We start from the raw sequence: 230,686 nt of genomic DNA on the forward strand, positions 1-230,686 counted from the left end.
CGACTTTGTTCGCAGGGAAGCTGCAGGATCGTTTCGGGCTTCGCCGTTTGACTGCTACTGCTGGGATTGTGCTCGGACTAGGATTGATTCTTAGCTCTCAAGCCAATTCACTCTTCATGTTCTATTTATTGGTTGGGGTGATCGTTGGTTTTGCGGATGGGACAGCTTATATCACTTCATTATCTAATTTAATTAAATGGTTTCCGAATAATAAAGGTTTAATCTCCGGCGTGTCCGTTGGTGCTTATGGAACGGGGAGTTTGATCTTTAAATATATTAACGGCGGGTTGATTGACTCAGTGGGTGTGTCTAATACATTTATGTATTGGGGTTTGATTGTTATGGGCATGATTGTAATCGGTTCCTTGCTCGTAAGAGAAGCTCCGGTTCAAGCGGCCCCAGCACCAGCGGGTTCAACGACAGCTACAGTAATGAGTTCACCGAAAGACTATACGGTCAAAGAAATGCTGCGGACAAAAGAAGCTTATCTGCTATTTATCATCTTTTTCACCGCCTGTATGTGTGGTCTGTATTTGATCGGTATTGTAAAAGATATCGGCGTGCAGCTGGCTGGACTTGATGTACAGACAGCAGCTAGTGCGGTGGCTATGATTGCGATCTTTAATACAGCGGGACGTTTAATTCTGGGTGCTTTATCTGACAAAATGAGTCGCTTGAAGCTGGTAGGCGCATCGCTTGCTGTAACTGCGGCGGCTATGCTGACCCTCAGCTACGCGACCCTGAATTTCGGACTTTTCTTCACTTGTGTAGCAGCCATTGCGTTCTGCTTTGGCGGGAATATCACGGTGTTCCCCGCCATTGTCAGCGACTTCTTCGGACTGAAAAATCACAGTAAGAACTACGGAATTGTTTACCAAGGTTTTGGTATTGGTGCCCTTTCCGGTTCGTTTATCGCCGTCTTCCTAGGCGGATTTAAACCAACCTTTGTTATCTTTGGCCTCTTGTGCCTGCTGGCCTGCATCATCGCGATTTCTCTGAAACCGCCAGTGGCGAAGTCGAAAGAGAAAAAAGCGCTGCGTCTCAAAGCAACGGAACGTACGGCTTAAGATGTAATTGAAGCTAGAACCAGGCAGTGATTCTCCCGTTAGTGGAGAATCGCTGCCTGGTTTTTTTGATTTGTGGTGGCTTGCTGAGCTGTGACTTGTTTGGGCGGATTATCTTCAATTGGGAGAAGGAGTTTTGATGGGATCTGAGAAGTAACTGCATTCTGTGCAACTATTCCGTATGAAATAGTGAATCTTCGGATTTTAGCTGTATTCTGTACAACTAAAAACTCGAGATGTAGCTTAAAGGCGAAAAAACCAAGGAAATAGTTGCACCAAATACAGCTATATCTAATGGTGGCGTGATGCGTGAAAAAATAGTTGTATGAAATACAGTTAAACGTGACTACCCCAGCACCAGCACCAGCACCAGCACCAGCACCAGCACCAGCACCAGCACCAGCACCAGCACCAGCACCAGCACCAGCCCCAGCCCCAGCCCCAGCCCCAGCCCCTACATCACTACGACCACCTACACCAGTACCTGCATCTATCCCAACATGTGTGTGCTTGCACCATCGCTTTTGCTATCCCTTTCCCTTCGGCTCTCTTTTGCGTCTAAACATTGCCTCTGTTACTGCTCAATATAGTTACTTAGAGGGTAGATAGATTTGTCGGACGCACAGCGGATTTTTTGTAACTAGGTAAGCAAGTACATCAATAGGAAAATGTGGTCGAAGCAGTGTTGGATATGACCTGATTCTTGCGGAACTCGGATGGGGACATCCCGCTAAGTTTATTGAATATGCGGTTGAACTGGGAGAAGCTGTTGAATCCGGATTGCCCGGCGATCTCGGAAATCTTCAGGCGGGTGTAGATCAGCAATTGCTGGGCATTACGGACCCGGGTCATCTGAATATATTCTGTCAGCGTGGAGCCGGTAATTAACTTAAATTGGTGTGATAAGTAATAGGAGCTGATAAAGAACTCTTTAGCGAGGAAATCAAGGGACAACTCGCTGTTGTAATGGCTATGGATGTATGCGGTGATCGAGTAGATTTTTTGCATAATGGCATTTCCAATCTCCTCTGGGACATAGCTGTTCTGGTCTCTACGCTGGTATAAAGCACAGAGGAACTGTTGGAAAAGGCTGTGAATCAGTACTGGATTTAACGGTGAAGTGCTGTGTGATAAGGTGAAGATAGCGTTAAGAGGATCAAATACGGCTTTGCGCAACTCTTTTGGCAAACGGTAGATCGGTATTTCTTCCCAAAATGAGAGAAACATACTTTTGTAAGCGTTCTCTAAACCGGGTATATCCTTGGGCATGGCGAAGTTTATGATCAGCCGCTTAAACGGCGGCCCTTCCGGATATTGTGTCTTATGCAACCGATAAGGACGCAGAAGCACGATGTCATACTGCTGGAGGGCGCAGACATTCCCATCGATAATATGAGTGGCTCGGGAATCCATTAAGATATGAATCTCGTAAAAATCATGAAAATGCTGAAACTCCATATTGATATCGTGAGAACGCTGGTCATAATCAAAATAATAAAAAAGGGGATCAACGGGCGTGTTGATACGTACGCTATACCCTTGTTCGTACAGTAAGTCGTTTTCAAGCAAATGCTCTCACCGCCTTATTCTGTAATATGCACTTATTATAGGTTCAGAAAAGCAAGATTTGCAATATATGAGGGTTATTACAGCAAATATAAAGTAGTTTTTGTATGGAATGGTTTGATATATTACGGGGGAATGGAACTACCCAACATGAGGGAAGACCCAAAATGGCAGGTGAAGGGGCGGAAAACAGATGAACAACAGCCGGATTAGTAAAGTTGAGATCATTGAAAAGCTGAACCGCGTGACGGATAAGCTGCTGAAGCTGGAGCGGCCGGAAAACGAAGCCGAACTGCAAAATTTAGGGGAGGATGCGGGACGACGGGGGTATTTTGCCCGTGATTTTGGCATGGAGGAATGGGATTGGCCGCAGGGAGTGGGGCTTTACGGACTTCAAAAGCTTGAGCAGCATTTCAAGGATGAGCGTTATCAAGAATATGCCAAGCTTTGGATGAGCAAGCAACTGGGCAAGGGACTGCCGAGCCGGAATATCAATACAACAGCACCGTTGCTGTCATTAATGGAACTGAAGGAAGCGGAGGAATTAAGCCTGGAATGGGTGCAGTGGTTGATGCATGGCCTGCCGCGGACGGAGGAGTCTGGTTATCAGCATGTCACAACAGGAGCGAGCAAGGATGAGGTTACGCTCAATGATAATGAAATCTGGATTGATACGTTATTTATGGCTATTTTGTTCACGGCAAAAATGGGTGTGAAATACGATAATTCCGCATGGCGGCAAGCGTCGCTTTACCAACTGCTGCTGCATATCAAATACCTTTATGATAAAAAGACGGGGCTTTTTTTTCATGGCTGGCATTTTGGCGGCCGGCATAATTTCAGTGAAGCCTTCTGGTGCCGGGGCAATAGCTGGTTTACACTCGGTCTGCCTGAATACCTGGAGTTGATGGGGCCGTATCTGGACAGTGGAGTGTTTGAATATCTTCAACAGATCCTGAACGCACAGGCAACAGCTTTATTAGCCTGCCAGAGCGGAGGCGGATTATGGCATACGCTGCTGGACGACTCTAGCAGTTATACTGAAACGTCAGGCTCAGCAGCTATCGCAGCGGGTATTTTGCATAGCGTACGCAGGGGGTTGTTGCCGGAATCGTATGCAGATCATGCCCTGAAAGCGATCCGGGCGGTGCTGGACAGAATTGACGATGAAGGCACGGTGCTTGGTGTATCCGGCGGCACTCCGATTGGTGCTGCAAAAGAAGATTATAAGGAAATCATTATTGCCCCTATGGCCTACGGGCAGGCCATAGTTTTAGTCGCACTAGGTGAAGCGTTACATTACTGTTGAGGAGGAGTAGATAGCTAAGGAGAGAGTTAAAAAAGCTGGAGAAATATTTGCTTGTAACTTCACTTGTGCTTGGAGTATACTATTTTCGGGATGGTTAAGCGCTTACCTTGAAGGAGGATAAGCAAACATGGTAAATCCGATCGTAGTTGGCATTATTGGGGCAGGCAGAATTGGCCGGCTTCATGCAGATAATCTGCGTGTGATGCCGTCGTTTAAGTTGAAATCCATTGCGGAGGCTGTGGTAAGTGAGGAATTGCTGGTCTGGGCAGAGAGCCGGAATCTTGGCTCTGCATTTGTGAATGGGCAAGACATTCTGAATGACCCTGAGATCGAGGCTGTGTTTATCTGCACATCTACGGATACCCACGCCTCTTGGATTGAGCTAGCGGCCCGGGCTGGAAAACATATTTTCTGTGAAAAGCCGATCAGCCTGTCGTCAGAGTTTACCCACCAGGCACTGAAGATAGTGGAGGATGAGGGTGTATTGCTACAGGTCGGATTCAACCGGCGAATGGACCCTAGCTTCCGCAAACTTAAGCAACTGGTTCAATCAGGAGAACTAGGCAGTCCACATATTGTGAAGATCACATCACGTGATCCGCAGCCTCCGGGTGAGGCTTATGTGCGGTCTTCCGGCGGGATGTTTATGGATATGACGATTCACGATTTTGATATGGCCCGTTATCTGATGGGTGAGGAAGTAACAGAAGTTTATACCCTAGGTGCCAATCTCGTTGATCCGATGTTTGGGCGCTGCGATGATGTGGATACAGCTGTCATCACGCTGACCTTTGCCAGTGGCGCAATCTGCGTCATTGATAACAGCCGTAAGGCTGTATATGGTTATGATCAACGCGTGGAGGTGTTCGGTTCCTGCGGCTCAGCCACCGCCGATAACTGCCGTCCAACAACTGTAGAAGTTTCAACCGCTGCTTCGGTCACACGCGATCAACCGCTTCATTTCTTTCTCGAGCGGTATAACCAGGCTTTCGTGGAAGAGGTTGCCGCATTTGCCCGGGCAATCCGCCTGCAGGAGCCTATCATTTGCAGCGGGCTTGACGGGCAACAGGCGGAACGGATTGCCGAAGCCGCTAAGGAATCCTATCTTACCGGGCTTCCGGTCAAGTTGTCTTCTTGTGCCGGAGAGGGAATATCGGCAACACAAGCTTTGTAAGCGGATGCAGATGCTGAAGGAAGATGGGGGAGGTCTGTGAAGATGTCCAATCTAATCATAAAAGCCGGAGCACCCGGCAAAGATGGACTTGTAGCGGCAGTTAGCAAGGAGAGCGCTGGATGGGAGTATGTAGGTTTTGAAGTGTACCAGCTGCAGGTTGGGGATACGCTGAGCCGCAGCGCGGAAGGGAATGAAATCTGTCTGGTGCTGCTGGCGGGCAAGGCGGATGTGAGAGCAGGCGCCCAGTTGTTCGCCGGGATCGGTGAACGTATGTCTGTATTTGAGGATTTGCCGCCGTATGCGGTGTATATTCCGGCGGGAGGGCATTATGAAGTTACGGCCTTGACGGAGCTGGAACTTGCGGTTTGCCTTGCACCAGGAACGGGCAAATATGCGCCGCGTTTGATCGCTCCGTGCGATACTGTGGCCGAAGCCCGCGGTTCTGGCAGTATGTCACGGCGAGTGGTCAACATTTTGCCTGAGCAGAGTGAAGCCGAGAGCCTGCTGGTCGTGGAAGTACGTACGGGTGGCGGCAATTGGTCCAGCTATCCTCCGCACAAGCATGACTGTGACAATCTACCTGCTGAGTCTTACCTGGAAGAGACATACTACCACCGGGTTAACCCGGCTCATGGTTTTGTAGTGCAGCGGGTGTATAATGACGATCGCAGCCTTGATGAGACGATGGCCGTGTCTGACCGCAGTATTGTATTGGTTCCGGAGGGCTATCATCCTGTATCGGCTCCGCCGGGTTATGATTCTTATTATCTCAATGTGATGGCAGGTCCGGTCCGCACATGGGTTTTTCATAATGATCCGGAACATGAATGGCTGTTCGAGATGCAGCAACACCAGAAGGATAAGAAGAAATAGTGTAGCAGCACGCACGAAAAGGGGGCTTCCGCAAGGCGGAGGCTCCTTCTTTGTGTCGATGTATTGACCAAATGATCGCCACAGTAACAGAGTCTCTTGCACCGCTGAATAGACACTGTCAGAAGAGTTCCTTATAATCTAGGTATAGGATTGTACGAACGTAAAGGCGGGCTCACTAACGATGAAACCTACGATATATGATGTGGCACGGGAAGCGGGAGTCTCCATCGCTACGGTGTCCAAGGTGTTGAACAAGAACGGGAGAATTAGCGATAAGACACGGGAGAAGGTTCATCGGATTATGGAGGAGCTGAATTACCAGCCGAGTCTGGTGGCCTCTGCGCTGACGAGTCGCCGAACGGGAACGATCGGGCTGATGATTCCCGATATTTCCAACCCTTTTTTTGCTGAGGCGGCCCGAGGTATTGAGGATTATGCCCAGGAGCAGGGAAGCGACTTGATTGTATGCAGTACAGACCGGGATGATGAGAAGGCGGCCCGGTATATCTCACTGCTCCTGCGCAAACGGGTGGACGGTATAATCATTGCTTCTCATACAGGGAATCCGGATATGGTCCGCCGCCTGCTGGCTGATCACGTACCGCTTGTGTTATTTTCGGCTGATATCCGGATGATGGAGAGCAACAGCGTCACGGTGGATGACTATAAGGGAGGCTATCAGGCGACAGAATATCTGTTGTCGTTGGGCCATCGCAGGCTCGGCATTATCTCTGACAATTTACCGGGGAGTAAGCTGCGCGTGGAAGGCTTTATGGATGCGCTCAAGGCAGCGGGTGTTGGCTTTGACAATCCGGCTAATCTCACGCATACTTCAGCCACGCTGGAGAACGGCCGCAAAGCGGCTGCCGCGATGCTGGCTCAGGCGCAGGAAGACCGGCCGACCGCCATATTCGCCTGCAACGATCTGCTCGCGATTGGGATATTGAAGGAGGCGCGCAGCGCAGGCTTGTCAATACCCCGTGATCTGTCCGTGGTGGGTTTTGACAATACAATGCTGGCTGAAATTTGCCATCCCACCTTGACCAGCATTGCTCAGCCTCTGCGTGAGATGACGGAACAGGCGATGATTCTGCTGAACGAATCTATCGACAATCCCGATAGTCCTAAGCGCAAGATCATGCTGATGCCGGAACTGATAGTCCGCCATTCCACCGGACCGGCACCGCATTAGGAAGACACAAACTCTACAAACGGAGTAAGAACGCCGACTCCTATCTGAAGACCTGTACCTCGCTTAGCGGCGAGGGACAGGTCTTTTCTTTGTTTTTTTCTGGTACATGGGTTCAGTTCCCAACTTCGTTTAAGTTCAGGATTGCCAAACTCCAATTTCTAAACTATACTAATGGAAATTAGGTTAAGCGCTTAACCCATCCCCCGATGATTGTTGTATCTCATTAATCCATTTTACTGAAGTTTTCTCAAGGAGGCGTCATAATGAACGGTTTACAGTTCGATCCTGCACGACCGCTGGATTTAATCGCTGTCGGTCGGCTCTGTATTGACTTGAACGCTAATGAAACCGGAAGACCAATGGAAGAGACACTGACGTTTACCAAATATGTCGGCGGTTCTCCCGCCAATATCGTAATTGGGGCAGCGCGGCTAGGGATGCGCACTGGCTTTATCGGTAAGATTTCCGATGATCAGATGGGCCGTTTTATCCGAACTTATCTGCAAAGGAATGGCATTGACGATAGCCAGGTGAGTGTTGACCAGACTGGTGCAGTGACTGGGCTTGCTTTTACTGAAATAAAGAGTCCTCAGGAGTGCAGCATTCTGATGTACCGGGATCATGTGGCTGATTTGCTGCTGAGTACGGAGGAGATCTCGGAAGAGTATATTCGGAAGTCCAAGGCACTGCTGATCTCAGGTACTGCACTGGCACAAAGTCCGTCCCGTGAGGCTGTGTTTGTCGCTTTGGAGTTCGCCCGCAAGCACAATGTCACTGTATTTTTTGATCTGGATTATCGCCCCTATACTTGGAAGTCAGCCGCAGAAACAGCGGTCTATTATAATCTGGCAGCTGAGAAATGCGATTGTATCATTGGTACCCGTGAGGAATTTAATATGATGGAGAGCCTGTACAATGTGACAGATGCAGATGACGAAGCAACAGTTAACCGCTGGTTCTCGCACCAAGCAAAGCTGGTCGTTATCAAGCGTGGCGGGAGTGGTTCAATCTCCTACACGGCGGATGGGCAGAAGCATCGGAGTGGTATTTTTCCCGCTAAAGTATTGAAGACATTTGGAGCCGGAGATTCTTACGCCTCAGCCTTCATTCACAGTCTAATGCGGGGAGAAAGCGTCGGTGAGGCCATGCGCCGCGGCAGCGCGTCGGCATCCATTGTCATCTCCCGCCACAGCTGTTCGGATGCCATGCCAACCTTGGATGAATTGGAAGCGTTTTTATTGTCTAACGAGGAAATCACTTCAGGTGCAGAGTAAGTAGGCAGAGGTTGGAGAGGACACAACTCAAACAACCCCAGATCGAATAGCTATGCAAGATTAGATTAGATTAGATTAGATTCGCGGGATCGCATTAATAGAGATGAAGGAGTGAGTAGAATGGCACAGCAAACCGTGCAAGTGCTGAACAACTATATTGACGGGCAGTGGGTTGAGGCGGCTGCGGAGAAGACAGAAACGGTATACAATCCAGCGTCTGGTGAGGAGATGGCAAGGGTTCCGCTGTCCAGCAGAGTCGATGTTGATCGGGCAGTGGCGGCGGCAAAGGCGGCTTTTGCAGGCTGGTCCAAGACACCGGTGCCGCGCAGAGCGCGGATCTTGTTCAAATATCAGCAGCTGCTGGTGGACCATTGGGATGAACTGGCGAAGACGATCACGCTGGAGAATGGAAAAAGCTTCAAAGAGGCCTACGGAGAGGTGCAGCGCGGCATTGAGTGTGTGGAATTTGCGGCAGGTGCGCCGACGCTGATGATGGGCCGGCAGTTGCCCGACATCGCGACAGGCATCGAGTCTGGGATGTATCGCTATCCCATCGGTGTAGTCGGCGGGATCACACCGTTTAATTTTCCAATGATGGTGCCTTGCTGGATGTTCCCGTTGGCCATCGCCTGTGGGAATACCTTTGTGCTGAAGCCCTCCGAACGCACACCGCTGCTGGCAGCACGTTTGGTCGAATTGTTAGAGGAAGCCGGGCTTCCGAAAGGTGTGCTCAATCTGGTTAACGGTGCGCATGAGGTGGTAAACGGCCTGCTGGAGCATCCTGATGTGAAGGCGATTTCCTTCGTTGGCTCACAGCCGGTGGCCGAATATGTCTACAAGAAGGGAACGGCGTGTTTGAAGCGGGTTCAGGCATTGGCAGGGGCGAAAAATCATTCTATTGTGTTGGCAGACGCGAACCTTGAGGCTTCAGCAACACAGATTGTCAACGCAGCCTTCGGCTCGGCGGGAGAGCGCTGTATGGCTTGCTCCGTGGTAACGGTGCAGGAAGAGGTTGCTGATGAGCTGATCTCCATCCTCCTGCGTGAATGTGAGCAGATGAACATCGGCGATGGTTTGGACGACGACACGTTTCTTGGGCCGGTTATCCGCCAAAGTCATAAAGACAAAACGGTCGCTTATATTGAACAAGGCATGGCCGAGGGCGCTAAGTTGCTAAGAGACGGCCGGGCGGATGCTGCGGTGCAGGGACAGGGTTATTTTATCGGCCCAACGTTGTTTGATGGAGTGACCCGGGAAATGAAAATATGGCAGGAGGAAATTTTCGCGCCTGTCCTGGCAGTGATCCGTGTCAAGGATGTAGAAGAGGCGATTGAAATTGCCAATACCTCTCGTTTTGCCAACGGGGCTTGTATTTTTACGAATGACGGCGGGAAAGTGCGCTATTTCCGGGAAAATATCGAGTCAGGCATGTTGGGTGTCAATGTCGGAGTGCCAGCCCCGATGGCCTTTTTCCCTTTCTCCGGCTGGAAGGATTCCTTCTATGGCGATCTGCATGCGAATGGAAGCGACGGGGTTGAATTTTATACACGCAAAAAAGTCGTCACTGCCCGCTGGCAGTAACAAAAACGGCGAAAGGGAGGTTTCACGTGGATACGATTAGATTAACGACGGCGCAGGCGCTGGTGAAATTTCTGAACCAGCAATATGTGAACTTTGGCAATAGACCGGAGCGTTTTGTACACGGTATATTCACCGTTTTCGGCCATGGCAATGTACTTGGACTGGGGCAGGCACTTCAGGAAGCGCCGGGTGAGATGACGGTCTATCAGGGGAGGAATGAGCAAGGAATGGTGCATGCGGCGACTGCCTTTGCCAAGCAGAGCCGCAGACGGCGAATCATGGCCTGCACCGCTTCGGTAGGACCGGGTTCAGCTAATATGCTGACAGCCGCTGCCACTGCGACGGCGAATCAGATTCCCGTGCTGCTGCTCCCCGGCGATACCTTTGCCACCCGTCAACCGGATCCGGTACTTCAGCAAATGGAGCATACCTACAATCTGTCGATAACGGTCAACGATGCCTTCAAAGCGGTGAGCAAATATTGGGACCGGATTTATCGGCCAGAGCAGCTGATGACAGCATTGCTGAACGCGATGCGTGTGCTGACTGATCAGGCAGATACCGGGGCAGTCACGATTGCGCTGCCGCAGGATGTGCAAGGGGAGGCCTGGGACTATCCACTTGAGTTCTTCCGCAAGCGCATCCATCGGATCGTTTCCCGTACTCCGCATCCGGATGAGCTTGCTGCAGCAGCTGATCTTATTGCCAGCAAACAGCGACCTCTGCTGGTCTGTGGGGGTGGAGTCCGGTATGCGGATGCAGGAATGGAATTACGTGCGTTTGCGGAGAAGTTCGCCATCCCATTCGGTGAGACACAAGCCGGAAAAAGTGCCGTGGCAAGCGACTGTGCCTACAATCTCGGTGGCATAGGAGTTACCGGGAATGGCTGTGCTAATACGTTGGCCGCAGAAGCGGATCTGGTGATCGGTGTGGGTACCCGGTTTACGGACTTCACGACAGGTTCGAAGAGTTTGTTCGCCCATCCCGAGGTGGAGTTCCTGACAATTAACGCTTCCCTTTACCATGCCTCCAAGCTGGATGCACTGGCTGTGGTCTGTGATGCTGCCGAAGGTCTTAGAGCGCTGTCTGCTACGTTGGAGGAGCGCGGTTACCGCACCGCTTATACAGATGAAATTGTAGTGGCAAAAAAGGCATGGGAAGTGGAAAGAAAGCGTCTATCTGACGTGGAGTATACGGTGAATCAGGAGGCAGATCGTCCAGATCTTTCTTCAGTTTCCTTCATGCCGGAAGTTGCCGGACATCTTGACGAGAAGCTATCTGAATATGCGGCGAAGTTGAACACTTCGCTGGCGCAAACACAGGTACTCGGGATCCTCAATGAATATCTTCCGAAAGACGCCATTGTGATAGGAGCCGCAGGCAGCTTACCGGGCGACATGCAGCGGATGTGGAATTCCACTGTGCCGGATACTTACCATATGGAATATGGCTTTTCGTGTATGGGGTATGAAATCTCCGGTGCACTCGGTGTGAAATTGGCGGAGCCGGACCGGGAGGTATATGCATTGGTGGGCGATGGCAGCTATCAAATGCTGCATTCGGAACTAGTGACGAGCCTTCAGGAGAACAAGAAGATCAACGTCATTCTGTTGGATAACATGGGGTTCGGCTGTATCAACAACCTGCAGATGGAGCAAGGACTGGATAGCATGGCGACTGAATTCCGCTACCGGGGCCCGGAAGGTCAGCTGAGCGGCGAACTGATAAGCATAGATTATGCAGCAAGTGCCGCGGGATATGGAGTGAAGACCTTCCGTGCGTCAACGGCTGAGCAGCTGCGTGACGCTTTGAGGGAGGCTCTGCTGCAGGATCGTTCCACCCTAATTGACATTAAGGTGCTGCCCAAGACAATGACACATGGTTACGGAGCCTGGTGGAATGTTGGTGTTCCAGAAGTGTCCGGCAGTGAAGCCGTTCGGGCTGCCTACGAGCAGAAGCTTGAACAGCTTGGAAAGGCCCGCAGTTATTAGTATTAGTAATACTGTGAAACGGAAGGGGTAGAATCGAGGATGTTCAAAGAACATGCGGTCAAGCTGGCGATTGCTCCTATCGCTTGGACTAATGATGATATGCCTGAACTGGGAAAAGACAATACCTTTGAACAGTGCATTAGCGAAATGGCGCTTGCCGGGTTTCAGGGAAGCGAGGTGGGCAACAAATATCCACGCTCTCCGGAACGGCTGCGCCGGGCACTTGAGCTTCGTGGACTTGAGATTGCCAGCGCTTGGTTCAGCGCGTATCTGACTATGCGGCCATATGAGGAGACAGTGGAGGCTTTTTGCGCGCATCGTGATTTTTTATATGAGATGGGTGCGAAGGTGATTGTCGTCTCAGAGCAAGGACGGAGTATTCAGGGACAAATGGATACGCCGCTGTTTGCTAATAAACCTGTATTCACAGAAGCGGAGTGGGCCGCACTTGCCGATGGACTGGGTGGGCTTGGCCGGCTGGCTGCTGAAAAAGGTATGGAGCTTGTATACCATCATCATATGGGGACAGGGGTGCAGACTGGGGCCGAAATTGCTAAGCTAATGGAGCTCACGGAACCGGAAGAGGTGTCTCTGCTGTTCGATACCGGTCATCTAGCTTTTGCCGGTGAGAATCCCTTAGAGGTGTTGCGCATCCACTTACCTCGGATTAAACATGTCCATTTAAAGGATATACGTCCGGAGGTTGTTCAGCGTGTGCTGCGTGATCAGCTCAGTTTTCTCCAGGCTGTAAAAGCGGGCGCATTCACCGTACCTGGCGATGGATGTATATCCTTTGCGGAGATTTTCAGCGAATTGGCAAGTTACTCTTATACGGGATGGTTTGTAGTGGAAGCGGAGCAGGATCCGGCACTTGCCGATCCGCTGGAATATGCGATCAAGGCGCGCCGTTATATCAGAGATCTGAGTGGTTTATAGGCCGAGGAGGGCTACAACTTGGTGCTTGGCGGCTGCTCGGACAGATTTATATGCGGGGGTTCACGGCTATGGCTGTGCGCACCTCGCCTTTTTAGTGAGCAGGTGTAAAATACGAATGGCTTCGTTGGTCGGGCTCATGTTGTATGTGTTATAATGGCAGCAAATTAGGCGGAAGAGTTTCCATTTCCATGATGGTGCAGCCAAATATCTATGAACTACTCGTGCATTAACGGCTGAACCGTGGCCGGGTATCCTAACGGTTGTACAGAGGGGGTTATCTATTGTTCCGTTCCTGGTATCGCCGATTGCTGCTGTCCTATTTTCCTATTTTTTTGCTTACTGTGACGATACTGATTTTTGCCTCTTTTGTATTTATTAATGATATTTCACGAATGGAAACCAAAAAAGCGGACCGTATCACCGCCAGCTATCTTATGGATAATGTGGACCGAACGATCAAGGAAGCTGAACTGTCAGTGCTGGAGGCTGCTGAACGCAGCGATGCTTATAAACGTTATTTTAACAATCAAGGCCAGATTGATATGGCGACTGTCTACGCTGTTGCCCAGAATCTACGCAACCTGACGCGTGAATCGCCCTATATTCAGTCCATCTATCTTTATGACAAGAGAAATGAAAGCGTTTTAACAGAAACTGGATTAAAGGATCTTTCAGGATTTGTAGACGAGGATTGGATTGGCCGCATCACCTCCGGCTCTTTATCGGAAGGCTGGCAGCCTGTTAGGGAATACAAAGATGAATTTCAGCGTACGTCTATACGTGTGCTTACCATAAATAAAGGTATGCCGCTGCCCTTCGGCTCGGAGGGAGTGCTCGTAATTAATCTCAAAATGAGCGGAATGGAACAGATCGTTGACGGTATGGTCAATGAACAGTTGTCCTTTCTGACCATATTTGGCGCAGATGGACAGGTGGTCTATCAGGCGCATTCGGACAGTGAAGGTGCCAAGAATGGGAAGCAGTTGAACACTTTATATATGGAAAGGCTTGGCTGGACGTTTACCAGCGGGATCAAAACGGGCAGTCTATTCAGCTGGGTGTCAGTGATTTCTTACCTTTGGGTAGCTATTGCCTTAGGTACGGTTGTGTGCGCGATTTTTTACCTGATCTATGTTACGCGGCGGAACTATAAGCCAATTCAGGTGATTATGAACCGGATTGAAGGTCATCAAATTCGCAAGCTGGACCAATCCAGCGACAGACCGGACGAAATGATGCTCATTGACGGAGTGCTGGAAGATCTAATCAACCATATGACGGATTATGATAAGAAAAGCAGAGAGAATTTGCTGTTACAGCGCAGCAAGCTTTTCAACGATCTCTTGCAAAGCGAGCGGTTGGACAATGTCGTTCAGCGGATGGAAGAGCTGTCGCCGCTCTCCGGAGCTCATTCCACAACCCGCTTTATGGTTGTGCTAAGCGAAATCAACCGCTACGACAAGGTTTTTCAAGATCGGTATACAAGGGGAGATCAGAACACGCTTAAATTTGCCCTGATGAATGTCTTTCAAGAATTGGCGCGGAGTGCGGAATTGCAAGCTTGGGCGGAGTGGATAGGGACTGACCGGGCGGCAATTCTCTTCCTGACCACAGGAAGTGATGAAGAGATGGCAGAGAAAATCCGTGTGTTCGCTGAGGACTGCCGCACCTGGGTGGAGCAGAACTTGCGCCTCTCCTTAAGCTTCGCTATCGGGCCAGTGGCGGCTGGGCCAGGGGAGATCCGGGATTCCTATGCGGCAGCGGAGAATGTGATGCAGCACAAGCTTTTAATGCACGAAGACATCGCTTTAACGGAATTTGGAGAAACGCGCCAGCCGCTTCTTGAGACATTCAAGTATCTACAAATGATTGCCGAGTTTGTTAAGCAGTTCCGGATGTCGAGCGGCCAATGGCGGGAACTGCTGGAAGGTGTTTTTGATGGTTTTAAACAGGATTATTTACAAGATGATGATATTCGCTCTCTAATTCAGGCCATGCTACAGATGTTGAGCCGGGAAGTGGCTGTCATGTCTGAGCAGCTGCAGGATGAGCTGTCAGCAGAAAATGCGGAGAAGCAGCTGAAGCGGCTGGAAGAGGCAGAATCCATAGATGAAATGAAGGGGATTTTGTTTGAGTATTTGACTGATTTATTCCGCACTTATGTTTCTGTCAGTGAAACTAAAAGCTACCGGGCGATGGTAACCGAGATGAAGAATTATATTGAAGAGAATTTTACAAATCCCGATCTTTCCCTAAAGCATTTGAGCGACCGGTTTCAGGTATCCGGCAAATATGCCAGCTATCTATTTAAAACAGAATTTAAAATGAAATTTGTTGATTTTCTTACAGAGCTACGCATGAAGGAAGCCGAAAAGCTTTTAGTGGAAACGGAATGTTCGCTGCAGGATATCGCACTTCAGGTGGGGTATGCGAATGCAATTACATTCGGCAGGGTATTCAAACGAGTATTAGGAATCACGCCGGGTGACTACCGTTCTTTAAAGCGCGGGCGCGGGAGCTCCAGATTATAGGCTGCCGACTTTATTAATCCAATAGCACGTGAACAATAGTTTTTATAACCGCATCTGTGCACGCCAACCTCTATGATGAGGGCGCGAACACCGATGCGGTCTTTATTTTCACACTTTTGAAAGCGGTTTATTCTACGAAAATGGTTGTATGGATAAACCGGAAGTCCGATTTTGCTGGGATATGAGCATCCGAAAGAGGTTTATTGTCAGACTGCCGAAATTCATGAAATACTGTGGGCATCCAGAACAACAAGCGACCCAGTAGCACGGCAGTAAAAAGCATCACGTGATATGGATTCCGCTGGGGATGGATAGAGTTAAGGCTAGGGGATCATAAATACACCATTAAAGCCTGCAAGGGCGAAGGGGATGGAAAAATGACAGTGAACGTACATCAAGGAGTTCTGAAGAAAGCAATCGGGATCGGATTAACCGCAATAATGGGCGTTTCTCTGCTAGCAGGCTGTTCCAATGATTCTAAAAACAACACAGCATCCGAGGGTGTCGCAGCCGGCGAAAGTGCCAAGCGCGTTACATTAAAGGTGGAAGTGTTTGACCGCGGCAACAGCCCAGCCCCTCATACCATTACCAATAACTACTTAACTAAACTAGTGCAGGAAAAGTTCGGAGATCCGAATAACATTGATGTAGAATTTGTACCTATCCAGCGTTCTGAGGAAGTTACCAAGCTGAATGTTTTGATGGCGAGCAATACGGATGTGCCCGATATCGTATTTACGTATGATTCCAGTGTGTTTTATCGGTATGCCCAGCAAGGTGGCTTGACTGATGTCGGAGAAATTCTCGATGAATATGGCCCGAATCTGAAAAAGTTTATTGGCGAGGATACGCTGGCGTTCGGCCAGCTTGAAGGCCAGCAGTATGCGATCCCTGGTAAACGGGCGATCACAGGCCGTTATAGCTCCTACATCCGTCAGGATTGGTTAGATAAATTAGGACTGCCTGTGCCAACGACGACCGATGAGCTGTACACTACTTTGAAAGCGTTTAAAGAAAAGGATCCGGGCAATCTCGGCAGCAAAAACATCCCGATGGGCATGGCACTGGCACCAGCCCAATTCGAGACGTTGATTTTCTCTTTCATGAAGCCGATCAGCGGCGATCTGACCTACAGCCAACGTTATGAGCTGCCGCTGCATGAGGGCTTTAAGGATGCCCTGCAATTTCTTAATAAGCTCTACAATGAAGGGATGATCAGTAAGGACTTCAGTCTGGACGAGGATAAAACACAGTTGGCCAAGGATATCCAGAACGGCAATGTAGGCTACTGGTCGGAGGATGTGGATGTCTTGTTCTATGCCGATGGTACCCTGGATAATCTCTACAAAAATGTAGAGGGAAGCAAGGTGCTGCCGGTAGACGTCTTAACCAACGCCAACGTTGATAACAAGCACATTAAATCCCGGTATGCCTCCAACGGCATGTACATCATGATTCCGAAGAGTAGTAAACGCGCCGTGGAAGCCGTTAAGTATCTCGATTGGATGGCTTCGGATAATAATCTGATTGATATCCAAAATGGCGTTGAAGGTGAAAACTACGACCTGGTAGACGGTATTCCAGTGGCCAAAACAGATGTTTCCCAGGAGTTCGCCGATCGTCTATTTAATGCTGGCGACATGGCCATTATCTCCAACGGCAAAAACATCGGTGATCAGGCCACTAATGAAAAAGCATGGGCGCTGGGCTTTCCGGAACGTAACCGGGAGATGCTGACTCAATCTATCGCTATCGCCAACGCTGACACGGTGGGGCCGCTCGTCTTCGGCAAGCCGATAGAAGCGGAATCGCAATATGGCACAACGCTCAAAGATAAGCTCAACGTAATTATTGTAAAGACGGCAATGGCCAAACCAGAGCAGTTCGAAGCGGTTTACGAGCAGGAAATGAAAGATTACATGACTTTGGGCGGAACCAAGCTGAAAGAGGAACTGGAGAAGTCGTTTAAGGAACTTTCGGCTCAATAAACAAATATATAGTGAAAACCGGGGGGAGATGGTGCTGCGCTCCACCCGGTTTTTCTCCTTAGGAGGAAAACGACTTGAGCAAAGCGACATACTTTAGACGGTATTGGCAATTGTACGCGCTGCTTTCGCTGCCTATTATTTATTTCCTGATCTTCCGCTATGGTCCGATGTATGGTGTGCAGATTGCTTTTAAGGATTTCAATTTGTTTCAGGGGATTGGAGGCAGCGAGTGGATTGGCTTTGATGCGTTCCGCGAGGTTTTTGGAATGAGAGAGTTCTACACCACCTTGCGCAATACCTTTATGCTGAATTTTCTGGATTTACTTGTCTCTTTTCCGGCTCCGATTATCCTGGCGATTATGCTGTTCGAAATTCGTTCGGTGTGGTTCAAGAAAATATCGCAGACGATTTTGTATATCCCCCACTTTATTTCCTGGGTGATCATCGGGGGGATCGTATATCAATTGTTCGGCAACCAGTCCGGTATGGTGAACGGTGTGCTGGAGAGCTTAGGCCTTACTCCCATCCCGTTTCTGACTGAAAAAAATCCGTGGCTGATCACTTATTTATTCACAGGCGTCTGGCAAAGTGCCGGTTGGGGGACTATCCTTTATCTGGCGGCGTTAACCGGTGTCAACCGAGAGCTGTTTGAAGCTGCTGAAGTGGATGGAGCGACAAGGCTGAAGAAAATCCGCTACATTACGCTTCCTAGCATAAAACCAACCATCGTGACGCTGCTTATCCTCAATCTGGGAAAGATGGTCAGCATCGGCTTTGACCGCCCTTACATTATCGGTAACACTGCTGTGCGTGAGTATTCTGATGTGCTCAGTACCTTTGTGTACCGGGTGGGTCTAGAATCCGGACAATATACGTTGGCTACTGTAGTCGGATTGTTCCAGGCCGTGGTGGGACTGGTGTTTATTTTTGGCTCCAACTATATTTCGAAAAAAGTGACCGGAGACGGTATTTTATGATAAAGAAAGAAGGAGGCGGAGTGCTATGAGTGAACGTACCTCAAACCGGATATTCGATATCGTCAATATAACGTTTGTTGCCTTGTTCGTTTTGTTCTGCTTGGCTCCGTTTTTGCATGTGATTGCCGTGTCGCTTAGTTCCAACCGGGCAATTACTTCTGGAGAAGTAACGATTTTCCCCATTGAATTGAACTGGAATGCATACATTAATGTTTTTTCCAATAATGCGATGATCCGCTCTCTTGTCTTTACGGTTATTCTGACGTTTGCCACAACGGTGCTGTGTATGCTTTTCACTGTCGCAGCAGCTTATCCGCTGACCAAAAGAAAATTGAAGGGCCGTAAATTTTTTATGTATCTGATCGTTATCACTATGTTTTTCAGCGGCGGTATTATTCCTGAATATTTGTTGATCCGTGATTTGCATTTGATTAATTCGGTCTGGTCGCTTATCCTGCCAGGTCTGGTCAGCCCCTTTAACCTGATTATCCTGATCTCCTTTTTCAATAACATCCCTGCCAGCCTGGAGGAATCGGCCGAAATCGATGGCAGTTCCCATCTTCGTACCCTGATGAGTATTATATTGCCGCTATCCATGCCGGTTATGGCCACATTGGCGCTTTTCTACGCAGTGGGAAGGTGGAACGGCTTTCAGGATTCTTTGATGTATATCAATAATCCGGATTTGTATCCGCTCCAGCTCAAGCTGTTCCAGATGGTGCAGAACAATATGGTATCCGAACTGACACAAATGGAAGGTGCCAACCGGACCCCACTGACACCAGAGAGCCTAAAAGCGGCCACCGTTATCTTTGCAACAGTACCGATCCTTGCCGTATATCCATGGCTGCAGAAATATTTTGTCAGCGGTGTAATGCTTGGTGCCGTAAAAGGTTGAACCGTAAGCTGTAACAAGGGAGGAGAACATAATTATGGAGGACAAAGGCATATTTTCGTTCTCAACTTGCTGGAACATTAAGCGCCACACTGCCGGTGACGCCATGTTGCGGGAAATCCGCGATCTCGGCTTTCAGCAGGTGGAGCTGAACTATAATGTGACTAAGGAAATGCTGGAAACGATCGAGCCGATGCTTGAGCGGGGGGAGATGGGGATCTCAAGTGTCCACAACACCTTCCCGCATGTGCAGGACTCCGATTATGGCACAGATTCCGTGCTGCTAGGTTTTGAGGATGAGGAGAAGCGGCAGCGGGCGATTGAGCTGCTGATTGGCTCGGCTAAGTACGCTCAGCGTTACGGAGGAGAAGCTGTTGTTGTGCATCCCGGTGAGGTACCCTTTCCAAATGATATCAGCAAAGAGCTGGAGCAGATTTATAACGGAGAGGGTAGAGATTCTAACGCTTATCGGAGCAAATGGGCGGAACTGATGGAGCGGCGGGAAGCCTATAGCGCCGGCTATGTGCAGAAAATTATTGAAAGCCTAGATGAAGTATGTAACCGGGCAGTTTCTGAGGGGCTAAACGTACGCTTTGGTATCGAAACACGTTCCAAACCGCAGCAGATTCCGACGCTTGCGGAAGCCAAAACGATTATTAAGGCGCTAAAAGGAGCGCCTGTGGGCATATGGTATGACACCGGGCATGCCATTATGATGGACCGTTTGGGTTTGTACGACAGTGTGGGGGAAATGGAAGGTCTGATGGATGATATTGTAGGTGTTCACATTCATGAGACCATCGGTCTGTCTGATCACTGGTGCCCTTATGTAAACAGCGGGAATATGGAATTCTATGATGCTTATCTGCCGATGATTGAACGGGCGCGGGTCAAGGTGTATGAGCTGAAGGCAGCTTGCCAGCCGGAAGAAATTGCTGAAAGTCATCGGCTGCTTATGGCCAAGTTGGCGCGTAGAGGGCAGGTCTGATGTTGAACGATGAAGACCGTAGGTTAGCTATGAAGTATGCTCCGCGCTTATTATTCGATCAGAACGAGCCATTTTTTCCGGTACGTCTCGGTATAACGGTGTTGCGGCAGGAGGAGGAGTCTCCTTCCTTCCGGCGCCGTCTAGCTGTGAACCATCCGGATGTGTTGACCGTTGTAGAATACGCGATTTATTACGATTATGATATTCAGCATTTATATGATCTGGAGCATGTGTGGGTTTATATCGGTAGAGACGGGGAAGTGGTGGATGCCGAAGCGAGCTTTCACGGGAAATTCCTTAAAGCGCTGCTGCGCGGGGGCAGCAATCTAAGCGGGACACGGGTAGATCTATATGTCCAACCCGGCAAGCATGCTCTTGCCCCGTTCCCTGAAGTCTTTGAGCTGTTACCGGGATTCGCATCCAGTACACAGGATGGAGCAGGTGCGGAGGGTCTGATTTATGGCGACTTTTTTCACGGCATTCTGGCGTCCGATGGAGAAACTGACTGTCTTGTCCACCGTTATCTGCAAACCTGCCGGTTCACGCCTTCCCTGTCCTATTCGTGCTGGGAATATGCGGACCGGGAGGAATTGTTCGTTTCTTGGAATCAACTGTTCACGGAAATTCCTGACCGTATCCGACAAGAGCTGGCGCGGCTTCAGCTCCTGTTACCACCCAGACATTGAGCAGATTGTTAACATGGAGGGAAGTATAATGTACAAGCAACTGGTAGCCAGTAATGATAGAGCGGCAGTGGAGGGATTATCCCGGCAGGTGCTTGATCCGACGAGCCGCTATTATGGAGGGACAATAGATCCGGGTACTGGCGTTGCCTGGGTTAATCATACGACCGGCACACCAACCGATATGTGTTATTGGGGAGCGGCTCTGGTTAACCCGGATTCCGCATTCTACCGTGATGAGCTGCTGCTGGCCCGCCTGCTGCTGGCGACGGAGTTCGTGCTGCGTGCACAACATGAGGATGGCTCGATCTCTCCGGGCTGGACGAACTATCATTCTCCCCCGGATACAGCCTTTGTCATCGTCGGCTATGCTCAGCTATACCAACTGTTGGCGTCGCAGGATTGGGCGCCACTGCAACAGGTGCTTGATAATATGCTCTTGTTTCTTAAGCGAACTATTCCCGTCATGCTTACAGGGGGCTGTCACACGCCGAATCACCGTTGGGTATTGTGTGCAGCACTGGGGTTTCTGCATGAACTGTTCGGACTGGAGGAGGCTGTCCAACGGGCGGATCAGTGGTTGGCGGAAGGGATGGATATTACACCTGATGGAGAATGGACGGAGCGCAGCAACGGTATTTATAGTGCGGTCAGCGACATCATGCTGATTCATGCCGCTCGTCTGCTGGATCGGCCGCAGTTGCTGGAGCCAGTTCGTCTGAATTTACACATGATGGTCTATTTGGTGCATCCTAAGGGCGAAGTTGTGACCGATTATTCTGGGCGCCAGGATCTGGGGAGCTTTCACGACCTGTCTCCATATTATTTACCGTACGCTATTCTGGCCCGTTCCGATAAGGAGCCATTGTTTGCGGGGATGGCCGAATGGGCAGGCAGAGCACTGGAAAATCCGGGGGTCTGCTCTGTCAACGTACTTGTACGTATGCTGCTGGAGCCGGAGCTTCAGCAACCTTTTGAAGATTCGGCAGCTCTGCCTGTAAAATATGAGAAAATACTGAACGGCGATTTTCCGCGACACGGCTATCTGCAGGATATGGAGAAGTCCGGCCATCAAGGGCGAATTTACCACAGCCGGCTGCATACTGATTTCGGAGCACCGGTTGCGCGTTACAGGGACGGGAACACTAGCGTGACCTTAATCACGGAGACGCCGTCTTTTTTTGCACTCCGTCACGGTGCCGTCAGGCTGCTTGCAGTGCAACTGGCTTCTTACTTTAATCCGGGATATGTCCCGATGCAGAAAATGATCAAACTACCTGACGGATACCACCTGTCAGGAGAACAAAAGAAGGGTTATTACGGTCCTGTAGAAGGTGAACTGCTTCCGCAAACATCTGGGGAGCCAGTAAGCCCTTGGTATCTGCTACCGCATCAGAGCCGCGCACTTACGCATGAACAGACATTCCGCGTGGAGATGGAGGTTCAACGCACGGACAGAGGGTGGACCCTCCGGTTGCATGCTGAGGAACCTACAGAGGTTATGACACAGCTGTCTTTTATTTTTGGACGGGAAGGATGTTTCACATCGGGTGAATTGCAGGCTGTCGGAGAGGACCATTATCTCTGGAACGGCGGTAACCTCCGCTATAGTTGTGAAGAGGACTGGATTGAACTGACAGGGGGCGAGCTTGGCCATCTGGCGGCTACGGTGCGTGAGGCGAAGCTACAGGATAACTGCAAGGCGGTGTTGGTCAATTTTATGACCCCGTTCGATAAGACGATTACGATCACTCTATCTCCTTCCATGATAAGAGAGTAACCTTTGCAACAATTTACAATTTAGCAGACGTTGACGTTACACCTCAGTCTTAGAGTAATAAGCCTTATTAAAAAACCTTCCATTAGAAGCAAACCTGGAGTTATCAGGTCTAATGGGAGGTTTTGTTATGCATCTGCTAAGCATAGACTCACCAGATTTTAACCGTGCATAATGGTATAAGTAAGAAATCCGGGGGCACCAGCCGTCAGAAATTCAAACATTCTCCGAAGCCGTGACTGTCAGCTTTTATAAAATTTCCTTTAGTTTGGTTTACATAGGCACTTTTTTCGGTGGTCAAGTGTTATAGAGATATAAAGGTTAAGGAGGTGCTTACATCGCCACAGGATTCGCTAGACTCGACAGAGTTGGAAGAGCTAATCGTTAGGATTCAAAAGGGAGATTCCGAGCAGTATGCTTTAATTGTCAGGTCATTCCAAAAGCCGATCTATCGATATTGCTATCGTTTGTTAGAAAACAAGCAGGATGCGGAGGACGCGGTTCAGGATATTTTGGTAAAGGGTTATCAATCTATCCGGCAATACAAATCGCAAATGCATTTCTCGGCATGGCTCTATCGTATCGCATATCATCATTGCTTAAATCTGCTGCGCAGGCGTCGTCTGCATAAGCAAGTCATGCGTATTTTTCGTCCGGAAGTACTGTCTGCAAGTCCTGAACAGGAGCTGGATGCTCGGTTGTACAGTCCTTCATTGTCTGCAGCTTTAGCGCGATTGTCGCTTGAGGAGAGAAACATACTTATTCTGCGGGTGTTTGAGGAACAAACTTATGCTGAGATAAGTGAGATTCTAGGGGTCAGTCCCAATGCGCTAACTAAAAGAATGAATCGGATCAAGCTAAAGGTTCAGGAAGCTATGAAGTCAGAGGAGGAGATCATATGGAAAGAAACAAAATCAGCAATGAATACCAAGATATAATTTATGCCTCGGCGGGCAATGAACTTTTGGATGAGGTAGATGTAGAAGATAAGGTCATGGGGCGTATTACTGGCATAACAGGTCGAAAGCGATCGTTCTCGCTGAGGGTGATGAATAAAACAACGGCAGTGGCCAGTATGTTAACGCTGTTTCTGCTGATTTCTGTGACTGCGTATGCTGCGTCTGAATATATCCAAATCCGCAATAGTGAAGGAGTAGTGAAGGTCCAACATGTTGCGCCGACTGAATCTGCAGAAAGGGCTTCTTATGATAAATATGCGCAGCAAGCAGAAGAGTTCGCTAAACCGGGTGAATTGATCGCCTATCTTGTGAAAAATAAAGCAGGTGCAGCAGGCTTGGCGACAGAATTGCAGTTTAAGTATAAAGAGCAGCGGATAGATGCGTATTCTGATTTTTTAAAAGAAATCAAAAGAACAGGGGCGCCAATGCTTCCCGAAACGGCAGCGGGGTACGCTTTTAAATATGGTGTAATCCATCCTAATTCTCCGACTACGGATACAGCTAAGGGAAGTTCTCTGTATAAGGAAACATTAAATGATCTTACTGCTCAGGCAAATAAGGATAAGGGGACCCGCAATTTGTTTATGAAGGCTATACCGTGGTCCGAGCCAGGGGGGCTAAGTGTAACTTATTCGAAGAACAATGCTTTTATAGGGATCTCAGCAACGCTCATGCATGGCGGTAAGGTTTTCGTGGAACAAACGCCTGAGAATCAAGCTAATAAGCTCACAGTCGCAGGCACAGAAGTTATCTATAACAAGGTAGTAAGGGAAGAAGTCAGCTATGATTATCTGAACTGGTATAACGAGAAGCAGGATGCGTATTATACACTCACCAGCTATGGAGATAAGATTTTGACCCAGGAGCAATTTTTACAGCTGGCTGAGGAGCTATTGAAGTAGAGTTTTGAAGTTTGAAGTTTGAAGTTAGTAGTTAGTAGTTAGTAGTGCGTAGTGCGTAGTGCGTAGTGCGTAGTGTGTAGTTTGAAGGTGCATGCGCTAAGTTAGTTGTATTATGTGCAATTAAAGTTCACCAATAGCTGTATATAGGCCCTTTAGTTGTATTTGATGCAGCTATTACTGGTTAGATTAGTGGAAATAGAAGTTTTTACGGATTTTAGTTGTAGAGAATGCAATTAGAGAAGAGGCTATGAGCGGATCAGAAATAAATAAGTGTATAAAATACAGTTAAATCGTATGCAAGGAAGGCAGCAATTGGATCCAGATATAAAAAAAGGTATCCCCAAAGCGAGAGCTGTAGGGATACCTTCTTTATATTCTTATGTCTTCGAAAATTCGAAGAGCGTTAGCCTTCTAGCAGTAGTGCTTCCGGATCTTCCAGCAATTCCTTCACTTTGACCAGGAAGCTTACCGCTTCAGAGCCGTCAACGATCCGGTGATCATAGGAAAGGGCGATGTACATCATTGGACGGTTTACGGTTCTTTCTTCGTCCAGCGCGATCGGACGCAGTTGGATCTTATGCATCCCTAGAATACCCACCTGTGGTGTATTCAGAATCGGTGTGGATAACAAGGAGCCGAATACGCCACCGTTGGTGATGGTGAATGTTCCGCCTTGCAGCTCGGAGAGGCTGAGCGTATTGGCACGTGCTTTGGAAGCGAGCTCGCCAATCTGGCGCTCGATTTCCGGGAAGCTGAGCCGATCCGCATCACGGACTACGGGAACTACAAGTCCTTCTTTCGCTGCAACAGCAATACCGATGTCGTAGAATTTCTTAACGACCAGATCTTCACCGTCGATTTCGGCGTTCAGCAGTGGATAGGTTTTAAGCGCACCGATCACGGCTTTGGTGAAGAAGGACATGAAGCCTAGTCCAACTTCATGTTTCTCTTTAAATGCATCCTTGCGGCGCTTGCGGATGTCGAGGATCGCTGTCATGTCCACCTCGTTGAAGGTGGTAAGCATGGCCGCGGTCTGCTGCGCTTCGACCAAGCGGCTGGCAATCGTGAGCCGTCTGCGTGACATGCGCTTGCGCTCCACGTTTTTGCCCTCGTCCGGCGTGGCTTTGCCCGCTGCCGGCTTCGCTGGCTCCGGCTTGCCTTGCGGCGCCGGAGCTACCGGTGCAGCGGCCTGCGGTGCTGCTGCACCATGACCGGACACATCGGCCTGACCAATCCGGCCGATAGGATCACGGGCGCTAACCTCGCCGAGGTCGATGCCGCGCTCCCGTGCCAGCTTGCGTGCGCCCGGCGATGCCAAGGCAGCGTGGCTGTCGCCACCTGCTGCAGGCACTTCGGGCGCAGCTACAGGCGCGGCGGCTGCTACTGCGTTGCCGCCTGCCGGAGCCGCTTTAGGCGCTTCGGCTTCGCTTGCAGCGGCCCGCGGCGTACTGCCGCTTGCGGCTCCAATGATGCCGATGGCTTCGCCAACGGCTACGTTCTCGCCCGCTTGACGCAGGATGGTGGAGATGACACCCTCCACCTCTGCACTAATTTCCAGATTGACTTTATCCGTTTCCAGCTCAGCGAGCACATCGCCTTGACCTACCGTGTCGCCTTCTTTAACCAGCCATTTGTAGATGGTTCCTTCGGATATGGATTCTCCCAGATCGGGTACTAAGATTTCTGACACAGGCCGTTTCCTCCCCAAACATAATGGTTTACGCTATTGTGATACCGTCCTCTTAAGAGGACGGTACAGCCGCTTGTACGTTCGAATTTGATTTTAGGGCTTCTGTTACAATTCTACGTTGTTCGAAGCTATGCACATCTGCATAACCACTGGCCGGGCTGGAACGTTCCGGACGGCCGATATATCTTACGCCGGCATTTTTCGGTGCGATGGCGCGTAACCGAGGCTCACTATAGCTCCAGCCGCCCATATTTTTCGGCTCTTCTTGCACCCAGACAATTTCCTGAAGGGAGCTGAAGGAGTTTAAATGTTCGCTTAGCTCCTGTTCCGGGAACGGATAAAGCTGCTCTAGGCGAAGAACATGCAGCCATGACCAATCCTTATCCGGTGCTGCTTCCAGTTCTGTTTGGATGTCGATAGCGACTTTACCGCTGCAGACTACGAGCCGTTTAACTTCACTTGGTTTCTGGCCAAGCAAAGATTCAGCTAATACAGGCTTGAATTGTCCTGAAGCCAGCTCGGTTCCGGCAGAAGTGCTGCGCGTATTCCGAATGAGACTTTTCGGCGTCATAATGACTAGCGGTCTAGCATCTTCCTGCCCGCATAACGCTGCTTGGCGCCGCAGCAGATGGAAATATTGCGAAGCGGTAGTCAGGTTAGCGACCGTCCAGTTCTCCTCAGCGGATAGCTGCAAGAACCGTTCCAGCCTACCGCTGGAGTGCTCAGGTCCCTGTCCTTCGTAGCCATGCGGCAGCATGATGACGAGATTGCTGCGCTGTGTCCATTTGGCGCGTCCAGCGGCAATGAACTGGTCAAAAATAACCTGACCCGCATTGGCGAAATCACCATACTGTGCTTCCCAGATTACGAAGGTTTCCGGTGCAAACACATTATAACCATATTCAAAGCCTAATACTGATGCCTCTGACAATGGACTGTTGTATACGCCAAAGGAGGCACGGGAATCGCTTAGCTGATGTAGCGGAGAGAATAAATCTCCTGTTTTACTGTCGTGCAGCACCAGATGGCGATGTGCGAAGGTTCCGCGCTGGGCATCTTGACCGCTCAGTCGGATGGGCGTTCCATTTTTCAGAATGGTAGCGAAGGCTAATGTTTCAGCTAGTGCCCAGTCGACCTTTTCACCCTCATTCAGTGCATCTTTACGACGTTGTAAAATGCGCTCCAGCTTCGGATAAACCTGGAATCCAGCAGGAACCGTCAACAGTTCACGATTGATCTCCTGCAGGCTGGAGATGGATACCGCTGTAGTGTTTGCCGCTGCGCGGTCCGTTTGTAGAGGAATGAAGGCTTTGGGTTCTTTTTTCTTATGATTGCCTTCCTTCATATTATCGTACGCACGCTGCAATACGCTTTCTGCTTCAGCATTCATCTTTTGTACGTCTTCGGCGGTAAGAACCTTTTCGTTTTTCAGTCTCTCTGCATAAACCTTGTAGACGGTTGGATGATTGCGAACCTTACCGTAGACAATAGGTTGTGTGGTTTCAGGATCATCCATTTCGTTATGACCATGACGGCGGTAGCCGATGAGATCAATTACGAAATCTTTTTTGAATTGATGGCGGTATGCGCTAGCTAAACGTACAGCTGCTACGCAGGCCTCTGGGTCATCAGCGTTGACATGGACTATTGGGATTTCATACCCTTTGGCGATGTCACTCGCATAATGCGTAGAACGGGAATCTTCACTTTCAGTCGTAAAACCAATTCGGTTATTAACAATGATATGGATCGTCCCACCATTTTGATAACCTTGAAGTTTGCCGATATTAAGCGTTTCTGCAACAATTCCTTCACCTGGAAAAGCAGCATCGCCATGCATCAGCACCGCCATAGCTTTACTGGTATCAATCTTCGGCAGTCCTGCAGTGCTCCGATCTTCTTGTGCGGCACGAGTGAAACCTTCCACGACAGGATTGACGAATTCCAAGTGACTTGGGTTATTCGCTAGTGTTATTCTTGTGCGTACGGTTTCTCCTTCACGGACAGCACGGTCTGCACCGAGATGGTATTTCACATCACCTGTCCAACCATAGTTAATGCCTGTGGAGCCTTCGGAAGGGAAAAGCTCCTTGTTCGGAGAATGATGAAACTCTGAAAATATGATATCATAAGGTTTGCCCAAAATATGTGCAAGAACGTTGAGGCGGCCGCGATGCGCCATGCCCATCAAAATATGCTCCGCACCGTCATGTGCAGCAGCACGTACGATTTCATCTAACATCGGCACAAGAGCATCATTGCCTTCAAGACTGAAACGCTTCTGACCTACAAAAGTCTTGTGGAGGAAGGTTTCAAATTGCTCTACCTGAATCAGACGGTTCAGGAGCTCTTTGCGTTCTGTATTATTTAGGGGTGCTGGTGAGCTGGTGGATTCTGCCTGTCTATTTAGCCATTGCAGTTCTTTTTCTTCATGCACATGCCCGAATTCATAGGCGATGGTCTTGGTGTATGCCTGACGCATACGTTGCACGGCATCCCATCCGGTATGCACATCATTCGGTGCATTTTCCCATATAAGCGTGGCAGGCAGTGCGATCAGGTCTTCGCGGGTCAGCCCATAGGTTTCAAGCTCAAGATATTTTGCCATGGGATTCTGATCGCGTACCAGCGGATCAATTTCAGCGGCCATATGACCATATATACGAATATTGGCGATTAGCTTGGAAGCTCTTACTGCTTTTCTAAGCCATTCGGTGTCTCCCGAGATGCGCGGCTGAGGAGCCGGTTCGCTATCCGGAGTTAGGGGAGGAGGTCCCGAATTTGTAAAAAGCTCGCGATAATTATTTTCTACGGTGGAGGGATCTTTCACAAACTGTTCATATCTTTCTTGAATGTAGCCTAAATTGGGTCCGTAATACTTACTCCAAATGGATTCGTTATAGGGCTCTTTGGCTGCCATGAATACATCCTCCTTAACGGATGAACTCCATACGTGACATTTTGTGTCAACGCTTACTGGAGCTGTGATGATTGCGGTTTCATTTCTCATCTTATTGTGCTACTTTCGGCCACTGTAATCAATTCATTCTTTCGTCCAATACGTTCGCAAAATGGTATGGGTTAGCTTGTTCTAATGAAAAGAAGGGTGTTTCTTCTCATTACCCATTCTAAAGGCCTATTAAAATGATTCTATTATCCTTATTTTTAACTATTAGGTCAGTAAATATTTATTTTGCTAGTACAATTTATTTTATGTAACGGACGAGTATCGTGATAATCGGACAAGATCTTTGAAAAAAAATCTTTTATTTTTCGTTTTTAAAATAGAAAGTAACCAGGAATCGACACACTTTTCCGCTTTCTTTTTGTATAATGTTATTGCAGATAGTAATTTTATAGTTTTTTAAGCAGATCCTTTCGTGAAAAGGGTCCAGTAAAAGGTAAACTTGCCGAAAGGCAGGGGCACAAAGTCGCGGGTCTAAGGTAGAGATACTATGACAGCCGGATTGCCTGGGGACGTAAAATCTTAGGGGGAGATTTTTTGGAAAAGTCCAACCAGGGTAGCAACAGAGAACAGCAGTTTATTGATCTGGATCAAGAGTGGGTACATTTATTATTAGCAGCTAAGAAGGCTGGCATTAAGGCAGATGAAATCCGCCAGTTCTTTCATGAGAAAACTGTGCAGATCGTGCAGTAATACATTAGAGGGGTTACATATCGAAAAAGGGCACAGCGGTTCTTCGCTGTGTCCTTTTTCGATATGATTTAGTAGAAGAGAGGATCGTACCAGATTAGTAGGAAGTATTAATCCTTTTGATCGAGCTTCCATTTCTGATAGTCCAGAAATTCTTTGAATTCGCGTTTGCTAATGCCTGAGTCCATAGCTTCCTGCACCAATCGGAACCATTCCGAATCTAAATGTGATTCCTCTGCATCATTGGGTTCTCCATAGAGTAGGGCATGAATGGATACCTGAAGCGCGTCAGCGATTTTTTCGATAAACTGGATGGATGGATTGGATTGGATGTTTCTCTCCACGTTGCTAAGATACGACTTAGCCACATCTGCTCTGTCCGCAAGCTCAGATAGGGAGAAACCCTTGTCTAGGCGGAGCTGCTGGATACGTTGGCCCATATTCTGTGGCACTATGCTGACGCCCCTCCGTAATTTTTGTTATTAGTATAGCAAATATCAATAAATCGGACAAAGTTTATTGTAAAGAGAAGAGCAGCAATCTGCTTATCCGTGACCGGATTCAGGATCTGCTGCTCTTCGAGTATTTTATTAAATTACTTTATTGATCTTAGTAGTCTTTTTTCGCACCTTGTTTAGCTACGAAATCCCAAGTCAGTGTTAAGCTATCGCCTTGGAAAATATTTTGATCTTGGTTATTTTCCACAAATTCGAATTGGACGGAGAAGCTGTCGTTGGTACCGGCTTTAATACCGGATGCTTCGGTAAAGAGTTGATCCCAACCTGTATTTTTTACGAGATCCGGATGCTGACTTTTTAAAGCAGCAAGTGTAGTCTCATAAACTACATTTTCAGGAGAGACGATAGGTACTCCTTTATCATTATTTCTAAGGAATTTAACTTTAATGAACTCGGCTAAATCCAGGTAGTTATCTCCTTTAGCATCCGTGATTTGAGTCGATGTATTCAGAATAATAGATCCGATATCGAGCGAACCATCGTTTTTCAATTTGAAGGATTTAGTTACAGTATCACCTGGTTTCAGGTTAGGAATATTAACGATGACAGAAGGGTCGGAGTTCAGATCGAGCGTGCCCGCTGCGAATGTAGCTGTGCTTTGCGCAGTGTCGCTAAAGTATGCGAAGGTTCCTCCGCCGATTAATGATAAACCCAGTGCTGCAGATGCTACGCCAAGACCCAATGTTTTCTTGATACCCATAATAAAATTCCTCCTCAAATTTGTGTTTGAATTTTTTATAAAATTTATATATTGTATCTTCCGGTTCGTAAGCGGAAGTGGACAATCAACTTAGGGCTGTGTTTCTGTTGGGGGCGGTGAGGCTGGCAGTAGGGCAGCATTTTTCTTTTCTAATGCAGCTACAGCCTTCCAAGAGGTATACAGAGCATAGAGCAGAAGCATCAAGCCAGGCACGATCATGAGGACAACACTTCCAGCTTTGGAAACCGCGAAATTCATAGCGTAACCGACATAGGGTACAGTGACCCCGGTATACTGAGCTACAACATTCACAGAACTGGTAGGGTTCATGTCGGGCGCATCGTTGTTATCGCCTTTAGTACGATAAACAGCTTCACCAGTAGCGTTATTGACGGTCGCTTCTACAATCCGGTGAGTAATGAGCAGATTATCTTCATTCCTAAAGGTGATGACATCGCCTGGTTTGAAACGATTCATATCCCCTCCGGGTTTTAATGCGACAATTGAGCCTGTCTGAATTCCTGGTTCCATCGATCCTGAGAGTACGGTTTTGATCTCATATCCGAAGAAAGCAGGTTCACCGCCGGAGGCCTTGGATAACACTACGGCTGCCACCAGCAGAATAAAGATCACAAGCATTAAGCTCGATAGGGTATTATTGATAATTTTTTTAATTCGCATCTTATTCTCCACCTTTCTCAGGTTGAGGGTCCGAAGGAGCTTGGGTTGCTACCGGCGGGGTAGTCGTACTGTCTTCCGCCTTTGGCGTCTCTTGTGGAGCCTCTTGCTGAGGGACATCTTTTGGAATTGTGAGCTCTTCGTCAATTTCCGGCTTAACCGGATCAGTGGCTGGGGCTTCAGGTTGTTCTTTATTTGGGGCTTCCGGAGCAGTTTCGCCTGATGTTGGAGGGGTTGCCTCAGCTTTCGCTTTATCCTCGGCTTCTTGTTGCTTTTTCTCCTCAGCCAAACGTTCTTCTTCTTTTTTCGCTTCTTCTTCTTTCTTTGCTTGCTCTTCTTCTAGCCGAGCTTTTTCAAGCTCTTCTAGTTTTTGCTCGCGAGTCTGACTGATCAATTGGAGTTTATCTTGAAGGGTAGTGATACCTGAGGTTGCCGATTCTTTATGGTTAGTCAATTCGGTATTTAGAGCTTCATAAGATGAGGTGAGGTCGCTAGAGATCACGCCGTCTGGTTGAGTGAAGGTAATCAGGAATGGCAGTGGCTGTGGGAACTCTCCTTCGCGTAATTCAAGTTGTCCATAAACATCACTGGTAACTACCGAAGCGAATGGAAGACCGACATCGTGTATGGAGGTTAAGTAACTAATAACTCCATTTAAGGAAGCATTCAAGGATTCCGAGATCACACCGCTTTGATTCAGGCTGCTTTGTAAATCTCTGAAAAATTGCTCGTCCTTGATTTCTAGACAGTTGGAATCTAGAGAAGTCATATATCCTCCTATCTGGAAGAGTAAGGCTGCTGCTGCACTTAGCTCATTGTGGATTTGATTCCAAATTTGGCTGTTAGCCGCCAGTTGCTCGTTAACGCTATCTATTTGGGATTGAAGCGCCGCTATTTGCGAAGAAATCTCTTCTGCAGCGACATCAAGCTCTTCCAGCGACATCCCTTCTATTCCCGAAACGTCCGAGTAGTTAGCTGATGAGGAAAAGGGCTGTAGTGATTCTTTTAAAGTGAGCGCTCGATTAACATGCTCTTTGAACTCTGTAAGCAGTGCCTTGATCGAATTCGGAAATACTTCGCAAAAGCTAATCGTGCTAGTGGTTTGCGTAGCGGCTCCAAAGCCTCCATAGGTACCACCAACTTGCTGCGAGGTATATAGAAATAAGACGGAGACAGCCATTCCTGATTGCAGTATACGTAATCCGATTTTCCTGTTTCTTCTAGGTCTTCTCCTTGCTGATCTGGGACTCAGAGGAATACCTCCCCTCAATGTCTGTTTCTTTGGTTCGTTATTATCGTTCTTTATTAAGAACAACTTCTGTAATGAATCATACATGGAATAAATCAAAAAGAAAACTGCCAATAACGCGCATTTGTACTCTATAAAGAACGAAAATGATAATTTATCTCTAAATAACTCCATATATCGCTCGATTACTAAATATATTCGCAATAAAGAACGATAAGTTAGAGTGATTCGCAAAAAAATACCCGGCTCGCAGTAGTAACGCGAGCCGGGTATAAGCGGAGTAATGAAGTTGAGAATATAAATGTATATGTTACGGAAGTTTTGAACCGCGTGAACTAACATACAGGTCATACCATTCTTTACGGCTAAGCTCCAGCTTGTCCGCATCGGCACAGGCAGTAATACGCTTCGGATTCACAGTTCCAATAACAGGCTGAATGGCAGCTGGATGTGTCATTAGCCAAGCCAGTACAATGGCTTCGGGTGTTGTTCCTTTTTCATCTGCGAGCTGTTGGACCATAGCTGCTGTTTGGACGATATTCTCCGGTTGATCCTCTAATGAACGCCCGCTAAATAGACCTTGGGCGAGTGGCCCCCAAGCTTGAAGCTGAATGTTCTCCATTCGACAATGTTCAAGGGTTCCCTCAGGGAAGATAATATCCTTCCAGGGTTCACGATTTACACTGATTCCAGCATCCACCCAGCTGATCTTAGCCAAGCTCATATGCAGCTGGTTTACGATAAAAGGTTCATCGCAATAAGTCTGCAGCAGCTTGATCTGAGCGGCGCTCATATTGGAAACCCCGAAATGACGAACCTTACCAGCGGCCTTCAGTTGATGTAATGCGGAGGCTACTTCCTCGGGATCCATTAAGGGATCAGGTCTATGCAGTAGAAGAATATCAATGTATTCGGTCCCAAGTCGTGACAATATTCCATCTACACTGTTCAGAATATGTTGGCCAGAGAAATCAAACGTATTAGTGCTGTCTCCAGGCTCCATTAGCTTAATTCCACATTTAGATTGAATTATGATTTCTTCACGTAGTCTTGGACGATCCTTAAAAATCTGACCGAATACCTTCTCCGCCTTCCCACGAGTATAGATATCTGCATGATCAAACATGTTGATGCCGATGGAAAGGGCGGCATCAACCGCTTCATGTCCCTGTTTAACATTCTCCGCAGTAATCGGCTCATGGTCCCAGTCACCGCCTAGCCCCATGCAGCCTAAAGCAATGCGGCTTGCGGGAATCCCGCGCTTGTTTAAAGGTAACGCTTTCAACAATGTGATTCCTCCTTGGAAATTATGATTGCGTACTTGTAGATATTGTACACTCTCAGAAGCCCGTATGGTATTTTTTGTCGCTGGAAGAGCGGTGTTTGGTCTCCTCTTTGTTCTTTTCCTCTTGCTTTTCCAGCGTTAAATCTTCCATCGGAATCGGGTCTACATTCTGCTCACTTTCATGAAGATCAAATAGACTTTCTTTTTCTGTTGGATATTGTTCCGGGTGATCACGTTTGTCACTATTCAGCTGATGTTTTTCTTGGGTCATTTTTACCGCCTCGCCTTCCTTTGAGATTTAATGGATATTGTGCTCGTTAATAAACGTATTTTGACTCCCTTAAACAGAAAAAGAGGCCATTAGGCCTCTAAATTCAACGGTGACCCTATGTCTTTTAGCTTGCGTGCTACAACATCATCGTATAGGCGCTGCAGCCATTTCAGCTCAGTCAGGGTGTGCTCATATGTACCGTACATTAGATGCAGGGCAGAACGAGGCACGATGGAGATATGCTCCTCGTATACCTGATAAGCCAGATTAACCTGATGTTCTGTTTCCCGGAGGCGTTCCTCGAGCAGCTTCTCAACCTTGCTCTGATCGATATGACGGGACATAGCCAGGGCCATATACATCGGATGATAGAAGGGTTCGTTTTTCTTAATTTGTTGCAGGATAAGCTGTTCGAATAAAGCTTTACCTTGCTCCGTTATGGCATAGATTGTTTTGTCCGGCCGATCACTGCTGCGGATGACCTCTAAAGCTTCTATATAACCATCTTGTGCAAGCTTATCCACAGCATAATAGAGTGATCCCATCTGCAGCTTCGTGATCCGGTCCATGGAACGTTCCTTCATCACTAATGTGATTTCATAGGGATGCATGTTCCGCTCCAGCAGTAAACCTAAAATGGCTAATTTCATGGACATAATGGTTACCTTTTGCCCTCAGACGCCTGAACAGCTTTAGCAGGAATGGTAAGACGGTCTTTTGGCATGAGCAGTACAAAGACTAGACCGAGCAGTGCAGGAATCAAAGCCCACATAAAGGTTTGGGCAATAGAGGTGGATAACGCACTTGATATTTTCTCTAATATTTCAGCAGGGATCTTCGCTCTTGCTTCAGGTGTTAACGCAGCGCGTGGATCTCCGAAAGCTGCTGACTGTTCACTACCGCCAAAAGCATCGCTTAGACTGTTAGTAAAGCTATTCCGCTGAATAATCCCGAAGATCGTAATTCCCAGCGTCATTCCAAGGGAGCGCATGAAGGTACTGGTTGATGTTGCCGACCCCCGTTGGCGCATATCGAAATTATGGATAGCTGCCATGCTCAGCACGGAGAAGGAAAAGCCTACGCCGAACCCAGTCAGAGCCATAAATACATTAAGCATGAGGCGGGAGGTATCTGGTGATAAAGTGCTTAGGCTGTAGACCCCTGCGACAAAGCAGACTGCGGATAGGATCATAATGTTGCGGAAGCTGGTTTTTGTTGTAAGCAGCCCCCCGGTCTGACTGCCAACGACCGTACCGATCATCATCGGCATAAGGATCAGCCCTGAGTTCGTAGCTGAGCCGCCAAATACACCCTGCACAAAGATAGGAATGTAAATAGTAGCTACGATAAAAGCAGAGCCATAAAATAGGCTGGTCACGCTGCTTGTTGCAAACAACCGTTTGCGGAACATAGCGAACGAGATCACAGGTTCAGCAGCTACTCTCTCAATAAGGATAAACGCCAGCAAGAGAACAGCAAAACCTACGAATAAGCCAAGGATGGCACTGGAATCCCAAGCATATTGATTACCACCAAGTTCCAGAGCGAACATTAGGCAGATAATCGCGCCAACTAGAGTGAAGGCTCCGCCCCAGTCAATGCGCTGTTTAGCGTGGGAGATCGACTCCTTATAAGAAGTTGCAATCAGGAACAGTGCAATAATTCCTAGAGGCAGGTTAATGTAGAATACCCACTGCCAACCAACATAGTCGGTAATATAGGCACCGAGTAAAGGTCCAAGTACACTGGAGATTCCGAAGACGGCTCCAAAGAGACCGGTCAATTTCCCTCTTTTTTCAGGCGGGTAAATGTCGAAAACGATGGTGAAGGCGATTGGCATTAGTGCACCGCCGCCGATCCCTTGAATGGCACGGTAAATACTGAGCTGTGTGATACTGGTGGCAGTACCGCACAGAGCCGAGCCAATCAGGAATACAATCAATCCGAAAATGAAAAAACGTTTACGTCCATACATATCAGAGAGCTTGCCGAAGATAGGGGTTCCGGCCATTACCATTACCATGTAAGCGGAGGTGACCCATACGATTTTATCCAGACCGCCAAGATCTGAGACTATCGTTCCCATAGCTGAAGCTACAATGGTATTGTCCATTGCGGACATAAGAATACCAAGCAGCAGGCCAACCACTACGAGTTTAAGATTACTTTCTTTAGTATGCATGCTTCGCAGCTCCTTTTTCTTAATAGTGATAGTGATAGTTCTGTTCGAAAAATGTTCATAATTAGAAGCAAAATTTATTATATTCAAATTTGAATAGGGAGGCAATAGTTTTTTTAAAAAAATAGAGATGTATAGCCAACCGTAGAAGAATACGGCGGTAATATAGGGACAAACTAACCGAGGAGATCATCTGTGGATGAATTAGGAATGCCTCTTGACATACCCTACTGGGGTATATTATATTATAACCAAGGAGGCTGATTCTTATGTCTACTGCCAAGAAAGAGCAAGCTGCAGAATCCTGCGACATAAATTGTCATTCTTCATCATCAGGAGAACGAAAAAGTCATCATTCGGCAGAATTCAAGAATAACTTGAATACGCGCCTCAACCGGATTGAAGGCCAGATCCGCGGGGTAAAGGGTATGATTGAGCGGGATACCTATTGTGATGATGTACTCAACCAGCTCGCGGCGGTACAGGCGGCGTTAAATGGTGTCGGTAAGATGCTGTTAGAAGGACATATGAAAAGTTGCATTGTTGAGCGAATCGAAGCTGGCGAACATGAGGTTATCGACGAGCTCCTAATTACGGTTAACAAATTAATGAAATAATAAGCTAATGCTTCTAGAGCATAGCTTCACAACATTTATTGGAGGTTATATTAATGTCAAACGCTACATTAAACGTTGAAGGAATGTCTTGTGGTCACTGTGTTAACTCTGTAGAGAAAGCCGTAGGCAATCTTGGAGCCACAGCTAAAGTTGATCTTGCTGCTAAGAAAGTTTCCGTCGAGTATGATGAGAACAAAGTAAGCCTTGGTGCGATTAAAGAAGCAATTGTAGATCAAGGGTATGACGTAGTTTAATTTGAAGCACAGTAATAAGGCTTGGAGTGATATGGGGAAGCTGCCCAAAGCTCCAATGCCTTTTCTTTTAGAAATTATCATACCCTATAGGGGTATGTGGAGGCGTGGAAATCATGGATAAAACCAAAACAACAGCTTCACCAAACGAACAGCAGGCAACTGTACAGATTACAGGTATGACCTGTTCCGCTTGTGCAACCCGAATTGAGAAGGGTTTGTCCCGGATGGACGGCGTATCTCGTGCGAATGTGAATCTAGCCTTGGAACAGGCTACTGTTGGATTTGATCCGACAGTATCAGGGTTGCCACAAATTGAAGATAAAATCCGTTCTCTTGGTTATGACACTATTAAAGAATCTGCGGATTTTGATATATCGGGGATGACCTGTGCTGCTTGTTCCTCACGGATTGAAAAAGTGTTGAGCCGTACACCGGGCATAGCAGCAGTTAATGTGAATTTGGCGCTGGAAACAGCACATGTAGAATATACACCCGGTAATATCAGTCCAAGGGAGATCATGGAGAAGGTAAGCAGTATCGGCTATAAAGCTTCTCTTAAAGAAGACCGCAAGGATCATGTGGATCGTCGTGGAAAAGAAATTCAGCATAAAAAGTGGAAATGGATCATTTCTGCAATTCTTTCGTTCCCATTGTTATGGGCGATGGCGGGTCATTTCTCCTTCACCGGCTGGATTCCAACACCGGATATATTTATGAATCCTTGGTTCCAGCTTGTGCTGGCTACCCCTGTGCAATTTATCATCGGTTGGCAGTTCTACGTCGGTGCTTATAAAGCCCTTCGTAACCGGAGTGCCAATATGGATGTGTTAGTCGTATTAGGGACGTCGGCAGCTTATTTCTACAGTCTTTATCTGACTATTGATTCCTTAAGCATGAAGGGAATGAATCATACTGTAGAAATGTATTATGAGACGAGTGCTGTACTCATTACACTTATCCTTGTCGGTAAATGGTTTGAGGCGCTGGCGAAAGGCCGTTCCTCTGACGCAATCAAAAGCTTAATGGGGCTTCAGGCAAAAACCGCCCTCGTAATTCGGGATGGGCAAGAAATGAATATCCCGACAGATGAAGTCATTCCTGGCGATATTGTACTGGTGAAACCCGGAACAAAGGTACCTGTGGATGGTGAGGTAGTCGAGGGATCTTCTTCTGTGGATGAGTCTATGTTGACCGGAGAGAGTATTCCTGTGGAGAAAAAAGCAGGGGATACCGTGATCGGTGCCACTATGAATAAGAATGGTATCTTGAGAATCAAAGCCAATAAAGTGGGTCGCGACACTGCGCTGGCTCAAATTATCCGAGTAGTGGAGGAAGCTCAAGGCTCCAAAGCTCCGATTCAGCGGATTGCCGATGTAATCTCAGGGATTTTTGTGCCGATTGTTGTGGGTATTGCCGTAATAACTTTTCTGATCTGGTATTTCTGGGCAGCCCCTGGCCAGTTCGCTGATGCCCTCGAAAAAGCCATTGCAGTGCTCGTAATCGCTTGTCCATGTGCGCTAGGTCTGGCAACGCCAACCTCCATTATGGCAGGATCGGGCCGGGCAGCAGAGCTTGGAATTCTCTTCAAGGGTGGGGAGCATTTAGAGGGAGCGCAAGGGATTCAGACCGTTGTACTAGATAAAACAGGTACAGTGACGAATGGTAAACCCGTGCTTACCGATGTTGTGACTACTACTGGAATTGCAGCTTATGGAAAAGAAAACGCGGAAAACCGATTGTTAGCTTTAACTGCAGCTGCTGAAAAGCTATCTGAGCATCCACTTGCGGAAGCTATTGTTGCTGGCGCTGCTGATAGAGGTTTGGCTTTGCCTACTGCTGAGCAGTTTGATAATGTGCCCGGACGTGGAATTATGGCCGTTGTCTCCGATCAGCAGGTTATGGTAGGCACGCGGCGGATGATGGAAGATCATCAGCTTGATATCACAGAATGGACTCCAATTATGAAGAAGCTGGAGGAGTCGGGGAAGACAGCTATGCTAGTAGCGGTAGAGAGTGAAATCGCTGGGATTGTGGCCGTTGCTGATACGATTAAACCGACCTCAAAAGCGGCTGTAGCCGCGCTCCATGATATGGGTATTGAAGTCGTAATGATCACTGGTGACAATAAAATTACAGCTGAGGCTATTGCGAAGCAGGCAGGGATCGAAAAAGTGTTAGCAGAGGTTCTGCCAGAGGGCAAAGCCGAAGAGGTTCGCAAGCTACAGCAAAATGGGACTAAGGTTGCCATGGTTGGGGATGGGATCAACGATGCTCCGGCACTGGCTACTGCCGATACGGGTATGGCGATTGGGACAGGAACGGATATAGCTATGGAAGCAGCAGATATTACGCTGATGCGCGGGGATTTGAAGAGTATTCCTGATGCGATTATGATGAGCCGCAAAACGATGAGAAATATTAAACAAAATTTGTTCTGGGCGCTTGCTTACAATACAATAGGAATACCGATTGCTGCACTTGGGTTTCTAGCCCCATGGCTGGCAGGAGCTGCGATGGCATTTAGCTCCGTGTCTGTTGTTTTGAATGCACTTCGGCTACAGCGGGTAAAGCTGTAATATCACTATCACTATTTAGGGAGTGGCCACAGTGCAAGTAAATAACGATACAATTTCTCTGTTAATGAAACATGCATCTGTCCGCAAGTTTCAGGATAAGCCAGTAAGTGAAGATCAGCTTAGCGCTATTATTGGAGCAGCTCAGATGGCTTCAACCTCAAGCAATGTTCAGGCTTATAGTGTTATTGCAGTTACTGACCCGGCACTAAAGACGGAGCTTGCGGGACTAGCGGGCAATCAGGCTTATATAGAACAATGCCCAGTATTTTTGGTCTGGTGCGCTGATCTGTATCGGCTGCGCGAGGTGACGAAACCTCATTTGCAGGGAGAGACTTCTTATGAAGATTCTGCTGAGAACCTGATTGTAGCTACCGTTGATGTTGCGCTTGCTGCACAGAATGCTGCAGTGGCTGCGGAATCACTAGGACTTGGAATTGTATATATCGGTGGAATCCGTAACCGGATCGCGGAGGTATCGGAATTGCTGGGACTGCCTGAATTGGTCTATCCGATATTCGGGATGTGTGTAGGTTATCCTGACGGAGCTTCGGGCCTGCGTCCGCGGCTTCCACTAGAGGCTGTTCTGCATCGTAATCGCTACAATGCGGAAACCACTGTGGAGCAGGTCAAAACTTACGATAAAGTCTCCTCAGACTATATGCGTGAGCGGACCCACGGCGCCAAAGACACCCCTTGGTCGGCCATTATGGCGGAGCGATTGGCACAGCCAACACGGCTGCATATGAAGGAGTTCCTGCTGGAAAAAGGATTCCTCCGGAGATAACTAAACTCTCTTCACCTAAAGAGGCTGCCTTATTAGTAGTTCATTCTACTGATGAACTGCACCCCGTCAAGTAGACAGCACAAAAAATAAAAGTAGTTTAAGCGGCCTTAGTCCTAAATTCAATGGGACTGAGGCCGTTTAGTTTTGCCTGTAACCGTTCGTTATTGTAAAAGTGAATGTAGGTATCAATATCTGTTTGGAGTTCTTCAAAGGTCTGGTAGGTATGTAAGTAGTACTTCTCACATTTCAATGTTCCCCAGAAGGATTCCATCGGCGAATTGTCAATGCAGCAGCCTACTCGGGACATGCTTTGCTTCAGTTCTGCATCGTCCAGCATCTTTTTAAAATGCAGAGAGGTATACTGAAAACCACGGTCGCTATGGAGTAAGGTTCGGCTCTCCGGTGCTGCCTTCAAAGCTAATTCCAGTGTGTTAAAAACTAGCGAATTATTATTGGAATGACCCAGAACGTAAGCAACAATCGACTTGTCATACAGATCTTTTATTGCACTTAAATACGCCTTCTTGCCGTTGCCGTATTTGAATTCCGTTACATCCGTTACCCATTTTTGGTTTGGAGCTTCAGCCTCAAAATTACGGTTCAGCACATTCTCTGCAACCTGCTGAGGCGTGGAGCCTACATACTTCTTTCTCTTTCTGCGGATGACTGATTGGATGCCTTGGCATCTCATCAGCCGGTACACTCGCTTTGCGTTAATAGATTTATCCATTTGTCTGCGCAAATGCAGGGTCAATTGGCGATACCCAAAGGTTCGTTCCACCTTCTCATACAAGAGGAGCATAGCCTCTGTCAGTTTCTCGTTGTCAGCCTCTCGAGAACTGGGTTTGCGATTCAACCATTTGTAATAACTTGACCGTGAAATCCCTGCGATGTCACACAAAAGCCGAATGGAGCAAGACTGTTCCTGCTGTACGGCCTGAATGGCCAGGTAGATGTTCACCTGGCGAATGGTCCTTAACGCCTCCTCCTTTCGAGTTCCTCTAACTTTTTTAGAAAAGCATTCTCCGCACGCAGGCGTGCATTCTCGTATTCCAGCTTTTGCATCGCGAGTTTGTGGCGATCTGCTTCCGTAAGTTCTTCAGGCGCTTTAGTGCGTCCTCTACCGTCTCGTAACGCCTCTTCACCACCAGCTTCGTACTTCTTTACCCAGCTATATACTTGTTGGTAAGACACGTGAAAATGGCTTGCCGTCTTCGCATAGTCTTCTCTGTTCGAAAGGCAGTACAGCACGATATTTATCCGTTCCTTCCAAGTGGTTACGCGTCCTTTGGTCATAGCTTTAGTTCCTCCTGAATGAGCTGTTAAGCTGTTGCTATGACCATTATACTTCCTAATCCAGTTGGCGAGTTGGGTTGAACTTGCAATCTTATACTTGCAGATGATTTGGTTTTGCGACAATCCTCCCTCGAGATAGTCCTTAACGGCATGGAGTTTAAGTTCTGCAGAATATGTACGATTGTAGCTTCGGACTTCCAGCCCTTCGTATCCATACAATTGATAACGTTGCCGCCACTTCACTAATGAGTTTTTGGATATTCCATACTTCCGGGTCGCAGTTTTCAAACCAATGTCGCCCCGTTCAATTTCTTGGAGAATCGTTAACTTTTCCAGTGCTGTAAACTTCTTTTGTTCCATAAAAATGCTCCCCATACAGCGACAGGTTTTTATTATTTCACCTGTCTACTATATGGGGAGCATATCACTGATAGGGCAGCCTCTTTTTTTTATTCGAAGCCAGGAAGGTGACAGTTGTCATCTTAAAGAAATGACAGTCCATACTAATGTCATGTCTTCTTTTTCCATATGATTGAAATAGATCAAACGCATTCGGAAGCGGAGGGATTACGTTATGGATAATATTATAGAAATGCACGGGGTCAGCAAAATATATAAGGATAAAAAGGCCGTAGATAATATCAGCTTTAACATTGCTAAAGGTTCGATTACAGCTATTCTGGGACCGAACGGAGCGGGTAAAACAACGGCATTAGGCATGCTGCTGGGGCTAATAGAGCCTACCGAGGGTACAGTGGAGTTGTTCGGTCATCATCCGAAGGATAAAGCAGTACGTGAAAAGACTGGAGCGATGCTGCAGGAGGTAAGTGTAATGGATCGGCTAAAGGTGCGGGAGATCATTGATCTGATCCGCAGCTATTATCCAAAGCCTATGGATATGGAGTTTCTAATTAAGGCTACTGGACTTGCGCCAGCCGATTTGAATAGATACGCCGAGAAGCTCTCGGGCGGTCAAAAGCGTAGTTTGGGCTTTGCGCTAGCCCTCGCGGGTAATCCGGAGCTGATCTTTTTCGATGAACCTACAGTCGGACTTGATATTACTTCCCGGCGGCGGTTCTGGGAAACGGTTCGTGGACTTGCGGAGCAAGGAAAAACGATTGTGTTCACGACCCATTATTTGCAGGAAGCAGAAGATATCGCGGATCGTATTCTATTATTCAGTAAAGGACACTTAGTTGCGGACGGAAGTCCAGATGAGATTAAATCGCGGATTGTGAAGCGTTCCGTGTCCTTCCTGCCTGTGGGTGATCGCTCGCAATTGCGCAGAAACCTGCTAGACCTAGCTGCTATAGAGGATTGTTATGAAAAAGATGGCCGCATTCACGTGACCACAGAGGATACAGATGAGGCGCTTAAAGCGATTTTTGTGGCTGGACTTCCTGTGAAAGATGTTCGAATTGATCAGGGACGTTTGGATGAGGCTTTTGAACAATTGACCATGAACCAAGAGGAGGTTGTCTAACCATGAGACTAATTACTGTACAGTGTAAAGCGGAAATGCTGCGGATCATCCGTAATCCCTATTATGTGTTCTGGTCTTTGCTCATGCCCATCATGTTCTATTTCATCTTCACCCGGGTGGTCAATACAGGTAGCGATGACCTAACGTGGCGTGCTCATTATTTAATGTCTATGGCGACCTTCAGTGTAATGGGCTCAGCCATTATGACGCTTGGCATCCGGTTGGTGCAAGAACGAACACAAGGCTGGACCACCTTTATTCGGATTACACCGCTGCCGGGATCGATCTATTTTTTCGGAAAAATGTTCGGACAGACGATGATGCATCTGTTTTCGGTCATTTGTATTTTTATCGCAGGCTATTTAATCAATGGCGTCTCTTTATCCGTAGGTCAATGGGTGCTTAGCGGGCTGTGGATCCTGATCGGTTCTCTACCATTTTTAGCGATTGGTACGCTTGTAGGTGCTATGAAACGGGTGGATACAGCCAGTGGAGTCAGCAACGTGATTTATATGGCTCTTGCTGTAGCAGGAGGCATGTGGATGCCGATTGAGATACTGCCACGATTAATGCAGCGGATTGGTCATTGGTTGCCTTCCTATAACTATGGGAATGGAGCCTGGGAAATCGTTCGTGGCTCAGCTCCGACATGGAGTAATGTCTTGATTTTACTCGGATATTTGGTAGTTTTTATGTTACTATCGGTCTATATTCGAAAAAAACAGGAAGCGGTGTGAATGAATGGCTGAGCGTGCGAAGTTCCGGTTATTTCCACAAAAACAGGGATTTTTCCCTTTTGTATGGGCTGTTTATCTGGTTATGCCCATCCTGAATTTGCGCGGGGAGACTGGAATGAAGCTCATTCTGGGCGGGATTATGATAGCGGTATTTGCCCTCAGCTATCGCCAGCTGTATTGGGTGCGGGGTGGAGTGTTTAATGTTTGGTTAATTATTCAAATGTTGATCATCGTGGTGCTTAGTGTGTTCTATACCCCCTATAATCTGTACATGGGCTTTTTCACCGCAAATTTTATCGCATATTATACGGAGAATAAAGGGTTCAAAATTGCATTTGCTTCTTTTGTGATCATGATCCTTTCGGTGCTGGTCTTAGTGGGTCGTGAGATGGAGTGGGGAAGCGTGATGTTTTTAGCTCCGTTTATTATTATTATGTTGATTAGTCCGTTCGGAGTGAGGTCCATGAATCGGAATCAGAAGCTGGAGAAAGAGCTGGATCAAGCCAATGAGGTGATTAAAGAGCTGGTGAAGCGTGAGGAACGAATGCGAATCGCCCGTGACCTGCATGATACCCTTGGCCATACCTTGTCCTTGATTACGTTAAAGAGCCAACTCGTAGAGAAGCTGGTGACGAAAAATACGGAGCGAGCTCAAGAGGAAGCACGAGAAATTCAGCGCACTTCACGGGCTGCGCTCCGTCAAGTGCGTGAGCTAGTGTCGGAAATGCGAGCGATCTCAGTAGCAGAGGAACTGGCTGAAGCTGGAGAGATGCTGCGAACGGCAGAGATCGCCTTAGAAGTGGAAGGGGATATCTCTCTGGAGGGGGTATCCGACCTGACGCAAAATATCCTTAGCCTCTGTATCAAAGAAGCAGTGACTAATATCGTAAAGCATAGTAGAGCGGACAAATGCTTCATAGGAGTGGCAAAGCTGGCTGGAGAAGTGCGAATTACCGTTAAGGATAACGGCATTGGTCTACAGCATGGGGAGAGAGGGAATGGTGGGCTTAGCGATGGAAATGGCATGAAGGGAATGGCAGAGCGTCTATCCCTGATTGATGGCTCCCTGTCGCTAAGCTCAGCTGAGGGTCAGGGAGCTACGCTGATCGTTACCATCCCGCTAATCGTAAAAGATGCACAAGGGGGTGAGACTGCATGATAAGCATTGTTATAGCGGAGGATCAACGCCTGCTTCGGGGAGCGATGGCTTCTTTGCTGGATCTTGAAGACGATATCGAAGTAGTCGGAGAAGCTTGTGATGGGGCGGAGGCGTTAGCTTTAATCGACAAGCTTCAGCCGGATGTCTGTCTCATGGACATTGAAATGCCGTTCAAGAGCGGGCTGGAGGTTGCAGAAATATTGCGGAGTAAGGGTTGTCCGACCCGAATTATTATTTTGACTACCTTTGCCCGTCCAGGGTATTTTGAGCGTGGAGTAAAGGCTGGTATTCAAGGGTATTTGTTGAAGGACGAGCCTGTAGATAAGCTAGCTGAATCTATTCGTCGTGTCATGGCTGGACATCGGGAGGTATCTCCTGAGTTAGTCTTCGGCAGTCTGCGGGAGGAGAATCCATTAACAGCACGGGAGCGCGAGATTTTAAAACTGGCTGGAGAAGGGCAAACCGCGAGCGAGATAGCCTTTTCGCTGCATCTATCTTATGGCACTGTCCGCAATTACATCTCTGAAATACTCAATAAGCTGGAAGTGAAAAGCCGGATTGAGGCGGTACGGCTGGCGGAAGAAAAAGGCTGGATTTGAGGGGAGGAGGGCATTGTTATGCAAATATTTCTGATTCGTCATGGTGATCCGGACTATTCTATAGATGATCTAACGGAATTCGGGCATCAGGAAGCAGCGGCATTGGGAAAACGCATGGGATCTATCGGACTGGATGAATTATATGCTTCACCATTGGGTAGAGCACAGACAACAGCAAGTTATGTGGCTAAAGAGACGGGACTTGTAATTCAGACAGAACCTTGGACTTGTGAATTGGATTGGACAGGGGTTATGTTGGATGGACAAATGGCGCCTATATGGGATAGTCCCGGAGAACATATTAGTGAACTATCGAGTGGAAAAAGAGAATGGTCTGATCAAACAGATCATTGGTTAAAACAAGAGGAATACAGATTGCGGTTTAGCGAACTACAAGCGGCTTCAGATCAATTCTTGCTTAGCCACCACTATAAAAGAGAAGATGGCCTATATCGTATCCTCGAGCCTTCTACCAAGAAGATTGGAGTTGTGTGTCACGGTGGCTTTGGCCTTGCATGGCTAGCCCATTTATTGCAGATTCCTTTAGCCTTGGCTTGGTCCGTATTTTGGCTTGCTCCAAGCTCGGTAACGACGATCTTGTTTGAAGAGCGCAGCGAGCACTATGCAGTTCCCAGATGTATTGGATTGGGAGATGTCTCCCACCTCTATGCTGGGGGTATGAACTATCGCCCAAGGGGATTAATGGGTAATCATGTTTAAGGTGACTGATTAAGAGCGAGCAAGGACATTGTCTATGAAGTGAAAGGCCATCCTGTAGAGGATGGCCTTTTTTAATAATACAAGAAAGTATAAGTTTGGCACGATACATTATCCTTCTATTTCTCGCATAAGCGCTTACCGTCCTTTAGGGGCACCGAAGGCGCTTTTGCTTGCATATAAGAATCATGCCCCTTGCCCAGTTCCTGATTTCCACTTGCTATTGTGCTAACGGACTTAGAGGCAGCTATTTGTACATTTTAAGCCTTTTGGAGGAAGTTGCGGACTCGAGAGATCTTATTTTCCATAAATGGAGGGAATATCGTGCTATTTTAGTGATATAAAGTCTCTGAAGTCCGTTAGCATCCCAGAACAGCGAAATAGTTACGAATAAGGGCTGTGGTGTCCGAACGCAATTCTGAATTCTGCTCGCAATAAAGCTACATTTGCAGATAGCAGCAGCATTTTCATGAAATGGTCCACTAATTTTGGTTTTGAGCCTAAATTATCTGAAATTCCACTCTTCACCGTGGATTTAATTTCACCTGTGAACCTTTGCCGCCTGTCTGTATGCCAGTTTCCTTCGTTCCAACTTCCTTCAAGTCAGTCACTAGTCGTTCCAATACGGCCTTGGAGGCAGCAGCTTCCTTCGCACCGGAAGCTTTGACAACTAATTGCACCGGCTTGCCGGAGCGTAGATGCTTCTCGGCCTGACGGAGCTTCGTATCGTAGTCATGCTCTTCAATATGAGCAGTGAAGCGGAGCTCTTTGACCTTCTCCTTGCTGCCGCCCTTTGCAGCTGAGCCCCCACTGGCCTTGCGTGCTGAGGCTGCTTCTTTCTGCGCGGCCGCTTTTGCTTTGCCCTTTGCAGTTAGGCTGCAGGGCGGTGGGCTGCTCATTAGCGAGGTGCATACCAGATCAGCTCCCGCTGATCTGGCCATGGCCAGCGCCTCTTCCCGGGAGACGATCCCCAGCTTTTCACCCCTAAGTCCTGTAAGGACTACTTCGGATGCTCTGATTTGTTCATTGATTAATACTGCCACTGCTATGAATCCTCCCCTGATAACGATGATAAAGCTATCATATATGGAACTAGCTTGAGGTTCAAATGTGGAGCGTAGGATTAGCGTTACTAATCCTCTCAATTTCTTTTTTTATGATTTGTAGGATTAGTTTTTTAGATGATGTTGCTAGATATTCTCGGTTGCGCTGCTGTAATATACCCACTTGAATGAACGGCTCGCTTAGTTCAACATCTATTTTTACGATATCTGTCATTAAAGCTGTCGAATCAAGCACTACCCCCACCCCAGGGTTCTTTCTTACAAAATGAGGAATAGCAGAAATTTGGCTTATGGTGGATAAAGTGGGCTTTGATTCGAATCTCGAAAATTGCTTAGCTAACCGAAGGTAATATAAGCAAGTGCGTCCTCCAGCTATAATTGGATATTCAAGAATTTCTCGAAATGAAATCTCGTCTCGTCCGTTTAAAGGATGATTTTCATCTACTATAAAAGCGATTTTCTCGTGATAAAGCGGTTCGAAATAAAAGAAAGACAGGTCGGACGGCTCACCGCAGATGGCGAAATCCAGTTCTCTTTGTAGAACAAGTTGTGAGAGGGAATCAGTGTTACCCTGAATGAAGTTACATGCCATCTTTGTTTTTTGCTCCTGAAACTTTCGCAAGGCGTTCGGTAGGACGGATTCCATCATGGATTCAATGCTTCCGATATGAAGTGTACCAATTTCGTCATGCTGTAAAGCTTTGGTGAGTTCTGTTACATAGTTCCAATGTTGAATAAGGTTATCGATTTCCCCTGCAAAAACTTGCCCAGCACTTGTCAGTTCTACTTCCCAGCCTCTGTGAAAGAGTTGTATGCCCAGTTCTTTTTCAAGTCGTTGAATTTGGTTGGTAATAGTAGACTGTGCATAATTCAACTTCTCTGCAGCGCGTGAGAAAGTGCCTTCTTGAAGAATGGTCTTAAAAGCCATCAGTTCTTTTAGATCCATCGATTGTCACCTCTATCGGTATAATTGATTAAGATTATTATCTTATTCAATTATATAAATCAAAATACTGAGAGTACAATAAAAGAATTCCAAAGAAGGAGTGAATTAAAATGCCATTCATTAGAGTCAGTTATCTGGAGCAACAATACGACATTCATCAGCTAGAAGGAATATGCAGAGCGATTATGAGCGCGTTAATTCAGCATTTCCATGTACCGGAGGATGATATGTTTCAGGTTTTTCATGCGCATAAAGCGGGGGAATTTTTTTATAGTAAAGATTATTTAAATATTGAACGAAGCGACGGACTGATATATATCCAAGTTACGCTAAAATCCGGAAGATCAACGGAACAGAAGAAAAGCTTTTACGCGAGGCTAGCCGAGGAATTATCGATGACGCTAAACATCAGAAAAGAAGATATATTCATTGTGCTCGTCGATACGGAATTCGAAGATTGGTCGTTTGGTAACGGTGTTGCTCAAATGCTACAACCTCCGGTTAGGGAGGTGTAATATGGCGCATCAGAAAATCGTCACAAATGTACGGGAATCGTTAGGGGAGTTCGCTCCGGCATTCGTCGACTACTCGGAAAATGTGTTATTTGGGGACTTATGGAGACGTGAGCAATTATCACTTCGGGATCGTAGCATGATTACGATTTCTGCCTTGGTGATGGGGGGCATGACGGAACAACTCCCCTATCATCTGCACTTGGCTTTAGAGAACGGCTTACAACTTGAAGAAATCGTGGAGGCCATCACCCACCTTTCTTTTTATGTAGGTTGGCCGCGAGCCTCTTCAGCTCTAGAGGTTGCAAAGGATGTAATAGGAAAAAATAAATAACGTCTGACTTTTCAATCCCATCCGTAACCTTTAGGAACTTCATTGGCACTTGTATATAATACGGAAGAAGGGAGCGGAGGACAGATGCTTCAGTATATCGAAGAGGCTAAACAAGGAGACCGACAAGCTTTTGAACAGATTGTTAAGCACTTTACACCGATGGCCAATGCAGTTGCGTTCGAAAAGCTGCGTGACTATCAATTAGCGGAAGATGCTGTGCAGGAAGCTTTCACAGAAGCCTTTTTGCATTTGAATAAATTACGAGCAGTAGAGGCATTCCCGGGCTGGTTTAAAGCTATTGTGGTGCGGCAATGTTATCGCATCTTGCGAAGAAAGCAGCATCCTGCATTACCCTACGATGAAGCTGCGCAAGCGACAGAATCTTCATTTTCTATAGCAGATATTATTGAGAAAAAGGAAACCCAACGGCTGGTTCACGAGTCTATAGCTGCATTAACGTCCAATATGCGGATTGCCGTTCAATTATATTATTTTCAAGGCTACTCACTACAAGAGATTGCTGACTTTCTGGGGACTTCGGTTTCGGTATTGAAGAAGCGACTTTTTGATGCCCGCCGCAAGCTGAAAGGTGCATTGCCTGTGGCAGATGTTCTTTCCGTATTCAACCATTTGTACGAAGGGGGAAAAGCTGTGCTTCACATTGTAAATGGAGATGTAGTGGGAGAGAAGCTGCGGCAAGGAATCGTGAAAGGTGATGTACTAGTGTGGAGAGAGGTATATTCGCATGGGCCGGTATTTTTGGATCCTGCCGATGGAGATAACCGCGCTGTTCGAGCGCAATATTTGGAACAAACGATGGGGATTCCGCAGAGGGAATTTATCGCCAATAGTGAGAGGCAAGAGAAGATTTTAGCTGATTTCCATAAATATGAAGAAGTGGTGTTATGGTTCGAGCATGACCTTTTCGATCAGACGATGCTCAGTTATTTACTCCATTGGTTCTCGAAGCAGAAAATGTTAACCACCAAGCTAAGCTTACTATGCATTGGAGAGTATCCGGGAATAAAGTTATTTCGAGGACTTGGACAACTTTCTATAGAGCAGATGGAAACATTATCAGGCACATGGAAGCTAATCGGAGCCAAAGAATTAGAAGCAGGTCAAGCACTCTGGGAAGCCTATGTATCACCGAATCCAGAATTGCTGCAACAACGATTAACTACAGATACATCGGCGTTACCCTTTGCACATGACGTCTTCCGGGCGCATTTATCGCGCTTTCCTTCTACTACAAACGGACTTGGCATCGTAGAACAAATCACGCTGGAGATGATCCGTGAGGGAATAAAATCACCCTATGAGCTGTTCAAAAATGTGGGTGATAAGCTTCATATCTTGGGAATGGGCGACTTGCAATATTGGCATATCCTAAGAAAGATGGTACAAGGCACGTACCCTTTGCTACAAACCCATGGATGCAATGAGTTCCCTGTTTATAACGATTCAGTAATGCAATTTAAAGACTGTGAGCTTGTATTAACAGAGCTAGGTAAGAGTGTAATAGCTGGAAACGAAGACTGGGTGCAGAAGAATGGCAGCGATGAGTGGTTTGGAGGTGTACATCTGCAAGGATTGACTCCGCGCTGGCGGTGGAATCCGTTGGTCGGTGCGCTTCAGGAGAGAAGTGCCGAGGCGTAATTTATTAATCTAAATGTTTGCTACACAAGGCATATTGAGCATAAAAAGACTTCCGCTAATTTGGAGATACTCAAACGCTCCAGAGGGGGAAGTCTTTTTTGTTGTATCCATATATTATATGAATAGTAAATATAGTATATATCATCTATTTAAAGGGTGATTGATCTTTGTTGGAGAATATTATCTATAGAATAAATAGTGAAAGTATTCACTTGATGATGCAAAGGGAGGAATATTCGTTATACGATAGGAGGATGATGTATCAATGTCCATACAGAATAAAACAGCAATGATAAGAATTGCAAAAGCAAATTTAAAAGCGGAAAAAACCAAAAATTACTTTGTAGGCAGTGTGATAGCTTTAGCTGCGTTTTTATTAACTGTTGTAATGACCTTTGGTTATAATTCTTTTACTAACCTACAACATGAGTCGAATTTCCAGGCTTTATTCTATAATCTCAATAACAATGAAATCTCACGATTGAAAGAAATAGAGGGAATTAATAAAATCGGACTCTATAAGGAAATAGGCAGAGAGAAAAAAGAGGAACGCCTATTGTCCATTCTCTACACGGATCAAGCCATGATGGATTTATCAAATGCCAATATCGTTCTGGGGAAGTTCCCTACAAAAGAAAATGAAATTGCAATAGAAAAAGACTTTCAGTTATCCGATGATCGAAGCCTGGGGCTTGGCGATTCTATTTCTTTGCAATTTAGAAACAATGCCAGCAAAGAATTTCAAACCAGCCAATTTGTGATTTCTGGAATTCTGCAAACAACCGCATCAGGTAACGAGAATCGAATCGGCTACAATGCTCTGGTATCAAGCGCGTTCGTTGAGGCAGATCCATTTATTTCCAAAGAGGATTTCTCCGCGGCAATTAGCATCAACAACAGCAGCAGTTATTCCAACGAGGAACTGAAGTCAAAAATCAAAGAAATAGGGCAGCGAATGGGTATCTCTGAGAGAAATATTCAGATCAATAATGTAAATGTGGACAGTAATAATCTGTCAGGAAGCACTGTGATATCCATCCTGTCTATCATGCTGATCATCGCACTGGCTTGTTGGCTAGTTATCTACAATATCTTTTATATTTCAATTACTAAGCGAATTAAACAATACGGACAACTTAGAGCAATCGGTGCAACAAAAAAGCAGATAAAACAGCTAGTTCTATATGAAGGGAAAAATCTTTCAAGAAAATATATCCCTATTGGAGTTATCTTAGGATGTTTAATGAGCTGGATTTTAAGTGGCTTTCACTGGAATGCAGTTCCAAGTTTTTCACTTGCCTTTTTAGCCGGTTTGCTCACCAAAGTAACAGTTAGAGCTTCATTAAACGCACCATCTAAATTCGCATCAAGAATCTCTCCTATAACGGCGATTAGACATGTAGATGCCGATGTTAATACAAAAAAGGAGAAAAGAAACTCGAAAAGACTCACACCATTTTCTTTAGCTGCATTGAACTTATCAAGAAGCAGGAAAAAGACGGTGTTAACTTTGCTGTCTCTTTTTTTAAGCGGAACGCTATTTGTTTCCTTGGGGACATTGTTAAACTCGGTCGATCCAATCTCAAAAGCAGAGAAATATTTTCCGAATCATGGTCGGTTTGATATTCAAATTAATAATGAGTTGTATTCTGAAACAACCTCATTAAGTGATCTTCAGACGGAAGGGCAACTATCTACTTCTTTAAAAAATAAAATCCTAGCTATAAATGAAGTTGAGGACGTAATAGAACATCAGTATATTGAAGCTGCTATCGAAGGAATAAAAACGGATGACGAGGCCGCGATAGTCAGTATTGAGAATATCCCTACGTTAAACAACGAAAGATGGAGTAGTCATTTGGCTGAGGGGAAGATCCCAGATGTTGATTCGTCGGATGCATCCTACATTCTCCTTAACAGCGCCAGTAGTGACTTAGATTATTACGGGGCTCATTACGCTGTCGGTGATCATATTTCATTCATAATTGCTAATGATCAGGAGAAGGCCAAACATGATTTTGAGATCATTGGAGATATTACGGATAAGAATTCAGGAACTTCATTTTATCTTCCACCCAAAGTAATGCAAACTGTAGCCCCTTTTAATAGCAATAAGAGCTACGAAGTTATTACTATGGATAAATCGAATGAAGAGTCAATAAAGAGTGAGTTAGAGGGTGTGATTCTCAATGAGGATACACTCAAATTATTGTCTTATTCCGAAGTTGTGGAATCCAATAGAATTGCTTTTAGAACTATTACTATTTCAGTGTATAGTTTTATGGTTTTTATAGCAGTATTCAGTATGATCAATCTCTTGAACACCATAATCACCACTATTTCTGCAAGAAAAGGGGAGCTAGGCCTTATGCAAGCCATAGGAATGAGCCGAAAACAATTAATGGCTATGTTAACCTATGAAACAGGATTTTTAGTGGTTGGAAGCTTTACGATGGCTCTTTTTACGGGCAATCTAATGGGATACATGATAAGTAAGAGTGCAGGGAATATGGGGGGGCTTTCCTACATTCAATACCAATTCCCTTGGAGTGCTATTTTCCTGTATTTCTTGGTTATTTTACTTGTCCAGACTGGTATGGTTCAGTTTGTTAGACGATCAATATCGAAGCAGAACATTATAGAGCAATTAAATTAACGATGCGGAAAGTTTAGCTATATTTAATAAATCCCTCGCCTTTATACGGGCCAAACGTGAAAATAAATAGTGAGTAGTAATTAACGTTGAAGGGTGATTTATATGCTGAAACTGCCGGTGTATCATTCCGTAATTTCTTCCCATGCCATAGTACCCGTAATTAATGATCTTTATGAAATCGGGGATGTTCTGGAGTGTAGTTTTTATGAGAACGGACTTAATGATACCTATTTACTAAAGACCTCTATTGATAAATACATTCTTAGGATCTATAAAGCTCATTGGCGAAATAAACATGAGATTGATTTTGAAGTGGAGTTATTGAATCACTTAAATAAGAAGAATATCCCTGTATCGGCTCCGATAATCAGCAAGGATGGTGGTTACCTAATTGAGCTGGAGGCTCCTGAAGGAACACGTTACGCAGTTCTGTTTACTTTTGCAAAAGGCAATTATTCCGATGAAAAAGCTAGCTGTGAATTATACGGTGAACAAGTGGCTAAGATGCATCTGGCTATGGATGATTTCGAATGTGGGCAGCAAAGATTTACGCTTAATCTGGATCATCTGCTTCAAGAACCGCTTCAATCGATTCGCAAGCCTTTATCCCACAGGCAAGAGGATATCGATTATCTAGAATCTTTGTCGGAAGTATTGGCAAATAGCATAGCTGAAATCTCATCAGAGCTGGATTGGGGGGCATGTCATGGTGATCTTCATGGAGCGAACGTACATTTCTACGAGGATACCCTGACTCATTTCGACTTTGATTGCGGAGGTTTTGGCTGGAGGGCCTATGATGTTTCCGTGTTTCTGTGGTCAAGGGTTAGAGGGAAAGAACGAGAGCATTTTGACAATGAACAATGGACTGTTTTCCTGAACTCATACCAAAAGCATAAAGTATTATCTGAGAACGATTTAAAGGCAATCCCTATATTTGTTGCTATCCGGGAGATATGGTTGATGGGTCTGCACACAGGGAACGCACAGGTTTGGAGTTGCGGGTGGCAAAACGATCATTACTTCAATACTAATCTGCAATTCCTACGTAATTGGTGTGAAGTTCATTCTATCCAATAGACAATACCCAAACAAGAAGCCACTCCATATTTAGGGGTGGCTTTACTTCAGTCATTATTCATAAACGTCTTATGATAAGCGTTACGATATTGGGTGGGTGTCATGTTTTCGTATTTTCGGAAGAGGCGCATGAAATATTTATCGTCGGTGAACCCCGTCTCTGTCGCGATGTCCCTCACGCTTAATGCGGTTCTGGTTAGTAGCTCCTTCGCTTTAGTCACACGTACTGAATGGATATATTCTAATGGCCCCATGGAGGTATGCTGTTTAAATAGCCGAGCTAGATAGTCCTTGTTGTAATTGAATTTATCCGCGATGATGGCCACGGTAAGCGGTTCGCTTGCATGTATCCTTGTCCACTCAGCTATTTTGACGAAGGTGACATCTTGCTGTGCGCGGATCAGCTTACTGGCGAACGGCTGAAGTGCATGCTCAGACAGCTCAATTAAAAGCGAGGTCAGCAAATAATTAACGCTGGAATAGGTTAAATACCCCGAGTTGGCCACATGAAGGATTTGATTCGCCAGAATATGAATCCGGTCACTATGTTCGATTTTTATGATTTGGGGCAGATATAGATCATGTACGGACCATAAGCGCTGTGTGCGCGAAAAGATTTCTTCTGCCTCAGGCTTCATTTCCTCCTCACTCAGTAATAACCCCTCGGTTGTCAGTTCGAAATGAAACCAATAAAACTTAACCCCGGGTCGTGACTCTCTATAGCCGACATGTGTGCGATTAGGCATGAGCAGAAAAGCTTCGTCAGGACCTACTTCAAATTGTTTGTTCTCCTCACTCAAATATACCGTTTCGTTCACGCCAATGATTAGTTCGTAGTTCCCCATAACACGCTCCACATGCTTCCATGGTGTTTCTGAGATAAATTCACCTGCCGCTGTAAAATGAACAGGTACATCTGCATTTATTTTTAAGTAGGTCATGCGGTCCTCCTAGCAATCAATAAGTCGGGTTTGTCCACTATTTGTACGACTGATCTACCGACAAATCAACGTTCCGGTGTTATCTTATGGATACAAATATACACTTGTCATCTAACCCTGACAAGATTGCGAGGGAGCGATTTCATTGAAGACGCAAGCTTTTGATCTACAGAACGTACGAATTGATTCAGGTCCACTTCTCCATGCGATGGAGTTAAATACTGATTATTTACTTAAGCTTGAGGCAGATCGGCTTCTGTCGCGTTTTCGCGAATATGCTGGCTTAGAGCCTAAGGCTGCTCACTACGAGGGCTGGGAATCTCAGGGTATTAGCGGCCATACGTTAGGCCATTTTATTTCTGGATGTGCGTTAATGTATGCCTCTACGGGAAATGAAGAGCTGCTACAACGCGTGAATTATGTAGTAGATGAATTAGAGCAATGTCAGGATGCGCATGGCAATGGCTTTATTTCCGGCATTCCTCGTGGCAAGGAGTTATTTGAGGAAGTGAAGGCAGGCGACATTCGCTCACAGGGCTTTGACCTCAACGGAGGTTGGGTGCCGCTTTACACGATGCATAAGCTGTTTGCAGGTCTTCGCGATGCTTATCGATTGGCCGGCAATCAGAAGGCGCTCGTTATTGAAACGAAGCTGGGGCTGTGGCTTGAGGATATTTTTGCAGGGCTGAGTAAAGATCAGATCCAAGAGGTGCTGCGTTGTGAGTTTGGCGGCATGAATGAAGCGCTGACGGATTTGGCAGAGGATTCCGGAGAAGATCGTTTCCTCGCGTTAGCGGAAAGCTTTTATCATGGGGAAGTGCTTAATGATCTGGCCGTAGAAAAAGATACCCTAGCTGGAAGACATGCTAATACACAGATTCCAAAAATCATCGGAGCTGCTAGACAATATGAGGTAACTGGGCAGGAGCATTATGCAGGTATTTCCCGCTTCTTCTGGGATCGGGTCGTGAATCATCATTCTTATGTGATCGGCGGCAACAGCTATAATGAGCATTTTGGTGAACCGGATAAGTTAAATGATCGATTGGGTGAAGGTTCCTGTGAGACATGCAACACGTACAACATGCTGAAGCTGACTAAGCATATGTTCCAATGGGATGCGTATGCAGCGTATGCGGATTACTACGAACGTGCGATGTATAATCACATCTTAGCCTCTCAGGAGCCGGTAGATGGCCGGGTATGTTACTTCGTATCTCTCGAGATGGGTGGACATAAATCGTTTAATTCGCAGTTCGAAAGCTTTACGTGTTGTGTAGGTTCGGGAATGGAAAGCCATTCTATGTATGGCTCGGCGATATACTTCCATAGTGCAGATGAGCTTTATGTCAATCAGTACGTACCTTCTACAGTGGCTTGGAAAGAGCAAGGCATTAGCTTGCAGCAAGAGACCAAGTTCCCGGCAGAGGGACAAGGTGTACTGCGGATCAGTGCAGCACAGTCAACGAAATTCACATTAAAGCTAAGATATCCTTACTGGGCTGAGCAAGGGATGAGTGTTAGCGTAAATGGTGAAGATGTTCAAGTAAATGTAGGCAAATCTAACTACTTTACTTTGGATAGAGAATGGCAGGATGGAGACGTTGTCGAATACGATATTCCGATGTCGGTGAGAATCGAGACGATGCCGGATAATCCGAACCGAGTTGCATTCCTTTACGGGCCACTTGTGCTGGCAGGTGATTTTGGGCCTATAAATGCAGAGGCCAATAGCGATCGCGCCCTTGCTTCCGTATTAATCGGAGATCGGGACACACTGACGGACAACCTCATCCAATCTAATGTGAGCAAAAATGTGTTCCGGATGAAAGGTTTAGGGTATACAGGGGATCATGAGCTTCGTCCGTTCTACCCTATGCATGATCATCGTTATTCCGTGTATTGGGATTTATTCACACCGGAAGAGTGGAAGCTGGCAGAGGCTGAATATCGCGAAGCCGTGGAGAATAACTTGCTGCTTGAGCAGTTAACTGTCGATTCGGTACAACCTGCTGAAATGCAGCCTGAACGCGATCATAATTTCACAGGTGAATTTGTAGGCTTAGGTAAAATCCACAATCGCAAGTATCGGGACAGCTGGATCAATGGCTGGTTCTCCTTCACGATGGAAGTTTTGCCGGATGAGCAAGTGGATCTGGTGGTCACGTATCTGAAGTCGAACGATACTTCGCTGGCATTTGATATTTTGGCGGATGGGGAGCAACTTGGTGTAGGCACTCTTGAGTCTGAGGAGATGAATAAGCTGGAGACGATTCGCTATGAACTCCCGCAGCCGATCACGAGCGGCAAATCAGCAGTTACGATCAAGTTTGCTTCTCATGAAGGACATAAGGTTGGCCAAGTGGCCGGACTACGTATCGTTAAACGTAATTCTTGAATAAAAAGGCTTACAGAATTATAATAGGGTCAATTCTTTTAATTGAGGTGAAATGGATGTCTTTCCGTACCGTTACAAGGAACTAGTTATCGGGCTGGGTGAAACGCGTACCAGCTATCAAGGGGGGAGTCTACCCTTTTGATTACAACTAACTAGAGCTTTGAACGGTGCCATAGGCAGCTATTTTTGTAGAGCCAGGCACTTAACCTATTTAACTTAGAGAACCGTTTATTTGTGGATGGTTTTTTACAGTGGGATAGAGGCGCCTGGCTTTTTTGCATTCAATTAAAAGAGGGGATAAATGATATGTTAAAAAAGAGTCTAGCTCATCTAAAGTGGTGGGTATGTGGTTATATTTTATTGGGTTTTGCCATTCAGCTGTTAAGTAGTTTAGGGGTTGTTGTCTTTCAAAAAATATTAGATAAGGCCACGGTAATCAACAGTTTTGGTGAAATATCCACATTAATTATGGTGTATGGGTTTCTGCTAGCTGGGGTGGCGATCCTGAATTATATAGACGAATACCCGAGTGTGTTTTTATCGAACAGCATCACGGAGCGGTTAAAGATTATTGCACTGTCCAAAATATCAAAAATGGATTATCAAGCGTATCAGGATATGGGAACAGGGCAGATGATTAAGGTGATCGAGAACGGGGCAGCGGCTGGAAACAGCATTATTTTTTCTTTTTTTCTCAAAACATTACATGAGTTGTTACCTACTCTTCTATTCAGTCTAGTCTTTATCAGCTTCTATGATCTAAGGATCATGTTAGTGATTGCAGCTGGCTACGTGGTTGTCTTTCTGATAACAAATCTGTTGTTGAAATTTCTGTATGCCATGAAGGCTACCATTCTCCAAGAGCAAGAAAAGATGTCCAGATTCTCTATCCGCGGGTTTATGGAATTGGTCGTCTTTAGAACCAACAAGAGATATGAGAAAGAGATCGATAAATTAAGCCAGACTGCACGCACTATCATTCATAAAAATGCTCAGCTAAAAATGATCCATGAAGCTTTTTTTGCTATATTCGAGTTATTTGTCACGATCATTAAAGTTGTTGTCCTGATTTATGGTGTGAAAAGCATTGTCGCAGGCGAGACCTCCCTTGGTATTGTGGTCGCATTGTTTATGTTCATCGATAAAATTTATACCCCAGTTGCCATCTTTAATGTTTTATTTGTAGATTACAGACTGAATAAAGTGACCTACAGAAGATTCGAGGAATTTATTGCTGCCCCAGAAGATAAGAACTTGGAATCCGGAGAAGCCATCACTGAGCTCCAAGGCAATATTGAGTTTAGGGAGGTGTCCTTTACTTATGGGAATGTGCAGATACTGAACAACCTGTCTTTTTCGCTTACGCGAGGAACTTCTGTTGCTATTGTCGGATTAAGTGGAGGCGGGAAATCTACGCTGATTAAATTGATTGTGGGGTTATTAAAAAAGGGCGAAGGTGAACTCTTACTGGACGGTAAGGATATCGATGAGATTCGTTTGAATAGCTACTATGATCATATTTCCTATCTATCCCAAGATACGCCGATTTTTGATGCTACGATAAGGGATAATATTGTATTTGATGAGGATACTCTGTCGGATGAAGAGCTATATGAGATTCTAGAAAAAGTTCATTTGCAGGAAAAAGTAAGCCATTTGCCGGATCGCTTAGATACTTTGGTGGGCGAAAAAGGTCTCAAATTATCAGGAGGCGAAAGACAGCGATTAGCCTTTGCCAGAATCATTGCCCAAAAAAGAAATATTCTAATTCTGGATGAGCCTGTGTCAGCGCTTGATAATATCACTGAGCAAAGTCTTATGGAGACGATTTTAAATGAATTTAAGGACAAAACTATCATCATTGTGGCCCACAGGCTTAATTTTATAAAAGACGTTGATAAGATACTGGTAGTGGATCAAGGGTCAATTGTTGGGGAAGGGAAGTTTGATGATTTAATAGAACAGTGTGAAGCTTTTAAAGCGTTATGGAATAGAAAAATATCGTTTACAGATTATCGATAAATTGCTAGACTCTTCTAAAAAAAGAGGTGCTATCTATGGCTTGGCCAACACATATTGTAGCGGTGGGTGGAATTGCAATAAATGAAGAGGGAGATATTCTTTTAGTAAAAACACATCATGGTGGCTGGGTATTTCCTGGAGGACAAGTGGAAGTTGGAGAAAACCTAATGGATGCACTAATTCGCGAGATTAAAGAGGAAAGTGGAATAGATGTCGTTGTTTCTCAATTGATTGGCGTGTATTCGAATACAGGTATGCATAAATGGTATGACGGTGAGACGGATGTTCCTACCAAGGTCATGTTAGACTTTATCTGCAAGCCCGTGGGTGGAGAATTAAGTACTTCGGAGGAAACATCTGAAGTGATGTGGGTAGCCAAGGAGAAGGTGCTGGATCTGATTTCTGCAGCGGCTATTCGTACCCGCTATCAAGCTTATTTGGATTTCGACGGAAATACTAGGTACATGGATTATGTAACTGGAGGTGCGTTTGAAGTTAAATTGGATCGGACGGTGTAAAAAAGAAGCTTTGAGGCTTTCCCGAAAGGGAAGGCCTCTTTTGTTGGGAATGAGCAATCATTCCGCTATATCGTATAAGGATTGTGTCGAATCATCTCAATTAAATTCACTGCGGCTGCTGATAAGGGCTCATTTTTACGTGTACAGATCGCAATGGTATTTTTCAGATGGACGCCTTCTACATATACTCGGCACAATTCTCCACGCTCTACATATTTGCGTACGACTAATGAAGAAACGTAGTTTGCACCATATCCGGCGATAACGGCTTTGATGGCTTCATGTAGTCCATTAAATTGCAAAGAGATGATAGGAGCGGGTGTGTTGTATGTGCGGCATAAAGATAATAATCGCTCCCGCGTTGAACTCCCTTCTTCACGCATAACGAAGGGTTCCTTCATCATTTCGGATAGAGAAACTTGCTGATTGGCATAACGATGATCGGGTGCGACTACAAACCATAACTCGTCCTGAAATAACTCCTCTGTCTGGATTGTATCTGGATAAGCCTCGGCGATTCCTCCATAAATAGCTATATCCACATCTACATTTAACAGCTGCTTGAGGGCATCACTTGAGTTGGTAGTGGTGATCATCATCTCCACTTGTTCATATTGCTGCTTAAACTTTGCAATCCAGGTAGGAATGAGAAAGTGAGCAGGCAAATACGTTGCGGCTAGACGGATACATCCGTTACTGCCGTTAACATAATCTTGAGCGAATTGCTCAATTTGTTGTTCTACGGCGAACAGTCGCTTGGCGAGTAGAGTAAGCTCTTCCCCTGCATCCGTTAAAGCAATTCCTCTGCCTTGAGGTTTAAATAGGGCAAAGGACAGTTCCTTTTCGAACTTCTTAATCTGCGCAGTGATGGCAGGCTGACTTATATTTAAAATTTCTGAAGCGCGTGTCACACTGCCTGCCGATGCGATTACATGGAATAAGCGTAAGGCATGTAGGTTCATGGTTAAACTCCCATTCTTCGATTCATATATTAAATATATAAATTAAATATAAAGATATATTATATTTATGATTATAACTGATTTACAATACAGATATAAAGATGAACTTGGAAAGATGAGATTAGGGAAAGGAATAATGGAGAGGAGGTTTGGAACTTTAGGAGCGTAGCGATCGCCTTTGTCTCCGGATTTCAACCATGAACAGTGTTTAAATTGAAGAAATCTGGAGACAACAGCGACCGGAAGTCCAAACACTCCTCGTAGTTACGAACGATCCCTAAATGTGGAAATTATAAGTTCATTTAAACCAAAATCAATACTAAAGGAGAAGTGATAAATATGTATCAAACGACTACTTGGGATAAAGTCGATCAGTATATTACAGAGCGCCTGATTCCACAGGACGTTGTGTTGGAAGAAGTGTTGGTCACCAATCAACAGGCAGGGTTGCCGCCCTTTGATGTTTCGCCTAGTCAGGGGAAATTCCTCAATCTACTGGTGCAAATGAAAGGTGCACGCCGGATTTTGGAGATTGGCACCTTGGGCGGGTACAGTACGATTTGGATGGCAAGAGCCCTGCCGTCTGACGGACAGATAGTTACCTTGGAGCTGGATCCCATTCATGCGCAGGTAGCTAAAGCTAATCTTTCGCTTGCCGAGGTGGATCATCTGGTAGAGCTTCGTGTAGGGGATGCATTAGAGCAACTGTCTCAGATGAAACAAGAGGGCGTTGAACCCTTCGACTTTATTTTTATAGATGCCGATAAACCGAATAATCCTAACTATTTAAAGTGGGCGCTGCAATTCTCCCAGCCCGGAACGGTGATCCTTGGAGATAATGTGATTCGTGAAGGCGAGGTCATTAATGAGAATAGCGAAGACGCTCGTGTAGTAGGCGTACGGGAATTTTATGATCTGTTGGCTGAAGAGTCTAGAATTTCGGCTACTGTCATTCAGACGGTGGGAAGCAAAGGTTATGATGGATTTGTATTGGGGATTGTGAATAGCTGAGGGATTCGACAGATCCTCTGAGCGTTACGGACCCCGTTGGCGTTATTTGCGAATTTTTAGCCTATAGAGCAGGGTTTCGGACTCCAGTGACGCTATTACTTAGAAAGAGGTTCATCTGTGTCCGATAGATGCCGGTGCCTCCTACCTGTAAATGATATCAAATCAAACAAAGGTGTCCCTAAGCCATGATGGCTTTTGGAACACCTTTGTTATTTTAAAGCGCCTCTTTAATTACCTTTTTGTAATAGAAGACGGACAATATTGCAAAGATCGAATACAAAGCAGTGTATAACAGCATCACCAGAATCATCGGTGTCCAAAGCTCTGTGCCGAATAAGAACCAGCCGGATTTAACGGCGAAGTAGCTGTGAAGCAGACCTATGACTAATGGAATACCGAAGTTGAACAATTGCTTCATCTGTATACCTCTGAGCAAATCACCTTGCGTGAACCCAAGCTTTCTCAGAATGGTGTAGTTAGGTTTTTCATTTTCACTTTCATCCATTTGTTTAAAGTATAGAATACATCCGGAGGTAATCAAGAAGGTTAACCCCAGAAAAGCAACGATAAACATAATGAGTCCCATATTTTGTTTTTGACCTTTTATCGACTCTAATTGAGAGTCTTGTTTGTTTTTCTCATCAAATTTCAAGGTCTTGAAAAGTTCATTTGCCTGTTCAACGCTGGCCCGGACTTTCATATCAATCCCGATATTAAGGGAGGATCCCCTTTGAAGGGCAGGATCTAAATCCTTCTTTAAGCGCTTAAAGATCGATTCGTCTACAACCGCAACCGGTAAGCCACCACCTGTGTAATACCCTGAAATGGGACTTTCGATATCTAATCTTTTATAATCCTGTGGAAAAACCTCATGTAACCCTTTGAGTTCAATCGCACCTTTATCTTTCATAGTAACAAAATTATCCAGTGCACTGCTTGATTTCGTAAAATAAGCTTTATCTGGAGTTAGATCAACGTCTTCAAGTGCATTTTCACTTATGACCGCCAGGGTCATAATATTTGAAAACATATTGTCTCCGTCCGGTTTTTTAACAAGAATCTCTTCAACATCTACATCGACCTGAAGGACTTGGGTCCTTCTTTCTGTAAATACTAAATCATTTGCCGTTAGGATCTTTGTAAATTGTTCAGCCTCTTGGGCATTCGTGAATACAAAATCCGTTGGGACATATTGCTTGGAAGTTTTCTCAGCAGAGTAAAAGGAAATGTAGCTAAGGGATAATAAACCCAGGGCTAGTGCCGATACCGTTGTGATGATGGTCAATAATACGGCATTGGATTTCATGCGAAACATAATGGAGGAAAGAGATAGAACCTCTCTAATGTTCAGATAGCCGTTTTTCCGCTTACGAATGATATGAAAAATAAAACTTACCGAGCCTTTATAAAATAGATAGGTCCCAATAATGACGGATCCCAAAATAGTAATCATGGATATAGCCAATTGATTCATTGAGGTTACGTCGTCGGTAAGTAATTTAGAGGAGAGCACATAGCCCAGTAGGATTAGGCCAATTCCGACAATCCCTATGATCATTTCAAAGAAGGATAACTTTTTCACTGTACCTTCTGTTGTTGAGGTCACCCGGAACAAGGATAAGATACTTTGTCTTTTAATAAATCCATAATTCATCAGCATGATCAAAAGATAAATCACACAGAATACGATCAATGTCTGAATCAAAGCTTCGATAGAGAAATGAAGGGAGGCTATAGCATCGACCCCCATTATTTTAAATAAGATCATGAGGATCAATTTTGAGATAGAAAAGCCTACTAATATCCCCAGGATCAAGGAACCGAAATATAGGATAAAGTTCTCTGCCGAAAGAATGCGGAAAATTTTATTTTTGGTCATTCCAATTAACTGAAATAAGCCAATTTCTTTGCCGCGTCGTTTGATAAAGATCGTATTAGCATACAACAGGAAAATAGAGACAATTACGACTAGTAAAACCGAGGCAGCCGTGATGGCTGCGCCCCCTTTGATAGAGCTTTCCAGCTCATCCATCGAGGGATCGTATTGCAAGGTGACAAAGGCGAAATATAAGGCCACACTAAAAACTAGCGCAAATACGTATAGGTAGTAATTTCGGATGTTTTTTCGCAGATTTCGAATCATTAATACATTAATGCTCATTCTGCACACCGCCTAATACACCCTGTGTTTTTATAATGTCGTTGAAGAAAACTTGTCTTGATTGTTCTCCTTTATTTAGTTGCGTATAGATTTTTCCATCTTTTATAAAAATAACTCTACTACAATAACTGGCAGCCACTGGATCATGTGTAACCATAACGATGGTTGCTCTTCGTTTTTGATTGAGTTCACTTAGCTTATTTAATAAATCAGAAGCGGATTTAGAATCCAGCGCCCCGGTAGGCTCATCAGCAAAAATAATACTTGGATCATGAATGAAGGCACGAGCTGCTGAGGTACGTTGTTTTTGACCGCCAGAGATTTCATTGGGGTACTTATTTTTTAATTCCAAAATCCCCAATTCCTTTGCGAGACTTTCGAATTTCTGATTGGCGGCTTTCTTGGGTGTATTGGTAATGGATAGTGGCAGCAGGATGTTCTCCTTTACCGTCAGCGTGTCCAAGAGATTATATTCTTGAAAAATAAAACCTAAATGATTCTTGCGAAATTCAGCGAGCTGCTTCTCTTTCATATTGGAGATTTCATTGCCCTCGATGGTAATAGATCCGTTACTGATTTTGTCGATCGACGAGAGTACGTTGAGTAGGGTGGTTTTACCTGAACCGGAAGGCCCCATGATGCCAACGAATTCGCCTTCTTCTATACGAATATCGAGTCCGCTTAACACGGATTGTTTGTTTAATTTATTGCCATAGCTTTTATGAATTTTAGTAGCTTCTAGAATTGCCATAATGATTCACTCCTTCGTTTCTTCTTGTATAGCTTTATTATAAAAAAGTTTATTGTTCTTATCCTGCGATTGCCCGAACAAAATATAAAAGCATGTGACATTGTTGTCACATGCTTGAGATTTTAACGAATTCATTTTTGAGTGGGAAGGTTAGCGTAAATGTTGATCCCGCTCCGAGCTTGGATTGAACCCCGATGATGATGAGTAAGGATTGAGCTGCTTTCTGAGCTAAATATAAGCCCATGCCTGTGGCGGCATTGTCGCGATGTACAGTAGTGGAAGTAAACCCTCTGTCGAAGATGCGCGGCAGGTCCTTCGGATCTATCCCGCGCCCGCAATCCTTCACCTCAAGAACGATATGTTCAGCTTGCTGGTAGCTATTCACTGTAATATCAGAAGCCTCACTATATTTTACGGCGTTGGTTAGGAGTTGTCTGAGGATAAAAGCCAGCCATTTAGCATCACTAAGCACTTCAGCAGCTTCTAAGTTCAACTCAAAGCCGATTCCCTTCTGAATACACCAAGATTGTAATGTCTTAATCTCACTAAAAATAAGCGTTTCTATATCGATTTGCTCCATGTACAGGTCGTTTTCAATAAATGGTATCCGTCTTTGATGGAGCTGCTGATCCAGCAGCAGGTGAATACGCAGCCACTCATAGGTCAAGTGCCCCTTCATAACATCATCTTCTATACGCTCAATCATTAGATGCATTGCGGTCAGTGGAGTCTTTACTTCATGAATCCAGGATAACAGCTCATCCTTCTCTTGCTCCAAATTCATTAAATTGTCTGAAGCAGTCCGCTTTAACAATTTCACTTGGTTGGTGATGCTCTCTTCGATGATTTTCTCAAAAGGACTTTCGGCAAGAGCGATGCTTGTCAGATCGAGATCATCGTCCCGCTCATTTAAGCTTTTATAAAATCTGGTTTCCTTAGGATAGCGAATGACTAGAAAAATTACGAAAAAAATCATCGATAAAGAGACCAGATAGAGCACTGAAGACAGGGGGATGGTCGGGTCCATAAAGGTGATAAAGAGCATAAATAGATGTACAAAGAGAAAAAGCAAAATCCAACCGAGTCTTTCGAGCAGGTACTTTTTAATCATAGAGAATCCTCTTCAATGGCTACGTACCCTTGTCCAACCTTCGTCTCAATAAACGCCCCTAATTCAAGCTCGTCGAGCTTTTTGCGCAGCCGATTTACGTTGACGGTAAGGGTGTTATCGCTAATAAAGCGCTTATCGTCCCATAAGCTATTAATTAATTCCTCGCGGGTGACAATTTTATTCTTTTTCTCAATGAGCAATTTCAATATGAAAATCTCATTTTTGGTAAGCTCAATCGTTCCCGTGTCGTTGGTCACTGAATTCCGCTCATAATCGACGGTAGCTCCGCACCACGTTTTGAGTTCAATGTTATCCGTATTGTAATTGTACACACGCCGGAGAATGGCTTGCACCTTGGCAATGAGTACATCGAAATGGAAGGGCTTTTGGATATAATCATCGGCTCCCAGCTGCATGGACATCACCATATCTGTCGGATGATCCCGAGAGGATAAGAAGATAATCGGCAGATTAGAGTGAGAGCGAATCATTCTGCACCAATGAAACCCATCGAATTTGGGTAATTGGATATCAATTATCACTAAATCAGGTTTGATTTCCGTGAATTCCTGCGTAACATTGTTGAAATCTTGAATGCCATATACATCATAAGACCACTGCGTAAGCCGTTCTTTGATCTCATTAAACAGCGTTGTATCATCTTCGATTAATAAAAGCTTGAACAAATCGGTCACCACACTTTTAGTTTCGTGCCTTGCGTTTAGAATACGCTTAAATGATTGAAGCCATACTTTGATTGTGCTTAGAGCATTGCAGATAACACTGTCTGATAATGCGCAAATTCCTTCGTTTCATTAAACTGAGGGCACATTTTCAAGGAGAGCAGGGCGCTTTCGATTAAGAACTCTCTTGGTTCCTTGTTGTTCATGATCTCTTCTTGGATAAAATATAACAGCTTCAGTGCATTGGACAGGCTAGGATCATCGGCGGCGAATGATTTATCAATAATTTTTTTTAAGCTTACGGTCGCAAACGATAAATCATTATTAAAAAAATCAGTGTATTCAGCAACAGGCAATAGTTTCCCTACATGATCGGGGGAGATAAGCTGCATTCCTTTTTCACTTAAGTCCTCAACAATCGTCTGGATAAGAGTAGTGCAATAATTAATGATTTGTTGAGAGGTAATGACTTCATTCATGGCACTGTTAATTTGCAGCATATGTTGCAAGATGCCTGTGAAAATGATGGCTCCATCCAGTAGATAGGGTTTTTTATCTTCAGAAAATATATGCAGGAAACGTTCATGCACCCAGGTTAATAAGGTGAATTTAGTTTTTTTGATGAACGTAATTAAGTCCGGATCATTGGAGACCAGGGCATCTTCAACCAGCTGCAACAATTTATTTTTCTTATTGATTTTCATAACCAGTTGAACCTGTTTAGCGAATATATCAATGTCAGAGGGGTCCTGGCCAATAAGCAGGCCATTTCTGCCTTCTTCCAGCTGGTCATGAATAGAGGTGAACACAGCTTTGAAGAGATCCCCTTTGGAAGGGAAATAATTATAAAAAGATCCTTTGGAGATCCGGCTGTGATTCAGAATGTCCTGTATGGATGTGGCGTGGTAGCCTTTTTCAATAAATAATTCATGTGCTTTTTGAATCACTTGCTCTTTCCGTTTATTTATCATCTTAGGTGCCCCTTTAAGCTGGACTCTTTTGTGCAAAAAAACTCTTCACGTAGAATAGACTAGCTTATATTTCCACTTAATACAATTTAGTTTTTAAATGAATTCTGACTTGCCAAGCAGTAAATATAAGAGTAATATATTCTACATTGTAACATAAGTTCAAAATTGAACCGACGGTATGATTATAGAATGGAGGATTCCAAAATGAAAACGAAAGAAAGTAAAGCGTCCTATGGGATTTTGGCAATCCTTATGATTGGTGCATTTGTTGCTTTACTGAGTAATACCTTGCTCAATATAGCTTTACCATCGATTATGAAGGATTTTGATGTCAGTGCCTCAACGGTACAGTGGTTATCGACGGGTTATATGCTAGTGAACGGGATCATGATTCCTTCAACGGCCTTTTTAATTCAAAAGTATACAGCCAGACGATTATTCCTAATCGCCATTGGATTATTTGCAATAGGGACCTTCATTGGAGGCTTTGCTCCAAGTTTCCCTGTATTATTGATTGCGAGAATGGTCCAAGCCTCAGGGGCCGCGATTATGATGCCATTATTAATGAATGTATTGTTCACCACATTTCCACCTGAAAAACGTGGCTCGGCCATGGGGATGTTTGGTTTGGTTATGATTTTTGCACCAGCCATTGGTCCTACACTCTCAGGATGGATTATTCAGCATTATGAATGGCCTGTGCTGTTCTTTATGATTGCACCGATCGCCGTATTGGTGTTCATTCTTGCCTTCTTCAAACTGCATGATCCTAAAAAAGATGTGGCTATTAAAATTGATATTCTATCTGTAGTTCTATCAGCGATTGGGTTCGGGGGTCTTCTATACGGCTTCAGTTCCGCTGGGAATAAAGGATGGGATGATCCAATGGTCTACTCCACCCTTATTATCGGGGTTATTGGTTTAGTGATATTCATTATGCGCCAGATGAAGATGAAGGAGCCTATGCTTAACTTCAGAGTGTACAAATATCCGATGTTCGCTTTATCCTCAGCGATTTCGATTACACTGAATATGGCGATGTTCTCAGCCATGATGTTAATGCCGATTTATCTGCAAAATATTAGAGGTATTTCACCTCTGGATTCGGGACTCCTAATGTTGCCTGGTGCTTTGATTATGGGGGTTATGTCTCCAATCACAGGTAAATTGTTCGATAAATTCGGCGGCAAAGTCTTAGCGTTAATCGGTCTGGCTATCGTAGTGATCAGTACGTATTTCTTTAGTGATCTAACTGAGACAACGAAATATTCGACACTTATGATTTTGTATTCTGTGAGAATGTTCGGGATTTCAATGGTTATGATGCCTGTGATGACCAATGGTCTGAACTCCATCCCGGCTAAATATACACCACATGGTACAGCCATGAACAGTACGATTCAGCAAGTCTCCGGGGCGATTGGCGGGGCGCTGCTTGTAACGATTATGTCTAACAGTACTACTTCACATGTCAAAGATATGGTAGCTGAGGCTGTGAGTAAATTAACGGCTAAGCCTTCTGCAGAGCAATTGCTTGGCATTCAAAACCAAGTCATCGCAAAAGCAACGATCGAAGGAATTAATGATGCGTTCTTAGTGTCAGTAGGCGTTGCCATTATTGCCTTTATCCTAGCTTTCTTCATAAAAAGAGGGATACAGCCTAAGGATACAGAAACAGTCGAGGAAAAAGTGGCTGTTAAACAAGTTTCATCCGCTAGATCGATGTAATTTGATATGTAGAAAGACGCTCACCTATGGTGGGCGTCTTTTTGTCTTAATTAAAAATAGAACTCTGAGTGAGTCTTGGTCCATCTTGAATGACCGTTATGGAGTCGTTTCCACCTACATAAATTCTATTTGTGAGCGGGTTTAGCACAGTGCTGCCTGATACGGAGGAGAATCTTGCGAGCCGTTTAAACGTGGTGGCGTTATAAACGGACATATGATTCTTATCAAAATTACCAACAAATAAATGATTTGTATTCGGGTTGATAATCGTGTTGGAGGAGGTAGGCAACACCTTTGTGGTTATAATTTTGTTGTTGCGCCCATCTATGACAAACAGCCTGCCCTTACCCTCCACTTGTGCACTTGAGACATAAATACGATTCTTCAGCGGATTTATAACGACCTCACTTTGCAAACGTCCCAGCTGTACATTACGCAACAATTTATTGGTTCGGCCATTGATCACAGAAAGAAACCGGCTCAAGTTATTAGCGACATAAATACGATTGGTAATTTTATTAAGTGCTGGCGCTATCACGGGGTTACTTCCGACTTTTATTGTCGCAATGATCGCCTGTGTAGTTCCGTTAATGACGGTGACGCTATCATTTACTGTATTGGTCACATAGACACGGTTGGTAAGCTCATTGATAACAATTCTGGAGGGGCGTCCACCGATTTCAATCTTTTTACGGACCTGATTTGTTTTCCCGTCTATGATGAATAGGGTTCCGAATGCGCTAGTTACATAAATCAGATTGGTTCGAATATTTACTCCGATATTGTCTGGGAATCGGCCTACTTTGACAGTTTTGATTACCTGGTTTGTCCGCCCGTTTATGACAGATACGTTTTCGTCACGGAAGTTAGGTACATAAATCCGGTTGGTTTGGGGGTTGATTCCGAGCTGAGACGGCAGTCTTCCTACAGGGATCCGAGCGATAATGCGATTAGTTCTGCCCTCCAATACCCCGATAGTTCCAGCCTCGGTGTCTGGGTTTACAAAGTATACTCGATTCGTGACGACATTTACTTTTATATCTCCGATCGGTCCGGCAGAGCGGACTGTAGCAATCACTTTTGGCTGCGCCATGCTTTTACCCCTTTCCAAGTAAATAGATACTTCATTATATTTAGGCTTAGGCAAAAGGGTACTTCATTTATCCTTGCAAGATATATATTAGGAGTGTAGAATGGTACTCCATTATCCAAATATTAGGTTAGGTGTAAGCGTTTTATTTTTTGAGAAATTGAGATTGATTGGAGGTTGGGGTTGAGATGGTGAAATCAGTGTTGTCGGATATTTTATTAACACCTGATAAGACGCAGGCTCATAGCGAATTATTAGAGGAAATTGGGCAGTATATCACACAAGAAATTCTAAATCATCCGTTAATGAAAGAGGAGAGTCAGCGGGTAAGTATTCTCCTTGATGGATCGACCGCACTTGGTGTGGTGGATGAGCAGTCGGATGTGGATGTAATCATTATTTGTCAGGACGAGTATTATAGCAGCATTAATCATCGGTTCGAGCAAGCGGGGCTGATCCCGGAGCAAAGTAGTTTTTTTATGGATTTACGACTTCCCAGCGGCAAGTCCGGACATTACACACTGCATAAAATATCAGAAATCAAAGCGGCGTTAATGAGCGGAAATATGGAATGGCTGTGGAATGCTTCTATTTCTTATATCTACTATGACCGATTGGATGTAAAGTCGCTTTTTGATGCCTATGTGCCCCTCCAACCTGAAGTCCTAATGAGATTTCGTAAGAATTCATACATACAGTTAAGAAGTTATGCCAAAAGCTTAGATAATCCGGTAGTGCGTGGCGACGCCTTTCCTATTTTATTTTTAGCGGTTTCTCTTTATAAAGAAGCATTACGCTGTGCCATTACTATTGAAGGTCACCCCTACCCCTATGACAAATGGCTGGTACCTGTAGCCAAACAAACGACTGTCGGCCGAAAGATTATGGAGTGTGCGGGCGATTTTTGGAGTTTTATTAGAGATGATGAATCCTTTGCCCCTATGTACCAGGAGGATAATAACTTTGTCAAAATGGAAAAACGATTCCGGAAGATACTTGTAGAGGAATTCCGCATGCGGGGGATCGATGAATCTTGGTTAGTAGAGTGGTGGAAGTTTATGGAGGAGTGAGTGGAGCTATAGGGTGTTTGGTGAGTAGAGTAGCTGTGGTGGCGGGGTTGCTGGGGATGGCTGTAGTGGCTGGGATGGTCGGAGTGGTGGAATGGTCGGATGGTTGAAGTGGCTATAAGTATTTGGGTGAGTGGCTAGCTGGCTGTAGTGATTAAGTAACTTAAATGACTCCCCTTCCTCCTCTTGATTATGGTAAGGTATATTGAAGTGGAATTTTAGTGAGAGGTGATTATATGGACGGGACAGTTTCAATATTAGGAGTTCCCTTTTCAAAACTAACACTACATGAGACAACACTTCATCTAACAAAGCATATTCAATCTGGGGAATCGAAACTTTTCCATTTGATCACGGCTAACCCGGAAATTACGATAACAAGTCAATCGGACGAGCTGCTACGAACCATACTTCAAGAAGCGGATCTAATCACTCCTGACGGGATTGGCATTGTGATGGCATCAAAAAGAAAAGGCGATCCTATTGCTGAGAGGGTAACTGGATATGAGCTGCTTCTTGAGCTTTTGGAGCAAGGAAATAGCTTGGGATGGAGTTTTTATTTCTTGGGAACAGATGAGCTTACCAGCTGTAAAGCGGTCGAAAAGATCACGGAGTTATATCCGAATGTGAAGATTGCAGGAAGACATAATGGTTTTCTTACCAAGGAAGAGGAGCCTGCCATTGTAGCAGAAATACAGCGCGCACAGCCAGATTTCCTGATCGTTGCGATGGGTGCGCCATACTCTGACAAATGGGTATATAAGCACAAACAGGAGCTTACGCAGGTAAAAGTTGTTTTTGGCGTGGGGGGCAGCTTAGATGTAATAGCGGGAAAAGTTACTCCTGCACCAGCGCTATGGAAAAAACTCAATCTAGAGTGGTTGCATCGACTTTTGTTCGCTCCCGTTGCGAAGGGACAAAAGTCGCGATGGCGCAGACAGGCAGTGCTGCCCAAATTCGTGTTCCGAGCTATGATTAGGAAATGAAGAAAAGGCCTCGTTTATGGGGGCCTTTTTTTGGTTCGGTTGGTGGGAGAGGAGGAGGGGGCAGATGTGAGAGTAGGAAGTAAGGAGTAGGGGGAAGAGTAAGAGAGATTAGTGGGAGTAAGGTGAGGAGTATGAGCAAGAGTGAGTAGTGAGTAGTGAGTAGTGAGATTGAGGTAAGGAGTAGAGTAGAGTAAGTAGTGGGAGTATGTGTAAGAGTAGTGAGTAGAATGTAAGTGCGACTATAGCTGTGACCTTTAAACAAATTAATAATAATAAACAACACCGATTCTGGTTGATGCCATAGTCTCGTATTTAATTCAAACTAAAAGCTAAAGAGGAACAATAAGGGCAAAAATGCCCCTGAGTCACTGGAATTCCGCCGAAGTGGGAAATAGAAAGCAAAAATGCCCTAGATCGGGTGCAATACAGCCCGACGAAGCAAATCAACGGTATAAATCCCGTAGAATGAGCCAAATCCGGCCCGACGAAGTGAATCAACGGTATAAATCCCGTAGACTGAGCCGAATCCGGCCCGACGAAGCAAATCAACGGTATAAATCCCGCAGAATGAGCCGAATCCGGCCTGAAGCAGCAAATCAACGGTATAAATCCCGCAGAATGAGCCGAGTCCGGCCCGAAGCAGCAAATCAACGGTATAAATCCCGTAGACTGAGCCGAATCCGGCCCAAAGCAGCAAATCACCGGTATAAATCCCGTAGACTGAGCCGAATCCGGCCCAAAGCAGCAAATCACCGGTATAAATCCCGTAGAATGTCCCCAACCCGCCCGGTTACTATCCATTACCAACAGGGAGTCGGTTTTCGCCACACATTTAATGTGATCCCTACTATGATGAGTGAAATTTGTTTAATTGAGCAGATACATCCGCGTCAATTATAAATAGGGCAGGAGTTTATCGCTGCAAAATAAAAAACTGACACCGCTATACCAGCGATATCAGTTTACAGTTTTTAGCGATTAAGCTAGCGGCTGCCTATTTTTAGCTTGTTCCTCTCGCATCCACTGTGACAACTGGCGTTTGAGCTTAAGGAATTCGGGAGAGTCCGTAATCTCATCACGGCGTGGCCGCGGAAACGGCACATCGACTGTATGCAGAATGGAGCCGGGGCGGCCGGAAAATACATAGATACGATTAGAGAGCAACAACGCTTCTTCGATGTTGTGAGTAATGAACAGCACAGAGCGGCGATTCTCTTCCCACAGCTCAAGCAGCCAGCGCTGCATTTCACTGCGAGTTAGTGCATCGAGTGCGCTGAAAGGTTCATCCAGCAACATTAGCTCCTGGGGAGCGAGCAATGCTCTGAGAAAAGCTGCACGCTGCTGCATCCCGCCAGACAGCATATGCGGATAAGCATGTTCGAACCCGCTTAACCCAACCTTGGTAAGCCACTGGCGCGCTTCCTCGCGGGCTCCATCCCGCAGTGCACCTTTGATCTCCCCAGCAAGCAGCACATTATCCTCAATTGTACGCCAAGGAAAAAGCGCAGGCTGCTGCGGCATATAACTAATTTCACCGCGTTGACCTGTAACGACCTTACCGTTCATGCGGATCGTGCCTGCATCGGGTTTCACAAGGCCGCCAATCATATGGAATAAGGTGCTTTTTCCGCAGCCGGAAGGACCAACGATCGAAACGAACTCTTGTTGCTCTACCTTGAGAGAGACATTATTCAGAACTTTCGTCTCACGGCGACGATGGGAAAAAGATTTGGAGATGCCGCTCACTTCAAGGGCGGGTGCCACGGTATGAGCTTCAGGAGAGCTTATGACTTCTGTTGTTCTGTGTTGCATTTGCGTCGCTTGAGACATACAGGCATCTTCCTTTCTATGAGTTACGGCGCGGCTTCCAGCGAACCAGCCATTTTTCCAGCAATGCAATAATAGCAAAGAGTACAAGACTTAAAAGTACAATAATAACAATAGCAACAAACATCCGATCCGTACGATATGCGGATTTCTGCAGAAGCATATAATAGCCAATACCTTTATCCGCGCCAATCCATTCAGCGACCACGGCGCCCATAACCGCATAAGTAGCAGATATTTTTACGCCGGAAAATAGTGCCGGGATAGAAGAGGGCAGCTCCAGCTTGGTGAAGATTTGCCACTTGCTTGCGCCAGCCATTTTCATATAATTCATCATGACCTGATCACTTTGGGCCAGACCGCCCATCGCAGCGACAGCTACCGGGAAGAAACATACTAGTGTAATCAGCACGATTTTGGGCAAAAGACCAAAGCCGAACCAGATAATGAGCAGGGGTCCGAGCGCGATGGAGGGAACATTTTGACTCAGAATAATAAGTGGATAAAAAGCCCGTCTAGCCCAAGGCAAAAGATGCAAAAGCAAAGCAACGATCAGGCCTACCCCCGTACCAATGGGAAAACCAATTAAAGTGAGCCGCAGCGTAGCCATCGTATGTGCCCAAAGACCAGAAGCGTTACTGGTGGATTCACGAGCAATATCAGCAGGACTCGGCAGAATCCAGGATTCAATATGAAATACAGATACAGATAGCTGCCATACGGTTAAAAAGAAGACGACCGCCACAAGGGGCGGCCATATTAGCTTCCAGGTCGATCTCACAGCCGATATTTCTCCGTCAATTTATCCATGCTGATTCCGTTAGGATTATGAGCGATTTTGATCTGCGAAATTACGCTTGGACTGCCTGCTTCGATCAACGCCTCCTGCATCTGACGCACAACCTCCAGCAGCTCGCTAAGCTCACCTTCCATTGTGGTTTCCAGTGGATTCACTTGATGTTTAACACCGGATTTCTGAATGACCTCAATCGCTTTATCTACGTATGGGATGGAATCCTCATTGTTCGGAGTTTTTGGAATTACTTGAATGCTTAGTAGGGTGTTAGCCACAATAATCAATCCTCTCATTTTATAAGGTAAGTTCAAAAAGCCAACTTTGATAACGAAGTAATTCATTACAATTGTTGTTTACTCCGCCGGTAAAAAATCATTACTGAATGCACTAGCAGCATCCAGCGGTTTATCCAGCAACTTCAGATCATACATCCAATCGCCGTAATTTTGCCAGACCTCGGTTTTTTGCTCGCCCCAGCGGGCAGCATCGTCCTTGTATTTTGGGCTAAGCCATTTTTGGCTAGCTAGGACAAGGTCGGCGTCCAGGTCAGGAACGGCCTTCGATAACATACCGGCAGCCTCTTCCGGATGATCTATGGCATATTGATAACCTTTTGATGTGGCTTTCATGAAGGCCTTCACCAGATCAGGATGATCTGCAATTTGCTTCTCACTCGTCGTCAGCACAGGCGTGTAATAATCGAGCTGCGGCGCATAATCCTTTAAGTACAGCATATCCAATGGCTCGCCACGCAACTCAGCCTCAACACCAGTCCAAGCGTAGAAAATCCAGGCGAAATCAATGTCACGTTTGACGGCGGTAAAATAATCAGCTTCACCGATACTGATCAGCTTCACCTTTTTCACATCGCCACCTTCAGGATCCATGATAGCTTTCATGGCTGCTTCTTCGGCCGGTGAGCCCCAGCCTCCGTAGGTTTTACCTTCGAAATCCTTTGGTGATTTAATATTGCGATCTACTGGAGCAGCGAATCCCGACGTATTATGCTGAATAATAGCTGCTATCGAGACAAGGGGTACGCCTTGTAGACGGGCTAGTGTTAATCCTTCTTGGGCGCTGATGCCAAATGCGGCTTCGCCAGAAGTAACCATAGTATCAGAACCCGCTGCGCCTGGCTGAACGATCTCGACGTCCAGACCTTCTTCAGCGTAGTAACCAAGATCCTTAGCTACGTATAGACCGGTATGATTCGTGTTCGGTGTCCAGTCGAGTGCGACTTTAACTTTGGTGAGCTCTTTTGGAGCATCCGTCCCAGCCGCAGCAGTTGGATCAGTAGCATTTGCTTTGTTTCCGGCTGTATTCCCATTGTTGCTGCCGCATCCGGCAATGGCAAGAATGAGTACACAGGTGAGGCACAACGTAAGTGCTTTTTTAAGGTGCATGTCTTCTTCTCTCCTTTAAGGTTACAAGAATCCCGTCTTCACAACATGAACCGTAAAGTGTAGTATGTACGTTTTTCTACATCTTTTAGTGATCTTACAAAAAAAGCGCCCCGAGTGATCGGGACGCTGGCTTGGCGCAAGGTTAGTTAAGGTCACAGGGACCAGAACCAATTGGCGATTCCTACGCTGGCATTATCCAGATCAGGTATAAGGGTCAGTATCTTGTGGGATACAATCTCAGCCGGCCAATTCCAGCACCCCTGGTTCTATGAAGTTAACGGGTATTTCTATGTGCAATATAAGTAAGTATAAGTTTTGTACCCATACTTTATATCTTATATTTCTCGCATACGGTGTATTATAGACGGCTGTACTCAGAATGTCTAGTAGTGCACTCCTGAATTTTTCCAATCAAGTAGTTTCTTTTTTGCTAGTCTAGATCTTTATATTTTTTGCGGTGACGCCGTTTAAGCTCACTAACCAGCGCCCCTAGCGTGAGGACAACGCTGATCAGAATCCCGCTCATGATCACGAAGAGGGCAAGAAATTCAAAGGGAGAATAACCAATCATTTTACTCCATTGAATCTTTCCATCCAGATCGTCAATGACCTGATTCATGCCGTAAATCCCGCTTACTACCGTAAATACAGTAAGAATCATCAGCAGATTATCCCGTCGCTTGGATTGAAACTTATCCTGATACTGAAACAGGTCATTTAAGGTTTCTTTCACTTCCTCGAACAAAGCGTCGTTTCCGTATACTTTACGCAGCTGAAGAAATATCTCCCGGCCCTGCGACTGGGAAATCAACTCCAAGAAGTAGAACTTTGCCGAGAACTTATTAATGGAGTAGATTAGATTGTCTATTTCCTCATAATCATGATTAATCCGAAGTCGGGAGTGCATATTGGCGAGCTTTAGCAGAACGATTTTGTGGAAAATATTGAGTAAAAATCCGTAATAATATTGCCCGTACATCTGGTTGGCTAGACTAACAGCAATCTCCTGTTCAGCGCGGGTCATGCAGCAAAAGGTTTGCTCATTCATCATATAATATGTGTCTGGACCCCAGCGATTATAGGAATGCTCATGACAATAGTTTGCAATATACGCTGGATCGCTGGCACTGGCATAGGGCTTTCCGTTCAGATTAATTCCATCAAGCTGTGAGGCGCGATAGCGTAGATTTACACTAATCTCATCAGAGCTTTCTTCATTCTGAAAGCCGTAAAAAGCTTGCACCTGCATTCTTTCATCTACGAAAAAAGGAAGGGTCTCGAAATAAGCCCCATTGATATCCGATTGATCCAGATATGGCTCCAGTCCATCCACCAAATTTCGGAAGACAAAATCCTCTACCATCTCATAGGTCTGTTCCCCGCAATGAATATAAGTGTAATCATCCTGTATGAAGGTATTCTCTAGCGCACGGAAACGATCTGCGAATTCTAGGGCAATACTAAAGGGAATTGAATCCCCCTCCAGCTGGACACGTATCGTCACGAATCCAAGCTGAAAAGGACATATGAATATATCCGTCGAGAGAATTTTGAAAAATATAGATTGCTGCGGAATCTCCAGAATGCAGTCGAGATTATTTACTCTGGAAAAACGGCGAAACGAGTCGGCATCCTTCCTGCGTGGAAAAAGGACATGTGCAGCAAACGGTAAATAGGTGCGCTCCATTCGTTCATGGGAAACACAGTAGCCATCTCCGTAGTAGGCAGCTTCAAGCTCTTTATTATCCAGAAAAAAACGTGTGAAGCCGTCGTCCTGTAATTGCTGGATAAGCTGCTTAGAATCGCCCTTTTTTATAGAAAAGGGAAATATAAACTGCATGAGCGCAGTATGTAACAAAGGCTCAGTTGAAGACTCATTCATTCATCGTCCATCCTTGTGCTCAGAATATGCTTATAGATCACATTACCCTAAAAGGATAACGTTGATACTGTTCTAAATACGGAAACTCTTTCCTTTCACCGCTTGCATAGATTGGAACCTCCATGCGGCAATGCTAAGCAGAAACAAGAAGGCGGCAAAAGCGGCAAGTAATCCGGCTGTTTGTGCCACTTCTAAATGGTCCATAGACCAGCCCATAAACAGAGGTAGCAAAGCACCGCCAACACCTCCGGAAGCAATCATAATGCTGGGTGTTGACTCTTCGGTGCCAGGCAGCATTTTGCTGGAGTAGACTAAAGCAATGGAGAAAATACCGGACATAAACAGCCCCAGCAGCAGAATTACAATGAAAGCAGCCATTCGATTGTCAGTGAACGGAAAGAGTGCCAGCAGTAACAAGGTTAGTAAACAGCTGCTGAGAATGTACACGCGATAAGATATTTTTTCGGCAATTACACCCGCAAACAATCTTCCTGTAGACATCGCCAGCCAAAAGAAAGTGACTGTCAGTGCTGCGGCAGACTCCGTCATCCCTAGCTTGGCAATAAAGATAGCCGGCATAAAGTTGACTAAACTCATCTCTGTGCCTACATAAAGAAAAAAGAAAACGATGAAGATCCCTAACAGAATCCATTGCTTACCTTTATACGGAAATTTTTTGTTAGAACGTGAGCTTGAGGATTGCGAATTGTCTGCTCCTTGGACAGAGGCGCGTTCATCCAGCATTCGTTGTAGATTACCGAAATGCCCTCTTGTCCAGAGGATAAGAGAAATTAAGGAGAAGGCAGCGACGATTAGAAAGGCCAATCTCCACGCTCCGGCAGCAATGAGCGGACTGGCGATAAGCGGCATCACGAGTGCGCCTATCCCGAATAGCACTTCAAGCCGGCTCATTGCAATAGCAGTTCCTTCGGTTACAGCACCAATAATAATGGTGCCGATAACCGCTTCGATCATCCCGAAACCAAAACCTGCGGCAACAGCGATAACATACATCCAGCCCCAAGGCGGTAGAAAGGCGTAGGCAATTTCTGCAACTAGTAGAAGACTGGTGGCAATGAGGATGCCTCCACGTTTACCGAAGCGGCGATTAAGCAGGGGAGAGACCAACACACCTGCTAAAAAACCAGCGAATTGACTAAAGATTAATTCACCGCCAGCACTATAATTTTGATCATAATGTTGCAGTAGAACGGGCAGAATAGATCCCAGCACAACATGTGCCAGACCGATAACGAAGTAGGAAAGACAGCCGATCCAAATCAGTTTTTTCACGAAGTAAGCTCCTTATCTTGAAGTAGTTTATGAGGTAAGGTCGGATTCAATGTGAACCTGAAGGGTACATTATAATAAGCACCATTGTTATGATAAATCCAAACGGTGAGCTTGGATATATAAACTTTTGTTTACATGCTTGAAGGGAGAGATTTACGTAATGGATAACAAACAACTGGAGCAACTCATTATTAAAGCATTGGATGACAACAAGTTCGGTTCCTTTGGTACGATCGAAGAAGGAAATAAGCCGAAAGTACGTTATATGGCCATTTTCCATGAGGGTTTGAAGATTTATTTGGCTACAAATCGCAAAACTCATAAAGTGGAGGAGTTATCCGATAATCCGAATGCTTTTGTACTGCTTGGCTATGAGGCAGGTGGAAGCAAAGATGTGCTGGAGATTGAAGCAACTGCTACCGTCTCTAAGGATGAAGGCTTGCGCTCCAAAGTATGGAATAAAGAGCTGGAGCCATGGTTTACAGGACCTGATGATCCTAATTATGTAATTCTGGAGCTTACTCCAACACGTATTGAGTATGTAGGCAGCAATAAAGAGCATGGAGTATGGCAGCCGTAAGCTATAGCGTTGAATTGATCAAACAGCCCTCCTATCCCATATGGGGTAGGAGGGCTGTTTGATGTGTTATAATGACTTCAACTTTTTAGGTATTCATATCGGGGAGGAGCTAAAGCTACATGAGCGTTACTCTGTTATATATTGAAGATGATCGTGAAATTGGCAGTGTAGTGTCTGCTGATTTAAGCGAAAGAGGATATAGTGTCCGCTGGTTACGGAGCGGCGAAGGAGCGATGGAAGAAGCCGGCGCCTGCCAACTGGCTATTCTCGATGTTATGCTACCAGGTCTGGACGGGTTTACGATCGGGCAACGTTTGAAACGTTCTTACCCTAAGCTGCTCATTTTGATGCTCTCCGCCCGGACCTCGATTGATGATAAGCTGCAAGGTTTGGAGTTCGCAGATGATTATTTGACCAAGCCTTTTCATCCGGATGAATTGGCCGCTCGAATCGAGGTGCTGCTCCGAAGGAATGGGGCATCTGTTCAGGATTCACTCACACTTAAACATCTAGTCGTATATGAAGGGGATAACCGCGTGATGAATGCTCAGACTCAGGAAGAAATCATGCTTACAGGTAAGCAATTTCAGATTTTTTCCTATTTGCTGCGTCATCTTAACCAAATTATGACGAAGGAGCAGATCTACGAGGCCGTGTGGGGTGAGGCTTATATCGAAGGGGATAAAACTCTGATGGTACATATTCGTTATTTGCGTGAAAAGCTGGAGCTTGATCCGGGTAATCCGGAAATTATCGAAACTGTCCGTGGGATCGGCTACCGGGTAAGAGCATGAGAGGATTAGAGCGCATTCGCAAGAAACGTAATTCCTCCTTGTTATCAGGGTATTTGCTAATTATCGTATCTGCACTGCTATTTATCCCTGTGGTCCTTCCGTTGTCTTTTGTTGGCTACAATATTCTTAACGAAGTGACCAAAGGTGCCCCGCCTGTAGATACATCCCTGTATTCGAATATTGCACCGCTGGAGACTATGTGGCATAAAGAGGCACTTCACTTAGAAAATGCTTCTTCGGAAGCCATAAATCAGCGGCTGATTGAATTGAGTCGAAAATACACCGAGGCTACTATGTTTTGGGTAGACGGGCAGGGAAAAACCCAGTTGATTCTCACGCCTGAAGAAGGGGATAAGGATAAGATTTACCCTGAAGTTCCTGATCAGTGGACTGCGGCTGAGGCTATTTCATTTATGAAAGAAAGTACGAATCGTGATCCATTAGCCATCGTTGCTTTCGTGGGGGACAAAGTGGAGGCAGACAAGGGATTTATGGTGATACAAATTCCAAGCAAGCTGCTGAACAAAGGGGCTTATGGGGGATTAGGGGCTTGGGCTTGGTATAACTTTGTGTTATTTACCCTTTTTGGAGGGTTCGCTCTGGTTTCATGGATGTTCTTTAGAAAAATTCGCAAACGGCTGCTGCAACTGCAAACCGCGATGACGATCACAGGCCCGGATAGAATGCCTAAGTCTATAGTGACAGGAAAACTGGACGAGATCGGTCGCCTGGAGGAAGCTTTTAATACGATGGTAACTAAACTGGATGAAAGCCGACGCAGGGAAATAGAAGAGGAAGAGTTGCGTAAGCGTCTAGTCTCGAATTTATCTCACGATTTACGCACACCCCTAACCGTCATTCGCAGCCATATCCATGTTATGACCAAAGAGGATCTGACCTCAAAAGGTAAGCAGTCCTTACAGCTTATGGATGAGCGTATTGCGGATCTTAGCGTCCTGATCGAGAATCTTTTATCTTACAATCTGCTCAATAGTGGACGGGTAACCTTAAAGCTGGAACGTAAAGATGTTTTACGCTTGTTACGGGAAAGTGCGGCTGCTTGGTACCCCGTATGGGAAAAAGAGGGCTTCGATATTGATATTAACCTGGAAGCCGAACCGCTATTCTGGAGGGTGGATGAGGTCTGGTTCCGCCGTATTCTCGATAATTTGTATCAAAACATTGTACGACATGCCAGCAGCGGGCATTATGTCGGGATCTCAACGGAGCAACGTAATGAACAACGTGCCATAATTATTGCGGATCATGGTCGAGGCATTCAGAGTCCATCCGATTACAAGGGGGCAGGTTTGGGATTGTCTATCGTCGATCTTTTGATGAAGCATATGGAGCTGGAATGGGTTGTGGAGAGCACAGGCAAAGGCACTTCTATTGTAATCTTTGATCCGCGTCGTGAAATTTAAACAAAACTTAAACTTGGCACTTCCTTGTTCTTAACCTTGGGACGTTATGCTGTATACCGAGGTGAAGAACATGGAAGAAACAGTGATTAAAACTAAGGATTTATTGAAAAAATATCGTGGCCGGGCTGCGGTAGAAAATTTGAATTTAAATATCCGTAAGGGAGAGATTTATGGTTTTCTGGGTCCTAACGGAGCTGGGAAAACTACAACAATCCGTATGCTGCTTGGCCTAATTACACCGACATCTGGAAAAATTGAAGTGTTCGGCCAGGATCTTCGGAAGAATAAGCTGCAAATTTTACGGAAGGTAGGGTCGCTTGTCGAATCCCCCTCGTATTATGGGCATCTGAGTGCTGTGGACAATCTCGAAGCGATCCGCCGCATTCTGGATGTTCCGAAGTCACGAATCGCTGAAGTGCTAGATATTGTTTCTCTAACCGGGGAAGAGAGACGTCCGGTCAAAGGGTTCTCCCTCGGGATGAAGCAGAGACTCGGTATCGCAGCTGCCTTGCTAGGGAATCCAGAGCTGCTTATTCTGGACGAGCCAACGAACGGACTCGACCCGTCAGGGATTCAGGAAATTCGTGGGCTTATCAAACGTTTGCCACAGGAACAAGGAATTACGGTTGTAGTATCCAGTCACCTGCTTAGTGAAATTGAACAAATGGCAGATACCGTGGGTATTATTCGCCAAGGGCAAATGGTATACCAAGATACAATAGCTAATCTGCAACAACAGGCTGCTGGCGAGATACGCCTTGCGGTTTCGGAACCAGAGTCTGCGTTACGTCTTGCTGGAGGCCGGGGGTATGAAGGGACACTACAAGAGCAAAAACTGATTTTTTCAAGAATGAACGATGCAAGAGTAGCGCTGCTAGTCAAGGCTTTGGTAGAGAATGGGCACGCTGTCTATCGTGTAGAGGAGCGGAGACAATCGCTTGAGGACTTCTTCCTACAGGTTGTGGGAGGCGGGGAATCATGATGTGGCGGGCGTTGTCAGCGGATTGGCTTAAAATCCGCGGCAAAGGAATTTGGTTTCTAGTGTTTCTGGGACCGATTGGTCTAGTAGCCATGCAGGGCCTTAACTTTGGCCTTCGTTATGATTATCTGCGTCAGCAGTATAGCGCGGATTTATGGGGAGGACTTCTGGATAATGTGTCCGGGTTTGTGCCCACAGCTCTTTTTCTGGGAGGCACTTTAGTATGCTCGTTGATTGCAAATGTCGAACATCAGATGAGTTCATGGAAGCAGCTCTTGGCACTGCCTATCTCTCGTACCTCAGTGTTTATGGCTAAGTTAATGCTCTGTCTGCTGCTAGTGGCAGTTTCCTGCTTGTTGCTCTCAGTGGGGATAGTTGTTTTAGGGCTTATTTTGGGCTTCAAAGCGGATCTTATTCCTTATGTGGATGTAGTGCGGATTGGCTTTATGTCCTATATTGCGGCTCTGCCGGTCATCGCGCTACAGCTGTGGCTTTCCCTGGCTAATCGTAATCAGACACTGCCAGTTGCCCTGGGGATTACATTATCTTTGACGTCATTTTTCTCCATGTTCCTTTCGGAGTGGGTGCCTTTAACATGGCCATATTTGGCGTGGGACTCCTCTAATCGCCTTTTGTTCAGCGGTGCGGGTCTGCTGCTGGGAATGCTGGTGTTTTTGCCGGGTGCAGTGCATTTCGCTCGAAAGGATGTGGATTAAGATGATGTCATTTTGGAGAGTATTGTCCTCAGAGCGATTAAAAATGTCTAAATCATATGTTTGGCTTTTAGTCATAGGAAGTCCGGTTTTATCACTGGTTCCCGGATTGTTATCGGATAATCAAGGTGAGAAGATGTCTTGGGAGCTGCTGTTAAGTGTGATGTCAATGATGCATGCTTTGCTGTTTCTGCCTGTGCTTTCAGGCATTTTTGCGGCCCTGATCTGTCGTTATGAGCATCATGACGGCGGTTGGAAGCTATTGTTGTCTCTGCCTGTAACCCGGTTGTCGGTGTATCTCTCAAAATATGTGATGATCATCGGATTGCTGGCTGCTGTGCAAGTAACGTTCCTCGTTATGGTGCTGGGAATGGGCTTGTTCCAAGGGGCTCCAGATCCAATCCCTTGGGCGCTACTGCTAAAATCAGTATTTGGCGGCTTTGTAGCCTGTCTACCTCTCGCCGCATTGCAGCTGGCGATCTCGCAAAGCTGGAGCAGTTTTGGCGCACCGCTGGCGCTGAATGTGAGTCTGACCATTCCCAATATACTGATCGCTAATTCTTCAACCTACGGTCCCTATTATCCTTGGGTACAGCCGTTGTTGGCCATGAGTCATTATGGTGATGACGGATTTGGTGCCTTTAATCTGCCTTTAGAGACACTGATGATGATAGTGGGAGGAAGCTTGATTGTCTTTTTTGCCGCAGGACTAATCTCCTTTTATCGTAAAGCAGTCTAATTCACAATCAGAGGCTATAAACTCCTCCTCAATGGACATCCCGTGCTGTTTTTCTTATAATTAAAGAATATAATTAGCTAAGATGGAGGAGGGCGAGAGCATGGAGCCAACGGCATTAGAGGACTGCGACAATACATGCAAGGGTTCAGAGCTTGAACCGGAATCCATTGCATTGATCCTGCCAGACCGTGGGATTACTGATAAAATGGCAGAAATGTTCAAAGCGTTGGGTGATCCAACACGAGTGCGGCTCATTTACGCTTTGTCACAGCAAGAATTATGTGTACATGATTTGTCCGTGATCCTTGATATGGGCCAATCTGCGATATCCCATCAGCTCCGTTATTTACGGAATCTACGGATCGTGAAGCGGCGTAAAGAGGGGAAAACGGTATTCTATTCGCTGAACGATGCGCATGTGGAGCAGATCTTTTTGCAGACCCACGAGCATGTCCGACACGAATAGCTAGTTGCAAAAAAAGAGGGACTCCAGCAGCCATTGAATGGCTTTTGGGAGTCCCTCTTTTTATTATGCCGACGAGTCCCAACCATCCACTACGGCTTACGGACCCAGCTGACGTTATTTGCACAATAATCGCTTTTTGAGCAGAGTTGCGGACCTCAGTGCAGTTATTCTTTAGAAAGAGGTCTTATTTTGCTCTTTTTCATGCCAATAGCGCCTATGGGGTCCGATAATATGCTAAACCGGGGATAATACTGCTTTTAGTGTCAATTGGGTCCGTTAGCTGTGTGGTTTGCGACAAATATTGCTCTAATGAAGCTAAGTGGCATCTCAGCTTAACTAAGTAACATCTCAACTAAACTAAGTAGCATCCCAATTAAACCAGGCTGCGTCGGGGTTAACCAATGCGTTTAAATCCACTGAAGCCTTGTATTTCGAAGTAAGGATTTAGCTTATTAGCTGGCTTGATTTAGGTTCTTCGTTAGGTTTGGTTTTCTAAAGGACAACACTAGCCAGACACATTGCACAGCAAGCACTAGCAGGATAAATAGATCGATTCCCATGTATTCACTCGTATTATCGTTGCCCACAAACTGAATTAAATTATGTATAAAGTGAAAGGATATCAGCGGAAGAATATTATTATTTTTTAGCATCAACAAGGCTAGCGCAAAACCGATCAGAAGCGCATATACGAGTTGTAGAAGAATTTGTGTGATATCTGTGCTGGATAATGCATTAAGTAAGTGGGTAATAGAGAAAAGAATACTTGAAGTGATCACTGCTGTTTTAGCCCCTTTAGGAAGCAAGGTCTTAAAAATCAAACCGCGATAGATACTTTCCTCCACAAAAGCGACCAGCAGGGTGAAGAAGATAAAGAACAGTACCTCAGATGCACTGATCTCACGAAATCCCTTAAAGGATATGGTAATCAGGACCACTACTAGCGGGGCATAATAGATCCAGTTGCCCGAGGATATGGTGTTTAGAGGTCGGAAGCCAAGCGTGCTCCATTTGCGCTTAACTGTAAAGTAGATGATGAGTACAAGCGCGATTGGGATGAAGGAGATAAGTACAGGGGCGGTGTACGCAAGTTCCTTAATTGTTGCGTAAGCCCCGGCGGCAGTTACGGCTACAAGTAATAACACCTCGATAATAACTACGCTCCAAATAGGGTGTTTCTGTGAAAAAGAAGACGTTTTGGCTAGCTTTGACATGTTCTAAATTCATCCCTTCTGTGTAAATCATTTGCCCATCGAGCTTCATTGATAATGGGGTCATTCGTATGTAAGAAACTTACTTTGGGTCATACATGATTTTACATATTTTCACGTAAAGGTCAATTGATTTAATTTTTAAGATAATGTAGAAAAATGGTGTATATCGCGTATTGACCTTGAAATATAAAGGGAATATAATAGGGCTAAGATAACATATGAACAAGTGCTCATATATGGTTTTTATTTGAGGAGATGTGCCGTATGGATACAATGCAAGGAAAATTAAAACGTCAGTGGGAATTAGAAGGCTTGGATTGCGCCAATTGCGCGATGAAAATTGAAGATAAGGTGAAGAAGATTGAAGGTGTATCGTCTTGTTCCGTTAATTTTGTAACAAAAACAATGACGTTGGAAACTGCCGCAGGGTATGAGGAGTCAGCAATTGTAGAAGCGAAGAAGACGGTGAAGGCACTTGAGCCCCACGTAAATGTGAAAGAGAAGGTTGGGGGCAATCACAAGGCGCGCAATAGTGGCGCTCATGAACATACGCATGATCACGAGCATGGTCATGAGCACGGCCATCAAGCTGCTGGACATCATCATGGTCATGAGGATGCTGAAGGTCATGGTCATACTCACGAGCACGGGGAAGGTGATACACGCAAAATATTGCTGCGGTTAGGCGCTGGTGGAATTCTTGCTCTAGCTGGGATATTCCTGCCCGTGAATGGAGTAGTTGAATTGCTGATCTTTTTGGCAGCCTATCTTATCGTGGGTGGTGAAGTTGTCTGGCAGGCGGTTAAGAACATCATCCGTGGCCAGGTGTTTGATGAGAATTTCCTGATGGCTCTGGCAACTATCGGTGCATTTGCGATTGGTGAGTATCCAGAGGGCGTGGCAGTAATGCTGTTTTACCAGATTGGAGAACTGTTCCAAGGTCTGGCTGTGAATCGTTCACGCCGATCTATTACGGCACTTATGGATATTCGCCCCGAGTTTGCCTATCTCAAGCTTGGAAATGATCTGAAGAAGGTCTCACCTGAGGAAGTAGCCATCGGAGATTTGATTGTTGTTAAACCCGGTGAGAAGGTACCCCTTGACGGAACAATACTTGAAGGTAACGCCATGATGGACACATCTGCACTTACTGGTGAGTCGGTACCACGATCAGCTGGTCCAGGAAGTGCGGTGTTAAGTGGTTTTATTAACCGGAACGGCGTAATTACTGTGCAAGTTACTCAGACCTTTGGAGAATCGGCCGTATCCAAAATACTGGAGCTAGTGCAGAATGCATCAAGCAACAAAGCTAAAACGGAGAACTTTATTACTAAATTTGCACGTGCCTACACGCCTGTAGTAGTGATCACAGCAGTCCTGCTGGCCGTCGTTCCTCCACTGCTGATCAGTGGTGCAACTTTTTCGGATTGGATTTACCGTGCACTTGTATTCCTCGTAATCTCTTGTCCTTGTGCGCTTGTGGTCTCGATTCCACTGGGATTCTTCGGAGGGATTGGTGCAGCTTCACGCAGCGGTATTCTGATTAAGGGAAGCAACTACCTGGAAGCCCTAAATGATGTGAAGGTAGTTGTCTTTGATAAAACAGGAACGTTGACCAAGGGACAGTTTAAGGTTACGGGGATTTATCCGTCGGGTGGCAAATCTAAGGATGAATTACTGCGGACAGCCGCTTATGCGGAGAGCCATTCCAATCACCCGATCGCTGAGTCGATTCGGACGGCTTATGGTGAACAGATTTCTAAGGAAGCTATCTCGAATTACAATGAAATCTCTGGTCATGGTATCGAAGTAACTATCGAAGGCAAGACCGTATTTGCAGGTAACGCACGTCTGATGGAGCGTGAGGGAATTGCTTATGAGGTCCCAGAGCAGAGCGGTACAGTTGTTCACATAGCGGTAGATCATCAATATGAAGGTTATCTGGTGATCGCTGATGAAGTGAAGGAGGACTCACTGCAGGCCATTCAGCGCCTCAAAAAGCTGGGTATACGCAAGACGGTGATGCTGACAGGTGATGCTTCCGCCGTAGCTGAAGATGTAGGGAAGCAGTTAGGGGTAGATGAGGTACACGCAGAGCTTTTACCACAGCATAAGGTAGAGGCCATCGAGAAGCTGGATCGTGATAAGTCTCCACGCGAGAAGATTATTTTTGTCGGAGACGGAATTAATGATACTCCTGTACTGGCTAGAGCCGATGTCGGCATCGCTATGGGAGGACTTGGTTCCGACGCTGCCATTGAAGCAGCAGATATTGTAATTATGACCGATGAGCCTTCGAAGATTGCTGTAGCTATCGGAATTGCCAAGCGTACTCGAGCCATCGTATGGCAAAATATTATTTTTGCTTTAGGTGTAAAAGCTATATTCCTTCTGCTCGGTGCATTTGGGATTGCCACGATGTGGGAGGCAGTATTCTCAGATGTAGGGGTAACCGTACTTGCCGTACTGAACAGTATCCGAGCTTTAAAAGTGCAAGACGAGGGTTAAGAATCTTTGGTGTTTAAATAAATGATTTCAACAAAAGTAAGCTTTAGGATTCCGGTTTTAGGGGTCTTAGGGCTTATTTTTTTTATTCTCCAGCAAAGAATTTGTCTATTTTTGCCGATATAGAAGATATATCCACATCAGGAGATATTATAACAAATGGAGTGAGGAGGCTATTTCATCGTGAATGAAAATGAAATGAAAGGAAACAAGATGAAAAAAATGAGAAAAAATGTAACGAAGAGAAAAGCGACGTCAATTCAACTTAAGTGGTCATCTGTTATATTAGCTATTGCAATCGTGCCGCTCATGGTGGCGACCATATTTTTACTTGATTATTTCGGCAATGTCACACGCACAGACAGCGAGCAAATGGCGCAGGACACCATTAATACGAACACATTCCGGATGGATGAGTGGCTATCCAATAAAACCTCGTCCGTAAAGGATCTGGTATCCCAGCATCCTGAGTTCGATTTTACAAATCCGGCAAGTATCTTCCCTGTGATAGAAGTGCTGGAGGAAAGTGACAGTGAGACAGAAGGTTACAGTGTCATTAGTAAAGACGGCCAGTTAACCAATATGATGAACATGACCGCAAATGTAGCAGATGCGAGCTATTTCTTGAAAGCGAAAGAAACACATGCGCCTGTGTTGGGGGAAATGTCCTATCTGGAGCAGCTTGATAAATATATCATTCCAATCGTAGTTCCTGTCATGGATAAGGATAAGCAATTTATGGGAGGTATTGTCTTCTCAATTACTCCTGAAGTTCTTGCCCAAATGAGTAATGAAATTACTATGGCGGATACCGGATTTGGATATGTAATCTCAAATGATGGCATGTATTATACTTATCCAGACGTCAGTCGTATGGGCAAAAAAATTACCGATTACGCTAAAGAGCCGGCTCTTCAGAAGGTCGTTGACAAGATTTTGAGCAACAAAGAGGGGTCCGAAACTTATAAGGGCGAAGATGGTAAGAAAGTCATTACATACTTTAAGACAATTCCAGATACTGATCTGAAGCTTCTTGTAACAGTGCCGGAGAAAGAGGTTTTTGCTAAAGTGACCTCTGCACAAAGAACAGCAATGTTCATCTTACTGGCAGTTATACTTGTCATAATTTTTGTTTCACTGTACCTTACTCGTCTTATCGTTAGACCCATTAAAGCAATTTCCTCGACTATGAAAAAGGTGGCAGAGGGTCATCTGAATGAGAGGGTTAAAGTGCAGTCCGGAGATGAGATCGGCGAGATGAGTCAAAATATCAATGATATGATTGAGACACTCTCCGGTATTGTCAACAAGATTGATACAACAGTAGTGGAGGTTACTTATTCCTCAGAAGGAATGCTGAAATCGGCTCAACGTTCGTCCTATACTTCAGCAGAGGTTGCCACAGTTATCCAAGAAGTAGCTCAAGGAATGGAAGAGCAATTTAGAGGCTCCGAGCAATCCGCAAGAGCAACGGAAGAGATGGCCGTAGGTTTGCAACGTATTGCTGAGTCCTCTGCAGCGGTATCAGATCAGGCTGAGACGGTCAACTCAGAAGTAGAGAGTGGCTATTTGGAAATCCAATCTACACTGCAACAGATGGCTGTTATCAGTTCCACAGCTAATCAGACAGCCGAGATGATTGGCAAATTAAGTGAGCAATCGGAACAAATCGGACAAATTGTGGATGTAATTTCTGAGATATCCAATCAGACAAGCTTATTATCTTTGAATGCTTCTATTGAGGCTGCCCGAGCTGGAGAACATGGTCGTGGCTTCGGTGTAGTTGCGAATGAGGTGAAGAAGTTAGCAGAGCGGACAAACAGCTCCATCATTAGTATAGTGGAGCTAATCGGCGGCATTCAGTCTTCAACAACAAGTGCAGCGGATTCCATGAAGAAGAGTATTGAGGAAATTGGCGATGGAATGGGGAAAATGCAAAACGTCGGTGTTTCCTTTGATCATATCCGTTCTTCGATCCGTGAAGTATCGTCGCAAATACAGGATGTGTCAGCAATTAATGAAGAGATGTCAGCTGGCACGGAAGAAATAACGGCTTCTATATCCGATATGCTCGGAATAGCTAAAGAATCTGCTGAGAATGCTCAGGCGGTCTCCTTAGCTTCAGCGGAGCAGACAGAGATTATGAAGGATGTCGTGTCCTCCGCGGAATCACTTAATGAAGTGATGTCTGTGCTGAAAGAAGAAATCGAAAAGTTTAAAAAGTAGGAGATAAACTGAGATTCATCTCCTATAATACAAAAAATCGCTCTCTGGGAGCTGGCGGGTGATCTCACCAATTCCCAAAGTAGCGATTTTTTTTATGAATTAAAGGCTGTCTTCCAGCTGTAGGCTCTCGATGCCTGCACGTACAATGTTGCAGGAGTTGTTCAATTTCTGGGTTTCCTCTGTATTTAAATTAAGCTCCAGCAGCTCTTGAATCCCAGTGTTGCCTATGATGGCGGGCACGCCCGTGCATACACCGCTATGTCCGTACTCTCCATCCAGAATGGCCGATACGGCGATAATTTTGTGCTCATCATTCAGGATCGAACGGGTAATGTAGGCAAGTGCGCTGCCAATCCCGAAATGTGTGGAGCCTTTGCGGGTGAAAATTTCCCAGCCGGCATCTTTTGTCTTGCGGGAGATATCCTCCAGATCTAAATGCGGGAACCGCTCGCGATGCTGATCTAAAATTTGCAGAATAGGCTTGCCGCCAATTGTTACATGGGACCAAGCTACAAATTGAGATTCGCCATGTTCACCTAAGGCGTAGCCATTAACACTACGCGGGTCAATGGAGAACACATCGGAGAGCAGGGTTTTTAGGCGCGACGAGTCAATGGAGGTCCCGGTACCAATAATTCTGTGGCGAGGCAGACCTGATATTTTCCAGACCATATAAGTGACAATATCGACCGGATTAGCGGCGACTACGAATATTCCATCAAATCCCCCAGCCATGATGTTGGTAATGATTTCTCGAGTAATAACCGCAGAGGCTTCCAATACGTCAAGTCGGGTCTGCCCGGCTGTTGGATTAGCGCCAGCGGTTAAGATAACTACATCCATTTTTGCACAATCGCTATAGGTTCCGGCATACACCTTTGTGCGTGTGCTTGTGAAATCCATACAGTGCGAGAGATCAAGTGCTTGTGCCATAGCCCGATCATAGGTGCGGTCGATCATCATAATTTCGTCGCAAATGGCCTGATTAACCATGGAGTAAGCACAGCTTGAACCCACCATTCCGGCCCCGACGATGGCTACTTTTCTCGATTTACTTTTCAATTGCCTTGTCCTCACTCTCTAAAAGTTATACGCAGTATAGGCTTCCAAATGATATTTATTTCAGCATTAAGGTCTTTTGGAAGCTTATCGTTAGGTATGCTTATAGTTTAACGTATCCCTTCGCAAGTTACCTGACATCGGACTTACAAAGATTATATTTTTTCTGTTTAATGCTGAATAAGTGACATGATGAGTTAGATATTTCAGGAGATCTATCCCTATAGTGTATGTAAAGTACTTAAAGAGGATGTAATAAGAGGATGGCTAATTGATGTCAGAAAAGGGTGTAAAGTAGAAAAAAGCAGAGGAGAACATAAGCTTGAGTTACAAGAGGTAAGAAGTCATCTCAAGGAATCGGGTAAGAACCCTGAGATGGCTTCTTAGGATTATTATTGATAATCATGGCTGCGGCAGCAGACTCCCCGAGGAGGTCATAGCCTTATAACGCTTGAACATAAAAAATCTCCAATGAACAATCATGCCGAAGGCTAAAATAAAGAACAAACCACCGGACTGTGGAATAGACACATAACGGTTAATAAATTCATGGAGTAAAGTGCGGACTAGAAGAAGTCCGAGCAGGATAAACGCAAAGCTCTTGGAGCGTTGAGCGTAAATTTGTCCATCACGTTGTTCAAAGTGGGTGCTGCGTATAAGAGGATACGCGAAGATGAACCAGCCAATCAAAAAGGCGACTGCCGCCCACCATAATGGGAATCTGACCGCAGGTGCCGCAAACATGGCAAAACCCGTCGACATACCGAGAGGTGGAATCCATATTTTTCGAATGGTAACCGGACGTGCGCTTGCTTTTAGACGAATGAAAATAACCATCAGCGCCATGAACAAAGCCCCTAATGTGGAGCCGATATGTAGAAGCGAGGGGTTTATGTTACCCATGATACACGACCTCTCTATGATTTCAGTCACTTGTATCTTCATTATAACAGAAAAACGATGGCAAAACATTGAAGTGTATTGGCTCCATCCCCGCAACAATTCCAGCAGAGGAATTTTTTCTTAAAGGAACGATACATACAAAAATCCCCGCCAGAGCATACTCTGACGAGGATTTATTGATGTGAATATTATTATCTCAGCCCAGACTTACGAACGGCTGCGTCCACTTGTCGAGCGAAGAATAAGGCTCACGATAAAGATCAGCACAACGGCACCGATCAAAGAAGGGAAGAAGTAGAAATCACTTACTTTAGGTCCCCAGCTTCCCAGAAGCACGCCACCGAGCCATGAACCGATAATACCAGCGATGATATTACCGATAACACCACCAGGAATATCTCTGCCCATAATCAGACCAGCCAACCAACCAATAACCCCACCAACGATTAACATCCATAGAAAACTCATGTTACTTCAACTCCTTCGTTTTGTTGTTTGCGATGTCTACTATTAACCTTTGTGACCATCTTTAAACCACATGGAAAAACTTACTTCTTCCGGAATGGTTAGGAAGTAGGCTCTAAATGCAGTTTCGATAATGTATTACAACTATAAACATGCTATAGTGAAAAAATATTATAAAATTATGAGTAAACCCCTATTAGTAAAGGGTAAGTAAGAAGTAATACAATACATAAAAGATAAAGGAGCCACTATTATGGAACGGGCTAATGAGGCATTGTTTTATGTAGGAACGTATAACTCTGAGAACGAGAAGGCGATTCAGTTATGTGCGCTTAGTCTTTTGTCGGGGGAAATGAGAATTCTTGAGGGTACCGAGGGAATTGAGAATCCATCGTTTTTAGCTGTGAATAAAGCAGGCAGCGTGTTGTATGCAGTTAGTGAGAAGGATCAAGGTGAGGTTTACGCATATGCAATTGATCCCGCAACTAAAGCGTTGAAATCACTTGGAAGTCGTCCTACGGAAGGTGGCGCTCCTTGTTATGTCTCCATTAGTCCTAAGGAAGATTACATATTCGTCTCCAATTACTCGGGAGGCAATGTTAATGCTTTTCCTGTAAATGAAGATGGTTCGCTTCAAGAGATGTCCGACCAAGTAAAACATGTGGGTTCAGGTATTCGTGAAGACCGTCAGGAGGCTCCGCATCCGCACTCTGTCATTCCGGACGCAAGTGGTAGACATGTGCTGGTGTGCGATTTGGGACTGGATCAAATTGTGATCTATCGCCCTGAAGAGGGCAAACTGGTAAAACATCGTGAGCTTAATCTGCCACCTGGTTCAGGTCCACGTCATCTGGCGGTGCATCCCTCTGGACAATGGATCTACCTGGCGAATGAACTGAATTGTACAGTAACGGCATTTGCTAATGATGAACAGGATGCAAATCTAAATATTTTACAGCATCTTAGCACGCTTCCTGATAATTATACTGCCGGTAGTGACGATACAGCTTCCGATATTCATGTCTCCCCTTGTGGCAGATTCCTGTATGTCTCCAATCGGGGACAAGACAGTATCGCCCTGTTCCATATCGATGAATTAACGGGTCTGCTTGAAGCAGTGGATTGGCAGGGTACCGGCGGGCGTACTCCGCGTAACTTTGCAATTATTGGGGATAAGCTGCTTGCTGCTAATCAGAATAGTGATAATATTACCTCCTTCTCCATCGATAGTGAGAGTGGCAGATTAATCCCTACAGGAAATGAATTGGAAATGAAGTCACCTGTTTGTGTGCAAGCGTTGTAGGCTGAGACTAGGTTATTGTATGTCGTAAAAATAAGGGCTATTCCCGTAATCCATTCATTTTTTCGTGAGTGGAGGTTGGGAATAGCCCTATTTTGCAAATGAAGACCTAAGGATAATAGCAAGTGATTTTTAAAATGTATTTCGGATACCTAAATCGTAAAAACCGATGTCATCCAGCATGATCCGGTCGCCTTCTTCATCAAGATAGAAGGTGATTTCCGTCAGGTTGTCAGGATCCAGCTCTGGTTCTTCCTCTTGAAATTGTTCGAACGGCATCTCGTAGGTTTGAAATACAGCTTCGGAAAGGTCACCGTATTTGCCATCGTTTATCCGCTCTTCAAGCCATGGGAATAACGTGAACTGAGTTTGTGGAAGCGGCAGTATGTCCATTACTTCATCCAGCGTCAAGCGGGCTGAGGTATCATTATGGTCAGTTAACTCCACCTCAACCTTTGGAGGTAGTGGAACATCCATTTCTTCACTAAGGTCACCATTCAGATTTGCCATAGAGAACGTAAGGCCATCTGCCCCTAAAAGAGCAGTTTCAGTACGGACACTGTCGTTAAGCTTAATGTTGTAATAAGCTTCTTCGTTTTTGCTGGCTGTGCGTTCAAGGACAACACCATAGGTGGCTTTGCTTTTTGACTCCCGGTCTTTAGCCAGCTCTTCTGACCAAGAAACACCCGATGCTTCTGCTGTTCCCAGTTCTACTGTGTTTTTGTTACGGTCATCGTCGAATGTGGCTACAGGACGATATCCCCCGCTTTGGAATCGATTGTAGTAGGCGGTATCTGGTAACCACTTCAGCCCGCTGCGATAATCCCGGAACAAGCTTTGGTATTCCTCTTTTTCATGCAAGGTGGTCTCCAAGAAAGCTGATACATAGACCTTAGCGATTTGCCGTTGTTTGTCTGCATCCATGATTTGTGCCCGATTTAAGAAGAGTCCAGCTGGCAAGGTCTGATCATACCCGCCCCAATCGCTGTTGAATTGACTGTGATTGGCGTCCGCAATATACAGTGAGCTTTTGAAAGCAGACGATCCTTGGGAATAGGAGGTACGTATATACTGCCGATCACCATAGAAATCATGTACATCTCCATCGCGGGCTCCCTGCAGGGTCAAATAATTGATGTCTTTGAGACGGGCTTGCTGGTCATCTATCGTTTTGTCCGTTGGTGCAAGCGCGATTACAGAGGTTATATTAAAGCGATTAACTGCCGCCATCACCGGATCATCCTTGAACCAACGAGTGGCATCCGCGGCCATAGCTACGGCTTGTCCTCCGCGGCTATGGCCGAGCAGGGCGGTTTTTGTGAAATCTATTTTCTGATAAAAAGGACTGCCCGGATCATCTGAAAAATCTGCTAGCTGCTCTAAATGTTTCAGTAGGATCCAAGTCCGTACTTTAAAATCATTGTCTGGAATGCCGGACCAAGCAGAATAATTCAGGAAATTCTCATCGAGCGAGATCGCAATAAATCCCCGGCTTGCCAATAGTTCGCCGAGATAAGCGTACCCGCCATCAGAGTAATCTTCCATCATATGGTTGCCGTGCACCATCAGTACTACTGGATATGGACCTTCGCCTTCTGGCATCCATACGCGACCATTCAAGGGAAGTGCCTTATAATCGAAACCCCAGAATAAAGTGCGCAGCTTTGACCAATCCTTAATATAAGCAGAAGCATCGGCCGTAGAGGATATCAAGCTTGTATCCTTACCGTATTCGGCACGATGTAGATCGGTACCACTGGCATAGGTGAAGGTCTGATAAGCTAGATTACCTGGTTTTCCAGGATCGGAGGCTGTAAGTGGAACAACTTCCGTATCGTTGATGTCGACCGACTCTGAAATAGGCAGTTCTTGCACTCCGCTTGCCAGCGCAAGTGGGGAAAAAGTCACTGCCACTGTTAGCAGAAGTCCTAGTGTTATTCTTTTGCTGCGGAGCAGGCCAATGGCTAATCCGCCTAGTGCTCCTAGCAGTGCAAGCACGACCGCAATGACAACCGCAGCCTCAATCTCAAAATCCGCATAATATAAGATTAGTAGAATAGCTCCAAAATCACTCAATACACAGCCTGCGAATAATCTTGGGATACGCAGTCCGGTCAACGCTAGCAGAACAGCCAAGATATTGCCGGAAATCGCCAGCAGGACAGTGCCTGCACCTGCAGCAAGAGCGATATCGGTAGGTTTACCTAATCCAGTAGGAATGCCTAACACGGCAGTACTAAAGGCTAAAAAGCATACTATCCACAGACCGGCTATAGCTGTTCTCCAAACTGCTGTATCGTAACGGTAGGTTCCCCTAATTCTTCGTCCAATTTCTTGAGCCATACGTCTGTGGAGCCGCGGTTTCAACGGCGCAGGGACGTACTCTAAATCCATACCCATGACTCTCTCCCCTGACATAAAGCGGTAATTTCTCTTAACCCATAAGCTGTAGCAATAATATTACTTTATAGCATCAATAACAAGTGGATCTTACAGGAACCGACCCCATAGCTTGTATGGTGTGGTGTGTGTGAGTTTTCTTTGACATAGGCTGGAAAAAAAGGTTTGACACAGTTAAAGGGTTTCAGTATTATATCCATATAAACCAACTAAGTAGATAGGAATAATTGAAGAAAGTTCTTACCGTACGAACGGAGGAACGCCTGCATTAGGCTCGCAGACACGGTCTTAGGACCGGTTTGACCTGCCATACGTAGGCTTTCCTCCGTTCTTTTTGTGTTACCCAAGGGTTTGTCTGGTACGAAAAAACATGGGGGAGTGGAAAAGATGAAGAAAAAGATGAATAAAGGGCTTCTTGTAGGGTTTAGCTTGTTGCTGACGGCAGGGCTTACTGCTGCTTGCGGCAGCAATAACAATAACGGCAATAGTGCTAGTCCGGCAACAGACGCACCAGCAACAACCAATTCAGCGGAGGCCACAAATGCGGCTGAAGCCACCAAAACTCCATCTAAAGATCCAGTAGAACTACTGAACGTATCTTATGACCCTACTCGCGAATTGTACGAGAATTATAATAAAGCTTTTGCTGCCTATTGGGAGAAAGAAACAGGACAGAAGGTCACCATTAAACAATCCCACGGTGGATCGGGGAAACAAAGCCGTGCTGTGCTTGATGGCCTGGAAGCGGATGTTGTGACATTAGCACTTGGTTATGATATTGATGCCTTGCAGGAAAAGGGACTGATCAACGAGGGCTGGCAAAGTAAATTCGATCATAACAGCTCACCATACACCTCGACTATCGTGTTCCTTGTACGCAAAGGGAATCCGAAAGGAATCAAGGATTGGCCAGATCTGCTCAAAGAGGGCGTAGAGGTTATTACACCAAACCCGAAAACATCAGGTGGAGCACGCTGGAACTACTTGGCGGCTTGGGGTTACGCACTAGACCAGAACAATAACGATGAGGCTAAGGCTGAGGAATTTGTAAAAGAACTGTTCAAGCATGTGCCAGTGCTGGATACCGGTGCGCGTGGATCTACGACAACGTTTGTGGAGCGTGGAATTGGTGATGTGCTGATCGCATGGGAGAATGAAGCCTATTTATCCGTGGAAGAGCTGGGACCGGACAAATTTGATATCGTGAATCCTTCGGAGAGTATTCTGGCTGAACCGCCAGTAGCTATAGTAGATAAGGTTGTGGACAAAAGAGACACGCGTGAGGTATCTGAGGCGTACCTGAAGTATCTCTATAGTGAAGAGGGACAAAAAATCGCGGCTGAGAATTACTACCGTCCTACATTAGATAGCGTGAAAGAAGAATACAAAGATAAGTTCCCGGAAATCAAGCTGTTCACATTGGCTGACAAATTCGGAACCTGGAAAGAAACGCAAGAGAAGCATTTTAATGATGGCGGGATCTTTGACAAGATTTATGTGCCGGGTGCCAAATAACAGATGAATGAAATGCAGGATATGATTATTGAGATTTGTCCCGGTAGGGGCTGATCGGCTAAAAGGCCGAAGGCGAGAAAGGATGAATAGGGGATGAATGTCACCACTACGGCTGCACCAGCAGCAACGCGGCGCAAAATACTGCCCGGCTTCGGGCTGACGATGGGCTACAGTGTATTATATCTGAGTCTAGTGGTTCTACTGCCACTTTCGGCGTTGCTGTTCAATTCTACAGGTCTGAGCTGGGCGAAATTCTGGGATGTAGCTACGGACCCGCGGGTATTAGCTTCGTATCGTGTGAGCCTGTCGACAGCTGCTGCCGCCGCTTTTGTAGATGCAATTCTAGGTCTTTTGCTGGCGTGGGTACTGGTACGTTATGAATTTCCGGGCAAAAGAATATTTGATGCGCTGATCGATCTCCCGTTTGCCTTGCCGACAGCTGTAGCCGGTGTCTCCTTGACGGCGCTCTATGCAGGCAATGGCTGGATTGGGTCTTGGCTTGAGCCGCTGGGATTAAAGGTGGCATTCACTCCGCTCGGGATTACCTTGGCTTTGATGTTCATCGGCATACCGTTCGTTGTCCGGACGGTGCAGCCGGTGCTGGAGGATTTGGACAGAGATATGGAGGAGGCTTCGGCAACCCTTGGCGCAGGCCGCTGGAGAACCTTTCGTTCAGTAGTTCTGCCTGAGCTGTTTCCGCCACTGCTAACAGGTTTTGCTCTAGCTTTTGCTCGGGGCATCGGTGAATTCGGCTCCGTCGTGTTCATCTCCGGTAACATGCCGATGAGGACGGAGATTGCTCCGCTGCTTATTATGTCTAAACTGGAGCAATATGATTATGCCGGAGCTACCGCCGTTGCCCTGCTATTGCTCCTCATCTCTTTCTTAATGTTACTTGTTATTAATACACTTCAGCGCTGGGTTCGTAAGACTTCTCGTTGAGGGTAATCGCCGTGACAGCAGACGTCCGAACATGTTCAAACTTACTCGGAGACACTCGATATCTGCCGTTGATATTGAATATTCCAAGCTATCTTGTCTTCGTAAAACCCTTTAAAGGAGGAATAATTTTGGCCGGTACTGTCCCTCTCCATACCCCCCGGCTACAAAAGAATGCGTCCTCGTCCGCGACAACGGAAACCCCAATTGTAAAATGGGTGTTGATCGGAGCGGCTGGGCTAGTCCTTTTTTGGCTGATTGCTCTGCCATTAGTTGTTGTGTTAACCGAGGCACTTAAAAAGGGCTGGGACGTATATATTGCTGCCCTGACTGATCCGGATGCCCGCTCAGCGCTGCGATTGACGCTGCTTGTTGCGGCGATAACTGTGCCTCTGAATACCTTTTTTGGTGTAACAGCGGCGTGGGCTGTAACCAAGTTCCGTTTCCGCGGCAAAGGGTTTCTGATCACCTTGATTGATCTCCCTTTTGCAGTCTCGCCAGTCATCGGCGGCCTAATCTTTGTACTCGTCTTCGGAGCAAACGGATGGTTTGGCCCTTGGCTGAGCGCCCATGATATTAAGATCGTATTTGCGCTTCCGGGTATCGTGCTAGCCACGTTGTTTGTGACGTTTCCTTTTGTAGCGCGTGAGTTAATCCCGCTGATGGAGGATCAGGGTACACAGGAGGAAGAAGCGGCAATTACACTCGGCGCACATGGGTGGCAAATCTTTTTCAGAGTCACGCTGCCTAATATTAAATGGGGGTTACTATACGGCATTATTTTGTGTAATGCGCGGGCCATGGGTGAGTTTGGTGCGGTTTCTGTGGTGTCCGGGCACATCCGTGGGGAGACGAATACGCTGCCGCTGCATGTTGAGATTTTGTACAACGAATATCAATTTTCAGCATCATTTGCAGTAGCTTCTTTGCTCCTGTTATTGGCTTTGGTAACGATGATTATTAAAAGCTGGTTGTCGCGAAAAAATGCCCATTGACATGACTTTTAGTTCCATGCTAAGTTAATCCATAGTATACTGGTTGGTAATAACGGAATTGAGGAAAAAAGGAATTTAGGCGGATATAATCCTTTGGTGAGAAAGGGAGGCTAGAGAATGGCTAAACCGCTGAAAGTGGACGATTTATGGCTTACGCGGATTGCAGGACTTCTGGATGATATGGAATTTGGCTCATTGCATATTGTAGTGCATGAAGGTCAGATTGTTCAGATGGAGCGTACGGAACGCAAACGGTTTGAGAATAGCAGTGGCAACGCAAATGGACGTTATATTGGTGAAAGCGGCAGCCGGCGGGCCGATTCTCAATCGGCGGGACGTTGATTCAATCTCTGGGCAATCATAAAGGTATATATCATCTTTTTGGATAAAAGATTATGGAGTTGTCACATAAGCCACGAAATGGCTGCTGGGGCAACTCCTTTTTCTTCGTATGCTTGATATTTGGCACGTATGACGCACCATATGACGCACCCCATCGGACTCAGTTGACACTAAACGCAGTATTATGCCACATTTGCCCCGCTAACGGACCGCATAGCCGCTATTGGCATAAAAAACACCACATATGGACCTGATTCTAAGCAATAACGTCCCTGGAGTCCGAAACCACGCTTCAAAAGCTGAAAAGGTGCAAATAACGTCATCTGGGTCCCTAGGTCGCAGGGAATGATGATTGTTGAAGCAGACCGCTCATGAGTAAGAACACAGCAATATGTCATCTGGGTCCGCAGGTCGCCGGGAATGATGATGATTGTTGAAGCAGACCGCTCATGAGTAAAAACACAGCAATATGTCATCTGGGTCCGTAAGTCGCAGGGAATGATGATTGTTGAAGCAGGCCGCTCATGAGTAAAAACATAGCAATATGTCACCCAGGTCCGTAGGTAGGTCGCAGAGGATGATCTGTCTTTTTACGACTTTTACAAATGATTCGGCCCGTGGGATAGCTACATATTTTGATGACGCAGTACGTTTGTTAATAACGAGGGGCTTGGCGTGAGGCGGATACGCCCTCCATCAACAGGATGAACGCAGTAATGGCGTGCATAATCCAACCAACGATCGGAATAAAAGCTAAAATCGAGGTGATAATGCCCAGAACGTTCCCCATGAATGGTTTATGTTCTCTTTGCAGCACAACAACGGCTACAGCATGAAGCAAAAAGGCAATGGCCAAAGGGACCCAACCATTAGCAATGATAAAGAGTCCGCCAATCAACGGCAGAGCCAGAAAAGCTTCATAAAGGCATGTTCCCCATTTAAACAGCTTGGCTACAGGAGACATAATGCTTCACCCACCCTTTTAAAAATATTGTTACAGATACTATTCCACACAGTCAGTAAAGGAATTCAAGAATATAATGCTTATCCCTCAGTTTCAAAAACATCCCTAGCAGTGAGCCTTGCCTGTGAACCATGCAGTCGTATATAGTGGGAACAGCAATGCTGAACGGAGGAGTGCGGATGGAAACAACAAGTAAGCTTGATATACGCCATGAACAGCCTTCAGTGGAACAGTATTTGGCGCTGAGAAAAGAAGCTGGGCTGAGTGAAATGAGTGTGGAAGGTGCAGCGATCGGTTTGCCTCGTTCTATTTTTGCGGTAATTTTGTATGAGGAGAATAACCTAATCGGGATGGGGCGGGTGATTGGCGATGGGGGATGCTTTTTTCAGGTCACAGATATTGCGGTCAAGCCTTCACATCAAGGACAAGGTTTGGGAAAGCTGATCATGCGGGAAATCAGGGAGTTCCTTAATACTGTACCGGACAAGGCTTATGTAAGTCTGATTGCAGATGGAGAAGCCTCGAAGCTCTATGCACAATATGGTTTTGAATCGGTTATGCCACGTTCTCAGGGAATGTTTTTGCGTTGCTAAGCTAAGGCAAATTCATGCTGCTTTTTTAGTAGAGAGTGCCCCTTGTATTGGTTAAGGGGTTTTTGGTCTGGAAGTGGAGTAGTAGGCGCCGTCTGGTTTCGATCGGATTTGAGCGGATAAATAATGTTTAAAGGCTGTAAGGGAAAGCTATTCAGATGAGCATCAAAAAAATAATTGAGCAGGAAGGCTGCACGATAATGGCCTTGCTCGTAGAATGTGAGGAACAACAAGATGGATGTTGTAATATTGGGCGCTTCAGGAACGATTGGAAAGGCAATTGTACAGGAGGCATTAAAAAGAAAACACGAAGTAACAGCTGCGGTACGCAATCCAGAGTCAGTAACTCTCGAACACGAGCGTTTACATGTCACAACGGTGGATATTCTTGATCCGGCTTCAGTAGCAGCTGCGGTCCGTGGCCATGAAGAGGTAATCAGTGCTTATGGACCAGGAGCGGGCCACGAGCAGGATCTGATTACGGCGGCAAAAGCGTTGGTGGAGGGTATGCAGACGGCAGGGTTAAATCGGCTGTTGGTTATTGGAGGTGCAGGTAGCTTAAAGACTGAAACTGGAGAGCTGCTGATGAATACACCGGATTTTCCGGAAGAGTTTAAACCAGTTGCAGAGGCGCATGCGCAGGCTTATGAGATTTACAAAAATACAGAATTGGATTATACGTATCTCAGTCCTGCTGCGGTAGTTCATCCAGGTCGTCGTACAGGTCATTTCCGCATCGGATTGGACCGTCTTATTCTAGATGAGAATGGTGAAAGCAAGATTAGTGTGGAGGATTTCGCTGTAGCTATGGTGGACGAGCTGGAGGAAGGGAATTTTAGTCGGGCCAGATTTACTGTCGCTTACTGATATCAGACTTGCGCCGGACTTGCGCTCGGGATTGTACTTGGAATTGCGTGTGAAGCTTTGGAACGGTAGATAGCGGAAAGGGGCTAAATCATGTATCTGGTAACTGCTGAGCAAATGAGGCAGCTGGACAGCGAAACGATCCAGCAGCTGGGGATTCCAGCGATTGCGCTGATGGAGAATGCGGGAAGAGTTATCGCAGAGGAGATCATCGCGCTTTGCCGGGAGAGAGGCGGGGCAGGCTGCAGGAATGCAGCCGAAGGGAACGATGCCGGGCTAAAGGAGGCCGCGCTGGGTGACCCAGGCAAGGCATTTAAGGTCAGCGCAGATCATGCGCTGACGCTTGCCTCTGCCGCAGCCGAGCGATGGTTCATCCTCGTCGGCAAAGGCAACAACGGCGGCGATGGCCTCGCCGCCGCACGGTACCTTCGCGAGACCGGCATCGCCGTCACGCTCGTCTATGCGGTGCCGCCGGAGTTGCTCTCCGGCGAGGCCGCCCTGCAGCGCGATGCCGCTGCAGCCATGGGCCTGCCTGCCGTAGTATACGGCAGGGATCGGCTGGACCTTGCCGAGTGCAGCGGCATCCTGGATGCGCTGCTCGGCACCGGCGGCGCGGGAGCCCCGCGCGGCGCCTATGCGGAGCTGATTGCCGCAGCGAACAGCAGCGGCAAGGTCATTGTGTCCGCGGACATCCCCAGTGGTCTGAACGCGGACACAGGAGAGACGCATGAGCCTTGCATTCATGCGTCAGTGACGGTATGCCTCGCGTTTCTCAAGCGAGGCCTCCTGCAATACCCCGGTGCAGGCGCAGCGGGGCATGTCAAGGTACGGGCCATCGGCATTCCGACTGCTCTGGCTCTTAACAGCGGTGTGCAGGTTCACCTGCTGACACCGGAAGTGCTGCATGCCCATCTGGGGGTCGATCTGGCCCGGCGGCGGTCGCCAGAAGGCCATAAGGGAACTTATGGGCATGTACTCCTTGCTGCCGGCACCTTACGGATGAGCGGCGCCGGACTACTGGCAGCCCGTGCTGCGCTGCGCACGGGCTGCGGACTGGTGACGTGGGCGCTTCCTAAGAAGCTGTTACCTTCCGTCATCGGTGTTGTTCCTGAACTCATGCTGGCTGATGTAGGTGGCAGTGAAGAGGGAAACTGGGAGGCTGAGACCGCGCCCGAGCTACTGAAGTTAAGCGAAGAGCGAGATGTAATCGCTGTGGGACCAGGTCTTGGACGGTTCCCGGGTGATACAGATTGGCTTCGCAGTCTTTGGGAAGGCAGTGATTGCCCGCTGGTTATCGATGCGGATGCTTTAAATATTCTGGCTGACTCCGATTATAAGAGTTGGGCGCGGCGCCGTCATTCTGTAATTCTGACACCTCACCCAGGCGAAATGGCTCGCCTGGCTAACCTAACTACGGCTGAGGTCCAACGTGACCGAATCGGTCTGGCTATGGACTATGCCAAGGAGCATGGGGTTACGCTTGTGTTAAAAGGAGCACATACCGTGATAGCAACTCCTGAAGGGCAAGCTTATGTAAATACCACAGGCCATCCCGGCATGGGCACTGGTGGAGCTGGTGATGTGCTAACGGGCATGATTTCCAGCCTGCTGGCTCAGGGACTTCATGCTACGCAGGCAGCAGCTTTTGGGGTATACCTGCACGGATTAGCAGGAGAGGGAGCAGCCCGTCAGCGGAATAATCCGGCGGCTATTATTGCCGGAGATATCATTGAAGCGCTTTGAGTATCCCTAATAAGGCTTATGACAGCAGTAAGCAGAGCAGTGGCAGAAATAGGGCGAATACTGGCAGCAACAGAGGAAACCTTTCTACACCAAGCTGGGTCACTCTGAGAAGGAGTAGTCCAAGGACTCCACCCAGACCCCATAGCAGATACTCTGCACCTTGTTCCGCTGCCAGCCATAGACCTGCACCAAAACCCGTGACGACATATACAGCAAGGGGCAGGATAGGGGATTTGGAGCGCAGAATACGCAGCAGTACATCTGCTACTAACGCCGCAGGCAATCCATAAGCATAAATGGCATAAGGAATCGATAGTGGCCAGCCTTCAGGAATTCCATCGGATTGTGGAAATCCAAGCATAAGTAAGGTAATAAGGACGTAAGTTAGCCCTGCGCAGGCTAATTTGGTTAATGCGTACATGCCACTGCTTAGGCGGACAGAAGAGATATCATAATCATTTATCTTATTCATTTGATATACATTCCTCTCGTGGTGTAATGCATCAGCTGGTGACCATGTCTCCACCATTGACATGAATACATGTCCCGGTAACATACGAAGAATCCGGTCCCGCTAAATAAAGATAGGCTCCTGCTAACTCATATGGCTGTGCGGCACGTTTAAAGGGTGTATCCGTCCCAAATACACTAACCTCATCTGCAGAGTAGCTGGAGGGAATTAGTGGTGTCCATACAGGTCCGGGAGCTACGCTATTGACACGAATGCCAGAGTCTACGAGTGATAAGGCTAAAGAGCGGGTAAAGGAGACGATCGCGCCTTTAGTTGAGGAATAATCTATAAGCTCTTTATTTCCTTGATAGGCAGTAATGGAAGCAGTGTTGATGATGGCTGCGCCTTTTTTTAGATGTGGAAGTGCGGCTTGTGTCAGGTAAAAGAATGGAAATATATTCGTCTGAAACGTTTGGTAGAGCTGTGCTTCCGTGATATCCAGAATACTTTTTTGCGGATACTGGACACCATGATTGTTGACGAGGATGTCCAGCTTGCCAAAAGTGCGAAGGGTATGCTCCACAGCCTTGAAGCAGTTTTCCTTATGGCGTAAATCAACTTCGATCCGCAAACAACGTTGCCCTAATTCTTCAATTCGCCGCTGAGTGACCTCTGCATCTGAAGCTTCGTATAAATAAGCTATAGCGACATCTGCGCCTTCCTTTGCAAAAGCAATGGCCGCCGCTTTACCAATTCCGCTGTCGCCTCCGGTGATGAGTGCAATTTTTCCTTTTAGCTTTCCGCTGCCGGTGATCTCCGGATTTTCACTGATGGGGCGAGGATTCATTAGACTCTCTAGACCAGGCTGACGGTCTTGGTGCTGTGGGGGAAAAGCAATAGGCTGTTCCTTACATATCGTTTGTTCCCCATAATAGGGGTAGGTGGGGTTCATTTTTACATACACTCCTCCTTGCCTTCTATCTTCCGTATATTTCTATGCATGTGCCTAGAAAAGCGTGCGCTGTTATCCGGTCCTGCCTGTGTTTATAACCTAGTTCGAGGGAGCGTTTGTCAGAGATGAATGATTGGCGAAACATAGAGTATCTGAATCGTGGAACTCCAGTGCAAAAAGAGGTCTATACCCTGTTAAGAAAATTAAATATTATGAGTTTGCTGGCCGACTATAACCCGGTGCTGGTTGGCACAGTGCCGCTTGGAATTCAGGTGAAGGGCAGCGACCTGGATATTATTTGTGAGGTGCATGATTCCGTAAAGTTTACGGACATTGTTAGTCGATATTTCGGAACCATGGATGAGTTTACTAGTGTATCGCGTGTGGTTGATGGGGTCCCACGAACGAAAATTAACTTTATGGCCGGGGGCTGGCCTATAGAACTGTTTGGGCAGCCGCGACCCACAGCTCTGCAGAATGGTTACTTACATATGATCATTGAAGCGGAAATTCTAGCTCAGCTGGATAATGATTTTCGCCAGCAGATCATTACAATGAAAACAAACGGGTGGAAGACCGAACCTGCCTTCGCGCAAGTGCTGGGCTTGGAAGGCGACCCTTATGAAGCGCTGCTGATGCTGGAAAAGCTTCCGCGGAGTGCTCTTTATGCTTTTTGTCATTCTATACAAGCGAGGGGATAGACATGAATTATCGAGAGATGATTGCGGATGATTATGAAGCTGCCCACCAGCTATGGGAAAATACAGAGGGAATGGGACTTAGTGAAGCGGATTCGAGACTGGAGATTACGCGTTATCTGGAGCGTAATGCTGGCTTCAGCCAGATCTGCGAGAATGAAGACGGCCGGATTGTAGGAACTGCATTGTGTGGACATGATGGGCGAAGAGGTTATATGTATCATGTTGCAGTTAGTAATGACTGCCGAGGCATGGGCATCGGGCGTGAGCTTGTAAAGCGTTGCCTCGGTAATTTACATGCAGCTGGTATCGCAAAATGTCATCTGATGGTGATTGGAACCAATGAACAAGGAAGAGGATTCTGGGAAGGGATAGGCTGGCAGTATAGAGGTGGAATTATGTTATACTCCCAGGATATCTTGTGATACATAAGATGCGAAATGAAAATACTATCTAAGTAAAATATCATTAGATTAGAAGTGGATATATCACAGCAAATGTAACGGTGAACTCCGACTGCCAGTGCAGTATACTATATATGAGTTTGATAATTGCCTATTTGCAGGCAGGAGGTCTTTTATGCGTTTCAAAGATGTGTTTTCAATTATTGGTCCGGCCATGGTCGGGCCTTCAAGCTCGCATACAGCCGGTGCGGCACGGATCGGAAGGGCTGCAAGGCAGGTGCTGGGTGAAGTGCCGCGTGTGGCAGAAGTGACGTTTTTTGGTTCTTTTGCAGCTACTTATCAGGGCCATGGCACAGACAGGGCTATTGTCGGAGGACTTTTGGATTACGCTACCGATGATCATCGGTTACCCGACTCTCTGGAGTTAGCGGCTGAAGCTGGGATGGACGTATCTTTTGAGCAAGGAACGGGATTGTTTCCTCATCCTAACACAGTTAAACTGCATCTTATCGGACAAGAGACAGGAAGTGAGCTGACTTTAACGGGGACATCCATCGGTGGTGGAAACATTGAGATCGTCGATGTGGATGGTTTTGGAGTAAAGCTTACGGGAATGTATCCGACGGTATTGATTCATCATATGGATTATTTAGGTGTTCTGGCGAGTGTTACAGAAGTGATGCGTAACGGACAATTTAATATAGGGCATATGTCTCTGGATCGGAAGAATCGCAGCGGTGCAGCCTTAACGGTACTGGAGCTGGATGAAGCTGCTACTCCAGAGCTTATTGAAGCGCTTAAAGCGCTCACTGCAGTGAAATCGGTGAAATTGGTTAATTTAAACGAAGGTAAGCAAGATGAGAAGGGGAAGGAAAGCTTAACATGAATTTTCAAACACTTAGCCAACTGGCTGTATTATGTGAGGAACGTGGCCTCACCATTGGAGCCCTTATGCTTGAAGAGCAAAGCGCGGAATCTGGACGTTCCAGTGAACAGGAATTTGCCACTATGCGTGAATATTATGGGGTGATGAAAGAGGCTGTTCATCGTGGGATGCATGAAGATACCACTTCGCGCAGCGGCCTTACGGGAATGGATGCCCAGCGTGTAGGAGCCTATAACGCAGCAGATGAACCATGCCTAGGTGGACCCGCTGGTCAAGCAATGGCCTATGCCTTGGCTGTGTCCGAGGTTAATGCCTCAATGGGCCGCATAATTGCTACACCTACCGCAGGTTCATGCGGAATTATTCCGGGTGTATTTCTCAGCTGCCAGGAACGGTTTGGCTGGGATGATGACTATATGGTTTCCGGTTTGTTCGCTGCAGGAGCGATCGGTTATGTCATTGCCAACAATTCGTTTGTATCTGGTGCAGAGGGTGGCTGTCAGGCGGAGGTCGGGTCGGCCATCGGGATGGCGGCAGGAGCTTTAACCGAACTGCGTGGAGGAACGCCTGCACAAGCAGTGCATGCTGTTGGACTGGCGCTTAAGAACACATTAGGACTGATTTGTGATCCGGTGGGAGGACTTGTAGAGATTCCTTGTATCGTTAGAAACGGATTCGGTGCAGTGACCGCGCTCGCCGCCGCCGATATGGCACTGGCTGGCGTACGTAGCGTGATTCCTTCAGATGAAGTAATCAAGGTCATGCTTGAGGTAGGCTCAGCTATGCCAGAAAAACACCGTGAGACCGCAGGTGGCGGATTAGCACAGACACCTACCGGCCGCAAGATCATGCAGGATTTACGTAAAAAGAAGTGATTTTAGAGCATTTTGAAACGTTCCAACTGTTCCCATAATCCTTCCTTCCGAAGGATTTCTGCTTGTTTGGGTCCCAAAAGGTCAAAGTGGGGGAATGGCGAACGATTATGAATATATTTAGCCGGCAGTCCATTTTCCTCACACCAATATGTTAGTCTGGTCAGGTCACTACAGCCGACCTTGGTGACAGTAGTCATGCCGGGAAAACGCGGGTCTAGCCAGTAATGGGTTAAGAAAGCGATCTCTCCTGCGGAGACAGCCTTTTTCCAGCGGGTTAATTCTTCTCTGTTGATGCCGAAGGCCATTACGTCTCCTCCTTATGTAGTATAGTTGACAACATTATAACCCATTGAAAGGGGATTACATCATGAACGGACAGGTAAGAGCCGATATTCGTCCTGGGCTTGAAGTGGATATTGTGCTTAAGCAGGATCAGCCGACGGGTAAGCTAACACATGGAACGGTAAAGGATATTCTCACGAACTCACCTCGACATCCGCATGGCATCAAGGTGCGTTTAACCAGTGGACAGGTAGGACGAGTTAAGAATATTGTTGCTAACTAACAATAAACTTTACCTTTGATTTTTATAAAAAAGCGCCCCTAATCAACAGAAATTGGGGCGCTTTTCTTTTTTATCTGCTCATAAAATCCTCAACGGACTGATCGGCTTTGGTCTGATTACATAACGTACAAGCGCAAACGCAATTATCCGGAGTAGTATGGCCGCCTTTAGCACGGGGGAGCAAATGATCTATAGTGTCTCCATAGGAGCCACAGAAGTAGCAAGTATAGTTGTCTCTGGTCAATATATAAGCACGGAAATCCTTATTGCTGTAAATCCGGCGGATGGTTCGGCGATTCACTACGATAGCGGCATGTTCTCTGACTAGAGTAACCGCAAGCTCGTAGTCAATTTCCTGATGCCAGCGCCGTCCTTTATCACTGTGGCCACGCATTAGAATTTTCCCTTTGGCAGAGGGAATCAATTGCGTTGGATCTTCCGGACTCAGTTCCGCGCCTTGAGAATGAGAATGTTTCCTTCGTTGTTCCAAGCCCCGTATGCGCTGATTTGGGTTGGATTGCGGTGAAGAAGCAACCGTGGAAGAAGGCTTTCCTTGTTTGGAGCGTTCCTTGACAGCCAAAGAAGGGGATTGAATGGTATCAGGTTGTACTGGAATGGGACCTGCTGCAAGAGTGAGATCTATGTTTTGTCGTTGTTTGCGGCACTCCCGACAAGCGCCACGGCGAGACTGACCTTTGGAACGTTTGCCGGTGCGTTTACGAAATTCAGAGAGCGGCTTCTGTTGCTGGCAATAGGTACATTGTTTGGTGGATAAAAGATGGGTATCGTTCATAGATATGTTAGGTTCAGCGCAACTTAGCGCCCGTCCTGTCTCCTTGTTTTTTAGGATCCAATGTATTTTATTTATTAGATTCAGTCGGCAGGGTTAACATTTCGTTCTAATCTTAGTATAGCGTAAAATACAATCGTTCACATCGCACTCAAAAAAAGCTTAAATACGGCTTTTTGTGTGATATCTGTCTTGGTGACATTCAGGAAAAACATGTAAAATCGAAAAGAGCTATAAGGAATGCTCTACTTTTTAAACATGGGAAGGGGAACTGAAATGAAGCCAACCAAAAGAAGGCCGTTTACGGTAACATTGCTTTATATTCTTCATATATTTTTGGGGGTTGGAGCGTTAGCAGGAGGCGGGTCAATGGTCATAGATCCTAGTGGTGATCTGATACACATACCCACATCTATGCTGGAAAGATCGCCATTTTCAGATTTTTTAATTCCGGGTATCTTGCTATTCATCGTATTTGGTATCCTGCCTATGTTCGTGTTATATGGGTTGATCAAGAGACCAGAATGGCATTGGGTGAATACTTTGAATCCCTTTAAGAAATTATATAGCTTCTGGGCATTGTCCCTATATATCGGATTTGGTCTAATTATTTGGATTATGGTACAGACGTATATGCTCGACAGTGTGGTAATCATACATCTGGTCTATATGAGTCTAGGGCTTTTGATCCAAGCTGTTACGCTGCTTCCTTCCGTACAAAGTTACTTTTTGCTGGACGGCGGTACCGAAAGACGTTAAAATTGCAGTGAACAGAAGGTATTTTATTAGTCTGGGCAAGGAGTGAACCGGATTGACAACTATATACGATATTGCCAAAAGAACCGGTTACTCTCCTACAACGGTATCCAAGGCGTTTAATAATTATTCCGATGTACGGGAGAAGACTCGCCAGGAAATTTTCCGGGTTGCCCAAGAAATGGGATATTTGCCGAATTCCCATGCCCGTACACTGACTACTAAGAAATCATGGACCATTGGTGTATTATTTGTAGAGAATACGGGATTTGGTATTCGCCATCCCTTTTTTAGCGCTGTGATTGAGAGCTTTAAGAAGGTTGCTGTGGATAAGGGGTATGCCCTCATGTTTATTTCCAAGGATGTTGGGGGTAAACAAAGCGGGTATTTGGAGAATTGCCGAATCCGTGGTGTAGATGGTGTTGTCGTTTTCTTGTCTGATTACGAGGACCCCTATTTCCGTGAGCTGCTAGAGAGTGATATTCCTACTGTGATTCTGGATTTTGAGACTACGCAGTCGCATACGGTATGTTCGGATAATACGGCTGGAGCTCAGCTTGCGATAGAGTATTTAGTTTCTTTGGGTCATCGCAAGATTGCTCATATTTCCGGGGGGATGAACACTTTTCCCGGTAAAACTCGGGAGTTAGGGTATAAGAACGCTATGAAGCAGCAGGGGCTTGACGTGCCGGAGTCCTATGTTGTGAATGGAGCTTTTTATTCTCGTGAAAGTGGTTACCATGCGATGCTGGAGCTTCTTAAGCTGCCTGATCGGCCAACCGCTGTTTTTGCTTCGGGTGACATGTTAGCTTTAGGGGCTATTATGGCGGCAAAAGATAGTGGACTTTCCGTACCGCGGGACATTTCAGTTGTGGGTTACGATGATATTGATCTAGCTGAGTATGTTACACCTGCATTGACAACCATTCGTCAGGATACGGCACTTTTAGGAAGCCGGGCAGCGGACATTCTTTTAGCATCGATTGAAGGGAAACAGTTGGATAAGGAAGCGGTTTTAGTTCCGGTAGAAGTGATCGAACGGGAATCCTGTGCGCCTCCGGCTAGCAGGAATTAGAGCTGTATCAAATTCCATAACTACAGAGAGCGGGCTGCTATCCACAGGATAAATCTTGACGTAGAGAAAAGAGTCCTGATAAAGTAGAGGACATCATAGCTCGAATTTTTCCTATGTGGTATTTGCTACAGCGTATTCAGAGGAATAGGGCTATAATGGGCATATTGTTATGCCGCTTTTTTCCTGCTCTCGTTAGATCATTTTTTTTCGTTATAATCGAAACCGGTTTCGATAATAGGTTTCGAATTGAGATGAAATCAAAATTTACCGAGGGCTTCCTTGAATTTTCTCAAACGTTTCAGTGGCCCATCGCTCCGAACCCTAACATCGGATGGTGATCCAGTAAAGGCAGTGCTTGTTGTTAGTAACAAAACAATTAGAGGAGATGGATGAAATGGCAAAAGTTCAAACTGTAGTAACTGCAAAAGATACAGGGGAACGCTTAACTCCGAAAGAGGCAATTGTTTTTAGCACAAGAGTAGATTCTGGATCTGCCGATGTAGAGCTTAGGCCAGAGCAGGAGTTCCAAAAGATGATAGGATTTGGTGGCGCTTTCACAGAAGCTGCGGCCTATACGTTGTCACGGCTCAGTCCTGAGAAACGGGCAGAGGTTATTCACCGCTATTTTCATCCGGTAGAGGGGTTAGGCTATAACATGGGTCGTGTTCATATCCATAGCTGTGACTTTGCTCTTGGAAATTATACTTATGTCGCTGATCATGATACGGAGCTGGCTACCTTTGATATCTCTCATGATCATAAGTGGGTGCTTCCGCTGATTAAGGATGCAATGCAGGTAAAAGGCGGGCCGTTCACGATGTTGGCGTCTCCTTGGAGCCCTCCGGCATGGATGAAAACAAATGGTGAAATGAATAATGGAGGATCACTCAAGCCAGAATACGCTGAAGTTTGGGCACGCTATTATACCAAATTTATCGAAGCTTATGGGAAGGAAGGCGTACCTATTTGGGCGGTTTCCGTGCAAAATGAGCCGGCTGCTGTTCAAGTCTGGGATTCTTGTATTTATAGTGCGGAAGAGGAACGCGATTTTGTTAAAAATCATCTCGGTCCAGTGATGCAGCAGGCAGGCCATTCCGATGTGAACATTGTCATCTGGGATCATAACCGCGATATTATGGTCGAACGTGCTTCGGTCGTATTGTCTGATCCTGAAGCTGCACAATATGTGTGGGGTACAGGCATCCACTGGTATGGTGGTGAGGAGTTCGACAAGGTAGAAAAGGTACATGATCTATTTCCTGACAAACATCTATTGTTCACTGAGGGCTGTCAAGAGGGCGGCGTCAAGCTTGGCGAATGGTTTACAGGTGAACGTTACGGCAGAAATATGATTGGGGATCTCAATGCATGGACAGAAGGGTACCTGGACTGGAACCTGGTACTGGATGAGACCGGCGGGCCCAATCATGTAGGGAATCTCTGTGATGCCCCAATTATTGCAGATACAACAACAGACGAATTGCACTATAACAGCTCTTATTATTATATCGGGCATTTCAGTAAATTTATCGCGCCAGGTGCGGTACGGATTGGCTTTACTTCTGAAGCGGAAGGAATCCTATCCACAGCATTCCGTAATCCGGACGGCAGCATTGCTGTCATATTGATGAATGAGAGCGAAGAAGTTCGCACGGTAACCCTGGGGCTTGGCGAAGAGATTGCCAACTGCGAGTTATCCCCTCATTCTATCGTAACGCATCTGATTTCATAAATAAGTAACAGTTTAGGAGGACATTAACGTGAGTAATTATTATTTCGAATCAGGTAACTTTGTAATGGAGCAGTTTGATACAGGAAAGCCTTTCTCTAGTTTCCTGCCAGGTCTTGCAGGTCTTAAGGGAATTCCAATGTGGACTTTTTATGTAAACCGGGGGCAAGCGATTTGCAGCTTTGGGGTACGCGACAAGAACTCGCCAATCATGGAATTCTCTCCAGCAAATATCTCTTATAAAGACGTAGGAACCACCGGATTCCGAACCTTTATTAAAATAAAAGGCGAGCAAGAGATTTATGAGCCATTTCAATCGGCACGTCCAGATCCTGCCGCCAAGCGGATCATGACCATTTTGCCTAACGGACTGACCCTTGAAGAAAGCCATGCCGGGCATGGGCTGAAGACGACTGTACACTATTTCAATCTGCCTAATGACGATTATGCCGCGTTGGTACGTCGGGTGGAGATTGAGAATATCGGTGGCAAAGAGATTGAGCTGGAGCTGATGGATGGTCTGCCTGAGATTTTGCCTTACGGAGTAGAAAACAGCGGCTACAAGGAGATTGGTAACCTGCTGCGCAGCTGGATGGACGTATACAATCTGGAGAACGGTATTCCGTTCTATAAGCTGCGTTCCAGCACCAATGATAGTGCACAGGTTAGCGAAATCACAAATGGACATTTCTATCTGTCGTTTACTGGAGAAGGAGAAAAAGTCGCGCCAATCGTTGATTTCGAACTTATTTTCGGAGGCAATACCTCTCTTACTTACCCAGACCGCTTTGCGGGATTAACGCTTTCGGAGCTGAGTGAGCTTCCACAATATCCAGTCAATAAGGTTCCTTGCGGCTTCAGTGGTGTGGCTAGACGTTTGGCACCCGGCAGCAGCTTGACCCTGAATACTTTGGTTGGGCATGTAAATGACATCGACAAAATCAATAAAAAGGCGGAGCAGTTATGCCGGGATGAATATATCCTGTCCAAATCCAAGGAAGCCGCAGGTCTGACAGAGGAATTAACAGAAGACATTGCCACGCACACTTCATCGGCTGTGTTTGATGCTTATTGCCGTCAGTCCTATCTCGATAACTTCCTGCGCGGAGGCTATCCTTTTATTTTTGACAATGGCGGAGATGGCTTTGTAGTTCATTTATATTCCCGCAAGCATGGCGATTTGGAGCGCGACTATAACTTCTTCTCACTTGCCCCAGAATATTATTCACAGGGGAATGGTAACTTCCGTGACATGAATCAGAACCGCCGGAATGATGTGTTTTTTAATCCGAAGGTGGGCAGCTTCAACATCAAAATGTTCTATAGCTTGATTCAAGCAGATGGCTACAATCCACTAAGTGTTCAAGGAACAACCTTTGAAGTGAAGCCAGACAGCAAAGCGAAGGCTGCGGAATGGATCGGAGAAGCGGCTGCGGATCATCAAGCTGAGCTTGTTAAGCTATGCAACAGCCGGTTCACCCCAGGCAGCCTGATCAATTACATTGCGGATCAAAACGTTACGCTGAAGGTTAGTGAGCAGGAGTTTCTGTCGGGTCTGCTGGCTCTTTCACAGCAAAACATTGAGGCTGCTTTTGGCGAAGGCTTCTGGTCTGATCACTGGACGTACAATTTGGATCTCGTAGTAGGTTATTTGGACATCTTCCCTGACAAGAAGCAGGAGCTTTTATTTGGGGATAGTACTTATGCGTTCTATGACAGCCCAGCATATGTGCTGCCACGTAGTGAGAAGTATGTAATTAGTGACGGAAAAGCCCGGCAATATGGCGCCCTCCTTGAGGACGAGGAGAAGCTGCATAAGCTGAAATGGAAAGCTGGAGATACCCATTGGCTGCGTACCAAAGGTGGGCAAGGTGCTATTTACCACACCAATCTGTTCGTGAAGATGTTGTCTCTTGCTTTGAATAAATTTGCTACGCTTGACCCTTACGGCATGGGTGTAGAGATGGAAGGCAACAAGCCGGGCTGGAACGATGCCATGAACGGTCTGCCGGGATTGTTTGGCTCCGGAATGAGTGAGACTTTTGAGCTGAAGCGTACTGTAGTCTTTTTGCTGGATGTGCTGAACGGTGCTGAGAATGTACAGGAAGCTGTAAAGCTGCCAGAAGAAATCGCGGAGCTGCTTGAAGCGGTATATCACGCGGTAACTGCTGTCCTAGCAGGAGAAGTGGAACAATTCAACTATTGGGATACAGTAGCTTCAGCCCGTGAAGCTTATAGAGCAAGTATCCGGTTTGGCATTACTGGTGCTGAAACTGAAGTAACCTTGGGACACATCCGCGAAGCCCTTTCCAAGTTCCTGGTTAAAATTGATGAGGGGATCAACAAGGCGGTAGAAATGGGCAATGGACTTACCCCAACCTATTTCCGTTTTGAAGCGGAGAAATTCCATCAGGTAACAGATGCTGAGGGTCAGCCAGTCATTAGCGGATACGGATTGCCAAAGGCTGTGGTAGAGGAGTTTAAGGCTTATGCCTTGCCTTATTTCCTTGAAGGACCTACCCGCTGGTTGAAGACGATGAAGAACCCGGTGCAGGCAAAAGAAATCTATAATCTGATTAAGCAAACAGAGCTGTATGATCAGGCAACATCTATGTATCAGACCTCTGTTAGTCTAGAAGGTGAATCGCATGAAATCGGACGGATGAGAGCCTTCACACCAGGCTGGCTAGAACGGGAGTCTAACTTCCTGCACATGTCCTATAAGTATTTGCTTGAGCTGCTGAAGGGCGGGCTGTATGAGGAATTCTACGGCGAGCTGAAGACGTCGCTGGTGCCATTCCTTGATCCTGCTGTTTATGGACGCAGTACACTGGAGAATTCATCATTTATCGCAACTGGAGGCAATCCTGATCCAAATAACCATGGTAGGGGGTTCGTAGCGAGACTTAGTGGATCGACCGCGGAATTCTTAAGCATGTGGAGAACAATGATGGCTGGAAGCCATGTTTTCAGAATGGAGGATGGAGCGCTTACGCTGTCTCTCGATCCGGTATTGCCAGGATGGCTGTTTGATGAAGAGGGCAAACTGTCTTTCACTTTCCTAGGGAATACGGAGGTAATCTATTCTAATCCAAAACGTGAAAATACCTTTGGCGAGAAGAAGGTTAGCATTCAATCTTTGATGCTTGTATACCGCAATGGAACTGTGACTAAAATATCTGGAGCGTTCGTGCGCGGTGCAGAGGCAGAGGCTCTGCGGCGTGGAGAAATCGTGCAAATTCAAGCAGTATTAGCATAAAAATAGAGGGGCGAGCTGCGGCTCGCCCTTAAATTTTCACTCAATCCGAAAAATGGTACCTATAATCCGAAATTCAAAGCCTTACGGAGACAGGCAAAAGCAAATACAATGGATACATAAACATTGTAAGCGCTTTAGATTAAATACAGATATAGAGCCTGGAGGTCCAAAGGATGGAGAACAAAAAAAGCATGGAAGTAAGCTCAGCGATGAAGCCGTTAATTCCTGGCAATTTCGAAACCGGTAAAGTAAATCGGAGCCCGCTTTGGAAGAGGTTCATTGCCCAGCGTCATTTGCAGACAATGGCTCTACTCGGCATTGCGTGGATGATAATCTTTAACTACATTCCCATGTATGGAATTATCATTGCTTTTAAAGATTACAACATCGTTAAAACGATTGCAGAAGCCCCATGGGTGGGACTTACACATTTCAAAGAGTTCATGGATGATGACAATCTCTCGAATGTAATTAAAAATACGCTCGGCATCAGCTTGTTTAAGCTAATTATCGGATTTCCATTGCCAATAATATTTGCTCTATTTCTGAATGAAGTTCGTTCAATGAAATTCAAGAAGACCATACAGACGATTTCGTATTTGCCCCACTTTCTCTCATGGGTGGTACTCGGAGGGATTTTGGCTACATGGCTTGCTGATGTAGGAATTATCAATAACATTTTGCTAGCGCTTCATCTGATTGATCAGCCAATTACATACTTGGCTGAGCCTGGTTACTTCTGGACAATTATTATCTCCTCTGATATCTGGAAAGAACTTGGATGGTCAGCGATTATCTATTTAGCAGCAATTTCCGGTGTATCTCCTGAAATGTACGAGGCGGCGACAATCGACGGCGCGGGCAGATTTCAGAAGATGTGGTATGTTACCTTGCCGGCGATTAAATCGACAATCAGCATTCTCTTCATTCTCGCGGTCAGCGGAGTGCTGAACTCCAACTTTGATCAGATTCTGGTCCTGCGCAACTCACTGAATGATAGTGCAAGTAATGTAATTGATTACTATGTGTACTATACAGGGATTCTCTCAGGCCGCTTCTCTTACTCAACTGCAGTTGGATTGTTAAAATCGGTTATCGCTCTAATATTGCTGCTGATTGCCAACCAAGTATCTAAAAAAATCAACGATACATCGTTGTTCTAGGATAAGGAGGACCATATATGTTTGCACTTAAGCGTAAAACGAAGGGCGAGGCCCTGTTCGATATCATCAATAACCTTATCATGTTATGTATCTGCTTCATAACGCTTTACCCGATCTGGTACGTATTGGTTAATGCCTTCAATAACGGTAATGACGCCATGCGGGGAGGAATCTACTGGTGGCCGCGGATGTTCAGCTTTGAGAATTTCGAGGCCGTGTTTGCCAGCCCCGGCATCATGCAGGCGATGTGGGTTACTGTCGCCAAAACACTTTTGGGTACTGTACTGCATGTATTTTTCACAGCGATGGTAGCTTATGCATTCTCCAGAAAAAACCTCATTGGCGGTAAGTTCTACATGCTGATGGGTACAGTGACTCTCTTTTTTGGCGGGGGACTCATTCCTACCTTCCTGCTGATGAAGGATCTTCACCTATTAGAGAATTTCCTAGTCTATATAATTCCTGTTATGTTTAGCTTCTTTGATCTTATTATCTTCATGACCTTCTTCCGGGAGATTCCCGATGGGCTGGAAGAAGCAGCACGGATTGACGGTGCTAATGATTGGTCCATCTTTCTAAGAATCGTACTTCCAGTATCCATGCCTGTAATTGCTACCATTGCGCTGTTCCATGGCGTGTATCAGTGGAATGATTACTTCACGGGTATGATCTATATCAATAATACTGATCTACAGCCGATTCAGACGTATTTGTTCCGGGTCGTCGCACAATCGAGCTCTAGTCAAATGATGGTCGCTGTACAAGGCAGCAGCGTTACGAGAAGCGTAACGTCACAGTCCATTAAGCTGGCGACGATGGTAGTGACCACACTGCCGATAGTATTCGTGTATCCGTTCCTGCAGCGTTATTTCGTTAAAGGGATGATGATCGGCTCCATTAAGGGCTGATGTCTAGCAGTGATAACTCCTCCGGTTGCCTACAGCTGTAGGCACTGGGGTTGAGCTTATAATTAACATTCATAGAAAAGGGGTAAACAAGCATGGGCATGAAACGTAAGCCAAAAGCAATGGGAGTTCTGCTTCTCGCAATAATGATGTCATTGTCAGCCGCAGGCTGCTCCAGCGGGAATAATGCTGGCAAGAATGCCGAAGGTAATGCTAACAGCGCTAAAGCTACTAATACGGAGGCAAGTGCTGAACCGACTGCTGCTGCATTATCAGCAGATGAACCGGGATGGAAGATTGATACTTCACCCATTACATTTGACTGGTACCTGAACTTCTCATGGTTCCCTAATAAATGGGGCGTGGACCCAACCTCCCAATATGTAACTAAGAAGACCGGAGTTGATATTAATTTCATCGTTCCGGCTGGTAACGAGAATGAGAAGCTTAACACGCTGATTGCATCCGGTAAATTGCCTGATTTCATCACTTTGGGCTTCTGGGAAGATGCGATTAAGAAAATGGTCGAAGGTGAACTTGTTCTTCCATTGAACAAACTTGCTGATGAATATGATCCGTACTTCTTTAAAGTATCCGATGCTGATAAGCTGGGCTGGTATACACAAGAAGACGGCAATGTGTATGGCTATCCTAACTCTTCTTCCTCTCCTGCCGACTATGAGAAATATGGAGAAAATTACGTATCCAACCAAGTATTCGCTGTCCGCAAGGATATGTATGAAGCTATTGGAAGTCCAGATATGCGCACACCAGAAGGTTTCTTGAATGCGCTTAAATTAGCGAAAGAGAAATTCCCTGACGTAAATGGACAGCCGCTTATTCCACTTGGTTTGCATGAATTTACCGAGAACGGTAACGATTCTTTGGAAGGTTACCTGCAGAACTTCTTGGCAATCCCAAGAGAAAAAGATGGCAAGGTATATGCTCGTGAAACTGATCCTGAATATATCCGCTGGATGAAGGCACTTCGTCAAGCGAATCAAGACGGTCTGCTGGCTAAAGATATCTTTATCGACAAACGCCCACAAATGGAAGAAAAAATTGCCCAAGGCCGTTATTTCGCAATGCTGTATCAACGTACAGACTTTGCAGCACAACTAGGAACGATTTACCAACAGGATCCAACTAAAACGTATATCGCTGTTGACGGACCTTCCAATACCAACTTGGATAAACCAACCCTTGATGGCCCTGGTATCTCCGGTTGGACGGTAACACTGATCTCCAAAGATGTTAAGGATAAAGCACGTGCTATCCGCTTCCTCAGCTACTTGAACAGTGAAGAAGGCAACAAAGACTTGTTCTTAGGCGAAAAAGGTGTCAGCTACGATACGATTGATGGAAAAGATCAATTTAAACCAGAAGTGTTTGATTTGATGAATAAAGACCGTTCGACGTTTGATAAGCAAATCGGATCTTCCTTTACATTCTGGATGCTGCAAAATACGAATATCACAGACCAATGGGCTCCTAAATCGGTAGAACCATTTAAGCAATTGGAAGATTGGACTAGAGGTAAATCCATAGGCTCCTCGGAGTTCCAACAAATCGAACCAACAGGAAACTCTCCTGAAGGTATCATCGCTTCGAAGCTGAAACAGCTGCGCGGTAAAACTATGCCGAAATTGCTCATGGCTTCCTCCGATGCGGAATTCGATAAGATTTGGAATGAGTATTTAGAGAAGAGAAAGAAGGAAGGCGAAGATGTATTTGATGCCTACCAACAAAAGAAATATGAAGAGAATAAAGTGAAGCTGTCCATAAAATAAAAAGTATGACCCAAAATGCCCGCTAACTGCGGGCTTTTGGGTTATTTTCGAATTATAATAAGGAATAGATATTAAGTATTTGAATATTCACTATTTTAGCGAGGTGGACAGGACAGAAGTGTATAAAGTGAATAGGCGAGATCGAACCAGAGCATTATGGCATTCTTTTAGTTATTGGTGGGGGCGAAGATCACTTCAGAGCCGTTTAATTGCAGCTTATGTTTTTATTGTTTTAGGCCCGTGTATGCTGGTTTCTGTCTACTCCTATAAAGCCATTAATAATACCTATCTCCGCGATGCCGTCGAGAAAAATGATTATTTGTCGCAAATGGAGAAGCTGCATATTCATAATCAGATCGAAGCGATGGAACGGGCGGCGCAAATGGCTTATTCTGATGCCGAAGTAGAAAAATTCTTAGCGAATGAAACCGAACCGCAGCTAGTAGATTTGGTTGATTTTAATACAAATGCTTATGTGAATATGACTCGTATTCAATTTAATAATCCGAATATTGAGCATTTACGGCTGTATTCGAGAAGTAATAAGGTGCATGAAATTTGGCCGATTATCTTTCGCGAAGAGCGGGTTTCTTCCACCCCATGGTTTCAGAAAGCGCTTCAATTGAAGGGGCAGGAATACTGGTCTTTTCAGAAAAATGATCCGGATTTGATGCAGAGATACTTGGGAGCACCGACGGAGAGTCTGCCAAAGGTTTCTTTGCTGCGTGAGAAGAGTCGGCCAGCAGACAATCATATCGGCATGGTGCAGGTGGATATGCTGCTTAGTCGGTTTACACCCAAGACGTATACAGATGTACGGGATAATCAGACCCAGATGTTTCTTGTGGATAGTGAGCTGCAGCTTTTCACCAGGCCGGACAATTCTTTTTTGCAGGATAATCTAGAGATGGCTGATATGATTGCAGAACGGTATAAGCAGTTCCGGGAAACTGGCGAATGGGACAGTAATTACTCGGAGAATGGTAAATCGTTTTTGTTAATTAACACTCCGCTAGAACGAATTGATGCTTATTTGTTAAATGTAGTGTCAATGGAAGGAGTGATGAAGGATATCTCCCGCACGCGCAACTTAATCATTGGAGCCAATGTTGGTTTTATTACTTTACTAACGCTGATCGCTTATGTGACAAATGCCTTTATTCTAAAAAATCTGCGTAGATTGACCGAAACGATGAAAAAAGTGCGTAGAGGTGAAGCGTACACTGGAATAATGATTCGTGGTGGAGGGGAAGTCGGGGAGCTTGCCCATCATTTCTCCAAGCTGATGAACACCATCAATACGTTGGTGGCTCAGGCAGTGAGCAAGCAGGCGTTGTCTAAAGAGGCTGAGCTGCGTACGCTGCATAACCAGATTGACGCACATTTTTTGTATAATACGCTGGAAAATATAAAAATGCTGGCTGAAATTGAGAACCAGCGAACGATCTCGGACGCACTGACCTCGCTGGGTGGGATGATGCGCTATAATTTTAAATGGTCCGGAGAGTATGTGAAGCTGCGGGATGAAGTCCGCCACATTGAAAATTACATTGAAGTGATGAATATTCGTTTTGAATATCCGGTTAAGTTAGTGCTTCATATTGAACCTCGATATTTGGAGCTGGAGGTGCTGAAAATGTCACTGCAGCCTATTGTAGAGAACAGTGTTAAGCATGCTTGGTGCGACGAGAAAGAGAATTTACAGGACCCGAACATTCATATTCATATTTCGGAAACGGAAGGTGATATTTGCATAGAGCTTCGTGATAATGGCATCGGCTTAACTCCAGAGCGTTTGGTTGCTTTGAACGAGGCGATTTATGCGAAAGATGAGCGCTGTGAGAGTGCTTCAGAACAGAGGGATGTTGACCGCCGAACAGGTGGTATTGGACTGAGAAATGTACATCAGCGACTGCAAATCTTTTATGGTGATGAATATGGGCTTGTAGTACAGAGTGAAGCAGGGAGTTGGACGATGGTACGTCTGACCTTGCCGAAAGTTCTTTTGACAGGAGAAAAACAACTATGAAGAAGCTACTGATCATTGATGATGAAAAGAATATCCGTTACGGTCTCAAGACTATGATAGAAAGAGAATTTCCGTCCGTGTATACCATCACAATGGCGAGTAATGGCGCAGAGGGTTTCGAGATATTTAAGACCGAAGGTGCAGATATTATTATTACAGATATACGTATGCCAGTGATGGATGGAATTACACTGTTGGAGCAGATATCTAAGCTAACAAGTGGTGAGAAAAGCCCAGCAGTGCTCATCTTAAGCGGTTATGATGATTTCGAATATGCCAAAAGCGCGATTCGTTATCGCGTGAAGGATTACTTGCTGAAGCCGATTCGCCGAGATGAGTTGTTCGAAATTTTGAAGAATATCGATAAGGAACAGGAAGAACAGGATCTCAGCGCAAGGCAGCTGGAACAGGAAACGGAACACTTCCGCAGGGAACTGCGGTCCAGTCGTTTACGGGGACTGCTAATGCAGCAGGAGGTTCCGCTGGAACGTGAGCAGCAAGAGTGGCTAAGTGATCTGCAAGCACCTTTTACAGTTGGTGTGTTGAATTACTATTACAATGACGGAACAAGAATGAAGTCGGGGGATGTTCAAGGACTGGCGGAACGATTGATCGGACCGCTTGAAAAGTTTTTCTCGGAAATCACAACGGATTGGGATGGCAAATTAGTCTTGATCGGGAGCAGAAAACAGGATTTTATAGAGCTGTCCAGACAAGCTGAAGCTAAGGAAATAAAGGGATTATCGATTGGGATTAGCAGCGAAGGAGGAAGTCTTGAGGACCTCCGTTCCTGTTATAAGGAAGCATGCCGGGCACTGCAATATACTTTTTTATATCCGCAAGTGAGTTTGTTGGATTATGGGGATGTTGGTCAGGGACGGTCTAACTTTCCGTTACCTAAGGAAGAGCTTCGCAAGCTGCTCAATATGCTGGGAACAGAACGCGAGAAGGAGATGAAGCATCTTCTATCTGTGATTTTTCAAACTGAGCATTTGAAGGAACTGGACCTAGCTTATCTGGAGTCCGTGGGACAGAATGTAAACGAACTGGTGTTGGATGAAGTATTTCGGGTACATGGCGAAGCCTCGGTAGAGGTATTGAAGCTGTATCGCACGGTAGGCAATATGTACAACTATCGTCATTTCCACGAATATTATCGTGCGCTGGAGAACTTACTCTTGAGTGTGAATGAATACATTGTAGGCGTAAGGTCCGCGCATACCGAACATGCGGATATGGAAGAGGCACTGAGCTATATTGAAGCCAACTATGCCCGTCCACTGAATATGGCTATGGTCAGCAATCATGTGTCCCTGAATTATTCTTATTTTAGCGAAGCCTTTAAGGCATATACCGGTGAGAATTTTGTTATTTATTTAAAAAAGGTCCGTATCCGTCACGCTAAAGAGCTATTGGCAAAAGGCTGCAGTAAGCTCGCAACAGTCTCAGAAGAGGTAGGCTTCGAGAACAGTAAACAATTTGCCCGTGTTTTTAAAGAGCTGGAGGGGATTTCCCCAGGTGATTATAGAGCGAAAATAGTATCCGAAGAGTGTTGAGGCTATTGAAGATGCATTTAGAAGCGGCCCTCCTATATAATGGATTTGAGAAGATTCATTGGAGGAATGAAGGGTGGAAGAAATACAAGGCAATTTGATTACGGTTCAGACATTAGCAGCGGATTTTCGTCGACTGGGCGTTAAGGCGGGCATGACGATTTTATTGCATTCTTCTTTTAAATCGTTAGGCCAATGGGTAGCCGGGGGCCCGGTCGCTGTTATTTTGGCATTGGAGGAGGTCCTCGGAGAATCTGGCACGCTGGTAATGCCCACTCATTCCAGTGACCTGACTGATCCCGCAGGCTGGAGCAACCCACCGGTGCCGGAGGCGTGGTGGCAGAGTATCCGCGAGCAGATGCCGGCTTATGATCCAGACCTGACCCAGCTTAGAGGAATGGGGGTTATTCCGGACTGCTTCCGTAAACAAAAAGGAGTAAAACGCAGTGACCATCCGATTCATTCGTTTGCCGCTTGGGGCAAGCATAGAGACGAAATTATGTATGGTCATTCGATTGAAATGGGTCTGGGGGAAGATTCTCCGTTGGCTCGGATTTACGATTTGGGCGGACATGTACTGTTGCTGGGTGTTGGCAATCTTAATAATACTTCTCTGCATCTTGCCGAATGCCGCGCATCTTATGCTGGCAAGAAGGAAACCCTTGGCGGGGCGCCCATTATGGTGGATGGAGTTAGGCAGTGGGTGGAATTTAAGGAGCTGGATTGGGATTCTGACGATTTCGTTCAGCTGGCAGATCAGTTTGGACAAGAGACGGGACTTATTACATATGGACAGGTTGCTTCCGCAACCGCTCAATTGATTCCGCAACGGGAAATCGTAGATTATGCAGTGAACTGGATGGAACAGAACAGGAAGTAAAACCTCATTGGATAGGGGAAACGGAAGGAGAAGCTGGCATGAGTACAACAACGATATTTTTAACCCGGCATGGTCAAACGGAATGGAACGTGCAGCATCGGATGCAGGGACATATGGATTCTGAACTGACGGCTCTTGGTGTGCAACAGGCAGAATGGCTGAGCCGGGGAATGCGCACTGAACAGCTGGATGTCATCTATGCAAGCCCCAGCCCAAGGGCGCTGCGCACAGCTGAGATTATTCGTGGAGAGCGGAGTACTCCGCTTAAGACCTCTGAGGCGTTCAAAGAGATTGGCATGGGTGTGTGGGAAGGCCGTGATTCTACTGAGCTGGAGAGCGAGTATTCGGAGCAGCATCGCAATTTCTGGCAAGACCCTGAGCAGTTTAAAGTGGAGGGTAGTGAGACCTTCGCAGAGGTGCAGGCACGGGCGCTGGGTAAGCTTCAGGAAATTCTCGTTGACCATCAAGGTGAGACCATTCTTATTGTCACACATACAGTAGTGATTAAGCTGTTAATGGCCTATTTTGAGGGCAGAGCGCTGCCTAAGCTCTGGGATCTGCCTTACATTTATCCGACATGCTTATGCAGGGTTGATTTTACGGATGGTGTGCCGGAAATCCTGCTGCATGGGGATACGAGCCATTACGAAGAGAGTGAAGCTGGGATGGAATCATAACACTTCCTACAGATCAGATTGGGTTTATAAAAAAAGGCGGTTCCTCGGGTGCATTACGCACTCGAAGAACCGCCTTTTTGACTTCAGAGCTGGAGATCAGCTTTTGCTAGTTGATAAACTGGAGAGATTTCAATGTCTTCTCCAGCATCGTAACCGCTTCGGCACGAGTTGCCAGCTTCTGTGGAGCAAAGGATCCATCTGTTGCTCCTTGGATAATTCCCTCAGCAGCGATTTCTGCTACTGCTGCTTGGGACCAAGCTGGAATGCTTGCTGCGTCACTGAATTTAGCCAGTGCTGCAGGGTCGGCATTTAAGGTTTTCCCTGTGTACTTAATAGCTTTCGCTAATACCGAGGCCATTTCCTGACGAGTGATTGGGCTACCCGGCTTAAAGCTACCATCGGTATAACCGGAAATCAATTCGGCTTCTGCTGCGGTGCGAATAGCATCAGCATACCAAGCACTTGGGTTTACATCTTTAAATGTGGTCTCACCATTAGCTGTCGCAAGTCCCAGAGAACGCGTAATTATTGCCGCGAACTCAGCACGTGTGATCGACTGTGAAGGAGAGAACGTATCGTTGCTTGTTCCGCTGACAATTAGTTTGGTAGCTAATAGATCAATGGATGATTTAGCCCAGTGTCCGTTAGTATCTGCGAACGTTTTGGAAGACTTAACAACGGTGTAGTAGCTGTTGCTGTTCCGTTTAATCGTAACGTCCGTTGTTCCATCTGCTTTAGGAACAAAGATAGCAGGCACGAAGGAGATCTTACCTGAAGCAGGATCGAAGACCACTGCCGTTGCGTTATTTGAATTTAAGACGGCAGGTACATTGATCGTGCGCTTCACGTAAGTGCTGCCGAAATTGTTCAACTGCACACTCTTAGTTCCGGCTTGTGCTGAAACGCTGAATTCGATTACTGGAGCAGCTAAAGTAGCATTACCCAGCTGTGAGGCTATAGCTTGGTTTGTGCTGCTTAGTGTTCCCGAATTCGCTACTTGAATGGATACCGTAATTGTAAAGTCGCTGGTGCCTAATTGAGCGGCAAGTGCTGCGCTGTTTACAACACGGAGTGGCAAGGAATAAGAAGCACCATCAGTAGTAAAGGTAAGAACTGTGTTAGGTTGTGCTGCTGCTTGTTTTACAAGCACACTGCCTGGAAGCACTACTTGAGCGCCGCCTGTAGTGGCTTTAACCGGAATAACCAGCTCTTGGCTACCCGCTGGCAGTTCAGCAAGTTGTTTGGTTAGATCAGCAGCATCAATTGTTGTTACTTGTGCTGAAGCAATTGGAGCCACAGTTGGAGCAACAGTTGGTGATGGTGTAGCTGTTGGTACTGATGTTGGTACTGATGTAGGCACTGAAGTTGGATCTGGTGTTGGTACTGGTGTTGGGTCTGGTGTCGGAGTTGGATTTGTCTCCGGCAGTGGTGCACCTTTCAGATCAACAATCCGGCCTTCAACGGCGGAAGTGTTCGCAGTGACCGTTCCAACCTTCTGCAGATACTTCGTAAATACATCAAAGTCCGGTAGGTACAGCAGATTCACGCGACCTTCTTTATAAGCCTTTTCAAGTGAAGTATAGAAATCTCCACCCTTAGCTGTGAAAGCATTAGTAGCTACTTCATAAGATGCTTTTAGATCTAGAGGAACGTATTTCTCCCCGTTTTTCACTTCAATACGCAATACACGTTCGTTCACAGGTTTCGTAGAGTCGTAATAGAATTTCAACCCTGCAACGTGTGGGAAACGTCCGTCTGCTGCCGGCGTTTTGGAAACCCCGTTCTCCATAGCATCCTTAATTTCTTGTCCAGTCAAAGTGATCGTAACCAGATCGTTGTTGAATGGAAGTACGCCGAGTACTTCGCCTTGTGTGATCGGTCCTTCGTTGATGGATTCGCGAATACCGCCGCCGTTTTGCAAGGCGATTACGGCATTAGTGCCCGCTTTTTGAGCTGCATAAAGCATGCCATCGGCAATCAGGTTACCAAGATTAGTTTCCTTTGTGCGCACATTATCACGAACTCCGTTTAGAACAACCTCTGAATTTCCTACTACCTCATTGGTTAGTTCTTGAATACCCGGCTTATACTCGGTATCCAGGATCTTTTTAGCTTCAGGATCCTCTGCGATAACGTAGTTAGTACCGTTTTTAGCATCGATGGAGATTAATTGGTCTTTCCAATCGGTCAGTACGCCATCTTTGTTAAATTTAACTTCAAGTTGGCCAAGGAAAAGACCTTTTTCACCAGTTTGTACAATTAGCTTCGGTGCTTTTGGATCGGTGTTATCAACAACGGCTTGATTCAGTTGCGTGTGGCTGTGACCCCCAACGATAATATCAATGCCGTTAACGGCTTTGGCTAGCTTGAGATCTTCTTCATAGCCAAGGTGAGAGAGAACAATGATCTTGTTAACTTTCTCTTTTTCAAGCATAGCGACCGTTGCTTCCGCTTTAGCGAAGGCATTCTCAAAGGTCACTTTACCTGGTGAAGCAATGTTCGCCGTATCTTCTGTCGTCAGACCCATGATACCGACCTGTTGGCCGTCTACTTCTTTGATCAGCGCAGGGTAGATGGTTCCAGCATTACCTGACCGGCCGATTTCATTGGTGAACATTTTACTAAGAATATCATCCGCTGAGAAGTTCACATTGGAGGAGACAAATGGGAACTTTGCGTTGCCAATAAATTTGGACAGTACATCTGAATCTTTATCAAACTCATGATTACCGAAAGTCATAGCATCATATTTAACCAGATTCATAAAGGCCAGATCTGCTTGACCCAGATACTTATTGAAGTAAAGCGTTCCGGAGAACACATCACCTGCGTCTACAAGAATAGGATTCTCTGTAGTCGCCTTGGCATCTTTGATTGCTGTTACACGGCGCAAGATGTTGTTTGGTGAGCTGACAGTATCTAATCCTGCATGTGTATCATTGGTGTGCAGAATGGTTAGTGGGAAGTCTTCAGCAGTATTAAAATCAATCTGTGCCAAAACCGCATCATGATCGGATACCCGACCGTTCGATGGTGAGAAGTCGGCATTTAGATGAACGACATCTACTTTAGAAGAAGCCGTTAGATTTTTACTGACAAGAATATGATCTAGCACTTGAGAGTTTCCATCATAGGTGTACGTATACTGCTCATTTAAAGGTAATGTATCGATCAAATTGTCTAGTTCTGTACCTTTTAAGAGGGTTGCAGTTTTAGTAAATTGGAAATCATTCAAATCGCCAAGAGCTACGATATTGGCTTTAGGATTTGCAGTCAGAACCTCTTTGACAAATCCGTTTACGACCGCCGCGATTTTATGTCGTTGTGTTTCACTGGACAATACAGGGGGCTGAACGTTTCCGAAAGGACCGGTATCGCCGCCTTTTGAATTGAAATGGTTAGCGATCACAATTACTGTCTCGCCACCGAATACGAACTGTGCAGCAAGGGGTTTACGTGAACTTGTAAAGGCAGAGTTTGTTGGATCAATTCGTCCTGGATTGTAGGTCAATTGATCTGCCGCTGCGTTATATCCAACGGATTGTATAGCTGTACCTTTTTGTCCGCTCACACTGTCCGCAAGCTGTACTCTTGCTGGATTGTACAGGAATCCTACGCGAATGTTTCCGCCTGGGGCACCGCCATCCATATTGTTCTCCGGAGCGATATCTGTGTATTTATATACAGGACCGCCAGCGGTTTCAATAGCCTTAATCAATTCGGCTGCACTTGCTTCAGTGATACCATTATTGGCTTCACCATTGCTGTCCTGCATTTCGACAACGCCGATAATGTCAGGTTTTTTCATATTGTTTGTGATGGAGTCGGCTAGTTTCTGGATTTTTGTTGCTCCGACACCCGGGTAGAAGTTTTCAATGTTGTACGATGCGATCAACAACTTACTATCATTGACTTCAAGAGTAGTTGTTTCTTGCTTAAAGGTACTTGGAGTGATGGCTGGAAGCTTACCGTTTTCCGGAATCACTTTGAAGTTACCGTTGTTGTATCCGATGACGCCAGTTACATCTCCCGCGAACTTATCTCCGGTGATGACTTCTTGACCCGGATTTCCGTAAGCAATGATGAGGCGCTGAGGATTGTATTGGTTGTATTCTTTGAGAACTAATCCACCAGCTGGTGTGATGACATCAGGTGTTTCATTTTCTACTCTTGTAGGGATGTTATACAGCATGGAATTTCCGCTACCACTTGTCCAGTAAGGACTGATAATCGTAGGGGTAGGGAGCTTGACGAGCATACCTTCTAACGATTCGTAGAAATCAATTGCATCTTCATTAGGCTCAAAATCAGCCATGCCGTCATTGTCAATTATGGAAGACGGAATGGCTCTCCCGCCTTTACCAAGTACGACAGGCTCCGGCACAGTATAACTTGAAGAGGAGTCTACTTTTATTGAAGTCATAGTAATTTGAGTAGAGGTTAAATTACTTGCGTTACCTTCGTTGTATTCGGAAACAGCTCCACTAACTTGGACTAAATCTCCAATTTGAGGCTTAAGGGATGAATTAGTGCTGTATACAAAAATACCTTCCGAAGTGTTTACATTATCGTCTGGCTGAGGGTCTTGCATAAAGAAACCTCTATAAGCGCCAGTGGCGAAGGTATACCCATATTGGGTAACGATGCCTTCTACATCGGAAACGTTCTGACCTGCATACTCAGAAGTATGAGATTCTCCTTGAATATCATGTATACGAGGGAGTTCAGATGCTTTATATGCAAAGGTATAAACCTTACTTGTCTTGCCATCTGCTACGACAATTGCATGGATGGTAAGATCTTGATTAACTGTAATCGGATCTGAATAAAGCTTACTTGCTGTTGTTGGTTCAGTTCCGTTGGTCGTGTAGTAAATCTGTGCTCCAAGAGTAGGGCTGGATAGGGTCACAGAACTTCCTTTGATGATGCGACCTGCGCCAGGGCTGGCCATAACGGAAAAAGTTTCTTCCACCAAAGCATTTTCATTAAGTGGAATGAATTGATAAGTCGTACTATATTGCTCGATAACCCCAGTGATATTGTCAAAGGTTTTACCCTTAACTAGTTTAGGCAGGGTTGAAAAAATTGTGAATTGTTGTCCACCTTGGCTAGCAGTCACCGTGCTGCCATTTACATTGTCTATGGTCACATTATTCATAGTTACCAGCTGAGCTTCGTGGCTTTCGCCGTTCGCGGCAGACAAGTCGGTTGCTGTAATCAATTTTGGTGCAGGCACCCCAACATTTTGTGCAGCTACATTGTATTGAAGTCCACTTTGGAATTTGATTTCTTGCAGGTTGCTGTAGATATCCATTGTGCCGCTTACTTCAACACGATCTCCAACGTTTGCGAACTCTGGGAAACCATAAAGTACGATCCCGCCGGATTCATCCTGAATATACATTTTTGCTGCATTAATGTGAGTTACGATACCTTCTGTTAAAATATTCTGACCTTTACTAGCAAGGCGTGCTGTTGCAACATCTGTTTTGGCCAGAATAGTGTAATCAAAAGTCGATATAGGGCTGTCTGGCATATTTGGTTCTGAAGCATACGCTTTAATCGTAGTGTCCTCAGTTAAGGTAATAGGCCCTGTGTAAGGTTGGAAATTAGTTGAACCACCTGATCCATAAACAGCTGCATAGACGGATGCTCCAACCGTTGGAGAATTCAAAGATATTTCTGTACCAGCCGGCCAGGCATTAGGGGCTGGTAAAGCTACTGCGGAACTAGCAGTTTCCGGTAATTCAGGTAACGTACCGTAGGTGCTGTTCCGTGGACTTGGTGCTTGGACAACAAAATCCGTAGAGTTGTTATCCGTATCTAGACCGCGGCTATCAGCCGGTGCACCAGCCGCAGCTTTACGGATAGCGGCTGTCGTATTGGAGAGAGCAGCGGTCGCACTTCCCTCGACATTTGTAGCTGTTCCGTAGCCAACTAAATCAATTGTTGTACCTGATTTATCAACGAGGTCGACTTTGCCGTTTGTACCACTCATAGCAAGGATTCCCTTGCTAACATCAGGAGTAGGCAAGTCGGTAGTTCCTCCCGTTCCAGCGGCCTCCTCAATAAGGAAGTATCCATTTGCCGGGATGGTTCCATTTAAGTCTGTTCCGCTACTAAAGGTTCCGGCAGCTGAGGTATAGCGAACTTTCCATCCAGTCAAATCTACTGGATGATTTGTAGGATTGTATAATTCAATAAAATCATTTTTAAGTTCCGCTCCGCCGTTTCCACCACCACCATAGACCTGCGAGATAACAATATTGCTATTATCCGGTGCTGCCTCGGCAGTCTGGACAGCTGGTAACACACTGCCGGCAACCATTAACATTGCCAGTCCAGTAGCGAACCATTTCCTTACTCTTGAAGAAATAATCATTTGGATAAGTCATTCTCCCCTCGAATCTTTTATTTACAACCTATTAAATCTTAGCATTCAAATGTAAAATGAAAGGTTGTCTTTCATGAATATAAATTAAAGTTTGCATCATTTAAATCTAAAAATTGAAATGTTGTGATTTTAGTATAAAAACAGTGCATAAATACAATATTAATTATAAATTTAGTATTTTTATGGTTAATAGATCACCGATATTTTAATTTTATGTTATATATATTGTTGAATTTATTATGGATTGCGACAAATTTATTCTAGAGTTTTGTTAATTTTTACATAGGGAAAACAATAGTGATTAGAATTATATAGAATGTATCGGAACAAAAATAATGCCCCTCCAGCTTCTTATCGAGAAGTGGAAGGGCATTTTTAATTTTAAATCTACTTGGACAACACATCACTGCTGGTGCGGAAGCTCAAGCCGTTCAATTCCATCCATATATTTACGCAGTGCCTGCGGAATGTAAATGGATCCATCCTCCAGTTGATGATTCTCCAGCAGCGGAATTAGGATCCTTGGTGTAGCCACTGCGGTGTTGTTTAGGGTGTGGCAGTATTGCAGCTTACCGTCGGCATCCCGGTAACGAATGCCCGAACGACGAGCTTGGAAATCGAGCAGGTTGGAAGCCGAGTGTGTCTCTCCGTATGCCTCTCTGCTTGGCATCCAAGTTTCGATGTCATACTGCTTATGTGTCTTCAGGGACATATCTCCTGTGCAGACAGACATGATCCGATAGGGAAGTTCCAAGAGCTGTAGAATATGCTCTGCATTCGCAAGAATCTCCTGCAGCATGCCCTCTGATACGCCCTCATCATTCCGACATAAGATAACTTGTTCAATTTTTGAGAATTGATGAACACGGTACAGGCCACGCACGTCTCGTCCCGCCGATCCTACCTCACGGCGGAAGCAGGCCGACATTCCGGCGAGTCGCATTGGCGAATCCAGTTCGACAATCTCATCGCTATACAGCGAGACAAGCGACACCTCCGATGTGCCTACCAGCCAGCGATTGTCTCCGTTTAGCTCATAGGTCTGATCCATCCCGCCGGGGAAGAAGCCCGTACGTTCCAGCGCTTCCGGACGGACAATCACGGGAACATCCATCACCGTGAACCCGCGGGCAGTTAGTACATCAATGGCCAGCCGCTGTACAGCGAGATGTAACAACAACCCTGCACCCTTCAGCACATAGCTGCGTGGGCCGCCTGCTTTGACGCCACGGGGGATATCGATGATATTGTGGAGCTCGCCTAGCTCTACATGATCACGCGGTTTAAAGCCGAATTCCGGCAACGTTCCGGTTCGTCGCAGTTCTACATTATCTTTATCATCATGGCCAATCGGTGTATCCTGCGATACAGGGTTTGGTGCGAGCAGCATGAGTTCTCCACAGCGCCGGTCTGCCTCAGTTAGTTCTGCCTCATAGAGATTCAGGCGGTTGTTCAGTTCTCTTACTTGTTCTTTAACTGCTTCTCCTGCCACGCTGTCACCCTGTCGTAAAAGTCGTTCAACCTCTTTGGTCAGCCCGTTACGCTGGGCTCTCAACTGTTCCGTATCTTGGCGCAATTCGCGCCGTTTCTCATCCCATTCCAGCAGTTCATCCAGTGGGAAGTCGACTCTTTTCCAAGCCGTAATGTTTCTTACAAGTTCCTGATTGTCTTTGATCCAGTTCATATCCAGCATACCGTTTCGCTCCTTTTTGGTTAAAAAAACGCAAAAAACGCCCTCATCCATGGGACGAGGAGCGTCAGCTCGCGGTGCCACCCAGGTTGATCGAATCTCCTTAACTGCAGGAACAATCCGACCCTCTTTGGTCTTCGCGGTAACGGGCGAAACCCGGTGAACTTAGGGAGTTGTTGTAGACTCCGGTCGCAGACGCCTCACGGTTGGATGCCGATCATTGGCCTGATTGTTGGATTTAATATTGTTGCTTAGTATAACGTAAGAGTGGGAGGAGCGCAAGTGGTTATGGTTTGACAAAAATATCAATTCTACGTTAGGATTAGTATTAATTTAAAGTAATTTTGTCGGGATAATAAATAAAGCAGTGAGAGCTGCTTAAGTGGGATGGAAGAGGTGGAGAAGTGGCTAAAATTGTTGTGATTAACGGAACGCCTTCCCTGGTATCGCGTATCAATGCAGCTATAGAATATGCGGAGGCCAGCTTAACCAATCAGGGCTTCGAGGTTGAGCGTATTAACGTAGCAGAGCTACCAGCGGAGGATTTGATTCACACTAAGTTTGAAAGTGAGTCTATCGTCAAAGCCAATGGCCTTGTAGCGGAAGCTGATGCGGTAATTGTGGTTAGCCCGGTTTATAAAGCTTCTTATACAGGCGTGTTGAAGACCTTTTTAGATCTGGTTCCACAAAAGGGATTGGCCGGAAAAGTTGTACTCCCGCTGTTCATGGGTGGCAGTCTTGCACATCTGCTCACAATTGATTACGCATTGAAACCTGTGTTGTCTGTACTGGGCGCGCGTTACATTCTTGGCGGCGTCTATGCCGTGGATTCTCAAGTGGTTCGTAATGATCACGGAGTGGTAGAGCTTGCTGAGGAGCTGAAGCTGCGCCTGAACGATGCATTAGATGAGCTTGCAGAAGAAACTACACATCGTGTGGAACGCAAGGCATAAGACTAAGTAGTAAGCCTTCTGTGCTTAGTGCTAATAACAAACGTATAAGCGTCTCTTTCATCCCTGATACCAGGGGAGAGGGGCGCTTTTTGCATTATATAAGCTATAGCAAAAAGGCCATCTCACTAAGAAAGTAGAGAATGGCCTCTTTTTTATATAGGGATTGTTATATATCCGGTCTTACAAATCGTCGAATCCGTTATCGTCGCCAACCTTACCATAGTTGCGGGATTTGGCTTCGAAGAAGTCAGTTTTGGTAGCATTAAGCGCATCATCGGAGAAGGGTTTGATCCAAGGCATACAGTTAACGTCAACACCTTGATAAGCTTTTTCCATACCCATCAAAGTCAGACGTTTGTTCGCTGTATATTTGATGTAGTCGCTAAGCTCGTTAAGATCAATACCACGCACGTTAGTAAGTGTGTAATAAGCCCAGTTGGTTTCGAGCTCTACCGCGCGGTCGATGGTACGGTATACGTAATCCATGTTTTCTTTGGTGTTCAGCTCAGGGAAGTCTACAAGCAGCTGCTTAAATACTTCTGCGAAGAAGTAGCAGTGCTGATTCTCGTCACGTTGAATATAAGAGATCATTTGGCTGGTCGCCATCATCTTCTGGTCACGGGCCAGATTGTAGAAGAAGGCGAAAGTGCTGTAGAAGAAAATTCCTTCCAAGATGAGATCTGCTACCAGCGCATGGAAAAAGGTCTGTCTCGTAGGGTTATCACGGAACTCTTGATAAATATCAGAGATAAACTGATTACGTTCCAGCAGGACAGGGTCTTTTTTCCAATATTCAAAAATTTCCTTCTGCTCACTCTCCGACACGATAGAGGAAAGAACATAGGAATAGGATTGGTTATGCACCACTTCTTGCTGCCCGATAATAGCGGAGATAGCTTCCAAAGAGGAATCGGTGAAATAACGCTTCACGTCGCTCACGAACATCGTCTGCATCGAATCCAGCACAGCGAGTAGGGAGATATTAATCTTAAATACGCGTTGTTCCTCGGCATCCAGCATCGGGAATTGTTGCGCATCCTTGGACATTGGAATTTCATCCGCGATCCAGTGATTAAGCAGCAGTACCTTATACAGCTTGTACATATGAGGCATGCGAATATCATTCCAGTTCAGAATACCTGAGCATTCACCGTCGATAATGCGTGTGGATTGGTTAGGTGCTTCAGTATTAAAAATCTTTTGTAATTGCATTTCTTATCCCTCCATTTTTTGCGCGGGTAATCTTTCTTGGTGTCTTGTTCATAGAAAGATGGTGATGGAGTAACGGAGAGGAAGTTTGGAGCTGTAGGAGCGTCAGCGTTCGCCCGAAAGCTTTCCGTAGGAAAGCTCGCATCGAAAGCATATGCTGTCATCGGATGTCATCCGCTAATAGCGGTAAAGATCAAGACCTCTGATGACAACAGCGGCCGGAAGCCCAAACATTCCTCGCAGTTACGAAATTCATCATCGTTTTTCTATTTAGGACACTAAGATAATTAGCTAGCGCAAGATTCACACTCTTCTATAGTCAAAGCACGGCTACGCACATAATAAGTTGATTTCAAGCCGCCCTTCCAGGCATTCAGATGCAGTTCCAGGAACTCGGTAGCCTTGATGTCAGGACGGACATACAGGTTGAAGCTTTGGCCTTGATCGACGTGACGCTGGCGAGCAGAAGCCATGCGGATCGACCAGTTTTGGTCAATCGTAAATGCTGTCTTATAGTACCAGATCGTTTTGTCGGACAGATCCGGTGCTGGGTTAGCAATCTTATAAGTTGTTTTTTCTTCATAGGAAAGCAGTTCATACAGCGGATCAATGCTGGCGGTGGAGCCGGCAATAATCGATGTAGATCCATTCGGCGCAATGGCGAACATCCAAGCGTTACGTACGCCGTCCTTAGCTACTTCTTCTTGCAGCTCGCGCCATTGCTCAGTCGTTACATATTTACCTTCTTGCTCACCGCTAACATACCCGCGGGAAGTGAAGTATGCGCCAGTCTCCCAATCGGATCCAGCAAATTTCGGATAACGGCCTTTTTCACGGGCAAGCTCCATGCTCGAACGAACCAACAGGTAGTTGATATGTTCATATAAATGATTGTTATATTCTACGGCTTCATCGGATTCCCAACGAATGCCCTTGAGTGCCAATAGGTGATGCAGGCCGAATGTGCCGAGACCTACTGCGCGGTACTGGCTGTTCGTGTATTGTGCCTGCAGAACTTCAATATTATTAATGTCGATTACGTTATCAAGCATACGAACTTGGATCGGAACAAGTCTTTCTAATACGCCAGCTGGAATCGCCCGTGCTAAGTGAATCGAATTCAGGTTGCAGACTACGAAGTCGCCAGGGATTTTGGAAATAACGATCCGGGTCTGGCCATCTTTAGTTACTAATTCTTCTTGCTCAATAACTGTTGCAGACTGATTCTGCATAATTTCTGTACACAGGTTGGAGGAGAAAACCATACCTTGATGACGGTTTGGGTTAGTCCGGTTCACGGTATCGCGGTAGAACATGTACGGTGTACCTGTTTCTAGCTGTGATTTCATAATCCGTTTCATGATGTCGATCGCAGGAACAGTGATCCGGGATAATTCCAGGTTCGCTGTAGCCTCAGCATATTTTTCACGGAAAGTACCTTTGCCAAGCTCTTCATCGTAGAAATCTTCCAATCCTAGTGGACGGCCATTTTTATCTGTCCAGCCCATGACCTTTTTCACTTCGTGAGGGCAGAAGAGGTTCCAATGGCTGCGCGATTCTACAGCTTCCATGAACAGGTCAGGTAGGGAGACGCCATGGAACACGTCATGTGCACGCATGCGCTCGTCACCGTTGTTCAGCTTAAGATCGAGGAAAGCGAGAATATCTTTATGGAATACATCAAGATAAACAGCTACAGCACCTTTACGTGTGCCCAACTGGTCTACGCTGACTGCTGTATTGTTCAACTGGCGAATCCAAGGGATTACGCCGGAGCTTGTGTTCTTGTGGCCACGGATATCCGAACCACGTGCTCGTACTTTTCCAAGGTAAACGCCGATGCCGCCACCCATTTTGCTTAGACGTGCTACGTCTGTATTGGAGTCAAAGATACCCTCTAGGGAATCGTCTACAGTATCAATAAAGCAGCTGGATAGCTGTCCAGCGACCTTTTTGCCGGCATTGGACATTGTAGGTGTAGCAGCAGTCATATAGATGTTGCTCATAGCCCAATAAGCTTCTTTTACAAGCTCAAGACGTTTTTCAGCTGGCTCACGGTGCATCAGGTACATAGCAATAATCATATAACGTTCTTGTGGAAGCTCCATTACACGGCCGTCAAAATCATGCGCCAAATAACGGTCGGATAGCGTAAGCAGACCGATATAGTCAAACAAAAGGTCGCGTGTATAATCGATACACCCGCCTAGTTCGATAATTTGTTCTTTGGTGTAATGACTTAGAAGTTCTTCGCGATAGATTCCTTTTTTCACGAGATCCGTAATTAGTGGATACAATTCACCGTAAGGCTCTTCTGGATAAGCTTTGTAGCGGCGATGGACGGCAGCTTTTTTATAAAGGGTAGTCAGAAGGGCGCGGGCAGCTGCGAACTTCCAGTTAGGCTCTTCTTTTGTTACAAGCTCTAGAGCGCTCATGGTGAAGGCGTTGCTGATTTCTTCTCCGCTTACCGAGTCACGACGCAGTTTGGAATTCACTCCACGCAGCAAAGTTTCTTTATTTAGTTGATCGAGACCTTCCAGAATACGGTCAGCGTAGACGGAAAGACGGTTCTCATCAAAAGCCAGTTGGCGATTATCCGGTTTTACTACGAATTGCGGCATGTTTAGTTCATCCCTTCTTATTTCAAATTAATTTTCAATATCAAAAATTGATATATTATAGCGCAGCAGGCTGCCACAGAAAGACCTCCGAGCCGTTCATGCTGGCCGGAATGTCGATAATGCGTTGGTTGGAGCTTCCCCGGTAGAGAAGCGTAGTATCTTTCAGTTCTTCTACAAATCTTCCATCTATTAACACCTGACACTGTTTAAGTAGATTCCACTCCGGCGTACCGGGAAGGGCTGTAAGTTCTTCGTACGTATAACCACTGTAAATCCAGATTGAGAACCCTGGCAGTACAGTGCGAAGCTCATGAATGAACCCCAGCAACTCTTCTGCTGAGAAAAAAGGATCGCCGCCTGCCAGTGTCAGACCATCCAGCAAAGGGTTAGCGGCGATTTCTGCAATGATTTCATGTTGTCGTTCTAAGGTGAAGACTTCTCCATATTTAAAGTTCCATGTCTCGGGATTAAAACATCCCGGGCAACGATGGCGGCAGCCGCTGAGAAAGAGGACGGCCCGCATGCCCTCTCCCTCGTTAATCGACTCCGGATAGTAACCGCAAATATTCATAGATGCTTAACGCGATCCCGAACTTCAGCTTGTTTGGCGGCATTAAAGCGGGTCTGATAGTCGCCGGTTAAATAACCTGTAACTCTGCGCAAACGGCGGATGTGCACATCATTCTCATTTGCGTTGCAGGAAGGACAGTTTGTCCCAATTACGCCTTCGTATCCACAGCTGGAGCAGCGGTCAATCGGATGGTTAATGCTGAAATAACTGACCTGTTGTTCGAGCGCATATTTAATGATTTTGATAAAAGCCGATGGGTTGTTGCGGGCATTGCCGTTTAATTCGACATAAGAAATAGCCCCGGCATTGCAGTATTCATGGAAAGGAGCTTCCAAGCTGATCTTCTGAGCAGCACCCAGATCGAAGTATACAGGGATGTGAAAAGAGTTCGTATAATATTCACGGTCGGTTACGCCCGGAATGGAACCCAGTACCTTGCGGTCAACTTTGGTGAATTTACCGGACAAACCTTCTGCTGGAGTTGCGAACAGGGTGATGTTAAGATCCAGTTCCTCACTTTTCCGATCGCAATAGTCCCGCATATGACGCACGATAGCCAGCGCCTTGGAATGAACTTCCATATCCTCGCCATGGTGTTTACCGTACATAGCTTTCATACATTCCGCCATACCGATGAAGCCAAGAGACAGACTGCCATGCTTCAGCAGATCGCCTACAGTGTCATCAGGTGCAAGGTGTTCGCCGCCTTCCCAGACGCCTTCTCGCATCATGAAATCGGAAGCTTTAGCTTTTTGTGCGGTTTGGATGTGGAAGCGATGGAGAAGTCCTTCCAGCGCAATATCCATATAATGATTTAGATCTTCATAGAAGCCAGCTTCGTCTGCGACGGTACGTCTGCCTGTTACTGTGCCGTGTGCCAGACCTAGCCGAACCAGATTCAGTGTATTAAAGGAAAGGTTGCCCTTCCCAGAGCAATGATTACGCCCAAAACGGTCACCGAGCACTCGGGTTCGGCAGCCCATTGTAGCGAACTCCGTATCAGGATCACTTGGATCATAATACTGCAAGTTGAGCGGAGCGTCCAGATTAGCGAAGTTTGGATATAGTCTGCGCGCAGAACATTCAGCTGCTTTTAGGAACAGTTCATAGTTAGGATCGCCTTGCTGTTGATTGATTCCTTGCTTGCATTTGAAGATTTGAATCGGGAACACTGGTGTTTCTCCGCTGCCAAGTCCGTTCATAGTTGCGGTTAGCAGAGAACTGATCACAAGCTGACCTTCTGGTGAAGTACAAGTACCGTAGTTGATGCTGGTAAACGGTATTTGTCCACCGGATCGGCTGGACATGGTATTCAGATTATGTACCATACTTTCAGCCGCTTGCAGGGTTTCGATTTCGGTTTCCTTTAGTGCAAAACGGAACGCTCTTGGATATGACTCCGCCAGATCGGTCCGGCTCATCGTAATCTCGCCCAAAGATTCGTCAGCTTGTCCTTCTTCAAAATAATCCAGACCCTTGCGGAACAGCTTGGCGAAGGATTTGGTTACATAAGGTGCCAGATCGTAATCGAGTTTATTGGCGGATACACCACCATATTGAGCATTTTGCTGGGATTGGAAAATAATCGCTACCAGAGACATAGCTGTCATTATTGAGTTCGGAGGACGAACGCTGCCGTTGCCGGTATTGAAACCTTCACGGAGAAGTTTATCAAACGGGATAAAAATACAGTTCGTCGTTCCAATCGCGTATTGATCCAGATCATGCACATAGACGACATTGTCATCAATAGCCTGCACTAGCTGTGGCGGCATCGTAAAATTGCGGGCGTACCATTTTGAATATTCACTGCCGAACTTGCTCATTTTACCGGAGAAACTCTCTCCATTCAAATTGGCATTCTCGCGCAATAGGTCCATATCCCGACTGTCGATAATATCCCGGCCTAAATCAATGAGCTCTTCTAAAAGAACTTCCCGTGCATTTTCTACTCCATTAAATTGTCTCTCCAACAACGTCATTGTACAGCTCTCCTCTCAGTATAAAAGAAAAACATCTATCATCAAATCCATATATCCATAAGAAGTTGGACTGCTATAAGCAGTCGTATATTTGTTCAGATTACATAAAAAAAGCATCCCCTACCCGAGGATGGCAGAAAATGCCCGATGCGTTATGTAAATATCCACACGGATATTTGCAGAGGTCTCTACGTAGATGACCGCATGCGGACACCATCCCTGTTCCTCGCAGGCATCAATAGTTGGTGTCGTCGAAACAGGTAGGTCTCCTGGCTTCCGTGGGATCTCTCGGCGCCTTCCCAAGGGTGTTCCTAACCCTCAGTGGCATTTGCCGGGAGATGTGGATTCTCAAGCTTCCCAGAAGCTTAAGAAGGCCATCCGGTTACAGTGGCGGGACCGCAGCGGATTCTCACCGCGCTTCCCTATTAAGCTCTAAATCCGGTTAAGGATCAAAGCGCCTGTCTCCACTATATTTTGTTGTCGTTAGATAAAAATAACCCAAGATGTTGTGTTTGTAAACAGTTTTTTAGAAAACCCGCGCGGGGAGCGGGTTCTTTAAAAGTACTCCACAAATGATCCACAGGCTGTCCATAAGTAATCCACAATTGATCCACAGGGAGATGCGAAATGATTCATAAATTGTCCGAAAAGATGCCACAAAGAGTCCATAAATATAGTGCAGATGACCCTAGAATTTGCTCATGAGAAAATACCCTTAGCCCAAAGTCATATTTTGGAGTAATCAGAAGAAATAGAAGAGATAAGGGAGGATAATCTTGCTTAGTTTGTGACAGAGCGGTGGAATTGTTACAATGGAAGGAGACAGCTACTATAAAATTTCGAGGAGGTATTCTCATGCCTATTGCTGAAGTTACAGTTATTCCAATTGGAACAGGCAGTACCAGTCTTAGCAGCTATGTTGCGGATATGCAGCGGGTGCTGAAGACAGTAGAAGGGATTACTTATGAACTTACGTCCATGGGGACGATCATCGAAGGGCCTCTGCAACGCATTTTTGCCGCGGTAGAAGCTTTGCATGAGTCTCCTTTTTCCGCAGGTGCAGAACGTGTCTCTACCTCACTTAAAATAGACGACCGCCGCGATAAACCCTCTACTAGCCGTGGAAAGTTAGAGTCTGTGGAGCGTAAGCTACAGGTGGATTAGCAGTTTAGAAGGGCGGAAAACAGGGAGAATAGGCTTGCGTTTCTGGCTGAAAGTTGTATAATATTTTTTGTTTGGCAGAAAAACAGCGTTAAGCTGGTGTAGCTCAGGGGTAGAGCAACGCACTCGTAATGCGTAGGCCGGGGGTTCAATTCCCTTCACCAGCATCCTTACAAAGTCGATAGTGGCGCGTGTTCCCGGGTTTTTGGAACTGCGCCTTTTTTTGTACAAGCATCAACTTCTAACATTCTTCTAACCTTTAGTCGAGTAAAGTGGGTGTCTCGTCAATTTTCTCCACTTCTTTTCGGGTTCCTAGAATAGAATCTCCGATACATCGGGGCACAGCTTCCTGCAAGTTGGGGAGAACATGTGAATAAGTATCCAGGGTGATATTTATTGATGAATGGCCTAATCTTTCCTGAAGTCGAATATGATGGACAGCCCCTGCCGTTCCCTGTTCTTCTGGAGAAACGTATCAAGGAAGATAAGACATGGCGCGAAATCGCTAATGAAAACGGTATGACTAGTGGTCACTGTCGAGCAGATGGAAGGTGTGGCGCAAGCTGACAGCAATCAGAATGAAGAATGGTGGAGGAGGAGCAGCATAAGCTGCTTTTCTCTTGCGGGGGCAGATCGGTTAGATGGTAATTACTATAAAAATAAAAAAGACACCACAAGGTGTCTTAGTACAGATACTTTTCGCTCGAATTTCACGAGCTCGTCAGTGAACTGAGTTCATAAGCAAGACTGGCTACGGCTAACAGATGAAGAGATAAAGTAATATCAATGTTAAAATGTGCGGTAATATTAATTTTCATAGATAACCACGCTCCTAAAGTATAAATACACATAAAGAAAACTTTATAAAGCGCTTGGCCTGCCATCATCAGTGCCAGGTAGCCATCCTGTACAGACGCCTTAGCGTTTCGACAATAACATTATACTTAATATTTTGTGTTTTGCAAAAAAAGGACCCCCAATTCTTGGTCGGGGTGGCGGTTCTGTGTGGTTTCTCAGCGCTTTGGAATCATGATGGTCATTGAGGCTCCACGCACGCGGCTGCAGAATGATCAAATGGAAGTTACGTTTCGGTATTCATATCTGCTGCATGCTCTGAAATTGATTATCCAAAATAACGGGCAGCAAGTTCAGAAGGTTAACGGATTTTTTATTGATACAGGTTGAATTTAATGTTTGATACTGTTGTTATGCTAACGGGAAAGGATAGTTTAATAAAGGAGTTACTTAAGATTGGAATAATGAGCAATGTGACAATTATGTCATTCTGAATTGAATATTGTTAGGTTAATCGATGGGGAAGTTTACTTGTCTCCCTTATACTGGAAATTAAATGATTTTATTTCCGAAAGGGGACAATGCACTAATGACTGATGTAATTAAAGCAATAATACTTGGCATAATAGAGGGCTTAACTGAATTTTTACCAGTATCATCTACTGGACATCTTATTCTAGCAGGCGATTTGCTTAGCTTTGAGGGAGATGCTGCAATAACTTTTAAAATTGTTATTCAGTTGGGTGCAGTGATGGCAGTTTTAATTCTTTATTGGAAAAGGTATTTGGAGATTGGGGTTAATATGATTAGAATGGATTTTTCCAAAAGCAAAGGATTAAATGTCATTCATATGATTTTGGCTATGTTACCAGCATTAACCCTATATCTTCTCTTCAAGGACACAATAAAAAGCCAATTATTTGGCCCAACCCCTGTTTTGATAGGTCTAGTTGTTGGTGGCGTGTTGATGATCATTGCAGCGCGGAATAGGCGGACTGAAACCGCTGATACTATCGATGGGATTAATTATAAACAGGCTTTCGGAATTGGTCTGTTTCAATGCTTGGCGTTATGGCCGGGATTTTCGAGATCAGGTTCGACGATTTCAGGTGGCCTGTTGCTTGGCACTAGCCAAAAAGCCGCTGCAGATTTTACATTCCTTATTTCTGTGCCTGTTATGTTTGGTGCAAGCTTGTTGGATTTGTACGATAGTCGTGATTTGCTGAGTTCTGACGATTTGCTTCTAATGTTAATTGGCTTTGCGACATCCTTTCTTGTGGCAATGATTGCAGTAGTGACGTTCATCAAACTGATTAAGAGACTTCGATTGGAGTGGTTTGCTCTATACCGGTTTGTTTTAGCAGCTCTCTTCTATTTAATTGTCATACAGTAATTGGATTAGTCAATATGAACATCATGGGAAAGAAGCTTTTAAAAAGGCTATACATCATATCCTGCACAGATTTAACTAGAGGTTAAAACAAGGGGAAATCACCAAACAAGACAAAGCTCAAGTAGTCTATGAACTAAGGAATGAATTTTCGGTGTAAGCACTTCTACAGCTAGCCATTATCCCTCGTTTGTTTCTTCTACCATTAATATCACAAAGTGATTTTACAAGTGTTTGGGAATATGAAAATCCCCACCAGTTTAAGGTGGGGATTTTGCTTACCAAGTATTATAGTTCGACTGATACTTAACATGTTTGTTCTCATAGCTCTCATTTGGGTAATCACGTCTGACAGACTGCAAGTAGCCTGAAATTGCAAATGCTGCAATAAGCCCTCCTATAATTCCTGTGATTAAGCTGAATGTTGAAAATCCGAATGTGGCAACTACTCCAATGGAAGACAATGCTACAAGCAATAGACTGAATATTTTCATCTTTATACACACCTTCATTTTGTATATATAGTAATTTGGAAATTAAGATTGATACGTTACCTTGTTTGATCGGTTTCGATAAAAATAATAAAAATTCAGCAAATCTTTAGACGGGCTTCATACTTATTTAAGCTAAGAGGATTATAGTAATTACATAACCCCCTTATAATATAGATCTAGACCCTGCCGGAAGTTGGTGGGGTCACTTTTTTGCACAGAGTAATTTTATAAATATGGTTGCCCAATATAGAAGAGAAACAAGAAATATAAAATGTAGAGAATGGGTAGCTTTATTTTTAATTTCTTGCAGGAATTTTTGAATTTTTCTGAGGTCTTGGACAGATTCTTCATCACATATCCATAAATGAGGAATTGTCCAATAACAAAGAAAATGAGCTTAAGGGGAAAGTTGCCCATTTTTATCTCAGTGAAAATAATAGTGAATGTGACACTCACAAAGGTTAGTGATACAACTTTTAAAAACTGTTCATAACGATCTTGTGGTTCTTTGATAGGATCCTGCTGCCCCCATTTTCTCTCATCAATTTCTGTCATGGTAAACCTCCAATCTACTGAATGTTATTAGTATTTCACCAGATTGAGATGCTTTTTGAACAGGGAGAATTAATTGGGAAACCATTATGAGTATAGTTGTCTGTTGCATCTTGTTGAAGGCTTACTTGTTGTGGAGATAGTACACTTGAATTTGATTGATTTGCTGATGCGAAAGGAGCAATTGCGGTAGTCAATAAAGCGATTGATAAAACTACGATTAGTTTTTTCATACTTTGATAATCCTCACATATGAAGTGTTTACTTACATGGATAATAGTAAATTTAATGGTTAATGATGTATATGAGCTATAAGATCGATTTGAAAAATGAGATGTTTTGTAAGTTTTTATAAATAAACGTCGAATATTATAATAAGAGAGTTTTATTGGTGTAGATGACCTAGGACTAATTAATTGTGATGAATTTTAAAAATACGAAACCCGCCGATGCATGTCTCGCGGGTTTGTGCTGATCCTGTATCTTCAAGTAGATCCTTCGTGTTATTAGGTACATTGCCAACAACTGTAGGGACTTTATAAGCTCCTATAGTTGTTACATGGTAAGGTTTCAGTAATTCCAACAAAGAGTAAATTCCCAAATGCTTGGGATTATGCCCACTGGCTTCGGTAGGTGAGCTTTTTTTGTTTACAGAATGTTCCAGAATTATTATATTCAGATTATGTAAATGTTTCGTCCGGAAGAGATTATTCATAGTATATGTTCGGAAGGGTATTTCTGCTTCAGGAATTCCCGTAACAGAGATGTTGAGAGTATATAATGTTCCATATTATATACTCTGATTTCTCCTTAAATCTACACAAAGAAGCGCCATCCCTTTTGGAGACGCCGCTTCTTTATAGTAGATTCTATTCTTTTTGCTCAATTCTTGATTTTGGTGATCTTTTTGGCGGTAACTTGTGCAGGGAATGAATCATCACTTACTTCAAAAAACACTTTAATCTCATCGCCTTTTTTATATTTAGAAGGTGCAACTTTATTTACCCAAATGGCTTGAGAGTACTCATTAGATTCGAGAATTTCCTTGTATTCCTTGTTCAAGTCTTCTTCTTTTAATTCAGAAATTACTAAAATTCTTTTATTTTCTACATCTATTGTGTGTACAATTCCTTTCAAAACTTCATCATTCTTACTACAGGCGGTGACTAATAACAAAAAAACAAAAATAAGAGTCCATTTAATAGTAGTACGTGGTTTTTGAATCATGGACCTTCCCCTCCAGTGGTTACGACATTAGTTTAAAATCGGTTGCACAGGCATAGCAGTTAGTACATTACCCAATATAAGAATATACAGCAGCCTTTCCATTATGACGACCTTTATTGATTCTGGGGAGTTACAGGTGAATGTCTGTAGTATTGATATTTTCATAAGAACTTTTGTTTGTATATAATAAAAATAAATGTTCTTATTTTAGAGGCGATCAATGATGGAAATGAGTATCGACCAAACGGTTGGGATTATTTAATTTATCAGGTCAAGGTGAGCAAGATTACACAACGCGAGATCGAGATCCGTGCATCCGTGACAAACGTCCAACATAAACGAAGGGGATAAATATCATGCGGTGTATAACAATACGGCAGCCTTGGGCGACCTTAATTGCTCTTGGTGAAAAAGAGTTTGAAACTCGTTCATGGAGAACAGCCTACCGCGGCGAGTTAGGCATCCATGCCGGAGTGAGGATTGACAAAAAGATTTGTGAACAGGAACCGTACAAATCAGTATTGGCGAAACATGGCTATACAGCGAATAATTTGCCGACAGGAGCTATTATTGCTACAGGTCAGCTCGCGGGATGTTATGTGGTTACTCCAGAGGTGGATTTAAGGGAATGGATCAATGGGAATGAATATGATTTTGGCGACTATAGTGAAGGACGGTTTGCCTGGAAGCTTGAACGGGTTCATCCATTAAGCCATCCAATTCCAGCTAAAGGTCGGCTAAGCTTGTGGGAGCACTCTAATCACTTCTGAACGGCGAACAATATTTTTAATGTAATTTTTATGTGCCTATCAGCTATTTTTCAGGTTCGAGGTATATATTAGAGACACCAAACACCCCCCAGTGTTTTGTGGTATATCTCTCTCAGGTCTTGCCAACTCCCATGGTAAGGCCTATTTTTTTGTTCACTAATTGATTGGGGGGAGAGAGCGCAGCGGCTTCTATACAGCTTTACTTAATCTGGTACTGTTCTTCGTAACTCTTAAAAGATGAAATATCCAGCCCTAGGTATCTGCGCATATGGATGGCAGCCTGAGCCGCAACAATGTCATTCAACAGCAGCATTCGTTCATGATAGCCACGACATATATACTTGGCTTCAATTCCAGTATTAAGTCTGTTTTGCTCATACACCTTGATTCCCCGTCTTCTCATTTCTGCACGAACATCCCTTAGATCTGTTGTAGCTACTGCAGCAGCTGTTCCAAGCACCTCCAGATAAGGGGCGGGTGTTCGTAAGTGTGTAGATAAAATGGCGGAGTCCCGTTCGAAAGCTGATAAAATCATCGGAAGCAATAAATAAGATTTCACCAGCATGTTGTCCCTGCTTTCTGCTCTATGCATGAATCTCATCACCTCTAATAGGAACGTATATTCGTATTCTACCCCGATATTCCAAAAATAATCAATGGTATTTCTAAACAGCTTATCCAATGTGATTAAATTCACAACTTAATAACGAAGAATAAATTATATTAAAAATTGTAATAATAAAAATTAATGTATCGAACGCAAATAAAGGAGAATTATGATGGAAAAAGAGGGCAGCCTCCAGCGTGGATTGTTTTTTGGTTTAATTTTGAGTGTTCCCTTATGGATATCCATATTGGGCTATATACAGTTACTTTAAAATTTAATGAAAAACCTTATGCGAAGCGCCTTTAGGCGCTTTTTTTGTGTGGTACTAATGCGGGGAATTATCGAAAGGAATTGATTGACAATTGTGGGTGTCGGGAGCTAAACTGTTATTAATTCAAAAGTATTAAAAGTCATAGACTGTTATTGGATAGAATGCTTCAGCTACCAGTTCTGGACTTGCAGTGTAATACATATATATAGTCATGATAATAGCAAACCGTCTGAAAGGGCGGGACGCAAAGTCCAGGAGTCTAAAGTGTCTTAAAGGCACAATGACCGTCCGACTGCCATGAGAAGGGAATTTCACTTCTTTTTGGCGGTCTTTTTTGTTGTTAGGTCCTTTAGAGTTTCTGGTAATTATTCTGATTAATATAAATCATAGTTTTAGGAGGTGTGCCATTTGAAAAGAAGAATAAAACCGTTACTCTCGCTTGTATTAGCTGGGATTTTGACGGTAGGTAGTGGGCTTTCCTCATTAGGAGCTGGAGTTGCTGGAGCTAGTAGTTCTTCTACATTGGGAATTGCAGCGGTCTACAACGTGTTTATTCTAGGGGATATAACAACAGTTTCGGATACGGAAGGAAGGTTTGCTGCTGGAGGTAACGTTAACTTAACCAACTATAGTGTTGGAGATAGGTTGACCGCTGCAGAGGTTTCCCTGACTGACACACTTGTTGTTGGAGGGCATCTTACTTTCAACGGAGGTACTGTTTATGGGAATATCGTGCACGGGGGAGATTTTTCAGGGAATGTAACGCTCCTCAAGGGTGGTACAAAAAGACAGGGGAGTACGATTGACTTTTCAGCCGTAGGTCAGTCTTTGAAGGACAAATCAGCAGAACTTGCAGCATTGCCGGCGAATGGAACAACAGTGTACCAATATGGCAGCCTTACCCTGACAGGTACAGATCCTGCGGTCAATGTTTTTAATGTTTCAGGAGATAACGTCTCTAATACCTACGGAATTACAATAAATGTTCCTTCAGGATCTACTGCAATTATTAATATTGATGGTTCTAACGTAAAAATGAAAAACTTCGGATTTCTACCTAATAACGTGTTGAACAGCAAGAAAATTTTGCTTAACTTTAGCCAAGCTGCGTATCTTGATATGGCAGGCATAGGTGTAATGGGAAGCATACTTGCCCCCTATGCTCATGTTGATTTTATTAATGGTCAGATTAACGGTACTTTAGTGGCGGCTTCACTCAAAGGTACTGGTGGTGGTGAATTTCACCACTATCCATACGATGGTGATGAACCTGGACCAACACCAACGCCAACGCCAACGCCGACAGTGACGCCGACACCAACAGTGACACCAACGCCAACGCCGACAGTGACGCCGACACCAACAGTGACACCAACGCCAACGCCGACAGTGACACCAACGCCGACAGTGACACCAACGCCGACACCGACAGTGACACCAACACCAACGCCGACGCCGACAGTGACGCCGACACCAACGCCGACAGTGACGCCAACACCGACACCAACGCCGACAGTGACACCAACACCAACACCAACACCAACGCCGACGCCGACGCCGACACCAATACCGACACCAACGCCGACAGTGACACCAACACCGACGCCGACACCGACACCGACACCAACACCAACGCCGACGCCGACACCGACACCAACGTCGACGCCGACACCAACACCGACACCAACACCGACGCCGACAGTGACACCAACGCCGACGCCAACACCAACGCCAACACCGACGCCGACACCGACACCAACGTCGACACCAACACCGACACCGACACCAACGCCAACACCGACAGTGACACCAACACCGACGCCGACAGTGACACCAACACCGACGCCGACGCCGACGCCGACGCCGACAGTGACACCGACGCCAACACCAACGCCGACGCCAACACCGGCACCAACGCCGACAGTGACACCAACGCCGACGCCGACAGTGACACCAACACCGACACCAACACCAACGCCGACAGTGACACCAACGCCAACGCCGACGCCGACGCCGACACCAACGCCAACACCAACGCCGACACCAACACCAACACCGACGCCGACAGTGACGCCGACACCAACACCAACGCCGACAGTGACACCAACACCAACGCCGACGGTAACGCCTGAGGCAACACCGACACCGACGGTAACGCCTGAGGCAACACCAACACCGACGGTAACGCCTGAAGCAACACCAACGTCGACACCAGAGACTTCGGTGTTCCCGACACCAACGCCATCATCCGTAATTGGCACTATAGTTCTTGCAGAAGATCCTGTGCCGCTTGGGCCTGTAGCTTCGCCGACACCATCGCCAGTACCAACACCAACACCGTCGAATAGCACAGAAGTACTTGTTGATGATGATGAGATCCCATTAGGTCCGGTACCGGCAGTGACACCAACGCCAACACCAACACCTGATGAAATCATCGTAGTGGACGATACGATCCCATTAGGTAAGCCACCTGTGAAGGAATTGCCAAAAACGGGTGAATCAAGTCCTGCACCTTACTATGTAGCAGGTTTAGGTTTTGCACTTATCGGATTATTAATGAGAACCAAGTTCTCCAAAAAGAATAAATAATAAAGGGTAGATCAACATAGAGTCGCTTTCGGGAGTGTTCCGATGGCGGCTCTATTTGTATGTCATGATTGCGATAGTTTGGTGCATTCTAAGTAGATGGTATACTCTTGTTGGAAAAGAAATGTAGAGGGGATGGCGAAGGCGAATTGATATGGTTCATTATTAGCGCTGTAATCATCATAGGGATTCTAATCTATGTGGGATTTTTCTTCTATGGTATTGCTATTAAACGAGCGCCAAAGGTATTTCTAAGTAATAATCCTAATCTGAAGGCTGATCCTCCGGTTGCCGGAGCTTCTTGGGGGGAGGGGAAGGATTGGGTCTCTCGCCAGAGCTTCGAGAATATTGAGATCGTATCTGCAGATGGACTTAAACTAAGGGGTTACTTACTCCAATCTAATCGTGCTGCGGGACGCACAGCCATTCTAGCCCACGGTTATTCAGGTAAAGCAAAGGATATGGGGGCGTACGCCAAAATCTACTACGAGAACTTAGGCTTTAACATCCTAATTCCCGATGCAAGAGGGCATGGAGATAGCGCAGGGGATTACATTGGTTTTGGTTGGCCGGAACGAAAAGATTATTTGCAATGGATTGAATACATGATTAAAAAGACTGGGCCCAGTGCTCAAATTGTGCTTCACGGCGTCTCTATGGGCGGTGCTACAGTGCTAATGACCTCAGGGGAAGATCTTCCGCCGCAGGTAAAAGCTATTGTTGCGGACTGCGCTTATACCTCAGTAAAAGCACAATTATCTTACCAACTACGACGCATGTATCGCTTGCCAAGTTTCCCTTTCGTTCAAAGTGCAAGTCTAATCACCCGCTTGAAGGCGGGGTATGGTTTTGGTGAAGCCTCTGCATTAAAACAAGTGCGGAAAGCGAAGGTCCCGATTCTTTTTATTCATGGGGATGCGGATAACTTTGTACCTTTTGCTATGATGAATGAATTGTATGAGGCATGCCAGAGTCCAAAAGAGAGACTCATAGTGCCGCAAGCGGGGCATGGATTGTCTTATGATACGGATAAGGCGGGGTATATAGATGTAGTAACAGCTTTTGTAAGTCGATATGTAAAATAAGTCCTGAACGTAGACAGCGCCCGATATCCGCTAGGTAGCGGTTATCGGGCGCCTATATTTTTCCACACATGACGTAGTCCTTGAATAAGGATCGTACCGTCATGCTTTCTCGTTATATTCATCCCCCGCCGTTCGTGAGTAACGGGTGTCTTAATTCCTTGTTATTTCCAGCAGCCGTGTGGCGAGAATAATCCTTCCAATACGACAAAAGCCCTACCTCTCTTTTGCCCTTGCGGCTCCATTGACCGCGCCAGTGTGAATCGGAATGCTATATTTCGAATTTAATCTCATAAAAAGGAAGAGTACTGCAAGAAAACATAAAGCCTCTTTGTCCAAAATGCCGATGTGTATAATAGTCGGCCTGACATCTTCTTGGTGGGGATATTCAATATATCGAAAAACAAATACCATATAAATATAACACACTATTGTTTAAAAGGCAAATATAATAATGAATTCCAAGATAAGGTTTATTTGATTCTAGAGAGGAACAAACCTCGATAAGGGGCGCTTAGATTTTGAAAGTAACTTAAATTGGGTTAATTGTGAATTATTCCGGAAAAGCTAGTAAACCAGAGGAGATGGGCGATCTCGGTGCAAATGGGCTAAAATGTAAGTTGGATATTTTTGCAAACGCTACAAACTTCAACTGAAAATGCCAGAGACGAATGGGTTGTGTCTGCTGGGGTTATTTTGCGTGCCTATTTTGTGAACAGCTCTCTAAAACTGACAATAAACTCCAACATTGATTGAAGGATTGAGGGTAGACCGTTATAATTAATAAGTCTGGATTTTAATTAAAAAATAAGGGAGATTTTTATGAAACGCGCAGATGTGTGGCTGATTTCCATCGTATTGATTGCTGCGCTCGCTTTTCTCGTACCGAGATGGTTTTCGGACAATGATGACAAAGGTGGGGCCGGTAAAAATCTCATAGCCAATGTAACGGTGGACGGTGAGTTATTTAAAACGGTAAAGCTTACAAAAGAAGAACAAACCATTGAGGTCCGCACGGAACGCGGCTATAACATTTTGAAGGTGCATGATTACGGGATTGAAATGTACGATGCCGATTGCGCTGATAAAGTTTGCCTAGGTTTTGGTTTTATTACCCTGCCCAAACAGACGATTGTCTGTCTACCGCATAGAGTATTAGTCGAAATCACCAGTGCGTCGGGGGAGGATGATATAGATGCCTATGTCCAGTAGTGAATCTGCAACAGCTTTAAAAAGAACAGTGATTATTGCGATTTTCGCCGCAGTGGCAGTAGTGTTAAGTTTAATAGAGGCACAGATTCCGTTATCCGGGATGGGACTGGTGCCGGGTGCTAAGCTCGGACTGGCCAACATTATGATTTTGACTTGTATTTACTTTTTACGTGGACGGGATGCTTTGCTGCTTGTCATCCTCAAAACACTGCTTACTGCATTTCTGCTAGGTACCTTCTCAAGCTTGCTGTTTAGTTTATTTGGTTCACTTTTTAGCTTTGTTGTTATGTTTGTGCTGATGCTGATTAGTGGCAAAGGTAAGAGTATAAGCTTGATCGGAATTAGTATAGCCGGTGGGATTGCGCATAATATCGGTCAGCTGCTGGCAGCTTCTATGGTATTTGCATCACTTAGTATTTTTTATTATCTTCCCATGCTGCTGATCACTGGGGTAGTAACAGGAATTGCCGTGGGCTATGCAGTCCGTTATTTGGTGGCGTCATTGTCAAAAATATCGCTGTTTGAAGAATTTTTGGACTGATTAGTCACATCAGCGGAAGGATGACTAACATGAATGAATCATACGAAGGTCAAGACTTAGAGGGAGAAGGACAAGCAGTCATCTCTCTGGATGGGGTATCGTTTGGCTATGATCCCGAGCATCCGATTCTTCAAAATATAACGTTATCTATCTCTCAAGGACAATGGGTCAGCTTGGTTGGTCCTAATGGCTGCGGGAAGTCTACGTTGGTCAAGCTGCTCAATGCTCTGCTGCCTAAGGGGGCTGGTGAGATTGTGGTTAGTGGCATGCTGCTTAGTGAGGAAACGATCGGAAGCATTCGGCAATGTATCGGAATGGTGTTCCAAAATCCGGATAATCAGTTTATTGGAGCCACTGTAGAGGAAGATATCCTATTCGGCCTGGAAGGGCTTTGTTTGCCGTACGAAGAGATGGCTGAACGTTTGCACTCCTATACGACGAGACTAGGAATAAATCATCTGTTGTCCAAGCATCCGGGTGAGCTGTCGGGAGGTCAAAAGCAGCGTGTTGCTATCGCTTCCATTCTTGCTATGGAACCAGGCATCGTCATTTTTGACGAGGCCTCTTCTATGTTGGATGAAGGAAGCAGAAATGACCTTCTCGGTATTCTGCAGGATATGCGGGCAGAAGGGAAGTACACGATCCTCATGATTACACATGATGCAGATGAGATTTTGGCATCGGATCGGGTGCTTGCACTGCATGGAGGTGGTTTGGCTGCAGATGTTACACCGGCGGAGTTGTTCCGGAACGAGGAGCTTCTGGAAAAATGCCATCTGCGTGAACCTTATCCTTGGCGCCTTGCACGCGAGCTGCAGAACCAGGGTATTCATGTGGATGTTCCGACCAGTGAAAAGGAGCTTATAGACACGTTATGGCCATAGAATTACAGCAAGTAAGTTACACCTACGCTGACCGAAGCCTCTGGAAGCTGACGGCGCTCCGGGACATTAACCTCAGTGTACCCATTGGCTCGATGGTTGGTATTGCGGGGGCGACGGGCTCAGGTAAATCGACGCTGCTGCAATTGTTTAACGGGATACTGAAACCAACCGAGGGTACGGTAAAAGTGCTTGATGTAACTATTCAGGCTGGTGAGAAGTCACCTAAGCTAATGCCACTGCGCCGCCGAGTCGGATTGGTATTTCAATTTCCGGAGCAGCAGATGTTCGAAGATACGGTCGAGAAGGATCTCATTTTCGGTCCCCTTAATTTCGGCATGAGTCTCGAAGAGGCAAAGTCACGTGCACGTCAGGCCATGTCAGATATGGGGCTGGATCTCGCACTGCTAGAGCGGAATCCTTTCCAATTGAGCGGTGGACAAATGCGTAAGGCGGCTATCGCTTCCGTGCTAGCTATGGACCCTGAGGTCATCGTTCTGGATGAGCCCACGGCAACGCTTGATCCCATTAGCCGTGCAGAGCTAATCAGCTTGCTGGAGAGATTATGTCGTGAGCAGGGCAGAACGATCATTATCGTCACGCATCGGATGGATGAGTTATTGCCCTATGCGGACAGCTGGGTTGTACTTAAAGAGGGCAGCACGGCGTTTCAGGGCAGTGTAAAGGTGCTTGCAGATGATCCTTCAATTCTGGAACAGTGTGGTTTGACGGTTCCACAGTCCCTTCGTTACTGGCGTGCAGTTGCTGATCATTTAGGTCTTGTGGATGAAGCCCCCCGCTTGACGGCTGAGAGTCTGGCAGAGCTTATAGCTTCGCTGCCAGCGGAATCAATAAGCACTGGTAAGCCCGATGGAAAGAGGGATGACCATGAATGAGAAACTGATCTTAGGTAGGAGTATTGAGACCGGTTCGTGGGTGCACAAACTGGATGCTCGTGCCAAAATCACTGGCATGCTATTATACGTAGCTGTTATCCTGCTCTCACGTTCGTGGATGGCCATGGCTGTGCTGGCTATTTTTTCGATAGCCGTTATGGCTTCAACGAAGATTCCGCTTAAATACTTCCTGAAAGCAGCTAAGCCTTTACGTTATTTAATGTTGTTTATCTTTATTGTGCAATTGGTGTCTGTAAAGACAGGGGAGGTAGTGCTGACTCTTGGTTCCTGGTCTATCTATGAGGGAGGGCTAAGATTAGGGGCATTTTCGGTCATCCGCATGTTCTTTCTTATCACCTTTACAGCGCTTCTGACCTTCACAACAACGCCGGGGAAGCTGAATCAAGGGCTGGAGGGGATCTTGACACCCTTCAAAAAGCTTGGCTTATCCCCTGACCGTATCACGCTGATGATCAGCATTTCACTTCGTTTTATTCCTACGATTCTAGATGAATCGCAGATAATAATGAAAGCGCAGGCCTCAAGGGGAGCCGATCTGAAAGAGCTGCCTTTGAAGGAAAAGGGACGGATGTTAGTCTCCCTGCTGGTCCCGATTATCGCCAGTGCTTTTAGGCGTGCTCAGGATCTGGTGTATTCCATGGAGGCCCGCGGTTTTCGCATGGATGCTCCCCGCAGTCGGTATCACCGCCTAAGGTGGGGCAAATTCGATACTGTTTTTATTGGGATGTTTGTGGTCATGGGAATTGCAGTAGCTTTGTTATAATACTCATTCCCTATTAGTAGTATCAACTTGGGAGGGAACTTGAATGGCACGTTATTTTAACGGTAGAGAAGTCGAATTACTCGCACCCGCAGGAACGTTTGAGATTTTCAAGGAAGTGATCCAATCACGGTGTGATGCAGTTTATTTTGGTGGACCTGTATTGAATATGAGAATGATGCGTAAAGGTTATAATCTTACTCATGAAGAGATTGTAGAGGCACTTGATATCGCGCACCGTCTAGACAAAAAAGTGTATATCACTGTGAATAATCTTTTTAGTGAGGAAGATGTGGAGGAAGCTAGAGAATACTTGCGTTTCCTTGATGGTGCTCGGCCAGATGCCTTGATTGTTCAGGATATGGCAGTGTTGGAGCTTATTCGGGAGATGGAGCTTAACCTTCCTATTCACTCTTCCGTAATGATGAATGTTCACAACCTGGAGATGATCTATGCGCTGCGTGATCTGGGTGTAACTCGTGTAGTTACCTCGCGGGAAATGGACCTGCAGACAGCTAAGCTGCTTGGTCAGCGGAGTGGCATGGAGCTGGAATATTTTATTCACGGGGATATGTGCTCTGTGCATGGTGCAAATTGTTACTTCAGTTCCCATGTCTTTGGTATGAGCAGCAACCGGGGGAAATGTATGAAGCCTTGCCGCTGGGATTATCGGGTTAAAAAAGACGGATATGTATATCCTGCTGAATATCCACTGGCTGTCAAAGATATGTTTATGTATGAGCATCTTCCGGAATTGATTGAATCAGGCATTACTTCCTTCAAAATAGAAGGCCGTATGCGTGATAAGGATTTTATGGTGATGCTGGCGAATAGCTACGGCGAAGCCATTGACCGATATATCGATGATCCGATTGGCTTTGATCGTACGGTTGATACTAAAGAGCTGTACAACAACCGCAAGCGTGACTTTTCGACAGCTTATGCTTTTGGTAAACCAGGGTTAGCTAACATTAACCGTCGTTATGAAGGTACGGGCAAATTCTATAGCACTGGAAAAGTATTTAGCACACCAACCGCAGAACGTGAGCTATCTGAAAAACGTGTAGAGGAATTGCGGGAACGTTTGGCGCAAGAAAAGAAACCAATGGCAACAAAAGCTAAGCTGGCTGTACGTGTGAATAATATGGAACAGGCGCGTGTAGTATTGGAGCTGGGTGTGGATAGTTTATACTTGCCGGGGGATGTATTTGAACCGGACAGACCTTTTACAAAACGTGATATTAAGGAACTTGGTGAGCTAAAAGGCGATAGCAAAATCTATTTAGGGTTGCCACGTATGATGACCGAGCTGCATTTCGATCAATATGATCAATTGCTTGGTGGAGAACGCTTGCCGATCGACGGTCTAATCGTTACTAATTTGGGAGCGATTCGCAGATACAGCTCTACAGGTTATCCGTTAATTGGAGATGGTAGTTTAAATGTCTACAATCATCTTTCAGCCCAATTATATGCGAAATTAGGTTTAACTCAGCTTTCGGTTTCACCGGAAATGACGCTGGAGCACTTTGCTACCTTTGCCTCGCGTTGTGACACACCTTTGGAAGTTGTTGTACATGGTACACCTGCACTAATGTATATGGAACATGACCTTTATGAGAATACTGAAGTAATGGAGCCTATCGCTGAAGAGGATAATCAATATGTGCACAATAATGTATTGGTTCTAAAAACAGACAAAGGTGAAAATCCGGTATATCGTGATCAGCACGGCCGTTGCCATCTTTTGTTCGCGAAAGAGCTCTGCTATTTACCGTTGCTTGGTGAGATGATTGATCTAGGCATATCTAGTTTCCGTATTGAAGGAGCGACATATAGCGCTCAGCAGTTGCGTGAAATTATAATTTCTTATCAACAAGCTATGAATCGTACTGAAGTAAAAGTTGATATGCTAGGTGGTCTTGAGCCCATTTATGCGGGTTATACTCTAGGTTCGCTGCAATTTAACTAATTCTATTTTTTGGGGCAAAATACCGTCTGCTAGTAAGAAGAATGCACAGTACTCTATGAATAAGTTACTATTTTCACAAGAAGAGAGGGAATCAATCATGGAACAACAAGAATTCATCGGAAGAGAAGCCGTAGCGGCAAAGCGTAAGCAATATTTCTATCCGTGTACACAGCATTTTTACCGCGATGCGCCTCAGCTTGTGCGAGGTTCGATGCAGTTTGTGTATGATGAACATGGCAAACAATATACAGATTTCTTCGCAGGTGTATCTGTAGTTGCCTGTGGGCACTGCAATCCAGCCATAACTGAACGTACGATTGAGCAGCTGCAGCAGCTGCAGCATACGTCTACGATCTATTTAACTCAGCCAAATGTGGATTTGGCTGAACGTCTGGAAGAGGTTATGCCAGGCGGTCTACGCCGAACCTTTTTCGTGAACAGCGGCTCAGAGGCTAATGAAGGCGCACTGCTGCTTGCCCGGATGTTTACAGGACGCAAAGGGTTCATTGCACTGGAAAGTGGTTTACACGGCCGTACCAATCTAACTATGAGTGTGACAGGTCTGCCGATGTGGCGCACCGATAAATACTTGGATCATGACGTTGAGTTTATTCCTCGTCCATATCATCCAGAACTATCTCTGGAGGAAGCCGCTGCACTATCCCTGGAATCTCTGGAGCGAGTGCTTGAGGAGAAGGGGAATACTATCGCCGCAATGATCGTAGAGCCAATCCAAGGCAATGGTGGTATGATTATGCCAACGCCAACCTATTTCAGTGAGGTCAAAATGTTGCTGGAGAGATACGGCGTGCTTCTGATCGCTGATGAAATTCAAACTGGATTTGGTCGTACAGGCAAAATATTTGCTATGGAGCATTTTGACGTAGTGCCCGATATTATAAGTATGGCCAAGGCACTGGGGAATGGAATTCCGGTGGCAGCCTTTGCGACAACGGATGAGATTGCACTCGCGCTGAACCGTCCGTCGGCTTCAACCTTTGGAGGCAATCCGGTATCTGCTGCAACGGCGCTGGCTGTGCTTGATTATATTCGCGATGAACGGCTTCCTGAACGCTCAGTGCTGCTCGGAGAACGATTGAAAGCAGGGCTAAAGACCCTTCAAGACCGTTATCCTTCGCTTATTGTGGATGTACGGGGAATTGGGCTTATGTTGGGAGCGGAGCTTGCTGGTGAGGATGCAGAAGGCTCTGCGGCGCTTACAGATCAAGTACTGGAAGCGATGAAAGACAGAGGATACCTGATCGGCAAAAATGGCATAGGACGCAACGTACTAGCCTTTCAACCGCCGATGATTATTACGGAAGAGGATATCGACGGGCTGCTTTACAACCTGAATGAAGTCCTTGCGGAGCTTAATGACTAATATAATGAATTTCAAGTAGCGAAGAAAGAGGAAAACGAATGGCTATTCTAAACATTTTTAAAACTGCAGGCCTAAAGCTTAAAATGTTCAGTGAACTGGTGATGTTCTCTCATACGCTTTTTTCGCTGCCGTTTGCCATTATCTCGATGGTGTGGGCTGCTGGGGGCTGGCCATCAGGGCATGTGATGATCTGGGGTCTGATTGCATTGATCGGTGCCCGTAATGGCGCTAATGCATTCAATCGGCTGGCAGACCGTACGTTTGATGAACAGAATCCTCGTACGGCACATCGGCATTTGCCACAACGGTTATTGGCAGAAAAAGAAGTGGTTGTCTTTGTTATTGTCAATTATGCCATCTTTATTGTGGCTTCAGGCATGCTGAACTTGCTCTGCCTGCTCTTATCGCCGGTAGCAATCGTGTTAATATCGACTTATTCTTATACAAAACGTTTTACCTTTCTAAGCCATTTATATTTAGGCTTTGTTATTGCTTCCGCACCGATTGGTGCATGGTTTGCCGTAACCGGAAATATCGCATTTACCCCGTTTGTGATCGGGACGGTAGTTATGCTCTGGATTGCCGGATTTGATATTATCTACGGCACTCAGGACATTGAATTTGACCGGCGGCATGGGTTATGGTCTATTCCGAGCTTCTTTGGATTAGAGAATGCGCTGCGTATCGCCAAAGGTCTACATTTCATTATGATTATGCTGCTATTATTTCTATACGTATGGCAGGATCTCGGCTGGGTGTATCTGGTTGGGATTGGCATCGCTACATTGCTCCTGATGACCGAGCATAAGATTATAAAACCTTCGAATCGTAAGCTGATGAAGGTGGCTTCTTATAATCTAAATCAGGTAATTAGCATAGTGATATTATTGTGTACGCTGATTGATTTTTTCTATGTTAGTTAGGGAGCTGGCTTTGGTGAGCCGGCTGGCTGAGCATTGGCGCATTGCCCTCAAACTAACAACAAAAGACAATAGCCTACCCCTTTTGGGTAGGCAAGGGAATTGGAAAGCTGGCTACGCTAGCTTTCCTTTTTTGTGTTGACTCGGGTCCCCGCTCTGCAAGGGGGAAGCTACGAGTTGAATGCAAAGATTAGGGAAAACCTCCCTAATCTTATTGAGTTTTTTATCCTTTGACTCTGTTTTAGGGAATTTCTCCCTGAAATATAGCTGGTTACTCTTAAAAGCATGCTAAAGTGGACTTTATTAGGGAGGAATTCCCTAATATCGTGGTTTTCGAACGATTATTAGCTAATTTTAGGGAGGTTTTCCCTAATTATATCCGATGGAGTAGAATGACTGAATTAGCTCATGTGCGCTACGCTGCGTTTGCGTGTTTAGCTTGTCCTGTTGAAGCGGAAAAATAGCAGTTGAATTGCGACAAGATCAATAAAATGATGTGTCTAAATCAAAAAAACGGATACCCCCAAGTGAATGGGAGGTATCCGTTTTTATTTGTATTAGAACGTACGCTTTAGCGATCACGGTCCGCAAAATATTGCAGCAACGTTTCCAGATCAGCATGCGCCGGGTAGGAGGAGAGCTGCTGCACAATAGCTGCAGCTTTATCCAGATAGTTCTGGCTGACCCGTTCAGCGCGAGCGAGGGCATCGCTATTGTTAATTAGGGTGAGCACATGTGCTACTTCAGCGTCGGAAGAATCCGGGCCGATTGCACGGATCACAGGCGAGAGCTTAGGGTCCTGCAAGGCGTACAGCACTGGCAGGGTGACCTGACCATGTCGCAGGTCGCTACCGGCAGGTTTGCCTAGGACATCGGCGGACTGTGTGAAATCTAGCAGGTCATCTTGTATCTGAAAGGACATCCCTAAGGCTTCTCCAAAATTATAAAGGAGATTGGCAACTTCTTCGGTGCTTTCAGTGGACAGTGCACCAACCCGTAAGCAGGTTGCCATAAGAAGAGCGGTTTTGTTTAAGGATTTCTCCAAATACTGATCCATTGTAATTTCATAATCAAAAGCATGTTCCATTTGCTGATATTCACCCAGACACAGCTGAGCGGTGGCTACAGAGGATAAGTCATGAACGTATCTGTTTTTATCTCCTGTATATTTGCTCAGCAGCTCGATGACCCGAGCGGACATGTAATTACCAACATGTACTGCTGACAATGTCCCCGTCTTAATATGTAAGGCGGGTACGCCCCGCCGTAACTCAGAACGGTCAATGATATCATCATGAATTAATGAGGCGGCATGAATAAATTCAGCAGCAGCAGCTAATTGAAGCGCTCTGCGACCGGTATCCTTACGGCCAAACCGACTGCCAACAATGACCATGAGGGGACGAAGGCGTTTACCACCGGAATTTATAAGCTCTAGAACACTTTGCGCGAGCTGAGATTTCTTAGGTACATCTTTATCACGCGTCACAAGGTTTACGATTTCGCGGTTGATTTCATTTATGTCTATATTTAAGGCCTCATGCAGCTTCATTTATGGATCCCACCTGTCAAATGGCTTTGCTTGTGCGACTACGCTGTCTGCACTCTTGAATCAAGAACTCTTCGATTCCAGTAGCTGGATCATGTTCCGCGAAGTCTCCATTTGACCGTCTAATCTGCATTTTTTTGATCGAAGGAGCTAGATAAGCAACTAAGTCGAGCTCACGGCATTTCACCGCAAACTGCAGGTAAAAGCTATACAAATAATCTCCATCCAAAATGTTGCGTGTAAGGTCGGGATGATGTGGGATACATTCCATATGGCGCTCTGCTGCCAAAGTGAGAATAGTGTAAATACCCAGCAAATTGACTTTGCGGCTGTATTCCAGATCATGGCGTTCCAGTACCGAGATTAGCTGTTCACATGCAGCCGGAGAGGGCTGAAGCTCAATTCCGGCAATAGGTGACATTTCAGTATGCAACAACCGGAGGGTATCTTCTATGAGTTGTTTGTTCACAAGATTCTCTCCTTCTTGTCGGTTTTGCCGGAAGAAACCATACCCCGATCATCCCTACAAAACCATTCATTCAAGAAAAAACCACCATTTCCTAGGATTAGGAAGGTTATTTTCTTCTTGTAAATAAGGAGAGTAATGTGTCCTAGGGACACATTACTCTGAAGTATATCCATATTTAACCCTAATAAAATACAATTTGCACATATGTTCTATATGATAAATTACACAAATTCAGGGTTTTATTATCAGTCGGTGTATAGATACCATCGTCTGACGAGCGGAATTCTCTTCCACTGTTTCTTAAGCCAAGGAAGTACATAGTAGTCTAGACCAAGTGTGCTTCCCGATCCGCCGATGCAGGCAATACCAGCAGCAACGTACCATAACATTTCTGTCGAGGCCATTTTGGTTGACCAAATCATGACCGACATGCCTACGGTTGCTATAGAAGCAAGTGCTGTGAAGAGACCAACGATGAGCATAATACCGAAGACGATTTCTGCACATACCATACCGATTTGGAACCATTTCGCGAGGAAAGTATAACTTCCGTCGTTGTTGTAGAACATCAAATCCATGAACCAGTTTGTAATGTTGTATACGAAGTTAGGTACAGGCAACGCTTCAACTGCTTCTTTTGCAGTGGATACTGCTGAAGCTGCAGATTGTGCATCTACGGTGTCTTTAACTGCATCTACTGCAACACTGGCTGCTGATGAAGCATCCGTTGCAAAAGGAGCAGCTGGAATCAAGAAAATCTTATCTGGATCTTTCCAAATCTTTTGGATCTTCTCAATACCTTCGTATAACCACATACCCCCAAGTAGAACACGAAGTGGAACGAGCCAGAAATTAGGTGAACGTTTGGAGAAGTGACCACCCAAGAAGCTCTTGCGGTTCTCAACATGGAAGAATTCATGCATCATATATGTCCATACTTTATTGAATCCGACAACCTGAGACAGGTAGAACATATTAATAAAGTGTTTGGATAGCATTGCCATGAATCCAGTAAGCATAAAGAACTTACCTGGCAGACCAACGTTAGCTACGCCGTAGCGGCTACCAATGGAGACCATTGTACCGTGGAAACCTGGTTTGTAAGCTTTTTTAGCAGTGTTCTGAATGTCGGCGGCAATGTTGCCAGCAACAATCGGAGCGGCTTGTTCAGCGTTCTCAACCATTTGTGGTACAGGACGAGTTTCACCTTCAGGAATGTAGAAAATGTTGTCCCCTACTACGTAGACGTTCTTATGATCTACACTTTCCAGGTTCTCATTCGTAACAATCCGTTTGCGGCCTTGTTGTTGAACTTCAAGTCCACCAACGATTTCGGAGCCTTCAACACCAGCAGTCCAAACAATTGTTTGGGAATCAACGACGTTTTTCTCACCAAGGGCAACACTACCATTGCCTACTTCGGTGATTTTAGCGCCAGTAACGATTTCCACGTTCAGCTTACGAAGGCGAGCTTCAGCTTTTTGAATCAGCTTATCTGGAAGGATAGGCAGAATCTTCGGAGCCATATCAGCCACAATCAGTCTTACTTCGGATGGGTCGATAAAGAACTCCTTGCATAATTCCTCGCGTTGTTCAGCCATTTCACCAACCAGCTCGACACCAGTAAAGCCGGCACCGATAATAACGAAGGTCAGCATAGCACGGCGTACAGCTGGATTTTTCTCCATAGCCGCTTTGGTATACATATCGCGGATTTGGCGTTTCAATGCTACCGCATCATCGTAAGACCAGAAGGAGAAGGTGTTTTCTTCTGCGCCTGGAATGCCGAAGAAGGTTGGTTTGCTACCTGTGCCGATTACAAGGTAATCGTAAGCGTAGGTAGCTTTATCGGACTTAAGTTTTCTGCTTTTGAAATCGATATTGCTGATCTCATCAAGAACAACATCTACTTTAAGGCCCGCAAAAATTTTCTTAAGATCGATCTTGATTGAATCCTCTGGAGCACGGTTCGCGGCAACCTCATGCAGCTCAGTCAATAGAGTGTGATATGGATTCCGGTCGATCAGTGTAATTTCAACATCTTTGTTTTTCTTAAATTTCTTTGCCAGTTTCTTAGCCGTGAGTACGCCGCCGTAGCCGCCGCCCAAAATGACTATTTTCTTCAAGAGAAATTCACCTCATTCGTCTGATTAGCTGCAGAAGGTCCTGCGAAATTATTTCGCGCCTTCGAGTGCTTTTTCTGCAAGTGTAAAATATTCACCAACATGAATACTCACGCCGGAAATTGCATCAGTTTTGCCTTCAGCATCAAGCGTTGGAGCAGTACCTTTGTTTTCAAGGAAGTATTTTTCAGCCAAAGCGATTTGTTCATGCCATTCAGCAGAAGCGCCGCCAGCTTTCATACCATATTTACCATCAACGGAGAATTGCTTCTTGTCATCGCCAGCAGCATTCAAACCACTGAATTTAACAGCTACAACATTACCGTTAGCAACAGTCAGGTCAACAGTGGATTTCCAACCGGATTCAGCGTCCATTTCGCCTTCAGCATGGTAGCCTCCGTCTTTATATTGACCAGCTTCTACTGGACCAGCAGCAAGAGCAGCTTGAGCAGCTTTTACAAAGTCAGATACGTGTACGGATACACCAGAGATGGCATCAGTTTTCCCCTCAGCATCAAAAGTTATAGCTGCTGGATCTTGTTTTTCGATCAGGAATTCTTCAGCTTTAGCTGCTTGCTCGTGCCATTCAGAAGAAGCACCACCAGCTTTCATGCCATATTTACCATCTTCAGAAACCTTTTTCTTCAGGTCGCCTGCAGTGTTAACGTTAAAGGCATCCCAGTCAGCTTTAGTGATCTTTCCACCTTCTACAGTTAAGAGTGCGAAATATTGCCAGCCAGTTTTAGCATCAACGTCAGCAGTACCGTAGTAAACTCCGTCTTTGTACTGTCCAGCTTCAGTTCCAGCGTTACCGGAATTTGTTGCAGGAGCAGTTGTTTCAGCTGGTGCGTTAGTAGGGGCTGCGGCGTTGTCTGTGTTGTTACCACAACCTGCGAGCAATCCAAGGATAAGTGCGCTCGACAAGATAACAGAAGCTTTTTTCATTTCAAATGACCTCCAAAAATATAGTTTAAAATATATATATTAAAATGTAAAACATTTTAATAGTCGAGCGAAGTGATAAAAATCACTTTATAAATGATATTTGTCACTTTAATCTCATACCTCATTACCCGTTTGTAACAGTATCATGACTTATATCGGCATAGATTAGAAAAAAATTTAATGATGTTGTTTTATCTCCGATGGCATTCTAGCATATGGACTAGGAAAACATTTGTGAAATAAATCACTTAAAAAATTAAATATTTAATTTATATCTGGATTATATCAAATTTTAAAAGATTTGAATACATAAATTAAAAAATATATGTGACAGAATACGACTTAATTTGCTAATGCCATGAATGGCGGAAAGATTCATAGCGAATGGGGAAGGGTAAGTAAAGGTAACACGGGATAACGATCCTACCCTAATTAATTCAGCTAAGGAGATGAGCTAATAATGGACAACAATGTATTTAAAGGGAAATGGAAACAGCTCAAAGGCGAGGCCAAGAAGCAATGGGGCAAGCTTACAGATGATGATCTTGACGTAATTGATGGTGAAAAGGATAAATTAGTAGGTAAACTACAAGAACGTTATGGACACACGAAAGAAGACGCGGAAAAAGAGTACCAAACTTGGGGACGTTCCTACCGCGATTAATTCGTTACTAATGACGTCTATAATAAAATTCCAGAAGAAGAGCGCAAATCGCATCTGATTTGCGCTCTTCTTCTGCGTCCGTGGGCGGTTAGTTATCGAATAGGGCTTTAGTATGGTAGTATTATGAGATGAAAGTTGTAATTTATTTTGCCAAGGTGGGAGTGAATCTATGGGTTATCTTAAAATATTTTTTGGAAACACCGCGATGCTAATAGCTGTAGCCTATTTGGCTAATCTTATATATAAAAGCACCATTTCAAATGCAAGTGTAAGAATAAAGAAAGTAAGCTGGGTATTACTAGCCATCTTTGCCGGGTGGATTAGTACTCTTTTTGGATATAGGCTGGATGAGCATGTGATTTTTGATTTACGTTTTGTGCCACTTATTATTTCAACGCTGGCTTATCCGCATCCTTTCATTCTTGTTTTGATTGGTATAGGAACAGGTCTTACACGGTTAACTTTTGGAGTAAATGAGGCAGCAATGGCTGGTACAATTAATTTGTCCATTCTAGGATTTATTTGTGCTGCGCTTAGCTACTGGGTCAGACGATCTAGCTTATGCATAGTGAACAAAGGTTTGATCGTGATTCTAGTCGTAAATGTAATGAATGCAATCAACATTATGGTGTTTGGTGTGATTCCCGCCCCAGAGTACATAAGAGAGATTATGCCGATTACTTTCCCTGCGGGGTTGATTCTAAGTGTTCTATTCTCCTTAATTATTCGTGACTTTCAATTAGGACTCTTACGGAATGTGCAGATTCAGCGTGCTAATGAACAACTGTCCGCCCAGACGGAGGAGCTGCATAAGAATAAGATAGCGCTTGAAGAACGTGCCGATCAGTTAATGATGGCTTCGCAATTTAAATCCGAATTTCTGGCCAATATGTCTCATGAGCTTCGAACACCACTGAATAGCATCATTAATTTATCGCAATTAATTGAAGACAATGATAATTCTCTTACGGAAGCAGAAATGAGTGAGTATGCAGCCATTATTCGCCGTTCTGGTGAAGAATTATTGATGATAATTGGCGATATATTAGATCTGTCCAAAGTGGAAGCAGGTCGATTGGATATTATAAATGAAGATTTAAGTGTTATTGAGATCCCAGAGATCCTGGCTATGCAATTCGCTGTCACGGCTAAACAAAAGGAATTAGAATTTACTATTGCTATGGAAGAAAACATCCCGCAAATGATTCATTCCGATCCACAGCGGATTCAGCAGATCCTGCGTAATTTGCTCTCTAATGCTTTTAAATTTACAAAGTCTGGCCATGTCGCACTCCGTATTCGTCAAGAGGAACGTGGGGAAAGAGCTATTGTGAAGCATTGGATTGTATTTGAGGTAGAAGATAGTGGGATAGGTATTGCACCAGAGAAGCATGCCATGATCTTTGAAGCCTTCCAACAGGCGGATAGAACAATTAGTCGAAAATATGGCGGAACAGGATTAGGACTTTCTATTAGTAATGATTTGGCCAGACTGCTCGGAGGGTTCATTACTTTAGAAAGTGAGGAGGGTAAAGGGAGTCGTTTTTCGCTTTATTTACCCCTCGAATTCATAGAAGAGTAAGCTCCAATATTATTTGTTAATTTGGCGTATTGACAGTAGATTGATGCGGAGTAGAATGAAGCAAATGCCGCATCAAAGGAGTGTTACCCCTTTCTATGAACAACATGGAAACTAAGCACACAGTTACTAGTTCAAAGCGTGTCCGTAAAACCTCAGTACATCGCAGGAATTTGCGCATTGCTACCTGGGAAGGTGTGCCATCGACCATTTTCCAGGTCCTGCTGCAAGGGCAGTTTCTAACAGGATTCCTGCTATATTTAGGAGCCACTTCAAGTCAAATTGGATTTGTGCTAGCGCTTACCACTTTGGTTAACGTGATGCAGATCGGGGTAGCTTTTTTGATTCAGAAGCTGCCAAGCCGCAAATGGGCTATGGTTACTTTTATCGGCCTGCATAGGATACTTTGGAGTTCTACGGGGCTAATTCCGTTTATTTTTCCTAAAGAGTATTGGGTCATGGCTTTTATAGCCTTATATACTACTGCTTTTATTGCCAATACGGCGGGTGGTGTGCTGTGGAGCTCTGTGATCAGCGATCTTGTTCCGGCACGTGTGCGTGGACGTTATTTTGGGATTCGTAATACGTTCCTGAATGCACTCGGTAGTCTGGTGATGTATGGTGGGGGTATCGTTTTGGATCGTTATCCCGGGAGCCATGGCTTTCTGATTCTTTATATTGTTGTGTGGATCTTCGCGATCTCTAACGTCGTTGTATTCTTTTTTTATCCCGACGTGCCTTTCGAGAAATCGGAAGAACATAAATTTTTACCGATGTTTAAGAAACCGCTTAAAGATACTTTATTTATGAAGTCTACTTTGTTTCTGGCCGCCTGGTTGCTGCTGCAGAATTTAACTGTTCCGCTATACTCGTATGTCATGTTGCAGTTACTTCATATAAATTATGAAACGTTATCACTGCTTAATGTGTCCCAGACTCTTTTTATGATGGCTAGTTTCTACGTTTGGGGTAATCTAAATGCAAAATATAGCAATAAACGTCTGTTGTTCTTTACGTTGCCGATTATTGCCTTGTCCTCGTTGATGTGGGGACTCTTGTCTGTGTTGCCGATGCTGTTGGTGTTGTTTGCCGCTCATATTGTTTTTGGTGTAGGTGTAGGCGGTTTCAACCAGCTGGCCTTTAATTTTATTATTGGAGACACGCCGAAAAAAGAACGGCCTATGTATATGGCGACCTATGCGGCGCTTACGGGTTTATCATCCTTTTTTGGTCCGCTTATTGGGGGACAGCTGTATGAAAAAATTGCCCACTGGCCGCAATGGACCCAAGTATACGGTATGCAGTTGGTAGTGGGAACGCTTATGATCGCTCTTGCCTTCCTGCTGGGCCGTCGTATTCTAAAGGACGAATAGAAGTAAAGGGGACTATTCCATGTTAAGGATTGCGTTGGTATTAGGGGCTACTGGATTAGTAGGGAAAGCGGTTACGGAGGAATTGCTGAATCGTGAAGGTTGGGGTGAGGTGAGAGTGCTTGTACGGACTCCATTAGCTTTAGAACATCCTAAGCTTAAGCAAATCGTTGTGGATTGGGAGAGCCTGGCGGAGTATAGCGATTCGTTCGAAGGCGTTCATTCCATCTTCTGTTGCCTCGGGACTACGATCAAGAAGGCAGGTTCACAAGAGCAGTTCGAACGTGTCGATCTGGATTATCCGCTTGCAGCTGCTGCTATTGCGAGAGATCACGGTGTTAAACAGTTCTTGGTTGTTTCATCCATGGGGGCAGATGCCAAATCGCGCAATTTCTACAGTCGGACTAAGGGGAGAGCAGAGGAAGCGTTAAGCAAAATCGGTTTTCAAGGGCTGCATTTGTTTCGGCCATCCTTGCTGCTGGGTCATCGTGAGGAATTCAGACTGGGAGAACGCGTCGCGGCTAGATTGATGAAAGCACTGGAGTTTGTGATGGTTGGCAAAGCGGCTAAATATCGTGCCATACCTGGTGTAACTGTGGCGAGAGCTATGGTTAACATTGCCTCTGCTGACACGCATGGTCTGCATATCTACACGAATGAAGTAATACATGTGATTGGAAAACGTTAAGTTTTTCGGGCTGCTAATAAATTTGCATTACGGTGAGAACAGGACTTACAATGGACAATAAATGATCAGCGTTTAATGGAGAGGGGTAACAAGATGAGTAAAAAACAAGTAGCTACTACAAAAGCACCAGGAGCCATTGGTCCTTATAGTCAAGCCATTACCACCGGTAGTTGGGTATACACTTCAGGACAACTGGGCCTTAATCCCGAGACAGGGAATTTGGCTGAAGGCGTTCAGGAACAAGCTCGTCAAGCACTTAGCAATGTACAAGCTATTCTTGAGGAAGCTGGTGCATCACTGGATCATGTAGTGAAGACCACCGTATTCCTAAAAGATATGAATGATTTTGCAGCAGTTAACGAGGTTTACAGCACTTTCTTTAAAGAACCTTATCCTGCCCGCAGTGCCATTGAGGTTGCTCGGCTGCCCAAAGACGGACTTGTTGAGATCGAAGCGGTAGCACGTAAGAAATAAATATGATTTCGCACTTCTAGATTATTCTACAAAAAAAGGCGGGTTAAGGAGGATCACCTTCTTAGCCTGCCTTTTTATATTATCAAGAGGACAATCAGTATCTGCTGTATCTTCTGCGGCGTGGTGTGAGCAATAGCCAAATGCTGTAGAGCAGCAGAAGACCTGCCGTTACTGTGCCCGTTACAAAGACTGCATTAGCTTCTCTATGTTCCAAGGCGATCGCGATGAAAGCCCATACGAAGACCAGAGGATAGATGCTGTCTCGGTTAGGGTAGCTGACTAACACCGCAAGCAGTGTCCCCACGCAGAGCATGATCACGGCCCAGGTTATCCCGCTAAGTCCAAACCCATCCCAATGATTTTTCTCCAGAACAACGCTAACATTCACGATAGTCGCCACAGAGATCCAGCCAAGGTATATACTAAAGGGTAGCTTGATCAGCCATTTCTCACCTGAAGTAGGATTTGCGATCTGGCGCGTTCGGCGATAGATAACAATGATGGAAATTAACATTAACACCATGGCAATCAAAGAAAGCTCGATGTATAGATACTGCCAGAGGAAAAGCCAGCTCATATTAAAAACACAGCTCAGGATAAACCAGAACGAAATAGCTCGTACAGAATCCCTAGAACTTGTATAGGAGCGGAATTGATAAATAACGAAACCGGCTAACAAGAGGTAGATCAGCGACCAAATGGAGAACGCGTAGCCAGCAGGAGTCATGTAAGTCTTATATTTGTCAGAGATTTCTCCTGTACTGTTTCCGCCCAAAGGCAAGGTTACCGCCAGCACATTTACGATAATTACACCCACAAAGAATACGAGGTTCCACCATTTATAAGGATTATAACGTCTCAAATAATTCACTCCCTAGCTTTTTTAATAGGGTGTTGCTTATTTAGAATATACCCCTTTTTGGCCTAATTAAGACTATAAAAAGAAAAGAAGTGACTAGTGAGTCATAACATTCTTGGATAGTAGGGCAGTAGTGCGGGGTATTTTAAATGAATCAAATTACTGGGTGTTTCTATATCCTTCAACTTTATTTCATAAAAATCTACAGAAAATATGCAGAAATGTTTTTAAATCAGCGCTTTTTCGTATAAGATGAAGAGATGAAGATTCAAGAAAATATAAGTTTTGTCCTAGTTCTTTATCCTTATATTTACCGCAGGACCGCATTCCCTCTCTAAAAGAGGAAGAAGCGACTTCTACTTGTATAGCTTCAAAATTTATTTCTCGCGGAAAAGGTTGCAGTTACCCTTCCTGATGGTAGGGGGCTGGTTCTTTTTTTGCTTGCTTAAAAGACAGGAGATCACCGATGACTAAGCATCTGTATGCAATATGGTTAGGGGACGTTTTATTTTGCTTCTCTGGCGAAACTTCGGAGCCGAAGGTTGACGCTTGGACTCGCGTAGTGAAGCGGATGGAGCTACAGGGAGGAGTGCGTCCTTTTGCAACTGCTGCTCTGCGTCTGGCAGAAGTGAAATATCCGGCTCCCCCTGTAGAGGGGAAGCCAGCCCGGCGCGGATTGCCCGGACGAACGTTCGAAGGGCTCGCCTTGGTTCCTAGCGATGCATTTCAACTGCTTCTGGCATGGGATGAGACGTTATGCCGAGATCAGGGAGTGGAGCCAGGCGGCGAACTGCGTTACTGGGCAGCAGCGGCACGTTTTGCGCTGGAGCTGATGGGTACGGGCGGGATTACGCCGGGGGCCTTGCCACCACGCCCTGTGGGCTCACGTCGCCGCGGCGGCGAACAGGCGGCGACGGTCTGCTGGTCGCCAGCTTTCCGAAAGCAGGAGGACAAAGAGATCTTTCTGCAGCTGGCAGCATCCATGCCTGTTCTTGCACTAGGAACGCATATCGCAGAGGCAGGGGATTTATCCTCTCGTGATGAGGCTGGAGCATATGTGCTTTACTCCTTTATGCAGGCTGTAATGACTGCTGAGATAAAAAAAGTAATTGCGGGCATTGAAAGTGAGTTAATCCCTTATAAAGCGAATTATCGCCGGGGTTATTCCCCTTTAACTGAACTGTGGTGGAATAGCCTTCTCACGGGAAGCCGAGATATACCCGTGCAAGGAACTCCGGCAGAGGTGACAGACCTTTTGGTCACTGTGAACGAGACCGCTGGCAGCGATGTGCCACATTCAGAGCCAGAGGAAGCACGGAGCGGGCAGCTGGGTCTTGGGCTACGGCTGGAGCCGCCAGAAGACAATGAAAACAATAATGAAGTCTGGCGGTTAACCTTCTGGGCGGAGAATAAGGAAGAAGGGGAATTCTGGTTTCCCGCCAAATCGATCTGGAGTAGTAAAGAACGAGAGTTTACGTTATGGGGTAAACGCTATCGCAATATCCAGCAGCAGCTGCTTATAGCGCTGGGCCGGGCTGCGAAGATATCGCCGGATATTCAGCGCGCTCTTGCTAAGCCTGCGCCTACGGGGGCGGATTTGGAACCGGAGCGTCTTTATTTCTTTTTGAAGGAGACGGTGCAGCAGCTGCGCGATCGGGGAATAACGGTGCAGATGCCTTCGCGCTGGAGCCGTGAGGGACGCCGCCGCATTGGCATGAAGATGAAAATGCAGCCGGGCGTGAACGGGGGCGATAGTCCGGCGCCCGCAGCTCTGGGTATGGAAGAGCTGATCTCGTTCCGTATTGAGGCCTCGCTTGGAGATAGTACGATTAGTGAGGAAGAATTAAATGCATTAGTAGAGGCCGGTGTACCTTTTGTACGTTTCCGCGGGGAATGGATCGAGATAGATCCTAAAGAAATCCGCCAGGTTCTTAGATATATGAAACGCCATGAAAACGGAGAAATGACTGCCGCGGATTGGATGCGTCTAGAAGCCGAGGATGGTGAAGATCGGCTCTGGAAAGGAATGTCCGTCACTGGGATGGAGACATCCGGGCTGTTGGCATCACTTATGCGCGGAGATGTATTACGTAATCTTCCGGTGCGTCCTGTACCTGAGGGTCTGCATGGAACTTTAAGACCTTATCAGGAGCGGGGTTATCAGTGGCTGGCCGAGCTCAGTGGTCTGGGTTTTGGGGTATGCCTCGCCGATGATATGGGTCTAGGTAAAACGGTGCAGGTTATCACCTGCCTGCTGGACCGGGCGTTAAGTGCTCCCCCTGAAGAGAAGCAGGAGCCTGTACTGATTCTCTGCCCAACATCGCTTCTTGGCAACTGGCAGCGGGAGCTGCAGCGCTTTGCACCTTCGCTTAATGTACACATACATCATGGTGGACGCCGTGTTCGGGGAGATAGCTTCTTAGAACTGGCAACCAGTCATGATATCGTACTGACGACCTATCATTTGGCAGGCCGTGACAGTGAGGATTTAGCCAATGTTCAGTGGTCAACAGTGGTGCTGGATGAAGCTCAATATATTAAAAATCACCGTACGAAGCAGGCGCAGAGTGTGATGAAGTTATCAGCGCCGCATCGCATAGCTATGACAGGTACTCCGGTAGAGAACAGACTTGGCGAGTTATGGTCTATTTTCCACTTTTTAAACCCGGGCTATTTAGGAACCTATCATTCCTTCCGGCAGCGTTATGTGTCTGGTGAAGGTGGGGAACGCCTGCGGGAGCTACATCGCTTGGTATCCCCCTTCCTGTTGCGGCGTCTGAAGAGTGACCCGGATATTTCTAAGGATTTACCGGAGAAGCTGGAGCTGAAGTCTTATTGCCCGCTGACCGAGACCCAAGCTGCCCTGTATCAGGGTGTCGTGGATGAAATGCTCGGTGTGATCGGGGAGAGCAGTGGTATGGCTCGCCGTGGACTGGTGTTATCCTCTCTGACGAAGCTGAAGCAGATTTGCGATCATCCTCAGCTATTCCGGAAAGAAGAAGGACGGAGTCCACGCAATGAACATTCCGGTAAAATGGAGGTTATGTTCGAGGTGCTGGACAGTGTCGCTGAAGTTGGCGAATCTGTGTTGATCTTTACGCAATACGTAGCGATGGGGGAGCTGCTGGTGAGCAAGCTTACTAAGCGTTATGGTACATCGCCGCTGTTCCTTCATGGGGGGATTCCAAAACGGGAGCGGGACGAGATGGTGCATGATTTTCAAGAGGGCAAGGGGCCAGCCTTCTTCGTGTTATCTCTTAAAGCGGGCGGAGTAGGTTTGAACCTAACCCGGGCCAATCATGTTATTCATTACGATCGCTGGTGGAATCCGGCAGTGGAGAATCAGGCGACAGACCGGGCTTTCCGAATTGGGCAGGATAAGAACGTACAAGTTCATAAGCTGATTTGCCAAGGAACGCTGGAGGAACGTATTGACGAATTAATTGAGCGGAAGAAAAGCCTTTCGGAGCAGGTTGTTGGTTCTGGTGAAACATGGTTGACCGAGATGTCTAATCATGAACTGAAGGAGCTTATTGAACTGCAGGATCAGGATTGGATGTAAAGAAAGACATGAGCAATACGGAGGGATCGAACAATGAGTGAACTGTTAGAGATGCGGCTGGAAGTTGTGCCTGGATTAGTAAAAGCAGCATGGACGGCTTCGCCCGGGAAAGTGACGGGAGGGTCGCGGGCAAAAGGTGAATGGAATGTCGGTACTTCTGCTGTTCCTCAGGGACAAAGAACGGAGCAACCTCTCTCTCTGAAGGTTCCAGTATGGCATGCTGCCCGTAGAAAAGAAATATTGCGGCGTCTGGCGCTAAGTCCGGATGAGGTATTTGCTTTGCTGCAAGGGAGATTGACGGGTGGGCTGGCGGAACTGGAGCTTCTGCCTACAGATACTGAGCTGGAGCAAGCCCTCTTTGAGGGGGAAGGGTTAGAGAACCAGGCGGAGACTCTGCAGCTTATAAAAGAACGACTTGCTGAAGAGCCGCTGCTGGCGCTTTCTCTGAGAGGATTTACTAAGGGAGAACTCCTGGATGGAATATTTGCCCTTTGGGCTGAAACTGATATAGCTGCCGATGATTCTGAGACAGAGGCAGCCCCAGCTAGTGAGCTTGCAACAGAATTAGCACGGCTAGAGCGCAAGGGCCCCGCAATTTCTTCTGGGGAATGGCTTGCAGAAGCGGCTGCTGAAGGTTCGCTTCACCAGCCGGGACCGCAGTTCCATGAGATTACGGCTAGGCCATTTCCCTCATCGCCGGTAGTAGCAGCGGTAACGGAAGACTGGGGAGCTTTGCTGCCTCAGACACCTAAGGCTCTAGAAGGCCTAACTTTGATTATGAATCGAGTAGCAGAAGCTGCTGCCCGTCGTGCAAGTAAGGCGTAGTTAAACAGCAGTGGAGTTTAGAGAAGCCGCTTCCTATCTGAGGAGGCGGCTTCTTCTTTGTGTAAAGCTTCTGTAACCTTTTACTATTAAACTCTGTCTATGATTATAGAATAGAAGGAAATGGAAAAAGGAGGGTTTCATTTGAGACTATATGCCGTTTTTGCCCCGATAATCATTGCTGGGTTATTTCTGCAATCCTACATGGTAAATGATAATCTTGGTTTAGATTCGAGTATGGGGATAAATACCGCTGAGCTGAAGACGGATATGAATTCTTTGCAGGGGTATCCTGCTAAATTTAGCATGAATGACATAAAGCATGGGTGGGGAATAGATAAGACTGGATTATGGACTACGAACGATGGAGGAAGTAGTTGGTACCATCCGGACAGCAATATTGTTCCTATTCCACAAGAAACAGGCATCTTTGCCGCAGCAAGCTTTTTCCTGAATGCCACAAATGGCTGGATTATAAGTAGTCATGGTATAGGGCAACCTGTCCTGATCTATCATACCTCTGATCAGGGCCAGACCTGGAAGGAGACAAAACTTCCCGTCACGGAGGATTGGGAGCAAGGATACAGTGGCGGTTTTATTCATTTTATCGATGTGAATAACGGGTATGTGCTGCTGGATTCAGAACCTGGTCTCGGGATGATGGAGAAATCCTTGTATCGCACGGCTGATGGCGGGAACAGCTGGAAGCGAATCGGAAATCTAACGGAGAGTATTAAAGCCTATCCAACAGGGATAACCTTTCAGGATTCCCAGAATGGCTGGATCACCTCCAGCAACCATGGGCAAGAATACATTTTAACATTCAGAACTACGGATGGCGGGAAGAGCTGGAAGCCGGAGCAATTAAAGAAGCCAGCTGCTCTGGCAGCCTTTACTTACAGTAATAGTTATCCGCCTAAATTCTCAGGCAAAGACAATATGAAAGGCATCCTGCCGCTGGAGATCGTTGACGATGGGATTCGAAGTATGGTGTTTTACACAAGTGATAACGGAGGCAGGACATGGAAGCTTGGCCCTCAATTGCTCGGTACTGAGGCAGCGAGAACAACATGGCTGAACGCTCGTGAAGGTTGGACTTTGCAGGAGGGCGGCAAACTGGTGGCGACTGTCAACGGGGGTGTAAGCTGGAGGTTGATTGCGACATCACAGCTATTCGCGAAGGCAGAAAACATTCAGTTCGTTACGCCGAAAAACGGTTGGTTGGCGGGTCCAGGATTTCTAAAGACCACTACAGATGGCGGCGTTACATGGAAGCCTTTGGTTAGTAAGCCTTGAGGCTGAATACAGCGGAACGCCGGGTCATGATTAGCCGTTGGTTGAGGTTTAGGGACTCAGGAGGCGTTATTCACACATTTATCGCCTATCCAGTATGTTTTCGGACTCCAGTGCAGCTATTTTATATAGGAGGGCGCAGATCCCGGCGTTTTTTATGCCGTTAGCGACTTTGGGGTCCGTTAGTATGCAAAATGGAGGATTATTTTGCGAATAAGATCGGCTGTGTCCGATAGCACCTTGCTTCGGCGGCGAAGGGTAACGATCAAACGGCCTAATCGATTAAAAAGAAGGGGGTGTCCCAGCAGCCATTGTCATGGCTTATGAGACATCCCCTTAATTTTTGAGAAATGTAGAAATATGAAAGCTTAAACCTGCCCGCCGGCAGGGGATTCCCCTTCTGCAAGTTCCAGAATCTCGCGGCGTAGGCGCAGCATTTTTTGATCCAGTTCATCGGCGGCGCGTGCGGCATCCTTCAATTCCTCCGCAACATGCGAAGGAAGCTGCTTATCGAATTTATAATACAGAATATGTTCCATACTTGCCCAGAAGTCCATGGCTAGGGTTCGCAGCTGTATTTCGGCTTTGACCCAGCGTGTTCCTTCCAGCAGGACGAGCGGAATTGCGACGATAAGATGCAGGCTTTGATACCCATTCGGCTTGGGATGGGCTATATAATCTTTGATCTCCAATACGCGAATGTCTTCGCGTGTGCTGAGGTGATCAACCAGGCGGTAAATATCTTTAACAAAAGCACATACAATCCGCATACCTGCAATATCGTGAATGTGCTGCTCCATATTTTCCAAGTTGAACTCGAAACCTTTGCGCTCCATCTTTTGAAGGATGCTCTTGGGTTCTTTAATTCGGCATTTAACATGCTCGATGGGACTGAAGCCGTCACGGACCTGCCATTCCGTTTTGATCACATCGATTTTATTCTCAAGATCGTTTAGTGCATGGCGATAGAGTGCTGGCAGAGACTTGAACTCATTGATAAGATTTGTGAAATCCTCGTTATCCTGCCAATGTTGCAGATCCTTAACGTGTACCTGCATCTGTTTTAGCGTAAGCTGTGTGCTGTCATGTTCTTCCACTGAAACTCTCCCAATTTCGTTATTTGTGATTAATTCTATTTTAACCGATGTAGAACCCCTGACGCAAAATAACGTCTGAAATCAGGGAAAATAAGAATTTATAGGAACATTCTCCGCTAAATCGCGTATTAAAGCACATTAATGAATCTGTTCGATACATTTGGTATGATAGAAACACGTATCGCTGGAGAGGGAGGAACTGTAATGAGTTTTATGAAACGAATCAAAGATAGTGCGAGCCGGGTTACCGAAAAAGCACAAAGCTCTGTTGAGATCGGCAAGCTGAACGGGCTTATTTCCGATATTGAACGTGAGATGGAAGTGGAATTCACGAAAATGGGCAGGCTTTTTTATGAAGGGTATCGCTCTAAGGATATGTCTGTAGCTGAAGGCAAAATGGTAGAACTGGCACGGACCTGTTCCAAGCTTCAGGAAAAAATTGAAGTCCAACGCGCAAGAATTGCTGAACTGAAAAATGAACGGTTATGTTCTTGTGGCAATGTTGTGGCGCTCGATGCAAACTTTTGTCCAAAGTGTGGAAGTAAGCTGGAGGAGCTAACCACATCAAGAAAGATTCCGTCACCGCCGGTATTCGTCAAAACTGTGGATGAGGACGAAGAGGATGAGGATCAATACTATGGTGCGGATGAGCTAACGGATGAAGAGAAGGAGATTGCAATGAAGCTCCATCCGCAAAGTGTGGTGTATTCTGAGATCCTGCCTTCAGAGGATGATGAGCTGCCATTGGAGGAATATGCGGCGAACGAACATGACATTGAACGGGATCGCAGACATGCTGATCAGCTGGAACGGGAAAGACAAAGACAGCTTGAGCTGGATCGTCGCATCCGCGATTGGAACGCGAATGAACATCAGGAGGAGACCGCAGTCACCCAGGACAGTGGTGTTCGTGATATGATTAAGTGTCAAATCTGTCGGAATGAATTGCCAAAGGGCTCCTTATGGTGCCCACGTTGTGGATCGGAGCAAATATAGTACAGATATCAGTCAGCTTAGGGCTTAGGGGGACAACAAGATGGAACAGCTGCTGCTGCATCTGCGCAATCTGGGCTTCACGGAGATGGAGTCCAAAATCATGGTCGAGCTTGCGACTAAAGGTCAGGCTTCTGGCTATGAGGTTGCCAAACAGCTCGGAGTTTCAAGATCAAATGTGTATGCGGCGCTTCAGCGCCTAACACAGCAGGGATATGTACGATGTGGTGAAGGAGAGCCTGCGCGGTATAGTGTTCTTAATCCGGAGGAGCTGGCGACGATGATCTCGGGAAGAGTTCAAGCTTCGCTGGCTTATATGGAAAGTGAGATGCCTCGCGGGGGGCCTGTTAGTCCTTCTTTTTATAATGTAGAGGGCGACCGCAATGTAATGGGGGCGCTGATTCGCCAGCTAAACATGGCAGAGCAGGAGATTGTAGTGGATATGTGGCGCGAGGAAGCGTCGCTTCTGCGGAGCGAACTTGAACAGGCCGAACTGCGTGGCGTTAGGCTTTTATGGGCTTTTGACGGTGGCAATGCTGCTGCTGCCTCTTACCCGGTATGGCCGTCATTCGGAAAAAATTCGCAGCGGGCGGATGGACGGAAGTTCTCATTTGTGATTGACCGGAGCTGGTGTATGCTGGGGATGCGTTATGATGATGGATCCGCGCAAGCAGTGGTAACAGAGCACCCGGTGTTAGTGGAGCTGTTGTTGAATCATTTCACACAGGAAATGGTCTTGTTCGAGCTGGAGCAGGATATGGGCGCAGAATTAGTAGAGCGTTATGGAGAACGTTACAGCAAAATTCATAGCAAATATGTTATGTATGATCAAGGCGATGATGGGGAAGAACAGGCGCAGTAGTTATTATCATAGGGAGGTGAGAAGCATGGAATGTATCGTTCATTTTGAAGTGGTGCACAATGATGGTCCTAAAAAATTGCGTGGACTGTTGTTTCTGGATAAGGGAGCATCTCCTGGAGAAGCAGAATTAGTCGAAATGTTTAAGGATATGAATTTTAACGTGAGACTGGAAGACCGCGAAAAATTGATTTTTAAACCGGTAAATCCGGGGGATTTCTTGGAGATTCGAATTACGGGTTATGATAACGGTCAGGAAAAGAGCAAGGATGATCATAATTTAAAATCGATCGTTGGAAATTTATTGCCTCAGAAGCCGACAGGTCTGTAATGTGGGGAGAATGGATTCAATGATGGGAGAAGGAGGAGCACTATGGAGCTGTTGAGACAAAAAGTGTTGAAAGAAGGTATTGTACTCGGGCAAGGAGTGCTCAAGGTGGATTCTTTTCTGAATCATCAGATGGACCCCTTCCTGATGCGTGAGGTTGGCCGTGAGTTTATCCGCCGGTTCGCTGGCGAAGAAATTACGAAGGTGCTGACTATAGAATCCTCGGGGATTGCTCCGGGGATTATGACAGCATTAGAGCTGGAGGTTCCGCTGATTTTTGCCCGTAAGCAGAAATCGCTGACGCTGACAGAAGACATTTACGTGGAGAAGGTCTACTCCTTCACGAAGAAAGAAACGAATGAAATTACCGTTTCGAAGAAATTCATTGCTCCCGGAGAACGGGTGCTGATTGTTGATGATTTCTTGGCGAATGGTGAAGCCGCCTTCGGACTTGCCCGTATTGTTGAGCAGGCGGGGGGAAGTGTGGTTGGAATTGGTATTGTGATCGAAAAAGCGTTCCAGCCAGGGAATCGGCTGCTGCAGGAAGCGGGATATCGCGTAGAGTCACTTGTGCGTATTGCTTCACTGGAGGACGGAAGAGTCACTTTCGTGGAAGACGAGGAAGAGCCTCTTGTTTGAGGCTTTTGGAATGCATTCTCAAACAAAAGCTATAGGATATACAAAACAGCAAGCGAACTGGTAATGAACCAGTCGCTTGCTGTTTTTTGTGTGTATGGTATGCACGGGTCAGGTTACCCGTTGCTGCCGCATGCCGCTGCAGTGTCGACGGGCAGCTGTACGCTGTCCGCCGCCAGCGGCGATAGCACCCGCAGCGCCCCCGGCTCGCAGCGAACGGCCAGCGGCCCTTTGCCGAGGCTCTCGCCGTCGCCGATCGCTGGCCGGGCCTCGGCAAAGCCTACAGCTACGCTACGTCCGCGCAGCATAGACACGAAGGGCAACGCCACATGCTTGCCCTTCAGTACCGTGGGGAACAACCGCAGCAACTGCCCGCGGCTGCACCCATGTACGACGCAGACGTCAAGCTGGCCGTCATCGGCCTTTGCCTGCGGGCAGATCAAAAGCCCGCCGCCGTAGCTGGGCAGGTTGCAGATCGAGACCAGCCATGCCTTCTCGAAGGCGTGCTCCGTACCGTCGCAGACTACGCTTACCCGGCAGGGCTTGAACGTCATCAGCGTATGCAATATGCCGATGATATACGCGAGCTGGCCTGCTCCAATGGCATTGCACAGCCTTTTGTATCGGCTGGCATTCACATTCTCGGCCACTTGAGCATCAAAGCCATTGGCAACGGCTGTTACGGTCAGTCCGTTTGCTCCTGAAAGCAGGTCTGCTTCGATATACCGCTCGCTAAGGGCGGCCTCCAGCGCGGCTTCTATGGAAAGTGGAATGCCAAACCCCCGGGCGGTGTCGTTGCCGGAGCCGGCAGGAATCACGCCCATGGGGATATCTTTGCCGCAAAGTGCACCCAAAATGCTATGGAGCGTGCCGTCACCGCCGATTACAATCACGGCTTTCCAATCCTCGCGATGCTTTAGTGTATTTAAAACAAGGGCTTCTGCACCCTCTACGCTGTGCGTAAACAAGGACATGAAAGGCAGCGAACGCTCCTTCATGAGCGCCTCTACAGTATGCCAGGTCCGGCCGCCTGCTCCCCCGCCGGAACGCGGGTTTATGATAAATAGATACATATGATTTCCTCCAGCCTGTAGAATTCCATTGATGCCCTTTCTACATTGTAAGGAGTGGATGGGCAAAAGGGAATACTTTTCAGCGATCAGAGGGGCTGCTTTTTGGGGGATTACAGATGGCGAATCTGACTTTCTGCGATATCACCTGCCCAAGGGAGTTTATACCACCTGCCACTTAAGGCATGGTAGATCATTAACAGCCACACCCCAAAGCTGCAAAGAGAGACGAGGGCACTCATCAAGGGACCGAGGAATGGGACCAATCCGGTTAGAACGTGGAGGATCATCAGCACCCCGAAGGTAATCAGTGATTGCAGCGAATGGAACAGCACAAAGCGGCTGCGTTTCTCCAATGCGAGAAAGACGACGCCGCCGAGAAAAGGGAAAAAGTAACACAACGCGCCCGCTATATTATCGGGCAATCCGGTGGATGATTTAAAAGGGGACAATGGGCTCACTCTCCTTCTGCTTGGAGAAGAAGGGGCTTGATTGTTCGAATCCTTCTTCCTTACAAGCCTATGACTTGTCAGGAAAAAGTATGTTTAGCTCATTGAAGGGAGAACATACTTTTCAAGCAGCCTGCGAGGGTTCTTCCAGTTGTTTGTCTTGCTCTCTGCTGTAAAGACCACTACAGCATCCAGATTGGGAAAGAGCAGAATCTGCTGCCCGCCATGCCCGTGGGCGAGCTTGTAGGGCTGCCCGCTCATCGTACCGATCCAAAACTGATATCCGTAATCACCAAACGCTGGATATCCCTTAGCTTGAGCGGTAAGTGCATCCTGCAACCAATGTTCTGGGATGATTTGCTGCTCTGCAAACACTCCATTATTCAGCAGGCAGATTCCGAATTTAGCCATATCCCGAGACGTTAGGTGCAAACCGATATGACCCATGCTATGTCCTTCGGGGCTAGGTAACCAAGCGGTATTAGCCATTCGGAGTGGAGTGAATAAATGCTGTGCTGCATAGGAAAATGCATCAAGACCTGTAGATTCACTAATCATTATCGAGATTAGATGTGAGTCGATGCTTCGATATTGGAACTGGCCGATTTGTTCTGGAATAATGTTCAAGCTAAGGCCAAAGGAACCCCAGCGGCGGCTGCGATGGAGGTTCCGAACAAGCGGTTCACCAAGCTTCTTCCCTGTGATCCAGCTAAAACCGGAAGTCATGGTAAGAAGATGACGGAGTGTAATTTTTGAGAGATGTGGGGAGTGAAGGTATGGAATATGCTTGCGAAGGACCTCGGACACAGAAATATGGAGATCAGGCATCTCTCCACGGCCGATAGCGATTCCCGTAAGGACACTGACAAAACTTTTGGTGGCAGAACGGAGATCATTTAATGCTCCAGCATGATGGTCGTTATAATAACGTTCGAAGATAAGTTTTCCATGACGCACAATAAGCATGCTATGCATCTTGGGGTATTCTTTTAGGATAGCTTGATGGGCTTGTTCAAGACCCTCCCTGCGTGTATCGGTGTCTTCTGGCGTTGCGGTAGTCATTAGGGGAATTACAGGCTGGGCCATAAAGATCTCCTTCTCATTTGTTGATAAATACAATTTCGCTTGCTGTATAGGTTATTGTATTTTAACCAGTTTGGAGACATCTGACTTACGAAGACAGCTGTAAAAAATAATATTTTCCAAATAGTACATTTTACAAGGAAAGGTGGAAGTTAATCCGGAATATGATACAATATAACGATAAGGCCCGAAAGGAGTGATTCAGTAAGTGGCTCTTCGGGTAATAAAAGTGTCAAGGAGCTATCGTTCATCAGGCGTCCTTACTCTCAGCCCAAATCACGACGAACCTGCTTCACCGGCAAGGCGGTGTCTCAAAGGCTAGATTTAGCTTTAGATTCCACGTTTTGACGGATAGTGCAAGCCACGTATGTGTACTGGATACTTCACTTGCATTCGAGGTTACGGCGTACTTTTCATCATGCATTCTCTACAACGGAGCATTCATTTTCAATGTTTTGGGAGGGAACTGATCATGGCAAGTAAAGGTCATAACGAAGTCAAGGAAAGTCTACGGGAAATGACACGCATTTTCCGGCCCAAAGATCCCAAGAAATTCGTAAAGGAGTACGTCCGAAAGTATCGGATTACAGGAGGCTATGAAGAAGAACTGACCATGGTCGTGGAACACGAGTTGGTACGGATGAATTCATCCGTCTCCTAGCTAACAGATACGTTTGTCACTTGCTTAACTTTAGACATCATTTTGAGTAATAACATCCACGAGGATTCTTATAAACCGTGCCCGAGCGACTTTTGTTGCTGGAATCGGTTTTTTTTGTATGCCCATTTACGAATAAGGAAAAGTCTTCCTCATAGAATAGTCAAATGAATTAATAGACACACTTTAAATTGAATGCGCTTTCTTTATTATTTTTTATTTGTTTGCGTTTTCATAAAATGCTATAAAATCCAGATGGGACAAGGGTTTATTGTGTGGAAAATTACAATGTGAACTAGTTGTGAACGATTGACAAAACTTTCCCTTAAACTTATATTAATAGTGATTGTTATAATTGACAGAAAAAAACAGGAATCTACGAAATCGGGAAAAGCGGGGTAGATCAATGATGAAAACGTGGCAGGCTGTAAAGCGACTCCTTCCCATGACCGCTATGTTTGGACTCTTTCTTGCCGGGTGCGGTCGTGAGGACTTGTCAGTACTCAGACCACAGGGACCTGCAGCAGACAGATCTTACGGATTAATGGAGCTGTCGATCAGCATTATGATCGTGGTGTTGCTGATTGTCTTTACGATTGCAGCTTATGTACTGATCCGCTTCCGCAGAAGACCGGGTCAGAATGAAATCCCTGAGCAGGTTGAGGGCAGTATGAAACTTGAGATTCTCTGGACAGTCATTCCGCTCATCCTTGTTGTAGTACTGGCCGTGCCAACGGTTAAAGCTGTGTTTGCCGCTGGAGATGATCATTCCAATGACAAGAATGCGATCAAGGTTAAAGTAACCGGCCACCAATACTGGTGGGAGTTTGAGTATACCGACTATAAGGTAACTACAGCGCAGGACCTGATTATTCCGGTGGGCAAAGATATCGCCTTTGAACTGGAAACTAAAGATGTGCTGCACTCCTTCTGGGTCCCTTCTCTTTCCGGTAAAATCGATACCAACCCAGCTGGAACGATTAACCGCTTTAGCTTTAGTGCGCCTAATGAAGGCGTTTACCGTGGGAAATGTGCGGAGCTATGTGGACCTTCTCATGGATTGATGGAATTTAAGGTGAAATCAGTTAGTGAACAAGAGTTTCAAAAGTGGATTGATTCGATGAAAGCACCTGTAGCTGTGCTGCCAGAGGATCCTGCTTTAGCTGAGAAGTTCAAAGCGGCATGTCTGACTTGCCACGCTGTAGGCGATCAAGGGATTAATAATGCGCCGAACTTGACCGGAATTGGTTCTCGGGAATCGATTGCTGGAATTCTGCTCAACGACGACACGAGGGAAGATGGTGCGCCGATTGAAGAGAATCTCAAAACCTGGCTGCACGACCCGCAATCCGTAAAACCAGGCAATCTGATGCCTAACCCCAAAGATCTGGGCCTGAGTGATGCTGAGATTGATGGCATTGCAGAGTATCTGGCCAACTATAAGCTGGACTAATGCCTTAGCCTAAAGGCGGGCGGAACTTTCGAAAAGGGGGGACGAACTTTGGCTCAAGCAGCGCATACCTTGAATTCATCCAAGCCTCTGGGGCACGGCCACAGTGTGAAGCGCCATACAGGACTTATGGATTGGCTAACAACCGTCGATCACAAAAAAATCGCGATTTTGTACCTATGGGCCGGAGGATTATTTTTTGGCATCGGGGGAATTGAAGCGCTTCTGATTCGTTGGCAGCTCATCAAGCCGATGAATAACTTTTTGGATGCACAAACGTTTAATGAACTCATAACCATGCATGGTACGACGATGATCTTCCTCGGCGTCATGCCAGTCATCTTCGCACTCATGAATGCCGTCATTCCGCTACAGATCGGTGCACGTGACGTAGCCTTTCCTTTTCTAAATGCACTTGGTTTCTGGACCTTCCTGTTCGGCGGGATTCTACTGAATCTTAGCTGGGTTATGGGTGGTGCTCCTGATGCCGGGTGGACCGCCTACACCCCACTATCTACGAGTACATACAGCACTACACACGGTGTAGACTTCTATACGATCGGCTTGCAAATTGCCGGATTAGGGACCCTCATCGGGGGGATTAACTTTCTAGCCACGATCATTACGATGCGTGCGCCGGGAATGACCTATATGCGGATGCCGATGTTCGCCTGGACTACATTTATTACTTCCGCCATTATTTTGTTTGCTTTTCCAGCAATAACAGTGGGTTTAGTACTACTGACATTCGACCGGATTTTAGGAGCCAATTTCTTCGAAGTCGGAGCCGGAGGAAGTCCAGTGCTATGGCAGCATATCTTCTGGATATTTGGTCACCCGGAAGTGTATATTCTCATTCTGCCTGCCTTCGGGATTATTTCCGAGGTCATCCCAACCTTTTCGCGTAAAAGACTGTTCGGATATAGCTCCATGGTGTTTGCAACCATCTTGATCGCCTTCTTAGGTTTTATGGTTTGGGCTCACCACATGTTCACAACTGGACTTGGACCTGTAGCTAACGCGTTGTTCTCCGTATCAACGATGTTAATTGCGGTTCCAACTGGGATTAAAATTTTTAACTGGTTGTTCACGATGTGGGGCGGACAAGTACGTTTCACAACCCCTAACCTGTTCGCTGTAGGATTTATTCCTACATTTACTATGGGGGGAGTTACTGGAGTGATGCTGGCGTCCGCACCTGCTGACTTTCAGTTCCATGATACGTATTTTGTTGTAGCGCATTTCCACTATGTTATTGTAGGTGGTTTGGTGCTTGGCCTGTTCGCAGGTCTGCACTACTGGTGGCCAAAAATGTTCGGAAGGATGCTGAGTGAGACGCTGGGCAAGTGGACTTTCTGGACGTTTATCATCGGATTCCATCTGACCTTTTTTGTACAGCATTTCCTTGGGCTTATGGGGATGCAGCGCCGCGTATTTACTTATTTACCAAATCAGCAATTTGATTTGCTAAATCTAGTCAGTACCATTGGTGCAGGACTTATGGGTGTTGGTATGATTATTTTCTTGGTGAACATCTTCCTGACTTCCAGAAAACCAGCGGATGCAGGCAATGATCCGTGGGAGGATGGACGTACATTGGAATGGACCATTCCTTCACCGCCGCCAGAATATAACTTCAAGCAAACACCTCTTATTCGGGGGATTGATGCCTTCTGGAAAGAAAAAGTAGCAGGGAATAAAGGCATGACACCAGCAGAGCCGGTGGGCTCAATTCATATGCCGTCAGCAACGATTTTACCGTTTACGATGTCTATCGGAATTTTTATCGCTGGGCTTGGCTTTATGTTTAGCCGTGATGAATTCGGCAATGCTTTTATGAGCTTCCTGTTTAATAATTATATCGTTACAGCCATCGGTCTTATTATTACATTTGGATCCATGCTGATGCGTTCGCTGTATGATGATCACGGATGGCATATTGAACCTGAAGAGCTGGAAGGAAGTGAGCGGACATGACAACGGCACATGCAGAAGCTTCTAAGGATACCTTTCCGCACGAGCCGGAAAAAGCTACGCTCGAAGGACGCAACAAGGTTCTTGCCTTTTGGCTGTTTCTAGGCGGCGAAGCGGTATTGTTCGGCACGTTGTTCGCTACTTTCCTCGCACTGCGTAATCAGACGAATGAGGGGCCTTCGGCGAATGAACTGTTTCACCTGCCGCTTGTAGCCGCTGCAACATTCATCCTGCTGGTAAGCAGTCTGACGAGTGTATTCGCTATTCAAGCGATGCACAGAAATCGGCCGGCACTGCTACGGAATTGGCTTTTAGTTACTGTAGGTTTAGGTTTAGGTTTCCTGGTTTTGGAGATCTATGAGTTTACTCAATATGTAAGACACGAAGAATTCGGAATGACCACAAGTGCATTCAGCTCGGCATTCTACACACTGGTAGGATTTCATGGTGCGCACGTAGCTTTCGGGATCGCTTGGATCTCCATCTTGATCGGGCAGCTCGCCCGCAAGGGGTTAACGGTAGTTACTGCACCAAAAGTGTATGTGTCAGCCATGTACTGGCATTTTATCGATGTAGTATGGGTCTTCATCTTTACGGTTGTATACCTACTCGGAAAGGTGGGCTAGGCACTATGACGACGGATCAGCATATGCCAGATAGCGGCGGGTATAAGCAACGTCATCGGCATGAAGGACCACAGAAACATATTGTTGTCTTTATTTTCTCCATTGTCTTAACATTGATTGCTTTCGCTGCTGTAGCGGCTGGGGGCGTAAATGCAACCTTTGCGATTATTTTGCTGCTGGTAATGGCTGTTCTTCAGGTTATTGTGCAGATGGGCTTCTGGATGCATCTAAAAGATAAAGGGCATCTTCTGCCGATTCTCTTCATGCTGGGCGGCTTCTTTATCGCTGGGACCTGTATTGTTATGTCGCTGTATTGGGTTTGGTGGAATTAACGGACGATAATGAAAGAGGTGGGCTGCGATGCCCCCTCTTTTTGATGTTTAGATATATGAATTCCTGCGCTAGGAGGTTGGGATTATGCTGGGATTAGAATACTTTAGTTTTGCTGAACTATGGAGTCCGCTTTTTCTAGCGGTAATGCTGCTGCTGACAGCAGGTTATTTTGTGTGGATTGGTCCGATTGCTGGGCGTTCTGCCGATTCATTATCGGTGCCATTTTGGCGTAGAGCGTTATTTGTCTGTGGGATGCTTGCCCTTTACCTGGCACAAGGAGGACCCATTAGCCTTTTAGGGCATATGATGTTTTCCTTCCACATGGTCAGTATGGCCTTGTCTTATCTGGTAGCGGTGCCGCTGATTATGCTTGGAATTCCAGATTTTATCTGGCGCAGGATACTAAAGGTGAATCCGCTTCGGCGGTTATCTTTTTTAGCTCATCCGGTAGTAGCTGCTCTATTGTTTAACGGGCTTTTTTCCTTGTACCATATTCCTGTTATTCATGATTATGTGATGCTGCATTTTACTGTTCATCGTATTTATTACATTGTTTTGTTCCTGACTTCTGCTTTAATGTGGTGGACACTGATTAATCCGCTGCCGGAACATCGTATGGCGAGTGGGCTTGGGAAGATTGGGTTTATTTTTCTGAACATGGTATTGCTGACGCCAGCTTGCGGGCTGATTATATTTGCCGATCATCCGCTCTACGCCACTTACAGTGATCCAGAGACTTGGGCGCGTGCTATGGGCTATTGTATCTCGGGTGACCCCTCTGTTTTACTTCAGAATTTTGGAGGTCCTGCATTCTTTGAAGTGATGTCGCCGAAGGTGGATCAACAGGTAGGAGGCATCGCGATGAAGTTCATTCAGGAATTTATTTTTGCCTCTATGCTTGCTTATGTGTTCTATCATTGGTATAAAAAAGAGAACGGACAAGACGACGATGAATTGTCGACGCCATCCTCAACACTTCAGGAGAGCAACTTGAACCGTGCATAACTGGTAGACTGCCGAGGGGGAGAATCATGGATATTTTCACAGTGTTTCCGACTATTAGTACGTCATTCATCGTGATCAGCGCGGTGCTGGTGGCTATAGGTTGGTGGCTCATTATCAAGGGCAAACGCGAGGCGCATAAGAAAACGATGATTGCTGCCGCTATCGCTGCGCTGCTGTTTTTTATTGTTTACGTATCGAGAACGTTGTTTGTGGGAAATACCTCATGGGGTGGACCGGATGAACTGAAGACAATTTATCAAGTGTTTTTGATCTTCCATATCGTTCTGGCAACCGTAGCTGCGGTATTCGGACTTACTACGTTAACTCTTGGTTTCAAGGCGAAGTATTCCAAGCACCGTAAGTGGGGCAGAGTGACATCGATAATTTGGTTTATCACAGCGATTACAGGCGTTATGGTGTACGTGCTGTTGTATGTTTTGTATCCAGGTGGACATACCAAGCCGGTGTGGGAAGTTATTTTGGGAGCGTAAAATAAGTGCTTGAATAGAGCACAGAGTTTAGTGCGTTGAGCGAATGAACAGCACTAGAGTAGCAGAACCGTAAATAGTTATGAAATAAGCCTATATATCTGCATGTTCCTGAGTAGGGATTGCGGGTGATGGGCTTATTTTGGTTTGTAGAGCTTCGGGATCTGTCCCGAAACTGAACGAAGTTAGCTCGAAAAAGACGCAATTAGGGAAAACCTCCCTGATAATGCACGAAATTAGCTAAAAAAGGCCATAATTAGGGAAATCCTCCCTGAAAGTGAATGGATTTAGCTCAATAACGGAGTAATAGCTGAATTTTTGGGGAGGATTTCCCTAAAAACTAATAATCTAAGCTCGGTTGGGCAGATTTTAGGGAGTTTTTCCCTAATGTTAATCCGCCCGGCAGTCGCCCATATCCCATACTTGAAACTGCACTAGCAGCCGAAACGGTATCCCACACCCGAAACCTGAACCAGTCAGCAGCCGAATCAGCACCCCGCCCCCGATACCGCACCATCCGCCATACCCGCCTCCCTCAACACACATCACACCAACACGTTGCATAGAAGCAAGAGTGAGCTCTTACTACTTCATTTCCAGAATGAATTATCTAATAAACTCCATTATCCCAGTTACATTCGCCCCGTAGCATTCTGCCTCAATTCCCCTTCATTGTATTTAATCTCAATAAATAAGCGTTACCTAACGTTTGAGAGTGTCTTCATAAGCTTGAAGTATGAGGTTGCCCAAACCTCCTATTTCTTTTGAATAATTTCCAGTTACAGGATTGACAATGAAAAACCAAGGTCATATACTGTGTATATAGATATATACAGTAAGCACAGGGATATGAACACCTGCTTCTGCTAGACGCTGAAGACATTGTAAAGCGAGGTTAGCATTAATGAGAACATTAAAAGATTCATGGTTTATGTTGCGCTCTGATTTTCGCGGAGACAAATTAAAAATATTAGGGACCCTCGTAATAACAGTTGTTTTTATGAGTTATCTTGGTGGACTGACTAGCCTGATAGCAAATGATGTACTAGGTGAGCAGGATCGGACGATGCTAGCGGATTTCTTATTTCTCTCCTTTATCCCCTTATTGGGATTAACATTCTCTCGCCGCTCCATGAAATATTGGAGTGAAGACTCTTACACAAAAATGTTGGTTTACTTACGAACTTTACCGATCCCAGCTGCAGTAATATTATCGCGGAGGAAACTTCAGGGTGTGGGCTCCTTTACTCTAAATGGTACGTTATTCTTCGTTATTATTTACTTGTTAGGAGAGAATTTCCGGGCAGAACTGGCGGTTCCTTCGTATATAGCTTTTGCGATTACTTGGCTCGGCTTCGGATTCATGGTCTCAGGTCTATATATTTTTATTGAATATCTTTTTAGCGGCAAAGCTTATCTATGGCTAACATTGCTTATCGTAGTTTTATCGTGGGCAACATCGTTCTTAGTTACACTGGGCGGAGGCAGTTTGTTCTTATACAGTATCTCCTATTCGAAGGAGTGGGGGCTGTTATCTCCGATCATGTGGGGGTCACTTCTGCTGGGAACAATATCTGTGCAGTTATTCTCTAAATGGACTATACATCGGCTGAAAAGTCGCAATCTCATATAAAAAATCGGAAATGGCAAGGACTGCGCTCTAGCACGCTAGAGTGGAAGGCGAGGTGTAAATAATGTGGATACCGGTACAAATCAACGAAAATAGTGCAGAGCCCCTCTATCATCAAATAGAGACTCAGCTTAGATCATTAATCATTAGCGGAGTCATTACAGAAGGTACGCTGCTGCCCTCGATTCGTGAGTTCGCAGGAGATCTGAAATGCAGTGTAATTACCGTGCGGCGGGTATATCAGGATCTGGAGAACGAAGGTTTGCTGCGAACGCGACAAGGAACGGGTACCTTTGTATCCCATGTAGGTGACGGAGCCATGGAAGAATATAAACGTGAAACGGTTGGCAAAGCACTTGAGAGTGCAGTGGATATCGGCCGATCGGTACATTGCAGCAAGGATGAAATTGAACAGATTTTTATGGAGATTATAGAACGCAAGTATAGAGAAAAGGATTGAGAGGGGGCGCTTACTCATATGGTACAGATGGCTATAGAATTGCGGAATGTACTTAAACGGCGGCGAAACAAGACGATAGGGCCACTGACCCTGAATCTGCCTAAAGGATATATTACAGCTTTGGTAGGTCAGAATGGATCTGGCAAAAGTACGCTGCTGAATCTGCTGATGCAGCTGACTAATCCAGAGGAAGGCGAGATATATTGGTTCGAGAACAGGTATGATAGCGGGTTGTCTCTGGAGCTTCGTCAGACCATTGCCTATGTTCCTGAAACGTCAATTACTGAGGAGAACCACTGGAATGCAGAGGAGGCAGCTCGATTTCGGAAGTATTGGTATCCAAATTGGGACGATCAGTATTTTCACGAGCTGATGGATCGCTTTGAGGTTCCGTATCGTATGAGACTTTCGAAGATGTCTAAAGGGGAGCGCCGGAAATTCGAAATTGCTGTAGCACTTGCGGCACGGCCAAGTCTGCTGCTATTGGATGAACCTTCATCGGGTCTTGATCCTTTTGCCTGGAAGATTATGATCGAGACACTTCGTAAATATATGGATGAGCACAACGCAACGATTATCATCTCCACACACATTGTGGATGAGGTGCGACGGCTGGCGGATTATATCGTCCTTATGCATCGGGGAGAACTGCTGGGTATGGCTGAAAAAGACAGTCTGTTCGGTGCTTGGACCGAGGTTTGGGTGAATGCTGCGGATGAAGAGGAGCTTGCGGAGTTATCGGCTGAGTTGCCAGGAAGCTTGCACTTTACCATGGATACACCGGGTGTAGCTTCTTTTATCATAGAACAATTTTCTGAAAACGAGAAACGCATTCATGACTTGGGCGTAAAGGTTATCAAGAGCCGCAGTTTGGAGCTGGACGAAATATTAAGTTTATGGACACAGGGTCATCGTCCTATTCTAATTGACCACAAGAGAGGGGACTAGAGAAATGGAAGCCTTAAAGCTGGAAAGTGTAGTTAAGCAATATGGAGAAAAAACCGCAGTAAACGGAATTAACCTAACCGTAGGTAAAGGGGAAATTTACGGATTACTGGGGGCGAACGGCGCGGGGAAAACAACCACGATGCGTATGGTGCTCGGCCTAATCTACCCTGATGAGGGCAAGATTTTGTATAACGGAAAACCTTTCAACAGTGAACTGCAGCAACTTATGGGTTATCTGCCCGAAGAACGTGGACTATATCCTAAGGTGAAGATCAGCGATCAAATCGTTTACTTGGCCCGCCTGCGTGGGATGTCAGCTAGTGATGCAGATAAGAGCTTGCGCTATTGGCTGGATCGATTCGAGGTTCCGGATTATTACAATAAAAAAATAGAAGAGCTTTCCAAAGGAAATCAGCAAAAAATGGGCTTTATCGCCGCTGTCGTTCATAAGCCGCAGATTCTGATTCTAGATGAAGCTTTCAGCGGGCTGGATCCAGTAAACGTGGAGCTGCTGAAAGATACGGTCAAAGAATTACGTGATTCGGGAACAAGTATCCTCTTCTCTACGCACCGGATGGAGCATGTGGAAGAGCTATGCCGTAACATTACGATTCTCGATCGATCCAATACGGTCGTTCAAGGGGATATCCGCACGATCAAGAATGGCTACCCGCGGGAAGAAGTATTGCTGCGTACAGCTAATGAGGTAAAAGGTCTGGAGTCCATCGCAGGTGTTACAGCAGTTAAACGGCTGGAGCGTGGGTATCTGTTATCGATCAGTGAGATCGGTGCAGCACAGCGTATTTTACAGCAGGCGATAGCACAGGGTGAAGTGGAGCATTTTGAAATCAAGGAACCTACGTTAAACCAAATCTTTATCAGAGCGGTGGGTGAATCTAATGAATAAGATGGGGACAATTATCGGCTTTACCTTTAAAAATAAAGTTAGAACGAAATCATTTATGATTACTACTTTGATTCTAGTATTATTGCTCAGCATAGGGATGAATCTTCCCTATATCATCGATCAGTTTAAGGGTGATTCGGCCAAAAGTGAAGTTACTCAAATTGCTGTGATTGCTGAAGAGGGAAATCAGGTTGCAGAATTGTTGAAGGCTTATACTGCGCCAGAGGGCATGCCACAGGCTAAGATAGTACAATATGCTTCTGCGGAGGATGCCGAGTTAAAGAAAGCATTAGATGAAGAGACCGTAGAAGGTTATGTTACTTTTGCGGAACCTACTGGTGAAGGGCTTCCACCCGTTACTTATCATAGTAATGATGGGGAACTAAACGGAGATGTGCAAGTTTATCTCCAAAATGCACTTCAGCAAGCAAACACACAATTCATCGTTGGCGACAAGCTGACCTCTGAACAGATTGCTGCAATGTCAACGCCTGTGCAGATTACTACACAACAGCTTAACGCAGGCGGTGGCAGTGAAAGCTCTCAGGAGGACACTCCAGCCATTAACTACATTATCGTATATGCCATGCTTATGTTGTTCTTTATGTCCATTATGATGACAGGCAACATGATTGCCGCAGAGATAACTTCTGAGAAAAGCTCGCGGATTATGGAGATTCTGATTACAAGTGCCTCACCTTTAGCGCAAATGTTCGGTAAAGTTATCGGTGTTTTCCTAGTAGGAATATTGCAAATTGGGATCTTTGTCGCAGCGATCGTCGTCAATTTGACGCTCCCGCATAATGCGACTGTATTGGCTGATTTTGATCTCGATTTAGGCCAGCTCAATATTAACTTGCTGCTCTATGGATTTGTCTTGTACGTATTAGGTTACTTCCTCTATGCCTTGATGTATGCGGCTGTAGGTTCGATTGTCAGCCGTACGGAGGATCTCGGTCAGGCGGTAATGCCAATCATGATGTTAGGCTTCGTAGCGTTCTATGTTCCACTGTTCAGTATCTCCAATGCAGATACTCTAGTGGTTAAGATAGCGAGTTATGTGCCTTTCACCTCACCATTGACGATGCTGCTCCGAATTGGTGTCGGCGAGGTGGCGATCTGGCAAGTCATTGTATCGCTGCTGATCCTGCTTGTGACTACCTTCATCTTCGGATGGCTGGCAGCCAAGATCTATCGTACCGGCGTACTGATGTACGGCAAACGCCCAAGTATTAAAGAAATCAGAAAAGCAATGAAAGCTTACAAGATCTAAGAAGACCTCATATAACTTTTAAGGAGTGCTAATGATGTCTACAAGCGAACAATATACCATTATGCTTTTAATGAGTTCGGTATCGCTGGCTACGGTTAGTAGAATGCTTCCGGATGGCTCCACTTTTATGGATTTCGTTCAAGGCGTATTGACTGGTGTTGCTATAGTGGGGATGTTGGCAGGATTGTGGATGTACGGTAAGGCGCGTAAGAGTAAAGTGTAATAGTAGGAACTGAATTTTCGGGGGTATCCTAACAACCATTTATGGTTGTTGGGATATCCCCGTTTTTGAGTTGGCAATCTCTTTGTATACGAGCTGATATAGCTAACGGACCCAGCAGCACTTAAATGCAACAATCATCGAGATTTAGCAAGATATCGGACACTATAGTCGCTATTGGCATGAAAAATGGTGAATTAGTAGCTCTTTTAACCAAATAGTTGCACTGGAGTCCGATACTATGCTCAAAAGGCGATAAACGTGTAAGTAACGTCATCTGGGTCCGTAAGCCTTGGTGGAAGATGATTAGGGCTTGCTTTAAGACGATCCAAGACGTTCATCGCTCGAGATTTTTACTGGAGTCCGAACGCCGGCCATATTTGTGGAAAAGCTTCAATTAAAGGCTCCTGAGTCCGTTAGATGCTTCATGCGCTCAAAGATCGTTTGAATTCTAGTCAGAGACTAAATTATAGAAAGATTTGCGCTCGTTAGTACATCCGCTTGGGCGGTCATCTGCTCCCGTACAGCTCTAAGCTGTGCTTTCAATGCAGGAACACTTTTTTGCAGAATAATGCTTATTTGAGAAAGAGGCAGCTTTAAGCCGTACCACAATACCTTCACAAGCTGTTCCTCCCAAGGTAATGCCTTAGCCGATAGAAGCGAGCGCCGGGCAAAAGAATCAGCACACTGGCGAATACAAGTGCGGTAAGCGTGGATAGAGAATAACTGAGGATCGAATTCATCCTGACGATATATTTTATGAAGCTCTGTGAAGGTGCGTATAGTAACCTTGTCCGCCTCATTAGATTGTTCTAACAACATGGAACTAAGTACGTAGACTTCATTAGTATACTTTTGGACACACTCTGCAAATTTAGTACTGTAGGTGGACTCGGGAGGTAAGGGGTCAGGCATGGTGAAACACGATCCTTTCAGAATGAGAGATTTGCTTGAATCTATAATATAGAAAAGTAAGAGATTGATTTATTGATGAGATCAGCGGTGTCTGGTTCCGGGCAACTGTGTTTCTGCTGGGAGGTACTGGATAAAGCTTTGGAAGGTTTGTAGTAGAGCCGTTCACTTCTGGAATTGCTCCCCCCTGCTGCAACACTGTACAGACGCCCTTGCTGAATATGCCCTGCCAAGGATTTACCCTGGAGCTTGGCCTTTAAATCCTGCAAAGCACCCTGAACTAGCTCAAGCTTAACCTGCTCCCAATCTGAACCTTCGCGGCGGACCTTATCCAGCGCTTCCTCAAGACGGCAATGACAGATAGCCCGTAAAAAAGAACTCCATTTAATGAGATCGAAATTTTTGGTGTTGGCAGAGATCAGACAAGCCCCCCAGCTGCAACCTCCCTTACAGGTGAGTTTTAGAATACCATAACGGCAGCCTTCAGCCCCTTCCATTCCATAGTGGATAGGCTCGGGTTCATCCAATACAAATACTTCAATGCGGGATAGTCTGCGCTGGTCCATAGTAGGGTTCCTCCTTAGATTTCCAAAAGCTTTAAGTCTACATGATGAGTGACACTAGCCTTTTCTACACAAGCGAGCATTTCCATTTTATTCTCACAGACTGCGGTATGCTCTAGCCATAGTCGGAACTTCTCTTTCCGTATAACAGATAGATGTAAGGGAAAGGTGCTGCGGGATCTCAAGACATACCAACCGGCGCTTACATCTTTCCAAGGCTCCTTGAAGGCTGTAAACCACGGGAGTTTTTGGTGTGATGACCAATCCTGCTGCTGCTGTTGTTCTCGAATTTTTTTATATATCTCATATACAATCTTAGAGTCTAAACAGTCTTTACAAGAAGAAGGTGTGCTGAACTGGCGAAGGGCTTGGATCTGGTTCTGGCCAAATGCATAGCCTACAATGTACCTGTGATTATGTTCTTCGAACCACAAGGCCCCGAAACAAACGTAATTTAGACTTATCGGCTCAAGCAGCCCTTGATGTATCCCTAAATAATAGTGCTTCAAAACATTCACCCCATCCAGCGTGCTATCACCTAATAAGCTCAGGTAACGCAAAAACCGCAGCAAGAGGAGGACCTCTGCTGCGGTTTTGGATTACAGGCAGATATACCTGGGCCAAAGCGTGGCGGATCAAGGGTCTCTCTCTTTACGCTTACGAGGTTAGCTGTCGGATTCGGACGGTGAGAGTCGCCCTACCTATTGAGACTTATGCAGTCTCCTTTGGATTCACCCCAAGTAGGCCAGGTGGCCTGATGGTTCCCCCGTTCCCTGCGAATGCAGGAACTCAGCGTTGATTGTTTTTCATGAATTAGATTCAACCCGAATCATACTCTTTTCAAGATTTTCTGTAAAAAACGGAAAATGTTCTTTTAGAGCAATTTTAACCATATCCTGCCGACTACGACTGAAAAACGAGGTAAATAGGTATTTATGGCGTGTTATCGCGCCTCTTTCTCGCTCAGCCTCAGCTTCTTGCGTTTCTACCTATAATGGGAATTTGCAGTATTTTCGCTCTAAAAAGGTGAATAAAATCACATGGGTTATAGATAGCGATTAAACGCTCCAAACTCGAGTAAACAAGAGATATAGAGAGATTAGATATCAAGTAAGCGCTATCTAATGGGAAAATAGTTTTTAATTTGCATTATTTTGGCATCATTCAGGTTTTACAAGTCTTCGTGCATAAGAGTATGATTACTCCTGTTTCAACGACAATCGAATATTTGATCCGCTTAATTTCCGGTAAGGAAAGCGGGGGAACCAACAATCGGCAGCCGATGTGAGAGTCGGAAGCCGATTATGGGGTGAATCCTGTAGAGGGTGTGAGTGAGCTCGCATCTATACAGGTAGGGCGACTCTCACCGCCCGAATCCGACAGCTAACCTCGTAAGCGTATGGAGAGAGGATGAGTGCAATGTGACCGCTAGCGAGCCACAGAGGAGATCCTTTGTGGCTTTTTGCTGTGCTCTTAGAAGCAAAGCATTTATGGAGGCCTCCCCTAAGAGGTCGCTAAATTCATCATTAGCGGTATTTGTAAGGCAGCGTCTAATGACGTGACACAACCGAGCTTTAGGTTGTGCCCGAAAATGACGATAGGTCAACATCCTTTCGGAGATTTTCGTTGCCTCCTTGTTGTAAATGAGCAGGAGGAGAAAAAAAGATGACGGATCAGAATGAATATGTGCTTGTATGTGCGCCTACAAAGGCGGGAGAACATTTCATTAAACTTCTGAAGTTCAGGGGTATTAAGATGGCGGGATTAACCAACAATGTGGCTGAGAAAGCTTTACTTGAGGAGCTCGGGATTGAGCAGGTTATTCTAGTGGATACCCGCCATCAGAGCACTTGGTTTCGCCCATCGTTCCCGGTAGGCAGGGTATATCTGTTTGAGAGCAGCTTTCCGCTTTGCTGCCGCTATATTCAGATGTGCCGTACCTGGACGACACAGCCGATTTTTGTGATTACAAGTTCAATAAATCCTAGATTGGTCTATAAAAGACTTGGTGCGAGCTATGTAATCTATTCCCATAGTGGTGATGCTGATTTTCTAATCGATAGATCACCTCATCAAGGATAATGGAAGGAGTGCGGAAGATATGATGGATCTGTATATGGTGGCTTCGTTAGCTGTAATTTACGGGTTATTTTATGGCTTTATGCGCTGGTGCGCAGGTGTAGTTGAGGATACGGGGAGGGATAAGCTGTGATTCTAGTAATCGCTGTTACCCTACTGTTGTTTATATATCTGGTTTACGCGTTGATTCATCCTGAGAAATTTTAAGGAGGGGCATTCATGGGCATTTTGCAAATAGTCGTCGTAATTGTAATTCTCATCTTGCTGGTCAAGCCGATGGGAACGTATTTATATCATGTATTTTCTAACGAACCGAATCGTACGGATCGCTGGTTTGCAGGCACAGAGAAAGGTATTTATAAGCTGATCGGCCTGAAAAAACGGGACGGAATGTCCTGGAAGAAGTATGCACTCAGCTTTGTTTTAACTAATATCGTACTGGTTGCTTTCAGTTATATTTTTCTAAGATTACAGCGGGGATTGCCGCTGAACCCGAATGGAATTGCCGATATGGAACAGACGCTTTCATTCAATACGGTGATCAGCTTTATGACCAATACGAACCTGCAGCATTATAGCGGGGAGACGGGACTATCGTATTTTTCACAAATGGCAGTCATCACGATGATGATGTTCACGTCTGCAGCGAGCGGATTTTCTGTTGCGGTTGCTTTTGTCAGAGGGATTACAGGACAGAAATCAGTCGGGAACTTTTTCGAGGACTTCGTAAAAGCACATATTCGTGTATTCATTCCATTAGCTCTGCTAGTTTCATTGGTGCTGGTAGGATTGCATGTGCCACAAACGCTCAAGCCATCGCTTGAGGTCACTACACTCGAAGGGCAGACGCAACAAATCGCTATCGGTCCAGTCGCTTCTTTGGAATCAATTAAACACTTAGGTACGAATGGTGGCGGCTTCTTCGGAGCCAATTCAGCGCATCCTTTTGAGAACCCTAATCCACTTACGAACGTTCTGGAGATTCTCTCTATGTGGATGCTGCCAGCCTCTCTGCCATATATGTACGGATTGTTCGCTAAGAACAAACGTCAGGGCTGGGTGATTTTCACAGCAATGATGACCTTGTTCGTACTACTGCTGGGATTGAATTATTATGCGGAAACCAAAGGCAATCCAGCTATCAATGCGCTGGGGATCGAGTCTTCGCAAGGCAGCATGGAAGGTAAAGAGGTGCGTTTTGGTATCCCGCAATCTTCGCTGTTCACTTCGGTAACAACGGCAGCTACGACAGGTAGTGTTAACAATATGCATGATACGCTGACACCGCTGGGTGGCATTACCCCTCTGGCCCTAATGATGCTCAACAACGTCTTCGGGGGAAAAGGTGTCGGACTAATCAATATGCTGATGTATGCCATCATGGGTGTCTTCTTATGTGGACTAATGGTTGGCAGAACACCAGAGTTTCTCGGGCGAAAGATAGAAGCCAAGGAGATGAAGCTAATTGCGATTGCTATCCTTGTGCATCCGTTCATTATCCTTGTACCAACAGCAGGTGCGTTCTTAACGGACTTGGGCAACGGTGCCATCACGAATCCCGGATTCCATGGACTTAGCCAAGTGTTATATGAATATGTCTCTTCTGCCGCGAACAATGGTTCAGGATTTGAAGGGCTTGCGGACAACACCACCTTTTGGAATGTTACAACCGGGATCGTAATGCTGCTTGGCCGTTATGTCTCTATAATCGCGATGCTGGCAGTTGCAGGCTCACTGATCCAGAAGAAGCCAGTTCCTGAGACGATTGGCACATTCCGCACAGACAATGGTCTGTTCACCGGAATTCTGATTGGTACCGTTGTAATTATCGGGGCTCTGACGTTTCTGCCAGTCATTGTGCTCGGCCCGATTGCAGAATATTTGACCTTACGGTAGGAAGAGGGAGAACAAGATGAGTACTGTAAAAAGAAAAAAGCTGCTGACGGGACCCATACTCCTAAGCGCTGTAAAGGATAGCTTTATTAAGCTTAACCCGGTGACGTTAATTAAAAATCCGGTCATGTTCGTAGTCGAAATCGGTACGATTATTGTATTGCTTATGGTACTGGCCCCCGGATATTTTAATGCAGAGAAATCGGTAGGCTTCAATATCACAGTGTTGTTCATTCTGCTATTCACAGTGCTGTTTGCCAACTTCGCTGAAGCGCTGGCTGAAGGCCGCGGGAAAGCCCAGGCGGATTCACTCAAGAAAACGAAACAGGATATCACAGCTAACAAACTCGTTGGAGGGTCTGTGAAGACCGTTTCTTCTTCCGAGCTTCGTAAAGGAGATATTGTCATCGTCAGTCAGGGAGAACTTATCCCTGGCGATGGTGAAGTAATTGAAGGGCTGGCCTCCGTAGATGAATCTGCAATTACAGGTGAATCTGCACCTGTTATTAAGGAAGCCGGCGGAGATTTTGGCTCAGTCACAGGCGGCACCCGGGTAGTCAGTGATGAGATTAAAGTCAAAATTACCAGTGATCCCGGTGAGTCATTCCTGGATCGGATGATCTCCCTCGTTGAAGGGGCGAAACGTCAAAAGACACCCAATGAAATTGCACTAAATACACTCTTGATCAGTCTGACGTTGATTTTCCTGATTGTAGTAGTGACCTTGCGGCCAATTGCGACTTATCTGGGCGTTGATCTAGATATTCCTGTTATGATCGCCTTGCTGGTCTGTCTGATCCCGACCACAATCGGGGGACTGCTCTCCGCTATCGGGATAGCAGGGATGGACCGCGTCACACAGTTTAATGTCCTTGCTATGTCAGGGAAGGCCGTTGAAGCTGCCGGCGACATTAATACAATGATTCTAGATAAGACAGGTACGATTACTTTCGGAAACCGGATGGCGAGTGATTTTGTGCCTGTTGGAGATGAAACGGAAGCTGAGCTTACGGCTTGGGCAGCTATTAGTTCGCTAAAGGATGAGACTCCGGAAGGACGTTCGGTTATTGAGCTGGCTAAGAAGCTGGAGCGCAGCTATGACAGCAAACTTGCTGAAGGCGGAGAGTTCGTAGAGTTTAAGGCTGAGACCCGGATGAGTGGTATAGATCTACTTGATGGACGATCTGTTCGTAAAGGGGCAGTCGATTCCGTGAAGAAATGGGTACAGTCGAAGGGCGGAGTCATTCCCGCGAACCTCGACAGTAATTCCGATGCTATCGCTCGGATGGGGGGGACCCCGCTTGCTGTTGCGGTAGACAACCGGATTTATGGACTTATTTACTTAAAGGATACGGTTAAGCCAGGGATGAAAGAGCGGTTTGATGAGCTGCGAAAAATGGGAATCAAGACTATCATGTGTACAGGGGACAATCCGCTGACCGCAGCTACTATTGCCCGTGAAGCAGGGGTAGATGATTTTATTGCAGAGAGTACACCTGAGGATAAAATAGCGGTTATCCGCCGTGAGCAGAACGAAGGCAAGCTGGTGGCAATGACTGGTGATGGTACGAATGACGCACCTGCCCTTGCCCAAGCTGATGTGGGCTTAGCGATGAACAGTGGGACTACAGCCGCTAAGGAAGCAGCAAACATGGTTGATCTGGACTCCGATCCCTCGAAGATCATTGAGGTTGTAGCTATTGGTAAACAGCTACTGATGACGCGGGGCGCGTTGACAACGTTCAGTATTGCGAATGATATCGCTAAATACTTCGCAATTATTCCGGCAATGTTCATGCTCGCTATTCCTGAAATGGAAGCCCTGAATGTCATGGGATTGGGTTCACCTAGCTCGGCAATTATATCTGCATTAATATTTAATGCGATTATTATTCCGCTGCTGATCCCATTGGCTATGAAAGGTGTCTCGTATAAAGCGATGAGTTCTACGAAGCTGCTGGGACGTAATATTTTTATCTATGGTTTAGGTGGAGTAGTCGTTCCTTTTGCGGGCATCAAACTTATTGATTTGCTCGTAAGTGTATGGATATAACAACGGATTGACTAATCATTGAAAGGGTGAAAGCATCGTGAATAACAGAAAATCGATTGCGGACGCTGAAGAACAGTTGTCATCATCGAAGGGTGCTAATTTCTTTATTATATTACGGCTATGTCTAGTGTTTGTTGTTCTTTGCGGAGTGATTTATCCTCTGACTACTACAGCGATTGCTCAAGTTCTGATGCCATCGCAAGCAAACGGCAGTCAGCTGAAGAATGACGCTGGAGTAGTTGTGGGCTCAGAACTCATCGGGCAAAGCTTTACGGACCCGGCATTATTCCATGGCCGTGTATCCAGCATTGATTATAAAGCGGAAGCTTCAGGCTCCAATAACTACGGCCCATCCAACCTGGATATGCTGCAGCGGACGAAGGATTCCATTACACAGTGGCAGCTGGATAATCCGGATGTGCCTGTAAACAAGCTGCCGGTTGATTTAGTAACCAACTCAGGTTCAGGTCTTGATCCGCATATCACTCCTGCGTCAGCAATCGTGCAGATTCCCCGGATCAGTAATTTGACCGGGATTCCAGCTACGCAGCTGGAAGAGCTAGTGAATAAGCAGACCGAAGGTCGCGATCTAGGACTGTTTGGTGAAAAGCGGATAAATGTTCTGAAGCTGAACATGGAGCTGCAGAAATTAACGAACAAATAAATATAGCTAATATCCCTGCCCGATTGTTCAAACTGGGTCAGGGATATCTTGCTTTCTGGCATAGAAGAGTGAATGGATGAACGGGTTATTAAGGAGTGGTCTTGATGGGAACATATCGGAGGAAGACGCCGGAGGAACTGCTGCTCTCTATTTATGAGCTGCATCGTGGACGCCTGAAGATCTATATAGGTCCGGTCAGTGGATCAGGCAAGACCTATCAGATGCTGCGTGAGGGTCAGGCGCTGAAAGCACAGGGCATCGATGTTGTAATCTGTGCGGTTTCAACCAACCAGAGTCCAGAAACAAGGGATCAGCTGGGTGACTTGGAACGGATTCCAAGTATTCATTGGTTTCAGAAGGAGATCGAGAAGAAGGATCTGGACGTGGAGGCCATTGTGGCACGTAATCCAGAGGTTGTACTGACCGATGGATTGGCTCATCATAATCGCGAGGGTGCGGAGAGATCAACTAGGCTGGAGGATATCAAATATTTATTGGGCTGTGGAATTAGTGTCATCACAACTGTAAACGTATACGAGCTGGAGGGCGCAGCAGATCTTGCGCGGAAGTGGACGGGGATTGAGGTGGAATATTCCTTGCCTGCGGAAGTGCTCACCCTTGCAGATGATATCGTTCTAATTGATGTGACTCCGGAAAAGATACTTCAACGTTTGTCCGAAGGACATTTGGGCAAGAAGCAGCGGACTTCGCTTTTTAACAAAGGGAATCTAAGCAAGCTGCGGGAGCTGGCGCTGAGAATGGTTGCGGAGGATGTTAATGGTTCGCTGGAGAAGCATCGGGAGGAGCAAGGATTGCTGGGGGCTTCGGGGATTGCCGAAAAAGTGTTGGTGTCCGCACAGTATTATTGGAATGGCTCGATTCATATCCGCCGTGGGCAGCAAATCGCTAAACGGTTAAACGGAGATCTGGCGGTGGTATCCTTCTGGAAGCAGGGCCTGACGCCCTCTAAGGAAGCAGCAACCTTCAAGCGATCCCTATGGAAGCTGACTGAGAAGATTGGGGCCTCGATGGAGGAGATTTCTTTTCGCTCGAAGAGGGAGATTCCGGGACTTCTAGTGAAATACGCTATCCAGCATAATATTACCCGTATCGTTATGGGTCACTCTAAGCAAACGGCGTGGCAGGAGCTGTGGAAGGGTTCGATTGCTAACTCATTGTTAAAGCAAATCCGCGGAGTAGATGTGTTTTTCGTGGCTGATCGTGCTGAGCGTGAGGGAGAACGTGTTCTTCCTACCCGGCAGAGCCGAAATGAGCGGAAAGCTGATGCTTATCACAGATTAAGCACTCAGGAAGTAAAGGATAAAATCGATGCGATTCGTGGGGGCACATTTAAAGTGTACATTGGTGCTGCTCCCGGGGTGGGCAAGACTTATAAGATGCTGCGAGAAGGAAATGATCTCTTAAAGAGAGGGATCGATGTTGTTATTGGACTACTAGAAACGCATGGACGTAAAGAAACGCTTGAACAGATCGGTGAGCTGGAGATCCTTCCGCGACTGAGCATTGACTATCGGGGGGCTGTCCTTGAGGAAATGGATACGGCAGCTATTATTAAGCGTAATCCGGAGGTCGTACTGGTAGATGAACTGGCACATACCAATATGCCGGGCAGCAAGCATAAGAAGCGGTATATGGATGTTATGGAGTTATTGGATGCGGGGATCTCTGTAATCTCCACTGTGAATGTTCAGCATTTAGAAAGCTTGAATGATGCAGTAGAACAAATTACCGGAGTTAGAGTTAGAGAGACTTTCCCGGACAGCATTCTGCAACGGGCCGACGAAGTTGAACTTATCGATGTATCCCCCAAAACACTGCAAGAGCGGATGAAGGATGGAAAAATATATGCGATGACCAAAGTGGATCAGGCGCTGGGGGCTTTTTTCAAAATCGGCAATCTAATCGCCCTCCGTGAACTGGCGCTGCGGGAAATTGCTGATGATGTGGATGAACGTCTGGAGGCCTGGGAACGTGTCGGGTCGCTGCGGGGACCTTGGCGGCGGCAGGAAGTGATCTATGTGTGCATCACCTTAGGAGATCATGCGGAACGTCTGATTCGGCGCGGTTTTAGGATTGCCTATCGTCTAAAAGCTTGCTGGTATGTTACGTACGTACAGGAATATAAGCAGAGCGGGCCTTCTTACGATAAACGAATTAATGATTTGAAAGAATTGACGGAACGACTGGGTGGAACGTTTAAGATGATTCCTAACGTGCTCCCGGCACGAGTGTCTTCCTTGCTGCTTGAAAGGTCTCAAGCCTTACAGAGCACACAGATTATTATCGGCCAGTCCCAACGCTCATGGGTGCGCAAATGGCTACGCGGGGATGTCACTAAACAGATTTTGCGTTCGGCCAGAAATGTAGATGTACTGGTCGTGGCAAATCTTATGCGTGAGGAACCCTAAGCTTTAGAACAATGAAAAAAAGGGATTCCTTGCCGAGTGGCTGCTGGAATCCCCTTTTTTGTAAGCATATATCAAGTGCTAAATAATTAAACGGATGAATTACTGAGCAGCTTCGAGAAGTGCTTTCAGCTCGGGAAGATTGAATCCTTTGGTGGCGTGATCCCCTGCTACAGTAACAGGAACACCCATGAAACCAAGCTTTTCGACTTCCTCTTGATAGACGGTGCTAGTCATAACATCTCTTACTTCAAAAGGGATACCTTGCTCCGTAAGATATTGTTTGACCAGATTACAGTCGCTGCAGCCTGCTGTTGAATAAACAATCACTTGCTGGCTCATTGGTTCACAGCCTCTTTGATAGCATCTCTTGTGATCTTCCAGTGGGAAGTGTTCCAGCGGACCTCATTATCCTCAAGCAGGAAGAGCTGTGGAGATTCATGCTTAATCCCGAAATCCTCGGCAATTTGATTGGAAACTGGACGATCCTCGATGACTAGAACTACTGCTGCTGCAGTATCCGCATCCTTTAGATAAGCCTGGAATTCTTCATTAGCTTTGGCGCTAATCGGGCAGGTAGTGCTGTGTTTGAACAGCAGCTTCTTGCCAGGTTTAGCCACATACTGCTCAAGATCTTCCAATGTATGAAGTTGTTGAATAGACATAGATATCACCCTCCTGGGATCGTTATTTTACTAACCATTGTGTTGTTAACAACCTGTAATCATGATTGTAACATATATTAAATTTAAAACAAAAAGGATTCTGGAGCAGCTAATCCAAGGATGACTAAACCCTCATTTTAGTGCGTTGAAAAAAAGAGGACGGCATGCTAAGGTGAAAGGAAGACAACTTGCTTCAATAATCCTTACTAGGTAGGAGTGTTGATAAGAATGAACAGAGTTGCATGTGTGACTGGAGCTGATCGGGGTCTCGGATTGTCTCTTGTGCACTCTCTTTTAGAGAAACAGTTCTCAGTATTTGCTGGACAATACATGAGAGATACAGATGAATTGAAAGCGCTTAAAGAGGAGTATCCGGAACAGCTGGAACTTATTCCACTCGATATTGGTAGTAAGGACAGTGTAAAGCAGGCAGCAAGGGCTATCGCCAGCAGAACTGGGCATGTTGATATTCTTATTAATAATGCCGGAATTATTCATTCCGCAGATGATGCTACGATGCTGGTGGATATGGATGATGAGGGCATGGCGGAGATTTATAATGTGAATACGCTAGGCGCGTTGAGAGTCAGCAATGCACTTATGGGACTTTTATTGCAAAGTAAGGATAAATTGATTGTTAATATTTCTTCGGAAGCGGGCAGCATTGGCAGAAATAAACGTATTAATATGTACGGCTACTGCATGTCTAAGGCGGCTCTCAATATGCAATCCTCCCTGATGCACAATCATCTAAAGACGCTTGGGGGTCAAGTGATGGTGTTTCACCCCGGCTGGATGAAGACTTATATGCATGGCGAAAAAAATGAGCAAGCGGATATTTCATCCGATGTGTCTGCAGACCAGATTATAAGTCAGGTTATGGAGTATAAAAAGCATCTAGGGGATGAGCCGGCCTATCTTGATGTGGATGGAAATACATGGCCTTGGTAGATGGTCTTCCCGTAATCAAAAAAGTACACGAAGAAAGGCGATGATAGGATGTCTACACTAAAAGCACTGGCACTCGGAAGTTATTCGGAGGTTAAATATCACCCATTTGCGGGAGTAGACCGGGAGATTGAGCAGATCCTTGCCAATGACCTGCAGGTATTCTCCTCGGAGGATTATGGGCTGCTTAATAAAGAAACATTATCTGATTACAAGCTGGTAATCTCCTATACCGAATTCTCCGATGATAAAATACCGGCGGAACAAAGCAGCGCATTGCTCTCCTATGTGGCTAACGGTGGTGGATTACTAGTGGTACATAACGGAATCTCCTTACAGCGTAATCAGGAGCTAGGCGCTATGCTGGGAGCGCATTTCACTCATCATCCAGAATTCACTTCGCTCCAGATGTCCATACCGGCACGGGAGCATCCCATTATGCAGGGGATCGAAGAATTTGTGATCGATGATGAGCCTTATTATTTTGAGCAGCATCCCTATTTCGAAACAACTGTGCTTATGGAATATCCTCATGATGGGGCAATGAGGCAGGCGGCTTGGTGCCATGAATTTGGTCTAGGCCGGGTTGTTTATTTAATGCCTGGTCATCATTTGCCGTCATTTTCCGTAGAGCCCTTTCGCCAGATGATTCTTAGAGGTGGACTTTGGGCGGCAGGATTATTGTAGGATATAAGCGGATATACCTGTTGTAACATAAAACACGAGTCCAACTGCGGGTTAGCTGCGGTTGGATTTTTTTTGTTGACTCTAACATTGGTGTCAGGGTTTATACTGGTGTAGAACAATTCTCATGAACCCCGGGGAGAATGCTATGAAAATAGGTGAGCTTGCTAAACTGACGGGCGTAAGCGTCCGTTCACTTCGTTACTATGAGAGTCAAGGATTAATCTCGCCGATCCGTCAGGCCAACGGATATCGGGAGTATTCTTCACTTGCTGTAGAGACGGTAGAAACGATTAAACTATATTTGAACCTGGGTCTGTCGACAGAGCAGATCGCGGGCTTTCTACATTGTGTCTTGAAGAACAAAGAAGCTTTCTGCGCAGAAGTGATGCCACTATACCGCAGTAAATTGGAAGATATTGAACGTCAGCTTGTAGAGCTGAATCAGATCAAGAGGAATTTGGAAGAACGAATGGCATCTATTCTGCAGGAGCAGGATGAGAGCAAGTTGGGAACGTGTCCACTGGAGAACTTGGAATAGTACTGCTGGTGTTGAAAAATATGAGGAGGAATGGCAAATGTCTATTATAAATGCCGATAGTGCGGATTGGGTGCGGTCAGAAATACGTGGTGGAGGAACGGTACTGGTGGATTATGGTGCGCCATGGTGCACCCCTTGTAAGGTGCTGCTGCCTGTTCTGGAAGATCTTCACCAGGAATATGGAGACGATGTTTCTATTGTTAAGGTGAATTGTGATGAACTGCCGGATTTGGCTGGAGAAGCGGGTGTTATGGGGATGCCTACAGTCATTGTATATAAAGAGGGGCAGCCCGTGGAAAAGCTGGTCGGTCTGCGTCCGAAAGCAGCCTACCAAGGCATACTGAACAAGGTTCTTCAAGCATAAGGCGATAATTTTAAAGATGAAATTAGGGAGACTCCATATTGTGGGGTCTTTTTTGCGTGCATGATTTACCCATCTTCGGTAAAAAATACGAACACAGTTATAAAGGAGGTGATGAGGGTGTGGAATATTATTCTAGAGATAATTCCTAAATGGAGTGTGATTTTCCAAGCTATTATGATCTTTTTCGTTCCGTTTATTCTAATCCGGATGATGAGTTGGGCTAATGTAAAGGAAGATACGATAAGTACTAGAGCAAAAAAAGCTGCCGGCAGCATAGGTGGTGGGGTTCCTTACGGAGAAGCATCTCTAGGTTCTAGCAATACGAAAAAGGTTACTAAGGCGGACGATTCCGTTGGAATCAGTGAAGAATCTCCTACAGGAGCAAGCTATAGCGGTCAATTTCGGGAGGATTTGCAAAGATTTAAAGAGATGAGCACAGATATGCATGATGTGAGTTTTCGGGAGTTGCGTATCGGAGGTATAAAGCTGCAAGCGGCCCTTATATTTGTAGATGGACTGACAGATAAAGATAAAATGGATCGGAATATTCTGAAGCCTTTAATGGATGCCTATAAGGTTTTTAAGGATCCCCATACGATACCGGAAGCAAAGGATCTAAAAGATATTCTCATTCATGAGATCGTGCTTATTTCGGAAGTTGAGTTTACGGATAATGTGAAGCTCTCCCTTCAAAAGGTATTGTTCGGCTCTGTAGTGCTGTTAGTAGAAGGGATACCGGAGGCTATTGTGCTCAGCACCCCGAAGGGGAACACAAGAGGGATAGAGGAGCCTGAATCAGAAGCTGTCTTGCGGGGATCTCGAAGCGGATTTAATGAGACGTTAAGTGATAACACGGCATTACTGCGCCGACATGGGCAGAGCACAGAGCTAGCCATGATTTCTTTTACTGTAGGAAAGAGGATGAAGAAGGATCTGGTTCTAACTTATATCAAAGATATCGCGAATGATGAACTTGTCGAAGAAGTCAAACGAAGAATTAGGACGATTGATATAGATGATGTGCAAGAATCTGGTTATGTGGAGCAATTAATCGAAGATAATAGCTTCACGCCATTCCAGCAGATTCAGAATACGGAAAGACCTGACCGCGTAATGGCAGCGTTATTGGAAGGGAGAGTAGCTATCCTGCTGGATGGCACACCCTTTGCCTTGATCATGCCCGTGTCCTTCGGGATGCTGTTGCAATCCCCAGAGGATTATTACGATCGGTGGATGGTGGGGTCGTTGGTGCGCTTACTGCGTTTTCTCGCCGCATTGATATCAATGTTTGCACCGGCACTATATATTTCCTTCCTCTCCTTTCAGCCGGGATTGATTCCGACAAAGTTGGCCATTTCAATCATCAGCTCCCGCCAAGGTGTACCTTTTTCGGTATTAATCGAAGCTTTGATCATGGAGACCTCAATCGAAATATTACGGGAGGCTGGACTCCGGCTGCCTAAACCTATCGGTCCCGCGATGGGGATTGTTGGCGGTCTAATCATCGGCCAAGCCGCGGTAGAAGCGGGAATTGTGAGTCCAATTCTAGTCATCGTTGTTTCAGTTACAGCAATCTCCTCCTTCACCATCCCTATGTATAGTGCGGGAATGACGCTGCGTATGCTCCGTTTTATAGCGATGTTTTCTGCAGCAGTCTTTGGATTATATGGAGTTGTGTTATTTTTCCTTTTCCTGAGTGCCCATTTAATCAAGCTAAAAAGCTTCGGCATGCCTTATCTTGGCATGTTTATACCTTATAAGATTAAGGATTGGAAAGATTTTATATTCCGTATGCCACTGCAATTTCTAACAGGCCGCCCTACGCTGTTGAAGCCGAAGGACCCCCGACGCAAAGGGTGAGAGATCGAAGTAAAGGAGGAAGCGAATATGAGTACCGAGGTGAAGGACCGAATTACTGCTGTTCAAGCGACGATCATATTAGCCAATTATACTATTGCGGCAGGGATACTTACACTTCCTCGGACGATTGTAGAGGCTAGTGAAACTCCAGACGTGTGGATCTCCGTTTTTTTAGGGGGAGTAATTACCTTTTTAACAGGTTTAATTATAGTGAAACTTAGCCAACGGTTTCCAGGTCAAACTATTTTTCAATTTAGCGGGAAAATCATTGGCAAGCCACTTGGAGTGATGCTCTCTATATTAGTGATTGTTTATTTTCTGTGTATAGCCAGTTTTGAAGCACGTTCCGTACAGGAAGTGACCTCTTTTTTTCTGTTGGAGGGAACCCCTCCTTGGGCTATTGTTGCTGTGTTTATTTGGATAGCCTTCTATTTATGCAGAGGAGGACTTAATGCTATCACTAGCATGTGTAGGTTGATTGTTCCGATTACTTGGACAGTTTTTGTTGGAGTATGCTTGCTTAGTATTGAAGTTTTCGATATCGATAATTTGCGGCCTTTCCTTGGAGATGGTTTAGGACCGGTATGGAAGGGCATCAGGCCAACCATTCTGACTTTTACTGCTGGTGAAGCGATGCTGTTCGTTGTTGCTTTTATGGATAAGCCACAAAAAGCAGTAAAGGTAATTATTGCTGGATCATGTATATCAACGTTCTTTTATCTTTTAGCTGTTGTAATGACTATTGGTGCGTTTTCTATAGATGGAGTGGTCACAAGAACTTGGCCATTTCTTGATCTAGTGAGAAGCTTTGAGGTGAATTATCTTATTTTTGAGAGGTTTGAATCGCTGCTACTGGTAATTTGGATTATGCAAATTTTCTGCACCTTCTGTATCACTATTTATGCTGCTGCTTTGGGAGTTTCTCAAATATTTCATAAACGATTTAATAGCTGCTTATTGGCTATACTTCCAGTAGCCTATGTAGTTTCCAGAATGCCACCAAATGTGAATGCTCTATTTGCATTAGGAACAGTCGTAGGTAATTGGATGATCGTTTTATTTGGATTAATTCCATTGCCGCTGTTGATCATCGCACATTTCCGGAGGGCGGCTTCATGAAAAAATGGAGAGTGTCGATTACATTTCTTATATTATGTACTTTGTTGACTGGCTGCTGGAGCAGCACACCTGTTGAGGAGTTAAGTATGGAGATTGGTGTTGCCCTGGACAGTGCGGAGGAGACAGGGGATGAGGAGGCAACACAGCAAGGAGGTGGGGGAAATCCCATGCCTGCCCAAATAATGAGTACCTATCAGTTTACGATTCCTCAAGGCTCAGGAGGGTCAGGTATGAAGTCTGGGGCTTCCCCATCCTCAACCAGAAATTACTATAACATGAGTGAAGTAAGTGATTCGATGTTTGAAGCATTACGGGCACTTTCACTGCGTACTAGACGTACTCCAATCGGACATCACCTTAAGGTCATTGTGATCGGTGAGAAGCTTGCACGCTCTACCAAGTTTTCTGAGTTAATTGATTTCTTTAGCAGGGATAACGATATCCGTCCCAGTGTTCTACTATATGTCAGCAAGGGAAAAGCCAGAGATGTATTGGAAAATGCGCTGCCGGGCCAAACCCCGTCATTTGTATTAGAGGGGATTTTTGTGAATAGAAGTCGGAGCACGAGGATATGGGAGCCGGTTTCAATAGCTAAAGTGGCGGGTCCTTTGCATGGTAAAAGAAGTTTCATGTTGCAGAATGTAATTTCTTTAGAAAAAGAGAAGGAGACAAAGCTGGATGGAGCAGGCGTAATTAAAGGGAAAACGGGAAAGCTCGTTGGTTTTTTAGATGCATCGGAGCTGGAAGGTATGGTTTGGCTGACTGGAAAGGGAGAGGGGGGTGCTCTCAAAGCATACGACCCGTCTAATAATAAGCTCATTACCTATGAAATCAAATCTCTGGGTAGTAAGTATAAAGCTAATGTGAAGGATGGGAAGATCTCTTTTCATGTGAAAATAGAATCTACGGGGAGATATGGTGAGGCTTTTGCCAAGAGTGCAAAGAAGTTACATGACGGCATTGTAAAGGAGGATAAAGCAGTGCTAGAGAAGCATGTCTTAGACATGCTTCAGGTCACTGTGAAAAAAATGCAGAAGGAGCTGCATACAGAGGTTGCAGGTTTCGGCAACGCTTTGCGTATTCAACATCCAGCCGTATGGCGGAGCGTAGAGGATAACTGGGATGAAACCTTTAGTGAGATTCCGATTACCTATGAAGTGAAACTAAATATTGAAGAGTATGGTGCATCAGATACATCGGCTGAATAGAAAGGACCATTTGCAATTTACTTCGTTTGTGTCTGGATAGGAATGACATCATTATGATGCAGTGCATCGAGCACTTCATCCTTTAATTGCGACGTGAAGGCATTCCATGCTTTTTTACCGATGTCCAGCTCTTCACGTCCAATAGCATTCAGTGTTTCCAGCCATAGACGTTTGTCGTTAATCAGCCCAAGTTGATCTTGAATCTCCTTATAGATCTCCTCATGCGCATGAAATTTCTGATTTAACGCAAAATCGGCCGCACTCGCGGTATAACGAAGTTCCTTAGCAGCGATTCTTAGCTGGTGCAAAGCGTCGAAGGCTTCTTTAGATTCGGCATTGTCTTCATGGAAAATAGCTTTACAGGTTTTTTTCTTCTGCTCATAAGCGATCTCAAGCTCACGCATAACAACGTTAACATTCTTTTTGGCGGCTAGGGCTTCAAGCTGCTCGCTTAGGAAGGTCTTCCACTTTTCCTCGAGGTCTTCATTGATTAGTTCAGGCAGCTCCTTAGCGAGCTTCTTGCGGTAAGTTTTGCGCTTGTCCTTTTGGTAAGCAATCACTGCCTTTAACAGGTCTGCAGTTTTGGAATCTCCGTTCTCCTTCGCTTGCTTGCGCTTGTTCTTGAAAGATTCTATTAGAACATCTGCATCTCTCACTTTACCTAATCTCTTTTGCGCTTTTTTGAAAATAGGGTACAGGCCTGAAGTGTGCCGCGGATCAAGAATGGATAATAGACTTAGCAGCTTACGGCAGTTCACTCTTGCCTGGTGGATATCTTCATCCGCGAATTTATTTAATGCGTCATGGCTGTAATCCCAAAAGTTGATATAAAGGTGGTTAAGGGCTTGTTCCCATTGCTTTGTTTTGGTTAGCTGTCGTTCTTTGGTCAGCTTGTCTCCTGTCATGCAGCATCACTCCTTAACGTTTGGGATAGCATGAATTTAGGTCTTCCCCTATTATGCTCTGGGGCAAGTCCATTTACTATAAGAATAGCGTTATCATAACCTCATTTCAATTCTCTACTCACAGCATGGAGACAGATCGGTTACAATATTACTATCATTATTTATACGGATAGGCTTGGATCTTTAGCTGGTAGAGAATAGCAGGTCTCGTGGCTCATATTCGGGAAAGAGGGGCTTTGGTGGATACTCGTGAGTATGATTCAATATTTAGTAAACTTCCTTCAGAAATGGGGCTCTTTCAACATCTGAGTGCAAGGGATGAGAGCAAAGGTATAGAAGTAGATAGTTTAGAGGATATGCTGGTCCCATTCGCTTTTGAGGAAACCTTATGCCGGGATGTTGGAGCGGGACTTATACCTCCTAGCTTACATCTGTGGAGTCATTCTGGTGGTGTGGCACTTGGACTTCGGGACAGTAAGCTACCGTGTGCAGCTCAGGCGATGCTTACGCTTGAGGCGCAAGGGATTAGAACAGCGGTTAGGCATTCCGGCGGGGCTGCGGTGCCTCTGGATGCAGGGATCATTAATGTTTCTCTAGTTCTGCCCAAAGGACGTGGAAGGCTGGACTTTCATGATGACTTTAAGCTCTTGGCTGCTTTGATCACGGAAGCGGTTGCTATAAGTCATCCACAGGCTGCGGCGCAAATTGAGGCTGGTGAGATTGTTGGTTCTTACTGCCCTGGTGATTTCGATCTGGCCATTGGTGGCCGGAAGTTTTGTGGTATTGCTCAGCGTAGGCAGAACAATGCTTATTTTGTACATGCATTTGTTGTAGTTTCTGGCTCGGGACAAGAACGCGGTGAACAAATCCGCGATTTCTATGCGCGAGCCTCCGGAGGAGACTCCTCATTAGCTTATCCACGGGTTCGTCCAGAGACGATTGCTGGACTGGGTGAACTCGGTGGACCTGAAGTGGCGAAAGTGTTTGTGGAGGGGATTATTCAGGCTTTAATTCGTCGTGGGGTCTCTCTTAGAGCATCCCGCATTTTGCAGCAAGAGACAGGATACAGCTTGGACTATGATGATCCACGTGTGCTCGATGCAACGCGGGTGCTGCGCGAGCGGTATTCCTAAGGGCTGAGCATGGGTTGGAGTCTGTTAAAAAAGGACGTAACGGAAAGCTGGATAATGCCAGCCTACGTAACGTCTTTTTTAATATTCAACAATGACGCTCTTTTAATTATACAACTCAGGACGTCTGTCCGAAAAAATCGGAATTTGTTTCCTAATCTCACGCACCTGATGTAAATCGATCTCTCCGGTTAGAATTTCTTCCTCTTCAGAAGCCTCACACACAATATCTCCCCAAGGATCAATAATCATTGAATGCCCAGCAAAGATATTGGCAGGATCGCTGCCTGCACGGTTGCAGGCTACAACAAAACATTGGTTCTCGATGGCCCGGCTGATCAACAGCGCCCGCCAGTGGGACAATCTGGGCAGTGGCCATTCAGCGCAGACGAACAGGATTTCCGCCCCTTGTGCGGTATGGGCGCGAACCCATTCCGGAAACCGGATATCATAACAGATTAGCCCTGCACATAAAGTATCGTCTAATGTAAATAGTCCTTTGGCTTCTCCCGGCTGCAGATACAAATGTTCATCCATCAGCTGGAACAAATGCAGCTTGCTGTATTGTCCGACGAGCTCACCTGATCGATTAAATACATACATGCGATTAGTTACACCAGTATCATTTCGGCTAGCGACAGAACCAGCGATGATATTGATGCTGTATTGTTTAGCCAAGCTGGAGATAAATGCCTTGGTAATTTCTCCTTCCGGATCGCCAATATCTTCTAAGCGAGTTAGATCATAACCAGTGGTCCATAGCTCAGGGAGAATCAGACAATCGGGGGCAGCGACAGCGGCTTCTTTTATTTTCTGGACAACAGCAGCATAATTCATAGCGGGATTGCCAAATGCTATATCCAGCTGAATCAGGGATATTCTCATAGGTATCCTCCTCTTTTGTTCAAGCGTATAGCACCGGATGAGGATAAGCAATGTTGATTTTTTAAAAATGATTTGATATATTAGTTGACGGGTCAATGATTATGCGTTAGTATAATTTCATACAAAACAATTGCATGCAATTAAATATAGAAAGGAGGTATATTTTGACGGAGTACTGTCCTGAGGAAGAACATATATTTGAACTGCTGCAGGCCTTAAACAAAGGAATCTCTCCAAAATTCGAACGTTGTGCAGGGATCAGTCCCACACGGCTTCGCCTCCTGCATGAACTGTTTCGGGTAGATGAAGTCAGCCAAATCAGTCTGCAAAAGGAAATGGATATTGATGCGGCAGCCGTCACACGTCATCTGAAGGGATTGGAAGAGAGTGGCATGATCGCTCGCCGCAATAACCCAGCCGATAACAGGGTCACATTGGTCTCATTAACCGATCAAGGTCGGGAAAGAATGGTTAAATATAGCGAAGAGAAAAGGCGGTTTATCGCTACTCTGCTAACAGGTTTTAACGATCAGGAGCGAGCAGTGCTCATTGATATGCTCAATCGTCTGCAATCTAATATCATTCTGTTGTAACTTACAAAACACACTCAAAGGAGAATTAATCATATGAACGCTACACAAACAAATGATTTTCAAGAAATTATTACAGGACGCCGCTCTATCCGCAAATATGATCCATCCGTTAAAATCAGCAAAGAAGAAATGACACAGATCCTTACCGAAGCTACACTTGCTCCATCTTCAGTGAACATGCAGCCTTGGCGTTTTCTGGTCATTGAAAGTGACGAAGCTAAAGCTACTTTAGCGCCTCTCGCTCGTTTTAATAACGTACAAGTAGAGACTTCTGCGGCTATGATTGCCATCTTTGGTGATTTGAACAACTTCGATTACGCTGAAGAAATTTACGGTACGGCTGTTGAACGTGGACTTATGCCTGCTGAAGTAAAAGAAAATCAATTAACCAGATTATCCGCTCATTTCGCTAACCTGCCACGGGAAATTAATAGAGACACCGTGCTTATCGATGGCGCACTTGTTGCTATGCAGCTGATGCTGGTTGCTCGTGCACATGGTTACGATACAAACCCAATTGGTGGATTTGAAAAAGACCAAATCGCTGAAGCGTTTGGTATGGAAAAAGATCGTTATGTTCCTGTAATGCTGCTCTCCATTGGTAAAGCTGTTGATGCAGGTTACCCCTCTGTTCGTCTGCCTATCGATAAAGTTGCTGAGTGGAAATAATTATTAAAGTTAGTAAGCCAACACGCTACCATAAACACTAATCTTAGGAGGAATATACAATGATCATTATTCATGCTGTACTTAAAGTTAATCCAGAGCGTCGCGAACAGTTTTTGACGGAGTCTAAAGCATTACTGGCTGCTACTCATGCTGAAGAGGGTAACCTTTCTTATGAGCTATATGAGAATGCTGGAGAAGCCAACTCATTTATTATGATTGAGCAATGGCGTGATGCTGAAGCAGTATCCAGCCACAATACGAGCGCTCATTTCACTGCTTTCTCAGCTAAAGCTGGCGAATTCTTGGCTGCTCCTCTAGATGTTAAAGTATTTAGCGCAGAACAGGTAAAATAAGCTGTCTCCATTCTTAGCGAATTCTATTTAAACCTAAACAGGGATGATCCATAGCCATAAAGGCTGTGGGGCATCCCTGTTTTGCATTTCACCCCGTTTATAAAAAGGAGATCTAGGGTATCTATCCTTACCTTGATTCAAAGGCATGCAATATAAACGATGGGGGACTTTACATATGAAGACACAGAGAAATATGATTGATTTCTTGAATTATTATCTATCCGGCGGATCGCTTGCCCGTATTATGGGTGTAGCAGGAGAAGAGGTGGAGCGTAAGCTTGAGGGGATAGACCTAGAGGCTGCCAGAGCCTATCGTCAGACGCTTGGCGGAGTCATTACGACAAGTGAGCAGCTATTCCAGCTTCCTGGATTTAGCCCAAGCTTCCTGGAACAACTTACTGAAGTATTGGGCAGACTAGACTCAGGCAAGCTAAAGGTTCTGGCTCCGCAGACTACGTGGAATAATCAAGTAACACCTTACGTGAATGGTCCAGAGTGTCTAGGAATGATATTAGAGGAGATCAGAAAAGCGCAGCATTATATCCACCTGTCTGTCATGCTTTTTTTTAATGATCGCTCGGGCAATCTGGTTGCAGATGAACTGTTTTATGCTCTTAAGCGTGGCGTTAAGGTAAGGGTTATGGTCAATTACACATTGACGGCTTTGGGGTACGGAAATAATCTGGAGTACGGCCAGTTCTCCAAGATTGCTGATCAGCTTGAGAATGCAGGCGCCAAGCTGCTGAATACCTTCAATTCGTATTATACAGCCATTGAATGGCGGGTGAAACGAAAGGCGCTGGAGCAAGAAGGAGTGCCGGAAAGTATCCTGTTTCTGCAGGATAAAGTGCAAGAGGATGTTGAGGTCACAGGACTGAATGTCATCGATCATCGGAAGTTTATGGTCATAGATGGGGTAACCACGATTATAGGCAGTGTAAATATTGGTGACCAATATACGTATGAGACCCCAGTGCAGGCATCCTCTGCAATGAGTATAGATGGACATCCACAGGGGATTCCTAGTAAAGAGGCTGAGTGGCATGATGGCTGCTTCCGGATTCGCGGCGCAGCAGCGCAGCCTTTGAATGCGATGTTCTATTCTCGCTGGCTGCTTCTAGGCGGAGATCATTTTGATGTGAATGATGTCTTTTATTATCCGGATGTGGATTATCATTTTGGTGAGGAAGAATGTACGCTGTTAGCAAGCTTTCCAGGTAACCCGGTTAACCTGATTCAACAATATTATCTGGATTTAATTACTTACGCGGCTGAAGAGACTATCATCGTGAATCCTTATTTGATTGATCAGGATTTTTGGGATCGGCTTGGGCTGCTTGGTCCGGAATGCTCGTGTAATTTGAACATTTGTAACCCGCTGGAGGTTAATGATCATCCTACAAATCGCGCGGCGGTAAGAGGCAATATGTATATGCCGTTTATTAACGGTGTTTCCTTCTATGACTACAGTGCCACCGGTCGATTTTCCCATTGGAAAATTACCTATGATCATAGATCACAAGCCGTTTTTCATGGTTCATATAATATCAACGAAAGAAGTGCCTGCCACGATTTTGAGCTGGGAATGCTGGTAAAAGGGGAGGCCTTTGCAGAGCAGATAAAGTCTATGATCGATTATGACCTGAGTGTTTCGCGGAAGATTACCAGTAAAAGTGAGTTCTTTAAGCATCCTTGGTTACACCCTAGTACTTATCTGAATAAGGCAACCCAGAATTATACTTGATAAATTGGGCTAATTCTCATGATATAATGATCGTTATAAATCATTAGGGTGGAGTATGGGCTATGCAAATCAAAATTACAAAAAGTGGTTTGAAAAAGGACGAGGTATTTTTTCTCACAGAATTTGGGGAGGGCCGGGGAATCTGGTGTGGTGCTCCTGTGAATCCAGGGGCAGAAATGGATGTGGAATTCGAGCTTTCGGAGCTGCTTATGAGGTGGGTGGATATCCATCCTGTGCCTGCAGGTGAGTTCAACATCAGGCTCGAACAGGATAGGGTTATTTTTACGGGCGTGTTGGAGAATATTGAAGAAGATGGCACAGGATTTTTACGAATAGGTGAAGGGTTAGTGATGTTCGAGTGTCTCGGTGAACCTATGGCACTGGGTGTGTTCGTAGAATTGCAGGTCCGTGATGTGCGAATCTATCCCTTCAGTATTTGACGCTTCTTAGGGACTAAGATAACATACAAAGATAACATTAGATTCAGAAAGTTAAGCATGAGGAGTAGAAAGCTATGAACACCGAAATTCAGCAATTTAAGACCGAATTCTTCAAGGCGCTGGCTCATCCGATGCGTATTCGTATTCTGGAGCTGCTTAGCGAAGGTGAGAAGAATGTGAATGAACTGCAGGCTATTCTCGGCTCGGAAGGTTCTGCTGTATCCCAGCAGCTAGCTGTTTTACGCGCCAAAAATGTAGTAACCAGTGTGAAAGAAGGCACCACAGTCATTTATGCCTTACGTGATCCTCTGATCAAGGACCTTCTGGTTGTGGCCAAACAAATATTTGATAACCATCTCGTGAATACCATTTCATTGCTGGAAGGCATGCGCGGCGAGTGAAAATGGAATAGATTAACGTTATTTTGGCGTTGACAACAGTCGCGTCCTAGAGTAATGTTCTTCTTATATTCAAATAATCAGATATTTAAAGAAAAGAAGGTTTGAACATGACAGGGCGGGGTCGTTATAAAGGCTACAACATGAACGCTTTTCGCAAGGATTTGATATCAGGGACAATCGTCGGGGTTATTGCCATTCCTTTAGGGATGGCATTTGCTATTGCTTCTGGTGTAAAGCCGGAATATGGCATTTATACGACAATCGTTGCCGGCATATGTATTTCATTGTTCGGGGGATCGAAATTTCAGATTGGTGGACCGACAGGTGCATTTATTCCTATCTTGTTTGCCATTGGGATGCAGTATGGTTATGAGAACCTGCTGTTAGCGGGGATGATGGCGGGGGTTATTTTAGTCCTCATGGGATTGTTAAGGCTGGGTGTACTGATTAAATTTATTCCGAAGCCGGTCACGATTGGTTTCACAGCAGGCATAGCGGTTATTATCTTCACCGGACAGATTGCTAACTTCCTTGGGTTAAGGGATATTGAACGGCACGAGAGCTTTGTAGATAACATGAAAGAAATTGGACTTCATCTATCGACGATCAATGGATATAGTATCCTGACCGCCGCGATTTGTCTGGCCGTTGTTATCCTAGCGATTCGCTTCGCTCCGAAGGTGCCGGGTTCATTGGTCGGTCTTCTTTGTGCGACTGTCATAGCAGCGTTATTTTTTAGCGGTAAGGTGACTACGATTGGTTTGGCCTATGGGAATATCCCTAATACACTGCCAAGCTTCCGTTTTCCGACCATTACCTGGGAGCGGATTACACTGCTGATTCGTCCGGCCTTTATCATCGCGATGTTGGGTGCTATTGAATCCTTATTGTCAGCTGTCGTAGCTGATGGGATGACAGGCAGCCGCCATAACAGCAACCGTGAACTGATTGGTCAGGGAATCGCCAATATTGCAGCTCCATTGTTTGGAGGAATTCCAGCCACAGGTGCCATTGCCAGAACCGCCACAAATATCAAAAGCGGCGCAGTTTCTCCGATCTCAGGGATCGTTCATGGGGTAGTGGTATTCCTAATTCTTCTGTTGTTTGCACCCTATGCTTCTAGTATTCCGTTGGCAGCGATGGCTCCTATCTTGATGGTAGTAGCTTGGAATATGAGTGAGCGTAAACAATTTCTTCAATTGCTTAAAATCAAAACAGGCGATTCTTTGGTATTATTCATCACTTTCTTGTTGACGATATTTGCAGATTTAACGCTGGCCGTAGAGGTGGGATTGATTCTTGCGGTGATTTTGTTTGTGAAACGGATGGGAGAGGTTCATCTGGTATCCAAAGTATTGCCTGATCCTAATTCCGTCAAGGTAGGAGCACATATGGTAACGGAGAGTCATGATTGTCCGCAGATTGGGATTTATACCGTGGAAGGGCCGCTGTTTTTTGGCGCTGCGTATAGATTTGATGACACCATGCCGGGTTATGGCTCCGATCAGCCGAAAATTATATTAATGCGGATGGGAAAAGTGCCATTCATGGATACTACGGGTGAATCCAATCTGGCGGAGCTGGTGCGGCATCTCCATGCTGTTGGAGGGAAACTGATGATCTCCGGTGTTCAGCCGCAGCCGCTTGAGCTTCTTAAGAGAACCGGGCTATATGACAAAATAGGAGAGGCACAGTTCTATCATCATACCGGTGAAGCGATCAATGAAGCTCTTAGCAGTATTAATCACAATAAATGTATCGGATGCAGTCATGCGGCGTTTAGGGAGTGTACGGCATTATCCTGTCAGGAGGATGCAGGTGGACTACGAGGTCTGACAGGACGCAAGAAGCCAGCATTGCCTCTGAACTAATCAGCGGTACTTGAGCTTAATAAATAAAGTCGGCCTGGGCGCTATTCTTGCGTCTGGGCTTTTGTATTAAAATTGGACTTCGGAATTCTGAATTTGTACAATTGGGTATAAGTTTAATGTAATTAATATCGATAAGGAGAATATAAGCTCATGAAGGAATTGAATTATCCGAAGGTGTTTATGCTCTTGGCGGGATTGTCTGTCGCTACATTGGCGGTATATCGTGTAGTGTCACTTCAGACGGATTCGTTTTACGGTTTTTTAATTTGGAATTTGTTCTTAGCTTGGATTCCGTTTTTATTCTCCATGGCTGCTTATGAGCTAGACAAAAGGAAGATAGGCGGTTTATTACTTCTTCCTTTGGGTGTCGCGTGGTTGCTGTTCTTTCCCAACGCGCCTTATCTCATGACTGACCTGGTGCATTTAACGGTAAGAAAAAGTAGATATATCGTGGAGGGGGCCATTCAGAATCGCTACTGGTATGACTTGGTCACTCTTTTATTGTTCACCTGGAGTGGATGGTTGACCGGTTTTTTCTCATTGTATCAGTTCCAGACGGTCATTTATCGCAAAAGCAACCTGCTGTGGTCATGGGTATTCGTGCTTGCGGCATGTATGCTCGGGGGATATGGTGTACTGCTTGGCCGAGTCTACAGACTCAATAGCTGGGACGTCCTGACGGACAGGCATCAGTTGTATCAACTTGTTCTGGATAGCCTGAATCTCCAGTCCGTATTTTTCAGCTTGTTCATTGCCTTTGTCCTGCTGGTCATTTACGCGACGATGTATTGTCTACTCAATGCTCTTGGCACCGGAGAAAGACGAAGAGTTACCAGAGGGTACTAATCGGCACACTCCGGCTCAAACTGGAATTGCTTCAGATCTACCACACCTTTTTCATTAAAACTAACTCCCTCTCCCTGTAGATAGAGCCTCTGGAGGGAGTTAGACTCATCCTCAGTTAGTGCGATCATTCCCTTAGCATTAATGACCCGATGCCAGGGCAGCTTATATTTTTTGCTCATGGAGTGAAGGATGCGAACGACCTGCCTCGCTCCTCTTGGGCTGCCTGCCGCGCGGGCAACTCCTCCGTAGGTCATCACTTTACCTTCTGGTATAGACTGTATGATATGAATAACTCTCTCAGTAAATGGTGTCATAGCAAGCTCAAGCTCCTATATCTTATTTTTATCCAATGCTCAACAGATAAATCAATTCTAAACGAAACGGGGGACGAACAGGAGGATTTTTTGAGAATAGCAAAAAAGGGGTTGCAAAGCAATAAATACGCGTGGTATATTTTAACTGTAAAAATAATCTAAACGTTTAACAACGTGATTGAAAGAGTTCCATAATAAGATAGGAGAAGGTGTAATGAGGAAAACCAGCATTAAAGACATAGCCGCAAAGGCTAATGTTTCGATTGCTACAGTCTCCTATGTGCTTAATGGTACCCGCAATGTACGTTCCGATACAAGGGAACGAGTTGTTGCAGCCATTGAGGAGTTGAATTATAAGCCGAATGCTATTGCGAAGAGTCTCAAACTCAACCGTACGAATACAATAGGTGTTATTGCAGAAGATGTGACGGTATTTAACACCCCCGATATTATCGATGGAATTAATGATTTTGGAGATCGTAATGATTTGCATATTTTACTGGTGAATCTTCGTTTGGACAAGCGTATCGGCCGTAACTTCTCGAATACGGAAGACTATCGAAAGTATGCCGCTAATGCGGTTGCCGAACTGCTCAGTAATCAAGTGGATGGGATTATTTATATCGGTGTTCATCCCCGTGATTTAACGGGTTTAATCGATACGGAAGGTAAGCCTATTGTGTATACCTACTCTTACACACAGGACGATATCTCTATCCAGTATAATGATGAGCAAGCTGCTTACCAAGCCATGTCCTACTTGGTTAACCAAGGACATAGCAGAATTGCTGTAATCAGTGGTTTGATGGATTCAATCCCTTCCAGATTAAGACTGAACGGTTATTACAAGGCCGTTACTGAATATCAATTACCGTTCGATCCACTGTTAATTAAGATGGGAGACTGGGAGAGGGAATCAGGGTATCGTCTTACCTCCGAGTTGCTCGCTTTGCCGGAGCCTCCAACCGCGATTCTTTCCATGAATGATGTAATGGTTGTAGGTATTTTGCAGGCGGCAGAGGAAAAAGGGTTTAAAATACCGGATGATCTGTCGGTTGTCGGTTTTGATAATCGTGAATTCAGTGATTACTTACGCCCGCGTATAACAACAATGGGACTTCCGCTACATGAGATGGGCTATCAAGCTATTGAGGTGTTGTTCAATTTAATCAAGGGGACGAAGATGGATTCACTGACCATGCCGGAGTGCCGGTTGATCGAACGTGATTCTGTGGCTACGTTAAAAAATGCTGTGAGACAAAAATAAGTTTCACAGCTCCTTTTTCCTCATAAATCTAAACGTTTAACTTAAAATATTGAAGAGGTGCTAGGCAATGACGATTCTAGGCAACGAAAATTTCAGGATGGAGTTAAGCGACCGCGGAGCACTTCAGTCTCTGATATTACAGGGCGACCCTAGTGAAATGAACTGGGTAGTTGATCCGTCTTATTTGGAAGAGGCAGGTTATGCGGATACAGATAAGCTATTCGGAGAATGGACAATAGAGCTAGACGGGAATATCATAAAAAGCACTGATCTGTTGCCCAATATCACGCTAGAAGGAAAACACCGTGTAATTGTGGATTTTGAAGGCGCGCCGATTGCAATCAGACTTACATATTCTTTGGAAGATGAGCGACTAAGATGGACTATTGAAGCTATGAACCGCTCAACACAGTCTGTAAGAATTAATGGACTTCATGTGTGGTTTTCGCTCGCTTATGTCATGTACAGAGATGAAAATGTGCAGCGCAATATGAGTCAGTCCTGTGCAGTATTCCCCCATCTTGGTGGAGATTTCGCTAAAATTGCTGCCATTCGACGGAGCAACGAAGCACCACATCTGGGTGTTTATGGTGTTCAGGGCAGAACAGTAACCGTAGGTACTTATTGTAGTTATAAGAATCGTTTTCTTGAGCAGGTTTCCCCTTCTTTGGATGGTCTGCTGTATCATCGGTTATCGTTGGTGGAGGACGGATCATCTATGACCGAATCTGCAGCTGCCGACTGGATATATGGTGGCGCTTACAGTCCGCTGGATCTTGACGCTGGAGAGACCTCCAGCTGGGAATACATATTCCATCCCTGTCAGAATCGAGATGATTTCTATAGGCAGGGTATGGCCTATGGACATCCGCGCTGGAGCTATACGCCTGTATTAACCCGGGGAGGAAGGTTCGAAGCTGTTGTTGATCTGCCGCAGGGCCAGGCTCTACGTGAGCTGCGTTTGTATAGCACTTCAACGGCAACGGAGCTGATCCGCCAGGAGAATATTACGAACGAAGCTGTACGGTTGGAGTCAGGCAGCAGCTACACTATATCTTTACAGCGTTTGGAGCCGGGAGAACATAAGCTGGAGCTGGGGCTAGAAGATGGACGGACCGATATCCTGGTCTGGAATGTACTGGAGTCGATTGACCTGATTCTGGAAAAGAGAGCCGAGTGGTTGGTAAATAACAACTTTGGAGGGACAGGTGAGGCTGAGAGGCCATATGCCTTCCGTCCGCTATCGAATCAGGGAGAATCGCTGGGTAAGGTTGCTTTTCTTCTGATGAAGAATAGCATGGCCAAGGCTGTCCCCGAACAAGTAGCTAAGGCCGAGATTGCCGCAGTATTGGATGTGAAGGAGCATTGGTTTGAAGGCGGAGATTTCAATCATCCGCGTCCCTTGTATGGAGAATTCTACCGCATTTATGATCTGGATTATATTGGGCATGTCTTTTATCTATTGTCACGAATGGATGGTTCGTTACTTAAAATTCATTCTCCTAGAGAATATCTACAATGGGCTGCCGAAATCATGTGCCTTCGCCTAGACCCTGATCGGCATAGTGGGCAGCGTGAACAGGATGAGAGCCGTCTAAATGGTATATTTGTGCTCTATATTCTTGATTTATTAGAGGCACTGAAGCAGAGCGGTCTTTCAGAAGAGTATAAACGTCTACTTACCTTATGGGAGCAATTTGGCAGAAATCTGGAGACAGGGATACAGCAGTATGAGGGAGCTATAACGGAGCATTTTTACGATAATGCAGGATTTGGTCCTACCTGTGAAACATTGTGTCACCTTGGAAATAAAGAGGAGGCTCAGCGTTATGGGCAACTAATTCTGGCAAATATCGGATTCAGTAATGATTACAGAGTGCAGAATCCGGATCGCTGGTGGGAAGCTTTGTCGTATATGATTCATTCCCTTTGGGGTGGATTGGTAGCAGGTGCATCCCGGGTTGCCTATGAATTCCTTGGAGACCCTGAATATTTGGAAGCCGCTTACCGTTCTACGATGGCAGTATTCAATTGTTACGATTGGAATGTACGCTCTACTCCACGCCGTTTGTTGCCTGGAGAGGCAGCCTCTACATATAGTGTGGCAGCTCCTAACCTGAACATGCCAGAATTGTCGCGAAACCGTTTTGGGCAATCCGTATTTGTGGGGGCAAGTGATTCCTTGTTTGCTTCGCTGTTCTCGGGTGTGACAGGAGATGATTGGGATATGGGGGAGGAGCTAGTGGCCTATCTAATGGGCTTCGGGACAACCACATATTTGTACAGGGATCCACGCGGAAAGATGCGCTGTATTAACGGTTATATTGAAGAAGACTCGGAGGGCTGGATCGTAACAAGTTACGCTGCATATCCGTCAAGATATGTGCTGCTTGAGGATAAGCTCGAATATCGCACAACTGAGGGGATACTAGAGCCTCGCGTAAGACTGGCAGGCGGAGGAATATTCAGCCCTTGTCTGTAATCGCTAAGAATGACAAACCATGATGATTTTAGGCTAAAGCTTTAAATGCTTGGCTTGAAATAAATAGATATGAAAAAAAGGGAGGCAACAAACATGAAGTTTGGAAAACGTACTCTAGTTCTATCTTTAGCATCAATGATGGTTTTTTCCGCACTGGCAGGCTGTTCGGGCGATTCCAACAACGCGGCTCCAAAGGCATCTGAAGGGTCTGGAGCAGCCAACAAAGAAACTACGCCTGATAAAGATGTAACCTTGGAATTATTGTATTGGGGTGATGATGTACAGAAAAAGCTGGTAGAAGCGGCAGCAGAAAAATATACAGCCGACACCGGAGTGAAAATCAATGCACAAGTACTTCCAGCAGATGGCTCCTTTGATACATTTATTCAGACTCGGCTCGAATCCGGTGAACTTCCAGATATCAGTTATATGGGTGAAGGCGATATCCAAAAGTACAATGAAATGGGAATTATCGAAGATATCAGCGATTTATTAGCGGACGGAAGCATTCCTGAAAAACTATCAGCGATTACAATCCATTCACCTGAGCAAAAAGTGATTGGAGTCGGCCTATCCAACCAGTTGGAGCTGCTTTACTATAGCAAGTCCAAATTTGATGCAGCAGGTCTTGAATATCCACCCTCCAAAGTTGAAAATGCGTGGGATTGGGATACATTCGTGACAAACGCGAAAAAGCTAACGACAGATACTAAAGGAAAAACAGCGGCAGATGAAGGCTTTGATGCTGCTCTGACCGAGAACTACGGGCTTGGTATGACAGCGGGACGGGAGTTCCACCACTTCTGGGCAGCTTATGCCAACGGTGGCGGGATTGTTTCCCCGGATGGAAGGGAGTTTCAATG

The 230,686-nt window shown here is 45.7% G+C and carries 206 protein-coding genes, 1 tRNA gene and 6 riboswitches (2 of these 213 only partly in view); of the genes, 139 read left to right on the plus strand and 68 right to left on the minus strand.

The features are described 5' to 3' along the window. Positions 1-1,067, plus strand: partial view of an OFA family MFS transporter gene (locus MKY54_RS01785; RefSeq protein WP_139330079.1) — the 3' portion only. 190 nt of this gene lie to the left of the window's left edge; the window shows 1,067 of its 1,257 coding nt (coding positions 191-1,257); its start codon lies off the left edge, out of view; the stop codon is at positions 1,065-1,067. 654 nt (positions 1,068-1,721) lie between these two features. Here MKY54_RS01785 and MKY54_RS01790 read toward each other — a convergent pair. Next, complete coding sequence (locus MKY54_RS01790; protein ID WP_339189232.1) at positions 1,722-2,633, minus strand: helix-turn-helix domain-containing protein; 912 nt, start codon at positions 2,631-2,633, stop codon at positions 1,722-1,724. 190 nt (positions 2,634-2,823) lie between these two features. On the opposite strand from MKY54_RS01790, the gene MKY54_RS01795 reads away from it, so the two are divergent. From MKY54_RS01795 to MKY54_RS01875, 17 genes are all read left to right on the plus strand, one after another. Next, positions 2,824-3,939 (plus strand): glycoside hydrolase family 88 protein, encoded by a 1,116-nt coding sequence (locus MKY54_RS01795; protein ID WP_339189235.1) that lies wholly within the window; start codon positions 2,824-2,826, stop codon positions 3,937-3,939. A gap of 127 nt (positions 3,940-4,066) precedes the next feature. Next, a complete protein-coding gene (gene iolG, locus MKY54_RS01800) occupies positions 4,067-5,113 on the plus strand; it encodes an inositol 2-dehydrogenase (RefSeq protein WP_339189236.1) in 1,047 nt (348 codons plus the stop codon). A 42-nt stretch (positions 5,114-5,155) separates the two neighbouring features. Beyond that, the gene (gene iolB, locus MKY54_RS01805) at positions 5,156-5,986 is read left to right on the plus strand and encodes a 5-deoxy-glucuronate isomerase (RefSeq protein WP_076219003.1); all 831 of its coding nucleotides are present in this window, start codon (positions 5,156-5,158) and stop codon (positions 5,984-5,986) included. Positions 5,987-6,167: 181 nt separating this feature from the next. Continuing rightward, positions 6,168-7,178, plus strand: a complete 1,011-nt coding sequence (locus MKY54_RS01810; RefSeq protein WP_076185622.1) for a LacI family DNA-binding transcriptional regulator — start codon at positions 6,168-6,170, stop codon at positions 7,176-7,178. A 263-nt stretch (positions 7,179-7,441) separates the two neighbouring features. Continuing rightward, positions 7,442-8,452, plus strand: a complete 1,011-nt coding sequence (gene iolC, locus MKY54_RS01815) for a 5-dehydro-2-deoxygluconokinase (RefSeq protein ID WP_076306531.1) — start codon at positions 7,442-7,444, stop codon at positions 8,450-8,452. 120 nt (positions 8,453-8,572) lie between these two features. Further along, on the plus strand, positions 8,573-10,033 hold the full coding sequence (locus MKY54_RS01820; protein WP_339189239.1) for a CoA-acylating methylmalonate-semialdehyde dehydrogenase: 1,461 nt from the start codon (positions 8,573-8,575) through the stop codon (positions 10,031-10,033). 26 nt (positions 10,034-10,059) lie between these two features. Beyond that, complete coding sequence (gene iolD / locus MKY54_RS01825; RefSeq protein WP_339189241.1) at positions 10,060-12,024, plus strand: 3D-(3,5/4)-trihydroxycyclohexane-1,2-dione acylhydrolase (decyclizing); 1,965 nt, start codon at positions 10,060-10,062, stop codon at positions 12,022-12,024. A 39-nt stretch (positions 12,025-12,063) separates the two neighbouring features. Continuing rightward, the gene (gene iolE, locus MKY54_RS01830; RefSeq protein WP_339189243.1) at positions 12,064-12,960 is read left to right on the plus strand and encodes a myo-inosose-2 dehydratase; all 897 of its coding nucleotides are present in this window, start codon (positions 12,064-12,066) and stop codon (positions 12,958-12,960) included. Between the two features lie 281 nt (positions 12,961-13,241). Continuing rightward, positions 13,242-15,491: a helix-turn-helix domain-containing protein gene (locus MKY54_RS01835; RefSeq protein ID WP_339189246.1), complete on the plus strand. Its 2,250-nt coding sequence runs from the start codon at positions 13,242-13,244 to the stop codon at positions 15,489-15,491. A 377-nt stretch (positions 15,492-15,868) separates the two neighbouring features. Continuing rightward, positions 15,869-17,479, plus strand: coding sequence for an extracellular solute-binding protein (locus tag MKY54_RS01840; RefSeq protein ID WP_280753318.1), 1,611 nt, complete (start codon positions 15,869-15,871; stop codon positions 17,477-17,479). A 74-nt stretch (positions 17,480-17,553) separates the two neighbouring features. Then, positions 17,554-18,456 carry an ABC transporter permease subunit gene (locus MKY54_RS01845; RefSeq protein WP_038568353.1) on the plus strand — a complete coding sequence of 301 codons (903 nt, stop codon included), beginning with the start codon at positions 17,554-17,556 and terminating at the stop codon, positions 18,454-18,456. Between the two features lie 25 nt (positions 18,457-18,481). Then, positions 18,482-19,354 (plus strand): carbohydrate ABC transporter permease, encoded by an 873-nt coding sequence (locus MKY54_RS01850; RefSeq protein WP_038568356.1) that lies wholly within the window; start codon positions 18,482-18,484, stop codon positions 19,352-19,354. Positions 19,355-19,388: 34 nt separating this feature from the next. After that, entirely contained in the window at positions 19,389-20,339 is a 951-nt protein-coding gene (locus MKY54_RS01855) for a TIM barrel protein (RefSeq protein ID WP_339189249.1), read from the plus strand. Further along, positions 20,339-21,025, plus strand: coding sequence for a hypothetical protein (locus MKY54_RS01860; protein ID WP_339189252.1), 687 nt, complete (start codon positions 20,339-20,341; stop codon positions 21,023-21,025). The genes MKY54_RS01855 and MKY54_RS01860 overlap by 1 nt, the downstream gene beginning before the upstream one ends. A 28-nt stretch (positions 21,026-21,053) precedes the next feature. Continuing rightward, positions 21,054-22,802 (plus strand): hypothetical protein, encoded by a 1,749-nt coding sequence (locus MKY54_RS01865; protein WP_339189255.1) that lies wholly within the window; start codon positions 21,054-21,056, stop codon positions 22,800-22,802. A 326-nt stretch (positions 22,803-23,128) separates the two neighbouring features. Beyond that, positions 23,129-23,737: an RNA polymerase sigma factor gene (locus MKY54_RS01870; RefSeq protein ID WP_076282348.1), complete on the plus strand. Its 609-nt coding sequence runs from the start codon at positions 23,129-23,131 to the stop codon at positions 23,735-23,737. Next, positions 23,698-24,660, plus strand: coding sequence for a hypothetical protein (locus MKY54_RS01875; protein WP_076124650.1), 963 nt, complete (start codon positions 23,698-23,700; stop codon positions 24,658-24,660). The genes MKY54_RS01870 and MKY54_RS01875 overlap by 40 nt, the downstream gene beginning before the upstream one ends. Before the next feature lie 403 nt (positions 24,661-25,063). Here MKY54_RS01875 and odhB read toward each other — a convergent pair whose 3' ends face one another. Both odhB and MKY54_RS01885 read right to left on the minus strand, forming a co-directional pair. Beyond that, positions 25,064-26,350 (minus strand): 2-oxoglutarate dehydrogenase complex dihydrolipoyllysine-residue succinyltransferase, encoded by a 1,287-nt coding sequence (odhB, locus tag MKY54_RS01880; RefSeq protein ID WP_076124648.1) that lies wholly within the window; start codon positions 26,348-26,350, stop codon positions 25,064-25,066. 52 nt (positions 26,351-26,402) lie between these two features. Further along, on the minus strand, positions 26,403-29,270 hold the full coding sequence (locus MKY54_RS01885) for a 2-oxoglutarate dehydrogenase E1 component (RefSeq protein ID WP_076124647.1): 2,868 nt from the start codon (positions 29,268-29,270) through the stop codon (positions 26,403-26,405). A gap of 470 nt (positions 29,271-29,740) precedes the next feature. Further along, positions 29,741-29,825, plus strand: a riboswitch (cyclic di-GMP riboswitch). A 27-nt stretch (positions 29,826-29,852) separates the two neighbouring features. Here MKY54_RS01885 and MKY54_RS01890 point away from each other — a divergent pair. Next, complete coding sequence (locus tag MKY54_RS01890; protein WP_232061118.1) at positions 29,853-30,008, plus strand: anti-repressor SinI family protein; 156 nt, start codon at positions 29,853-29,855, stop codon at positions 30,006-30,008. A gap of 107 nt (positions 30,009-30,115) precedes the next feature. Here the strand turns inward: MKY54_RS01890 and MKY54_RS01895 are convergent, their stop codons facing one another. The 8 genes from MKY54_RS01895 to MKY54_RS01930 all read right to left on the minus strand — a co-directional run bounded on the left by MKY54_RS01895 (position 30,116) and on the right by MKY54_RS01930 (position 36,888). Continuing rightward, on the minus strand, positions 30,116-30,445 hold the full coding sequence (locus tag MKY54_RS01895) for a helix-turn-helix domain-containing protein (RefSeq protein ID WP_036682795.1): 330 nt from the start codon (positions 30,443-30,445) through the stop codon (positions 30,116-30,118). Positions 30,446-30,614: 169 nt separating this feature from the next. Next, positions 30,615-31,223 carry a TasA family protein gene (locus MKY54_RS01900; protein WP_036682781.1) on the minus strand — a complete coding sequence of 203 codons (609 nt, stop codon included), beginning with the start codon at positions 31,221-31,223 and terminating at the stop codon, positions 30,615-30,617. 90 nt (positions 31,224-31,313) lie between these two features. Further along, entirely contained in the window at positions 31,314-31,904 is a 591-nt protein-coding gene (locus MKY54_RS01905; RefSeq protein ID WP_076124645.1) for a signal peptidase I, read from the minus strand. Position 31,905: 1 nt separating this feature from the next. Then, positions 31,906-33,081, minus strand: a complete 1,176-nt coding sequence (locus MKY54_RS01910) for a hypothetical protein (protein WP_076219723.1) — start codon at positions 33,079-33,081, stop codon at positions 31,906-31,908. Between the two features lie 379 nt (positions 33,082-33,460). Beyond that, positions 33,461-34,438 carry an aldo/keto reductase gene (locus tag MKY54_RS01915; RefSeq protein ID WP_076124641.1) on the minus strand — a complete coding sequence of 326 codons (978 nt, stop codon included), beginning with the start codon at positions 34,436-34,438 and terminating at the stop codon, positions 33,461-33,463. Positions 34,439-34,490: 52 nt separating this feature from the next. Beyond that, on the minus strand, positions 34,491-34,706 hold the full coding sequence (locus MKY54_RS01920) for a hypothetical protein (protein WP_051491260.1): 216 nt from the start codon (positions 34,704-34,706) through the stop codon (positions 34,491-34,493). 89 nt (positions 34,707-34,795) lie between these two features. Then, entirely contained in the window at positions 34,796-35,356 is a 561-nt protein-coding gene (locus tag MKY54_RS01925) for a PadR family transcriptional regulator (protein WP_339189264.1), read from the minus strand. An 11-nt stretch (positions 35,357-35,367) separates the two neighbouring features. Further along, on the minus strand, positions 35,368-36,888 hold the full coding sequence (locus tag MKY54_RS01930) for an MDR family MFS transporter (RefSeq protein ID WP_339189266.1): 1,521 nt from the start codon (positions 36,886-36,888) through the stop codon (positions 35,368-35,370). 266 nt (positions 36,889-37,154) lie between these two features. On the opposite strand from MKY54_RS01930, the gene MKY54_RS01935 reads away from it, so the two are divergent. The 4 genes from MKY54_RS01935 to nfsA all read left to right on the plus strand — a co-directional run bounded on the left by MKY54_RS01935 (position 37,155) and on the right by nfsA (position 41,116). Then, positions 37,155-37,502 carry a metal-sensitive transcriptional regulator gene (locus tag MKY54_RS01935; RefSeq protein ID WP_076124636.1) on the plus strand — a complete coding sequence of 116 codons (348 nt, stop codon included), beginning with the start codon at positions 37,155-37,157 and terminating at the stop codon, positions 37,500-37,502. 53 nt (positions 37,503-37,555) lie between these two features. Further along, entirely contained in the window at positions 37,556-37,756 is a 201-nt protein-coding gene (locus MKY54_RS01940; RefSeq protein WP_076124634.1) for a copper ion binding protein, read from the plus strand. Positions 37,757-37,869: 113 nt separating this feature from the next. After that, positions 37,870-40,332, plus strand: a complete 2,463-nt coding sequence (locus tag MKY54_RS01945) for a heavy metal translocating P-type ATPase (protein ID WP_076124633.1) — start codon at positions 37,870-37,872, stop codon at positions 40,330-40,332. 31 nt (positions 40,333-40,363) lie between these two features. Next, positions 40,364-41,116: an oxygen-insensitive NADPH nitroreductase gene (gene nfsA, locus MKY54_RS01950; protein ID WP_339189269.1), complete on the plus strand. Its 753-nt coding sequence runs from the start codon at positions 40,364-40,366 to the stop codon at positions 41,114-41,116. A 97-nt stretch (positions 41,117-41,213) separates the two neighbouring features. Here the strand turns inward: nfsA and MKY54_RS01955 are convergent. Next, positions 41,214-42,772 (minus strand): IS3 family transposase gene (locus MKY54_RS01955; RefSeq protein ID WP_339189271.1). Its coding sequence is split into 2 segments (ribosomal slippage): positions 41,214-42,139 and positions 42,139-42,772, totalling 1,560 coding nucleotides; the frame shifts between segments, so codons are not numbered across the junction. Positions 42,773-42,986: 214 nt separating this feature from the next. Here MKY54_RS01955 and MKY54_RS01960 point away from each other — a divergent pair. Genes MKY54_RS01960 through MKY54_RS01980 form a run of 5 tightly spaced genes read left to right on the plus strand, consistent with a single transcriptional unit; the run spans position 42,987 to position 47,110 of the window. Continuing rightward, on the plus strand, positions 42,987-43,895 hold the full coding sequence (locus MKY54_RS01960) for an ABC transporter ATP-binding protein (RefSeq protein ID WP_248549125.1): 909 nt from the start codon (positions 42,987-42,989) through the stop codon (positions 43,893-43,895). A 2-nt stretch (positions 43,896-43,897) separates the two neighbouring features. Beyond that, complete coding sequence (locus MKY54_RS01965) at positions 43,898-44,632, plus strand: ABC transporter permease (protein WP_339189274.1); 735 nt, start codon at positions 43,898-43,900, stop codon at positions 44,630-44,632. A gap of 4 nt (positions 44,633-44,636) precedes the next feature. Beyond that, positions 44,637-45,791 carry a sensor histidine kinase gene (locus MKY54_RS01970; RefSeq protein ID WP_339189276.1) on the plus strand — a complete coding sequence of 385 codons (1,155 nt, stop codon included), beginning with the start codon at positions 44,637-44,639 and terminating at the stop codon, positions 45,789-45,791. Continuing rightward, on the plus strand, positions 45,788-46,390 hold the full coding sequence (locus tag MKY54_RS01975; RefSeq protein WP_036682756.1) for a response regulator transcription factor: 603 nt from the start codon (positions 45,788-45,790) through the stop codon (positions 46,388-46,390). The genes MKY54_RS01970 and MKY54_RS01975 overlap by 4 nt, the downstream gene beginning before the upstream one ends. A gap of 18 nt (positions 46,391-46,408) precedes the next feature. Then, positions 46,409-47,110, plus strand: coding sequence for a histidine phosphatase family protein (locus tag MKY54_RS01980; RefSeq protein ID WP_076185651.1), 702 nt, complete (start codon positions 46,409-46,411; stop codon positions 47,108-47,110). 521 nt (positions 47,111-47,631) lie between these two features. Here the strand turns inward: MKY54_RS01980 and infC are convergent. Both infC and MKY54_RS01990 read right to left on the minus strand, forming a co-directional pair. Further along, positions 47,632-48,150, minus strand: coding sequence for a translation initiation factor IF-3 (gene infC / locus MKY54_RS01985; protein WP_076124627.1), 519 nt, complete (start codon positions 48,148-48,150; stop codon positions 47,632-47,634). A 61-nt stretch (positions 48,151-48,211) separates the two neighbouring features. Next, positions 48,212-49,117 (minus strand): LysR family transcriptional regulator, encoded by a 906-nt coding sequence (locus MKY54_RS01990; RefSeq protein WP_076185655.1) that lies wholly within the window; start codon positions 49,115-49,117, stop codon positions 48,212-48,214. Positions 49,118-49,227: 110 nt separating this feature from the next. On the opposite strand from MKY54_RS01990, the gene MKY54_RS01995 reads away from it, so the two are divergent. The 5 genes from MKY54_RS01995 to MKY54_RS02015 all read left to right on the plus strand — a co-directional run bounded on the left by MKY54_RS01995 (position 49,228) and on the right by MKY54_RS02015 (position 55,358). After that, complete coding sequence (locus MKY54_RS01995; protein ID WP_076185657.1) at positions 49,228-49,632, plus strand: tautomerase family protein; 405 nt, start codon at positions 49,228-49,230, stop codon at positions 49,630-49,632. Position 49,633: 1 nt separating this feature from the next. Next, positions 49,634-49,963, plus strand: coding sequence for a carboxymuconolactone decarboxylase family protein (locus MKY54_RS02000; protein ID WP_076124622.1), 330 nt, complete (start codon positions 49,634-49,636; stop codon positions 49,961-49,963). A 42-nt stretch (positions 49,964-50,005) separates the two neighbouring features. Continuing rightward, the gene (locus tag MKY54_RS02005; RefSeq protein ID WP_339189281.1) at positions 50,006-51,622 is read left to right on the plus strand and encodes a sigma-70 family RNA polymerase sigma factor; all 1,617 of its coding nucleotides are present in this window, start codon (positions 50,006-50,008) and stop codon (positions 51,620-51,622) included. Positions 51,623-51,887: 265 nt separating this feature from the next. After that, a complete protein-coding gene (locus MKY54_RS02010; RefSeq protein ID WP_339189283.1) occupies positions 51,888-54,278 on the plus strand; it encodes an ABC transporter permease in 2,391 nt (796 codons plus the stop codon). A gap of 102 nt (positions 54,279-54,380) precedes the next feature. Beyond that, positions 54,381-55,358 (plus strand): phosphotransferase, encoded by a 978-nt coding sequence (locus MKY54_RS02015; protein ID WP_248549122.1) that lies wholly within the window; start codon positions 54,381-54,383, stop codon positions 55,356-55,358. A 47-nt stretch (positions 55,359-55,405) separates the two neighbouring features. Here MKY54_RS02015 and MKY54_RS02020 read toward each other — a convergent pair whose 3' ends face one another. Then, entirely contained in the window at positions 55,406-56,299 is an 894-nt protein-coding gene (locus MKY54_RS02020; RefSeq protein WP_076124617.1) for an AraC family transcriptional regulator, read from the minus strand. Between the two features lie 145 nt (positions 56,300-56,444). Here MKY54_RS02020 and MKY54_RS02025 point away from each other — a divergent pair, with 145 nt between their 5' ends. The 3 genes from MKY54_RS02025 to MKY54_RS02035 all read left to right on the plus strand — a co-directional run bounded on the left by MKY54_RS02025 (position 56,445) and on the right by MKY54_RS02035 (position 61,237). Then, entirely contained in the window at positions 56,445-58,697 is a 2,253-nt protein-coding gene (locus tag MKY54_RS02025) for a beta-L-arabinofuranosidase domain-containing protein (RefSeq protein ID WP_339189285.1), read from the plus strand. 306 nt (positions 58,698-59,003) lie between these two features. Then, positions 59,004-60,719 carry an ABC transporter ATP-binding protein gene (locus MKY54_RS02030; RefSeq protein WP_339189286.1) on the plus strand — a complete coding sequence of 572 codons (1,716 nt, stop codon included), beginning with the start codon at positions 59,004-59,006 and terminating at the stop codon, positions 60,717-60,719. 35 nt (positions 60,720-60,754) lie between these two features. After that, on the plus strand, positions 60,755-61,237 hold the full coding sequence (locus tag MKY54_RS02035; protein ID WP_076101239.1) for an NUDIX hydrolase: 483 nt from the start codon (positions 60,755-60,757) through the stop codon (positions 61,235-61,237). A gap of 65 nt (positions 61,238-61,302) precedes the next feature. Here the strand turns inward: MKY54_RS02035 and MKY54_RS02040 are convergent, their stop codons facing one another. Continuing rightward, a complete protein-coding gene (locus tag MKY54_RS02040; protein WP_339189288.1) occupies positions 61,303-62,199 on the minus strand; it encodes a LysR family transcriptional regulator in 897 nt (298 codons plus the stop codon). A gap of 339 nt (positions 62,200-62,538) precedes the next feature. Between MKY54_RS02040 and MKY54_RS02045 the strand changes: the two genes are divergently transcribed. Next, positions 62,539-63,210, plus strand: a complete 672-nt coding sequence (locus MKY54_RS02045; protein ID WP_339189290.1) for an O-methyltransferase — start codon at positions 62,539-62,541, stop codon at positions 63,208-63,210. A 214-nt stretch (positions 63,211-63,424) separates the two neighbouring features. Here the strand turns inward: MKY54_RS02045 and MKY54_RS02050 are convergent, their stop codons facing one another. The 5 genes from MKY54_RS02050 to MKY54_RS02070 form a co-directional block, all read right to left on the minus strand. Further along, positions 63,425-65,371: an ABC transporter permease gene (locus MKY54_RS02050; RefSeq protein WP_076185672.1), complete on the minus strand. Its 1,947-nt coding sequence runs from the start codon at positions 65,369-65,371 to the stop codon at positions 63,425-63,427. After that, complete coding sequence (locus tag MKY54_RS02055) at positions 65,361-66,122, minus strand: ABC transporter ATP-binding protein (RefSeq protein WP_076192732.1); 762 nt, start codon at positions 66,120-66,122, stop codon at positions 65,361-65,363. Before MKY54_RS02055 ends, MKY54_RS02050 begins: the two co-directional genes overlap by 11 nt. Positions 66,123-66,228: 106 nt before the next feature. Next, positions 66,229-67,233 (minus strand): sensor histidine kinase, encoded by a 1,005-nt coding sequence (locus MKY54_RS02060; RefSeq protein WP_076185674.1) that lies wholly within the window; start codon positions 67,231-67,233, stop codon positions 66,229-66,231. Next, positions 67,230-67,919: a response regulator transcription factor gene (locus MKY54_RS02065; protein ID WP_076124606.1), complete on the minus strand. Its 690-nt coding sequence runs from the start codon at positions 67,917-67,919 to the stop codon at positions 67,230-67,232. The genes MKY54_RS02060 and MKY54_RS02065 overlap by 4 nt, the downstream gene beginning before the upstream one ends. Positions 67,920-67,996: 77 nt before the next feature. Beyond that, positions 67,997-68,887, minus strand: a complete 891-nt coding sequence (locus MKY54_RS02070) for a TetR/AcrR family transcriptional regulator (RefSeq protein ID WP_248549116.1) — start codon at positions 68,885-68,887, stop codon at positions 67,997-67,999. 204 nt (positions 68,888-69,091) lie between these two features. On the opposite strand from MKY54_RS02070, the gene MKY54_RS02075 reads away from it, so the two are divergent. Further along, complete coding sequence (locus MKY54_RS02075; RefSeq protein ID WP_076124605.1) at positions 69,092-70,615, plus strand: DHA2 family efflux MFS transporter permease subunit; 1,524 nt, start codon at positions 69,092-69,094, stop codon at positions 70,613-70,615. 46 nt (positions 70,616-70,661) lie between these two features. Here MKY54_RS02075 and MKY54_RS02080 read toward each other — a convergent pair whose 3' ends face one another. Beyond that, positions 70,662-71,708 carry a YncE family protein gene (locus MKY54_RS02080; RefSeq protein ID WP_339189292.1) on the minus strand — a complete coding sequence of 349 codons (1,047 nt, stop codon included), beginning with the start codon at positions 71,706-71,708 and terminating at the stop codon, positions 70,662-70,664. A 185-nt stretch (positions 71,709-71,893) separates the two neighbouring features. Between MKY54_RS02080 and MKY54_RS02085 the strand changes: the two genes are divergently transcribed. Both MKY54_RS02085 and MKY54_RS02090 read left to right on the plus strand, forming a co-directional pair. After that, on the plus strand, positions 71,894-72,775 hold the full coding sequence (locus tag MKY54_RS02085; RefSeq protein ID WP_339189295.1) for a nucleotidyltransferase domain-containing protein: 882 nt from the start codon (positions 71,894-71,896) through the stop codon (positions 72,773-72,775). Positions 72,776-73,119: 344 nt separating this feature from the next. Continuing rightward, on the plus strand, positions 73,120-73,758 hold the full coding sequence (locus MKY54_RS02090; RefSeq protein ID WP_339189296.1) for a WecB/TagA/CpsF family glycosyltransferase: 639 nt from the start codon (positions 73,120-73,122) through the stop codon (positions 73,756-73,758). A 409-nt stretch (positions 73,759-74,167) separates the two neighbouring features. On the opposite strand, the gene MKY54_RS02095 is transcribed toward MKY54_RS02090, so the two are convergent. The 7 genes from MKY54_RS02095 to MKY54_RS02125 all read right to left on the minus strand — a co-directional run bounded on the left by MKY54_RS02095 (position 74,168) and on the right by MKY54_RS02125 (position 80,959). Then, a complete protein-coding gene (locus MKY54_RS02095; protein ID WP_339189298.1) occupies positions 74,168-74,539 on the minus strand; it encodes a hypothetical protein in 372 nt (123 codons plus the stop codon). A 197-nt stretch (positions 74,540-74,736) separates the two neighbouring features. Further along, positions 74,737-75,570, minus strand: coding sequence for an ABC transporter ATP-binding protein (locus tag MKY54_RS02100; RefSeq protein WP_248549110.1), 834 nt, complete (start codon positions 75,568-75,570; stop codon positions 74,737-74,739). Positions 75,571-75,604: 34 nt separating this feature from the next. Then, positions 75,605-76,366 carry an ABC transporter permease gene (locus MKY54_RS02105; RefSeq protein ID WP_036682669.1) on the minus strand — a complete coding sequence of 254 codons (762 nt, stop codon included), beginning with the start codon at positions 76,364-76,366 and terminating at the stop codon, positions 75,605-75,607. After that, entirely contained in the window at positions 76,363-76,656 is a 294-nt protein-coding gene (locus MKY54_RS02110; RefSeq protein WP_076220745.1) for an MTH1187 family thiamine-binding protein, read from the minus strand. Before MKY54_RS02110 ends, MKY54_RS02105 begins: the two co-directional genes overlap by 4 nt. Positions 76,657-76,734: 78 nt before the next feature. Further along, positions 76,735-77,784: an ABC transporter substrate-binding protein gene (locus MKY54_RS02115; RefSeq protein ID WP_076124596.1), complete on the minus strand. Its 1,050-nt coding sequence runs from the start codon at positions 77,782-77,784 to the stop codon at positions 76,735-76,737. Between the two features lie 161 nt (positions 77,785-77,945). Continuing rightward, positions 77,946-78,056, minus strand: a riboswitch (TPP riboswitch). A 158-nt stretch (positions 78,057-78,214) separates the two neighbouring features. After that, positions 78,215-79,666, minus strand: a complete 1,452-nt coding sequence (locus tag MKY54_RS02120) for a hypothetical protein (protein ID WP_076185225.1) — start codon at positions 79,664-79,666, stop codon at positions 78,215-78,217. A 72-nt stretch (positions 79,667-79,738) separates the two neighbouring features. After that, complete coding sequence (locus MKY54_RS02125) at positions 79,739-80,959, minus strand: MFS transporter (protein ID WP_339189299.1); 1,221 nt, start codon at positions 80,957-80,959, stop codon at positions 79,739-79,741. 160 nt (positions 80,960-81,119) lie between these two features. On the opposite strand from MKY54_RS02125, the gene MKY54_RS02130 reads away from it, so the two are divergent. The 7 genes from MKY54_RS02130 to MKY54_RS02160 all read left to right on the plus strand — a co-directional run bounded on the left by MKY54_RS02130 (position 81,120) and on the right by MKY54_RS02160 (position 86,654). Next, positions 81,120-81,539 (plus strand): pyridoxamine 5'-phosphate oxidase family protein, encoded by a 420-nt coding sequence (locus MKY54_RS02130; protein ID WP_036682665.1) that lies wholly within the window; start codon positions 81,120-81,122, stop codon positions 81,537-81,539. Between the two features lie 119 nt (positions 81,540-81,658). Beyond that, the gene (locus MKY54_RS02135; protein ID WP_339189301.1) at positions 81,659-82,333 is read left to right on the plus strand and encodes a response regulator transcription factor; all 675 of its coding nucleotides are present in this window, start codon (positions 81,659-81,661) and stop codon (positions 82,331-82,333) included. Further along, positions 82,330-83,757, plus strand: coding sequence for a HAMP domain-containing sensor histidine kinase (locus tag MKY54_RS02140; protein WP_339189303.1), 1,428 nt, complete (start codon positions 82,330-82,332; stop codon positions 83,755-83,757). The genes MKY54_RS02135 and MKY54_RS02140 overlap by 4 nt, the downstream gene beginning before the upstream one ends. A gap of 70 nt (positions 83,758-83,827) precedes the next feature. After that, complete coding sequence (locus MKY54_RS02145; RefSeq protein ID WP_038568451.1) at positions 83,828-84,739, plus strand: ABC transporter ATP-binding protein; 912 nt, start codon at positions 83,828-83,830, stop codon at positions 84,737-84,739. Next, positions 84,736-85,452 (plus strand): ABC transporter permease, encoded by a 717-nt coding sequence (locus tag MKY54_RS02150; RefSeq protein WP_076124588.1) that lies wholly within the window; start codon positions 84,736-84,738, stop codon positions 85,450-85,452. Before MKY54_RS02145 ends, MKY54_RS02150 begins: the two co-directional genes overlap by 4 nt. 1 nt (position 85,453) lies before the next feature. Then, a complete protein-coding gene (locus tag MKY54_RS02155) occupies positions 85,454-86,188 on the plus strand; it encodes an ABC transporter permease (protein WP_076307937.1) in 735 nt (244 codons plus the stop codon). Positions 86,189-86,288: 100 nt separating this feature from the next. Continuing rightward, on the plus strand, positions 86,289-86,654 hold the full coding sequence (locus tag MKY54_RS02160; protein ID WP_036682656.1) for a metalloregulator ArsR/SmtB family transcription factor: 366 nt from the start codon (positions 86,289-86,291) through the stop codon (positions 86,652-86,654). 452 nt (positions 86,655-87,106) lie between these two features. Here MKY54_RS02160 and MKY54_RS02165 read toward each other — a convergent pair whose 3' ends face one another. Then, positions 87,107-87,868 carry a CPBP family intramembrane glutamic endopeptidase gene (locus MKY54_RS02165; RefSeq protein ID WP_076124584.1) on the minus strand — a complete coding sequence of 254 codons (762 nt, stop codon included), beginning with the start codon at positions 87,866-87,868 and terminating at the stop codon, positions 87,107-87,109. A gap of 264 nt (positions 87,869-88,132) precedes the next feature. Between MKY54_RS02165 and MKY54_RS02170 the strand changes: the two genes are divergently transcribed. Together MKY54_RS02170 and MKY54_RS02175 are read left to right on the plus strand one after the other, a co-directional pair. Next, positions 88,133-90,376 carry a heavy metal translocating P-type ATPase gene (locus MKY54_RS02170; protein ID WP_076307936.1) on the plus strand — a complete coding sequence of 748 codons (2,244 nt, stop codon included), beginning with the start codon at positions 88,133-88,135 and terminating at the stop codon, positions 90,374-90,376. A 180-nt stretch (positions 90,377-90,556) separates the two neighbouring features. Further along, the gene (locus tag MKY54_RS02175) at positions 90,557-92,599 is read left to right on the plus strand and encodes a methyl-accepting chemotaxis protein (RefSeq protein ID WP_254848740.1); all 2,043 of its coding nucleotides are present in this window, start codon (positions 90,557-90,559) and stop codon (positions 92,597-92,599) included. 99 nt (positions 92,600-92,698) lie between these two features. On the opposite strand, the gene MKY54_RS02180 is transcribed toward MKY54_RS02175, so the two are convergent. From MKY54_RS02180 to MKY54_RS02190, 3 genes are all read right to left on the minus strand, one after another. After that, positions 92,699-93,661 (minus strand): L-lactate dehydrogenase, encoded by a 963-nt coding sequence (locus tag MKY54_RS02180; RefSeq protein WP_339189306.1) that lies wholly within the window; start codon positions 93,659-93,661, stop codon positions 92,699-92,701. A gap of 399 nt (positions 93,662-94,060) precedes the next feature. Then, a complete protein-coding gene (locus MKY54_RS02185; RefSeq protein WP_339189308.1) occupies positions 94,061-94,561 on the minus strand; it encodes a cytochrome c biogenesis protein CcdC in 501 nt (166 codons plus the stop codon). A gap of 207 nt (positions 94,562-94,768) precedes the next feature. After that, a complete protein-coding gene (locus MKY54_RS02190) occupies positions 94,769-95,029 on the minus strand; it encodes a GlsB/YeaQ/YmgE family stress response membrane protein (protein ID WP_036682650.1) in 261 nt (86 codons plus the stop codon). A gap of 250 nt (positions 95,030-95,279) precedes the next feature. Here MKY54_RS02190 and MKY54_RS02195 point away from each other — a divergent pair, with 250 nt between their 5' ends. Then, entirely contained in the window at positions 95,280-96,329 is a 1,050-nt protein-coding gene (locus MKY54_RS02195; protein WP_280753301.1) for a lactonase family protein, read from the plus strand. A gap of 129 nt (positions 96,330-96,458) precedes the next feature. Here MKY54_RS02195 and MKY54_RS02200 read toward each other — a convergent pair whose 3' ends face one another. Beyond that, the gene (locus MKY54_RS02200) at positions 96,459-98,726 is read right to left on the minus strand and encodes an alpha/beta hydrolase (RefSeq protein ID WP_248549105.1); all 2,268 of its coding nucleotides are present in this window, start codon (positions 98,724-98,726) and stop codon (positions 96,459-96,461) included. Between the two features lie 387 nt (positions 98,727-99,113). Between MKY54_RS02200 and MKY54_RS02205 the strand changes: the two genes are divergently transcribed. The 4 genes from MKY54_RS02205 to MKY54_RS02220 all read left to right on the plus strand — a co-directional run bounded on the left by MKY54_RS02205 (position 99,114) and on the right by MKY54_RS02220 (position 102,517). After that, positions 99,114-100,241 (plus strand): sulfate ABC transporter substrate-binding protein, encoded by a 1,128-nt coding sequence (locus MKY54_RS02205; protein WP_036682645.1) that lies wholly within the window; start codon positions 99,114-99,116, stop codon positions 100,239-100,241. A gap of 93 nt (positions 100,242-100,334) precedes the next feature. Next, positions 100,335-101,183, plus strand: a complete 849-nt coding sequence (gene cysT, locus MKY54_RS02210; RefSeq protein WP_076124574.1) for a sulfate ABC transporter permease subunit CysT — start codon at positions 100,335-100,337, stop codon at positions 101,181-101,183. Between the two features lie 128 nt (positions 101,184-101,311). Beyond that, positions 101,312-102,175: a sulfate ABC transporter permease subunit CysW gene (cysW, locus tag MKY54_RS02215; RefSeq protein WP_076101318.1), complete on the plus strand. Its 864-nt coding sequence runs from the start codon at positions 101,312-101,314 to the stop codon at positions 102,173-102,175. Between the two features lie 117 nt (positions 102,176-102,292). Continuing rightward, a complete protein-coding gene (locus MKY54_RS02220; RefSeq protein WP_076101319.1) occupies positions 102,293-102,517 on the plus strand; it encodes a YezD family protein in 225 nt (74 codons plus the stop codon). Positions 102,518-103,172: 655 nt separating this feature from the next. Here the strand turns inward: MKY54_RS02220 and MKY54_RS02225 are convergent. Then, a complete protein-coding gene (locus MKY54_RS02225) occupies positions 103,173-103,481 on the minus strand; it encodes a hypothetical protein (protein ID WP_036682636.1) in 309 nt (102 codons plus the stop codon). Positions 103,482-103,660: 179 nt separating this feature from the next. Here MKY54_RS02225 and MKY54_RS02230 point away from each other — a divergent pair, with 179 nt between their 5' ends. The 3 genes from MKY54_RS02230 (at position 103,661) to MKY54_RS02240 (ending at position 106,678) form a co-directional block, all read left to right on the plus strand. Continuing rightward, positions 103,661-104,074 carry a GNAT family N-acetyltransferase gene (locus MKY54_RS02230; protein WP_339189314.1) on the plus strand — a complete coding sequence of 138 codons (414 nt, stop codon included), beginning with the start codon at positions 103,661-103,663 and terminating at the stop codon, positions 104,072-104,074. Between the two features lie 231 nt (positions 104,075-104,305). Beyond that, positions 104,306-104,938, plus strand: coding sequence for an NAD(P)H-binding protein (locus MKY54_RS02235; protein ID WP_076306498.1), 633 nt, complete (start codon positions 104,306-104,308; stop codon positions 104,936-104,938). Between the two features lie 90 nt (positions 104,939-105,028). Beyond that, the gene (locus MKY54_RS02240) at positions 105,029-106,678 is read left to right on the plus strand and encodes an NAD(P)H-hydrate dehydratase (protein ID WP_339189316.1); all 1,650 of its coding nucleotides are present in this window, start codon (positions 105,029-105,031) and stop codon (positions 106,676-106,678) included. A gap of 16 nt (positions 106,679-106,694) precedes the next feature. Here the strand turns inward: MKY54_RS02240 and MKY54_RS02245 are convergent, their stop codons facing one another. Next, a complete protein-coding gene (locus tag MKY54_RS02245; protein ID WP_076142073.1) occupies positions 106,695-107,150 on the minus strand; it encodes a hypothetical protein in 456 nt (151 codons plus the stop codon). Between the two features lie 31 nt (positions 107,151-107,181). Next, positions 107,182-108,081 (minus strand): SDR family oxidoreductase, encoded by a 900-nt coding sequence (locus MKY54_RS02250; protein ID WP_076142074.1) that lies wholly within the window; start codon positions 108,079-108,081, stop codon positions 107,182-107,184. A gap of 125 nt (positions 108,082-108,206) precedes the next feature. Between MKY54_RS02250 and MKY54_RS02255 the strand changes: the two genes are divergently transcribed. The 4 genes from MKY54_RS02255 to sdaAA all read left to right on the plus strand — a co-directional run bounded on the left by MKY54_RS02255 (position 108,207) and on the right by sdaAA (position 110,944). After that, positions 108,207-108,782, plus strand: a complete 576-nt coding sequence (locus MKY54_RS02255; protein WP_076124562.1) for a DUF4269 domain-containing protein — start codon at positions 108,207-108,209, stop codon at positions 108,780-108,782. Positions 108,783-108,784: 2 nt separating this feature from the next. Further along, the gene (locus tag MKY54_RS02260) at positions 108,785-109,204 is read left to right on the plus strand and encodes a GNAT family N-acetyltransferase (protein ID WP_076142075.1); all 420 of its coding nucleotides are present in this window, start codon (positions 108,785-108,787) and stop codon (positions 109,202-109,204) included. Positions 109,205-109,358: 154 nt separating this feature from the next. Next, entirely contained in the window at positions 109,359-110,069 is a 711-nt protein-coding gene (gene sdaAB / locus MKY54_RS02265) for an L-serine ammonia-lyase, iron-sulfur-dependent subunit beta (RefSeq protein WP_076124558.1), read from the plus strand. Next, positions 110,066-110,944 carry an L-serine ammonia-lyase, iron-sulfur-dependent, subunit alpha gene (sdaAA, locus tag MKY54_RS02270; RefSeq protein WP_036682621.1) on the plus strand — a complete coding sequence of 293 codons (879 nt, stop codon included), beginning with the start codon at positions 110,066-110,068 and terminating at the stop codon, positions 110,942-110,944. The genes sdaAB and sdaAA overlap by 4 nt, the downstream gene beginning before the upstream one ends. Positions 110,945-110,946: 2 nt before the next feature. Here sdaAA and MKY54_RS02275 read toward each other — a convergent pair whose 3' ends face one another. Then, positions 110,947-111,249, minus strand: coding sequence for a hypothetical protein (locus tag MKY54_RS02275; RefSeq protein WP_076124555.1), 303 nt, complete (start codon positions 111,247-111,249; stop codon positions 110,947-110,949). Between the two features lie 62 nt (positions 111,250-111,311). On the opposite strand from MKY54_RS02275, the gene MKY54_RS02280 reads away from it, so the two are divergent. After that, a complete protein-coding gene (locus MKY54_RS02280; RefSeq protein WP_036682616.1) occupies positions 111,312-111,509 on the plus strand; it encodes a YwbE family protein in 198 nt (65 codons plus the stop codon). Positions 111,510-111,579: 70 nt separating this feature from the next. Here MKY54_RS02280 and MKY54_RS02285 read toward each other — a convergent pair whose 3' ends face one another. After that, entirely contained in the window at positions 111,580-112,302 is a 723-nt protein-coding gene (locus MKY54_RS02285; protein ID WP_280753298.1) for an HNH endonuclease signature motif containing protein, read from the minus strand. Positions 112,303-112,668: 366 nt separating this feature from the next. Here MKY54_RS02285 and MKY54_RS02290 point away from each other — a divergent pair, with 366 nt between their 5' ends. The 11 genes from MKY54_RS02290 (at position 112,669) to MKY54_RS02340 (ending at position 128,115) form a co-directional block, all read left to right on the plus strand. Next, positions 112,669-113,058 (plus strand): hypothetical protein, encoded by a 390-nt coding sequence (locus tag MKY54_RS02290; RefSeq protein WP_248549100.1) that lies wholly within the window; start codon positions 112,669-112,671, stop codon positions 113,056-113,058. A 52-nt stretch (positions 113,059-113,110) separates the two neighbouring features. Continuing rightward, the gene (locus MKY54_RS02295; protein WP_280753296.1) at positions 113,111-114,130 is read left to right on the plus strand and encodes a LacI family DNA-binding transcriptional regulator; all 1,020 of its coding nucleotides are present in this window, start codon (positions 113,111-113,113) and stop codon (positions 114,128-114,130) included. A gap of 394 nt (positions 114,131-114,524) precedes the next feature. Further along, positions 114,525-115,862, plus strand: coding sequence for a glycoside hydrolase family 30 protein (locus tag MKY54_RS02300; protein WP_076185207.1), 1,338 nt, complete (start codon positions 114,525-114,527; stop codon positions 115,860-115,862). Between the two features lie 28 nt (positions 115,863-115,890). Next, a complete protein-coding gene (locus tag MKY54_RS02305) occupies positions 115,891-119,118 on the plus strand; it encodes a cellobiose phosphorylase (RefSeq protein WP_339189321.1) in 3,228 nt (1,075 codons plus the stop codon). Between the two features lie 209 nt (positions 119,119-119,327). Further along, positions 119,328-120,281, plus strand: a complete 954-nt coding sequence (locus MKY54_RS02310) for an ABC transporter permease subunit (protein ID WP_051491255.1) — start codon at positions 119,328-119,330, stop codon at positions 120,279-120,281. A gap of 17 nt (positions 120,282-120,298) precedes the next feature. Continuing rightward, on the plus strand, positions 120,299-121,189 hold the full coding sequence (locus MKY54_RS02315) for a carbohydrate ABC transporter permease (protein WP_036682603.1): 891 nt from the start codon (positions 120,299-120,301) through the stop codon (positions 121,187-121,189). Between the two features lie 92 nt (positions 121,190-121,281). Then, positions 121,282-122,976, plus strand: a complete 1,695-nt coding sequence (locus MKY54_RS02320) for an extracellular solute-binding protein (RefSeq protein WP_036682600.1) — start codon at positions 121,282-121,284, stop codon at positions 122,974-122,976. A gap of 118 nt (positions 122,977-123,094) precedes the next feature. Further along, a complete protein-coding gene (locus tag MKY54_RS02325) occupies positions 123,095-125,005 on the plus strand; it encodes a sensor histidine kinase (protein WP_081387132.1) in 1,911 nt (636 codons plus the stop codon). Next, on the plus strand, positions 125,002-126,561 hold the full coding sequence (locus MKY54_RS02330; RefSeq protein ID WP_076310028.1) for a response regulator: 1,560 nt from the start codon (positions 125,002-125,004) through the stop codon (positions 126,559-126,561). The genes MKY54_RS02325 and MKY54_RS02330 overlap by 4 nt, the downstream gene beginning before the upstream one ends. A gap of 73 nt (positions 126,562-126,634) precedes the next feature. After that, a complete protein-coding gene (locus tag MKY54_RS02335) occupies positions 126,635-127,438 on the plus strand; it encodes an AAC(3) family N-acetyltransferase (RefSeq protein WP_076278895.1) in 804 nt (267 codons plus the stop codon). A gap of 38 nt (positions 127,439-127,476) precedes the next feature. Next, entirely contained in the window at positions 127,477-128,115 is a 639-nt protein-coding gene (locus MKY54_RS02340; protein ID WP_036682592.1) for a histidine phosphatase family protein, read from the plus strand. A gap of 106 nt (positions 128,116-128,221) precedes the next feature. On the opposite strand, the gene MKY54_RS02345 is transcribed toward MKY54_RS02340, so the two are convergent. Then, positions 128,222-134,497, minus strand: a complete 6,276-nt coding sequence (locus tag MKY54_RS02345; protein WP_339189326.1) for a 5'-nucleotidase C-terminal domain-containing protein — start codon at positions 134,495-134,497, stop codon at positions 128,222-128,224. Between the two features lie 415 nt (positions 134,498-134,912). Then, positions 134,913-136,202: a serine--tRNA ligase gene (serS, locus tag MKY54_RS02350; protein WP_076124541.1), complete on the minus strand. Its 1,290-nt coding sequence runs from the start codon at positions 136,200-136,202 to the stop codon at positions 134,913-134,915. A gap of 401 nt (positions 136,203-136,603) precedes the next feature. Between serS and ssuE the strand changes: the two genes are divergently transcribed. After that, positions 136,604-137,152 carry an NADPH-dependent FMN reductase gene (ssuE, locus tag MKY54_RS02355; RefSeq protein ID WP_036682586.1) on the plus strand — a complete coding sequence of 183 codons (549 nt, stop codon included), beginning with the start codon at positions 136,604-136,606 and terminating at the stop codon, positions 137,150-137,152. Positions 137,153-137,332: 180 nt separating this feature from the next. Here the strand turns inward: ssuE and MKY54_RS02360 are convergent, their stop codons facing one another. The 4 genes from MKY54_RS02360 to MKY54_RS02375 all read right to left on the minus strand — a co-directional run bounded on the left by MKY54_RS02360 (position 137,333) and on the right by MKY54_RS02375 (position 143,535). Continuing rightward, positions 137,333-138,364, minus strand: a complete 1,032-nt coding sequence (locus MKY54_RS02360; RefSeq protein WP_036682584.1) for a ribonucleotide-diphosphate reductase subunit beta — start codon at positions 138,362-138,364, stop codon at positions 137,333-137,335. A gap of 284 nt (positions 138,365-138,648) precedes the next feature. Continuing rightward, entirely contained in the window at positions 138,649-140,982 is a 2,334-nt protein-coding gene (locus MKY54_RS02365) for a ribonucleoside-diphosphate reductase subunit alpha (RefSeq protein WP_076142084.1), read from the minus strand. 55 nt (positions 140,983-141,037) lie between these two features. After that, complete coding sequence (gene nrdG / locus MKY54_RS02370; RefSeq protein WP_076124537.1) at positions 141,038-141,553, minus strand: anaerobic ribonucleoside-triphosphate reductase activating protein; 516 nt, start codon at positions 141,551-141,553, stop codon at positions 141,038-141,040. Then, complete coding sequence (locus MKY54_RS02375) at positions 141,550-143,535, minus strand: anaerobic ribonucleoside triphosphate reductase (RefSeq protein ID WP_339189329.1); 1,986 nt, start codon at positions 143,533-143,535, stop codon at positions 141,550-141,552. Before MKY54_RS02375 ends, nrdG begins: the two co-directional genes overlap by 4 nt. Before the next feature lie 241 nt (positions 143,536-143,776). Then, positions 143,777-144,012: riboswitch (cobalamin riboswitch) on the minus strand. A gap of 378 nt (positions 144,013-144,390) precedes the next feature. On the opposite strand from MKY54_RS02375, the gene MKY54_RS02380 reads away from it, so the two are divergent. From MKY54_RS02380 to MKY54_RS02400, 5 genes are all read left to right on the plus strand, one after another. After that, a complete protein-coding gene (locus tag MKY54_RS02380) occupies positions 144,391-144,699 on the plus strand; it encodes an MTH1187 family thiamine-binding protein (protein WP_076124533.1) in 309 nt (102 codons plus the stop codon). 92 nt (positions 144,700-144,791) lie between these two features. After that, positions 144,792-144,863: transfer RNA gene (locus MKY54_RS02385), tRNA-Thr, on the plus strand. Between the two features lie 232 nt (positions 144,864-145,095). Beyond that, complete coding sequence (locus tag MKY54_RS02390) at positions 145,096-145,263, plus strand: hypothetical protein (RefSeq protein WP_179088741.1); 168 nt, start codon at positions 145,096-145,098, stop codon at positions 145,261-145,263. Between the two features lie 438 nt (positions 145,264-145,701). Further along, positions 145,702-145,881, plus strand: a complete 180-nt coding sequence (locus MKY54_RS02395) for a hypothetical protein (RefSeq protein WP_076124531.1) — start codon at positions 145,702-145,704, stop codon at positions 145,879-145,881. A gap of 199 nt (positions 145,882-146,080) precedes the next feature. Next, entirely contained in the window at positions 146,081-146,884 is an 804-nt protein-coding gene (locus MKY54_RS02400) for an undecaprenyl-diphosphate phosphatase (RefSeq protein ID WP_076220559.1), read from the plus strand. Positions 146,885-147,159: 275 nt separating this feature from the next. Here the strand turns inward: MKY54_RS02400 and MKY54_RS02405 are convergent, their stop codons facing one another. The 4 genes from MKY54_RS02405 to MKY54_RS02420 form a co-directional block, all read right to left on the minus strand. Next, the gene (locus tag MKY54_RS02405; protein ID WP_076124528.1) at positions 147,160-147,375 is read right to left on the minus strand and encodes a hypothetical protein; all 216 of its coding nucleotides are present in this window, start codon (positions 147,373-147,375) and stop codon (positions 147,160-147,162) included. A 225-nt stretch (positions 147,376-147,600) separates the two neighbouring features. Next, on the minus strand, positions 147,601-147,930 hold the full coding sequence (locus MKY54_RS02410; RefSeq protein ID WP_076124526.1) for a hypothetical protein: 330 nt from the start codon (positions 147,928-147,930) through the stop codon (positions 147,601-147,603). 409 nt (positions 147,931-148,339) lie between these two features. Next, positions 148,340-148,642 (minus strand): hypothetical protein, encoded by a 303-nt coding sequence (locus tag MKY54_RS02415; RefSeq protein ID WP_076124524.1) that lies wholly within the window; start codon positions 148,640-148,642, stop codon positions 148,340-148,342. Positions 148,643-148,809: 167 nt separating this feature from the next. After that, the gene (locus MKY54_RS02420) at positions 148,810-149,154 is read right to left on the minus strand and encodes a DUF3221 domain-containing protein (protein WP_076124523.1); all 345 of its coding nucleotides are present in this window, start codon (positions 149,152-149,154) and stop codon (positions 148,810-148,812) included. Between the two features lie 356 nt (positions 149,155-149,510). Here MKY54_RS02420 and MKY54_RS02425 point away from each other — a divergent pair, with 356 nt between their 5' ends. Continuing rightward, complete coding sequence (locus tag MKY54_RS02425; protein WP_076124521.1) at positions 149,511-149,924, plus strand: ASCH domain-containing protein; 414 nt, start codon at positions 149,511-149,513, stop codon at positions 149,922-149,924. A gap of 199 nt (positions 149,925-150,123) precedes the next feature. Here MKY54_RS02425 and MKY54_RS02430 read toward each other — a convergent pair whose 3' ends face one another. Continuing rightward, complete coding sequence (locus MKY54_RS02430; RefSeq protein ID WP_141118591.1) at positions 150,124-150,621, minus strand: hypothetical protein; 498 nt, start codon at positions 150,619-150,621, stop codon at positions 150,124-150,126. 390 nt (positions 150,622-151,011) lie between these two features. After that, positions 151,012-151,102: riboswitch (cyclic di-GMP riboswitch) on the plus strand. 108 nt (positions 151,103-151,210) lie between these two features. Between MKY54_RS02430 and MKY54_RS02435 the strand changes: the two genes are divergently transcribed. The 10 genes from MKY54_RS02435 (at position 151,211) to MKY54_RS02480 (ending at position 163,063) form a co-directional block, all read left to right on the plus strand. Next, a complete protein-coding gene (locus MKY54_RS02435; RefSeq protein ID WP_339189334.1) occupies positions 151,211-153,394 on the plus strand; it encodes a choice-of-anchor A family protein in 2,184 nt (727 codons plus the stop codon). A gap of 107 nt (positions 153,395-153,501) precedes the next feature. Further along, the gene (locus MKY54_RS02440; protein WP_256717233.1) at positions 153,502-154,476 is read left to right on the plus strand and encodes an alpha/beta hydrolase; all 975 of its coding nucleotides are present in this window, start codon (positions 153,502-153,504) and stop codon (positions 154,474-154,476) included. A gap of 819 nt (positions 154,477-155,295) precedes the next feature. Beyond that, positions 155,296-155,685 (plus strand): NusG domain II-containing protein, encoded by a 390-nt coding sequence (locus MKY54_RS02445; RefSeq protein WP_036681022.1) that lies wholly within the window; start codon positions 155,296-155,298, stop codon positions 155,683-155,685. Beyond that, positions 155,669-156,226 carry a Gx transporter family protein gene (locus MKY54_RS02450; RefSeq protein WP_076124520.1) on the plus strand — a complete coding sequence of 186 codons (558 nt, stop codon included), beginning with the start codon at positions 155,669-155,671 and terminating at the stop codon, positions 156,224-156,226. The genes MKY54_RS02445 and MKY54_RS02450 overlap by 17 nt, the downstream gene beginning before the upstream one ends. A 29-nt stretch (positions 156,227-156,255) precedes the next feature. Continuing rightward, positions 156,256-157,110: an ATP-binding cassette domain-containing protein gene (locus MKY54_RS02455; RefSeq protein ID WP_076141845.1), complete on the plus strand. Its 855-nt coding sequence runs from the start codon at positions 156,256-156,258 to the stop codon at positions 157,108-157,110. Beyond that, a complete protein-coding gene (locus tag MKY54_RS02460; RefSeq protein ID WP_076302342.1) occupies positions 157,101-158,003 on the plus strand; it encodes an ATP-binding cassette domain-containing protein in 903 nt (300 codons plus the stop codon). The genes MKY54_RS02455 and MKY54_RS02460 overlap by 10 nt, the downstream gene beginning before the upstream one ends. Next, complete coding sequence (locus MKY54_RS02465; protein WP_339189337.1) at positions 157,996-158,787, plus strand: energy-coupling factor transporter transmembrane component T; 792 nt, start codon at positions 157,996-157,998, stop codon at positions 158,785-158,787. The genes MKY54_RS02460 and MKY54_RS02465 overlap by 8 nt, the downstream gene beginning before the upstream one ends. Positions 158,788-158,830: 43 nt before the next feature. Beyond that, on the plus strand, positions 158,831-160,756 hold the full coding sequence (locus MKY54_RS02470) for a U32 family peptidase (protein ID WP_339189339.1): 1,926 nt from the start codon (positions 158,831-158,833) through the stop codon (positions 160,754-160,756). A gap of 97 nt (positions 160,757-160,853) precedes the next feature. Next, the gene (locus tag MKY54_RS02475; RefSeq protein WP_339189341.1) at positions 160,854-162,140 is read left to right on the plus strand and encodes an aspartate aminotransferase family protein; all 1,287 of its coding nucleotides are present in this window, start codon (positions 160,854-160,856) and stop codon (positions 162,138-162,140) included. Between the two features lie 38 nt (positions 162,141-162,178). Continuing rightward, a complete protein-coding gene (locus MKY54_RS02480; protein WP_076179740.1) occupies positions 162,179-163,063 on the plus strand; it encodes a UbiA-like polyprenyltransferase in 885 nt (294 codons plus the stop codon). Positions 163,064-163,631: 568 nt separating this feature from the next. On the opposite strand, the gene MKY54_RS02485 is transcribed toward MKY54_RS02480, so the two are convergent. From MKY54_RS02485 to MKY54_RS02500, 4 genes are all read right to left on the minus strand, one after another. Beyond that, positions 163,632-164,612 carry a polyprenyl synthetase family protein gene (locus MKY54_RS02485; RefSeq protein ID WP_076124510.1) on the minus strand — a complete coding sequence of 327 codons (981 nt, stop codon included), beginning with the start codon at positions 164,610-164,612 and terminating at the stop codon, positions 163,632-163,634. Positions 164,613-164,628: 16 nt separating this feature from the next. Then, on the minus strand, positions 164,629-165,078 hold the full coding sequence (locus MKY54_RS02490; protein ID WP_076124508.1) for a hypothetical protein: 450 nt from the start codon (positions 165,076-165,078) through the stop codon (positions 164,629-164,631). Between the two features lie 245 nt (positions 165,079-165,323). Then, complete coding sequence (locus MKY54_RS02495; protein ID WP_076124507.1) at positions 165,324-167,204, minus strand: FAD-dependent oxidoreductase; 1,881 nt, start codon at positions 167,202-167,204, stop codon at positions 165,324-165,326. A 48-nt stretch (positions 167,205-167,252) separates the two neighbouring features. Continuing rightward, complete coding sequence (locus MKY54_RS02500; RefSeq protein WP_339189346.1) at positions 167,253-168,146, minus strand: FMN-binding protein; 894 nt, start codon at positions 168,144-168,146, stop codon at positions 167,253-167,255. 460 nt (positions 168,147-168,606) lie between these two features. Here MKY54_RS02500 and MKY54_RS02505 point away from each other — a divergent pair, with 460 nt between their 5' ends. From MKY54_RS02505 to MKY54_RS02525, 5 genes are all read left to right on the plus strand, one after another. Continuing rightward, positions 168,607-168,810, plus strand: a complete 204-nt coding sequence (locus tag MKY54_RS02505; RefSeq protein WP_036682530.1) for a CsbD family protein — start codon at positions 168,607-168,609, stop codon at positions 168,808-168,810. 169 nt (positions 168,811-168,979) lie between these two features. Continuing rightward, a complete protein-coding gene (locus MKY54_RS02510) occupies positions 168,980-170,392 on the plus strand; it encodes an ATP-binding protein (RefSeq protein ID WP_076124504.1) in 1,413 nt (470 codons plus the stop codon). Between the two features lie 104 nt (positions 170,393-170,496). Further along, positions 170,497-171,762 (plus strand): MFS transporter, encoded by a 1,266-nt coding sequence (locus tag MKY54_RS02515; protein WP_036682545.1) that lies wholly within the window; start codon positions 170,497-170,499, stop codon positions 171,760-171,762. 19 nt (positions 171,763-171,781) lie between these two features. Beyond that, positions 171,782-172,447 carry an oxidoreductase gene (locus MKY54_RS02520; RefSeq protein ID WP_076124502.1) on the plus strand — a complete coding sequence of 222 codons (666 nt, stop codon included), beginning with the start codon at positions 171,782-171,784 and terminating at the stop codon, positions 172,445-172,447. Between the two features lie 93 nt (positions 172,448-172,540). After that, positions 172,541-172,921: a RidA family protein gene (locus MKY54_RS02525; RefSeq protein ID WP_036682524.1), complete on the plus strand. Its 381-nt coding sequence runs from the start codon at positions 172,541-172,543 to the stop codon at positions 172,919-172,921. A gap of 94 nt (positions 172,922-173,015) precedes the next feature. Here MKY54_RS02525 and MKY54_RS02530 read toward each other — a convergent pair whose 3' ends face one another. Then, positions 173,016-173,783, minus strand: coding sequence for a TspO/MBR family protein (locus MKY54_RS02530; RefSeq protein WP_076124500.1), 768 nt, complete (start codon positions 173,781-173,783; stop codon positions 173,016-173,018). Positions 173,784-174,246: 463 nt separating this feature from the next. On the opposite strand from MKY54_RS02530, the gene MKY54_RS02535 reads away from it, so the two are divergent. The 3 genes from MKY54_RS02535 (at position 174,247) to MKY54_RS02545 (ending at position 179,460) form a co-directional block, all read left to right on the plus strand. Beyond that, the gene (locus tag MKY54_RS02535) at positions 174,247-177,342 is read left to right on the plus strand and encodes a DEAD/DEAH box helicase (protein ID WP_076124498.1); all 3,096 of its coding nucleotides are present in this window, start codon (positions 174,247-174,249) and stop codon (positions 177,340-177,342) included. Positions 177,343-177,375: 33 nt separating this feature from the next. Further along, positions 177,376-178,167 carry a hypothetical protein gene (locus tag MKY54_RS02540; RefSeq protein WP_076124497.1) on the plus strand — a complete coding sequence of 264 codons (792 nt, stop codon included), beginning with the start codon at positions 177,376-177,378 and terminating at the stop codon, positions 178,165-178,167. Positions 178,168-178,308: 141 nt separating this feature from the next. After that, positions 178,309-179,460, plus strand: coding sequence for a YCF48-related protein (locus MKY54_RS02545; protein ID WP_076124495.1), 1,152 nt, complete (start codon positions 178,309-178,311; stop codon positions 179,458-179,460). Between the two features lie 365 nt (positions 179,461-179,825). On the opposite strand, the gene MKY54_RS02550 is transcribed toward MKY54_RS02545, so the two are convergent. Further along, on the minus strand, positions 179,826-180,554 hold the full coding sequence (locus tag MKY54_RS02550) for a GTP pyrophosphokinase family protein (protein ID WP_076218890.1): 729 nt from the start codon (positions 180,552-180,554) through the stop codon (positions 179,826-179,828). Positions 180,555-180,758: 204 nt separating this feature from the next. On the opposite strand from MKY54_RS02550, the gene MKY54_RS02555 reads away from it, so the two are divergent. Genes MKY54_RS02555 through MKY54_RS02570 form a run of 4 tightly spaced genes read left to right on the plus strand, consistent with a single transcriptional unit; the run spans position 180,759 to position 183,373 of the window. After that, complete coding sequence (locus MKY54_RS02555) at positions 180,759-181,550, plus strand: zinc ribbon domain-containing protein (protein WP_076124493.1); 792 nt, start codon at positions 180,759-180,761, stop codon at positions 181,548-181,550. 40 nt (positions 181,551-181,590) lie between these two features. Continuing rightward, complete coding sequence (locus MKY54_RS02560; protein WP_076124492.1) at positions 181,591-182,409, plus strand: TrmB family transcriptional regulator; 819 nt, start codon at positions 181,591-181,593, stop codon at positions 182,407-182,409. Positions 182,410-182,434: 25 nt separating this feature from the next. Continuing rightward, positions 182,435-182,737: a hypothetical protein gene (locus MKY54_RS02565; RefSeq protein WP_038568522.1), complete on the plus strand. Its 303-nt coding sequence runs from the start codon at positions 182,435-182,437 to the stop codon at positions 182,735-182,737. A gap of 42 nt (positions 182,738-182,779) precedes the next feature. After that, positions 182,780-183,373, plus strand: a complete 594-nt coding sequence (locus MKY54_RS02570; protein ID WP_076101352.1) for a xanthine phosphoribosyltransferase — start codon at positions 182,780-182,782, stop codon at positions 183,371-183,373. 113 nt (positions 183,374-183,486) lie between these two features. On the opposite strand, the gene MKY54_RS02575 is transcribed toward MKY54_RS02570, so the two are convergent. The 3 genes from MKY54_RS02575 to MKY54_RS02585 all read right to left on the minus strand — a co-directional run bounded on the left by MKY54_RS02575 (position 183,487) and on the right by MKY54_RS02585 (position 185,975). Then, on the minus strand, positions 183,487-184,443 hold the full coding sequence (locus tag MKY54_RS02575; RefSeq protein ID WP_052096739.1) for a diacylglycerol kinase family protein: 957 nt from the start codon (positions 184,441-184,443) through the stop codon (positions 183,487-183,489). Between the two features lie 110 nt (positions 184,444-184,553). Continuing rightward, positions 184,554-184,892, minus strand: a complete 339-nt coding sequence (locus tag MKY54_RS02580) for a membrane protein (protein ID WP_036682511.1) — start codon at positions 184,890-184,892, stop codon at positions 184,554-184,556. A 93-nt stretch (positions 184,893-184,985) separates the two neighbouring features. Next, on the minus strand, positions 184,986-185,975 hold the full coding sequence (locus MKY54_RS02585) for a serine hydrolase (RefSeq protein WP_076276043.1): 990 nt from the start codon (positions 185,973-185,975) through the stop codon (positions 184,986-184,988). Between the two features lie 469 nt (positions 185,976-186,444). Here MKY54_RS02585 and MKY54_RS02590 point away from each other — a divergent pair, with 469 nt between their 5' ends. The 7 genes from MKY54_RS02590 to MKY54_RS02620 all read left to right on the plus strand — a co-directional run bounded on the left by MKY54_RS02590 (position 186,445) and on the right by MKY54_RS02620 (position 192,509). Continuing rightward, on the plus strand, positions 186,445-186,633 hold the full coding sequence (locus MKY54_RS02590; protein ID WP_019913840.1) for a hypothetical protein: 189 nt from the start codon (positions 186,445-186,447) through the stop codon (positions 186,631-186,633). A 403-nt stretch (positions 186,634-187,036) separates the two neighbouring features. Then, positions 187,037-188,083, plus strand: coding sequence for a cytochrome c oxidase subunit II (gene coxB, locus MKY54_RS02595; RefSeq protein WP_076124488.1), 1,047 nt, complete (start codon positions 187,037-187,039; stop codon positions 188,081-188,083). A 126-nt stretch (positions 188,084-188,209) separates the two neighbouring features. Continuing rightward, complete coding sequence (ctaD, locus tag MKY54_RS02600) at positions 188,210-190,057, plus strand: cytochrome c oxidase subunit I (RefSeq protein WP_076124740.1); 1,848 nt, start codon at positions 188,210-188,212, stop codon at positions 190,055-190,057. Beyond that, complete coding sequence (locus MKY54_RS02605; protein WP_038568531.1) at positions 190,054-190,680, plus strand: cytochrome (ubi)quinol oxidase subunit III; 627 nt, start codon at positions 190,054-190,056, stop codon at positions 190,678-190,680. The genes ctaD and MKY54_RS02605 overlap by 4 nt, the downstream gene beginning before the upstream one ends. A 5-nt stretch (positions 190,681-190,685) precedes the next feature. Next, complete coding sequence (locus MKY54_RS02610; protein WP_036682505.1) at positions 190,686-191,012, plus strand: cytochrome C oxidase subunit IV family protein; 327 nt, start codon at positions 190,686-190,688, stop codon at positions 191,010-191,012. A gap of 85 nt (positions 191,013-191,097) precedes the next feature. Continuing rightward, positions 191,098-192,018, plus strand: a complete 921-nt coding sequence (gene ctaG, locus MKY54_RS02615) for a cytochrome c oxidase assembly factor CtaG (RefSeq protein WP_339189351.1) — start codon at positions 191,098-191,100, stop codon at positions 192,016-192,018. A gap of 26 nt (positions 192,019-192,044) precedes the next feature. Next, positions 192,045-192,509, plus strand: coding sequence for a DUF420 domain-containing protein (locus MKY54_RS02620; RefSeq protein ID WP_076124485.1), 465 nt, complete (start codon positions 192,045-192,047; stop codon positions 192,507-192,509). 387 nt (positions 192,510-192,896) lie between these two features. Here the strand turns inward: MKY54_RS02620 and MKY54_RS02625 are convergent, their stop codons facing one another. Further along, a complete protein-coding gene (locus MKY54_RS02625) occupies positions 192,897-193,070 on the minus strand; it encodes a hypothetical protein (protein WP_179088739.1) in 174 nt (57 codons plus the stop codon). 340 nt (positions 193,071-193,410) lie between these two features. On the opposite strand from MKY54_RS02625, the gene MKY54_RS02630 reads away from it, so the two are divergent. The 6 genes from MKY54_RS02630 to MKY54_RS02655 all read left to right on the plus strand — a co-directional run bounded on the left by MKY54_RS02630 (position 193,411) and on the right by MKY54_RS02655 (position 197,947). After that, on the plus strand, positions 193,411-194,139 hold the full coding sequence (locus tag MKY54_RS02630) for a hypothetical protein (protein WP_076124484.1): 729 nt from the start codon (positions 193,411-193,413) through the stop codon (positions 194,137-194,139). Between the two features lie 61 nt (positions 194,140-194,200). Further along, complete coding sequence (locus MKY54_RS02635; RefSeq protein ID WP_076185182.1) at positions 194,201-194,596, plus strand: GntR family transcriptional regulator; 396 nt, start codon at positions 194,201-194,203, stop codon at positions 194,594-194,596. An 18-nt stretch (positions 194,597-194,614) separates the two neighbouring features. Beyond that, entirely contained in the window at positions 194,615-195,544 is a 930-nt protein-coding gene (locus tag MKY54_RS02640) for an ABC transporter ATP-binding protein (RefSeq protein WP_339189355.1), read from the plus strand. A 4-nt stretch (positions 195,545-195,548) separates the two neighbouring features. Next, positions 195,549-196,451, plus strand: coding sequence for an ATP-binding cassette domain-containing protein (locus tag MKY54_RS02645; protein ID WP_036676693.1), 903 nt, complete (start codon positions 195,549-195,551; stop codon positions 196,449-196,451). After that, a complete protein-coding gene (locus MKY54_RS02650; protein WP_076124479.1) occupies positions 196,444-197,724 on the plus strand; it encodes an ABC transporter permease in 1,281 nt (426 codons plus the stop codon). The genes MKY54_RS02645 and MKY54_RS02650 overlap by 8 nt, the downstream gene beginning before the upstream one ends. Positions 197,725-197,758: 34 nt before the next feature. Beyond that, the gene (locus tag MKY54_RS02655; protein ID WP_076124477.1) at positions 197,759-197,947 is read left to right on the plus strand and encodes a hypothetical protein; all 189 of its coding nucleotides are present in this window, start codon (positions 197,759-197,761) and stop codon (positions 197,945-197,947) included. Positions 197,948-198,406: 459 nt separating this feature from the next. Here MKY54_RS02655 and MKY54_RS02660 read toward each other — a convergent pair whose 3' ends face one another. From MKY54_RS02660 to MKY54_RS02670, 3 genes are all read right to left on the minus strand, one after another. After that, positions 198,407-198,766 carry a hypothetical protein gene (locus MKY54_RS02660; RefSeq protein WP_143766455.1) on the minus strand — a complete coding sequence of 120 codons (360 nt, stop codon included), beginning with the start codon at positions 198,764-198,766 and terminating at the stop codon, positions 198,407-198,409. 134 nt (positions 198,767-198,900) lie between these two features. Then, positions 198,901-199,422: a hypothetical protein gene (locus tag MKY54_RS02665; protein WP_076302352.1), complete on the minus strand. Its 522-nt coding sequence runs from the start codon at positions 199,420-199,422 to the stop codon at positions 198,901-198,903. Positions 199,423-199,436: 14 nt separating this feature from the next. Then, positions 199,437-199,991 carry a hypothetical protein gene (locus tag MKY54_RS02670; protein ID WP_076124474.1) on the minus strand — a complete coding sequence of 185 codons (555 nt, stop codon included), beginning with the start codon at positions 199,989-199,991 and terminating at the stop codon, positions 199,437-199,439. 68 nt (positions 199,992-200,059) lie between these two features. Continuing rightward, positions 200,060-200,224, minus strand: a riboswitch (cyclic di-AMP (ydaO/yuaA leader). A gap of 419 nt (positions 200,225-200,643) precedes the next feature. Next, positions 200,644-200,833: riboswitch (cyclic di-AMP (ydaO/yuaA leader) on the plus strand. A gap of 251 nt (positions 200,834-201,084) precedes the next feature. Between MKY54_RS02670 and MKY54_RS02675 the strand changes: the two genes are divergently transcribed. The 5 genes from MKY54_RS02675 (at position 201,085) to MKY54_RS02695 (ending at position 208,537) form a co-directional block, all read left to right on the plus strand. Beyond that, positions 201,085-201,501 carry a hypothetical protein gene (locus tag MKY54_RS02675; RefSeq protein ID WP_076124472.1) on the plus strand — a complete coding sequence of 139 codons (417 nt, stop codon included), beginning with the start codon at positions 201,085-201,087 and terminating at the stop codon, positions 201,499-201,501. A gap of 216 nt (positions 201,502-201,717) precedes the next feature. After that, complete coding sequence (gene kdpA, locus MKY54_RS02680) at positions 201,718-203,394, plus strand: potassium-transporting ATPase subunit KdpA (protein WP_076302353.1); 1,677 nt, start codon at positions 201,718-201,720, stop codon at positions 203,392-203,394. A gap of 16 nt (positions 203,395-203,410) precedes the next feature. Further along, positions 203,411-205,444: a potassium-transporting ATPase subunit KdpB gene (kdpB, locus tag MKY54_RS02685; RefSeq protein WP_076124469.1), complete on the plus strand. Its 2,034-nt coding sequence runs from the start codon at positions 203,411-203,413 to the stop codon at positions 205,442-205,444. Between the two features lie 55 nt (positions 205,445-205,499). After that, a complete protein-coding gene (gene kdpC / locus MKY54_RS02690; RefSeq protein WP_339191108.1) occupies positions 205,500-206,108 on the plus strand; it encodes a potassium-transporting ATPase subunit KdpC in 609 nt (202 codons plus the stop codon). 104 nt (positions 206,109-206,212) lie between these two features. Continuing rightward, positions 206,213-208,537: a histidine kinase gene (locus MKY54_RS02695; RefSeq protein ID WP_076124467.1), complete on the plus strand. Its 2,325-nt coding sequence runs from the start codon at positions 206,213-206,215 to the stop codon at positions 208,535-208,537. Between the two features lie 99 nt (positions 208,538-208,636). Here the strand turns inward: MKY54_RS02695 and MKY54_RS02700 are convergent, their stop codons facing one another. Together MKY54_RS02700 and ytxJ are read right to left on the minus strand one after the other, a co-directional pair. Then, on the minus strand, positions 208,637-208,876 hold the full coding sequence (locus MKY54_RS02700) for a glutaredoxin family protein (protein WP_076124465.1): 240 nt from the start codon (positions 208,874-208,876) through the stop codon (positions 208,637-208,639). Then, positions 208,873-209,199 (minus strand): bacillithiol system redox-active protein YtxJ, encoded by a 327-nt coding sequence (ytxJ, locus tag MKY54_RS02705; RefSeq protein ID WP_042123836.1) that lies wholly within the window; start codon positions 209,197-209,199, stop codon positions 208,873-208,875. Before ytxJ ends, MKY54_RS02700 begins: the two co-directional genes overlap by 4 nt. Positions 209,200-209,427: 228 nt before the next feature. Here ytxJ and MKY54_RS02710 point away from each other — a divergent pair, with 228 nt between their 5' ends. The 7 genes from MKY54_RS02710 to MKY54_RS02740 all read left to right on the plus strand — a co-directional run bounded on the left by MKY54_RS02710 (position 209,428) and on the right by MKY54_RS02740 (position 215,923). Continuing rightward, complete coding sequence (locus MKY54_RS02710; protein ID WP_339189368.1) at positions 209,428-210,150, plus strand: SDR family NAD(P)-dependent oxidoreductase; 723 nt, start codon at positions 209,428-209,430, stop codon at positions 210,148-210,150. A 48-nt stretch (positions 210,151-210,198) separates the two neighbouring features. Next, the gene (locus MKY54_RS02715; protein ID WP_076185171.1) at positions 210,199-210,834 is read left to right on the plus strand and encodes a ThuA domain-containing protein; all 636 of its coding nucleotides are present in this window, start codon (positions 210,199-210,201) and stop codon (positions 210,832-210,834) included. 145 nt (positions 210,835-210,979) lie between these two features. Further along, positions 210,980-211,372 carry a MerR family transcriptional regulator gene (locus tag MKY54_RS02720; protein WP_076185170.1) on the plus strand — a complete coding sequence of 131 codons (393 nt, stop codon included), beginning with the start codon at positions 210,980-210,982 and terminating at the stop codon, positions 211,370-211,372. Positions 211,373-211,409: 37 nt separating this feature from the next. Continuing rightward, on the plus strand, positions 211,410-211,736 hold the full coding sequence (trxA, locus tag MKY54_RS02725) for a thioredoxin (protein ID WP_339189370.1): 327 nt from the start codon (positions 211,410-211,412) through the stop codon (positions 211,734-211,736). 111 nt (positions 211,737-211,847) lie between these two features. Next, positions 211,848-213,596 carry a spore germination protein gene (locus MKY54_RS02730; RefSeq protein WP_143763881.1) on the plus strand — a complete coding sequence of 583 codons (1,749 nt, stop codon included), beginning with the start codon at positions 211,848-211,850 and terminating at the stop codon, positions 213,594-213,596. Positions 213,597-213,623: 27 nt separating this feature from the next. Beyond that, on the plus strand, positions 213,624-214,715 hold the full coding sequence (locus MKY54_RS02735) for a GerAB/ArcD/ProY family transporter (RefSeq protein ID WP_076179795.1): 1,092 nt from the start codon (positions 213,624-213,626) through the stop codon (positions 214,713-214,715). Continuing rightward, a complete protein-coding gene (locus MKY54_RS02740) occupies positions 214,712-215,923 on the plus strand; it encodes a Ger(x)C family spore germination protein (RefSeq protein WP_339189376.1) in 1,212 nt (403 codons plus the stop codon). Before MKY54_RS02735 ends, MKY54_RS02740 begins: the two co-directional genes overlap by 4 nt. A 17-nt stretch (positions 215,924-215,940) precedes the next feature. Here MKY54_RS02740 and MKY54_RS02745 read toward each other — a convergent pair whose 3' ends face one another. Beyond that, positions 215,941-216,828, minus strand: coding sequence for a CHAD domain-containing protein (locus tag MKY54_RS02745; protein WP_076124450.1), 888 nt, complete (start codon positions 216,826-216,828; stop codon positions 215,941-215,943). A 239-nt stretch (positions 216,829-217,067) separates the two neighbouring features. Between MKY54_RS02745 and MKY54_RS02750 the strand changes: the two genes are divergently transcribed. Continuing rightward, positions 217,068-217,961, plus strand: coding sequence for a hypothetical protein (locus MKY54_RS02750; RefSeq protein WP_339189381.1), 894 nt, complete (start codon positions 217,068-217,070; stop codon positions 217,959-217,961). Between the two features lie 102 nt (positions 217,962-218,063). On the opposite strand, the gene MKY54_RS02755 is transcribed toward MKY54_RS02750, so the two are convergent. Beyond that, entirely contained in the window at positions 218,064-218,849 is a 786-nt protein-coding gene (locus MKY54_RS02755; protein WP_076223445.1) for a carbon-nitrogen family hydrolase, read from the minus strand. 158 nt (positions 218,850-219,007) lie between these two features. Here MKY54_RS02755 and MKY54_RS02760 point away from each other — a divergent pair, with 158 nt between their 5' ends. From MKY54_RS02760 to MKY54_RS02795, 8 genes are all read left to right on the plus strand, one after another. Next, the gene (locus tag MKY54_RS02760; RefSeq protein WP_076304354.1) at positions 219,008-219,436 is read left to right on the plus strand and encodes a MarR family transcriptional regulator; all 429 of its coding nucleotides are present in this window, start codon (positions 219,008-219,010) and stop codon (positions 219,434-219,436) included. Positions 219,437-219,469: 33 nt separating this feature from the next. Continuing rightward, complete coding sequence (locus MKY54_RS02765) at positions 219,470-220,105, plus strand: nitroreductase family protein (RefSeq protein ID WP_076101373.1); 636 nt, start codon at positions 219,470-219,472, stop codon at positions 220,103-220,105. A gap of 59 nt (positions 220,106-220,164) precedes the next feature. Continuing rightward, positions 220,165-220,458 carry a putative quinol monooxygenase gene (locus tag MKY54_RS02770; RefSeq protein ID WP_036676736.1) on the plus strand — a complete coding sequence of 98 codons (294 nt, stop codon included), beginning with the start codon at positions 220,165-220,167 and terminating at the stop codon, positions 220,456-220,458. 175 nt (positions 220,459-220,633) lie between these two features. After that, on the plus strand, positions 220,634-222,202 hold the full coding sequence (locus tag MKY54_RS02775) for a phospholipase D-like domain-containing protein (protein ID WP_076193720.1): 1,569 nt from the start codon (positions 220,634-220,636) through the stop codon (positions 222,200-222,202). Positions 222,203-222,264: 62 nt separating this feature from the next. Further along, a complete protein-coding gene (locus MKY54_RS02780) occupies positions 222,265-222,642 on the plus strand; it encodes a hypothetical protein (protein ID WP_076185165.1) in 378 nt (125 codons plus the stop codon). Between the two features lie 74 nt (positions 222,643-222,716). After that, positions 222,717-223,043: a metalloregulator ArsR/SmtB family transcription factor gene (locus tag MKY54_RS02785; protein WP_036676741.1), complete on the plus strand. Its 327-nt coding sequence runs from the start codon at positions 222,717-222,719 to the stop codon at positions 223,041-223,043. Positions 223,044-223,150: 107 nt separating this feature from the next. Then, on the plus strand, positions 223,151-224,914 hold the full coding sequence (locus MKY54_RS02790; RefSeq protein WP_076124440.1) for a SulP family inorganic anion transporter: 1,764 nt from the start codon (positions 223,151-223,153) through the stop codon (positions 224,912-224,914). Positions 224,915-225,064: 150 nt separating this feature from the next. Further along, positions 225,065-225,760 carry a DUF1361 domain-containing protein gene (locus tag MKY54_RS02795; protein WP_038568569.1) on the plus strand — a complete coding sequence of 232 codons (696 nt, stop codon included), beginning with the start codon at positions 225,065-225,067 and terminating at the stop codon, positions 225,758-225,760. Here the strand turns inward: MKY54_RS02795 and MKY54_RS02800 are convergent. Continuing rightward, on the minus strand, positions 225,757-226,074 hold the full coding sequence (locus tag MKY54_RS02800; RefSeq protein WP_076124439.1) for an MGMT family protein: 318 nt from the start codon (positions 226,072-226,074) through the stop codon (positions 225,757-225,759). The two genes, MKY54_RS02795 and MKY54_RS02800, sit on opposite strands and share 4 nt — an antisense overlap. A gap of 214 nt (positions 226,075-226,288) precedes the next feature. Between MKY54_RS02800 and MKY54_RS02805 the strand changes: the two genes are divergently transcribed. From MKY54_RS02805 to MKY54_RS02815, 3 genes are all read left to right on the plus strand, one after another. Continuing rightward, positions 226,289-227,341 (plus strand): LacI family DNA-binding transcriptional regulator, encoded by a 1,053-nt coding sequence (locus MKY54_RS02805; protein WP_076193723.1) that lies wholly within the window; start codon positions 226,289-226,291, stop codon positions 227,339-227,341. 67 nt (positions 227,342-227,408) lie between these two features. After that, positions 227,409-229,823 (plus strand): hypothetical protein, encoded by a 2,415-nt coding sequence (locus MKY54_RS02810; protein WP_076193726.1) that lies wholly within the window; start codon positions 227,409-227,411, stop codon positions 229,821-229,823. Positions 229,824-229,916: 93 nt separating this feature from the next. After that, on the plus strand, positions 229,917-230,686 hold the 5' portion of the coding sequence (locus MKY54_RS02815) for an extracellular solute-binding protein (protein WP_076193728.1). Its footprint extends 631 nt past the window's final position; 770 of the gene's 1,401 nt are visible here — the first part of the coding sequence; its start codon is at positions 229,917-229,919; its stop codon lies off the right edge, out of view.

This window comes from Paenibacillus sp. FSL P2-0121 (genome assembly GCF_037975345.1).
Lineage (GTDB): Bacteria > Bacillota > Bacilli > Paenibacillales > Paenibacillaceae > Paenibacillus_AQ > Paenibacillus_AQ odorifer.

What these genes read in the sequence shown, in the direction of transcription:
- MKY54_RS02500 (WP_339189346.1), bottom strand. Translation starts at nt 168,146, where the DNA reads ATGAAAAAAGCTTCTGTTATCTTGTCGAGCGCACTTATCCTTGGATTG.
- MKY54_RS02570 (WP_076101352.1), top strand. Translation starts at nt 182,780, where the DNA reads ATGGAGCTGTTGAGACAAAAAGTGTTGAAAGAAGGTATTGTACTCGGG.
- MKY54_RS02745 (WP_076124450.1), bottom strand. Translation starts at nt 216,828, where the DNA reads ATGACAGGAGACAAGCTGACCAAAGAACGACAGCTAACCAAAACAAAG.
- MKY54_RS01980 (WP_076185651.1), top strand. Translation starts at nt 46,409, where the DNA reads ATGCAAATATTTCTGATTCGTCATGGTGATCCGGACTATTCTATAGAT.
- MKY54_RS02775 (WP_076193720.1), top strand. Translation starts at nt 220,634, where the DNA reads ATGAAGACACAGAGAAATATGATTGATTTCTTGAATTATTATCTATCC.
- cysT (WP_076124574.1), top strand. Translation starts at nt 100,335, where the DNA reads ATGAATGTCACCACTACGGCTGCACCAGCAGCAACGCGGCGCAAAATA.
- MKY54_RS02190 (WP_036682650.1), bottom strand. Translation starts at nt 95,029, where the DNA reads ATGAGTTTTCTATGGATGTTAATCGTTGGTGGGGTTATTGGTTGGTTG.
- MKY54_RS02480 (WP_076179740.1), top strand. Translation starts at nt 162,179, where the DNA reads ATGGCTATTCTAAACATTTTTAAAACTGCAGGCCTAAAGCTTAAAATG.
- MKY54_RS02015 (WP_248549122.1), top strand. Translation starts at nt 54,381, where the DNA reads ATGCTGAAACTGCCGGTGTATCATTCCGTAATTTCTTCCCATGCCATA.
- MKY54_RS02525 (WP_036682524.1), top strand. Translation starts at nt 172,541, where the DNA reads ATGAGTAAAAAACAAGTAGCTACTACAAAAGCACCAGGAGCCATTGGT.
- MKY54_RS02225 (WP_036682636.1), bottom strand. Translation starts at nt 103,481, where the DNA reads ATGTCTCCTGTAGCCAAGCTGTTTAAATGGGGAACATGCCTTTATGAA.
- MKY54_RS02390 (WP_179088741.1), top strand. Translation starts at nt 145,096, where the DNA reads ATGAATGGCCTAATCTTTCCTGAAGTCGAATATGATGGACAGCCCCTG.
- MKY54_RS01795 (WP_339189235.1), top strand. Translation starts at nt 2,824, where the DNA reads ATGAACAACAGCCGGATTAGTAAAGTTGAGATCATTGAAAAGCTGAAC.
- MKY54_RS01865 (WP_339189255.1), top strand. Translation starts at nt 21,054, where the DNA reads ATGTACAAGCAACTGGTAGCCAGTAATGATAGAGCGGCAGTGGAGGGA.
- sdaAB (WP_076124558.1), top strand. Translation starts at nt 109,359, where the DNA reads ATGCGTTTCAAAGATGTGTTTTCAATTATTGGTCCGGCCATGGTCGGG.
- MKY54_RS02360 (WP_036682584.1), bottom strand. Translation starts at nt 138,364, where the DNA reads ATGCAATTACAAAAGATTTTTAATACTGAAGCACCTAACCAATCCACA.
- MKY54_RS02040 (WP_339189288.1), bottom strand. Translation starts at nt 62,199, where the DNA reads ATGAACCTACATGCCTTACGCTTATTCCATGTAATCGCATCGGCAGGC.
- MKY54_RS02465 (WP_339189337.1), top strand. Translation starts at nt 157,996, where the DNA reads ATGAATGAGAAACTGATCTTAGGTAGGAGTATTGAGACCGGTTCGTGG.
- MKY54_RS02275 (WP_076124555.1), bottom strand. Translation starts at nt 111,249, where the DNA reads ATGGCCTTCGGCATCAACAGAGAAGAATTAACCCGCTGGAAAAAGGCT.
- MKY54_RS02290 (WP_248549100.1), top strand. Translation starts at nt 112,669, where the DNA reads ATGGTCATAGATCCTAGTGGTGATCTGATACACATACCCACATCTATG.
- MKY54_RS02330 (WP_076310028.1), top strand. Translation starts at nt 125,002, where the DNA reads ATGAAGAAGCTACTGATCATTGATGATGAAAAGAATATCCGTTACGGT.
- MKY54_RS02240 (WP_339189316.1), top strand. Translation starts at nt 105,029, where the DNA reads ATGTATCTGGTAACTGCTGAGCAAATGAGGCAGCTGGACAGCGAAACG.
- MKY54_RS02345 (WP_339189326.1), bottom strand. Translation starts at nt 134,497, where the DNA reads ATGATTATTTCTTCAAGAGTAAGGAAATGGTTCGCTACTGGACTGGCA.
- iolG (WP_339189236.1), top strand. Translation starts at nt 4,067, where the DNA reads ATGGTAAATCCGATCGTAGTTGGCATTATTGGGGCAGGCAGAATTGGC.
- MKY54_RS02715 (WP_076185171.1), top strand. Translation starts at nt 210,199, where the DNA reads ATGTCTACACTAAAAGCACTGGCACTCGGAAGTTATTCGGAGGTTAAA.
- MKY54_RS02405 (WP_076124528.1), bottom strand. Translation starts at nt 147,375, where the DNA reads ATGAAAATATTCAGTCTATTGCTTGTAGCATTGTCTTCCATTGGAGTA.
- MKY54_RS02660 (WP_143766455.1), bottom strand. Translation starts at nt 198,766, where the DNA reads ATGTTGTTAGAACAATCTAATGAGGCGGACAAGGTTACTATACGCACC.
- MKY54_RS02805 (WP_076193723.1), top strand. Translation starts at nt 226,289, where the DNA reads ATGAGGAAAACCAGCATTAAAGACATAGCCGCAAAGGCTAATGTTTCG.
- MKY54_RS02235 (WP_076306498.1), top strand. Translation starts at nt 104,306, where the DNA reads ATGGATGTTGTAATATTGGGCGCTTCAGGAACGATTGGAAAGGCAATT.
- MKY54_RS02515 (WP_036682545.1), top strand. Translation starts at nt 170,497, where the DNA reads ATGGAAACTAAGCACACAGTTACTAGTTCAAAGCGTGTCCGTAAAACC.
- MKY54_RS01860 (WP_339189252.1), top strand. Translation starts at nt 20,339, where the DNA reads ATGTTGAACGATGAAGACCGTAGGTTAGCTATGAAGTATGCTCCGCGC.
- MKY54_RS02320 (WP_036682600.1), top strand. Translation starts at nt 121,282, where the DNA reads ATGGGCATGAAACGTAAGCCAAAAGCAATGGGAGTTCTGCTTCTCGCA.
- MKY54_RS02000 (WP_076124622.1), top strand. Translation starts at nt 49,634, where the DNA reads ATGGCGCATCAGAAAATCGTCACAAATGTACGGGAATCGTTAGGGGAG.
- MKY54_RS02280 (WP_036682616.1), top strand. Translation starts at nt 111,312, where the DNA reads ATGAACGGACAGGTAAGAGCCGATATTCGTCCTGGGCTTGAAGTGGAT.
- MKY54_RS02045 (WP_339189290.1), top strand. Translation starts at nt 62,539, where the DNA reads ATGTATCAAACGACTACTTGGGATAAAGTCGATCAGTATATTACAGAG.
- MKY54_RS02735 (WP_076179795.1), top strand. Translation starts at nt 213,624, where the DNA reads ATGAGTACCGAGGTGAAGGACCGAATTACTGCTGTTCAAGCGACGATC.
- MKY54_RS02255 (WP_076124562.1), top strand. Translation starts at nt 108,207, where the DNA reads ATGAATGATTGGCGAAACATAGAGTATCTGAATCGTGGAACTCCAGTG.
- MKY54_RS02135 (WP_339189301.1), top strand. Translation starts at nt 81,659, where the DNA reads ATGAGCGTTACTCTGTTATATATTGAAGATGATCGTGAAATTGGCAGT.
- MKY54_RS01810 (WP_076185622.1), top strand. Translation starts at nt 6,168, where the DNA reads ATGAAACCTACGATATATGATGTGGCACGGGAAGCGGGAGTCTCCATC.
- MKY54_RS01895 (WP_036682795.1), bottom strand. Translation starts at nt 30,445, where the DNA reads ATGGGCCAACGTATCCAGCAGCTCCGCCTAGACAAGGGTTTCTCCCTA.
- MKY54_RS02400 (WP_076220559.1), top strand. Translation starts at nt 146,081, where the DNA reads ATGACTGATGTAATTAAAGCAATAATACTTGGCATAATAGAGGGCTTA.
- kdpB (WP_076124469.1), top strand. Translation starts at nt 203,411, where the DNA reads ATGAGTACTGTAAAAAGAAAAAAGCTGCTGACGGGACCCATACTCCTA.
- MKY54_RS02455 (WP_076141845.1), top strand. Translation starts at nt 156,256, where the DNA reads ATGAATGAATCATACGAAGGTCAAGACTTAGAGGGAGAAGGACAAGCA.
- MKY54_RS02260 (WP_076142075.1), top strand. Translation starts at nt 108,785, where the DNA reads ATGAATTATCGAGAGATGATTGCGGATGATTATGAAGCTGCCCACCAG.
- MKY54_RS01970 (WP_339189276.1), top strand. Translation starts at nt 44,637, where the DNA reads ATGGCTGAGCGTGCGAAGTTCCGGTTATTTCCACAAAAACAGGGATTT.
- ctaD (WP_076124740.1), top strand. Translation starts at nt 188,210, where the DNA reads ATGGATTGGCTAACAACCGTCGATCACAAAAAAATCGCGATTTTGTAC.
- MKY54_RS02415 (WP_076124524.1), bottom strand. Translation starts at nt 148,642, where the DNA reads ATGAATAATCTCTTCCGGACGAAACATTTACATAATCTGAATATAATA.
- MKY54_RS02655 (WP_076124477.1), top strand. Translation starts at nt 197,759, where the DNA reads ATGTCTACAAGCGAACAATATACCATTATGCTTTTAATGAGTTCGGTA.
- MKY54_RS01990 (WP_076185655.1), bottom strand. Translation starts at nt 49,117, where the DNA reads ATGGATCTAAAAGAACTGATGGCTTTTAAGACCATTCTTCAAGAAGGC.
- MKY54_RS02620 (WP_076124485.1), top strand. Translation starts at nt 192,045, where the DNA reads ATGGATATTTTCACAGTGTTTCCGACTATTAGTACGTCATTCATCGTG.
- MKY54_RS02150 (WP_076124588.1), top strand. Translation starts at nt 84,736, where the DNA reads ATGATGTGGCGGGCGTTGTCAGCGGATTGGCTTAAAATCCGCGGCAAA.
- MKY54_RS02315 (WP_036682603.1), top strand. Translation starts at nt 120,299, where the DNA reads ATGTTTGCACTTAAGCGTAAAACGAAGGGCGAGGCCCTGTTCGATATC.
- MKY54_RS02375 (WP_339189329.1), bottom strand. Translation starts at nt 143,535, where the DNA reads ATGACGTTGTTGGAGAGACAATTTAATGGAGTAGAAAATGCACGGGAA.
- nrdG (WP_076124537.1), bottom strand. Translation starts at nt 141,553, where the DNA reads ATGAATATTTGCGGTTACTATCCGGAGTCGATTAACGAGGGAGAGGGC.
- iolB (WP_076219003.1), top strand. Translation starts at nt 5,156, where the DNA reads ATGTCCAATCTAATCATAAAAGCCGGAGCACCCGGCAAAGATGGACTT.
- MKY54_RS02055 (WP_076192732.1), bottom strand. Translation starts at nt 66,122, where the DNA reads ATGGCAATTCTAGAAGCTACTAAAATTCATAAAAGCTATGGCAATAAA.
- MKY54_RS02170 (WP_076307936.1), top strand. Translation starts at nt 88,133, where the DNA reads ATGGATACAATGCAAGGAAAATTAAAACGTCAGTGGGAATTAGAAGGC.
- trxA (WP_339189370.1), top strand. Translation starts at nt 211,410, where the DNA reads ATGTCTATTATAAATGCCGATAGTGCGGATTGGGTGCGGTCAGAAATA.
- MKY54_RS02765 (WP_076101373.1), top strand. Translation starts at nt 219,470, where the DNA reads ATGAACGCTACACAAACAAATGATTTTCAAGAAATTATTACAGGACGC.
- MKY54_RS02810 (WP_076193726.1), top strand. Translation starts at nt 227,409, where the DNA reads ATGACGATTCTAGGCAACGAAAATTTCAGGATGGAGTTAAGCGACCGC.
- MKY54_RS02635 (WP_076185182.1), top strand. Translation starts at nt 194,201, where the DNA reads ATGTGGATACCGGTACAAATCAACGAAAATAGTGCAGAGCCCCTCTAT.
- MKY54_RS02630 (WP_076124484.1), top strand. Translation starts at nt 193,411, where the DNA reads ATGAGAACATTAAAAGATTCATGGTTTATGTTGCGCTCTGATTTTCGC.
- MKY54_RS02610 (WP_036682505.1), top strand. Translation starts at nt 190,686, where the DNA reads ATGACGACGGATCAGCATATGCCAGATAGCGGCGGGTATAAGCAACGT.
- MKY54_RS01850 (WP_038568356.1), top strand. Translation starts at nt 18,482, where the DNA reads ATGAGTGAACGTACCTCAAACCGGATATTCGATATCGTCAATATAACG.
- MKY54_RS02245 (WP_076142073.1), bottom strand. Translation starts at nt 107,150, where the DNA reads ATGAATAAGATAAATGATTATGATATCTCTTCTGTCCGCCTAAGCAGT.
- MKY54_RS02700 (WP_076124465.1), bottom strand. Translation starts at nt 208,876, where the DNA reads ATGAGCCAGCAAGTGATTGTTTATTCAACAGCAGGCTGCAGCGACTGT.
- MKY54_RS02115 (WP_076124596.1), bottom strand. Translation starts at nt 77,784, where the DNA reads ATGCACCTTAAAAAAGCACTTACGTTGTGCCTCACCTGTGTACTCATT.
- ytxJ (WP_042123836.1), bottom strand. Translation starts at nt 209,199, where the DNA reads ATGTCTATTCAACAACTTCATACATTGGAAGATCTTGAGCAGTATGTG.
- MKY54_RS02575 (WP_052096739.1), bottom strand. Translation starts at nt 184,443, where the DNA reads ATGTATCTATTTATCATAAACCCGCGTTCCGGCGGGGGAGCAGGCGGC.
- MKY54_RS01885 (WP_076124647.1), bottom strand. Translation starts at nt 29,270, where the DNA reads ATGGCAGCCAAAGAGCCCTATAACGAATCCATTTGGAGTAAGTATTAC.
- MKY54_RS02645 (WP_036676693.1), top strand. Translation starts at nt 195,549, where the DNA reads ATGGAAGCCTTAAAGCTGGAAAGTGTAGTTAAGCAATATGGAGAAAAA.
- MKY54_RS02380 (WP_076124533.1), top strand. Translation starts at nt 144,391, where the DNA reads ATGCCTATTGCTGAAGTTACAGTTATTCCAATTGGAACAGGCAGTACC.
- MKY54_RS01820 (WP_339189239.1), top strand. Translation starts at nt 8,573, where the DNA reads ATGGCACAGCAAACCGTGCAAGTGCTGAACAACTATATTGACGGGCAG.
- MKY54_RS02770 (WP_036676736.1), top strand. Translation starts at nt 220,165, where the DNA reads ATGATCATTATTCATGCTGTACTTAAAGTTAATCCAGAGCGTCGCGAA.
- MKY54_RS02695 (WP_076124467.1), top strand. Translation starts at nt 206,213, where the DNA reads ATGGGAACATATCGGAGGAAGACGCCGGAGGAACTGCTGCTCTCTATT.
- ctaG (WP_339189351.1), top strand. Translation starts at nt 191,098, where the DNA reads ATGCTGGGATTAGAATACTTTAGTTTTGCTGAACTATGGAGTCCGCTT.
- MKY54_RS02565 (WP_038568522.1), top strand. Translation starts at nt 182,435, where the DNA reads ATGGAATGTATCGTTCATTTTGAAGTGGTGCACAATGATGGTCCTAAA.
- MKY54_RS01840 (WP_280753318.1), top strand. Translation starts at nt 15,869, where the DNA reads ATGACAGTGAACGTACATCAAGGAGTTCTGAAGAAAGCAATCGGGATC.
- MKY54_RS02050 (WP_076185672.1), bottom strand. Translation starts at nt 65,371, where the DNA reads ATGAGCATTAATGTATTAATGATTCGAAATCTGCGAAAAAACATCCGA.
- kdpA (WP_076302353.1), top strand. Translation starts at nt 201,718, where the DNA reads ATGGGCATTTTGCAAATAGTCGTCGTAATTGTAATTCTCATCTTGCTG.
- MKY54_RS02790 (WP_076124440.1), top strand. Translation starts at nt 223,151, where the DNA reads ATGACAGGGCGGGGTCGTTATAAAGGCTACAACATGAACGCTTTTCGC.
- MKY54_RS02165 (WP_076124584.1), bottom strand. Translation starts at nt 87,868, where the DNA reads ATGTCAAAGCTAGCCAAAACGTCTTCTTTTTCACAGAAACACCCTATT.
- MKY54_RS02205 (WP_036682645.1), top strand. Translation starts at nt 99,114, where the DNA reads ATGAAGAAAAAGATGAATAAAGGGCTTCTTGTAGGGTTTAGCTTGTTG.
- iolC (WP_076306531.1), top strand. Translation starts at nt 7,442, where the DNA reads ATGAACGGTTTACAGTTCGATCCTGCACGACCGCTGGATTTAATCGCT.
- MKY54_RS02510 (WP_076124504.1), top strand. Translation starts at nt 168,980, where the DNA reads ATGGGTTATCTTAAAATATTTTTTGGAAACACCGCGATGCTAATAGCT.
- MKY54_RS02505 (WP_036682530.1), top strand. Translation starts at nt 168,607, where the DNA reads ATGGACAACAATGTATTTAAAGGGAAATGGAAACAGCTCAAAGGCGAG.
- MKY54_RS02625 (WP_179088739.1), bottom strand. Translation starts at nt 193,070, where the DNA reads ATGCAACGTGTTGGTGTGATGTGTGTTGAGGGAGGCGGGTATGGCGGA.
- coxB (WP_076124488.1), top strand. Translation starts at nt 187,037, where the DNA reads ATGATGAAAACGTGGCAGGCTGTAAAGCGACTCCTTCCCATGACCGCT.
- MKY54_RS02475 (WP_339189341.1), top strand. Translation starts at nt 160,854, where the DNA reads ATGGAACAACAAGAATTCATCGGAAGAGAAGCCGTAGCGGCAAAGCGT.
- MKY54_RS02300 (WP_076185207.1), top strand. Translation starts at nt 114,525, where the DNA reads ATGGCAAAAGTTCAAACTGTAGTAACTGCAAAAGATACAGGGGAACGC.
- MKY54_RS01855 (WP_339189249.1), top strand. Translation starts at nt 19,389, where the DNA reads ATGGAGGACAAAGGCATATTTTCGTTCTCAACTTGCTGGAACATTAAG.
- MKY54_RS02010 (WP_339189283.1), top strand. Translation starts at nt 51,888, where the DNA reads ATGTCCATACAGAATAAAACAGCAATGATAAGAATTGCAAAAGCAAAT.
- MKY54_RS02520 (WP_076124502.1), top strand. Translation starts at nt 171,782, where the DNA reads ATGTTAAGGATTGCGTTGGTATTAGGGGCTACTGGATTAGTAGGGAAA.
- MKY54_RS01900 (WP_036682781.1), bottom strand. Translation starts at nt 31,223, where the DNA reads ATGGGTATCAAGAAAACATTGGGTCTTGGCGTAGCATCTGCAGCACTG.
- MKY54_RS02720 (WP_076185170.1), top strand. Translation starts at nt 210,980, where the DNA reads ATGAAAATAGGTGAGCTTGCTAAACTGACGGGCGTAAGCGTCCGTTCA.
- MKY54_RS01910 (WP_076219723.1), bottom strand. Translation starts at nt 33,081, where the DNA reads ATGGCTGTCTCCGTCTTATTTCTATATACCTCGCAGCAAGTTGGTGGT.
- MKY54_RS02710 (WP_339189368.1), top strand. Translation starts at nt 209,428, where the DNA reads ATGAACAGAGTTGCATGTGTGACTGGAGCTGATCGGGGTCTCGGATTG.
- MKY54_RS02155 (WP_076307937.1), top strand. Translation starts at nt 85,454, where the DNA reads ATGATGTCATTTTGGAGAGTATTGTCCTCAGAGCGATTAAAAATGTCT.
- MKY54_RS02160 (WP_036682656.1), top strand. Translation starts at nt 86,289, where the DNA reads ATGGAGCCAACGGCATTAGAGGACTGCGACAATACATGCAAGGGTTCA.
- MKY54_RS02220 (WP_076101319.1), top strand. Translation starts at nt 102,293, where the DNA reads ATGGCTAAACCGCTGAAAGTGGACGATTTATGGCTTACGCGGATTGCA.
- MKY54_RS01935 (WP_076124636.1), top strand. Translation starts at nt 37,155, where the DNA reads ATGTCTACTGCCAAGAAAGAGCAAGCTGCAGAATCCTGCGACATAAAT.
- MKY54_RS02250 (WP_076142074.1), bottom strand. Translation starts at nt 108,081, where the DNA reads ATGAACCCCACCTACCCCTATTATGGGGAACAAACGATATGTAAGGAA.
- MKY54_RS02730 (WP_143763881.1), top strand. Translation starts at nt 211,848, where the DNA reads ATGAGGGTGTGGAATATTATTCTAGAGATAATTCCTAAATGGAGTGTG.
- MKY54_RS02060 (WP_076185674.1), bottom strand. Translation starts at nt 67,233, where the DNA reads ATGATTAAAAAGTACCTGCTCGAAAGACTCGGTTGGATTTTGCTTTTT.
- MKY54_RS02795 (WP_038568569.1), top strand. Translation starts at nt 225,065, where the DNA reads ATGAAGGAATTGAATTATCCGAAGGTGTTTATGCTCTTGGCGGGATTG.
- MKY54_RS02030 (WP_339189286.1), top strand. Translation starts at nt 59,004, where the DNA reads ATGTTAAAAAAGAGTCTAGCTCATCTAAAGTGGTGGGTATGTGGTTAT.
- MKY54_RS01930 (WP_339189266.1), bottom strand. Translation starts at nt 36,888, where the DNA reads ATGCATACTAAAGAAAGTAATCTTAAACTCGTAGTGGTTGGCCTGCTG.
- MKY54_RS02485 (WP_076124510.1), bottom strand. Translation starts at nt 164,612, where the DNA reads ATGAAGCTGCATGAGGCCTTAAATATAGACATAAATGAAATCAACCGC.
- MKY54_RS02145 (WP_038568451.1), top strand. Translation starts at nt 83,828, where the DNA reads ATGGAAGAAACAGTGATTAAAACTAAGGATTTATTGAAAAAATATCGT.
- MKY54_RS01920 (WP_051491260.1), bottom strand. Translation starts at nt 34,706, where the DNA reads ATGACCCAAGAAAAACATCAGCTGAATAGTGACAAACGTGATCACCCG.
- MKY54_RS02185 (WP_339189308.1), bottom strand. Translation starts at nt 94,561, where the DNA reads ATGGGTAACATAAACCCCTCGCTTCTACATATCGGCTCCACATTAGGG.
- MKY54_RS02445 (WP_036681022.1), top strand. Translation starts at nt 155,296, where the DNA reads ATGAAACGCGCAGATGTGTGGCTGATTTCCATCGTATTGATTGCTGCG.
- MKY54_RS02560 (WP_076124492.1), top strand. Translation starts at nt 181,591, where the DNA reads ATGGAACAGCTGCTGCTGCATCTGCGCAATCTGGGCTTCACGGAGATG.
- MKY54_RS02540 (WP_076124497.1), top strand. Translation starts at nt 177,376, where the DNA reads ATGAGTGAACTGTTAGAGATGCGGCTGGAAGTTGTGCCTGGATTAGTA.
- MKY54_RS01960 (WP_248549125.1), top strand. Translation starts at nt 42,987, where the DNA reads ATGGATAATATTATAGAAATGCACGGGGTCAGCAAAATATATAAGGAT.
- MKY54_RS02585 (WP_076276043.1), bottom strand. Translation starts at nt 185,975, where the DNA reads ATGGCCCAGCCTGTAATTCCCCTAATGACTACCGCAACGCCAGAAGAC.
- MKY54_RS02340 (WP_036682592.1), top strand. Translation starts at nt 127,477, where the DNA reads ATGAGTACAACAACGATATTTTTAACCCGGCATGGTCAAACGGAATGG.
- MKY54_RS02800 (WP_076124439.1), bottom strand. Translation starts at nt 226,074, where the DNA reads ATGACACCATTTACTGAGAGAGTTATTCATATCATACAGTCTATACCA.
- serS (WP_076124541.1), bottom strand. Translation starts at nt 136,202, where the DNA reads ATGCTGGATATGAACTGGATCAAAGACAATCAGGAACTTGTAAGAAAC.
- MKY54_RS02130 (WP_036682665.1), top strand. Translation starts at nt 81,120, where the DNA reads ATGGATAACAAACAACTGGAGCAACTCATTATTAAAGCATTGGATGAC.
- iolE (WP_339189243.1), top strand. Translation starts at nt 12,064, where the DNA reads ATGTTCAAAGAACATGCGGTCAAGCTGGCGATTGCTCCTATCGCTTGG.
- MKY54_RS02590 (WP_019913840.1), top strand. Translation starts at nt 186,445, where the DNA reads ATGGCAAGTAAAGGTCATAACGAAGTCAAGGAAAGTCTACGGGAAATG.
- MKY54_RS02200 (WP_248549105.1), bottom strand. Translation starts at nt 98,726, where the DNA reads ATGGGTATGGATTTAGAGTACGTCCCTGCGCCGTTGAAACCGCGGCTC.
- MKY54_RS02460 (WP_076302342.1), top strand. Translation starts at nt 157,101, where the DNA reads ATGGCCATAGAATTACAGCAAGTAAGTTACACCTACGCTGACCGAAGC.
- MKY54_RS02740 (WP_339189376.1), top strand. Translation starts at nt 214,712, where the DNA reads ATGAAAAAATGGAGAGTGTCGATTACATTTCTTATATTATGTACTTTG.
- MKY54_RS02665 (WP_076302352.1), bottom strand. Translation starts at nt 199,422, where the DNA reads ATGGACCAGCGCAGACTATCCCGCATTGAAGTATTTGTATTGGATGAA.
- MKY54_RS02365 (WP_076142084.1), bottom strand. Translation starts at nt 140,982, where the DNA reads ATGCCGCAATTCGTAGTAAAACCGGATAATCGCCAACTGGCTTTTGAT.
- MKY54_RS01925 (WP_339189264.1), bottom strand. Translation starts at nt 35,356, where the DNA reads ATGAAATTAGCCATTTTAGGTTTACTGCTGGAGCGGAACATGCATCCC.
- MKY54_RS01940 (WP_076124634.1), top strand. Translation starts at nt 37,556, where the DNA reads ATGTCAAACGCTACATTAAACGTTGAAGGAATGTCTTGTGGTCACTGT.
- MKY54_RS02780 (WP_076185165.1), top strand. Translation starts at nt 222,265, where the DNA reads ATGCAAATCAAAATTACAAAAAGTGGTTTGAAAAAGGACGAGGTATTT.
- MKY54_RS01905 (WP_076124645.1), bottom strand. Translation starts at nt 31,904, where the DNA reads ATGCGAATTAAAAAAATTATCAATAATACCCTATCGAGCTTAATGCTT.
- MKY54_RS01995 (WP_076185657.1), top strand. Translation starts at nt 49,228, where the DNA reads ATGCCATTCATTAGAGTCAGTTATCTGGAGCAACAATACGACATTCAT.
- MKY54_RS02230 (WP_339189314.1), top strand. Translation starts at nt 103,661, where the DNA reads ATGGAAACAACAAGTAAGCTTGATATACGCCATGAACAGCCTTCAGTG.
- MKY54_RS02420 (WP_076124523.1), bottom strand. Translation starts at nt 149,154, where the DNA reads ATGATTCAAAAACCACGTACTACTATTAAATGGACTCTTATTTTTGTT.
- MKY54_RS02035 (WP_076101239.1), top strand. Translation starts at nt 60,755, where the DNA reads ATGGCTTGGCCAACACATATTGTAGCGGTGGGTGGAATTGCAATAAAT.
- MKY54_RS02535 (WP_076124498.1), top strand. Translation starts at nt 174,247, where the DNA reads ATGACTAAGCATCTGTATGCAATATGGTTAGGGGACGTTTTATTTTGC.
- MKY54_RS02675 (WP_076124472.1), top strand. Translation starts at nt 201,085, where the DNA reads ATGACGGATCAGAATGAATATGTGCTTGTATGTGCGCCTACAAAGGCG.
- MKY54_RS02310 (WP_051491255.1), top strand. Translation starts at nt 119,328, where the DNA reads ATGAAGCCGTTAATTCCTGGCAATTTCGAAACCGGTAAAGTAAATCGG.
- MKY54_RS02640 (WP_339189355.1), top strand. Translation starts at nt 194,615, where the DNA reads ATGGTACAGATGGCTATAGAATTGCGGAATGTACTTAAACGGCGGCGA.
- MKY54_RS01945 (WP_076124633.1), top strand. Translation starts at nt 37,870, where the DNA reads ATGGATAAAACCAAAACAACAGCTTCACCAAACGAACAGCAGGCAACT.
- MKY54_RS02555 (WP_076124493.1), top strand. Translation starts at nt 180,759, where the DNA reads ATGAGTTTTATGAAACGAATCAAAGATAGTGCGAGCCGGGTTACCGAA.
- MKY54_RS02075 (WP_076124605.1), top strand. Translation starts at nt 69,092, where the DNA reads ATGAAAACGAAAGAAAGTAAAGCGTCCTATGGGATTTTGGCAATCCTT.
- MKY54_RS02605 (WP_038568531.1), top strand. Translation starts at nt 190,054, where the DNA reads ATGACAACGGCACATGCAGAAGCTTCTAAGGATACCTTTCCGCACGAG.
- MKY54_RS02070 (WP_248549116.1), bottom strand. Translation starts at nt 68,887, where the DNA reads ATGATAAATAAACGGAAAGAGCAAGTGATTCAAAAAGCACATGAATTA.
- MKY54_RS01975 (WP_036682756.1), top strand. Translation starts at nt 45,788, where the DNA reads ATGATAAGCATTGTTATAGCGGAGGATCAACGCCTGCTTCGGGGAGCG.
- MKY54_RS01875 (WP_076124650.1), top strand. Translation starts at nt 23,698, where the DNA reads ATGGAAAGAAACAAAATCAGCAATGAATACCAAGATATAATTTATGCC.
- MKY54_RS02785 (WP_036676741.1), top strand. Translation starts at nt 222,717, where the DNA reads ATGAACACCGAAATTCAGCAATTTAAGACCGAATTCTTCAAGGCGCTG.
- MKY54_RS02140 (WP_339189303.1), top strand. Translation starts at nt 82,330, where the DNA reads ATGAGAGGATTAGAGCGCATTCGCAAGAAACGTAATTCCTCCTTGTTA.
- MKY54_RS02085 (WP_339189295.1), top strand. Translation starts at nt 71,894, where the DNA reads ATGGTGAAATCAGTGTTGTCGGATATTTTATTAACACCTGATAAGACG.
- MKY54_RS02100 (WP_248549110.1), bottom strand. Translation starts at nt 75,570, where the DNA reads ATGCAACACAGAACAACAGAAGTCATAAGCTCTCCTGAAGCTCATACC.
- MKY54_RS02195 (WP_280753301.1), top strand. Translation starts at nt 95,280, where the DNA reads ATGGAACGGGCTAATGAGGCATTGTTTTATGTAGGAACGTATAACTCT.
- MKY54_RS02450 (WP_076124520.1), top strand. Translation starts at nt 155,669, where the DNA reads ATGCCTATGTCCAGTAGTGAATCTGCAACAGCTTTAAAAAGAACAGTG.
- MKY54_RS02020 (WP_076124617.1), bottom strand. Translation starts at nt 56,299, where the DNA reads ATGACCTACTTAAAAATAAATGCAGATGTACCTGTTCATTTTACAGCG.
- sdaAA (WP_036682621.1), top strand. Translation starts at nt 110,066, where the DNA reads ATGAATTTTCAAACACTTAGCCAACTGGCTGTATTATGTGAGGAACGT.
- MKY54_RS02285 (WP_280753298.1), bottom strand. Translation starts at nt 112,302, where the DNA reads ATGAACGATACCCATCTTTTATCCACCAAACAATGTACCTATTGCCAG.
- MKY54_RS02080 (WP_339189292.1), bottom strand. Translation starts at nt 71,708, where the DNA reads ATGGCGCAGCCAAAAGTGATTGCTACAGTCCGCTCTGCCGGACCGATC.
- MKY54_RS02470 (WP_339189339.1), top strand. Translation starts at nt 158,831, where the DNA reads ATGGCACGTTATTTTAACGGTAGAGAAGTCGAATTACTCGCACCCGCA.
- MKY54_RS01965 (WP_339189274.1), top strand. Translation starts at nt 43,898, where the DNA reads ATGAGACTAATTACTGTACAGTGTAAAGCGGAAATGCTGCGGATCATC.
- MKY54_RS02120 (WP_076185225.1), bottom strand. Translation starts at nt 79,666, where the DNA reads ATGAATGAGTCTTCAACTGAGCCTTTGTTACATACTGCGCTCATGCAG.
- MKY54_RS02410 (WP_076124526.1), bottom strand. Translation starts at nt 147,930, where the DNA reads ATGACAGAAATTGATGAGAGAAAATGGGGGCAGCAGGATCCTATCAAA.
- MKY54_RS02650 (WP_076124479.1), top strand. Translation starts at nt 196,444, where the DNA reads ATGAATAAGATGGGGACAATTATCGGCTTTACCTTTAAAAATAAAGTT.
- MKY54_RS02425 (WP_076124521.1), top strand. Translation starts at nt 149,511, where the DNA reads ATGCGGTGTATAACAATACGGCAGCCTTGGGCGACCTTAATTGCTCTT.